The 224,482-nt window shown below is 69.4% G+C and carries 224 protein-coding genes and 1 pseudogene (2 of these 225 cut by a window edge); 100 read left to right on the top strand and 125 right to left on the bottom strand.

Annotated elements, in window-relative coordinates; translation table 11 throughout:
• A protein-coding gene (locus NL114_RS17455) for a cytochrome P450 (protein ID WP_254822194.1) crosses the window boundary here: on the top strand, positions 1–53 show its final stretch. The gene continues 1,573 nt to the left of window position 1, outside the view; only the last 53 of its 1,626 coding nucleotides appear in the window; the start codon falls outside the window, past its left edge; the stop codon is at positions 51–53.
• Between the two features lie 42 nt (positions 54–95).
• Here the strand turns inward: NL114_RS17455 and NL114_RS17450 are convergent, their stop codons facing one another.
• From NL114_RS17450 to NL114_RS17420, 7 genes are all read right to left on the bottom strand, one after another.
• A complete protein-coding gene (locus NL114_RS17450; RefSeq protein ID WP_254822193.1) occupies positions 96–545 on the bottom strand; it encodes a universal stress protein in 450 nt (149 codons plus the stop codon).
• 183 nt (positions 546–728) lie between these two features.
• Complete coding sequence (locus NL114_RS17445) at positions 729–2,261, bottom strand: NADH-quinone oxidoreductase subunit N (protein ID WP_254822192.1); 1,533 nt, start codon at positions 2,259–2,261, stop codon at positions 729–731.
• Entirely contained in the window at positions 2,258–3,832 is a 1,575-nt protein-coding gene (locus NL114_RS17440) for a complex I subunit 4 family protein (RefSeq protein WP_254822191.1), read from the bottom strand. Before NL114_RS17440 ends, NL114_RS17445 begins: the two co-directional genes overlap by 4 nt.
• Positions 3,829–5,901 (bottom strand): NADH-quinone oxidoreductase subunit L, encoded by a 2,073-nt coding sequence (nuoL, locus tag NL114_RS17435; RefSeq protein WP_254822190.1) that lies wholly within the window; start codon positions 5,899–5,901, stop codon positions 3,829–3,831. Before nuoL ends, NL114_RS17440 begins: the two co-directional genes overlap by 4 nt.
• 1 nt (position 5,902) lies before the next feature.
• Positions 5,903–6,208, bottom strand: a complete 306-nt coding sequence (gene nuoK / locus NL114_RS17430) for an NADH-quinone oxidoreductase subunit NuoK (protein WP_254822189.1) — start codon at positions 6,206–6,208, stop codon at positions 5,903–5,905.
• Positions 6,208–6,603: an NADH-quinone oxidoreductase subunit J gene (locus NL114_RS17425; protein WP_254822188.1), complete on the bottom strand. Its 396-nt coding sequence runs from the start codon at positions 6,601–6,603 to the stop codon at positions 6,208–6,210. The genes nuoK and NL114_RS17425 overlap by 1 nt, the downstream gene beginning before the upstream one ends.
• Positions 6,600–6,872, bottom strand: a complete 273-nt coding sequence (locus NL114_RS17420; RefSeq protein WP_254822187.1) for an NADH-quinone oxidoreductase subunit J — start codon at positions 6,870–6,872, stop codon at positions 6,600–6,602. The genes NL114_RS17425 and NL114_RS17420 overlap by 4 nt, the downstream gene beginning before the upstream one ends.
• A gap of 233 nt (positions 6,873–7,105) precedes the next feature.
• Here NL114_RS17420 and NL114_RS17415 point away from each other — a divergent pair, with 233 nt between their 5' ends.
• Together NL114_RS17415 and NL114_RS17410 are read left to right on the top strand one after the other, a co-directional pair.
• Positions 7,106–7,777, top strand: a complete 672-nt coding sequence (locus NL114_RS17415) for a class I SAM-dependent methyltransferase (RefSeq protein ID WP_254822186.1) — start codon at positions 7,106–7,108, stop codon at positions 7,775–7,777.
• A gap of 199 nt (positions 7,778–7,976) precedes the next feature.
• On the top strand, positions 7,977–8,717 hold the full coding sequence (locus tag NL114_RS17410; RefSeq protein WP_254822185.1) for a DUF7537 family lipoprotein: 741 nt from the start codon (positions 7,977–7,979) through the stop codon (positions 8,715–8,717).
• Positions 8,718–9,059: 342 nt separating this feature from the next.
• Here the strand turns inward: NL114_RS17410 and NL114_RS17405 are convergent, their stop codons facing one another.
• The 6 genes from NL114_RS17405 to purE all read right to left on the bottom strand — a co-directional run bounded on the left by NL114_RS17405 (position 9,060) and on the right by purE (position 14,149).
• Positions 9,060–9,521 (bottom strand): NuoI/complex I 23 kDa subunit family protein, encoded by a 462-nt coding sequence (locus NL114_RS17405; protein WP_254822184.1) that lies wholly within the window; start codon positions 9,519–9,521, stop codon positions 9,060–9,062.
• Between the two features lie 9 nt (positions 9,522–9,530).
• Positions 9,531–10,556, bottom strand: a complete 1,026-nt coding sequence (locus tag NL114_RS17400; RefSeq protein ID WP_254824735.1) for a complex I subunit 1/NuoH family protein — start codon at positions 10,554–10,556, stop codon at positions 9,531–9,533.
• 50 nt (positions 10,557–10,606) lie between these two features.
• Positions 10,607–12,295, bottom strand: coding sequence for an NADH-quinone oxidoreductase subunit D (locus NL114_RS17395; protein ID WP_254822183.1), 1,689 nt, complete (start codon positions 12,293–12,295; stop codon positions 10,607–10,609).
• Between the two features lie 4 nt (positions 12,296–12,299).
• Positions 12,300–12,983, bottom strand: coding sequence for an NADH-quinone oxidoreductase subunit B (locus tag NL114_RS17390; RefSeq protein WP_254822182.1), 684 nt, complete (start codon positions 12,981–12,983; stop codon positions 12,300–12,302).
• A gap of 4 nt (positions 12,984–12,987) precedes the next feature.
• Positions 12,988–13,395 carry an NADH-quinone oxidoreductase subunit A gene (locus tag NL114_RS17385; RefSeq protein WP_254824734.1) on the bottom strand — a complete coding sequence of 136 codons (408 nt, stop codon included), beginning with the start codon at positions 13,393–13,395 and terminating at the stop codon, positions 12,988–12,990.
• 130 nt (positions 13,396–13,525) lie between these two features.
• The gene (gene purE / locus NL114_RS17380) at positions 13,526–14,149 is read right to left on the bottom strand and encodes a 5-(carboxyamino)imidazole ribonucleotide mutase (protein WP_254822181.1); all 624 of its coding nucleotides are present in this window, start codon (positions 14,147–14,149) and stop codon (positions 13,526–13,528) included.
• A 115-nt stretch (positions 14,150–14,264) separates the two neighbouring features.
• Here purE and NL114_RS17375 point away from each other — a divergent pair, with 115 nt between their 5' ends.
• The 3 genes from NL114_RS17375 (at position 14,265) to NL114_RS21695 (ending at position 17,006) form a co-directional block, all read left to right on the top strand.
• Complete coding sequence (locus NL114_RS17375) at positions 14,265–15,065, top strand: class I SAM-dependent methyltransferase (RefSeq protein WP_350355381.1); 801 nt, start codon at positions 14,265–14,267, stop codon at positions 15,063–15,065.
• A gap of 109 nt (positions 15,066–15,174) precedes the next feature.
• The gene (locus NL114_RS17370; RefSeq protein WP_254822180.1) at positions 15,175–16,794 is read left to right on the top strand and encodes a hydroxymethylglutaryl-CoA reductase; all 1,620 of its coding nucleotides are present in this window, start codon (positions 15,175–15,177) and stop codon (positions 16,792–16,794) included.
• A 77-nt stretch (positions 16,795–16,871) separates the two neighbouring features.
• A complete protein-coding gene (locus tag NL114_RS21695) occupies positions 16,872–17,006 on the top strand; it encodes a hypothetical protein (protein WP_286671084.1) in 135 nt (44 codons plus the stop codon).
• A 71-nt stretch (positions 17,007–17,077) separates the two neighbouring features.
• Here the strand turns inward: NL114_RS21695 and NL114_RS17365 are convergent, their stop codons facing one another.
• From NL114_RS17365 to NL114_RS17340, 6 genes are all read right to left on the bottom strand, one after another.
• Positions 17,078–18,220, bottom strand: coding sequence for a hypothetical protein (locus NL114_RS17365; RefSeq protein ID WP_254822179.1), 1,143 nt, complete (start codon positions 18,218–18,220; stop codon positions 17,078–17,080).
• A gap of 125 nt (positions 18,221–18,345) precedes the next feature.
• Entirely contained in the window at positions 18,346–21,330 is a 2,985-nt protein-coding gene (locus NL114_RS17360; RefSeq protein WP_254822178.1) for an alpha-L-rhamnosidase-related protein, read from the bottom strand.
• Between the two features lie 111 nt (positions 21,331–21,441).
• Positions 21,442–22,437, bottom strand: coding sequence for a DMT family transporter (locus NL114_RS17355; protein ID WP_254822177.1), 996 nt, complete (start codon positions 22,435–22,437; stop codon positions 21,442–21,444).
• A 94-nt stretch (positions 22,438–22,531) separates the two neighbouring features.
• Positions 22,532–23,122 (bottom strand): AsnC family transcriptional regulator, encoded by a 591-nt coding sequence (locus tag NL114_RS17350; protein WP_254822176.1) that lies wholly within the window; start codon positions 23,120–23,122, stop codon positions 22,532–22,534.
• Between the two features lie 143 nt (positions 23,123–23,265).
• Entirely contained in the window at positions 23,266–24,300 is a 1,035-nt protein-coding gene (locus tag NL114_RS17345) for a phosphate uptake regulator PhoU (protein ID WP_254822175.1), read from the bottom strand.
• Positions 24,301–24,438: 138 nt separating this feature from the next.
• Positions 24,439–25,563, bottom strand: coding sequence for an ATP-NAD kinase family protein (locus tag NL114_RS17340; protein ID WP_254822174.1), 1,125 nt, complete (start codon positions 25,561–25,563; stop codon positions 24,439–24,441).
• Between the two features lie 140 nt (positions 25,564–25,703).
• On the opposite strand from NL114_RS17340, the gene NL114_RS17335 reads away from it, so the two are divergent.
• From NL114_RS17335 to NL114_RS17295, 9 genes are all read left to right on the top strand, one after another.
• Positions 25,704–26,576, top strand: a complete 873-nt coding sequence (locus NL114_RS17335) for an HpcH/HpaI aldolase/citrate lyase family protein (protein WP_254822173.1) — start codon at positions 25,704–25,706, stop codon at positions 26,574–26,576.
• Positions 26,577–26,693: 117 nt separating this feature from the next.
• Positions 26,694–27,953, top strand: coding sequence for a Glu/Leu/Phe/Val family dehydrogenase (locus NL114_RS17330; RefSeq protein WP_254822172.1), 1,260 nt, complete (start codon positions 26,694–26,696; stop codon positions 27,951–27,953).
• Between the two features lie 57 nt (positions 27,954–28,010).
• Entirely contained in the window at positions 28,011–28,691 is a 681-nt protein-coding gene (locus NL114_RS17325) for a hypothetical protein (protein WP_254822171.1), read from the top strand.
• Between the two features lie 57 nt (positions 28,692–28,748).
• Positions 28,749–29,255: a hypothetical protein gene (locus tag NL114_RS17320; protein ID WP_254822170.1), complete on the top strand. Its 507-nt coding sequence runs from the start codon at positions 28,749–28,751 to the stop codon at positions 29,253–29,255.
• Positions 29,256–29,281: 26 nt separating this feature from the next.
• A complete protein-coding gene (gene mvaD, locus NL114_RS17315; protein WP_254822169.1) occupies positions 29,282–30,244 on the top strand; it encodes a phosphomevalonate decarboxylase MvaD in 963 nt (320 codons plus the stop codon).
• Between the two features lie 134 nt (positions 30,245–30,378).
• Positions 30,379–31,581, top strand: coding sequence for an alpha-hydroxy-acid oxidizing protein (locus NL114_RS17310; protein ID WP_254822168.1), 1,203 nt, complete (start codon positions 30,379–30,381; stop codon positions 31,579–31,581).
• A 178-nt stretch (positions 31,582–31,759) separates the two neighbouring features.
• A complete protein-coding gene (locus NL114_RS17305; RefSeq protein WP_254822167.1) occupies positions 31,760–31,924 on the top strand; it encodes a hypothetical protein in 165 nt (54 codons plus the stop codon).
• 254 nt (positions 31,925–32,178) lie between these two features.
• Positions 32,179–32,571: a hypothetical protein gene (locus NL114_RS17300; protein ID WP_254822166.1), complete on the top strand. Its 393-nt coding sequence runs from the start codon at positions 32,179–32,181 to the stop codon at positions 32,569–32,571.
• A 67-nt stretch (positions 32,572–32,638) separates the two neighbouring features.
• A complete protein-coding gene (locus NL114_RS17295) occupies positions 32,639–32,833 on the top strand; it encodes a hypothetical protein (RefSeq protein WP_254822165.1) in 195 nt (64 codons plus the stop codon).
• A gap of 73 nt (positions 32,834–32,906) precedes the next feature.
• Here the strand turns inward: NL114_RS17295 and NL114_RS17290 are convergent, their stop codons facing one another.
• On the bottom strand, positions 32,907–33,737 hold the full coding sequence (locus tag NL114_RS17290; RefSeq protein WP_254822164.1) for an enoyl-CoA hydratase/isomerase family protein: 831 nt from the start codon (positions 33,735–33,737) through the stop codon (positions 32,907–32,909).
• A gap of 100 nt (positions 33,738–33,837) precedes the next feature.
• Between NL114_RS17290 and NL114_RS17285 the strand changes: the two genes are divergently transcribed.
• Positions 33,838–34,467 carry a uracil-DNA glycosylase family protein gene (locus tag NL114_RS17285; RefSeq protein ID WP_254822163.1) on the top strand — a complete coding sequence of 210 codons (630 nt, stop codon included), beginning with the start codon at positions 33,838–33,840 and terminating at the stop codon, positions 34,465–34,467.
• Positions 34,468–34,485: 18 nt separating this feature from the next.
• Here the strand turns inward: NL114_RS17285 and NL114_RS17280 are convergent, their stop codons facing one another.
• The gene (locus tag NL114_RS17280) at positions 34,486–35,448 is read right to left on the bottom strand and encodes a DUF5794 domain-containing protein (RefSeq protein WP_254822162.1); all 963 of its coding nucleotides are present in this window, start codon (positions 35,446–35,448) and stop codon (positions 34,486–34,488) included.
• 1 nt (position 35,449) lies between these two features.
• Positions 35,450–35,683 (bottom strand): hypothetical protein, encoded by a 234-nt coding sequence (locus NL114_RS17275; RefSeq protein WP_254822161.1) that lies wholly within the window; start codon positions 35,681–35,683, stop codon positions 35,450–35,452.
• Between the two features lie 243 nt (positions 35,684–35,926).
• Here NL114_RS17275 and NL114_RS17270 point away from each other — a divergent pair, with 243 nt between their 5' ends.
• Together NL114_RS17270 and NL114_RS17265 are read left to right on the top strand one after the other, a co-directional pair.
• On the top strand, positions 35,927–36,832 hold the full coding sequence (locus NL114_RS17270) for a shikimate kinase (RefSeq protein ID WP_254822160.1): 906 nt from the start codon (positions 35,927–35,929) through the stop codon (positions 36,830–36,832).
• 21 nt (positions 36,833–36,853) lie between these two features.
• On the top strand, positions 36,854–37,177 hold the full coding sequence (locus tag NL114_RS17265) for a chorismate mutase (RefSeq protein WP_350355259.1): 324 nt from the start codon (positions 36,854–36,856) through the stop codon (positions 37,175–37,177).
• 81 nt (positions 37,178–37,258) lie between these two features.
• On the opposite strand, the gene NL114_RS17260 is transcribed toward NL114_RS17265, so the two are convergent.
• Positions 37,259–39,097 carry a hypothetical protein gene (locus NL114_RS17260; protein WP_254822159.1) on the bottom strand — a complete coding sequence of 613 codons (1,839 nt, stop codon included), beginning with the start codon at positions 39,095–39,097 and terminating at the stop codon, positions 37,259–37,261.
• Between the two features lie 223 nt (positions 39,098–39,320).
• On the opposite strand from NL114_RS17260, the gene NL114_RS17255 reads away from it, so the two are divergent.
• The gene (locus tag NL114_RS17255) at positions 39,321–39,728 is read left to right on the top strand and encodes a DoxX family protein (RefSeq protein ID WP_254822158.1); all 408 of its coding nucleotides are present in this window, start codon (positions 39,321–39,323) and stop codon (positions 39,726–39,728) included.
• Positions 39,729–39,830: 102 nt separating this feature from the next.
• Here the strand turns inward: NL114_RS17255 and NL114_RS17250 are convergent, their stop codons facing one another.
• Positions 39,831–40,529, bottom strand: coding sequence for a carbonic anhydrase (locus tag NL114_RS17250; protein ID WP_434084097.1), 699 nt, complete (start codon positions 40,527–40,529; stop codon positions 39,831–39,833).
• Between the two features lie 126 nt (positions 40,530–40,655).
• Between NL114_RS17250 and NL114_RS17245 the strand changes: the two genes are divergently transcribed.
• A complete protein-coding gene (locus NL114_RS17245) occupies positions 40,656–41,765 on the top strand; it encodes an AI-2E family transporter (protein ID WP_254822157.1) in 1,110 nt (369 codons plus the stop codon).
• 24 nt (positions 41,766–41,789) lie between these two features.
• Here the strand turns inward: NL114_RS17245 and NL114_RS17240 are convergent, their stop codons facing one another.
• The 3 genes from NL114_RS17240 to merB form a co-directional block, all read right to left on the bottom strand.
• The gene (locus NL114_RS17240; RefSeq protein WP_254822156.1) at positions 41,790–42,620 is read right to left on the bottom strand and encodes an AAC(3) family N-acetyltransferase; all 831 of its coding nucleotides are present in this window, start codon (positions 42,618–42,620) and stop codon (positions 41,790–41,792) included.
• A 71-nt stretch (positions 42,621–42,691) separates the two neighbouring features.
• Positions 42,692–43,336 (bottom strand): imidazole glycerol phosphate synthase subunit HisH, encoded by a 645-nt coding sequence (gene hisH, locus NL114_RS17235; protein WP_254822155.1) that lies wholly within the window; start codon positions 43,334–43,336, stop codon positions 42,692–42,694.
• 57 nt (positions 43,337–43,393) lie between these two features.
• Positions 43,394–44,053, bottom strand: coding sequence for an organomercurial lyase (gene merB, locus NL114_RS17230; RefSeq protein ID WP_254822154.1), 660 nt, complete (start codon positions 44,051–44,053; stop codon positions 43,394–43,396).
• 76 nt (positions 44,054–44,129) lie between these two features.
• On the opposite strand from merB, the gene NL114_RS17225 reads away from it, so the two are divergent.
• Positions 44,130–44,492: a winged helix-turn-helix transcriptional regulator gene (locus NL114_RS17225; protein ID WP_254822153.1), complete on the top strand. Its 363-nt coding sequence runs from the start codon at positions 44,130–44,132 to the stop codon at positions 44,490–44,492.
• Between the two features lie 6 nt (positions 44,493–44,498).
• Here the strand turns inward: NL114_RS17225 and NL114_RS17220 are convergent, their stop codons facing one another.
• The 7 genes from NL114_RS17220 to NL114_RS17190 all read right to left on the bottom strand — a co-directional run bounded on the left by NL114_RS17220 (position 44,499) and on the right by NL114_RS17190 (position 50,602).
• The gene (locus NL114_RS17220; RefSeq protein ID WP_254822152.1) at positions 44,499–44,714 is read right to left on the bottom strand and encodes a hypothetical protein; all 216 of its coding nucleotides are present in this window, start codon (positions 44,712–44,714) and stop codon (positions 44,499–44,501) included.
• A 170-nt stretch (positions 44,715–44,884) separates the two neighbouring features.
• Complete coding sequence (locus NL114_RS17215) at positions 44,885–45,028, bottom strand: hypothetical protein (RefSeq protein WP_254822151.1); 144 nt, start codon at positions 45,026–45,028, stop codon at positions 44,885–44,887.
• A 50-nt stretch (positions 45,029–45,078) separates the two neighbouring features.
• Positions 45,079–45,858, bottom strand: coding sequence for an HAD-IIA family hydrolase (locus NL114_RS17210; RefSeq protein WP_254822150.1), 780 nt, complete (start codon positions 45,856–45,858; stop codon positions 45,079–45,081).
• 108 nt (positions 45,859–45,966) lie between these two features.
• Complete coding sequence (gene arsB, locus NL114_RS17205) at positions 45,967–47,133, bottom strand: ACR3 family arsenite efflux transporter (RefSeq protein ID WP_286671083.1); 1,167 nt, start codon at positions 47,131–47,133, stop codon at positions 45,967–45,969.
• Positions 47,126–47,524 (bottom strand): ArsR/SmtB family transcription factor, encoded by a 399-nt coding sequence (locus tag NL114_RS17200; protein WP_254822149.1) that lies wholly within the window; start codon positions 47,522–47,524, stop codon positions 47,126–47,128. The genes arsB and NL114_RS17200 overlap by 8 nt, the downstream gene beginning before the upstream one ends.
• Before the next feature lie 214 nt (positions 47,525–47,738).
• Complete coding sequence (locus NL114_RS17195; protein WP_254822148.1) at positions 47,739–48,104, bottom strand: hypothetical protein; 366 nt, start codon at positions 48,102–48,104, stop codon at positions 47,739–47,741.
• Positions 48,101–50,602 (bottom strand): penicillin acylase family protein, encoded by a 2,502-nt coding sequence (locus NL114_RS17190; RefSeq protein WP_254822147.1) that lies wholly within the window; start codon positions 50,600–50,602, stop codon positions 48,101–48,103. Before NL114_RS17190 ends, NL114_RS17195 begins: the two co-directional genes overlap by 4 nt.
• A gap of 98 nt (positions 50,603–50,700) precedes the next feature.
• On the opposite strand from NL114_RS17190, the gene NL114_RS17185 reads away from it, so the two are divergent.
• The 3 genes from NL114_RS17185 (at position 50,701) to NL114_RS17175 (ending at position 52,531) form a co-directional block, all read left to right on the top strand.
• On the top strand, positions 50,701–50,964 hold the full coding sequence (locus NL114_RS17185; RefSeq protein WP_254822146.1) for a hypothetical protein: 264 nt from the start codon (positions 50,701–50,703) through the stop codon (positions 50,962–50,964).
• Between the two features lie 104 nt (positions 50,965–51,068).
• Complete coding sequence (locus NL114_RS17180; RefSeq protein WP_254822145.1) at positions 51,069–51,824, top strand: class I SAM-dependent methyltransferase; 756 nt, start codon at positions 51,069–51,071, stop codon at positions 51,822–51,824.
• A 152-nt stretch (positions 51,825–51,976) separates the two neighbouring features.
• Positions 51,977–52,531, top strand: a complete 555-nt coding sequence (locus NL114_RS17175) for an FAD-dependent oxidoreductase (protein ID WP_254822144.1) — start codon at positions 51,977–51,979, stop codon at positions 52,529–52,531.
• Positions 52,532–52,537: 6 nt separating this feature from the next.
• Here the strand turns inward: NL114_RS17175 and NL114_RS21820 are convergent, their stop codons facing one another.
• Positions 52,538–52,939, bottom strand: a complete 402-nt coding sequence (locus NL114_RS21820) for a CDGSH iron-sulfur domain-containing protein (RefSeq protein WP_254822143.1) — start codon at positions 52,937–52,939, stop codon at positions 52,538–52,540.
• Between the two features lie 123 nt (positions 52,940–53,062).
• Here NL114_RS21820 and NL114_RS17165 point away from each other — a divergent pair, with 123 nt between their 5' ends.
• A complete protein-coding gene (locus tag NL114_RS17165) occupies positions 53,063–53,932 on the top strand; it encodes a mechanosensitive ion channel family protein (protein WP_254822142.1) in 870 nt (289 codons plus the stop codon).
• A 30-nt stretch (positions 53,933–53,962) separates the two neighbouring features.
• Here the strand turns inward: NL114_RS17165 and NL114_RS17160 are convergent, their stop codons facing one another.
• The 5 genes from NL114_RS17160 to NL114_RS17140 all read right to left on the bottom strand — a co-directional run bounded on the left by NL114_RS17160 (position 53,963) and on the right by NL114_RS17140 (position 57,386).
• Entirely contained in the window at positions 53,963–54,364 is a 402-nt protein-coding gene (locus tag NL114_RS17160) for a Zn-ribbon domain-containing OB-fold protein (protein ID WP_254822141.1), read from the bottom strand.
• Positions 54,361–55,527: a thiolase C-terminal domain-containing protein gene (locus tag NL114_RS17155; protein ID WP_254822140.1), complete on the bottom strand. Its 1,167-nt coding sequence runs from the start codon at positions 55,525–55,527 to the stop codon at positions 54,361–54,363. Before NL114_RS17155 ends, NL114_RS17160 begins: the two co-directional genes overlap by 4 nt.
• An 88-nt stretch (positions 55,528–55,615) precedes the next feature.
• Entirely contained in the window at positions 55,616–56,605 is a 990-nt protein-coding gene (locus tag NL114_RS17150; protein WP_254822139.1) for a ring-cleaving dioxygenase, read from the bottom strand.
• 83 nt (positions 56,606–56,688) lie between these two features.
• Positions 56,689–56,922 carry a DUF8527 family protein gene (locus tag NL114_RS17145; protein WP_254822138.1) on the bottom strand — a complete coding sequence of 78 codons (234 nt, stop codon included), beginning with the start codon at positions 56,920–56,922 and terminating at the stop codon, positions 56,689–56,691.
• Entirely contained in the window at positions 56,922–57,386 is a 465-nt protein-coding gene (locus tag NL114_RS17140; protein ID WP_254822137.1) for a nuclear transport factor 2 family protein, read from the bottom strand. Before NL114_RS17140 ends, NL114_RS17145 begins: the two co-directional genes overlap by 1 nt.
• A 133-nt stretch (positions 57,387–57,519) precedes the next feature.
• Here NL114_RS17140 and NL114_RS17135 point away from each other — a divergent pair, with 133 nt between their 5' ends.
• From NL114_RS17135 to NL114_RS17120, 4 genes are all read left to right on the top strand, one after another.
• Positions 57,520–58,578 carry a tyrosine--tRNA ligase gene (locus NL114_RS17135; protein ID WP_254822136.1) on the top strand — a complete coding sequence of 353 codons (1,059 nt, stop codon included), beginning with the start codon at positions 57,520–57,522 and terminating at the stop codon, positions 58,576–58,578.
• A gap of 213 nt (positions 58,579–58,791) precedes the next feature.
• Positions 58,792–59,244: a DoxX family protein gene (locus NL114_RS17130; protein WP_254822135.1), complete on the top strand. Its 453-nt coding sequence runs from the start codon at positions 58,792–58,794 to the stop codon at positions 59,242–59,244.
• A gap of 83 nt (positions 59,245–59,327) precedes the next feature.
• Entirely contained in the window at positions 59,328–59,903 is a 576-nt protein-coding gene (locus NL114_RS17125) for a flavin reductase family protein (protein ID WP_254822134.1), read from the top strand.
• A gap of 206 nt (positions 59,904–60,109) precedes the next feature.
• Positions 60,110–60,361 carry an HVO_2901 family zinc finger protein gene (locus NL114_RS17120; RefSeq protein WP_254822133.1) on the top strand — a complete coding sequence of 84 codons (252 nt, stop codon included), beginning with the start codon at positions 60,110–60,112 and terminating at the stop codon, positions 60,359–60,361.
• Between the two features lie 174 nt (positions 60,362–60,535).
• On the opposite strand, the gene NL114_RS17115 is transcribed toward NL114_RS17120, so the two are convergent.
• A complete protein-coding gene (locus NL114_RS17115; protein WP_350355380.1) occupies positions 60,536–61,042 on the bottom strand; it encodes an SRPBCC family protein in 507 nt (168 codons plus the stop codon).
• A 31-nt stretch (positions 61,043–61,073) separates the two neighbouring features.
• Between NL114_RS17115 and NL114_RS17110 the strand changes: the two genes are divergently transcribed.
• Positions 61,074–62,828: a potassium channel family protein gene (locus NL114_RS17110; protein ID WP_254822132.1), complete on the top strand. Its 1,755-nt coding sequence runs from the start codon at positions 61,074–61,076 to the stop codon at positions 62,826–62,828.
• A 21-nt stretch (positions 62,829–62,849) separates the two neighbouring features.
• Here NL114_RS17110 and NL114_RS17105 read toward each other — a convergent pair whose 3' ends face one another.
• On the bottom strand, positions 62,850–63,716 hold the full coding sequence (locus NL114_RS17105; RefSeq protein ID WP_254822131.1) for a DUF7537 family lipoprotein: 867 nt from the start codon (positions 63,714–63,716) through the stop codon (positions 62,850–62,852).
• A gap of 96 nt (positions 63,717–63,812) precedes the next feature.
• Positions 63,813–64,616, bottom strand: a complete 804-nt coding sequence (locus NL114_RS17100; protein WP_254822130.1) for a DUF7537 family lipoprotein — start codon at positions 64,614–64,616, stop codon at positions 63,813–63,815.
• 131 nt (positions 64,617–64,747) lie between these two features.
• Between NL114_RS17100 and NL114_RS17095 the strand changes: the two genes are divergently transcribed.
• Both NL114_RS17095 and NL114_RS17090 read left to right on the top strand, forming a co-directional pair.
• The gene (locus tag NL114_RS17095) at positions 64,748–65,554 is read left to right on the top strand and encodes a BtpA/SgcQ family protein (protein WP_254822129.1); all 807 of its coding nucleotides are present in this window, start codon (positions 64,748–64,750) and stop codon (positions 65,552–65,554) included.
• Between the two features lie 73 nt (positions 65,555–65,627).
• Positions 65,628–65,993, top strand: a complete 366-nt coding sequence (locus NL114_RS17090) for a hypothetical protein (RefSeq protein WP_254822128.1) — start codon at positions 65,628–65,630, stop codon at positions 65,991–65,993.
• A 330-nt stretch (positions 65,994–66,323) separates the two neighbouring features.
• Here the strand turns inward: NL114_RS17090 and NL114_RS17085 are convergent.
• A pseudogene (locus tag NL114_RS17085) lies at positions 66,324–67,454 on the bottom strand (NAD(P)/FAD-dependent oxidoreductase); the annotation flags it as partial.
• 131 nt (positions 67,455–67,585) lie between these two features.
• Here NL114_RS17085 and NL114_RS17080 point away from each other — a divergent pair.
• Complete coding sequence (locus NL114_RS17080; protein WP_254822127.1) at positions 67,586–67,981, top strand: cupin domain-containing protein; 396 nt, start codon at positions 67,586–67,588, stop codon at positions 67,979–67,981.
• Here the strand turns inward: NL114_RS17080 and NL114_RS17075 are convergent, their stop codons facing one another.
• The 6 genes from NL114_RS17075 to NL114_RS17050 all read right to left on the bottom strand — a co-directional run bounded on the left by NL114_RS17075 (position 67,982) and on the right by NL114_RS17050 (position 73,577).
• On the bottom strand, positions 67,982–68,149 hold the full coding sequence (locus tag NL114_RS17075; RefSeq protein WP_254822126.1) for a hypothetical protein: 168 nt from the start codon (positions 68,147–68,149) through the stop codon (positions 67,982–67,984).
• Between the two features lie 68 nt (positions 68,150–68,217).
• Positions 68,218–68,490, bottom strand: coding sequence for a DUF7111 family protein (locus tag NL114_RS17070; RefSeq protein ID WP_254822125.1), 273 nt, complete (start codon positions 68,488–68,490; stop codon positions 68,218–68,220).
• Positions 68,491–68,635: 145 nt separating this feature from the next.
• Positions 68,636–68,896 (bottom strand): hypothetical protein, encoded by a 261-nt coding sequence (locus NL114_RS17065; RefSeq protein ID WP_254822124.1) that lies wholly within the window; start codon positions 68,894–68,896, stop codon positions 68,636–68,638.
• Positions 68,897–68,974: 78 nt separating this feature from the next.
• Positions 68,975–70,117, bottom strand: a complete 1,143-nt coding sequence (locus tag NL114_RS17060) for an acyl-CoA dehydrogenase (protein ID WP_254822123.1) — start codon at positions 70,115–70,117, stop codon at positions 68,975–68,977.
• 64 nt (positions 70,118–70,181) lie between these two features.
• Positions 70,182–71,600, bottom strand: coding sequence for an MATE family efflux transporter (locus tag NL114_RS17055; protein ID WP_254822122.1), 1,419 nt, complete (start codon positions 71,598–71,600; stop codon positions 70,182–70,184).
• A 57-nt stretch (positions 71,601–71,657) separates the two neighbouring features.
• Positions 71,658–73,577, bottom strand: a complete 1,920-nt coding sequence (locus tag NL114_RS17050; protein ID WP_254822121.1) for a zinc metalloprotease — start codon at positions 73,575–73,577, stop codon at positions 71,658–71,660.
• A 97-nt stretch (positions 73,578–73,674) separates the two neighbouring features.
• On the opposite strand from NL114_RS17050, the gene NL114_RS17045 reads away from it, so the two are divergent.
• Both NL114_RS17045 and NL114_RS17040 read left to right on the top strand, forming a co-directional pair.
• On the top strand, positions 73,675–74,442 hold the full coding sequence (locus NL114_RS17045) for a hypothetical protein (protein ID WP_254822120.1): 768 nt from the start codon (positions 73,675–73,677) through the stop codon (positions 74,440–74,442).
• An 80-nt stretch (positions 74,443–74,522) separates the two neighbouring features.
• The gene (locus NL114_RS17040) at positions 74,523–75,143 is read left to right on the top strand and encodes a DUF420 domain-containing protein (RefSeq protein ID WP_254822119.1); all 621 of its coding nucleotides are present in this window, start codon (positions 74,523–74,525) and stop codon (positions 75,141–75,143) included.
• Here NL114_RS17040 and NL114_RS17035 read toward each other — a convergent pair.
• The 4 genes from NL114_RS17035 to NL114_RS17020 form a co-directional block, all read right to left on the bottom strand.
• Positions 75,121–75,720, bottom strand: a complete 600-nt coding sequence (locus NL114_RS17035; protein WP_254822118.1) for a hypothetical protein — start codon at positions 75,718–75,720, stop codon at positions 75,121–75,123. The two genes, NL114_RS17040 and NL114_RS17035, sit on opposite strands and share 23 nt — an antisense overlap.
• A gap of 140 nt (positions 75,721–75,860) precedes the next feature.
• Positions 75,861–76,280: a DUF7964 domain-containing protein gene (locus tag NL114_RS17030; RefSeq protein ID WP_254822117.1), complete on the bottom strand. Its 420-nt coding sequence runs from the start codon at positions 76,278–76,280 to the stop codon at positions 75,861–75,863.
• Between the two features lie 133 nt (positions 76,281–76,413).
• Complete coding sequence (locus NL114_RS17025) at positions 76,414–77,214, bottom strand: ABC transporter permease (protein ID WP_254822116.1); 801 nt, start codon at positions 77,212–77,214, stop codon at positions 76,414–76,416.
• Entirely contained in the window at positions 77,214–78,188 is a 975-nt protein-coding gene (locus tag NL114_RS17020; protein WP_254822115.1) for an ABC transporter ATP-binding protein, read from the bottom strand. The genes NL114_RS17025 and NL114_RS17020 overlap by 1 nt, the downstream gene beginning before the upstream one ends.
• Before the next feature lie 252 nt (positions 78,189–78,440).
• Here NL114_RS17020 and NL114_RS17015 point away from each other — a divergent pair, with 252 nt between their 5' ends.
• Entirely contained in the window at positions 78,441–79,148 is a 708-nt protein-coding gene (locus NL114_RS17015; protein ID WP_254822114.1) for a helix-turn-helix domain-containing protein, read from the top strand.
• A gap of 83 nt (positions 79,149–79,231) precedes the next feature.
• Here NL114_RS17015 and NL114_RS17010 read toward each other — a convergent pair whose 3' ends face one another.
• Positions 79,232–80,179, bottom strand: a complete 948-nt coding sequence (locus NL114_RS17010; RefSeq protein WP_254822113.1) for an alpha/beta fold hydrolase — start codon at positions 80,177–80,179, stop codon at positions 79,232–79,234.
• A 130-nt stretch (positions 80,180–80,309) separates the two neighbouring features.
• On the opposite strand from NL114_RS17010, the gene NL114_RS17005 reads away from it, so the two are divergent.
• From NL114_RS17005 to NL114_RS16980, 6 genes are all read left to right on the top strand, one after another.
• Positions 80,310–81,683, top strand: a complete 1,374-nt coding sequence (locus NL114_RS17005) for an ABC transporter substrate-binding protein (RefSeq protein ID WP_254822112.1) — start codon at positions 80,310–80,312, stop codon at positions 81,681–81,683.
• A 1-nt stretch (position 81,684) separates the two neighbouring features.
• Complete coding sequence (locus tag NL114_RS17000) at positions 81,685–82,554, top strand: ABC transporter ATP-binding protein (RefSeq protein ID WP_254822111.1); 870 nt, start codon at positions 81,685–81,687, stop codon at positions 82,552–82,554.
• The gene (locus tag NL114_RS16995; RefSeq protein ID WP_254822110.1) at positions 82,551–83,249 is read left to right on the top strand and encodes an ABC transporter ATP-binding protein; all 699 of its coding nucleotides are present in this window, start codon (positions 82,551–82,553) and stop codon (positions 83,247–83,249) included. Before NL114_RS17000 ends, NL114_RS16995 begins: the two co-directional genes overlap by 4 nt.
• Complete coding sequence (locus NL114_RS16990; RefSeq protein ID WP_254822109.1) at positions 83,246–84,289, top strand: branched-chain amino acid ABC transporter permease; 1,044 nt, start codon at positions 83,246–83,248, stop codon at positions 84,287–84,289. The genes NL114_RS16995 and NL114_RS16990 overlap by 4 nt, the downstream gene beginning before the upstream one ends.
• A gap of 217 nt (positions 84,290–84,506) precedes the next feature.
• Positions 84,507–85,673, top strand: coding sequence for a branched-chain amino acid ABC transporter permease (locus tag NL114_RS16985; RefSeq protein ID WP_254824728.1), 1,167 nt, complete (start codon positions 84,507–84,509; stop codon positions 85,671–85,673).
• An 82-nt stretch (positions 85,674–85,755) separates the two neighbouring features.
• On the top strand, positions 85,756–86,637 hold the full coding sequence (locus NL114_RS16980; RefSeq protein ID WP_254822108.1) for a 3-hydroxyacyl-CoA dehydrogenase family protein: 882 nt from the start codon (positions 85,756–85,758) through the stop codon (positions 86,635–86,637).
• A gap of 20 nt (positions 86,638–86,657) precedes the next feature.
• On the opposite strand, the gene NL114_RS21690 is transcribed toward NL114_RS16980, so the two are convergent.
• The 4 genes from NL114_RS21690 to cyoE form a co-directional block, all read right to left on the bottom strand.
• Positions 86,658–86,792: a hypothetical protein gene (locus NL114_RS21690; RefSeq protein ID WP_286671082.1), complete on the bottom strand. Its 135-nt coding sequence runs from the start codon at positions 86,790–86,792 to the stop codon at positions 86,658–86,660.
• A 73-nt stretch (positions 86,793–86,865) separates the two neighbouring features.
• Positions 86,866–87,099 carry a SelT/SelW/SelH family protein gene (locus NL114_RS16975; protein ID WP_254822107.1) on the bottom strand — a complete coding sequence of 78 codons (234 nt, stop codon included), beginning with the start codon at positions 87,097–87,099 and terminating at the stop codon, positions 86,866–86,868.
• 130 nt (positions 87,100–87,229) lie between these two features.
• Positions 87,230–87,922, bottom strand: coding sequence for a DUF7546 family protein (locus NL114_RS16970; RefSeq protein WP_254822106.1), 693 nt, complete (start codon positions 87,920–87,922; stop codon positions 87,230–87,232).
• A 76-nt stretch (positions 87,923–87,998) separates the two neighbouring features.
• Entirely contained in the window at positions 87,999–89,414 is a 1,416-nt protein-coding gene (cyoE, locus tag NL114_RS16965; RefSeq protein ID WP_254822105.1) for a heme o synthase, read from the bottom strand.
• Positions 89,415–89,542: 128 nt separating this feature from the next.
• Between cyoE and NL114_RS16960 the strand changes: the two genes are divergently transcribed.
• On the top strand, positions 89,543–90,424 hold the full coding sequence (locus NL114_RS16960; RefSeq protein WP_254822104.1) for a cytochrome c oxidase subunit II: 882 nt from the start codon (positions 89,543–89,545) through the stop codon (positions 90,422–90,424).
• Between the two features lie 204 nt (positions 90,425–90,628).
• On the opposite strand, the gene NL114_RS16955 is transcribed toward NL114_RS16960, so the two are convergent.
• Positions 90,629–90,895, bottom strand: a complete 267-nt coding sequence (locus NL114_RS16955) for a DUF7410 domain-containing protein (RefSeq protein WP_254822103.1) — start codon at positions 90,893–90,895, stop codon at positions 90,629–90,631.
• A 3-nt stretch (positions 90,896–90,898) separates the two neighbouring features.
• Complete coding sequence (locus NL114_RS16950) at positions 90,899–92,293, bottom strand: hypothetical protein (RefSeq protein ID WP_254822102.1); 1,395 nt, start codon at positions 92,291–92,293, stop codon at positions 90,899–90,901.
• Positions 92,294–92,425: 132 nt separating this feature from the next.
• Between NL114_RS16950 and NL114_RS16945 the strand changes: the two genes are divergently transcribed.
• The 4 genes from NL114_RS16945 to ctaD all read left to right on the top strand — a co-directional run bounded on the left by NL114_RS16945 (position 92,426) and on the right by ctaD (position 96,310).
• A complete protein-coding gene (locus tag NL114_RS16945) occupies positions 92,426–93,295 on the top strand; it encodes a cytochrome c oxidase subunit 3 (RefSeq protein ID WP_254822101.1) in 870 nt (289 codons plus the stop codon).
• Between the two features lie 133 nt (positions 93,296–93,428).
• The gene (locus NL114_RS16940; RefSeq protein WP_254822100.1) at positions 93,429–93,941 is read left to right on the top strand and encodes a DUF7541 family protein; all 513 of its coding nucleotides are present in this window, start codon (positions 93,429–93,431) and stop codon (positions 93,939–93,941) included.
• 74 nt (positions 93,942–94,015) lie between these two features.
• Positions 94,016–94,354 (top strand): DUF6684 family protein, encoded by a 339-nt coding sequence (locus tag NL114_RS16935; protein WP_254822099.1) that lies wholly within the window; start codon positions 94,016–94,018, stop codon positions 94,352–94,354.
• A 147-nt stretch (positions 94,355–94,501) separates the two neighbouring features.
• Positions 94,502–96,310 (top strand): cytochrome c oxidase subunit I, encoded by a 1,809-nt coding sequence (gene ctaD, locus NL114_RS16930; RefSeq protein ID WP_254822098.1) that lies wholly within the window; start codon positions 94,502–94,504, stop codon positions 96,308–96,310.
• Positions 96,311–96,507: 197 nt separating this feature from the next.
• Here the strand turns inward: ctaD and NL114_RS16925 are convergent, their stop codons facing one another.
• Positions 96,508–96,708: a hypothetical protein gene (locus tag NL114_RS16925; protein WP_254822097.1), complete on the bottom strand. Its 201-nt coding sequence runs from the start codon at positions 96,706–96,708 to the stop codon at positions 96,508–96,510.
• 119 nt (positions 96,709–96,827) lie between these two features.
• Here NL114_RS16925 and NL114_RS16920 point away from each other — a divergent pair, with 119 nt between their 5' ends.
• From NL114_RS16920 to NL114_RS16900, 5 genes are all read left to right on the top strand, one after another.
• Complete coding sequence (locus tag NL114_RS16920; protein ID WP_254822096.1) at positions 96,828–97,787, top strand: hypothetical protein; 960 nt, start codon at positions 96,828–96,830, stop codon at positions 97,785–97,787.
• 58 nt (positions 97,788–97,845) lie between these two features.
• Positions 97,846–99,135, top strand: coding sequence for an FG-GAP repeat protein (locus NL114_RS16915; protein WP_254822095.1), 1,290 nt, complete (start codon positions 97,846–97,848; stop codon positions 99,133–99,135).
• 42 nt (positions 99,136–99,177) lie between these two features.
• Positions 99,178–101,622 carry an FAD-binding oxidoreductase gene (locus NL114_RS16910; protein WP_254822094.1) on the top strand — a complete coding sequence of 815 codons (2,445 nt, stop codon included), beginning with the start codon at positions 99,178–99,180 and terminating at the stop codon, positions 101,620–101,622.
• A gap of 199 nt (positions 101,623–101,821) precedes the next feature.
• Positions 101,822–102,169, top strand: a complete 348-nt coding sequence (locus NL114_RS16905) for a DUF7520 family protein (RefSeq protein ID WP_254822093.1) — start codon at positions 101,822–101,824, stop codon at positions 102,167–102,169.
• Between the two features lie 92 nt (positions 102,170–102,261).
• Entirely contained in the window at positions 102,262–102,672 is a 411-nt protein-coding gene (locus NL114_RS16900) for a universal stress protein (protein ID WP_254822092.1), read from the top strand.
• 6 nt (positions 102,673–102,678) lie between these two features.
• On the opposite strand, the gene NL114_RS16895 is transcribed toward NL114_RS16900, so the two are convergent.
• Entirely contained in the window at positions 102,679–104,295 is a 1,617-nt protein-coding gene (locus tag NL114_RS16895) for a long-chain-fatty-acid--CoA ligase (RefSeq protein ID WP_254822091.1), read from the bottom strand.
• A gap of 77 nt (positions 104,296–104,372) precedes the next feature.
• Here NL114_RS16895 and NL114_RS16890 point away from each other — a divergent pair, with 77 nt between their 5' ends.
• Positions 104,373–105,230 (top strand): DUF7537 family lipoprotein, encoded by an 858-nt coding sequence (locus tag NL114_RS16890; RefSeq protein ID WP_254822090.1) that lies wholly within the window; start codon positions 104,373–104,375, stop codon positions 105,228–105,230.
• Here NL114_RS16890 and NL114_RS16885 read toward each other — a convergent pair.
• The 9 genes from NL114_RS16885 to NL114_RS16845 all read right to left on the bottom strand — a co-directional run bounded on the left by NL114_RS16885 (position 105,224) and on the right by NL114_RS16845 (position 117,576).
• Entirely contained in the window at positions 105,224–105,952 is a 729-nt protein-coding gene (locus NL114_RS16885) for a thioredoxin family protein (RefSeq protein WP_254822089.1), read from the bottom strand. The genes NL114_RS16890 and NL114_RS16885 overlap by 7 nt on opposite strands.
• 2 nt (positions 105,953–105,954) lie before the next feature.
• Complete coding sequence (locus tag NL114_RS16880) at positions 105,955–106,698, bottom strand: ABC transporter ATP-binding protein (RefSeq protein ID WP_254822088.1); 744 nt, start codon at positions 106,696–106,698, stop codon at positions 105,955–105,957.
• Positions 106,695–107,453, bottom strand: a complete 759-nt coding sequence (locus tag NL114_RS16875; protein ID WP_254822087.1) for an ABC transporter ATP-binding protein — start codon at positions 107,451–107,453, stop codon at positions 106,695–106,697. Before NL114_RS16875 ends, NL114_RS16880 begins: the two co-directional genes overlap by 4 nt.
• The gene (locus NL114_RS16870) at positions 107,450–108,664 is read right to left on the bottom strand and encodes a branched-chain amino acid ABC transporter permease (protein ID WP_254822086.1); all 1,215 of its coding nucleotides are present in this window, start codon (positions 108,662–108,664) and stop codon (positions 107,450–107,452) included. Before NL114_RS16870 ends, NL114_RS16875 begins: the two co-directional genes overlap by 4 nt.
• Positions 108,661–109,611 (bottom strand): branched-chain amino acid ABC transporter permease, encoded by a 951-nt coding sequence (locus NL114_RS16865; RefSeq protein ID WP_254822085.1) that lies wholly within the window; start codon positions 109,609–109,611, stop codon positions 108,661–108,663. The genes NL114_RS16870 and NL114_RS16865 overlap by 4 nt, the downstream gene beginning before the upstream one ends.
• A 60-nt stretch (positions 109,612–109,671) precedes the next feature.
• A complete protein-coding gene (locus NL114_RS16860) occupies positions 109,672–110,985 on the bottom strand; it encodes a substrate-binding protein (protein WP_254824727.1) in 1,314 nt (437 codons plus the stop codon).
• Positions 110,986–111,220: 235 nt separating this feature from the next.
• Positions 111,221–113,218, bottom strand: coding sequence for an acetate--CoA ligase (acs, locus tag NL114_RS16855; protein ID WP_254822084.1), 1,998 nt, complete (start codon positions 113,216–113,218; stop codon positions 111,221–111,223).
• 41 nt (positions 113,219–113,259) lie between these two features.
• The gene (locus tag NL114_RS16850; RefSeq protein WP_254822083.1) at positions 113,260–115,404 is read right to left on the bottom strand and encodes a bacterio-opsin activator domain-containing protein; all 2,145 of its coding nucleotides are present in this window, start codon (positions 115,402–115,404) and stop codon (positions 113,260–113,262) included.
• A 219-nt stretch (positions 115,405–115,623) separates the two neighbouring features.
• Positions 115,624–117,576 carry an AMP-binding protein gene (locus NL114_RS16845; RefSeq protein ID WP_254822082.1) on the bottom strand — a complete coding sequence of 651 codons (1,953 nt, stop codon included), beginning with the start codon at positions 117,574–117,576 and terminating at the stop codon, positions 115,624–115,626.
• 217 nt (positions 117,577–117,793) lie between these two features.
• Between NL114_RS16845 and NL114_RS16840 the strand changes: the two genes are divergently transcribed.
• Entirely contained in the window at positions 117,794–118,747 is a 954-nt protein-coding gene (locus NL114_RS16840) for an ABC transporter ATP-binding protein (RefSeq protein ID WP_254822081.1), read from the top strand.
• The gene (locus NL114_RS16835) at positions 118,744–119,625 is read left to right on the top strand and encodes an ABC transporter permease (protein ID WP_254822080.1); all 882 of its coding nucleotides are present in this window, start codon (positions 118,744–118,746) and stop codon (positions 119,623–119,625) included. Before NL114_RS16840 ends, NL114_RS16835 begins: the two co-directional genes overlap by 4 nt.
• Positions 119,626–119,676: 51 nt before the next feature.
• Here the strand turns inward: NL114_RS16835 and NL114_RS16830 are convergent, their stop codons facing one another.
• Positions 119,677–120,078 carry a hypothetical protein gene (locus tag NL114_RS16830; protein WP_254822079.1) on the bottom strand — a complete coding sequence of 134 codons (402 nt, stop codon included), beginning with the start codon at positions 120,076–120,078 and terminating at the stop codon, positions 119,677–119,679.
• 50 nt (positions 120,079–120,128) lie between these two features.
• Positions 120,129–121,829: a methylmalonyl-CoA mutase family protein gene (locus NL114_RS16825; RefSeq protein ID WP_254822078.1), complete on the bottom strand. Its 1,701-nt coding sequence runs from the start codon at positions 121,827–121,829 to the stop codon at positions 120,129–120,131.
• A 103-nt stretch (positions 121,830–121,932) separates the two neighbouring features.
• Between NL114_RS16825 and NL114_RS16820 the strand changes: the two genes are divergently transcribed.
• The gene (locus tag NL114_RS16820; RefSeq protein ID WP_254822077.1) at positions 121,933–122,349 is read left to right on the top strand and encodes a DUF7522 family protein; all 417 of its coding nucleotides are present in this window, start codon (positions 121,933–121,935) and stop codon (positions 122,347–122,349) included.
• A gap of 28 nt (positions 122,350–122,377) precedes the next feature.
• On the opposite strand, the gene NL114_RS16815 is transcribed toward NL114_RS16820, so the two are convergent.
• From NL114_RS16815 to NL114_RS16800, 4 genes are all read right to left on the bottom strand, one after another.
• Positions 122,378–123,238: an ABC transporter permease gene (locus NL114_RS16815; RefSeq protein WP_254822076.1), complete on the bottom strand. Its 861-nt coding sequence runs from the start codon at positions 123,236–123,238 to the stop codon at positions 122,378–122,380.
• On the bottom strand, positions 123,235–124,278 hold the full coding sequence (locus NL114_RS16810; protein ID WP_254822075.1) for an ABC transporter ATP-binding protein: 1,044 nt from the start codon (positions 124,276–124,278) through the stop codon (positions 123,235–123,237). Before NL114_RS16810 ends, NL114_RS16815 begins: the two co-directional genes overlap by 4 nt.
• Positions 124,279–124,462: 184 nt before the next feature.
• On the bottom strand, positions 124,463–125,269 hold the full coding sequence (locus tag NL114_RS16805; RefSeq protein WP_254822074.1) for a CBS pair associated ParBc domain-containing protein: 807 nt from the start codon (positions 125,267–125,269) through the stop codon (positions 124,463–124,465).
• 78 nt (positions 125,270–125,347) lie between these two features.
• Entirely contained in the window at positions 125,348–126,973 is a 1,626-nt protein-coding gene (locus NL114_RS16800) for a DHH family phosphoesterase (RefSeq protein ID WP_254822073.1), read from the bottom strand.
• A 139-nt stretch (positions 126,974–127,112) separates the two neighbouring features.
• Here NL114_RS16800 and NL114_RS16795 point away from each other — a divergent pair, with 139 nt between their 5' ends.
• The 3 genes from NL114_RS16795 (at position 127,113) to NL114_RS16785 (ending at position 131,168) form a co-directional block, all read left to right on the top strand.
• A complete protein-coding gene (locus NL114_RS16795; RefSeq protein ID WP_254822072.1) occupies positions 127,113–127,826 on the top strand; it encodes a protein sorting system archaetidylserine synthase in 714 nt (237 codons plus the stop codon).
• Between the two features lie 57 nt (positions 127,827–127,883).
• Positions 127,884–129,311, top strand: a complete 1,428-nt coding sequence (locus NL114_RS16790) for a HEAT repeat domain-containing protein (RefSeq protein ID WP_254822071.1) — start codon at positions 127,884–127,886, stop codon at positions 129,309–129,311.
• Between the two features lie 153 nt (positions 129,312–129,464).
• Positions 129,465–131,168 carry a phospholipase D-like domain-containing protein gene (locus NL114_RS16785; RefSeq protein ID WP_254822070.1) on the top strand — a complete coding sequence of 568 codons (1,704 nt, stop codon included), beginning with the start codon at positions 129,465–129,467 and terminating at the stop codon, positions 131,166–131,168.
• A gap of 4 nt (positions 131,169–131,172) precedes the next feature.
• Here the strand turns inward: NL114_RS16785 and NL114_RS21685 are convergent, their stop codons facing one another.
• The 4 genes from NL114_RS21685 to NL114_RS16770 all read right to left on the bottom strand — a co-directional run bounded on the left by NL114_RS21685 (position 131,173) and on the right by NL114_RS16770 (position 135,594).
• Positions 131,173–131,304 carry a hypothetical protein gene (locus NL114_RS21685; protein WP_286671081.1) on the bottom strand — a complete coding sequence of 44 codons (132 nt, stop codon included), beginning with the start codon at positions 131,302–131,304 and terminating at the stop codon, positions 131,173–131,175.
• A gap of 60 nt (positions 131,305–131,364) precedes the next feature.
• A complete protein-coding gene (locus NL114_RS16780; protein WP_254822069.1) occupies positions 131,365–132,366 on the bottom strand; it encodes an alcohol dehydrogenase catalytic domain-containing protein in 1,002 nt (333 codons plus the stop codon).
• A gap of 88 nt (positions 132,367–132,454) precedes the next feature.
• Positions 132,455–134,155, bottom strand: a complete 1,701-nt coding sequence (locus tag NL114_RS16775; RefSeq protein WP_254822068.1) for a thiamine pyrophosphate-binding protein — start codon at positions 134,153–134,155, stop codon at positions 132,455–132,457.
• A 113-nt stretch (positions 134,156–134,268) separates the two neighbouring features.
• A complete protein-coding gene (locus NL114_RS16770; protein ID WP_254822067.1) occupies positions 134,269–135,594 on the bottom strand; it encodes an outer membrane protein assembly factor BamB family protein in 1,326 nt (441 codons plus the stop codon).
• 123 nt (positions 135,595–135,717) lie between these two features.
• Between NL114_RS16770 and NL114_RS16765 the strand changes: the two genes are divergently transcribed.
• The gene (locus NL114_RS16765; protein WP_254822066.1) at positions 135,718–135,927 is read left to right on the top strand and encodes a hypothetical protein; all 210 of its coding nucleotides are present in this window, start codon (positions 135,718–135,720) and stop codon (positions 135,925–135,927) included.
• A 94-nt stretch (positions 135,928–136,021) separates the two neighbouring features.
• On the top strand, positions 136,022–136,456 hold the full coding sequence (locus NL114_RS16760) for a hypothetical protein (RefSeq protein WP_254822065.1): 435 nt from the start codon (positions 136,022–136,024) through the stop codon (positions 136,454–136,456).
• A 172-nt stretch (positions 136,457–136,628) separates the two neighbouring features.
• On the opposite strand, the gene NL114_RS16755 is transcribed toward NL114_RS16760, so the two are convergent.
• Entirely contained in the window at positions 136,629–137,636 is a 1,008-nt protein-coding gene (locus NL114_RS16755; RefSeq protein ID WP_254822064.1) for a TIGR04024 family LLM class F420-dependent oxidoreductase, read from the bottom strand.
• A gap of 88 nt (positions 137,637–137,724) precedes the next feature.
• Positions 137,725–138,510: an SDR family NAD(P)-dependent oxidoreductase gene (locus NL114_RS16750; RefSeq protein WP_254822063.1), complete on the bottom strand. Its 786-nt coding sequence runs from the start codon at positions 138,508–138,510 to the stop codon at positions 137,725–137,727.
• A 165-nt stretch (positions 138,511–138,675) separates the two neighbouring features.
• On the opposite strand from NL114_RS16750, the gene NL114_RS16745 reads away from it, so the two are divergent.
• Together NL114_RS16745 and NL114_RS16740 are read left to right on the top strand one after the other, a co-directional pair.
• On the top strand, positions 138,676–139,677 hold the full coding sequence (locus tag NL114_RS16745) for an MBL fold metallo-hydrolase (protein WP_254822062.1): 1,002 nt from the start codon (positions 138,676–138,678) through the stop codon (positions 139,675–139,677).
• Positions 139,678–139,769: 92 nt separating this feature from the next.
• Complete coding sequence (locus NL114_RS16740; protein ID WP_254822061.1) at positions 139,770–141,425, top strand: rhomboid family intramembrane serine protease; 1,656 nt, start codon at positions 139,770–139,772, stop codon at positions 141,423–141,425.
• 24 nt (positions 141,426–141,449) lie between these two features.
• Here NL114_RS16740 and NL114_RS16735 read toward each other — a convergent pair whose 3' ends face one another.
• Complete coding sequence (locus NL114_RS16735) at positions 141,450–142,082, bottom strand: METTL5 family protein (protein WP_350355379.1); 633 nt, start codon at positions 142,080–142,082, stop codon at positions 141,450–141,452.
• Between the two features lie 180 nt (positions 142,083–142,262).
• On the opposite strand from NL114_RS16735, the gene NL114_RS16730 reads away from it, so the two are divergent.
• Positions 142,263–142,658: a universal stress protein gene (locus NL114_RS16730; RefSeq protein ID WP_254822059.1), complete on the top strand. Its 396-nt coding sequence runs from the start codon at positions 142,263–142,265 to the stop codon at positions 142,656–142,658.
• 43 nt (positions 142,659–142,701) lie between these two features.
• The gene (locus tag NL114_RS16725; RefSeq protein WP_254822058.1) at positions 142,702–142,980 is read left to right on the top strand and encodes a DUF7553 family protein; all 279 of its coding nucleotides are present in this window, start codon (positions 142,702–142,704) and stop codon (positions 142,978–142,980) included.
• Positions 142,981–143,091: 111 nt separating this feature from the next.
• Here the strand turns inward: NL114_RS16725 and NL114_RS16720 are convergent, their stop codons facing one another.
• The 4 genes from NL114_RS16720 to NL114_RS16705 all read right to left on the bottom strand — a co-directional run bounded on the left by NL114_RS16720 (position 143,092) and on the right by NL114_RS16705 (position 145,791).
• The gene (locus NL114_RS16720) at positions 143,092–143,565 is read right to left on the bottom strand and encodes a redoxin domain-containing protein (protein WP_254822057.1); all 474 of its coding nucleotides are present in this window, start codon (positions 143,563–143,565) and stop codon (positions 143,092–143,094) included.
• 152 nt (positions 143,566–143,717) lie between these two features.
• Positions 143,718–145,001, bottom strand: coding sequence for an ornithine cyclodeaminase, nickel-pincer nucleotide-dependent (locus NL114_RS16715; RefSeq protein WP_254822056.1), 1,284 nt, complete (start codon positions 144,999–145,001; stop codon positions 143,718–143,720).
• A 94-nt stretch (positions 145,002–145,095) separates the two neighbouring features.
• Positions 145,096–145,410, bottom strand: a complete 315-nt coding sequence (locus NL114_RS16710; RefSeq protein ID WP_254822055.1) for a DUF8036 family membrane protein — start codon at positions 145,408–145,410, stop codon at positions 145,096–145,098.
• 105 nt (positions 145,411–145,515) lie between these two features.
• A complete protein-coding gene (locus tag NL114_RS16705; RefSeq protein WP_254822054.1) occupies positions 145,516–145,791 on the bottom strand; it encodes an ArsR/SmtB family transcription factor in 276 nt (91 codons plus the stop codon).
• Positions 145,792–145,953: 162 nt separating this feature from the next.
• On the opposite strand from NL114_RS16705, the gene NL114_RS16700 reads away from it, so the two are divergent.
• Entirely contained in the window at positions 145,954–146,355 is a 402-nt protein-coding gene (locus tag NL114_RS16700; protein ID WP_254822053.1) for a DUF4383 domain-containing protein, read from the top strand.
• 127 nt (positions 146,356–146,482) lie between these two features.
• On the opposite strand, the gene NL114_RS16695 is transcribed toward NL114_RS16700, so the two are convergent.
• From NL114_RS16695 to dnaJ, 3 genes are all read right to left on the bottom strand, one after another.
• Positions 146,483–148,837, bottom strand: coding sequence for a S8 family peptidase (locus tag NL114_RS16695; protein ID WP_254822052.1), 2,355 nt, complete (start codon positions 148,835–148,837; stop codon positions 146,483–146,485).
• A gap of 129 nt (positions 148,838–148,966) precedes the next feature.
• Complete coding sequence (locus NL114_RS16690) at positions 148,967–149,458, bottom strand: hypothetical protein (protein ID WP_254822051.1); 492 nt, start codon at positions 149,456–149,458, stop codon at positions 148,967–148,969.
• Between the two features lie 89 nt (positions 149,459–149,547).
• Positions 149,548–150,714, bottom strand: a complete 1,167-nt coding sequence (dnaJ, locus tag NL114_RS16685; protein WP_254822050.1) for a molecular chaperone DnaJ — start codon at positions 150,712–150,714, stop codon at positions 149,548–149,550.
• 185 nt (positions 150,715–150,899) lie between these two features.
• On the opposite strand from dnaJ, the gene NL114_RS16680 reads away from it, so the two are divergent.
• Positions 150,900–151,940 carry an NAD(P)/FAD-dependent oxidoreductase gene (locus NL114_RS16680; protein ID WP_254822049.1) on the top strand — a complete coding sequence of 347 codons (1,041 nt, stop codon included), beginning with the start codon at positions 150,900–150,902 and terminating at the stop codon, positions 151,938–151,940.
• Positions 151,941–152,021: 81 nt separating this feature from the next.
• A complete protein-coding gene (locus tag NL114_RS16675; RefSeq protein ID WP_254822048.1) occupies positions 152,022–152,948 on the top strand; it encodes a DMT family transporter in 927 nt (308 codons plus the stop codon).
• Between the two features lie 18 nt (positions 152,949–152,966).
• Here NL114_RS16675 and NL114_RS16670 read toward each other — a convergent pair whose 3' ends face one another.
• The 3 genes from NL114_RS16670 to NL114_RS21680 all read right to left on the bottom strand — a co-directional run bounded on the left by NL114_RS16670 (position 152,967) and on the right by NL114_RS21680 (position 156,853).
• The gene (locus NL114_RS16670) at positions 152,967–153,965 is read right to left on the bottom strand and encodes an LLM class flavin-dependent oxidoreductase (protein ID WP_254822047.1); all 999 of its coding nucleotides are present in this window, start codon (positions 153,963–153,965) and stop codon (positions 152,967–152,969) included.
• Positions 153,965–155,128 carry a CaiB/BaiF CoA transferase family protein gene (locus tag NL114_RS16665; protein ID WP_254822046.1) on the bottom strand — a complete coding sequence of 388 codons (1,164 nt, stop codon included), beginning with the start codon at positions 155,126–155,128 and terminating at the stop codon, positions 153,965–153,967. The genes NL114_RS16670 and NL114_RS16665 overlap by 1 nt, the downstream gene beginning before the upstream one ends.
• A 1,065-nt stretch (positions 155,129–156,193) precedes the next feature.
• Positions 156,194–156,853 (bottom strand): hypothetical protein, encoded by a 660-nt coding sequence (locus NL114_RS21680; protein WP_286671080.1) that lies wholly within the window; start codon positions 156,851–156,853, stop codon positions 156,194–156,196.
• Between the two features lie 145 nt (positions 156,854–156,998).
• On the opposite strand from NL114_RS21680, the gene NL114_RS16655 reads away from it, so the two are divergent.
• The 3 genes from NL114_RS16655 (at position 156,999) to NL114_RS16645 (ending at position 160,493) form a co-directional block, all read left to right on the top strand.
• A complete protein-coding gene (locus NL114_RS16655; RefSeq protein ID WP_350355437.1) occupies positions 156,999–158,633 on the top strand; it encodes a long-chain fatty acid--CoA ligase in 1,635 nt (544 codons plus the stop codon).
• 119 nt (positions 158,634–158,752) lie between these two features.
• Positions 158,753–159,169 (top strand): DUF4112 domain-containing protein, encoded by a 417-nt coding sequence (locus NL114_RS16650; RefSeq protein WP_254822044.1) that lies wholly within the window; start codon positions 158,753–158,755, stop codon positions 159,167–159,169.
• A 100-nt stretch (positions 159,170–159,269) separates the two neighbouring features.
• Positions 159,270–160,493, top strand: a complete 1,224-nt coding sequence (locus NL114_RS16645; RefSeq protein WP_254822043.1) for an acyl-CoA dehydrogenase family protein — start codon at positions 159,270–159,272, stop codon at positions 160,491–160,493.
• A gap of 138 nt (positions 160,494–160,631) precedes the next feature.
• On the opposite strand, the gene NL114_RS16640 is transcribed toward NL114_RS16645, so the two are convergent.
• The 3 genes from NL114_RS16640 to NL114_RS16630 form a co-directional block, all read right to left on the bottom strand.
• Complete coding sequence (locus NL114_RS16640) at positions 160,632–161,108, bottom strand: peroxiredoxin family protein (RefSeq protein ID WP_254822042.1); 477 nt, start codon at positions 161,106–161,108, stop codon at positions 160,632–160,634.
• Positions 161,109–161,168: 60 nt separating this feature from the next.
• Positions 161,169–161,696, bottom strand: a complete 528-nt coding sequence (locus NL114_RS16635) for a DUF8114 family protein (RefSeq protein WP_254822041.1) — start codon at positions 161,694–161,696, stop codon at positions 161,169–161,171.
• 66 nt (positions 161,697–161,762) lie between these two features.
• Complete coding sequence (locus NL114_RS16630) at positions 161,763–162,758, bottom strand: AAA family ATPase (protein WP_254822040.1); 996 nt, start codon at positions 162,756–162,758, stop codon at positions 161,763–161,765.
• A gap of 182 nt (positions 162,759–162,940) precedes the next feature.
• On the opposite strand from NL114_RS16630, the gene NL114_RS16625 reads away from it, so the two are divergent.
• From NL114_RS16625 to NL114_RS16600, 6 genes are all read left to right on the top strand, one after another.
• Entirely contained in the window at positions 162,941–164,908 is a 1,968-nt protein-coding gene (locus NL114_RS16625) for an AMP-dependent synthetase/ligase (RefSeq protein WP_254822039.1), read from the top strand.
• Positions 164,909–164,986: 78 nt separating this feature from the next.
• Positions 164,987–165,769, top strand: coding sequence for a fumarylacetoacetate hydrolase family protein (locus NL114_RS16620; RefSeq protein WP_254822038.1), 783 nt, complete (start codon positions 164,987–164,989; stop codon positions 165,767–165,769).
• Between the two features lie 58 nt (positions 165,770–165,827).
• The gene (locus NL114_RS16615) at positions 165,828–166,502 is read left to right on the top strand and encodes an SdpI family protein (RefSeq protein ID WP_254822037.1); all 675 of its coding nucleotides are present in this window, start codon (positions 165,828–165,830) and stop codon (positions 166,500–166,502) included.
• A 74-nt stretch (positions 166,503–166,576) separates the two neighbouring features.
• Entirely contained in the window at positions 166,577–168,232 is a 1,656-nt protein-coding gene (locus NL114_RS16610; protein WP_254822036.1) for a GMC family oxidoreductase, read from the top strand.
• 341 nt (positions 168,233–168,573) lie between these two features.
• Entirely contained in the window at positions 168,574–168,753 is a 180-nt protein-coding gene (locus NL114_RS16605; protein WP_254822035.1) for a hypothetical protein, read from the top strand.
• Positions 168,754–168,851: 98 nt separating this feature from the next.
• Positions 168,852–169,022 (top strand): hypothetical protein, encoded by a 171-nt coding sequence (locus tag NL114_RS16600; protein WP_254822034.1) that lies wholly within the window; start codon positions 168,852–168,854, stop codon positions 169,020–169,022.
• Between the two features lie 132 nt (positions 169,023–169,154).
• Here the strand turns inward: NL114_RS16600 and NL114_RS16595 are convergent, their stop codons facing one another.
• From NL114_RS16595 to NL114_RS16585, 3 genes are all read right to left on the bottom strand, one after another.
• Positions 169,155–171,011: an acetyl/propionyl/methylcrotonyl-CoA carboxylase subunit alpha gene (locus tag NL114_RS16595; RefSeq protein ID WP_254822033.1), complete on the bottom strand. Its 1,857-nt coding sequence runs from the start codon at positions 171,009–171,011 to the stop codon at positions 169,155–169,157.
• Positions 171,012–171,229: 218 nt separating this feature from the next.
• Positions 171,230–172,780, bottom strand: a complete 1,551-nt coding sequence (locus NL114_RS16590) for an acyl-CoA carboxylase subunit beta (RefSeq protein ID WP_254822032.1) — start codon at positions 172,778–172,780, stop codon at positions 171,230–171,232.
• 258 nt (positions 172,781–173,038) lie between these two features.
• Complete coding sequence (locus NL114_RS16585) at positions 173,039–174,361, bottom strand: sodium-dependent transporter (protein WP_254822031.1); 1,323 nt, start codon at positions 174,359–174,361, stop codon at positions 173,039–173,041.
• A gap of 138 nt (positions 174,362–174,499) precedes the next feature.
• Here NL114_RS16585 and NL114_RS16580 point away from each other — a divergent pair, with 138 nt between their 5' ends.
• On the top strand, positions 174,500–175,660 hold the full coding sequence (locus NL114_RS16580) for a tetratricopeptide repeat protein (protein ID WP_254822030.1): 1,161 nt from the start codon (positions 174,500–174,502) through the stop codon (positions 175,658–175,660).
• An 85-nt stretch (positions 175,661–175,745) separates the two neighbouring features.
• On the opposite strand, the gene NL114_RS16575 is transcribed toward NL114_RS16580, so the two are convergent.
• The 7 genes from NL114_RS16575 to NL114_RS16545 form a co-directional block, all read right to left on the bottom strand.
• Entirely contained in the window at positions 175,746–176,369 is a 624-nt protein-coding gene (locus NL114_RS16575) for a CDP-alcohol phosphatidyltransferase family protein (protein ID WP_254822029.1), read from the bottom strand.
• Positions 176,366–176,956, bottom strand: a complete 591-nt coding sequence (locus NL114_RS16570; RefSeq protein ID WP_254822028.1) for an adenylate kinase family protein — start codon at positions 176,954–176,956, stop codon at positions 176,366–176,368. The genes NL114_RS16575 and NL114_RS16570 overlap by 4 nt, the downstream gene beginning before the upstream one ends.
• On the bottom strand, positions 176,956–178,140 hold the full coding sequence (gene hisC, locus NL114_RS16565; RefSeq protein ID WP_254822027.1) for a histidinol-phosphate transaminase: 1,185 nt from the start codon (positions 178,138–178,140) through the stop codon (positions 176,956–176,958). The genes NL114_RS16570 and hisC overlap by 1 nt, the downstream gene beginning before the upstream one ends.
• A 73-nt stretch (positions 178,141–178,213) precedes the next feature.
• Positions 178,214–179,353 carry an acyl-CoA dehydrogenase family protein gene (locus tag NL114_RS16560; RefSeq protein ID WP_254822026.1) on the bottom strand — a complete coding sequence of 380 codons (1,140 nt, stop codon included), beginning with the start codon at positions 179,351–179,353 and terminating at the stop codon, positions 178,214–178,216.
• Positions 179,354–179,477: 124 nt separating this feature from the next.
• Entirely contained in the window at positions 179,478–180,272 is a 795-nt protein-coding gene (locus tag NL114_RS16555; protein ID WP_254822025.1) for an enoyl-CoA hydratase/isomerase family protein, read from the bottom strand.
• 54 nt (positions 180,273–180,326) lie between these two features.
• Positions 180,327–181,697, bottom strand: a complete 1,371-nt coding sequence (locus NL114_RS16550; protein ID WP_254822024.1) for an Abi-alpha family protein — start codon at positions 181,695–181,697, stop codon at positions 180,327–180,329.
• On the bottom strand, positions 181,694–182,977 hold the full coding sequence (locus tag NL114_RS16545; protein WP_254822023.1) for a DUF445 domain-containing protein: 1,284 nt from the start codon (positions 182,975–182,977) through the stop codon (positions 181,694–181,696). The genes NL114_RS16550 and NL114_RS16545 overlap by 4 nt, the downstream gene beginning before the upstream one ends.
• Before the next feature lie 390 nt (positions 182,978–183,367).
• Between NL114_RS16545 and NL114_RS16540 the strand changes: the two genes are divergently transcribed.
• The 5 genes from NL114_RS16540 to NL114_RS16520 all read left to right on the top strand — a co-directional run bounded on the left by NL114_RS16540 (position 183,368) and on the right by NL114_RS16520 (position 189,125).
• Entirely contained in the window at positions 183,368–184,057 is a 690-nt protein-coding gene (locus NL114_RS16540; protein ID WP_254822022.1) for a hypothetical protein, read from the top strand.
• A 194-nt stretch (positions 184,058–184,251) separates the two neighbouring features.
• Positions 184,252–185,394: a hypothetical protein gene (locus NL114_RS16535; protein ID WP_254822021.1), complete on the top strand. Its 1,143-nt coding sequence runs from the start codon at positions 184,252–184,254 to the stop codon at positions 185,392–185,394.
• A gap of 107 nt (positions 185,395–185,501) precedes the next feature.
• Positions 185,502–186,614: a hypothetical protein gene (locus NL114_RS16530; RefSeq protein WP_254822020.1), complete on the top strand. Its 1,113-nt coding sequence runs from the start codon at positions 185,502–185,504 to the stop codon at positions 186,612–186,614.
• Between the two features lie 106 nt (positions 186,615–186,720).
• Positions 186,721–187,854 carry a hypothetical protein gene (locus NL114_RS16525; RefSeq protein ID WP_254822019.1) on the top strand — a complete coding sequence of 378 codons (1,134 nt, stop codon included), beginning with the start codon at positions 186,721–186,723 and terminating at the stop codon, positions 187,852–187,854.
• Positions 187,855–187,970: 116 nt separating this feature from the next.
• Positions 187,971–189,125 carry a hypothetical protein gene (locus NL114_RS16520; RefSeq protein ID WP_254822018.1) on the top strand — a complete coding sequence of 385 codons (1,155 nt, stop codon included), beginning with the start codon at positions 187,971–187,973 and terminating at the stop codon, positions 189,123–189,125.
• 102 nt (positions 189,126–189,227) lie between these two features.
• Here NL114_RS16520 and NL114_RS16515 read toward each other — a convergent pair whose 3' ends face one another.
• The 7 genes from NL114_RS16515 to NL114_RS16485 all read right to left on the bottom strand — a co-directional run bounded on the left by NL114_RS16515 (position 189,228) and on the right by NL114_RS16485 (position 196,473).
• Complete coding sequence (locus tag NL114_RS16515; RefSeq protein WP_254822017.1) at positions 189,228–190,058, bottom strand: ABC transporter ATP-binding protein; 831 nt, start codon at positions 190,056–190,058, stop codon at positions 189,228–189,230.
• Entirely contained in the window at positions 190,055–191,302 is a 1,248-nt protein-coding gene (locus tag NL114_RS16510) for a branched-chain amino acid ABC transporter permease (protein WP_254822016.1), read from the bottom strand. The genes NL114_RS16515 and NL114_RS16510 overlap by 4 nt, the downstream gene beginning before the upstream one ends.
• A 1-nt stretch (position 191,303) precedes the next feature.
• On the bottom strand, positions 191,304–192,170 hold the full coding sequence (locus NL114_RS16505) for a branched-chain amino acid ABC transporter permease (RefSeq protein ID WP_254822015.1): 867 nt from the start codon (positions 192,168–192,170) through the stop codon (positions 191,304–191,306).
• A gap of 33 nt (positions 192,171–192,203) precedes the next feature.
• Positions 192,204–192,929: an ABC transporter substrate-binding protein gene (locus NL114_RS16500; protein WP_254822014.1), complete on the bottom strand. Its 726-nt coding sequence runs from the start codon at positions 192,927–192,929 to the stop codon at positions 192,204–192,206.
• A complete protein-coding gene (locus NL114_RS16495) occupies positions 192,830–193,573 on the bottom strand; it encodes an ABC transporter substrate-binding protein (protein WP_254822013.1) in 744 nt (247 codons plus the stop codon). The genes NL114_RS16500 and NL114_RS16495 overlap by 100 nt, the downstream gene beginning before the upstream one ends.
• Before the next feature lie 125 nt (positions 193,574–193,698).
• Positions 193,699–194,493 (bottom strand): SDR family NAD(P)-dependent oxidoreductase, encoded by a 795-nt coding sequence (locus NL114_RS16490; protein ID WP_254822012.1) that lies wholly within the window; start codon positions 194,491–194,493, stop codon positions 193,699–193,701.
• 120 nt (positions 194,494–194,613) lie between these two features.
• Positions 194,614–196,473, bottom strand: a complete 1,860-nt coding sequence (locus NL114_RS16485) for an ATP-binding protein (protein WP_254822011.1) — start codon at positions 196,471–196,473, stop codon at positions 194,614–194,616.
• Positions 196,474–196,607: 134 nt separating this feature from the next.
• On the opposite strand from NL114_RS16485, the gene NL114_RS16480 reads away from it, so the two are divergent.
• Complete coding sequence (locus NL114_RS16480; RefSeq protein ID WP_254822010.1) at positions 196,608–197,384, top strand: NRDE family protein; 777 nt, start codon at positions 196,608–196,610, stop codon at positions 197,382–197,384.
• Positions 197,385–197,422: 38 nt separating this feature from the next.
• On the opposite strand, the gene NL114_RS16475 is transcribed toward NL114_RS16480, so the two are convergent.
• Positions 197,423–197,860, bottom strand: coding sequence for a DUF1810 domain-containing protein (locus NL114_RS16475; RefSeq protein WP_254822009.1), 438 nt, complete (start codon positions 197,858–197,860; stop codon positions 197,423–197,425).
• Between the two features lie 126 nt (positions 197,861–197,986).
• On the opposite strand from NL114_RS16475, the gene NL114_RS16470 reads away from it, so the two are divergent.
• The 9 genes from NL114_RS16470 (at position 197,987) to NL114_RS16430 (ending at position 207,696) form a co-directional block, all read left to right on the top strand.
• Positions 197,987–199,561, top strand: a complete 1,575-nt coding sequence (locus tag NL114_RS16470) for an anthranilate synthase component I family protein (protein ID WP_254822008.1) — start codon at positions 197,987–197,989, stop codon at positions 199,559–199,561.
• Positions 199,558–200,175 (top strand): anthranilate synthase component II, encoded by a 618-nt coding sequence (locus tag NL114_RS16465; protein WP_254822007.1) that lies wholly within the window; start codon positions 199,558–199,560, stop codon positions 200,173–200,175. The genes NL114_RS16470 and NL114_RS16465 overlap by 4 nt, the downstream gene beginning before the upstream one ends.
• Positions 200,176–200,276: 101 nt before the next feature.
• Positions 200,277–200,789, top strand: coding sequence for a TRAM domain-containing protein (locus NL114_RS16460; RefSeq protein ID WP_254822006.1), 513 nt, complete (start codon positions 200,277–200,279; stop codon positions 200,787–200,789).
• 1 nt (position 200,790) lies between these two features.
• Positions 200,791–201,258: a Tfx family DNA-binding protein gene (locus NL114_RS16455; protein ID WP_254822005.1), complete on the top strand. Its 468-nt coding sequence runs from the start codon at positions 200,791–200,793 to the stop codon at positions 201,256–201,258.
• 83 nt (positions 201,259–201,341) lie between these two features.
• Positions 201,342–202,544 (top strand): FIST signal transduction protein, encoded by a 1,203-nt coding sequence (locus NL114_RS16450; protein WP_254822004.1) that lies wholly within the window; start codon positions 201,342–201,344, stop codon positions 202,542–202,544.
• Positions 202,541–203,908 carry a sensor histidine kinase gene (locus NL114_RS16445; RefSeq protein WP_254822003.1) on the top strand — a complete coding sequence of 456 codons (1,368 nt, stop codon included), beginning with the start codon at positions 202,541–202,543 and terminating at the stop codon, positions 203,906–203,908. Before NL114_RS16450 ends, NL114_RS16445 begins: the two co-directional genes overlap by 4 nt.
• A 45-nt stretch (positions 203,909–203,953) precedes the next feature.
• On the top strand, positions 203,954–204,772 hold the full coding sequence (locus NL114_RS16440; protein ID WP_254822002.1) for an SDR family oxidoreductase: 819 nt from the start codon (positions 203,954–203,956) through the stop codon (positions 204,770–204,772).
• A 511-nt stretch (positions 204,773–205,283) separates the two neighbouring features.
• Positions 205,284–206,582: a tRNA (N(6)-L-threonylcarbamoyladenosine(37)-C(2))-methylthiotransferase gene (locus NL114_RS16435; protein WP_254822001.1), complete on the top strand. Its 1,299-nt coding sequence runs from the start codon at positions 205,284–205,286 to the stop codon at positions 206,580–206,582.
• A 121-nt stretch (positions 206,583–206,703) separates the two neighbouring features.
• Complete coding sequence (locus NL114_RS16430; protein WP_254822000.1) at positions 206,704–207,696, top strand: hypothetical protein; 993 nt, start codon at positions 206,704–206,706, stop codon at positions 207,694–207,696.
• A 19-nt stretch (positions 207,697–207,715) separates the two neighbouring features.
• Here NL114_RS16430 and NL114_RS16425 read toward each other — a convergent pair whose 3' ends face one another.
• From NL114_RS16425 to NL114_RS16410, 4 genes are all read right to left on the bottom strand, one after another.
• Entirely contained in the window at positions 207,716–209,527 is a 1,812-nt protein-coding gene (locus NL114_RS16425) for a site-2 protease family protein (RefSeq protein ID WP_254821999.1), read from the bottom strand.
• Positions 209,528–209,666: 139 nt separating this feature from the next.
• Positions 209,667–210,194: a DUF3268 family zinc-finger domain-containing protein gene (locus NL114_RS16420; protein WP_254821998.1), complete on the bottom strand. Its 528-nt coding sequence runs from the start codon at positions 210,192–210,194 to the stop codon at positions 209,667–209,669.
• Between the two features lie 74 nt (positions 210,195–210,268).
• Positions 210,269–211,309 (bottom strand): cation diffusion facilitator family transporter, encoded by a 1,041-nt coding sequence (locus tag NL114_RS16415; protein WP_254821997.1) that lies wholly within the window; start codon positions 211,307–211,309, stop codon positions 210,269–210,271.
• Positions 211,310–211,381: 72 nt separating this feature from the next.
• Positions 211,382–211,936: an HIT family protein gene (locus NL114_RS16410; RefSeq protein ID WP_254821996.1), complete on the bottom strand. Its 555-nt coding sequence runs from the start codon at positions 211,934–211,936 to the stop codon at positions 211,382–211,384.
• Positions 211,937–212,304: 368 nt separating this feature from the next.
• Between NL114_RS16410 and NL114_RS16405 the strand changes: the two genes are divergently transcribed.
• Complete coding sequence (locus tag NL114_RS16405; RefSeq protein ID WP_254821995.1) at positions 212,305–212,508, top strand: DUF7835 family putative zinc beta-ribbon protein; 204 nt, start codon at positions 212,305–212,307, stop codon at positions 212,506–212,508.
• Between the two features lie 142 nt (positions 212,509–212,650).
• Here the strand turns inward: NL114_RS16405 and map are convergent, their stop codons facing one another.
• Positions 212,651–213,541 carry a type II methionyl aminopeptidase gene (gene map, locus NL114_RS16400; protein WP_254821994.1) on the bottom strand — a complete coding sequence of 297 codons (891 nt, stop codon included), beginning with the start codon at positions 213,539–213,541 and terminating at the stop codon, positions 212,651–212,653.
• A gap of 322 nt (positions 213,542–213,863) precedes the next feature.
• Between map and NL114_RS16395 the strand changes: the two genes are divergently transcribed.
• The 4 genes from NL114_RS16395 to NL114_RS16380 all read left to right on the top strand — a co-directional run bounded on the left by NL114_RS16395 (position 213,864) and on the right by NL114_RS16380 (position 218,682).
• Complete coding sequence (locus NL114_RS16395) at positions 213,864–214,601, top strand: metallophosphoesterase family protein (RefSeq protein ID WP_350355436.1); 738 nt, start codon at positions 213,864–213,866, stop codon at positions 214,599–214,601.
• An 85-nt stretch (positions 214,602–214,686) separates the two neighbouring features.
• Positions 214,687–217,134 carry a polyphosphate kinase 1 gene (gene ppk1, locus NL114_RS16390; RefSeq protein WP_254821992.1) on the top strand — a complete coding sequence of 816 codons (2,448 nt, stop codon included), beginning with the start codon at positions 214,687–214,689 and terminating at the stop codon, positions 217,132–217,134.
• A gap of 87 nt (positions 217,135–217,221) precedes the next feature.
• Positions 217,222–218,193 carry an aminopeptidase gene (locus NL114_RS16385; protein ID WP_254821991.1) on the top strand — a complete coding sequence of 324 codons (972 nt, stop codon included), beginning with the start codon at positions 217,222–217,224 and terminating at the stop codon, positions 218,191–218,193.
• A gap of 57 nt (positions 218,194–218,250) precedes the next feature.
• Positions 218,251–218,682 carry a universal stress protein gene (locus NL114_RS16380; RefSeq protein ID WP_254821990.1) on the top strand — a complete coding sequence of 144 codons (432 nt, stop codon included), beginning with the start codon at positions 218,251–218,253 and terminating at the stop codon, positions 218,680–218,682.
• Here the strand turns inward: NL114_RS16380 and NL114_RS16375 are convergent, their stop codons facing one another.
• Positions 218,683–219,495, bottom strand: coding sequence for a hypothetical protein (locus NL114_RS16375; RefSeq protein WP_254821989.1), 813 nt, complete (start codon positions 219,493–219,495; stop codon positions 218,683–218,685).
• A 120-nt stretch (positions 219,496–219,615) separates the two neighbouring features.
• Between NL114_RS16375 and NL114_RS16370 the strand changes: the two genes are divergently transcribed.
• On the top strand, positions 219,616–220,764 hold the full coding sequence (locus tag NL114_RS16370; RefSeq protein WP_254821988.1) for a mannose-1-phosphate guanylyltransferase: 1,149 nt from the start codon (positions 219,616–219,618) through the stop codon (positions 220,762–220,764).
• 52 nt (positions 220,765–220,816) lie between these two features.
• Here the strand turns inward: NL114_RS16370 and NL114_RS16365 are convergent, their stop codons facing one another.
• The gene (locus NL114_RS16365) at positions 220,817–220,957 is read right to left on the bottom strand and encodes a hypothetical protein (protein ID WP_254821987.1); all 141 of its coding nucleotides are present in this window, start codon (positions 220,955–220,957) and stop codon (positions 220,817–220,819) included.
• Positions 220,958–221,279: 322 nt separating this feature from the next.
• On the opposite strand from NL114_RS16365, the gene aroC reads away from it, so the two are divergent.
• Positions 221,280–222,521 (top strand): chorismate synthase, encoded by a 1,242-nt coding sequence (gene aroC / locus NL114_RS16360; RefSeq protein WP_254821986.1) that lies wholly within the window; start codon positions 221,280–221,282, stop codon positions 222,519–222,521.
• A gap of 57 nt (positions 222,522–222,578) precedes the next feature.
• Here aroC and NL114_RS16355 read toward each other — a convergent pair whose 3' ends face one another.
• Together NL114_RS16355 and NL114_RS16350 are read right to left on the bottom strand one after the other, a co-directional pair.
• Positions 222,579–224,123: a hypothetical protein gene (locus NL114_RS16355; protein ID WP_254821985.1), complete on the bottom strand. Its 1,545-nt coding sequence runs from the start codon at positions 224,121–224,123 to the stop codon at positions 222,579–222,581.
• Positions 224,124–224,281: 158 nt separating this feature from the next.
• Positions 224,282–224,482, bottom strand: partial view of a GNAT family N-acetyltransferase gene (locus NL114_RS16350; RefSeq protein ID WP_254821984.1) — the 3' end only. Its footprint extends 384 nt past the window's final position; only the last 201 of its 585 coding nucleotides appear in the window; its start codon lies beyond the right edge, outside the window — the gene reads right to left on this strand; it ends in the stop codon at positions 224,282–224,284.

The following is a 224,482-nucleotide window of genomic DNA, read 5'->3' as shown; positions in this document are numbered from 1 at the left end:
TCCAGCCCGACCGGGATATCCACGTCCGGTTCAGCCCTGTGAACCCCGAGTGAGGCTGTGTCGAGTCCAGGCCCACACCCAGGACCGATGAAGACTCACTCGCCGACCACGGTCTTCACGACCGTCGCCGGCCGGGTCGTCAACCGAAGGACGCGGTCGGTCACGCTCCCGAGGAGCGCCCGGTACTCGTCCGGCCGCCGTTTCGTGCCGAGGACGATCAGGTCCACGTCGGCGTCGTCGGCGTGCTCGACGATCGTCTCGGCGGGTCGACCGTGTTGCATCGCCTCGACGACCTCGACACCGGCAGTATCCGCGTCACGTCGAATCGCCGTGAGTGTCTCCTCGCCGAGTTCCTCGAGCCCGTGTTCCGGCCCTTCGGCCTCGTCGACGTACTCGTCGCCGCTGTACGCGGTCACGATGTCCTCGTCGACGACGTAGAGGACGTGGAGGACTGCATCGTGGGCCGCCGCGAGTTCGATGGCGTGTGATTCGGCCTCATCGGAGGCGCTCGTCCCGTCCGTCGAAAGCAGGATCCGGTCGTACATCCAGTCCGGGCTCCGGGAGCGAGCGTAATAAAGCCGAATCCAAGTCCTCTCCATCTGGGAAGCGGGGGCCAGCCTCCGGAAGGCCCTCGCTGGACCGCTGGTCGTGGGGCGCTGATTACGGTCCGGCAGCTCGGGGACGGAATATCGGAGAACGGAACCGCGAACGGAACGCTGGACCCCGGTTCAGGGCCCGAGCTGCAGCACGGCACTGGCCGCGTCGAAGGCGACGCCGGAGAAGACGCCGATGGCCGGGAGCAGCAGGACCGTCACGATAGCCGCGATGACGACGGCCGCGTACAGCCCTGTCGGGTAGCCCCGCGCGTCGATCCCCTCGAGGTTGCCGTCGGGCTCCTCGATCCACATCGCCTTGACGACGCGGGAGTAGTAGAACAGGCTCAGCGCGGAGTTGACGGCCGCGACAAGCGCGAGCCACCAGACGCCCGCGCCGACCGCGCCGGCGAGCAGGTAGTACTTCGAGAGGAAGCCCCCGCCGATGGGGAGGCCCGCCAGCGAGAACATGAAGACGGTCATGGCGACGCAGGCGACCGGTGCCTTCGTCGCGAGGCCGTTGTAGTCCTCGAAGGTGCGCCCGATGCCCCAGTACTCGACCAGCGCCACGAACAGGAACGCACCCGTGTTCATGAAGCCGTAGACGAGCAGGTGGATCATGCCGGCGCCGAGGACGATCTCGCCGTTACCGGCGCCCGTGAGCGCCGCGAGGCCGATGAGCACGTAGCCGGCGTGCCCGACCGAACTGTAGGCGAGCATCCGCTTGACGTTCTCCTGGGTGGCGGCGGCGAAGTTGCCCAGCGTCATCGTCACGACCGCGAGCACCTGGAACAGGAGCACCCAGTCGATGACCGGCGCGACGGCCTCGATGGGGAACGCGACGACGAAGACGCGGAAGGCGACCACGAATCCGGCCGCCTTCGAGGCCGAGGAGAGGAACGCGCTGACGGGTGCGGGTGCGCCCTCGTAGGCCTCCGGCGCCCAGAAGTGGAACGGAACGGAGGCGGTCTTGAACGCGAAGCCGCCGGCGACCATCAGCACGCCGACGCCGAGGACACCGCCCAGCCCCGAGAGCGCGCCGGCGCTCTGCAGGGCCGCCGCGATCTCCTCCAGCAGCAGGCTGCCGGTGACGCCGTAGACCAGCGAGACGCCGTAGGCGAACACCGCCGAGGAGAGCGCCCCGACGAGGAAGTACTTCATCCCCGCCTCGACGCTGCCCTTGTCGTTCTTGAGGAACGCCACGAGCGCGTACGAGGGAAGCGAGAGCAGCTCCAGCGAGACGAAGATCGTGGCCAGCGAGTTCGCCGCGGCCATCAGCGTCATCCCGGTCGTCGCCAGCATCACCAGGATGTAGTACTCGGCCTGGTACTGCCGACCCTCGAGGTAGTCGAGGCTCGCGAGACAGACCAGCGTGGCGACGCTGGTGGCGATGAACATGAAGAACAGCGCCATCGAGTCGACGACGAGCTGGCCGCCGTACAGCGAGACCCCCTCGCCGCTCCCGACGCCCGTCAGCAGGAAGGCACCGGCGACGACCATCGCCGTGACGGTGCCGACCGTCGCGGTCCCCGCGAGCAGGCCGCTGTTCGACTCGTCCGGGTCGATGCTGTCGAGTACGAACAGGAGCAGCGCGAACACGGCCAGCACCAGCGCCGGCGTGAGCGCCGCCCAGGTCGGTTCGATGGCTGTGGATTGTAGGGGCATCATGGGGAACCACCTCCGAGTTCGATGGCGGCCTCAGCCGTCGCACCATCGACGAGCGGGCCGACCGCGTCCGTGATCATCCGGAAGAACAGGTCGTTCGGGAACGTCCCGAGCGCGATGATGACCACGATGAGGACGATGAGCGGCACGACATCGTGTCGAGCCGCCTTCGTGATCTCGTAGTCGCCGTCGAACTCGAACGGACCGAACAGCGAGCGCTGCATCGCCCACAGCAGGTAGCCGGCGACGATGACGATACCGAACATCGCCAGCCCCGTCATCACGGCCATGCCGTTGCCGGCGATGACGGTGGACTGGAAGGCGCCGACGAAGATGAAGAACTCCGCGGCGAAGCCGGCCATCAGCGGCAGGCCGGCGTAGGCGAACGCACCGGCGACGAACGCGCCGACGGTGACGGGCATCTTCTCGGCCAGCCCCGCCATGTCGCCGATCTCTCGCGTGTGCGAGATGTTGTAGATGACGCCGACGCAGGCGAACATCAGGCCCGAGATGAGTCCGTGGCTCACCATCTGGAACGTCGCGCCGCCCATCCCGTAGCTCGTGTAGGCGACGAGTCCCAGGATGACGTAGCCCATCGAGGAGACGGACGAGTACGCGACGACGCGCTTGAGGTCGGACTGGGCCAGCGCGAGCAGCGCGCCGTAGATGACGCTGATGACCGCGATGGCCGCGATGGGCACCGCGAGGTTCCGCGCGACCTCCGGCAGCATCGTGAAGTTGAACCGCAGCAGGGCGTACGTCCCCATCTTCAGGAGGACGCCCGCCAGCAGCACGGAGATCGGTGTCGGGGCTTCGACGTGAGCGTCCGGCAGCCACGTGTGGAACGGGACGATGGGCACCTTGACGCCGAACCCGATGAACATCGCGACGAACGCGAGCAGCGCCAGCTGCTCCGGCCCGATGAGGCCGCCGGCGAGCGAGCCGAGTTCACCCGCCCGCAACGCCTGCGCGATCTCGGGGAGCGCCAGCGAGGTGATGCTGTCGCCCAGGCCGAACACCAGCCCGAAGAACCCGATGAACAGGACGAGGCTGGCGATGTTCGTGTAGACGAAGAACTTGATGGCGGCGTACTTCCGGCGGGCGCCGCCCCAGATGCCGACGAGGAAGTACATCGGGATGAGGACGGCCTCCCAGAAGACGAACCAGACGAAGAAGTCCAGCGCGCCGAAGACGCCGATGAGGCTGGCCTCCAGGAACAGGACCAGCCCGTAGAACTGGTTCTGTCGCTCGGCGATGGGCGTCCACGCCGACATGATGGCCAGCGAGGTCAGTAGCGTCGAGAGGACGACCAGCGGCATGCTGATGCCGTCCAGGCCCATGTACCACGAGAGGTCGTAGGGGCCGAGCGTTATCCAGGTGAACTGCTCGCTGTAGGCGAGCTCACCACCCAGTAGCGCGTTGCCGCTGCCGTCGAAGTTGAGGTACATCAGCGCCGAGAGCGCCAGCGGCAGGAGCGACCAGCCGAAGGCGAGCTTCCCGGCGTACTCGTCGGGCGCGAAGAAGACGACGACCGCGCCCAGCAGGCAGAGCCCGATGAGGGCCTCGATCATCATGCGAAGACACCTCCGAACCAGCCGCCGGCGATGCCGAAGGCGACCAGCAGCACCACCAGCCCGAGCGTGATGAGGGCCGCGTAGTTGGAGACGATGCCCGTCTGGATGCGACGCAGGAAGTGGCCGGAGACGAGACTCACGTCGGAGACGCGGTTGACGAGGCCGTCGACGACCCCGTCATCGAACCGCTTGGCGTTCTTCGCGACGGTCCCCTCGGTGAGGTCCTGCGCGAGCCAGACCTGGTACTCGTCCTGGTAGTAGTTGTTGTAGAGCAAGGTCTTGAGCGAACCGAGCTTCGCAGTGTGTTCGTCGGGGTCGGGACCGCGGTAGAGCGCGAGCGCGACGCCCGCACCCGCGAGTGCCAGCCCCAGCGAGAGCGCCGCCGAGGCGAGCATCGAGACGAGCTCGCCGCCGGCGAACGTGGCGTTGGCGGTGTACCCCGCGACATCGTGCAGCAGCGTCGCGTAGTGCTCACCGTTGAGCCCCTCCGGCCCGTGGTAGAGCCAGTCGTGGAGGAACTCCGGCACGCTGTCCACGACCTTGTGGACCGGCACGAGGTTGATGACGCCGATGACCGCGGCGAGGATGCCGAGAATCGCCAGCGGCACCTTCACGTTCCACCGGACGGGTTCGGGGTCCTCCGCGAGGTCCGAGCGCGGTTCGCCGTGGAACGTCAGCAGCACCATCCGGAAGGTGTAGAAGCCGGTGAAGAACACGGCCAGCAGGCCCATGGCGTAGGCACCCAGCAGGAGCGGGCTCCCGCCGAGGCCGTGGACCAGCGTCTCGTACAGCACCTCGTCCTTCGACCAGAAGCCGGAGAACGGGACGATGCCGGCCAGTGCCAGGCTGCCCGAGAGGAACGCGTAGTAGGTCACGGGCATCTTCTCCTTCAGCCCGCCCATGTCCCACATGTCCTCGTTGTGGTGCATCGCGATGATGACCGAGCCGGCGCCGAGGAACAGGAGCGCCTTGAAGAACGCGTGCGTGGTCAGGTGGAAGACCCCGGCCACGTAGCCACCGCCGCCCAGCCCGAGCATGATGTAGCCGTACTGGGAGATGGTGGAGTAGGCGAGCACCTGCTTGATCTCGTCCTTGACGACGCCCATCGAGGCGGCGAACAGCGCCGTGAAGCCGCCGACGAAGGCGATGACCGCGAGGACGGTCGGAAGCAGGGCGTAGAACCCGTACATCCGGGCGACCAGGTAGACCCCGGCCGCGACCATCGTCGCGGCGTGGATGAGCGCCGAGACCGGCGTCGGGCCCTCCATCGCGTCCGGGAGCCACGTGTGGAACGGGAACTGGGCGGATTTGCCCATCACGCCACCCAGCACGAGCAGGCCGAGCACGCCGAACCATGCCTGCGGCGAGAGGCCGAAGAACGTGTTGACCGTCGCGTTACCGGCGATGGCGGCCTCGGCAAGGCCGGGGAACGACTCCTCGACGCCCGGGCCGCCGAACATCCCCGTACCGAAGGTGGCGAAGATGCCGACGACGCCGATGAGGAAGAAGTAGTCACCGAATCGGGTGACCAGGAACGCCTTCTTCGCGGCGCTCGGCGGACCAGAGCGCCGGAACCAGAAGCCGATGAGCAGGTACGAACACAGGCCCACCAGCTCGAAGAACATGAACGCCATCAGGATGTTGTCCGAGAAGACGAAGGCGAGCATGCTCGCGGTGAACAGGCCCAGCTCGGCGTAGTAGCGGGGCAGGCCGGTCTCGTTCTCGTCGTTCATGTAGCCCAGCGAGAAGATGTGGACCAGGAACGCGATGGTCGAGACGATGACCAGCATCAGCGTCGAGAGCTGGTCGAGCAGGATGCCGAACGTCAGCTCGAACGGCACTCCTTCGCCGCCGACCCACGTGTACAGCTCCATGTGGTAGGCGTGGCCGCTCGCGACCTGCGCGAGCATGACCAGCGACAGCAACAGCGACCCGGCGGTCGCCGCGATTCCGGCGAACGCCCCCTTCTTCGGCATCCGGTCACCGAAGAACAGGGCGACCAGGAACGATACGAACGGCAGCACCGCGATGGCCGGCGCGAACGTGAATATTCCTCCTTCTGCAGCCATGTTACCACCTCAGTGTCGTCGCCTTCGTCACGTCCACGTCCGAGAAGTTGCGGTACAGGACGAGGATGATGCCGATGCCGACCGCCACCTCGGCGGCCGCCAGCGCCATCGTGAACAGGCTGAACACCTGCCCGGTCAGGTTCCCGTGGTAGAACGAGAACGCGACGAGGTTGATATTCGCAGCGTTCAGCATCAGCTCGACGCTCATCAGGAACATCAGCGCGTTCCGACGCGTCAGGATGCCGAACAGGCCGATACAGAACACCGCGGCCGAGAGGACCAGGTAGTACTGGACCGGGACCGCCATCACCGGTCACCCCCATCATCGTCGCCCGTGCGCTCCGTGCCGCCGTCGGACTGTCGGCCCGACGAGGCTCGCCCTCCGGGCTCACCGCCATCCGTCCGGAACGGAAGCGAGCCCCCCTCTCGACGGGCGAGCATGACAGCGGCGGCCAGCGCCGCCACCAGCACGAGGTCGATGATCTCGAACGTCACGAGGAACCCCTCGGAGGGGAACGCCCCGGCGTCGAGGTTGAACATCGCGTAGCCGATGGCGGCGGTGATGGAGCCGTCGCCGGGGAAGCCGGTGGCGCCCCCGAACTCCGCCGTGAGGAACACGGCGGACATGACGGCGAACAGGACGAGCGACAGCAGGCCGACGACCTGCCGACTGTTTCGCTCCAGTCGTGGGCGACTGGTCATTGGCCGACCACCTCCGTGTCGGCCCCTTGCTCGCGGACCAGCATCACGGCGAACGTGATGAGGACGAGTACCCCACCGACGTACACCAGGATCTGCATCGCCGCGAGGAACTCGGCGCGCAGCATGACGAAGTGGACCGCGACGCTGACCAGCGCCACCCCGAGGAGGAGTGCCGCGTGCCAGATGTCGCGGACCAACACGACGCCCAGCGCGCTCCCCACGGTCACGAGGGCGAACAGCGCGAACGCCAGTGTCTCTGCTAGTGCCATTGTCGTTCCCTTATCCAGAACGGCTTTGAAACTTGCCATCCGCGGGCGCGTGCGTATGTTCTCTCGGAAGTGCCGTATCACCGCCCCAGGTGCGAGAAATCGCCGCCTCGGCCCGGGCCAGGCGTGGCTCCCGCCTCGGCTCCGTCGGCGACCCGTGATGACCAGAGGTGACCAGAAGTGACCTGACTCGGGAGCCGTGGGAATCATGTCGACGGGCCGACCATCGGCCACCCGTGCGAACGACCCTCCACCTGACCTACGACCATCCGACGCCTCTCCCCGAGTCGTTCGAGGGCGACGACATCCGGATGCCGCCCGCGCTCGTCCGGCGGCTGGTCAGCGAGTACACCGAGCACGGCGACCGGCTCCTCGACCCCTTCGCCGGCTTCGGGACCACGCTCGCGGTCGCGGAGCGGCTCGACCGCAAGGCCTGGGGCATCGAGTACGACCCCGACCGCGTGGCCTATGCGCGTGACCGTCTCGAGCACCCCGACCGCCTCCACCACGGGACGGCCACCGACATCCCCGACGACGTCCCGACACTCGACTGCGTGCTCACCTCGCCACCGTTCATGCACGAGTCCGATACTCGCGACCCGCTGCAGAACTACGTCGGTGAGAGCGACTACGAGACGTATCTCGATGACCTCGCGGCCGTGTTCTCGGACCTCGGAGCCCGTTTCCACCGGGACGGAACGCTGCTAATCGAGGTCGCGAACCTGAAACACGACGGCCGGACGACGACGTTCGCGTGGGACCTCGTGGAAACGATTCGGGCCCTCCCGCGCTTCCGGTTCACCGGCGAACTCGTCGTCGCCTGGGACGGTGAAGCAGCGGCCGATGGCGTCTACGGCTACGGCTACGACCACAGCTACGTGCTGGGCTTCGAGTCCGATATCGCCTGAATCCGGGCGACCGTGGCGAACCGAAGTGGGTGAGTGTTCGGTCGCTGAGGGATGTCGGTCGACAGCGCTGTCCGGACGGTAGCTGGTCGCGCTGCGTGGTCGGTTCGTCACCTCTGGCCTACGGGTCCTGCCAGCCCGATTAAAACGGCCGACATACACGGCAGAAACGGCTTGCCGTGGTCATCTGTCCGCCGAAGCGATGCGAACGACGGCCGTTCTCGTCTGCTGTCTGGTCGTACTGTCGGGATGCAGCGGGCTGACAGGTGGCGGGGAGTACCCACCGGGAACGAACGAGACGCACGTCAACGAAACCGCGCTGGTGATCGGACACCAGTCCGCGCTGGACAACCGGAGCTACACGGTCGTCTCTCGGGTGAACGTGAGCCTGGAGCGGACCCCGGAGAACGTGACGCTACCCCCACGCCAGGGCCGGACGGAGGTCCGTATCGGTACTGGTGGAACCCCGTACCACTCCATCGAGACGCGGGGGAACCGAACCTCGGAGCTGTTCATCGCCAACGGCACGGTCTACCGTCGTGTGGAGACGCCCGACGACGTGGCCTATCGCGTGTTCGAACCCGGAACCCGCGGACCGACGAACGAGACACTCGGCGCCCCGAACGGGCTGGAACTGCTGGCCGCGCCACCGGACCCGAACTACACCTTCGTCAGCCGGGAGGGTGGACTACTGAGTGAGACCGTGTACGTGTTCCGGGCCGAGAGCACCGGGTTCCCGGGGGAGCCCGGCGCCGGGTCGGAGACCAACTTCACCGCGACGCTCCGGGTGACCGGCGACGGCGCCGTCCGGTCCTACGAGGACTCCATCGCCCTCGGCGAGGGGTCGATGAACCGGACGTTCCGGGTGACGGACATCGGGTCGACGTCGGTGCCCGAACCCGATTGGCTGGACGCGGCACGGGCGAACGCGACCGCGCGGTGAGTCAGTTGCAGTCGCCCGAGACGACGGTACCGTCAGTGATATGAAAATTTGACCGATACGACCATCATAAATCCATAATGTTCAGCTTTTATGATTTATTTTAATAATAGGTGGTTTCTGACCCATCCTGCATACCGCGCCGCAGGCGCGGTTTCACCGGCCGGAGCGCAGCGAGGGGCGGCGTTTTTTCTGAACGTTTTTTGCGGCGAGCGGTGACCGCAGACGGCCGTTCGGGAGAGCGAAGCTCTCCCGCAGCCCATCAGAGATCTTCGATTCCTGAGGACGGCGAAGCCGGCCGGCAAGGCCACCCGAGCCGTCAAAAAAGCTCGCGGGGAAGAAGCTCTACTGGTAGTCGATCTCGCCCTCGCCCTCACCGATCCACGCACCGCGGTCCGGTTCGCGGGACGCGAGCGGGTCGATGTCCTTGTACCAGGGGACGTTCTTCAGCTCCTCCATCGAGTAGGCGAGGTCGTCCTTGGTATCGCCCGTGAACTCGAAGTTCTGGGTGAGCAGGATGGCGTCGACGGGGCAGACCTCCTCACAGAGCCGGCAGTAGATGCACTGGCCGATGTGGAGGTTGTACTGCTCGCCGTTGCGCTGCTCGTCCGTGACGATCTGGATGGTGTCGTTCGGACAGACGTTCTCGCACTGGCGGCACCAGATGCACCGCTCCTGGGAGAACTTGTGGACGCCGCGGAAGCGCGGCGACACTTCGGGTGTTTCTTCTGGGTACGCGACGGTGAACGTCTCGCCGTCGAGCGCGTGCTTCATCGTCGTGGCCATGGATTTGAGGACGCCGATCATTGTTCTGTCTTAGACGGTGATTCCCACGATAACGGCCGTGAGGACGAGGTTGGCGAACGACAGCACGAGCATCCCCTTCCAGCCGATCTCGATGAGCTGGTCGATGCGAACCCGGGGGACCGCCGAGCGGGTCCACTGGGTGAACAGGTAGACCGCGACCATCTTGATGACGAACCAGACGATGCCGGGCAGGACGGGCCCGGCCGGGCCGCCGAGGAAGATGGTCGCGATGATGGCGCCGCCGAGGAAGATGTGGATGAACTCCGAGAGGTAGCAGAGCACGAAGTAGACCGAGGAGTACTCCGTCTGCCACCCGGCGACGATCTCAGTGGGTGCCTCCGGGATGTCGAACGGGTTCCGCCCGACCTCCGCGAGGTTCGCGGCCATGAACAGGACGAACGCGAACGGGTTGACGAAGGCGTACCACGAGGGGATGTCGATGCCTGCGACCGAGACGAGCGTCGCGGTCTGTGCCTCGACGATGCCGCTCATCTGGAGCGTGCCGGCGAAGATGACCACCGACGCCGCCGTGATGATGAGCGGGATCTCGTAGGCGAGGTTCTGTGCGACCGCTCGTAGCCCGCCGAGCAGCGAGTACTTGTTGTTCGACGAGTAGCCGGCCATCACCAGCCCGACGCTGGCGATGGAGGCGACCGCGAAGACGTACGCCAGGCCGACCTCGGGGTCGGCGATCTGCAGGCCGTTCCCCATCGGGATGACCGCGAAGCCCAGCAGCGCGGAGCCAGCCATGACGATGGGCGCGATGTCCCACGCCGGGCGGTCGACGCCCTCGGGGACGATGAGCTCCTTCGACAGGAGCCGGACGGCGTCGGCCACGATGATGAGCAGGCCGTACGGACCGTGCCGGTTGACCGCGATGCGGTCCGTGAACGCGGCCGTGATCTTCCGCTTGCCCCAGATACCCGACACCGCGACTAGGCCCAGCAGCGCCGCGGCGACGACCGACGAGGCGATGAGCGCCGCGATGAACTCGAACGCCGGGCCATCGGGCAGGCCCAGCAGGTTCTTGAGCATCGTCGGCAGGGGCGTGCCACCCTGTAGTGCGACCGTCGGGAGCGAGGCGCTCACCGGTCCACCTCCCCGAGGACGATGTCCAGCGAGCCCAGCGACGCGATGAGGTCGGGGATGTACTCACCCTCGCTCATCTCGGGCAGGGTCTGCAGGTTCGAGAAGCACGGCGACCGGATCTTGAACCGTGCCGGCGTGCTGGTCCCGTCCGAGCGGATGTAGATGCCGAGTTCGCCCTTCGCACCCTCGACCGAGCGGTAGATCTCCGTGTCCGGCTCGGGCTTGAGCGTCCGGGGAACGTTCGACTGGATGGTGCGCTCCTCCTCGGGCCAGTCCTCGAGCAGGTCGACGCACTGCTGGATGATCTTCGCGGACTCCTCGACCTCCTGCATCCGGACGAGGACGCGTGCGTAGTTGTCACAGCCGTCCTCGGTCACGACATCCCAGTCGAGTTCGTCGTAGTAGCCGTACGGGTCGTCGCGCCGGAGGTCGTAGTCGATGCCGGAGCCACGGGCGACCGGCCCGGTGGCACCGTACTGCTTGGCGACCTCGGGCTCGAGGACGCCGGTGTCGACACACCGCATCTGGAAGATCTCGTTCGACGTGATGAGGTTGTGGTACTCCTCCAGGCGCTCCGGGAGGTCGTCCAGCAGGTCGCGGGTCTTCTCGAAGAACTCCTCGCGGGGCTCGGGCAGGTCCCACGCGACGCCACCCAGCCGGAGGTAGTTGAACATGAGCCGCTGGCCGGTCAGGTCCTCCAGCAGGTTCTGCATGTTCTCGCGGTCCTGCATCGCGTACATGAAGATGGCCGTGAAGTCGCCGTAGACGTCCAGCGCGAACGTGGCGACCGCGAGCATGTGGCTCGCGATGCGGCACATCTCCGCGGACATGGTCCGGATGACCTGTGCGTACTCGGGCACGTCGATGTCCGCGAGGTCCTCGGCCGTGCGGGCGTACGCCCACTCGTTGAGGATGCCGGCCGAGATGTAGTCCCAGCGGTCGGGGTACGGCATGATCTGGTGCCGGTAGTTCCCCTGCTGGCAGAGCTGCTCCTCGCACCGGTGGAGGTAGCCGATGTCGGACTCCACGTCGGCGACCGTCTCCCCGTCCAGCGTCGTCTTCAGGTGGAGGACGCCGTGGGTGGCGGGGTGGTGGGGACCGATGTTGAGGAACATCGTGTCCGAGTTCTCGCCGCCCCGGTAGTCGTCCTGCAGCGGGTTGGCGTGCTCGCGGAGGCTGACGACCTGGGGCTGCTCCTGGTTGTAGTCCTTGCGCAGCGGGTGGCCCTGCCACGTCTCCGGCAGGAGGATACGGCGCATGTCCGGGTGGTCGTCGTACTCGATGCCGACGAGGTCGTACGCCTCGCGCTCGTGCCAATCGGCGGTCCGGTACGCCGCGTTCCCGGACTGGCTGACCGGGTCGTCGCGCGAGGTGGGGACGACGACGCCGACCTCCTGGGTCGGGTCGTCGTACTTCCGGAGGTGGTAGATGGACTCGTAGCGGTCCTCGTACTCCTGTGCGGTGACACAGGAGCAGTGGTCGAAGCCGGCCTCGTCGCGGAGCGTGATGAGCGCCTCCGCCACGTCGTCCGGCCGGACCACGAACGCCTCGGCGTTGATGTGGGACTCGCGGCCGATGGCCAGGTCGCCCAGCAGCGCCTCCAGCGCGTCGTAGTCGAGGCCGTCGTCGGTCTCGCCGACCGGTGCCGCGTCGGCCTCGGGTTTGGTTGGGTCTTCCAGGCTCATGGTATCAGGGCGAGTCCGCCCAGTTGTAGCGCATGACGAGGTCATCCTCGTCTATCTGGTCGGCGAGGTGCTGTACGAGTTCGTCGCCCTCGAGGTCGCCGAACTGCTCCAGTTCGTACGGCTTCACGGTGACGGGCGCGCTCTCGCCGTTGGCGATGCGCTCCTGGAGCTTGGCGACGCCGTAGACCAGCGCCTCCGGGCGCGGCGGGCAGCCGGGGACGTGGATGTCCACCGGGATGACCTCCTCGGCGCCCTTGATGACGTTGTAGCCCTCCTGGAAGGGACCGCCGGAGATGGTACACGAGCCCATCCCGACGACGAACTTCGGCTCGGGCATCTGGTCGTAGACGCGCTTCATCCGCGGGGCGAACTTCGAGACGATGGTCCCCGGCACGATGATGACGTCCGCCTGTCGTGGGGACGCCCGGGGCACGCCGGCCCCGAAGCGGTCGAGGTCGTGCTTGACCGCGTAGGTGTGCATCATCTCGATGCTGCAGCAGGCGATGCCGAACTGCAGCATGAACATCGAGGAGCCCCGGACCCAGTTCATGAACTTGTCGAACTTGGTGAGGATGAACGGGGTGGAGCCGAACGCCTCGCGGAGCTTCGAGTTGAAGCGTGAGTCGACGCCGTCGCCCATGCGGGCCTCCTGCGTCGACTCGATCGGTGTTGTGTTGTCGGAACTCATTGGTTTAGTCAGCTGATCGTCCGGTTTCGGCCCGCGGGCTCGCGACCCAGCGGACGGCGCCGTTGCGCCACGCCCAGGCGAGTCCGATAACCAGGACACCGATGAAGACCAGCATCGGCAGCAGCGCGCTCGCCAGGCCGAACTGGCTCACGGCGTCCCGGTAGATGACCGTCCACGGGAAGATGAGGACGGTCTCGATGTCGAAGATGACGAACAACAGCGCGACCATGTAGTACTGGATGTTGAAGCGGATGCGCGTGTTGCCCGTCGGGATCTCACCGGACTCGTAGACGGCTCGTTTTCCCTGCTCGGGGACGCTCGGGCGGATGAGCGCGGAAGCGGCGATCATCGTCAGGGGGATCGCCACCCCCACGACCGCTAGCGCCCCGATAGCGATCCATGGATTGCTCACGACTATCACTGGCGGCTAAGGAACCCCCGTACATAAGAGTTGATAACGCCGCCTTCGGCGGAATCACGGGCCTCAACCGCGGAATCAGTGGTCCCGTGGAACGGCCCATGCAGCCCCGGGAACCACCCGTTCACTCGCGCTCGGCCCGGAACCTGGCGGTCCCCGACTCGTGGAGGTCCCGGGAGACCTCCCCCACACCCTGCTGCAGGCGCTCGTGGTAGTCGACGAGGCGGTCGCGCAACTCGTCGTGTTCACGGGCCAGCGTCTGGACCGCCGACAGGGCCGCGTTGAACGACTTGCCCGCGTCCACGGCTACGATGGGTGCGCCCGTCGGCATCCCCAGCACGCTGCTCACCGATTTCTCCTGGACCGGCACGCCGACCACGGGGAGCGGGTACGCGAGGCTGGCGGTCATGTTCGGCAGGTCCGCGCTCTTGCCGCCCGCCCCTGCGATGACGACATCCAGGCCGCGGTCCTCGGCGGTCTCGGCGTATGAGTACATCAGTTCCGGCGTCCGGTGGGCGCTGACGACGTAGGTCTCGAACGTGTAGCGGGCCTCGGGCGGGTTCTCGACGTCTGTCACCTCCTCGAAGCCGAGTTCGGTCAGGGCCTCGTAGGCGCCGTACATCGTATCGAGGTCGGAATCGGACCCCATCACGATGCCGACCTCCGGGGTCGCCTCGGTCGGTCGGTCCCGTTCTGCCTCGGCGTGGAGGTCGTCGATGAGCGACTGCACGGACTCCGGTGTAGTCATACACGCTCCCGCGAGCGGGTGGCCCCTGTCGTTTGCGGTCCGCAACCGGGGGGCGGCAGACGAGCGTCGGACGCACCCCCCGGAAATATACTGCTGGGACTCCCCCCGAGACGGTATGGGAACCGCCACCACGAACGAGCAGGAGGGCGCGGAGGAGGGGGTGGCGGGTGACGACGTATCGGGCCACGACCACGAGACGGAGAGGCCAGCACATCCCTGGTTCGCGCGCCTGTACGACCCGGTGATGCGCGCCTCCGAGGAGAAGCTGTTCCCACCACACCGGGAGTATCTCGCCCGTGACCTCTCGGGGGACGTGCTCGACCTCGGGGCGGGCACCGGGGCGATGCTGCCCTACTACGAGACGGCCATCCAGTCGGGTGCGGCGACCGTGACGGTCCTCGAACCGGACCCGCACATGCGCGAACGGGCCGTCGCCGAGGCCCGGCGCCTGGACCTCGACGTGCGAGTGAGCGACGCACGGGCGGAGGCGCTCCCGTTCCCGGACGACTCGTTCGACGTGGTGGTCGCCTCGATGGTCTTCTGCACGATTCCGGACCCGGAGGCGGCGCTCGACGAGGCAGCCCGGGTACTCCGCCCCGGCGGGGAGTTCCGGTTCCTCGAACACGTCGCGGAGGAGGGCTGGCGACGCTTCGCCCAGCGCGCGCTCGCGCCGCTCTGGAGCCGGCTCGCGGGGGGCTGTCGGCTCACCCGCCACACGGGCGACCAGTTCGGCGAGCACGACGCGTTCACCGTGGCCGACATCGAGCGCCGACACCTCGGCGTCTTCCCGGTCCGGCCGTTCGTCCGGGGGACGCTGGAGCGGCGCGACTCCATCGAGGAGATGGGCGCCGACCCCTCGGTCCGGGAACGCGTCCGGGAGGCAGTCGATGCAGCGCGGAGTCGGCTGGACCGTTGATAGGGCGCCGGGAGAAACCGGCAGAAACGCTAAACAACGGGCCGAAACGGGCGAATCGTTGTCGGTGACACAAGGTTTAATCCCGACGCCTCAGATTGCGGGACGTTACATGGTCATTCCGACGCCAGACAGCGGCGTGCTGAAGCGCATCTACGCGAACCTGGTCGGCTCGGGGGGGCGGTTCTCCCTTGATATCCCGGACCGGATCCTGCAGCGGCTCTACACCTACGGGAGTCTGAAGGATACGGACCGCGGGGCCGAATTCGAGATAAAGAACCGGCTCCAGGACGCGAAGGTGACAGGCGTCTCCCGGGTCGTCATCAACCGACAGCGGATCGACCTCGAGGACGTCCGTGTCGTGACAGCCGACGAGAAGGAGTACACGCTCGACGAGATCGACGAGGACCAGCCCATCAACTTCCCCGTGGGGCGGACCGTCGTCATCGTCATCGAGGGGGTGGACCTGAGCACGGGCGAACACGAGATCGATATCGACTTCCAGGCCGACCCGTTCGGCGAGCTCACGCTGGAGGTCACCGACACCATCCGCGACGAGGAGACGGTCGGCGGCATCCCGCGCGACGACGAGGACAACTACTCCGAGTCCGCCATCGCGGAGCGCCACGAGTACCTCGAGGAGACGACCGGCGTCGACCTCGAACACGTCCCGGAGAACTCCTTCGACCCCCACGAGACCGAGGGGAACGTCGAGAACTTCATCGGCGTCGCCCAGATGCCGCTCGGCGTCGCCGGCCCCGTCCAGGTCAACGGCGAGCACGCCGACGGCGAGTACCCCATCCCGCTCGCGACGACGGAGGGGACCCTCGTCGCCTCGTACTCGCGCGGGATGAAGGCCATCAACCTCTCGGGCGGCGCGAAGACGACCGTCGTCGACGACAACATGAATCGGGCGCCGGTGTTCGTCTTCGAGGACGCCCGCAACGCGCGTGACTTCCGCGACTGGGTGTTCGAGCACATTGACACCATCCGGGAGAAGGCGGAAGCCACCTCGTCGGTCGCCGAGCTCGTGCGCATCGAGGACTACATGACGAACAACCACGTCCACCTCCGGTTCGACTACACCACGGGCGACGCCGCCGGCCAGAACATGGTCGGCAAGGCGACGTTCGCGGCGTGTAACTGGATGCTCTCGGAGTACTCGGGCTACGTGGAGAACTTCTACCTGGAGGGCAACTTCGCGACGGACAAGAAGGCCTCCAAGATCAACGACCTGCAGACCCGTGGCAAGCGGGTCACCGCCGAGACCACGCTCTCGGAGCAGACCATGCTCCACCACCTCGGCGTCGAGCCCAGCGCCATCCACCACCACGGTCAGGTCGCCACGCTCGGCTCGTTCTTCTCGGGCGCGAACACCAACGGCGCGCACCCGGCCAACGGGCTCGCCTCGCTGTTCATCGCCTGTGGCCAGGACGAGGCCAACGTCGCGGAGTCCTCCGCGGCGATGGTCAACACCACGCTACTCGACGACAACTCGCTGCACGTCTCCGTCACCATCCCGTCGCTCATCGTCGCGACGTACGGTGGCGGGACGGGGCTGCCGACCCAGCGGGAGTGTCTCTCGATGCTCGACTGTGACGGCGCCGGCAACGTGAACAAGTTCGCCGAGATCGCGGCCGCGACCGTCCTCGCGGGCGAGCTGTCGCTGGCCTCGGCCATCTCGGCGTCGGACTGGGTCACCAGCCACGACGAGCTCGGTCGGAACCGGTAGGCAATCGACCGCCGTGGGGTGGGAACGCATCCCGACCCCCCAGGAAGCACTTATCCCTGCATCGCCTCGGGTCACGTATGAGCCGGAGCCCTCCATCCAGCGACGACCGGCGTGACGCCGCCGAGGCCGCGGTCGAGCAGGTCAGGCGTACCCTGGCCGTCCGGAACCGCCCGCCCGTCCGGAACCGCTCAGCCGACCGCAACGAGGAGTGACCGCCCAGGAACCTCCTGCAGCTCGACCGCCGGTACGAGCATCGAGCCGCGACCCGGAGACGCCCCGGTAGTCAGCGCTCGACCTCTACGTCGTCCCAGAACATGTGGCAGGACTCCGCTCGCCAGCCCTGCTCCATGGTGAACCCGGCGAGGCGAATGACCTCGATGTCGGTACCGACCGCGAGCGTGGCGTCCGTGGTCTCCGCGGTCCCGGACTGCTGGTCGGTGAACGTGACCGACGCGGTGCCGGCCTCCCAGTCGAGGGCGACCGTGGTCCGGACCCAGCGGTCGTAGCCGTCCCCGTCGTACAGCTCGGTGGTGCCGTCCCCGTCCTCGACGAACCACGTCGGGTTGTCGGTACCGACGCTCAGTTCGACCTCGCCGTCGCTGTTCACCAGCCGCAGGCCGCCGCCGAAACTCGCCGCCCGCTCGTACCAGTAGTGGTCGACCCGGGTCGGCTGTTGTCCACCGGCGAGGCGCTCGGGCGTCGCCGTCGCGAGCGTCCCGATGTAGTCGCCGGTGTCCGGACCGCCGGCCGTGATGCCGCCACTGTACGTCCCGGCGTACGCGACGTCGTCCCGCTGGCCCCACTCCTCGCGCTCGACGGTCCACGCCGCGAGGTCGCCCTCGAACCCGTACGTTCCGTCATCGTCCACTGCTGTCGTCTCCTCGGCTTCGGGCGTGGCGGTCGGCGTCCCCGGCGCCCGGAGCATCGGTGCCGGGTCGTCGATCTCGTAGACCTGGAAGCGACCGGACTCCATCACGAGCTGGAACCGGGTCGTGAACTCCGAGGTCGACCCGTCCCGGTCGCGCAGTTCGAGGCGGACCTGTACCACCACGCTCGACCCCGCCCTGGCGACCCCCTGCGGCGTGATAGTCGGCAGGTCGTAGCGCGCCAGCAGCTCCGGCCCGACACGCTCTTTCACCGGTGACCCCCGGGAGAGCGTCGCCTGCAGCGCCTCGTAGTCGTCGGTGTTGTAGGCGGCGGCGAAGCGGGCGACGACATCGAACGCACGCTGGCCGAGGCTCCTGGTCTCCGTTCCGGTCGCGGTCTCCGTGCCGTCCCGCCTGCGCTCCACCTCCCCCTCCAGACCGGGAGCCGAGGGGTCGGAACCGCCCAGCGGTCCGCCGCCGCGGAGGCGGCTACAGCCGGCCAGCAGGCTCGCCGCGATGCTACCGAGAACCGCCCGTCGTCCACGTCGCCGCTCCGACATACCGGTGACTTACCCGGGGGGCGCAAAAGTGTCGCGTCCACCGTGGGCGGTGATGGCACATCGTCGTCGGTCCGGATGTCGCCCGGTCGTGGCTCACCACAGCCCGCGGCGGGCTCGAGTCGACCTCAGAGCCCCGGGCTCGTCCCGAGGACGTACTCCGTGCTCGTGGTCCCGGAGACGGGGACGTACCCGTCGTCGGTGGCCGTGGAGCTGACCTCGACGGGGCCGAGGTCGTACGCACCGGCGGACGCGGGCGCCTCCACGAAGAAGGTGAACGTGACCGACTCGTCGGGGGCGGTGGCCTCGCTCACCGCGGCGGGGTCGAACCGGACGGCGTCGTTCCCATCGACCGTCGTCGCGGTGACGCCCTCGCCCGTGCCGACCACGGACCAGTCGGCAGGGAGTACCTCGCGGGCCGCGTCCACGTCGTGTGACAGCGTCTCGACCGTCACCTCGACCTGGTTGGTGCCGCCAGGGGTGAAGAGCTGCCCGTCGTCGACCCGGCTCCCGGACGCCGAGAAGGGCGTGCTGTCGACCGAGCCGTCGCCACGGAGCGCCCCGGTGACGCTCTCCATGGTCGCCGGCTCGAAATCGAGGCCGGCCGGCGGGAACGCCTCCAGCGCCGCCAGGTAGAACAGGCTCTGCTCCCAGATGTGGGGCTGGCCCTGGATGGAGCGGACCTCGCGGTCGTCGCCCTCGCCGTAGATACGCCAGAACTCGCCCATGACGTGGGTGTCCTCGGAGGCGTGCTGGGTCGCCATCCAGCGGACGCTGTCCCGGATCAGCGAGAGGCTCCGGGGCTCGTCCTCGCCACGTCGGGCCTTCGCCAGTGGGATGATCGCCTTCGCGTCGTACCCCCCGTTGTCCACCTCGCCGGCCTCGGGCTCCTTGACGAGCTTCGCCACACCGCGACCGTCCGTCGTCATGTGGGACTGGATGCGAGGGTGGTCGAACGGGTTGTCCACCTGTGGCCGGTCCCGTATCTCGGCGTCCGGGTCCGTCGGGTCGGCCTCGGGGTCCGCGTACGGGGTGAACCCGAGCGGCCAGGTGGTCTCGCCGTACGGGAAGCCGTTGGCCCCGCAGCCGTAACAGCCGTTCCCCGTCTCGTACAGCTCACGGTCGATCGCCCGGCCCAGCTCGTGCATCCGTTCCTCGTAGCGGGCCGCATCGTCCTCGTGGCCCAGCACGCGGGCGGCCTGGGTCGCCGACTTCAGTCCCTGCCAGAACGGGACGGCCCCGTTGACCGTCTGCCGGGTCGGCTGGGTCGGTCGGTCGTCCTCGAAGCCGCCACACTGGAGCCCGTTCCGGGGGTCCCGGCACGCGACCATCAGGTCGGCGGCCCGGCGGATGGCCGGATACACCGACCGGAGGTAGGACTCGTCGCCGGTCACCTCGTAGTGGTCGTACATCGTCCAGACCATGAACCCGGTCGTGTCGGTCTGGTAGGGGATTGGGCCACCGGGGATGCCGTCCCCGTAGTAGTTCATGTTCCAGCTTCCCGGGAGGGTGTTGAGCGACGAGAGCTGCCCGGGGTCGGTGGCGGCCAGCGGGTTGCCACCCGCGACCTCGTCGGCGGCCCGCTGCTGGACGCTGGCGTACCAGCGGTTGCGCTTCTCCACCCAGTCGTGCAGCCCGATCAGGTCGAGGACGTAGTTGAAGAAGGCGCCGTCACGGGGCCAGTCCTCACCGTACGGGGGCTGGGTCGTGATGGAGGCGACGATGGCACCGGATTCGGGGTCGTACGCCGTCACCATCGATATCAGCGCGCGCCGGGCGGTCGACTCGATGGCCGAGGCGGCCGCCTCGTCGTGGACCCGGGCGGCAGTGTTCCGGTTCGGCAGCGGCGCGTCGCCGAGCAGGTCGTCCAGCCAGTCCTCCTTCTCCACTCGAATCTCCTCGAACGAGCGGTTGCGGGCGGTTCCGAGGGCACTCCCCGCCTCGGCCTCGTCGGCGCCCGCCGCGAACAGCACCGTCTCCGACGCAGTCGCCCGACCGTTACCGGGACCGAACGACAGCGTCGTCGCCAGCGCACTGGTCGCCTGCCCGACGTACTGGTCGTTGCCCGACAGGGTGCCGGACGCGGCGTCGTCGTAGGCGTCGCGGGTCGGACCCGCCTGACCGGTTGGCTCGGCCGCGGGGTCGTAGGCGTCGCCGCCGACCTGATGGCCGGTCGACGCACCCGCGAAGCCGACCGCGAGCGCCACTGAACTCTGCTCCCCGGTGGACTGGTCAACACCGGTGCGGTCGTGGACCACGGCATCCAGCCGGTCGACGTACCGTGCACGGTGGGCGTTGTCCTCCTCCAGACACCAGTCCTGGATGGGGTACTGGGGGAACTTCCCGACGACGAGCCCGAGGTTCTCGAACGCCAGCAGCTTCGCGCCCTCGACCGGCGAGTCCGGTCGCCGCGTCACCTCGACGTGCCGGGCCAACACGTCGTCGTCCCTGGCGGCGACGGTGTGGACCGCCACCTCAAGCCCGAGGTCGTCGTGGACGTACTCCGTGACGATCTCGTCGGAGTAGTCGACCGAGCGCTCCCGGTCGTTCCGGTAGGCCTGCTCGATGTCGGGCCAGTCCCGGAGCCAGGTCGTCTCGAACCCGTCCCCGGTGTCGACCGCGAGCCCGAGGAACGCGCCCTGATTGGGCGCGACGGTGATGTCGTCGGGGTTCGCGGCGTCGCGACCCTCCGCGAAGTACTTCAGCTGTTCGTAGAACGACGGCCGCGGCCACCGGAGGACCGTCATCGTCCCCTCGTGGTTGGTCGCGACCGCGAGGCTCCCGTTGGCGGTCTGGGCGTTCACGTCCGTCGGTCCGTAGAGGGGCCGCTCCTGCGGCTGGACACAGCGCGGCTTCGACGTGAGCCGCTGGGGCACCGACCCGCTCTCGAAGTCGGAGCCGACCGGGTACAGCCGTGCCCGCCGGGACCCCGCAGCGCGGTTCCGGAGGATGTCGGCGCCGCTCAGTTCACTGTCGGTCGTCGTGCTCCCGAGCCCACCACGGACCACACCCGGGAACGCGCTCGCACCCACGCCGGCGCCCATCGCCCCGAGGAGGCGCCGCCGCGAGAACCCGTTCGAATCATCGTCCACACCATCGTCCCGATCTGTCATCACCAGCAACTCAATCTACAACAGTAACCGAGTTGTGCAGTTCATACACCGTTGTTTTTATCAGACGGGCTAGGCAGGGAGTGTCACCCGAGCCGGTCGCGTACCGTCCGTTCAGTCGTCACAGGGCTGATTCGGGGCTGTTTTCGCCGTCGAGTCGTCCCGTGTTCGGCGGCGGCGGAGCCGTGCCACCTCCTCGCGGATGACCTCCCGTTCGATGAGCACGAAGCCGAGGACGACCACGGGGAAGCCGACGGCCGTCCAGACCGAGAGCACCTCGTCCAGCAGGAGCCAGCCCATGAACGCGGCGAACACGGGGACGGCGTAGGCGACGAGGTTGGCGCGGACGGGGCCGACGCGCCCGATGAGGCCGAAGTAGATGGGATACGCGACCGCCGTCGAGGGGATGGCAACGGCGAGGACGCTGAGGGCGACGGGCCAGCCGAGCGAGGCCAGCGGCGGGACGGCCTCGGCGACCGCGGCGCTGCTCGCGTGCAGGAGGAGTGCGCCGCCGGCCATCGCCCACGCCGTGAGCGGGACGCTGTCCATACGGGGCTCGACCCACTGCAGGCCGACGCTCCCGAGCGCCACGGCAGCGGCGGCTCCGAGAACGAGCACCTGTCCGAGTGCGCTCCCACCGGTCAGCGAGGCGGGCGAGGGCTGGACGATGATGACGACGCCGCCGAGCGCGACGGCGATGCCGAGCGCGCCGAGCGGCGCGAGGCGCTGCTTCAGGAGCCACCACGCGAACAGCGGCGCCAGCACGGGGTTCAGCCCGTACATGACCGAGGCGGCGGCGGTCGTGGTCGACCCCTGCCCCAGGAACAGGAGCGCGTTGTTGGCGGCGATGAGCAGCGCCGCGGCGACGCCGATGCCGAACAGGTCGCCACGGGTCCGTGGGAGCCACGTCTCGCGGGGGCGGGTCAGCGCCACGACGGCGAGCAGGACGACCGCGGCGATGTCGAACCGGAGCGCCGCGAAGAACAGCGGCGGCAGCGCCGCGAGTCCGGACTTGATGGCGACGAACGAACCGCCGAACAGCGCCGCGAGGAAGGCGAACAGCGCCGCATCGCGGTAGCGTGCGGGGACAGAGAGAGCGGGCAGCGACATTACCTGCAGTAGGGCCGGAAATGCGAAGAAGCCTGCGCGAGACGTGATGGCACGGGCCTCTCGTGCCGAACACGGGCCGTGGCCCACCCGGGGGTCAGGCGCCCTGTTCGAGTTCCTCGTACCGCTCCCGGAACGCCGCCTCGCAGGACTCACAGCAGAAGGCGCGCTGGGTCCCACCCACCTCAGAGAGGACGCCCTCGCCGGTGACCGTGTTGCCACACTGGACACAGTCGATGCCGATGGTGGCGTCCCCGAGCGCCGGGGTCCACTCCGCGTCGGCCAGCAGGTCCACCGTCAGCCCCTCGACGGCGTCGAGATCGAGCGCCCCGGCGAGGTAGTTGCGGACCTCGCCGTCCGGGGCCGCCATCGACGCGATGACCCGCCCGTCGGCGGTCTCGAAGACGTGCTCGACGCCGTCGAGGTCGGCCAGCGCCGCCCGTAGCTCGGAGACGGCGTCCGGCGCGGTCCGGAGCGTCACGAGGACCTGTACGCCGTCCCGGAGCGCGGAGCGGTCGATGTCGACCGTGAACCGCTCGATGACGCCCAGTTCGTGGAGCCGGTCCACGCGGTCGGAGACGGCCGGGGGCGAGAGGTCGACGCGCTCTGCGATGTCGGCGTACGGTCGCCGGGCGTCCTCCAGCAGCAGCCGGAGGATCTTCCTGTCGGTGTCGTCGAGGTCGCGCATCGGTCTTCCCTTCGGTAGAATCACTCCCCGGCCATGCCGTTTTCGGCGGCGCCACCCGCGGGGAAGCGAGCCACAAGGAGAAATAGCCGCTATCCCCCATATCTCAATCATTCCGAAATTGCTGCCGTAACTCCGAGGATTATCTACGAGATGGTGATGTATTCGGAATCCTTGTTGAGCGCGAGGTTCGTCGCGATCTCGGCGTTCCGGACGGCGTACTGTGCGGTCTGTCCCAGCGACACCAGCACCTCGCGGACCTGGAGGAGGTCCTCGTTGGGCATCTCGTCGAGATCGTTGAGTATCTCCCGCTCGCGGTCCTCGATCTGGTGGAACAGCTCCCGGACCTCGATGGCGATGTCGTAATCCCGCTGGACGGCCGCCTCGACGCCCTTCTCGGTTATCTCGTTGACATCGTCCGTGAAGTCACGGATGCGGCGCATCGTCGCCTGGTCGACCTGCAGGGAGTGGCCCTCGGCCTCGAGGACGATCTCCGCGATGTCCTCGGCGTTGTCCGCGGTCAGCTCGAGGTTCTTCGCGATGGAGCGGTAGCCGATGAGCGGGAAGCCACCCTCCAGCCCGACCGCCCGCGCGAGGTTCGGGTTCTGGTAGGCGGTGAAGATGAGGCGGAGCAGCAGGACGAAGATCTTGTTCGCCTGCCGCTCGCGGTTGAGCGCCCGCTGGGCGAGGTCCGGGTTGCCGTGCGCGAGCGCCTTGATGGCCTCGTTGCGCATCGTGCTGCCCGTCGATTCGAGTCGGGTGAGCAGGTTGTCGAGCGTGAAGTCCTCGGGGTCCACCGAGCAGCGGATGGCGATGCGCTCGGGCGTCTCCTCGATGACGCCCAGCCCCATCAGCTGCGTCTCGGCGTTGTAGACGGCGTTGATGGTGGCCGAGTCGAGGGTGCCGCCCTCCTCGACCTCGACGTGGATGACACGCCGGCCGAGAACGTACTGTGCGAGGATGGCGCGCTCGACCGCGTCGGCGTCGAGTTCCCCCGCGTGGATGACGGCCTCGGACTCCTCCTGCTGGAGGGATTCGGGCATCACCGTCAGCGTCCCCTTCGAGCCGATCCGGAGCGAGACCTCGTCGCCCTTCTCCACGTCCTGTGCCTTCGCCCACTCCGCCGGGAGCGTCATCGCCAGCGTCGAGGGGCCCAGCCGCTGGACCTTCCGGGTTTCCATAGCCGACCCATCGGTCGCAGAGACCTTAATGTTCACTATACAGTATCAGGAACGACCGTGATAGAGGGGTATGGTTATACTCGCGGCAGAATCTTCATCCGTAGCTAAGGGTGAGATGATAGCACGAGCCGGGGCGCCCTACACCACTTCCATCAGCCGGCGCTCGAACTTGCCGACGCGGACGCGCTGCCAGCCTCGGAGTTCCTCGTCGAGGTCCGTATCGCCCGTGTCGACACGGAGGACACCCGTCTCGTCCAGTTTCCGCGAGGAGGCGACGACCGTCACCTCGCACTGGCGGATGACCGGCGGGGAGATCTGCGGGTTCCCGCGGCCGAAGACGAACCCCTGGCCGCCGATGGGTGAGACCACGATCACGTTCTCCTCGCCCAGGTTCTCGAGGATGTCTGACTCCCCGGCGTCCCGGACCAGCACCTCGCCGTCGCGCCACACGTCCACCCCGAGCGGCGAGCCGTCGAAGCCCAGCTCCGTCTTGATGGCGTCCACCGTCGACCCGGGACCGAGAACGTAGGTCGTCCCCTCGCCCTCGCGGATCTCGGCAGCGACGGCCTGGGCCAGCGCCTCGACGGAGCCACCGCCGATCTGCTTCGAGGACTGGAGCTCCTCGCCGACGGGGACGTTCGCGAGCGCCTTCAGGTCCGTCCGGACGTCGCCGCCGCGGTAGGCGTCCTCGTCGATGTCGTTGACCTCGCGGGTCTCCACGCGGTCGAAGGTCGCGGCGAGTCGCCCGGCGGCCCGCGGCGTGACGGCGAACACGGAGGAGTACACCTTCACGCCCGCCGGGACGCCGAGCATCGGTGTGTCGCTGTCGAGTTCGTCGAGCGTCTCGGCCACGTCGACCGCGGTCCCGTCGCCGCCGACGAAGAGGACGAGGTCCACACCGGCGGCGTCGCCGTCAGGGGCGTCCCCGGATACCCCGCCGGTGACGAACGCACGGGTCGCGGCCCGGGTGTCCTCGGCCCCCGTCTCCTCGGGGTCGGCCGGCTGCCCCGCGACGGTCAGCTCCGACGGGTCGAACCCGGCGTCGAGTGCCGGCTCCTCGCCCATCCGGCCGCCCCAGACCACGAGTTCGATGTCGGCGCCCTGCCGGCGGAGGTGTTCGAGGGCCTCGGTCGCGCGGTCGGAGGCACGGGGTTCGGCACCGCGACGGCGGGCCTCCTCGACCTTGTTGTCGGTCCCCTTCAGACCGACCCGACCACCCATGCCTGCGATGGGGTTGACGACGACCCCGACCCGGCGCGTCATGGCCAGCCGTTCGCCCCCCGCCCACTAACCTCCTCCGGGACCGACCACCAGCGGAGTCCACCGGCGGCGCGACCCGCCACCAGCGCGACCGGTCGGGAGCCGTGGCCGCATTGAAGTACCCCGGAGTCGACCCCGCCGGTATGGCACGACGCAGCGTCCTGTTCTCGCCGGGTGACCGGCCGGACCTGATGCGGAAAGCGCCCGACTCCGGCGCCGACGTGGTGGTCTTCGACCTCGAGGACGGCGTGGCGCCCGGGGCGAAGGCCGACGGCCGCGAGGCGGTCAACGATGTCCTGACCGACGACGCGTTCGACCCGGACTGCGAGGTGTGCGTGCGCGTGAACCCGGTCCGGCCGGACCGTGACGTGACCGCGGCGGACCTGAAGGCCGTCCTCGACGGCGACCCGCGACTGGATTCGGTGATGCTCCCGAAGACCGAGCGCGCCGAGGACATCCGCATCCTCGACAACCTGCTCGGGGCGCGCCGCGCGGATGTCCCCATCATCGCGCTGTGCGAGTCGGCGGCGGGCGTCCTCCACGCCGAGGGCATCGCCGCGACCGACCCCGTCGAGGCCATCGCCTTCGGCGCCGAGGACCTCTCGGCGGACATCGGTGCGACCCGCACCCGCGAGGGAACGGAGGTGATTCACGCCCGCGAGCACGTCGTGCTCGCGGCGGGCGCGGCCGACGTGGACGCGCTCGACACCGTGTTCACGGATATCGGCGAGTCCGAGGCGCTGGCCGAGGAGACCGAGTTCGCGCTCGGTCTGGGCTACGACGGGAAGCTGTGCATCCACCCGGCCCAGATACCGGTCGTCAACGACGCGTTCACGCCTGCCGACGACCGCATCGAGTGGGCCCACCGGGTACTCGAGGCGGCCGCCGAGGCCCAGGCCGACGGCGTCGGCGTCTTCCGGGTGGACGACGAGATGATAGATGCACCGCTCATCGCCCGGGCCGAGCAGGTCCGTGACCGCGCGCTCGCGGCCGACGCCTGGCCGGACGAGGGCTGAGCGGGCCGTCTCGGTACGCCTCCCTGGCTACCCGGAGACATGTTCAGAATACACACATATCCTCGGGTGCGCTACCACTCCAGCACGCTTATACTCCGACCGAGTGAGGGAGGCGGTATGTCCGAGGAGGCGAATCCGTTCGAGTCCCTGCAAGAGCAGATTCGGGACGCCGCAGAGTACGTCGACGCGGACGACGGCGTGCTCCGGCGTCTCTCACGCCCGGAACGGGTGCTTGAGACGAACCTGACCATCGAACGCGACGACGGAACGCTGGATACGTTCAGGGCCTACCGGTCACAGTTCAACGGTGACCGCGGCCCGTACAAGGGCGGTATCCGTTATCACCCGGGCGTCGACAAGGACGAGGTGAAGGCGCTCTCCGGCTGGATGGTCTACAAGACCGCCGTCGTCGACATCCCGTACGGCGGCGGGAAGGGCGGTATCGCGGTCGACCCGCGCGACCTCTCGATGGACGAACTGGAGCGGCTCACCCGCTCGTTCGCCAAGGAGCTCCGACCGGTCATCGGCGAGGACCAGGACATCCCCGCGCCGGACGTGAACACCGGCCAGCGGGAGATGAACTGGATCAAGGACACGTACGAGAAACTGGAGAACACCACGGCGCCGGGCGTCATCACCGGGAAGGCCATCGACTCGGGCGGGAGCGAGGGCCGTGTCGAGGCCACCGGCCGCTCCGTGATGCTCACCTCGCGGGAGGCGTTCGACTACCTCGGCAAGCGCATCGAGGGCGCCTCGGTCGCCGTGCAGGGGTACGGGAACGCGGGGTCGGTCGCGGCGAAGCTCCTCGAGTCCGAACTCGGCGCGAACGTGGTCGCCGTCTCCGACTCCTCGGGCGCCGTCTACCACGAGGGCGGGCTCGACGCGGCGGCCGTCCGCGACCACAAGGACGAGACCGGCGCCGTCACGGGCTATGATGGGGCGAAGGAGGAGCTGACCAACGAGGAACTGTTGACCCTCGATGTCGACCTGCTCATCCCGGCCGCACTCGAGAACGCCATCGACGGTGACCTCGCCCACGACGTGCAGGCGGATGTCGTCGTCGAGGCGGCCAACGGCCCGCTCACGCCGGATGCCGACGACGTGCTCACCGAGCGCGGCGTCCACGTCTTCCCGGACATCCTCGCGAACGCCGGCGGCGTGACGGTGTCGTACTTCGAGTGGGTCCAGAACCGCCAGCGCTTCTACTGGGCCGAGGAGAAGGTCAACGAGGAACTCGAACGCCACATCGTGGACGCCTTCGACGGGCTCATCCAGGCCTACGAGAGCTACGACATCCCGAACTTCCGGACGGCCGCCTACGTGGTCGGGCTCCAGCGCGTCCTCAAATCCTACCGGGAGGGCGGGAGCTGGCCCTGAATCGGCGGCCCATCGCAAGCCCGTAGCGTTTTATCTCCCCCCATCGTCGCCGCAACCATGCTCGAACGTCTCCTCCCTGGGCCCCTGCAGGCCGCGTACGAGCGGGACCTTCCCGAGCCGGTCCACGTCCCGAACCTGCTGAGCTTCTCGAACCGGGCGTGGTACCGACGCTACGGGGCCGCGGTCTACCCACTCATCCGAGCGGTCGGCGGGTCGGCACGCTGGTTCGGCCGCCACGAGCGGACCTACCACGGCGAGCGCCAGTGCGAGGAGTTCGGCCTCGTCGAGTACCCCTCGCATCGCCGGTTCCTCCTGATGATCGGCAACCCGTACTACGCGCTCATCAACCGGCTCCGCGAGCGGGGCGTCTCGCACTTCGAGGCCGGGTTCACCACGCCCGTCACGGACGAACCGCTGGGCCGCCACGAGTACCTCCTCACGGTCCACTTCGAGCCGCCGACCGGTCGCGTCGACGAGGCCGACTTCGACGCCGTCCGTGAACCCGTGGAGGCGGCCGGCGGCGCCTACGTCTACGGGACCCGGCTCACCAGCGACTTCGATTTCCTCGGCGAGCCGACGGGACAGGCCGACCCGCGGCCGCTCTCGTACCCCGGCATCGCCTGCTTCGCGGAACCGAGTCCGACCGCCGCCGACGCGACCGTCGACGCGCTCGGCGACGCGCTCGGCGATGTCGTCGAGGACTACGCGCTCTGTCTCTACCGGCGGGACGGGATCTGAGCGACGGGACGCTCGAATCGGGAGAAGATATACCACGGTGGCGTCGCTCGACGACGTATGCGTCGGGTCCGCTACATCGCCCCGGGGCTCGCGCTACTCGGCCTCCTCGCCGTCGTCGTGGGGGTCTATCAGGACCTCCTCCGTATCATGCCGGCCTCCGCAGGGTCCATCGAGACGCCGTGGGGTCGGGACCCCACACAGGGGGAGTACCTGTTGCTGCTATGGGCCGGAATCGGTGTGGTCGGCGCCGTGGCGGCGATCCGCTGGCGGCTCGCGGCGGTCGCGCCGGCCGTGATGGGCAGCATCGTCCTCCTCGGGACCGGCAACACCGTCCTGAGATACGAGCGGGAGATCGGGCTGTACACACCCGTCCCGACGCCTGGCGGTGACCGCGCCCAGCACGCCCTCGGCGCCGAGCCGTTCCTGCTCGTGGCCGGGGCGCTCCTGCTCGTCGGGGCGGGGGGTGTCGGGTGGTGGGCACACGCCGAGCGCCCCGGCTCCTCGACCGAGGACACGGAGCCGGCGGCCCGGATGGACGCCGACGAGTCAGGACCCGAAGCCTGAAGCGAGCCCCACACCGGGAGAGGGATATGAAGGCCACCGCCATCGCCCACCCCATCGAGGGGCTGGTCAAGTACCACGGGATGAGCGACCACGACCTCCGACTGCCGTACCACGACTCCATCAGCGTCTGCACCGCGCCCTCGCGCACGCGGACGACCGTCCAGTTCGAGGAGCGCGACACGGACCACTACGTCGTGGACGGCGAGGCGGTCGAGGGGCAGGGAGCCGATCGCATCCGGTCGGTGCTCGACCGGGTCCGCGAGCTTTCGGACGAGGACAGGCACGTCCACATGGAGAGCGAGTCGAACTTCCCGACCAACATCGGCTTCGGCTCCTCGGCCTCCGGGTTCGCGGCACTCGCGGTCGCGGCCTGCGAGGCCGCGGGGCTGGAGCTGGACCACCCGACGATGTCGGCCATCGCGCGCCGCGGGTCGGCCTCGGCGGCCCGGGCCGTGACGGGGGCGTTCTCGGACCTCTCGGCCGGCCACAACGACGCGGACTGCCGCTCGCACCGCCTCGAGACGGACCTCGAAGAGGAGTTGCGCATCGTCGGCTGCGAGGTGCCGGCGTTCAAGCACACCCAGGCGGCGCACGACGAGGCCGAGGAGAGCCACATGTTCCAGGCCCGCATGGCGCACGTCCACGAGCAGTTGCAGACGATGCGGGACGGTCTCCGACGGGGTGACTTCGAGGACGTGTTCGAACTCGCCGAGCACGACTCGCTCTCGCTGGCCGCGACCACGATGACCGGGCCCGCGGGCTGGGTCTACTGGCAGCCCGAGACGCTGGAGATCTTCGAGACGGTCCGCGAACTCCGTGAGGAGGGCATCGACGCCTACTACTCGACCGACACGGGGGCCTCCGTCTACGTCAACACCACCCGTGACGACGTGGACCGCGTGCAGGCGGCCATCGAGGACCTCGGCGTGTCGACGCGGGTCTGGGAGGTCGGTGGGCCGGCACGTATCGTCGACGACCCGCTGTTCTGAATCGAGCTCTTTTCGGGTCGGACTCGCGGGCTCTGCCGGTGAACGGCGCGCCTGCGGCGAGGCCGATGCACGGGTGAAGAGAACCCTTCCATCGCCCGCCCACAGTTATGTGCCAGCCACCCGCAGGCTCACCCATGTCCGACAACATCGGCGAGCAGCGCCAGCGCGAGATCTTCGTCAGCGGCCACGCCGGCATCGAGCCCGACGTGCCGATCAGCTTCGAGGCGCTGGAGGCGGCCGCGCTCGAGATGATGGACGAGGAGGCGGCCGGCTACGTGGCCGGCGGCGCGGGCGGGGAGAACACGGTCGGTCGCAACCGACGGGTCTTCGACCGGTGGCGCATCGTCCCGCGCTTCCTCCGGGACGTGGGCGAGCGCGACCTCTCGGTCGAGGTCTGCGGGCAGGAGCTCCCGTTCCCGGTGCTGCTCGCGCCCATCGGTATCCAGTCCATCGCGCACGAGGACGCGGAACTCGCGATGGCCGAGGGGGCCCGCGAGGCCGGGATGCCGGTCATCCTCTCGTCGGTCGCCTCGGAGACGCTGGAGGACGTGGCCGAGGAACTTGGAGAGACACCGAAGTGGTTCCAGCTCTACTGGTCCTCGGAGCGCGACCTGGCCGAGAGCTTCGTCGACCGGGCGGAGGACGCCGGCTACGACGCCATCGTCGTGACCGTCGACACGCCGGTGCCGGGTTGGAAGGAGCGCGACCTCTCGCGGGGGTACGTCCCCCAGCTGGAGGGGGAGGGGATGGCGAACTACTTCGCCGACGAGACGTTCCTCGACCTGCTGGACCAGCCTCCGTCGGAAGACGAGTTCGGGGCCATCCAGACGTTCCTCGACGCCTTCGGCGACCCGACGCTGACGTGGGCGGACCTGGACTGGCTCCGCGAGCAGACGGACCTCCCCGTCGTCGTGAAGGGGCTGCTCCACCCGGCCGATGCGCGGCGCGCTGTCGAGCACGGTGCCGACGGCGTCATCGTCTCGAACCACGGGGGGAGACAGGTCGACGGCGCCATCGGCGCTCTCGAGGCGCTCCCGCGCATCGCCGCCGAACTCGAGGGTACCGACGCCGACATCCTGTTCGACTCGGGGATCCGCCGCGGGGCGGAGGCGCTGAAGGCGCTCGCGCTCGGTGCCGACGCCGTGTGTCTCGGCCGGCCGTACATCTACGGGCTCGCCATCGACGGGGCGAACGGTGTCGAGGCGGTCTGCGAGAACTTCATCGCGGACATGGACCTGACGATGGGGTTGACCGGACGCACGCGCGCGGCCGACATCGACCGGTCGCTCGTCGTCGACGAGCACCAGCTCTTCCGCGACCCCACCGCCTACCGCTGAGCACTGTTCGCCAGTAATCTTCCACTTTCGTACACTACTGTCCAGATACGCTCGTAACCCCACGGTTCCGAGGCCAGTGTCATTTGTTAGGGCGTCTCAACCCGGAGAAAACATTAATACATCCGCGTTCACAGGCAGGGATACGTTCGTCCGGTCCCCGGACGTTCGGAGGCACATCATGACCACGCGCAATCGCCCCACGCTGCCCGCGTATGCCGGCAGCGCCGCGTTCGCCATCGCAGGTGAACGCGACGCTACCGGAACCCCAGCAGGGTGGCCGGGCGAGGGCGTGTGGTCCGCAGTGACCACCCGTCGCACCGACCTCGCGGCCCAGCAGACCTAGGCCGCCGGGACTTCGGACCCGGCGCGCCCGAGGGGCGCGAGGGTCCGCGTGCGACGCTCTCCTTCGCGCTTCTCACTCCCCAGCCGGCCGCAGGTCCGCCGGACATCGCATCGAACGCACCCGTCGGCCGCCGTCCGTCGTCGGGTCGAACAGCCGCCGGTCCGCCAGTCGCCGAGAGGCATCACTGTCGGTCCCGGCGGGGACCGCCCGGTGGAGCGCCCACGCGCCGCGGGTTCGACTCCCGCACGGTCCGTATGGCACTGTACGGTACCCACCCCGAGCACGAATCGGCACACGAACACCCGGACGGCGACGCGGAAGCGGTCGCCATCGAGGTCGACGCCGAGGTCCGGGTCCCCCGCGGCGAGATGGGGGACCTCCCGGCCGGCGTCGCCGATGTCCTCGCCAACGTCGGCGGCGCCACGGTCGTCGACGTCGGCGAGATCGAGGCCGTCCGTCCGGCGTCGCTCGACATCTACGTCGACGTGACCGCCCGCCTCGAGGGCGACTTCGGCGACCGCGACGCCGACGCGCTGGCCGTCCACGTCGCCGACGCCTTCGGCGTCGAGACGGTCCACGCCGTCGCCATCGAGTACGCGCCGCGCGGCGCTGACGAAGGCACGGACCCGCCCCACGACCACGGCTGACTGCCCCGGACCCCCGGGTAGTCGAGGACCGGCCCGATAGCCGGCTCCCGCTGACACCCCTCCAACGATGAACGCAGACGACGCACGATACGTATCGCACGCACGACAGCCCCGACGCGCCCCGCCGGTCCGGTACGCGGTCGCCATGGCCGCAGTGCCGGTCGTGGCCGTCGCCGTGGCCGCCTTCCCCGCCGTCTCGGCGGTCATGGTGGCGGTCGCCGCGGTGCTGGTCGCCTCACGCGGCCGGCCCCGCGGCGACTGAGGCGCGGCCGCATCGCGATTCCTCCGGTTCGAGTCCCACCCGGCCCTTCCGACCGCTGTTCGCCGACCGTGGCTCAGCGCCCCTCGAACTCCGGCTCGCGGTCCTCGGCGAACGCTTGCACCGCCTCCTCGTGGTCCTCGGTCTGCGAGCAGATGCGCTGTGCGCGAGTGGCGTGCTCGTGGGCGGTCTCCAGGTCGACGTCGAACGCCTCGTTGACCAGTTCCTTCGAGTGGGCGATGGCCACCGGCGGCCCCTCGGCCAACTCCGCCGCGAACTCGGTGGCTGTCTCCTGCAGTTCCTCGTCCGGCACGCACTCCCGGGCGAGGCCCCACTCGACGAGGGCTTCGCCGGAGACGTGCTTGCCCGTCATGATGAGCTCCTTCGCCTTCGCCTCGCCGACGATGCGCGGCAGGAGGTAGGCACCGCCGTCGCCCGGGACGAACCCCACGTCGACGAACGTCTCGGCCATGGTCGCGGACTCCCCGGCGATGCGGAAGTCACACGCGAGCGCCGTGTCGCAGCCGGCGCCCATCGCGTAACCGTTGACCGCGGCGACGACCGGTGTGTCCATCCCGCGGAGCGTCGCGACCACCTCCTGGAACATCCCGAGCCCCTCCTCGTACTCGGCGAGGTCCTGGTCGGCCGAGAGCGGCATGTCGTCGAGGTCGACGCCGGCACAGAACCCCTTCCCCTCGCCCGTCAGGACGATGGCCCGAACCTCTCGGGCCTCGTCGAGCGATTCGAGCGTCGGGACGAGGGCACGAAGCAGTGCCTCGTTGTAGGCGTTCAGCGAGTCGGGCCGGGCCAGCAGGACCCGTGCGACGTGTTCGTGTGTGTACTCCACGTCGAGCAGGTCGCTGTCGGGTTCGCGGTCGGCCGCGGTCGGGTCGGAGTCCATCGTCATGTGACGCCGGTCGTGGGCCGGGGGCTTCCCGCTTGCGCCCGTGCGGTGGCGGCCGCTCCTCACCCGCGATACTCATGCCCCGGGCACGACTACGGACCGTGTGGAGAACGTCACGTCGGAGGTGTCCAACCCGTTCGGTATCCGGTACCCCGGTGCCGCGGTCCCCGGGTACGGTGACGCCAACGCCGATGTCCACGTCGTCGGCGATCACCCCGGGCGGCACGGTGGCGCCGGGACGGGCGTCCCGTTCACCGAACGCGTGGCCGGCGTCCGGCTCCAGCGGGTCCTGCACGCGGTCGGACTGCTGGCCGAGCCGTACGCGGACCGCCCCGACGTGACGAACTGCTTCTGCTCGTACGCGCACCCAGAGGTGTGGAGTGCCGCCGAACGTTCCGAGGCCGCGCTCGACCCGGACGAGGCCTCATACGCCGACGCCGAGCGCTACCTCGACGCCGAACTCCGGGCGGTCAACGCCCACATCCTCGTGCTCGTGGGCGACCGGGCGCTCGGGTACGGTCTCCGCGAACATACGGCACTGGCCGACCGGCTTCCCGTCGACGCGGCCGCGTTGCATGCCGAGGAGGTCACCGGGAGGGGGTTCCTTCTGGTGCCGGTGATGGAGCCGTCGGCCTGGACGCCGGCGGAGGAGCGGTCGCTCCGCGAGCGACTCGAGACGATTCTCGGCCGTGACTACCGGCAGACGAAGGGTGTCGCGACGACCGTCGGGTGACGGGACAGCGGACGGTGCCTACAGCCAGGGCGCGCGGTCGCCGTCGGAGATGCCCGGCGTGTGGTCGACATCGTCGTCGGACTCGTCGGGTGCGACCGCGTCGACGCCGGGCGTGGCGTCGGGGTCGACGTTCTCGATGGCGACCTCACCGTCACCGGTCTGGCCCTCCCCGTCGGCGGCCACGATGGGACCCAGCGGGTCGTCGTCCGCGACCGGGCCCTCGGCCTCGTCGGCCGGGAGCGGGTCGCCCTGGCCGTCGGGGTCGAACGCCAGCAGGGACGTGATGCCCAGCACGGCGAGCGCGAGCGGCGCGTTCGCCGGGATCAGCTCCAGTATCGAGAGCGGCAGGACACCGAGCGCGACCGCGCTCCCGAAGCGGAAGCGGTCGAGGTCGACGACGCCGCGGAGCCACGGGCCGAACAGGGCGACGCCGAGGGCGAACGCGACGCCGACGCCGCCGGCTGCGGCGCCACGGGCGACGAGCCACGGGTCAGCGACGATCTGGACGCTGGCGCCCGAGGGCTCGAAACTGGCGACGAGGCCGAGCCCGATGATGACCGCCGGGCTGGGGAGGTACTCGCCGACCGTCGCGGAGGCGGTCTTCGCGGCGACCGCGAGGATGACGAGCGCGGCGAAGCGACTGAAGGTGGTCAGGTTCAGGAGCGTCTCGATGGTGGGGGCGAGCGCGGCCTCGACGGCAGCCAGCGAGATGACGCCGACGCCCACGAGGAGGACCGACGAGACCTGCTCGCGACGCGTGCCGTCCATCTCCGCGAGGACGACCGCGACGGTGGCCGAGCCACCGAACACGAGGAGGCCGACCTCGAGGATGCCCGTCAGGTCGTCGACGCCGCCCGCGAGTACGAGTGCGGGGAAGATGCCGTCGATGAGCGGGAGCAGCATGACCGTCGCGAGCAGCCGCGTGCCGCGACCGACGCGCTGCTCGAGCCGGAGGGCGACCGGGTGACGAGAGACGCTCATCTCACGACGCGAGGCCCTCACCCGAGGCCGATGGGTGATGTTCCTCGCGATACCTCACGGCAGTCTCCGCATCGTCCCACATCGGGACGGCGGTGGAGTCGGCGGACTGCCGCTTGGTCGCGAAAGAGGGGTTCTTCGCCGTATTAAATGTCCACGTCGCGAATGTCTTGCCGGTGCTGAAGGAGTCGGTCTGCTCCCCGGCGATGCTCGGTGCGACGGGACTGGCGAAGTCCATACTGCAGGGCAATACTTGCGGGGTACTAAACGTTGTGTGAGACTCGCCCTCAGGGTACGGATGTTCTCGGTCGAGATGCGGGTACCGGGCGACGTTCATCCACTTCCGTGTACAGGAGTGGACGTGTGGCCAGCTATCACACACCCGGCGGCCCGACATCCGGAGCGCGTCGTCGTGCCTCGCGCGCAGCGAGATACGCCCCGACCGCCATCGCTTAGTGTGCCCCCCGCCGACCGACGGCCGATGGAGGGTCGCGCAGCCGCACCCGGTGCCGGGACGGTCCTGAACGCGCTCGCCAACGGCTCGGGCAGTGCCTTCGCAATCGATGCCCGGACGACGGCGACCGTCGAACTCGACGACTCCGGGAGCGTCACCGGCGAAATCGCGGGCGCGCCGGACGCGGACACGCGACTCATCGAGCGGTGCGTGGAGCTGGTCTGTGCGCGCCACGGCGACGGCGTCGCGGACGGCGGGCACGTCCGGACCGAGAGCGCGGTCCCGATGGCAGCCGGGCTCAAGTCCTCCTCTGCGGCGGCGAACGCGACCGTGCTGGCGACGCTGGACGCACTCGACCGCGCGCCGGCGGACGCGCTCCCGGATGCGGAGCGCGCGCACGCCGACGCGCCGACGCGCGCCGCTGCCTGCCGACTCGGCGTCGAGGCCGCGCGCGACGCCGGCGTGACGGTCACGGGCGCGTTCGACGACGCCTCGGCCTCGATGCTGGGCGGCGTGACGGTGACGGACAACACCGAGGACACGCTCCTGACCCACGAGACGCTCCCGACGGCGTGGCGGGCGCTCGTCTGGACGCCCGAGGAGCGGGCGTTCTCGGCCGACGCCGACGTGGCACGGTGCGAGCGTATCGCGCCGGTCGCGGACCTCGTTCGCGAACTCGCGCTCGATGGCGACTACGCCCGCGCGATGACGGTCAACGGCTTCGCGTTCTGCGCCGCGCTGGGATTCCCCGCGGACCCCGCGGTCGAGGCGCTCCCCGACGCGGCGGGCGCCTCGCTCTCGGGGACCGGCCCCTCGTTCGTCGCGGTCGGGACCGACGGCGCGCTGGACCCGGTCGCGGCACGGTGGCAGGAACGCGAGGGGCGGACACGGCGGCTGGCGCTGGACACGGCTGGCGGGATGGTAGCACGATAACTCCCGAGGAGAACACCAACTATGAGTGACGCTGACACCGACGACGAGGCACAGGACGAGGAGATCGCGGTCGAAGAGATGGACCTGGACGCGCTTCGGCGGGAGATCCAGGATATCGACCGCGAGATCGTCGAACTCATCGCCCAGCGGACCTACGTGGCCGAATCCATCGCCGCGGTCAAGCGCGACGAGGGCCGCCCCACGACCGACGAGGACCAGGAGCAGGCCGTGATGGACCGCGCCGGCGAGAACGCCGAGCGCTTCGACGTGGATTCGAACCTCGTGAAGGCGGTGTTCCGGCTGCTCATCGAGCTGAACAAGGTCGAACAGCGGGAGAGTCGATAGCGAGAGGAGTACGTTCCCAGTCCGTCTATCACGACTCCGGCACCCGGGCAGGACGAACTCCTTGGATCGGCGCCGCGACGGTCAGTTGACCGCCTTCGAGAGTTCGGCACCGGCCTTGAACTTCACCTTGTTCCCCTCCCCGGTGACGAGGTGGACGACCGGAGCGTCGACTGCCATCACGAGGCTCGTCCCGGTGACCGCCCCGCCGCCCCCATCCGCACCGTTGCTGGTCGTCGTCTGCGATTTGTTGTGTATGTAGATATCGTATCCCTTCTTCCCCCCGGTCGACGCCAGCAGCTCCTCCGGGAGATAGTCGGCGTCCGGGTCGAACGTGCCGAGGAACATCGTCGACCCGTATCGACTCCGCTCGCGTTCGGATTTCCGGGCGACGATGTCACTGTAGCGGTCGCTTGCGACCTCCTCCGGTGACACAGCTATGACCTCAGTCGGTCCTTCACCGACGAGGACGGTCAGGGTGTTCTGATAGAGCGCGCCATCGTCGATGACCCAGCCACCGCAGTAGATGTACTGGTCGTCGTGTCGACAGCGCTTGACGTAGAACAACGCCGGCATCGGCGAGGGGCAGCCCCGCGGCTGGGCGAGTACCGGCATCACGATCGTCGAAGAGACGGCGACATCGTCGTCGCCAGTTCCCTCACCCCATCCTCCGGATGAATCAGAGAGCTTCTTGAGACCCTGATACAGGAGTGGTGTCGTCTGGTCGAGCCTGCCGGATGCGATGGACAGGATCGCCTCGGCATCGTCATCAGCCGCTGGGACGCCCGCGACGGCGACGCCATCGCCGGCCGTGAAGCCAGCGACCCCTCGCTTCTCCCGTCCCTGCTCGAACAGTCGGGCGGAGAGAAGGTTCCGGCAGGAGATATCGCGGTGGAGGACCAGAGCCCCCGCTTGCTCGGCGTCGCCGCAGTTGCCAGTGTCCTCCGGTGGGGCTTCGACCTCGTATTCGACCTTGTCGTCCTCACGTACCTCGTCGATCAATCCGTTCGCTAGCCGTTTCGGTGTGAGTGCCGCCTCCACCGAGCCACGGTCGCCCGGCAGGCGGGCATCGGGCAGACAGACGGCGAACTGCTCGCCGATGGTCGGGTTCCCGTCGAGATACGCGCGGAGCTTCGCCATCGCCTCGATGATCTCGGGATCGATGGCGTCCTCCAGTCGGCCGATATCACCCCCGATGATGCGTTCGATATCGCTCAGCAGGGAGTTCGCCTCGCCCCAGTTCTCGGCGTCCACAGCGTCGCCCGCATCACCCGCGAGCTGTCGGCATCTCTCCATACTCTCCCGGACCGTCCCACAGACATCGGTGGAGCAGCGGTCGAGTCGGTCACCCTTCTTCAGCGCCTTGGTGGTGGCGTTGATGAACGCGTCGAGGGCGATTTCGGTGTCGTCCTCCGAGCGGTCCTCCACGCCGGCCTGCGCGGATTCGACGTAGCCCGAAAGCTCCAGGTCGATATCGAGGATCGCGAGGTGGATGTCGTCGCCGTCACCGACGCCATCGTCGTCAGAGTCCGGGTCGGCCCACCAGATGGACCTCGGTTTGTTCGACCGGGAGGAGTTGAGGTCCTTGGCTGGCACGACGGCGCTCGTCCCCCAGCCTTCGATGTCGACCTCCCCCGAGAGCGCCCCCGAACCACCCCGAACCGTCGCCGGCACGTACCGGATGTCGGAGCCCGTCGTTCCGAACAGTCGGAGCGCCTCGTCGCCGGCCTTGATGTCACTGGTGTCGCCGCCGTAGAACGCAGCCGGTGACGCGCCCGTGTTCGTCGTCGCGCTTGCGACCCGTCCGAGGCAGCCGGCCAGGCTCCCGACAGCGAGTACCCCGGTGGCGGCGAGCAGCTGGCGCCGCGTCGCAGTCATCGCTCGGCCGCTTGCAGATCGCTTAGTTGTCTGTCGGTCGCGCATAATCCATCTATATCCGATCTGTAAGATATTAAAGGTACCTGTCCGGAGTATGCGAGCCGTACCGGGATTCGTCCCCGCCGAACGGGTTCTACGTCCATCCAATCCCCTCGACAGGTTGGTGCTACCGCCGCCCTGCCGCTGCGAACGAACGCCTAACGAGAGGAGTCGGACAGGGGAGTCGCGTTGACAACGCTCTTGTTCCGGCGCCGTGACCCCCGATTCGATGACCGACGCTGCCGAGAGCGGACTCGCACAGTACAAGCGGCCACTGCGGTACGTGATGGGACTGACGTACGCCTTCGTGGGGGTGCTCCACTTCCTGTCGCCGAAACCGTTCGAGTACATCGTGCCGCCGCAACTGCCCGCGCCGAAGGCGCTGGTCTACCTCTCGGGCGCCGCCGAAATCGCCCTCGGCATCGGGGTGCTGTTCGAGCGGACGCGCCACCGGGCCGCCGTCGGTATCATGCTCCTGCTCGCTGCCGTCTTCCCGGCGAACATCTACATGGCGGTCGGCGACCTCGAACTCCCGGCCGCCCCCGACTGGGCGAACTCCGACGCCCTCCTGTACGCCCGCCTCCCGCTCCAGGCCGTGCTGGTGCTGTGGGCGTACTGGTACACCGACGACGAGTAAACACCTCTGTGCCATATAGAGTCGGTTCAGAACACCCTTACAATTTACCCCAGGCTATTCACGCGTTATTTGGGAAATATAGGACATAATTTCGATCAAACCTCAATATTCCCACAGCCGCCGGATTCGGTCAGAGAACTCCGGATACGCGTCCCGCAGGTGCGTGACATCCGTCTCACCGTCAACGTTGACGACGTGGACCTCGCCACGCTTGCCGCCGTAGACGTCCTGGAAGTCGTAGACGACGCCGGCCACGTCCGTCCCGTCGGGCACCGAATCGCTCTCCAGGAGGAGTTCGACCTGCCGGTCGACGTTGTACTCGACGAGGTGGTTGATGGCGTCGGCCCGGTTCAGGTCCCCGGGGAGACTCCCGACGCCGGGTTCGAGATGTGGCCGCAGCAGGTCGAGGCAGTGCTCGATGCCAGGGGCGTCCGACACGTCTCCCGTCAGGGCGTCGTAGGTCGCCGTGACCGCGCCGCACCCGGTGTGGCCGACCACGACCGCCGTCTCCGTCCCCGTGTGGGCGAGGGGGTAGAGTACGTCCCCCGAGACGATGGGGTCGACCGGTCGCTGCACGACCCGGTTCCCGATGTTGCCGACGGTGAACAGGCGGCCGGGGTCGTCGTTGCTCCACATACGGTCCTGCAGGACCCGCGAGTCCGAACAGCAGACGGTCACCGCCTCGGGTCGCTGGCCCTCCTGAACCTCGTCGAAGCGGCTCTGGAAGTCCTCGGCGTGGTCGGCGTTCCCCCGGAGGAGCCTGGCCAGCGTGTTCATGTACGTCCCGACGTGGGACCGCATGAATAACCCACGATTCCACGGGGGGGCGCCCGGCCCTGAACCGACTTGCCGGGGAGTCTCGGCAGGGTCCTCTACCGCCCGGGGATGACCATACGGTTTATTCACCACTACCATCCATTGGAAGCCATGGACGAGAAGCGGTTCGCAGTCGCCCTCTTCGGTCTCGCCGTCGCCCTCATCGTCGGCTACCTCGCGGTCCGGTTCGTGGCAGCCCTCACCGTCGCAGTGTTCCTCTACTACGCCACCCGGCGCTACTACAAGTTCCTGGGTCGGCTCCGCCTTCCGGCACGGATGCGGGCCGTCGTCGTCCTGGCGTCGCTGGCCGTCCCGCTCATCCTCCTCATCAGTTACACCGTCCTCCTGCTCATCGTGGAGGCGCGACGGTTCATCGACCAGTACGGCGTCATCGACGTGGTGTCGAAGCGCTTCGACTGGTTCGGCGGCGTCGACCAGCTCCCGGAGCTCACCATCCAGGGGCTCTACCGCGCCTACCAGTCCGGACAGCTCGACGGGTTCCTCACCTTCGCGGAGAACAACGCCACCTTCCTCACCGGACTCGTCTCCAGCTTCTTCCTCAACCTGTTCATCGTCATCATCGTCCTCTACTACCTGCTGGTCGACGGCCACCGTATCCGCGAGTGGCTGCTCCGGTTCGATGACGACGCCATCATCCGGGAGTACCTGGAGGCCGTCGACGAGGAACTCGAGGCGGTCCTGTTCGGCAACCTGCTGAACGTCATCGCCACCTCGCTCATCGCCATCGCCGTCTACCACGGCTACAACGCCTGGGCCCCGGCGCCCGCGAACATCCCGTACCCGGCGCTCGCGGGCGCGCTCACCGGCATCGCGAGCCTCATCCCGGTCGTCGGGATGAAGATCGTCTACCTGCCCCTGACCGCCATCGCCGCGGCCGGCATCGTCCTCGGGGCGAACAACGCGTTCCTCGTCTACATCGTCATCTTCCTCATCCTCACCATCGTCGTCGTGGACACCATCCCCGACATCATCCTCCGGCCGCTACTGAGCGGCGAGACGACCCACGTTGGCCTCCTGATGCTGGCGTACACGCTCGGCCCGGTGGTGCTCGGGTTCTACGGGCTGTTCTTCGCACCCATCGTCCTGGTGGTCGCGCTCACGTTCGCCGACACGGCGCTTCCCCGACTGCTGGGTGCCACCCCCGACGAGGAGGAGGGCGGCATCCACCGCGACCAGCTGGAGCTGGACCACTTCCGCTGACGGTCGCCGGCCCCGTCGACCGTGTCACTCCCCGTGGTCACCGGCACGGTTGTCCTCGAACCAGTCCACCGCGAAGTCGACGAGCGCCGGCTGGTCGACCAGCCGTGCCCCGGCCGCGCCCACGGTGTCGCGGGTGACCGCGGCACCGTGCCGGTTCTCGAAGGCCCCGCCGAGGGTCGCGAAATCGTCGGTCGAGGTCTCGATATCCTCGAACGTGACCGTCGTCCGCTCGCCGTCCCGGTGGACCGGCGCCTCCCTGGTCACGGGTTCGGCATCGATATCGGCGCGGTACTCGCCGAGGTGGAGCGACGTGTTGACATCGTGGCCGACCCCGAGCAGGAGCACCCGACCGCCACGCTCGTAGACCCGTGCGAGCGGTGAGTCCTCCCCCATGGCGTAGGCGAGCTCGTGGTCCTCGACCACGGCCCCGGCCTCGGAGCCCCAGGCGGCGAACGAGTAGAGCGGGTGTGCGCTCCGCCGGACATCGGGATAGCCGCGGAAGCACTCGGGAATGGCACCCATCCCCCGGGTCGGCGTGACCTCGGGGCGGAACGCCGGGCGCTCGTCGCGGATGGTGTCGACCCAGTCGGCGGGCACCGGCGGGTTCGACCAGTCCTCAGGGTCGGTGTACTGGGGCGTATGCGTCGGCATCACGAGGGTCCCGTCCGCGGTGACGGCCTCGCGGAGCGCATCGACGACGGCCTGTGCATCACCGGCGACCCACCCGAGCGCGCTCAGCGAGGAGTGGACAAGCAACGTCTCGCCCGCTTCGACGCCGAGGGCCCGGAGGTCACGAACGAGCGTGTCGACGGTGACGGGGTCCGTGACGCGTTCGAGGGCCGCCTGCTCTCCCATGGCCCCGTCTGCCGTCGCCCGGGGCTTGAGTGTTCAGGTCGTCGCGCGGACGGGACCTCCAGAACCGTGGCTCAGTCGGCGGTGACCTGCGCGTCGTTGTACTCCTCGGCGAAGGCGACGAAGTTCTCCAGAATCCGCAGCCCGGTGTCGCCGGACTTCTCGGGGTGGAACTGCGTGCCCATGACGTTGCCCGCCTCGGTCGCGGCGATGGCTGCGAAGTCGAAGCCGTAGTCACAGGAGGCGACGGTGTGGTCGGCCGTTTCGGAGCCGTACGAGTGGACGAAGTAGGCGTAATCGCCGTCGGCGATGCCGTCCACGAGCGGGTGGTCCCGGTCGACGGTGAGTTCGTTCCACCCCATGTGGGGGACCTTCACCTCGTCGCTGGGGAGCCGTTCGACGCGCCCGGGAATCAGGTCGAGCCCGTCGATGGTCTCGCCCTCGGGCGCGCCCTCGGTGGACTCCGTGAACATGAGCTGGAAACCGACGCAGATGCCGAGGATGGGCGTGTCCTCGGCGGCGTCGACGACCACATCCGAGAACGGTTCGAGGTTGCGGACGCACTCGCCGAAGGCGCCGACACCCGGGAGCACGAGGGCGTCGCTCGCGGCGATCTCGTCCGGGTCGTTCGATATCGTCACCGTGGCGTCGGCCCGCTCCAGACCGCGCTGGAGGCTCCGCAGGTTCCCGACCCCGTAGTCGATGATGGTGACCTGCACGAACGACTCTGTGGGCCGGCCGGATTTAGGGGTTGCCGTCCTGGCAGTATCGCGCCGTCACTCCTCCGCGACGAGTTCCGCCGCCACGGGCGTCCCCTCGGCCAACGGGAGCCCGACCGTCGGCGCCGCCGTGGCCGCGGCCCAGCCCTCGTACGCCTCGCGCGACGGGAACGCCTTCACCCAGGGGCAGACGGCCTCGAAGACGGCCTCTGGTGATGGGTCGTCGTCGAGCGTGCCGGCGGCCGGCGCGATACCGAACGACATCGCCGCGTCCTCGGGCGTGACCGCAACCGACCCGTCGGCGGCGACCTCCAGCTCCACGACAGCGCCGCCCGGGCTCTCGGTGCGCAGTTCGACCGGTTCGGACTGGAGCCGCGCCAGCGCGACCCCGTCGTAGAAACACCTGAACGAGTACGTCTCCTCGCCCGTGACCGCGCGGTGGGGGGAGTCCCCCTCGACGTGGCAGAGGTCCGTCACCTCGACGGACCCGCCAGCGACCGCACGCGACGCCTCCGCGAAGTCACGCAGCGTCTCGACGGGGCCGACGCCGTAGAACTCGGTCGCCGCCGTCGTGAGGTCGGCCGGGAGTCCGGCATCAAGGACCGGCCGCTCCGTGAGCCACCGCGAGTCCGGAGCCGGACCCGCACGGCCGCCGGCAGTCTCGTTCGTCGTCTCGGTACCACACTGGTCGCAGCAGTCGGTCGTCTGACTCGACATGCGACCTTACTTCGGATACCAAAGCACTTGTACTGTCGAGTCCGAAGTATTGAATCAGCTTCGACGCGTCGAACCCATGTCCCAGAACACCGCCTGCGCCGACGAGACGACGGTACCGCCCGACGAGACCCGCTGTTACTGCCCGCTCGGTGGCGTGATGGACCTCCTCAGCCGGAAGTACGCCATCCAGGTCGTCTGCGTCGTCGGAGCGCTCGAACCGGTCCGGTACGGGGAGGTGGAGGCCGCCTTCGGCGAGGTGAGCAGTTCCACGCTGTCGACCCGACTCGACGACCTGACCGAGGCCGGGCTCCTCGACCGCGAGCAGTACGACGAGATCCCGCCCCGCGTCGAGTACCGGCTCACCGACGAGGGCGCGGAGCTCCGGGCGCTCCTCGACCCGCTCCTCGAGTGGGCACAGGAACGCGACGGGGCGGCCTGAGGACCCTCAGAAGTCAGCCGCCCGGAGCCAGTCGATGGCCACCAGCACGAACCAGGCCATCCAGACGGTGAAGACGGTCAGCCCGGCGCCGTAGTACGCGATGCTGGTGTCGATGGAGACGGCGAACCCGATGGCCGCGGCCACGAGGACGAGTGCCGATAGGTTGCGCCACCGGTCCGCGAGCGCGAGCGACAGCGCATCCGTGGCCGGACGGTCGGACACGGGCCGAACGACGGACCCGAGCCAAATAACGGTGATGCGGCCCGGGAGGGGACGGCCTGTGGGTCGATTAGTTAGATATCCATACACTCCACCATCTGCTTCCGATATTTCGAGACAATGAGCGTGCCTCGCGATAGAGTGCCAGATTATATCGATAGTCTGCCGACGACTCAGCCGTTCCGGGGCGCCTCGGTCCACGCCGCAGCGTAGCCCTCGCGGAGGCCGGACCCGCAGTCCCGGATGCACCGGTTCCGCCGGACGTGTTCCTTGTCGACCGCTCTGTCGGGGGGTGAGGTCAGCGTCTCCTCGGTCATGACACGCGACCGTGGACCGCCGCTCGCCATAAGCGTTTCCGGGGCAGGGGTCAGTCGAACAGCCGCTCCACGTCCGCGATGGAGTCGAGCACGTGGTCCGGGGTCACGTCGCTCTCGACCACGTCGGCGTCGTCGTTGACGCCCGTCCGGACGAGCGCGGTCGTCATGCCGGCCCGCTCGCCGAACGCGATATCCGTGTCGAGACGGTCACCGACCATCAGGCACCGCGTAGGGGCAACCCCGAGCGCCTCGGTGGCCATCGCGACGGCCTCCGAGGAGGGCTTGCCGAGGACGTGGTCCGGGTCCCGTTCGAGAATGCTCGCGACGGCGCCGACGATGGCGCCCGACCCCGGAACCATCCCGGTCTCGGTGGGGATGACCACGTCCGGGTCGCTCCCGACGAACGGACAGCCATCCTTGCCCGCCAGGTAGGCGTCGGTCAGGGTGTCGTAGTCGAACCCGCGGTAGAACGAGACGACGAGTGCCTCGCACGCCTCGGGGTCGTCGGTCGTCCGGAGGTCGGCGTCGGTGAGTTGCTCGCGGAGCCCCGACGAGCCGACGACGTACAGCAGGTCGTCGGCGTGGTGGTCACGGAGGTACCGCGTGGTGACGGCACCCGCCGAGAGCACCTCGTCGGCCGTCGCCTCGATACCCATCCCTGCGAGCCGGTCGACGTACGCCTCACGGCCCTTCGTCGGATTGTTCGAGCAGAACAGCAGCGAGCAACCCCGCTCGCGGAGCCGACCGATGGTCTCCGGCGCCCCCGGAATCGGTTCCCCACCGCGATAGACCGTCCCGTCGAGGTCGAGGACGACACCCTCGAAGTGCATGGTCGGTGTACGACGGGCCGGGTGAGGAGTCTGTGGGTCGCGGCGAGACGGAAGCGTCGGTGGGTCCGTCGGTTGGGTTCCGGCCCGCGGAGTCGGGCCGCGGCGCGCTCAGTCGTCCTCGGGTGCCGGTTCCGAGGCGGTCGGGGGGAGCCCGCCCGCCGTGGCCCCGCTCCAGTCGAACTTCCGCTGGAAGTACAGCGCGACGTTGACCAGCGCCAGCAGGACGGGCACCTCGATGAGCGGGCCGACGACGGTCGCGAACGCGACGCCGGAGCCGACGCCGAACACCGCCACGGCGACGGCGATGGCCAGCTCGAAGTTGTTCGACGCGGCCGTGAACCCGATGGCCGTCGTCGTCGAGTAGTCCGCACCGATACCCTTGCCCATCCCGAAGCTCACGAGGAACATCACGACGAAGTAGATGGTCAGCGGCACCGCGATGAGCAGGACATCGCCCGGTGCGGCGACGATGGTGCCCCCCTGCGTGGCGAACATCACGATGACGGTGAACAGGAGCGCGACCAGCGTCAGCGGGTCGATTGTTGGGATGAACTCCTCGTCGTACCACGATTCGCTCTTCACCCGGGTCCCGACGTAGCGTGTCAGGAAGCCGGCCGCGAACGGGACGCCGAGGAAGATGACGATGGCCTCGACCACCTGTATCGGCGTGATGTCGAAGGTCGTGATGCCGGCGACGAGCGACTCCATCCCGAGCAGCGGCGGGAGGAACAGCGCGAAGAACCAGACGTAGACGCCGTAGGTGATGATCTGGAAGAGGCTGTTGAACGCCACCAGCCCGGTGACGTACTCGGTCGAGCCCTCGGCGAGTTCGTTCCAGACCAGCACCATCGCGATACACCGGGCCATCCCGATGAACACCAGGCCGAGGAAGTACTCGGGGCGCGCCGGCAGTCCGGGGACGAGGCCGCTGAAGAACACGACCGCGAGCCCGAACATCAGCGTCGGGCCGATGAGCCAGTTCTGGACGAGGCTCAACCCGAGCACGCGCCAGTTGCTGAACACAGCCCGAAGCTGCGAGTAGTCGGCCTTCGCCAGCGGCGGGTACATCATCAGGATGAGGCCGACCTCGACGAGATGGAGGTCCTGTATCGGCCGGGTCACCGACGGGGCGACGAACCCGAGCCCGACGCCGACCGCCATCGCGCCGAAGATCCAGACGGTGAGGTACTTGTCGAGGAAGTCCATCGACCGCGGGTCCCCACAGCTCTCACAGCCACAGTCGGGCCCGTGTTCGTGCGCGTCGACGTTACTCATCGCTCACGCTCCCCTCGAGGACGGTGACGAGCGCGACGGCCCGGTTGGTCGCACGGTACTTCTTCCACCGGCCGTCCTGCCGGCCGTCGGCCAGCCCCGCATCGACGAGCTTCGACAGTGCGTGACTGAGTCCGCTCTCGGTCACGTCGACGACCGCGTTCAGTTCGCAGACACAGAGCTCCTCGCGAGCGGCCACGAGCACACGGACCAGCGTGTACCGCGTCTCGTTGGACAGTGCCGAAACCACACCGAGTTCGGCGTCCACCTGCGCGCTCCCGAGCGCCGCTTCGAGTGTCCCGAGCTCGTCGAGCCGACGCTCGACGTCCTCGTCGCGACACTCCCCGAGCTCGTCGTCGAGATAGCGCCGCAGTCGTTCCGTGGTCTGGGCCATGAGTGCTGAATTGAGCGCATTCTCAATTAGTGATTTCGGAGCGGCGGCAGATGATCTGCCATATGGTTCGATATAGTGGTATTGGGCTCCATCAGCGAAGAGAAGCTGGAGAACCCAGTTGATAGATTCCTGAACCACTGTCCTCGCGAGCGGACTCGCTGCCCGCGTCACGTCCCGTTCGGTCGCCCGAAGCGAGAACCGGGGGCTCGGCGGGTCACACCAGTCCCCGGACCGTCACCGCCGCCAGCGTCGGCAGGGCGACCCCGAGCACGAGCGCCAGTAACGACAGCGGCGTCGCCGTTGCGACGGCGCCGAACACGCCGAACAGGACCAGCACGACCCCCCAGGCGACGAGGACGAGCCCGCCGAAGTAGCAGCCGAGCTGGGCCGCCCGCCCGAGCGACCCGGCCGCCACGCCGACGAGGAGCCCGCCCACGACGAGCCCGGTTCCGGGCGGGATGGCGGGCACGAGCGTCGTCACGAGCACGGCGACGAGGCCGAGCAGGAACGCCACGAGGGTCAGTTCGTCCTCGCGTCGCCGCCGGACCGCGGCGAGCGCGTCGGGCGTCAGGTAGCTCACGAGCCATCACCCCCGTCGTCGCCACCGTCCGCGGGGACGAAGACGAGTTCGCGCTCACCGGCCGGCTCGCGCGCCATCGGCTTGTACTCGCCGGCCGCCCACTCGTCCAGCTGACTGTGGTAGTGTGGCGAGAACGGATTGGCCGACTGCCCGCCCGGGATGACACCGAACGACGACCCCTCGGTGACGACCATCCGCCACGAGGAGCCCGCCTGCGTCGACCGCTGGGAGCGGAAGTTCGAGACGGTGTACGGCGAGCCGTCCATCGGCTGCTCCGGGTAGTCGAGGAAGTCGAGCGGGAACGGGTGGTCCAAGTCCAGCCGGTTGTAGTCGCCGTAGACCTCCCAGCCCTCGCGGTCGGCCTCCGCGATGGCCTTCCGGAGTGCCCGCGCGGCGATGTCGGCACGGCGCTCCCGTCGGTCGGTACGGATGTCGTCGAACCAGCGCGCGTTCGGCGGGAGCTGGCCCAGCGTGTAGTCCTTCGGGAAGTAGGACTCGTCGAGGCCGCGCGAGCGGAACTCGTCGCCGAAGGTGGCGTTACGGTAGTGGTCCAACCAGAGCGCGAACAGCAGCGCCGACTGCGAGTCGCGCGTCATGTTGTGGTCCCACTCGGCGAGGTCCGCGGCAGCCTCGCGGGTGCTGGGCTGCATCTTCCCCGTCGCGTCCTGGATGATGGGGACGAAGTCCTCGGCGGCCTCGCTGTGGACATCACGCTGGATTCGCTTGACGTACGCCGCGGTGATGGGCCGGTCGGACGACGCACGCTGGTCGAGCAGTTCGTGGATGCGCTCGCCCCGGTACGGGTCCGCGTAGCGCGGGCTGTGCGCGATGTAGAACGGCGGGTCGTCCATGGTCCGCTGGTTCGCGGTCGCGAGGTAGCCCGGGTTCCGAACCTCCGGGACCTCGTCGTAGTCGTGGAACGCGGACCAGTTCGTCCGCCCGTACGGCTCGAACCCGGGCCACTCCATCCGGGCGGCGCTGCCGTTGAACACCCGGTCGCCCTCGACGGTGCGGTTGTCGACCGTCCGGACGGGGTAGCGACCGGTGATGCGGAAGTAGGTCCCGCCGTCCCTGATGTCGGCCGCCACGAAGTTCTGCGTCGGCGAGTCGAACCGCCGCATGATGTCCCGCACCTCGTCGAGGTCGTCGGCCTTGTTCAGCCGGAGGATGGCCTGCGACTCGCGGGTGTCGCCGAGCCCGACCCAGGAAACCCCGACCCCGACCCGACCCTGTGGCGTCTCACGGGAGATGAAGGGCCCGTGGACCGTCCGGCGGATGCGGACCGTCCGGTCGCGCCCGTCCTTGACGGGGATGGTCTCGTTGTGGGTCTCGAACTCCCGCACCTCCTCCCTGTAACGATACGTGTTCTCGGAGGGTCGCTCGTAGCGGTAGAGGTCGACCTGGTCGGCGCCGACGTTGGTGAAGCTCCACGCGATGTCGTCGTTGGCCCCGATGACGACCGTCGGGACGCCCGGGAAGGCGACCCCGCGCACGTCCATCGTGTCCTCGCGCCCCGCGCCACGGACGCGGAGGTGCTGCTCGTACCAGACGGGGGGGACGTTCAGCGAGAGGTGCGGGTCGTTCGCGACGATGGGACTCCCGTCGGGCGTGTAGCGCCCGCCGACGACCCAGGAGTTCGACCCCAGCCCCGGCGAGGACTGATACGGGCGGAGTTCCTCGTAGAGCCCCTGCATCCCACCCACATCGACCCCCTCGACGAGGTCCGGGCGGGGCTCGCCGAGGTCGTTTCGCTGCCCGCCGACGGCGTTGTCGACGATGGCGTCGTCGTGGTCGAGCCGGTCCGGATAGAGTCGCCCGATGGCCTCGCGCCGGTCGGGGAACGCCCGCCGGATGCTACGTCCCTCCAGGTCACGGAAGTCGCCGGTGAGCTGCCAGGCGATGAGCTTCCCGACGATGAGGGTGTCCTGTGGGGTCCAGCGCGTCGGCTCGTAGTCGTTCGCGCGGAACTCGAACGGTGTCGGACGGGTGTCCATGTACCGGTTGACGCCAGCGGTGTAGGCCCGGACGCCCTCGCCGGTCTCGGTGTTCTGGATGCGCCGCCAGGAGGCGTTGGCGGCGGCATCGAACCCCATCCGGCGGTGGAAGCGGTCGGACTCCAGCGCCCGGGCGCCGAACGCGGCCGAGAGGTTCCCCTCCATCAGCCGGCGCTGGAGGTCCATCTGGAACAGGCGGTCACGCGCCTGCACGTAGCCAACCGCGAACGCCATCGCCCGGGTGTTGGAGGCGTTGATGTGGGGCACCCCGTGCTCGTCGAACCGGACGGTCGCGCGGCCGTACGGGTTCTCGATCTCTCGCGGGCCGCCGAGGTCGACCGCCGTCGAGGCGACCGACCCGTCGTTCGCGCCGTACGATGGCCCCCACGCCTCCCCCGACGCCGGCGCCGACAGCGTGACGAACGACCCGCCGCCGACCGCCGCGGAGACAAGCAACGCCAGCGCGAGAACCGAGGCGACCGCTCCCCCGAGATCGGATACCATACTGCCGGACGGCGGTCGGCTCCCGAATAAGTGTTCGTGTGCCCGGTTCCCACGGTCGGCGTGCGTGGATTTAACACGCCGGGCGCGGCAGCCGTCACATGGCAGTCGTCACCGCGAGGGAAGCCCTGCGATACGTCGTCAGCCGCGAGATGGCCCTCCTCTACGCCGTCGTCATCGTCGGAACGCTCTGTCTCGGCCTCGGGGTCGAGGCGTTCCGACTGGGACGGGGGAGCAACCTGTTCCTGCTCGCCGACGTCCTCCGGACCCTGTTCCTCGTCGTCGGCACCGTGCTGGTGTACGGCGGGACCATCGGCATCATCTACAAACTCGTCGCCGACGCTCACGCCCGCGGCACGCCCTGAGACGGCCCCGACGCCCTGAGACGGCCCTGACGCCCTGAGACGGCCCTGACCCCCGATGACAGGGACCCGGTAGCCTCAACCCGGCACCGCCCCTGACCGCCGACGTGACCAGTGACTGGGACGCCACCCGCTACGACACCGACCAGTCGTTCGTGGCGGCCTACGGGACGCCGCTCGTCGACCTACTGGACCCCGAACCGGGCGAGCGGGTGCTCGACCTGGGCTGTGGAACGGGCGACCTGACCGCGACCCTGGCCGAGCGCGTCGGCGACGCGGGACGGGCCGTCGGTGTGGACCGTTCGCCGTCGATGGTGGCCCGGGCGCGTACCCGTCACGACGGCCCCGCGTTCGTCCGCGGGGACCTGCGCGCGCCCCCCGTACGTGGCGCCGACGGAGCCCTGTCGAACGCAGCGTTGCACTGGGTTCCGGCGGCCGACCAGGACCGCGTCCTCGCGGCTGTCGCCGACGCGCTCCGCCCGGATGGCCGGTTCGTCGCCGAACTCGGCGGCACCGGCAACGTCGCGAGCGTGGTCCGGGCCGCGAACGCCGCCCGACGCGAGCACGGCCACGACCCCGCCGACCCCTGGTACTTCCCATCGGTCGGTGAGTACACGATGCGACTGGAGGACGCCGGGTTCGAGGTCCGTCGGGCGGTCCTGTTCGACCGGCCGACCGACCTCGACGGCACCGACGGCCTGGCGTCGTGGCTCGCCCAGTTCGGCGACCCGCTGCTCGGGGAGCTGCCGGACCGCGATGCGGTCGCGGCCGCGATCGTCGAGCGTCTCCGTGAGGAGCGGTTCGACGGCGAGACGTGGACGCTCGACTACCGTCGGCTTCGGCTGGTGGCGGTTCGAGTGTGAATCCGATATTTCAAGACGCACCCCAAATAAAGCAATTATTCTATAATAAATTGAGGTATATATTTCATAATTGGAGAGAATATGAGATATGAGATTGCTCCACTTCCCACCCCGGCGTGAACTTTTCTGTACCCACGGCGTACCCGTTCCCGATGACAACCATAGGCGTCGTCGGCGGTGGTCCCGCCGGCCTGAGTGCGGCACTGTTCACGGCGAAGAACGACCTCGAGACGCACGTCTTCGATACGGACGGGACGTGGATGCACAAGGCGCACCTGTTCAACTACCTGGGCATCGAGTCCGAGGACGGGAGTGCCTTCATGGAGACGGCCCGCGACCAGGTCGACGAGTTCGGCGTGGAACGCCACCAGGGCGCCGAGGTGACGGCCGTCGAGGCGACCGACGACGGATTCACCGTCGTCACCGAGGACGACGACCACGAGTTCGACTACGTGGTGCTGGCCACCGGCGCGAAGCGCGACCTCGCCGAGGACCTCGGCGTCGACTTCGACGACGACGTGGTCGACGTGGACGTGACGATGGAGACCAGCCACGACGACGTGTACGCGACGGGCGCGATGGTCCGGGCCGAGGAGTGGCAGGCGGTCATCTCGGCCGGTGACGGCGCCGCCGCCGCGCTCAACATCCTCTCGAAGGAGAAGGGCGAGCACTTCCACGACTTCGACACGCCGGCCGACGCGGAGTAGGCCCCGTTACTGGTCGTCCTCCGACCCGTCGAGCACCTCGGTCGCAAGGTCCGCCAGCACGAGTTCGAGACGCCCGCCCGCAGCCGTGAGTTCCTCCGGGTCGACGATGCGGGGACCACGGGCCTCGTGGATGGCGACCACCCCCTCGGCACATCCGACCCCGCCGCCCACTTCGCCGCCCTGGTTCTCGGCGTCAGCGACGGCCCGGCGCTCCCCGTCGGGTCCATCGGGATAGCGGTAGACCGCATCGGGGTCCTCGTCCCGTGTCGCCCGATGCGAGCCGTCGCAGAACGGGAACTCGGGAGAGAGCCCGCACCGGCAGACGGCGATGTCGCCGTGGTCCGGATCGATATCCTCCGGCGTGAGTACGTACGGCCCGGTGGCGTCGTGTTCGACCTCGCGGGGCATGGCCGCCCGTACGCCCCCCGGTGACAAAACAGAGGTGCCGGACGGCACCCACCGACCAGGGATAGCGACGGCCGACCACCGGAGACCCCCACGCTTTCACGCCCGCCCCGAGTCCGCACGGGCATGCTCGCGCAGCTCCAGCCTCCCGGCGGGTTCCCGGACCCGCTGGTACCGTACAGCGACCTCCTCTCGGACCTGTTCGTGTTCCTCGTGACCGCGGCCACCGTCATCGTCATCGGCCGGCTGGTCGTGGCGCCGTTCCTGCTCCGAGTGGTGCAGAGCCGGAACCGGAACAACCCGACGGTGGTGTCGGCCACCGAGACCTACGTCCAGGTGTTCGTTGCAGGGACGGCCCTCATCGCGGGGCTGCTCGCGGCCGGACAGCTCCGGTTCCTGGTGGGGACCGATTCGGCCATCATCATCGCCGCGCTCACGTTCGCGTTCAGTGTCGCCGGGCAGGAGGTGTTCGGGTCGCTCATCAGCGGCTTCTTCCTCGTCGCCGACCCCGACTTCAACGTCGGCGACTGGATCTCGTGGTCGGGCGGGGAGGGCGTGGTGGAGGCGGTGGACTTCCGCGTGACCCGCATCCGGACCGCGGACAACGAGACCGTCGTCGTCCCGAACACGGAGCTGACGACGAACGTCCTCACCCGGCCGTTCGGCCGGGACCGGTACCGCATCACCGAACGCGCGTACGTCTCCTACGCGGAGGACACCGAACACGCGCTGATGGAACTCCAGCAGCTCGCGGTCAACTTCGACCGCGTGCTCACCGAGCCCGCACCGGACGCCAGCGTCGTCGAACTCGGCCCGGACAGCATCACCGTCCAGGCCGAGCTGTGGATCGACGACCCCGCTCGCGGTGACGTGGCCGACATGCGCTCGGACTTCCGGCGGGCGGTGAAGCGGCGCTTCGACGAGGAGGACCTGACCCTCGCTCCGGCGGCCGGCCGGGAGCTCTCCGGCGAGGTCACCGTCGACCGGGTGGAGTGAACGGCGAGAAGCGGTGCCGACGCGAACTGCCTACTCGGCCGGCGCGAACGTCGGCGCCGGGTGGTCGTCGTCCGTGTCGATGTGGCCCGACAGCGTCACGTCGTCGCCGATGTCGACGTGGTCGCCCTCGATGCGGACCATCACGCGGGCGTCACCGAGGTCGACGACGGCGACCTGATAGCCACGCTCCTCGAACTGCTCGGGCGGGACGTTGATGGTGGTCTCCGTGTAGACCTCGCCCGCCGCCGGGAGTTCGACGGTCGTCAGGTCGCGGCCGCCACACTCCTGACAGGCACCGCTCGGGACGCCGCCGACGTGGCCGCAGTCGCTGCACTCCTGGCCGAGGAGCCGATCCTCGCGGACGGCGGCCGCCCAGTCGTGGTAGGAGAGCGATTCCGGGAGTTCTGCGTTCTCCTGGTCCTGCGTGCTCATGCTCGTGCCTCCATGATAGAGACGACGGTGGTGGCGGCGTCGCCGCCGAGGTTGTGCGCCACGCCGCGCGAGACGCCGTCGAGCTGGTGCTCGCCGGCCTCACCGCGGACCTGTTCGGTCAGCTCGACGATCTGTGCCGCGCCCGTCGCGCCGATGGGGTGGCCCTTCGCCTTCAGCCCGCCGGAGGCGTTGATGGGGATGTCGCCGTCGCGGCTGGTCCGGCCCTCGGCGGCAGCGACGCCGCCCTGGCCGTCCTCGATGAGGCCGAGTGCCTCGCTGGCGAGGACCTCCGCGCCCGTGAAGCAGTCGTGGACCTCCGCGAAGTCGACATCGGCGGCCGAGACGCCGGCCTGGTCGTAGGCCTGGCTGGCCGCGTCGCGGGCGGCCTTCGTGACGTGGGGCGTCTCCTTGTCCGCGAGCGGGACGATGTCGGTGGCGTGCCCGACGCCGGTCACGTCGACCGGGGCGTCGAACGAGTCCGCGAGGTCGTCGCTCACGAGGACCACGGCGGCGGCGCCGTCCGAGAACGGACAGCAGTCCATCAACCGGAACGGGTCCGCCACGACGGGCCCGTCGAGGGCCTCCTCGACGGTGGTCTCCTTGCCGAAGTGCGCCTTCGGGTTGAGCGAGCCGTGGCCATGGTTCTTCACGGCAACCTCGGCGAGGTGCTCCTCGGTGGTGCCGTGCTCGTGCATGTGCCGTTTCGTCAGCAGGGCGAAGACGCCGGGGAAGGTGAGCCCGGTCGGCTGCTCGTACTGGCGGTGCGACGCCGACGCGAAGATGCGCGTCATCTCGTCGGTGTCCTTTCCGGTCTCGGGGGTACACCGCTCGACGCCGCCGACGAGGACCACGTCGTGACGGCCGGATTCGACCGCCTCCACCGCGTTCTTGAACGCGTTCGCGGAGGTCGCGCACGCGTCCTCGTACCGCTGGACGGGCTTGCCCGCCATCCCGACGTGGGTCGCACACTGCGGCCCCAGGTGGGTGACGTTCTCCGTCTGGCCACCCATCGCGTTCCCGAAGAACAGTGCCTCGACCTCGTCCGGGCCGACACCGGCGTCGTCGAACGCTTCGAAGGCCGCGTCGCCGAACAGTTCCTGTAACGGCGTGTCGTGGACGCCGAACTTGGTCATGCCGGCGCCGACTACGCTTGCTCGTGCCATCTATCCATGTCCATCGGTGCCACGGCTAATGAGTGGCTCGTTCCGTTCGCGAGCTGATCGGCACGCTGTGACGGGACGTGTATCGGCCTCAGTTGTCCGCTTCGGCCGCCTCGGGCCGGGGGATCCGGACATCGGTCAGTCCGGCCTCGATCTCCTCGCGGCGCTCCTCGAACTGCCCCGGCAGGACGAGCCGGCCGCCGAGGTCGGCCAGCGGCTCGTCGCTGGTGTAGCCCGGCTCCTTCGTCGCGAGTTCGAACAGGACCCCGCCCGGCTCGCGGAAGTAGACCGAGCGGAACCAGTGGCGGTCGATGGGGCGGGTCGGGCTCACACCCATGGTCCGGACGGCCTTGCGCATCGCTCCCTGGTCGGCATCCGTGGGCGTCTGGAAGGCGACGTGGTGGACCGTGCCGTGGCCCTGCCGGCCGCTCCGGATGGTCGGGAGCACGTCGACGTACCTGCCGACGGGGCCGTCCGCGGCGAAGCGAACCCGTTCGTCGTCCGGGGTGTCACCCTCGGACTGCTCGCGCCCGACCATCTCGAACCCCATCGTGCGGAGGATGTCGGTGGTCGGCTGGGGGTCGGCCAACCAGAGCGTCACGGAGTGGAACCCGCGGATCGCGTGCTCCTCGGGGACCCACTCCGTCCACGGGACCGTCGGATCGTCGTCGGGGACCTCGACGGCGACGAGTTCGACCGGCAGGCCGTCGGGGTCCTCGAACGGGAGCACGGTCTCGCCGAACCGCTCGACACGGCCCTCGTACGCGACGCCGTACTCGTCGAAGCGGCCCTCCCAGTAGTCGAGGCTCCCCTCGGGAACGCGGAACGCGGTCCGGGAGACCTGCCCGGAGCCGACCGTCCCGCTCGGCATGTCCTCCCACGGGAAGAACGTCATGCTCGTACCGGGCGTCCCCTCGGCGTCGGCGAAGAAGAAGTGGTACGTCCCGGGGTCGTCCTGGTTGATGGAGCGCTTGACGAGGCGCAGGCCGAGCGTCTCGACCCAGAAGTCGAGGTTCGCCTGCGGGTCGCCCGCGATACAGGTGACGTGGTGGATGCCGGGTGTCGGGGTCTGGTCCGTCATTGCTCGTCCGTACGTGGGCAGCCGACTTGAGTACGCGCTGACACCGGTGTCACCGGGTAGGACCGAGGTCCCTCCCGCAGCGGCTACTGCCGGCGGCGGTCCCGGCTCGACCGGACGGACCCGTCGCCGGGGAAGACGATGTAGACGAGCAGGGCGCCGGTGAGGAGTCCGGCGAGCACCGCGACGCCGCTCAACCAGAGCGGCCCGTCACCGTTGAGCGTGATGAGACCCGCCGAGAGGCCGACGAACAGGACGATGCCGACCTTTATCTTGAAGGCCGCGCCCGAGCGCTCCTCGTCCGAGACCGGGGCGACCACTATCGGCCCTCCACGCTCGTGCTGACGTGCATCCCGGTGAACAGCCACGCGGGGCCGTCGTCGGTCGTGCCGTCCGCCGCGTCGCCATCGTTGCGCTCCAGCGTCCCGGACCAGCGCGTGTCGAACTCGTAGCGGACGCGCTTCTCGGTGTCCGTCCACGCCATGAACACGTCGTCGGAGAACCAGGCGTGACGGTCCCGTTCCTCGACGACGAGGCGGCAGGAGTCGACCTGCCAGCCGTCCGTCGTCCGGGTCTGCTCGCGGAGCCCGGCCGCGACGGACTCGTAGCCCGTCAGGCGCTCGCCGACACCGAACTTGACCGTCGTCGGCGACTCGGCGAAGTACGGGTAGAGCGGCTCGCCGTTCCGGAGCGTCTCGTAGTACGCGCGGACGGTTCCGGCGGCGCTCCCCGTGGGTGGGTCGGCGGGGGCGACCGGTGCGTCCTGGGCGGTCCCGTCGTCCATACCGGAGCGAGCCGGCGCTCGGTCTTACGGTTACTGGAACCGGTCCGCCGGGCAGGCGGCACCATGCCCGCCGGGATGTGAGACGCTGTCGGCCCTTCGAACGATTTAATCGCCGCCCCCCGGACCGCACTGTATGGACACGGCCGAACGCGCCGCGCTGGTGGCCCGCCACACCGAGGAGGTGGTCACGGAGGAGGAGCTGCGTGCCCTCTTCGAGGAGCAGGACGAACCGACGGCGTACATCGGCTACGCGCCGACCGGCGAGATGCACATCGGCCACTTCACGACGATGCGCAAGCTCGCGGACTTCATCGAGGCCGGGCTGGACGTGACGGTCCTCATCGCGGACCTGCACGCCCACCTCGACGACGAGAAATCGCCGTTCGAGCTGCTCGACCCCCGCTCGACGTACTACCGCATCGCCATCGAGGGGATGGTCGAGTCGGCCGGCGCCGACCCCGACGCCATCACGTTCAAGCGCGGGACCGACTACCAGCTGGAGGAACCGTACACGCTCGAACTCTACCGGATGCTCGCGGACACGACCATCTCGCGCGCGCAGCGCGCCGGGAGCGAGGTGGTCCGGCAGTCGGACAACCCGAAGCTGGGCGGGCTGGTGTACACGCTGATGCAGAGCCTCGACGTCGCCGCCCTCGACGCCGACATCGCCTACGGCGGCATCGACCAGCGCGGCATCTACATGCTCTCGCGCGAGGTGCTGCCCGACCACGGGTTCGGAAAACCGCTCTGCGTGTTCGCCCCGCTCCTCTCCGGGCTGACCCGCTCCGACGAGGAGGGGGAGGCGGACAAGATCTCCAGCAGCGACCGCTCCTCGGGCATCTTCCTCACCGACGACCGCGAGGCCATCGAGGAGAAGGTCCAGGCCGCGTACTGCCCGGCCGGCGAGGTCGAGGACAACGGCGTCCTCGAGTACCTCCACCGGCTGGTGTTCCCCGTGCTGGATGTCCGTGAGGAGGAACTCGTCGTCGAGCGCCCGGAGGAGTACGGCGGCGACCTCGAGTACGGGACCTACGACGAACTGGAGGCCGACTTCGTCTCGGGCGAACTCCACCCGGCGGACCTGAAACCCGCCGTCGCGTACTACCTCGACGAGGTCATCGCGCCCGTCCGCGAGCGCCTGCTCGACCGCCCCGAGGTGCTGACCCAGGCCTACCCCGACCACTGGGGCTGAGCGGGGGGCTCCCGGCTGTTCTTTCCACGGCCCGTCGTGTCACCGGCACGCCCAGTAACATCGCTGTCACCCGGGAGCAGCGCCCGTAACCCGGTCACCCCACTGTCAGCGAGGAGATAAGTACCCGTCCCGAGTAAGTGGTAACGCGATGAAAGCAGTACGCATTACCGAACCCGGTATCGCCTCGGAACTATCTCGGACGGAGGGTGGTCGATGACGGACCTCGTCCTGCAGGCGGGGCCCGCGGTGTTCGACTCGGCGGGCGCCGGCGAGGTCTTCCTCCTCGCGCGACTCCTGTTCGGTGGTGTCCTCGCGTTCATGGGGCTCAACCACTTCATGGACATCGAGGGGATGGCCGGCTACGCCGAGATGAAGGGCCTGCCGGCGCCGACGTTCAGCGTCGTCGCCTCGGGGGCGATGCTCGTCCTCGGCGGGCTCGCCATCATCACCGGTGCGTTCGTCGTGCTCGGCGCGGGAGCTCTCGCCGTCTTCCTGCTGGCCTCCGCGGTCGTCATGCACGACTTCTGGACCGTCGAGGACGAACAGCAGCAACAGACCGAGATGACGCAGTTCCTCAAGAACGTCTCGCTGGCCGGCGCCGCGCTCGCGTTCCTCGGCCTGGCGTCGCTCCCGTGGCCCTACGCGGTCGATATGGGTCTCGTCTGAGGCCGTGACCCGCCGTGGGGCGCCCGGCCCGCCACCCGTTCCCTGACCCACCCCCTTTTGCCGTCGACAGCCCTGTCGAACGCATGGAGTTCGACCCCGAGTCGGAGTCGATGTACCGCTGGCTGAGCGGCGCCGTCGTCCCACGCCCGGTCGCGTGGGTGTCCAGTGACGGCCCGGCCGGCCGGAACCTCGCGCCGTACTCCTTCTTCAACGTGATGTGCGTCGCCCCACCCGTCCTCGCGTTCGCGCCGGGGCAGGCCCCCGACGGCGAACAGAAGGACACGCTCCGGAACGCGCGCGAGACGGAATCGTTCGTCGTCAACCTCGTCACCGTCGACCTCGCGGAGGCGATGGTCGCCACCGCCGCGACGGGCGACGGCGACGAGTTCGACCTCGCGGGCGTGACGGCCGCCCCCGCGACCGAGGTGGACGCACCGCGCGTGGCCGAGGCGCCAGTCTCGTTCGAGTGCCGCCTCCACGACACGCTCGAACTCGGGTCGAACACCGCCACCTTCGGCCGGGTGGTCCACTTCCATGCCGACGAGTCGGTCCTCACCGACCGGAAGATGGACACGGAGCAGTTCGACGCGCTCGGGCGCCTGGCGGCGGACGGCTACTGCACCACACGCGACCGGTTCACCCTGTCTCGCCCCGACTGAGATGTTATCAGATATCCGAGTTCATCGGGGTGAAATCGCGCCACGGCGTCCAATTCTGCCGGCTCGTGGGAGGCCACAGCCAGCCACAGGACAGTTCGTTACGCCGTAGCGCACGGTAACTGCCGTTGGCGTCGGACGGCCGTCGTACTTGAATCCCGGACATGGAAAGCACCACACATATTACGGAGGCATCTGGAGCGTCTAGTATGACGCACGTCTGCAGGGACTGCAAGCGGACCTTCAGTACGGAACTCGAGCTCGAACTCCACAAGGACACCTGCGATGCGGCCTCCCTCCTGGTCTGCCAGGAGTGCGGCGAGAAGGTATCCGAGCGGAAGGCTACACGCGACGGGTGGCATTATCGATGCCCGAACGATGACTGCTCCGGCTCCGGTCTCGGCGAAGACCTCTTCCGCGCCGACGATTTCTCCGTCACGCCCGCTTCCTCGACGCGATAACCCACGACCCACCAGCGACCGGTCCGCCGCGGCCCTGCAGGCCACCCCTCGCGCCCCTCGACCTCACATTTCTCGTCTCCTTCTCGCATCCCAACCGAACATCCGAATCTCGGTAGTAATATCTTGATTTTCCGACGAATCCGGACAGTTCGATGATTGCCCGGGCGGCGGAACTCACCCATCCGCATCGTCGCCCGCCAGTGCGACCCGGTCCAGTCGGGGGAGCGCACGTCGGCAGACCGCCGCGTAGGGCGCGGCGGCGAGCGGCACCTCGAACGCCGCGATGGCGGGGTCCGTCCCCTCGACCCGGTGGCCGGTCGCCGGTATCCCCGCCACGTCCCAGGTCCAGCGTCCGTCCGTACAGCTCGTCACCTCGAACGGGACGCGGAGGCCGCCCACGGTCGTGATGCGTCCCGTGGAGCCACGGCTGACGAGGCGGTCCGAGCAGTCGACTGCCCGGACCGAGGGACCCCACTCTGGCCAGCACCTGGTGTCACGGAAGGCCCTCCAGACGGCGTTCCGGGCCGCCGCCATCGGGCGTGCGACCACGAGCCGGCGCCCATCGGGAGTCCGTTCGATGCGGGTTCCGGTGCGGCGGGGCACGGTGGGCTGGAGGAACCGCGGCGGCATCAACACCGTGCCACGGTCCCCCTCGGGAAGCCGAGCGACGGTAACGAACATCGTTATCCACCCCCCGGAACTTCGAACGGATATGGATCCGCGGGACCTCGCCACGTTCGCCTACGGCGACCGGGGGTCGTCGAACGCCGCACGCCAGCGCCGGCGCATCGCGCTCTACCTGGTGGGGCTGGTGGGCATCGCCGTCCTCTACGCGCTGGCGTATCAGGCGGCACTGTTCTACTTCGAGGGGGTCCGGATCTCGTTCGCCAAGGCCGCCCTGACGGTGGTCGAGTCGTTCACGACGACCGGTTACGGCGAGGACTCCGAGCTCTGGACGACGACACCGGTCCAGATGCTGCTCGTCTCGATGCAGCTGACCGGCGTCACGCTCATCTTCCTCGCCCTCCCGGTGTTCCTCGCACCCTGGGTCGAGGAACGTCTCTCGCAGACCGCCCCGACCGCCGTCGAGAACCTCTCCGACCACGTCGTGCTGGCGGGCTACTCCTCGCGCGGCGAGGCCCTCATCGACGAGCTCGACACCCGTGACCATCCGTACGTCGTCGTCGAGCCGGACCGCGACGCGGCCAACGAGTTGCACACGGAGACCGACATCACCGTCATCCACGGCGACCCAAAGCTGACCAAGACCCTGCAAGCCGCCAACGTCGACCGGGCCCACGCCGTCGTCGCGGACATCGGCGACGAGGCCAACGCGTCCATCGCGCTGGCAGCCGGCCACCTCGACGGTCCCGACCCCGGAATCGAGGACGCCCAGCCGGAGACCGACGGTGAGACCCAGCGGCCGCAGGTCGTCACGTTCGTCGAGGACGACGACAACGCCGCCTACCACCGGTACGCGGGCGCCGACGACGTCTTCTCGCCACGCCACCTCATCGGGGAATCCATCGCACGGAAGGTGTCAGCCGGCGTCCGGCCGGAGCTGGACGGCTCGGTGCAGCTCGGCGAGGGCGAGGACTTCGACATCGTGGAGCTGCCGGTGCAGAGCGGTTCGGAGCTCGCGGGCGTGACCGTCGCGGAGAGCGGCATCCGCGAGCGCACCGGTGCGAACATCATCGGCGCGTGGTTCCGCGGCGAGTTCGTCTCCCCGCCGCCGCCGGACGCCCGTATCGACGGGCAGACCATCCTCGTGGCCTCGGGGCGCGAGGAGAGTCTGGAACGGCTGAAGGGGCTCACGCTCTCGCAGGCGCGGGGACTCGGCACGAGAGGGTCCCGGGTCGTCCTCGCCGGGTTCGACGAGGTCGGCACGACCGTCCTGGAGGACCTCGACGCGCACGTGCCCACGACCGTCATCGACCTGCGCGACAAGGACGGCGTGGACGTGGTCGGCGACGTGACCGAGCCCGAGACGCTCCGCGAGGCCGATACCGAGAACGCGGGCACGGTCATCCTGACGGTTTCGAGCGACGTGACCGCCGTCTTCGCGACGCTCGTCATCCGCGAGCTGTACCCCGACGTGGAGATCATCGCCCGCGCGGATGCCACCGAATCCGTCCGGAAGCTGTACCAGGCCGGGGCCGACTACGTCCTCGCGGTCGCAACCGTGGCCGGGCGGATGCTCGCCTCGACCATCCTCGAGGAGGACATCATCTCCTTCGACCAGCAGGTCGAGCTCGTCCGCATCGACTGTGGTGACCTGGCGGGCAAGTCGCTGGGCGAGGCCGACGTTCGCGCCCGGACGGGTGTGACGGTCATCGCCGTCGAGCGGGACTCGACGTTCCTCTCGGATATCGGCCCGGCGTTCGTCGTCGAACCGGGCGACAGCCTCATCGTCGCCGGAACGGACGAGGACGTCAACCGGTTCAATGCGCTGGTCGAGACGGACTGAAGCGAGAAGCGGGCCGCGCGCCTACGAGGAGTCGGCCTGCCGGGCCTCGTCGAGCCACGGCGGCTCGGAGATATCGACCTCGTCGATGGAGTACGTCCGCAGGTCGACGCGGACGACCAGCTGTTCGTCACCGCGGTCCACGACCGCCTGATAGCTCATCCGGCGGACGATGCCCTCCTCGTCGACGACGAGCCCCGCGTCGAACCGGGTCACGTTCTCCGGGTCGACCGACGGTCCGAGAAGCGACCGGAGGACCGAGCGGTCGACGGAGGTGGCGCTGTACGCGTAGAACGTCCCGTTCTCGGTCGTCGTGACGTTCGCCTCGCCGAAGGTGACGTTCGTCAGCACGGGTGCGAGGAAGCCGCCCCCGGTGAAGCCACGCGGTTCCAGCGTGGCGTTCGTGACGTTGTAGCGGGTGTTGTTCGCCCCCGGCGGGTCGACCCGGAGGTAGCGCTCGCCGCCGCCGAAGTAGCTGGTCCGCTCGACCCCGCTGGTCCCGTTGACGGCGATGAGTGCCCGGTCGTCGTCGATATCGACGGACTGGAGCTGCCGGAGCGCCTGCGTCCCGTTCGGCGTGGCGACGCTCCCGTTGATATCGACGATGAACGACTGATGGTTCGCGAGCGAGTCGACATGACTCGACAGCGCCGCCTCGGAATCGTCGATGCCGGTCTCACCGTAGCCGGCCGGGAACGACTCCGACGGGTCGGGTGTCGGTGTCGGCGTGGCCGTCGCCGTGGCCGTCGCCGTCGGTGTCGGCGTGGCCGTGGCCGTCGGTGTCGGCGTCGAATCGGTATCGGTCGGTGTTGCACCACCACCACCGAGGAACGAGCAACCGGATGTCAACATCAGAACTGCGACGGCTGCTGTGAGCAGCGAGCGTCTCATACGTCGCCGTACAGGAACGGGGGGGTCCTATGCGTTTTGGCCGCGAATCACACGACAGCCCGTTCACGGTGGCGAGTCCCCGGTTCGCGTCCGGAATCAGCCCCGCTGTGCCCACGAGGGGCGCTGCACGGGGGTCCGGTCGACCCCGGCGATGGCGAACGTGACACCGTACCGGACGGTCCGCCCGTCCTGCTGGACGGTCGCGCGGTACCGGACCGACTGGACGACACCGTCCGTCCCGACGACCAGCGTGACGTTCCCACCGGTCACGTCACCCGCGTCGATGCGGGAGGAGAGCAGTGCCCCGGGGTCGTCGATATCGGATGCTGTGAAGCGGAAGAACGTCTCACCCCCCTGTTCGAACCGCTCGGTCGCGTCGTAGCTGACGTTCGTGATGGCAGCGTCGGTGTACTGCCGCCCGACGAACGCTTCCGGCGGAACCGTCCCGTTGATGGTACCGTACGAGGTGTTGCCGCCCTGCTGAACGCGGACGTACTGGGTCCCGTTCGCGTAGAACCGCGTCCGCCGCAGGCCCCCCGACCCCCGGTTCCCCGTCGCCGAGATGACCGTATCCGTCAGCGCCCGGGGCTCATCCGGGGAGACGGCCTGGACGAGCGTGATACGCGAGGTCCCGTTCTCCCCACGGACGGTCGCGTTGTAGCCCAGCGTGAAGTTGTCCGTCGCCAGCAGGCCGCTCACATGTGCGGCACGCGCCGCCGTCGCGTTCGTGACACCCTCGGCGGAGTACCCGGTCGGGTACGAGGCCGGCGTGGGCGTCGCGGTCGATGTCGCCGTTGCCGTCGGCTCGTCGGCCCCCGTCGGTGTCCCGCCCCCGAACAGCGAACAGCCCGAGAGCACGACCAGCACCGCCACTGCCACCACCGCAGCCTGTCGTCGCATGGGCGGTAGTCCACGGGTCCCGAGTAAAACCCTGTGGCTCGGTACCGTGGGGCTGCGGGTCGACCGGCGGAGGAGTCGCCCGACCGACGGACCGCACCGACATTCAAGCCGGAGCGCCACGAGGAACGCCCATGACCGAGGACACCGGGTCCGGGGCCGTCCCCGAACTCGTGGGGATGGTCCACCTGCCGGCGCTGCCGGGCACCCCCGGGTTCGACGGCGACCGGGCGACGCTCCGCGAGCGGGCCGTGGCCGACGCCGAGGCGCTCGTGGCGGGCGGGATGGACGCGGTACTGGTCGAGAACTTCGGGGACGTACCCTTCCATCCGGGCGAGGTGCCGCGCCACGTCGTGGCTTCGATGACCGCCCTCGTCGGCGCCGTCCGCCGGGCCGTCGACGTCCCGGTCGGCGTGAACGTGCTCCGGTCGGATGGCCCGGCCGCCATCGCCGTCGCGGCCGCGACGGGCGGGCGCTTCGTCCGTGTCAACGTCCACACGGGCGCTCGCGTGACCGACCAGGGCGTCGTCGAGGGGCGTGCCCACGAGACGCTCCGCCTCCGCGACCGGCTGGACGCGACCGACGTGCGCGTGCTCGCTGACGTGGACGTGAAGCACTCGGCACCGCTGGCCGACCGGCCGCTCGCAGAGGTGGCCCGCGAGACCGTCGAGCGGGGCGGTGCCGACGGCCTCGTGGTCTCCGGGCCCGCGACGGGCACAGGGGCCGACCGGGACCGACTCGAACGGGTCGCGGCGGTCGCCCACGAGACCGGCGTCCCGCTCGTCGTCGGGAGTGGCACCACCCCGGAGACGGTCGCGGAGTTGCTCGAGGTCGCCGACTCGGCCATCGTCGGGACGGCGCTGAAGGCGGGCAGCGAGGTGACCGCACCCGTCGACCGTGAACGGGTGGAGCGGCTCGTGGCGGCTGCTCGCGACGGCTGATCAGAACCGAGCGGCCGACGCGCCGAGACGGGGGCCACAACGTTGACGCGTCGGCCGGTCGTGGGGCCGCGTGATGGCACCATTCCAGAACTCGCTGATCGTGTTCGTCGTGAGCCTCCTCATCGGGGGCCTCGGCGTCTTCGTCGGTGCGAGCCTGCTGGCCGGGAGTCGGAACTACAGCCACGCCGTCGTGACGGCGGCGCTCGGGTCGCTGGTGTGGGCGATCGTCGCCTACCTCATCGGTGGGGTCCCGGTGCTGGGGCCGGTACTCGTCTTCCTGGCGTACCTCGCGGTCATCAAGTGGCGCTACCGGACCGGCTGGATCACCGCCGCCGGCATCACGCTGGTCGCCTACGTCACCGTGCTGGTGGTGCTGGCCATCCTCTCGAACGTCGGTGCGGGCCTCGGGACCGACATCCCCGGTATCCCGGGCGTCTGACCGGCGCGGCTACTCTTCCTCACCGTCGTCCGACTCCGGCCGCGTGCCCGACCCGCTCGCCATCGCGCCGAACAGGCCGATACCTGTCGAGAGGGCGTCACCGACGTGGCTGGCCGGACCGTCCGGGAAGTTCCGGTCGGCCAGTCGCGTGAACGGCGTCAGGTCGACGCTCCCGGGGGCGAAGGCGTCGGTGAACGCGAGCCCCGCACCCGCGAGCGGATACTGGATATCGCCCGGCGAGGCCGGGTCCGAGAGCGTCGCCAGCCGCCCGACGTGGCTCAGAGCCAGCAGCTGTGCGGGCAGGTCGATATCGTCGGCCGACGGCCACCCGAGCTCCGTCCGGACGAGGTCCGAGGCGCGACCGATGGCGCCGACCGAGCCGAGGTGCCCGGCGCCGATGACCGCCTTCGCCGCCTTCGCCGGCTCGCCGCTCATCACGACGGGACCGACCTGCGCGACGGCCCCGTCGCCGACGCTGACGACCCAGCCCGGCGAATCGTAGCGGTAGGTGTCGAGCCGTGGCTCGAACCCGTCCTCGCCGCCCTCATCGCCGTCGCGGACGAGCTTTCGGATGTTCGCCGCGGCGACCTTCGCCTCGCGGAGTGCGGTCTGTGCCGCGGCGGGAACCGCCTCGCCGGCCTCGTCGACGACCCGGCCCGCGTCACCGACGACGAAGGTGGTGTCACCGACGCGGAGGTTCGCGCGGACCTCGGGACGGTCGCCGCCGGTCGCCGCCGGACCCTGGATGCCGCCGGCCCAGACGAACGTGTCGTACCCCAGTTCGCGCCCGTCGGCGAGGTGGACGGTGTCATCGTCGGCGGACTCGACGGTCGCGCCGGTCTCGATGTGGACGCCGCGCGCCTCCAGTTCCGCCCGGACGGTATCGGCGAACGCGGCGTCGAAGCCGGGCGCGATGCGGTCGGCCATCTCGACGACCGTCACGTCGAGGTCGAGCGACTCCGCGTCCGAGAGCGCGGCCAGTTCGCCGGCGACCTGGATGCCCGAGAGGCCGCCACCGCCGACGATGGCCTCGCCGCCGGGGGCGGCCAGGACCGACTCCCGGATGGCCCCGGCGTGTTCGAGTCGCTTCAGGGGGATGGCATGTTCCTCAACCCCGGAGAGACCGTAGAACGCCGTCTCGGCGCCGAGACAGACCGCGGCGTAGTCGTAGTCGAGTTCCTCGGTGCCGTCGTCGGTGGCGAGCGCGGCGACGCCGGCGTCGGTGTCCACGTCCGTGATGCGGGCCTTCCGGACCTCGGAACGGGCGAGTACCTCGTCGAGCGGGACCGTGATGACCTCACGGAGGGCCGGTCGCCGGATGACGCGGTGGAGTTCGTGCTGGACGAGATGCGTGTCCGACTCGTCGACCACGGTGATGTCGACGTCATCGGGGAGACGACGCTCCAGCCGGCGTGCGACGGTCAGCCCGGCGTATCCCGCACCGAGGACGGCAACGTGCATACGCCCGATAGGGGAGCGAGCCCCAAAGCCCCTCCGTCGTCGGCAGCCGGCACTCGACAGCCGGGGTCGAGTGGCCGGCTGCCCTCTGCGGGGGCCGCCACGCTTTCGCCGTCCGCCCCCGAGCCACGCCTATGGGCTATCACGTTCTCGACCCCGACGACCTCCCGACATCACCGGACCATCCGTGCGACCGTCGCTCCATCTCGGAGGCCGCCGAGCTCGCCCAGCTCGCGCTCGCCGTCTACACGATGGCGCCGGGCGAACAGCTCCCCACGACGTACCACTACCACGAACAGCGCGAGGAGGCGTTCTACGTCGCGGCCGGCACGCTCACCGTCGAGACGCCCGAGGACGAGTACACCGTCGAGTCCGGCGAGGTGTTCGTCGCCGAGCCGGAGAGCCCACACCGGGCGTACAACCCGGACGCCGCCGCCGAGGAGGTCCGCGTTGTCGGGATGGGGGCGCCGAAGTTCGACATCGCGAAGCCGTACGACCCGACCGGCGACGACCCGACCGACGACCAGTAGCTACTCGCTGCCGTCCTCCTCGACGACCTCGCGGAGGTCCGCGAGGTGGGACTGCACCACCGTCAGGGTCGCGTCGGCGTCGGCGTACCCCTCCTCGTACTCGTGGAGCGCGAGGTCCACGTCGTCGACGAACGATTCGACCGCGTCTCGGAGTTCATCGTCGGTCATGCACGCAACGTCGGCGTGCAGCGGCAAGAAACCCGACCGTCCACGGCGCATCGGCCCGGACGGTCACCTCACATCCCCATGTCGGTGGCGGCCTCGGGGACCGGCAGGTCGTGCGGGGAGACGCCCAGCAGCTCGGCGGCGTGGTCGAGCGCCATGTCGAAGCCGTAGTACCGCTCCAGTTCGTCGCCGTCCGGCCCGTCCCGGACCTTCAGCATCGCGTACCCGTCGGCGTTCTGTGCGACGGTGGCGACGCGACCGTCGCGTTCGAACGTGAGCCGCCGCTCGCCCTCGGTCTCGTCGTAGCGGGCCGACACGTCCCCCTCGGTGACCGTCTCCGTCATGGCGGTCGCTAGGGGTGTCGGGGGTACCAACCCATCGGTCGGCGAAGCCCGGCCCCGGAACGCGGGCCCTCACGGTAGGGGCGCGGGGGACTCGCATGACGGAACCGGCGTGCCGTTGTCCGACCGCGTGTGACGGAACGGCATGTCACCATCCGGCCCTGTCCTGCCCCTCCCCATGTGTCGAGGAGCCGAACGGCGTGACCAGGGACAGCGTGTCCGCCTCGAGGTCCATCTCCGAAGCGGGCTCGATGGAGACGACGGAGCCGACCTGAGCGAGCAGCGCCACACAGACGCCACAGAGGGGTTCCTCGACGGAGTAGGAGCCGTTGAGCGCTCGATAATCGAACCGGCCGACGGACTCGTTCGTACACATCGCACACGTCGTGTTCGCCGTGTCTGCGCTCACGGGACGACGTGGCGGCCGTGAGCCCCATTCAGTACCGCCGAATGGTTCGGGACTATTTATCGGGTGAGGGCGGGGGCGTCAGCTCAGCAGGTCCTGGCCGATGGTGTTCCGGAGCACCTCGCTGGTGCCCTCGTAGATCTCGTTGAGCTTCGCGTCGCGGTAGAATCGCTCGGCGGGGAAGTCCTTGGTGTAGCCGTAGCCGCCGTGGATCTGGATACCCTCGTTGGCGACCTCGCGGGAGACCTCGGAGGCGTACAGTTTGGCCTGCGCGGCCTCCTTGCGGAAGCGCTCGCCGCGCATCTTCTTGTCCGCCGCGTCGTGCATGAGGAGGCGCGCGGCGCGGGTCTTCGTGTCCATGTCGGCGAGCTTGTGCTGGATGGCCTGGAAGTCGCCGATGGGCTGGTCGAACTGCTCGCGCTCGCCGGCGTAGTCGACGGCGGCGTCGAGCGCAGCCTGCGCGATGCCGACCGAGCGGGCGGCGATGGTGATGCGGCCGCCGTTGAGCGTCTTGAGCGCCTGGACGAACCCCTCGCCCTCCTCGCCGAGCAAGCGGTCCTCGGGAACGAAGCAGTCGTCGAAGCGCAGTTCCGCGGTCGGGCAGCCCTTGTCGCCGAGTTTGTCCTCGGTGCCCTCGACGATGAAGCCGTCGTCCTCCTCGGGCCGGACGACGAACGCGGAGATGCCCTTGCTGCCCGCGTCCGGGTCGGTCTTCGCGAAGACGGTCACCGTGTCGGCGACCGAGCCGTTCGAGATCCAGAGCTTCCCGCCGTTGATGTAGTAGCCGTCACCGTTGCGTTCGGCGGTCGTCTCCATCGATGGCACGTCGCTGCCCGCGCCAGCCTCCGAGAGCGCGAACGCGCCGATGTCGGTCCCCTCGGCCAGCGGCGTGAGGAACCGCTCCTTCTGCTCGTCGTCGCCGAACTCGTAGACCATGTTGCCCGCGAGCGAGACGTGCGCGGCCATGATGGTGCCGAGGCCACCCGAGCCGCGAGCGATCTCCTCCAGCGCGATGGGATAGGCGTGGTAGTCAAGGCCCGCGCCGCCGTACTCCTCGGGGAACGGCGCGCCCATGAGCCCCAGCTCGCCCATCTCCTCGACGAGGTCCCACGGGAACTCGTCCTCGTTGTCGATCTCCGAGGCCCGCGGGACGACCTCCTCGTCCACGAAGTCGGCGACCATCTCCTTGATCTGCTTTTGCTCCGGCGTCAGCGAGAGGTCCATACTCGCGGGTAGGAGGGCGCTCACTTGAGGGTTGCGAGCGCAGCCCCCTCAGCCGCCCCGCGACTCAGTTACCGTCGCGGGCCGGGGGGTCCGTCGCGGCCGTGACGGAGCCACGGTCGACGATGGTCTCCTCCCAGTCGACGACACGCGCCGTCAGGAAGCCGAGCGCGGCACCGAACAGGCCCGAAACGGCGTATCCCGCCCAGATGCCGAGCGGGCCGCACCCCAGGGGTCCCGCGAGGACCAGCGCCACACCCAGCCGAACTGGGAGGAAGGTCGTTCCGGTGACCGCCAGCGCCACGTCCGTCCGCCCGGCGCCACGGAAGACGCCGCTGTAGACGCGGGCGGCGGCCTCGAACCCGTAGGCCGGCCCGACGACCCGCAGGAAGTCCGCGGCGTGGCCGACGACGGCCGTGTCGGTGGAGAAGACGCCGGCGATGGGTTCGGCCGCGAGGACGACGAGCAGGCCCAGGGCGGTCAGTCCCGCGAGCGGCACGCCGACGGCGAGTCGCGCAGCTCGCCGGGCCCGCGCGGCCTCGCCCGCGCCGAGGTTCTGCCCGACCATCGTGATGGTCGCCGCCGAGACACCGATGGCCGGCAGGAACATCAGCGACGTGACCCGCTCGCCGATACCGAACCCGGCGACGACGGCCGCGTCGAACTGGCCGACCAAGAACAGCGAGGCCGTCACGGAGGCGGCGATGGCGCCGGTTTCGAGCGACGCGGGGAGGCCGACCCGCGCGACCCGGCCGAGGAAGGTGCGGTCGGGCCGCAGGTCCGCGACCGCGACGGTCGGCTCGACCCGGCCGGAGAGCAGGAGTACGACGCCGGCCACGGCGGCCACGCCGCGCGCGAGGAGGGTCGCGATGGCTGCGCCCTCGAGCCCGAGCGGCGCCACCGGTCCGAGGCCGAAGATGAGTACCGGGTCGAGGACGAGGTTGAGCAGGACCGAGGCCAGCACCACCAGAAGCGGGGTGAGTGCGTCGCCGTATCCCTGCAACAGCGCGGAGAACGCGTACGCGAGGAACAGCAGCGGCAGCCCCGCGAGGATGTACCCCATGTACGAGAGCGCGAGGGAGCGGGTCAGCGGGGCCGCGCCCATGGCCCGGAACAGCGGAGCGATACCGAGGGCGCCGACGGCGGCCACGACGAGAGCCGCGAGCGTGCTGAACGCCAGGGTCTGCCCGGCGACGAACGACGCGCGCTCGGAGTCGCCGGCGCCCTCGTGCTGCGCGACGAGGATGCGGCCGGCGGCCGAGACACCGGAGCCGAGCGCGACGAACAGGAAGACCAGCGGGAACGAGAACGTGAGCGCCGCCAGTTCCGCGCTGCCATAGCGCCCGACCCAGAACGTGTCGGTCAGGTTGTAGACGGTCTGGAGGAGCGTCGTCGCGACCACGGGGAGCGCCAGGTGGTAGAGCGGCCAGCCGACGGAGCCGCTGGTGAACTCGAGTTCGTCGCGGGACCTGAACGGGGACCGCACGGACGTACTGGGTCCGGCAGCGGTTTAGGCGCCCCGGTCAGCCCGCGCCCGGCCAGGTCAGGGTGTCCCGACGACGGCGCGGCCTTCGAGCCATCGCTCGCAGTCGTCGCCGTCCACCGGCCCGCCGGGGCGCGCCACGGCGGGGGTCCACGGGTCGGTCGCGATCAGTTCCCAGTCGTCGTGGTCACGCTCGCCGTTGTCGCCGTCGGAGTAGTCGAGGTAGCTCTCCGGCGAGTTGTAGTTCATCACGCTCTCGTAGGTCCCGAACGGGATGCTCCGGGAGTCGACGCCAGGGATCTTCGGCGTGAGTCCGAGGTCATGACCCAGTTCGTGCATGAAGACGAACGGGTCCTCGTTACTGGCGATGGCGGCACCGATGCTGACGCCGCGCCGGTCCCGTGGCTGGCGGTCCACCCCGGTAGCGGAGAGCACCGCGTAGTGGTAGCCCTGGCACTCCGTGTCGCCGTACTCCCGACTGTAGGCCCCGAGGTCGTCGGGCGTGAACGGGTCGTCGACCGGGACCTGTCCGGACCGTTCGAGGTGGAGCGTCACGCCGGTCGAGCCGTCCGGGTTCTCGACGGGCGCGCTCGCGAACGCCTCCCGGAGGTCGGCCCGCTCGCTCGCCGAGAGGCGGAGATCGCGCATGTAGTCGACCTCGACGAACACGTCCGACCGGAGCGGGTCCCCGGCGAAGTCGTCGCTCGCCTCCATCCCGTCGGGGAGGTTGTCGCCGTCGGTGTCCGGGTTGGTCGGGTCCGCACCGATGGCGAGTTCCTGCTCGCGGGCGAGTCCGTCGCCGTCCGTGTCGACCACCGACGGGTCCGTCCCCTGCTCGGCCTCCAGGGCGTCGAGCGCGCCGTCGCCGTCCGAGTCGACGACGAACGGGTTCGCCCCCGTCTCCAGTTCGCGGCCGTCCGGCAGGCCGTCCCCGTCGGCGTCGGGGACCTTCACGGGGAGATTCAGACGCGCCTCCTGCAGGTCGTCGGCGCCGTCGCCGTCCGTGTCGGCGAGGGTCGGGTCCGACTTGACGAACTGCACCTCCTTCCGGTCGGTGAGCCCGTCACCGTCCGTGTCGACATCGGCGGGGTCGGTCCCGAGACGGGCCTCCTTCGGGTCGCTCAGTCCGTCGCCGTCCGTATCGGCCCGGTAGGGGCTGCTCCCGAGTTCCAGTTCGCGGGCGTCGTCCAGTCCGTCGTCGTCGATGTCGGCCTGATCGATGGGGAACCCGAGTTCCGCCTCCCGAGCGTCGTCCAGTCCGTCGCCGTCCGAGTCCGGGTCGTCGATATCGCTCCGGAGCGCGCGCTCCCGACCGTCCTCGAGCCCATCCCCGTCGGTGTCCGGGTCGGTCGGCTCCCCGCCCCACGCCCGTTCCATCCCGTCGTGGAGCCCGTCGTCGTCCGTGTCGGCCTCGAACGGTTCGGTGGGGCCGGTGAATTCGTCGAGCACGGTGAGCCCGTCGCCGTCCACGTCGGCCACCGCCGGCGTCACGCCTACCGTCAGGAGAAGCAGGAGGAACAGGACCGCCGCGCCGCGTCGTCCGACCGGGAGCGAGAACGAACCGTCCGCTGTGCCATCGCTCGATGACCCTGAACCGGAGGTGGTCGTCCCATTCGCGGTTGCCGTCGCCATCGAACGCACGGGTTCCACGTCCAGTGCTCCCGGGGACAGTGCCGCCCGGGCCGTCTCCGTCGGCACGTCAAGCCCGAACGCCGCGGTGGCCGTCTCGCCGGGGTCGAGCCGCGCCCGGAGGACCAGTCGGTCCCCGGACACCGTCCAGTCGTCCGCGTACGCGTCCGGGACGGAGACATCCGCGGCCGAGGCACCATCGGGGAGCGGCTGTGCGAGCGCGAGCGCGACCGACTCGTCCCGCTCCGAGGTGAGTTGCACGGCTATCGACGGCATCCCGAACCGGTCGGCGTCGAACGCCGTCTCGACGCGGACCCCGTCGACCACCCGCGTCCCCCCCTCCTCTGTCACGGGGGGACGGACCGCCGCGGGGCACATAAGCGCTCGGGGGACCGGCTGTGACCGGGCGGTGGCAACGTTGATGACCCAGGCGGCCAAGACGACGGCCGTGCGACGACGGCGGTTCCTCCTCGGGGTGGGGACGCTGGCCGGGCTGGCGGGGTGCGGGAGCGATGCCTCACGACCGACCGCAATCGACCGGAACGTCCCGGACCCCGACGAGACGGTCGCGCCCCCGACGGATACCTTCGAGTACCGGCCGGGCGAGCCGCCGACCGGGACGCTGTTCGAGGGGCCCGTGAACGACCAGCAGTACGTCCGCGGCCCGTTCTTCCCCGGACAGCCGGTGGTCGTCGAGGCGCGCTCGGTGGCCGGGTCGCTTGTCGCGGAACTCGTGAACCGGGCGCCGGTCGCCCGCAGACACGTTTACCGACCGCGGACGGCCACGGTCCGCCCGCTCGAGCGCGGTGCGGCGTATCTCGCGCTCCGGGCCGACGGCGGTCCCGCCGAGGTCACCGTCCGCGCCCGGGCGGAGCAGCGAGAACGGCGGGCGACCGGCGTCGTGTTCGACCGCGAGATCGAGCGGACGCGCTCGGTAGCCGCCGGCCCGGGCATCTCGGCGGTCGAGGTGACGGTCGCGGGGCTCGGCGACGGCGAGAAGTTCGTCGTCGGCTACCCTCGCGGTCGCGCCCGGTCGCGGGGCGACAGCCGCATCCAGTTCTACGAGGACGCCACCCGCACGTTCGACCTCGCGACCGGGACCGGCGGCGGGACGGCCCGTTCGCGGCTGTTCCGTCTCGCGCCGCTCCGGACGGCGCCGCCGTTCGATGCGACCGTGGCCGCCGACGTGACCGTGACCGCGCATCCCCCGTCCTGACGCGCCGGGGGCCGCCACGCCACAGCACGCGCGACTCGCGAAGCGACACCGACATGCGGGAGGCACCCGAACTGCCACTCATGGCGACAGCCGACGCCGGTCCCCTCTCCCGGACAGCGAAGGAGTACCCACGAGCACTCACTGCGGTCCTCACCGTCGTCGGGTACGCGCTGGTCATCGGGACCCTCTACGTCGGGCTCCCCATCTACCCGACCATCAGCCTCGAGACGGTCAACCTCCTCTCGCACGCCATCGCCGTCATCAACACGACGACGGTCGTCCTGCTGCTCGCGGGCTGGAAGTTCATCCGCGACGGCGACGTGCGACGGCACCGGGCGGCGATGGTCGGCGCGTTCACGCTCATCCTGCTGTTCCTCGTCCTCTACCTGCTGAAGACGGGGGGAGGCGGGCAGAAGGAGATCGTGGCTCCCGACGGTGCGACCATCGCCTATCTCGCGATGCTGGCCATCCACATCCTGCTCTCCGTGCTGGCGGTGCCACTCGTGCTGTACAACATCATCGTCGGCCTGAGCCACAGCACCGAGGAGATCCGGCGGACGGCGCACGCCCGCGTCGGTCGCTGGGCGGTGGCGGTCTGGTCGGTGTCGCTGACGCTCGGCGTCGCGGCGTACGTCCTCCTCAACCACGTCTACACGTTCGAGTTCGTCCGGCTCCTGGTCAGGGTTCCTGCTCCGTTCTGACCGAGCCGTTCCCGTTCGACCCCTGGCTGTGAGAGCCCCCCTCGGAATCGGCCATTCCGGACGGCATCGGCCCCTTCTGGGCCTGCTTGCGCGACATCCGCCGCGTGACCCGCCGTCGCATCCGCCGGACCCGGGTCTTGCGCGCGTGGGTGTCGAGCCGCCACCCCGCCACCAGCAGGAGCGTGGCGAAGACGGCCGCCACGATGAACGTCATGAACACGGCACCCGGGTCCGCCAGGAACGCGGGGAGGCCGTCGAGGGCGAGCGCGACGGAGACGGGCCGGGCCAGTACGGCGACACCCATCAGGTAGAACCCCTCGGCGAGGACGCCGGTCGGGAGCTTGCGCCGCAGGAAGGCGATACCGGACCAGAGCGTCGTCGCGACGGCCGCCACGGCGTACAGCGGGAGTCCCGCGACCGGTGTCGAGAGCGGCAGGAGTGCCCAGCCCACGAAGCCACCCGCCGCAACCGCGGTCAGTATCCCCATCAACAGCGTCGGAGTGGGGACGTCGGAGTCGTCACCCTCGTCGGCCATCTCCGGGTCGCTCATCGACTGCCCGGCCGCATCTGTCGTCATTACGTATTCTGGGGCGTTCCGAGTATATAGGTGCAGTCCTCACCTCGCCGAATCCAATCCGACCCGGACATGTTCGGCTACTCCGTCGCGGACGCGCTCGCGACCGTGCGAGACGAGGGCGCCGGGACGGAGCCACCCGCTCAGAGCGCGTCGAGCAGGGCGCTGGGGTCCTCGGCCCACGACTGGTCCTCCGCCCACGCGCGGAGCTCCGCACCGACCGCCCGAACCTGCTCCTCGAGCGCCTCCTTCCCCTCGGGTGCCGGACGCTCCGTGACGACCGTCCAGCCCCCGGGATCGTTCTCCGTGGCCGTGGCGTCGGCGGCCGCGGCGTCGATATCCACGTCCGCATCCGCGTCCACGTCCGCGTCGGCCGCCAGTACGTACCCGGCGGCGACGATCGACGACTCGGTGACGAACACCACGGCTGGCACGAGGCGGCGGTCGCTCTCCGAGAGGTCGAAGACGCCCGCCGGAACGAGCGTCCGGAACCGCCCGCTGTTCTCCAGATCGCGACACTCCTCCAGACTCAGCGGCCGTGCCGGGAGCGAGGCGAGGTCCATGCCTCCGGATCGGACGGTCGTGGGTAAAGACGTTCCCACAGCGACCGAGAGAGGTTTCTGTATTATGGGCGCAATTCGTCGATAACCGCGGACGTTCGGAACGAATGCACGAGGATCGCGACGTAACCTCGTATCAGTCGGTCGTCGGAATCGCGTACGCGCCGGCGAGGAAGAACGCGACGGCCAGCACGGCCAGCACCCCCAGTTCAAGCAGCGGCCCCCCCGCTTCGAACGGGTTGGCGTTCGGGGTGAACGACGCGAGCTGGCCCGGCGGTCGGTACGTCGCCTCCCGGATACCGCGCGCGAAGTAGGTGAGCGGCGACAGGAACCGGTACGGCGCGAACCACGCCGGGAGGAGGTCCGGCGGGACGAACGTCTCCGAGAGGAAGAGGAGGGGAAGCGCGATACCGTTCGACGCCGCGACGACGCCGTCCTGCGAGTCCGCGATGCGCCCGAGGATGGCCCCGAGGCCGCAGAACAGCGCCACGGCCAGCGCGATGAACGGCAGCAGGAGCGGCGACGGCGTCAGCGACCCGGCCGCGCCCGTCACCAGTACCACCAGCACGAGGATGAGGACGGCGGCGGCGCCGATGATGCCGACGTTGACGATGGTCTGTGCGAGCAGCCACTCGGCGCGCGAGAGCGGTGTCGTCGCCAGTTTCTCGAAGCGGTTGCCCTCGCGGTGGCGCGCGACCTCGCTCCCCACCCGCGAGAGCGGCGTGAACAGGACGACGACGGCGAGGTAGCCGGGGACGTAGTAGCCCGCCGGCTCGGTGAACAGCCCGCCGCCGGTGGGCTGGGTCTGGACCAGCGCGCCGAAGATGAGGATGATGATGGCGGGGAAGAAGAACGTGAAGAACACCGCGGTCCGACGCCGGAGGAAGGCCTTCGCGGCGGCGGTGGCCTCGCTCCCGACCCGGCCGAGCGCGCCCATCAGGGCTCACCTCCGCGGCGGGACGACGCTCCGGCGGGGACCTGCCCACGCCGCCGGGGGACCGGCTCGCCGCCGGCGGCCACTTCCGTCCCGGTCAGCGAGAGGTAGACGTCCTCCAGGTCGGGCTGCTTCCACGTGATCGCCTCGTACGGCACGTCCTCGGCCTCCAGCGCCTCGACCACGTCGCCGATCTCTCGCGGGTCGATGCCGGTGACCGCGAGCGCGGCCTCGTCCGGGACGAGCTGGTAGCCGGCCATCTCGAGGGCCGTCGCGGCCCGTCCCTCCGCGTCCTCCGGGATATCGAGTTCGAGCCGACTGTCGCCGCCGTGTGCCGCGACGAGGTCCGCTGGCGGCCCCACCGCGACGAGCTGGCCGTCGGCGAGCAGTCCCACACGGTCCGCCAGCGCCTCGGCCTCGGCCATGTCGTGGGTGGTGAGGAGGATGGTCGTGCCGCCGTCCGCGAGGTCGGCCAGCAGCGACCAGAGCTGTCGCCGGCCGGCCGGGTCGATGCCGGTCGTCGGCTCGTCGAGGAACAGTACGTCGGGGTCGTTGACGAGCGCGGTGGCGACACAGGTCCGGCGTTTCTGCCCGCCCGAGAGGTCCTCGTACGGCTTCCGGGCATCCGCGCCCGCCAGTCCGACATCCGCGAGTACGTCGTCGGGGTCACGGGCCTCGTCGTAGAGGCCGGCGTAGTAGGCGACCAGTTCCCGCGCGGTGAGTCGCTCGGCGGGGTCGAACTCCTGTGGGAGCAGTCCCACCCGTTCGGGGTCCACGTCCGCCGGCGCCTCGCCCAGCACCTCGACCCGGCCGTCGACGACGGTGGTGCCGGTCAGGGCGCGGACGAGCGTCGTCTTCCCGGCGCCGTTCGGCCCGACCAGCGCGTACACCTCGCCCTCGGCGACCGACAGCGAGACCCCGTCCAGCGCGACCGTCTCGCCGTACCGCCGACGTACCTCCTCCGCGAGGATGACCATGTTGGACCGGGGTTCGTCGGGTCCACCGATAGGGGTTTCCGTCCGGTCGCGTCCGGCACCCCGCTCGTCGTTCTCGTCTCCTGCCCTGTCACACACCGCTTGATACACGGGTCGGGGGGAACCCGTCCAGACCGCTCCTTCCTGTCGCCAGATGGCCTCACGGCCGTTCCGAGCAGCTACTGTGCGGGACGCCAACAGGGGCAACCGTTTTGTCCCTCGACAACGCAACTCGTGCAGGACCGGGGAAGAACCATGATAGACCTCACCCTCGACATGGAGCAGTACGACTGCCCGTTCATCGCTGCCACCGAGGCACAGCCGGTGTCGTTCTCGGCGGTCAACTGGGAGTTCGAGGGGGGGCGTGAGGGGTGGCTGGAGACGCGGATGCTGGTCGAGGGCGATGACGACGGCGCCGTCGAAGCCGGACTGGACGTGCTGCGCGGCCACGACGGCCTTCGCGAGTGCGGCCTCATCTCGAAGCAGGACGACGTGGCCCACATCCGGACGGTCATCGACGAGACGGCGGCGATGCGGACCATCCGCGACCACGACGGCTACATCACCGGCCCGTTCCACATCGAGGCCGGCAGCGAACTGTGGCACGTGGGCTTCGACCACGACTCGACGGCCGAGCAGGCCCTCGCGGGGCTGGAACGGGAGAACGAGTTCGAGGTGGTCGCGCGGGACCCGGTGAACGAGACCGAGGTGACCGGGTTCGCCGAGAACGTCGGCGCGGCCATGACGCTCATCCAGGGCTGTCAGGACCTGACCGACACCGAACGCGAGACGCTGGAGGCGGCCGTCGAACGGGGCTACTTCCGGTCGCCGCGGGGCGCGACGCTGGGTGACCTCGCCGATGAGTTCGGCGTCTCGAAACCAGCCGTCTCGAAGCGCCTCCGCCGCGGGCAGGAGAAGGCCGTCAGCCGGATGGTCGAAGCGATGGATGAGCTCGACGGATAGCGAATACACTCGGAGCCTTCTGCCCCTACTCCGCGCATATACAGATTATCCGGCGGACTTCGATACTACTGGGCACCCTCCGCTCAGTCCAGGTCTCGCTCCACACGGTCGTGGTAGTCCGAGACCGCCGCATACAGCCCTCCACGGCGCGCGCCGTGCATGGCGTAGTGGTCGGCGCCCGCGAGTTCGGCGTACTCCTTCCGGTCGGCCGTCGTGCCGAGTTCGTCGTAGAGGCCGAGCGCGTCCTCGCGGACGGAGATGGCGTCGTCCGTCCCGCGGAGGACGAGCGCCGGCACCCCGACCGCGGCCGCGTCGTAGACGGGCTCGCCCTCACAGGCCATCGCCGTGTCGGCCAGCGACCCCGACTGGGCGATGTAGGTCCCGTCGTCGACGCCCTGGTTGGACTCGACCTGCGCGCGCCAGACGGCCTCGAACAGCGGGTCCTCGCCTGACTCGGCGACGCCCTGGCGCTCGCGAACGCCCTCGTAGGTCTGGTCGTAGTAGGCGTCCAGCCCGGCATCGACCCCGAGCGCCGTCGTCACCTCCTCGAAGCTCCACGGCGGGCGATGGACGGGCGCGACCTGTGTGAGCGAGGCGACCGGCGCGTCGTCGGCGTGGTGGGCGAGGTAGTAGCCGCAGGTCATCGTGCCCCACGAGACGCCGAGCAGGTGGACGGTCTCGAACCGGTCGGTGGCGGCGTCGACCGCCGCGGCGATGTCCCGGGCCGCCGTCGGTGCGCGCACCGGCGGGTCGTTGGCCTCGGGTGGGTCGTCCAGCTCCGGAGGGCGGTCGCTGTCCCCGTAGCCACGGATATCGAGCGCCAGCGCGGTTCGACCCTCGCGGGCGGTCGCGGCCAGCCACGAGTAGGAGTCGTCACCCTCGACGGGCGGGGCGAACAGTGCCCGCGAGTTCGTGATGGAGCCGTGGACGTGGAGGACCGCCGTGTTCCCGCCACCACCGTCCGCGGGCTGCTCCCAGAGCCGCAGGTCGGTCCCGTCGGCTGCCGTTACCGTCGTCGGAGTCGGCTGCATGGGTTCGGATAACGACCCGGACCCCCTGTATCGCGGGGTTCACGTGTGAACCCCGGGCCGTCTCTGTCCGGTCAGTTCATATGTTAACCCGGGGAGCGAAGCCCGTTGGGTCACAGTATCGGGTAGTGCCATGGAACGACAACGACTCACACGACGCAAGGCGCTGGCTGGACTGGCAGCAGCAGGTATCGGCGGCCTCGCTGGCTGCACCGGCGACGGCGGGGACGGTGGGGGAGACGGCGGCGGTGGCGGGGGCGGGTCCGTGAGCGGAACCGTCAAGATCGGCGTCCTCCAGCCACTCTCCGGGAGCCTCAAGTACTACGGCCAGCAGGCCATGTACGGCTTCTACCAGGGGCTCAACTACAAGGGTGACGAGCAGTTCACCCCCGAGGCCTCGACCGGGACGAAGACGACCACCGTCGGCGACGTGGACTACGAACTCATCGTCCGCGACACCGAACTGAAGGCCGACACCGCACAGTCCGCGGCCCAGGACCTCGTGAAGAACGAGAGCGTGGACCTGCTGTTCGGCTGTACCTCGTCGTCGTCGGCCAGCCGCGTGGCGACGACGGTCTCGAAGCAGGCGAACGTCCCGACGCTGCTCGGGCCCGCCGCGTCGGCGGACATCACGGCCAACAGCGAGACCTGTGGCGCGCCGGTGTTCCGTACCAGTGAGAACACCGCGATGGACGCCCGCTCGGGCGGCAAGTACGTCGCCGACAACACCGACGTCTCGAAGGTGTACCTGTTCGGAGCGGACTACTCCTTCGGGAAGGCCGTCGTCAACAACTACCGGACGGTGCTGGAGGCCAACGGCGTCGAGATCGTCGGGGAGAAGTTCTTCCCCCGCGGCTACAAGGAGTGGCAGGGCCCCCTCGACAACGCCGAGAGCGAGGGTGCCGAGGGCATCGTCGCCGGGTTCACGGTGCAGACGCTCCCGGCGCTGTTCACCACCTTCCTCAACGGTGACTACTCGTACAAGGTGTTCGGCGGCTTCGCCACGCAGATCACGACCGGCATCGTCGGGCAGACGCTCCAGAAGGAGCTGGGCAAGCCACTGACGAAGGAGAAGTTGAGCCAGGCCAACCTCGGGCCGTTCACCTCGCGGTACCACTGGAACCAGTACGACAACGAGATCAACAGCGCGTTCGTCGACAGCTACACGAGCGCCTACGGCATCGTCCCGGACCTGTTCACCTCGGGGACGTTCACCGCCTCCTCGGCCATCGTGCAGGCCGTCGAGGCCGGCGGGTCGACGGAAGGGGCCGACATCCAGGCCCAGCTGACCGGGATGACGGTCGCGGACACCCCGAAGGGCCAGGACGCGTACACCTTCCAGGAGTACAACAACCAGGCCCGCTCGGCGATGACCATCGCGGACATGGTGCCCAACGACAACGAGAACTGGGACGCCGCTATCAAGCCCAGCGACCCGGTCCAGACCATCCCCGCGGACGAGACCACCATCCCGAAGGACAGCCCGGAGATGGGCTGCCAGCTGTAGCATGAGCGTCCTGCGGACAGCAGGCCTCACCAAACGCTTCGGCGGTCTCACGGCGGTCGACGACGTGGACTTCGAGCTGGCCGAGGACGAACTCTGCTCGCTCATCGGCCCCAACGGCGCCGGCAAGACCACGTTCTTCGACCTGCTGACGGGCGCGCTGGAGCCGACCGCCGGGACGGTCGAACTCGCGGCCGGCGGGGGCGGCGAAAGCGGGACCGAGGACGTGGACGAGCCGGGCGGCAGCGTCGGCTGGGTCGACGTGACCGATGCCCCGCTCCACGCGACCGCCCAGCGCGGGCTCCACCGCTCGTACCAGGTGACCAACGTCTTCCCGACCAGCACCGTGCTGGAGAACGTTCGCGTGGCCGCGCAGGCACACGGGACGGACTCCTTCCGCGGCTGGCGCAACGTCAACAGCTTCGAGCCCTACCTCGAGGAGGCCCACGCCATCCTCGACCGTGTCGGGCTCGCGGTGAAGGCCAACGAGCCGGCCGAGACCCTGAGCCACGGCGAGAAGCGCCAGCTGGAGGTCGGCGTCGCCCTCGCGGGCGACCCCGAGGTCCTCCTGCTGGACGAGCCCAACGCGGGCGTCTCCAGCGAGTCCGTCGACGACATCATCGCGCTCATCGAGGACGTGGCCGGCGACCACGCGGTCCTGCTGGTCGAGCACAACATGGACATCGTGATGAACGTCTCCGACCGCATCGTCGTGCTCAACCGCGGTGAGGTCATCGCCGACGGGCCGCCGGAGTCGGTCCGCGATGACCCCGCCGTGCAGGAGGCGTACCTGGGCGGCTACGAGCCCGGGGACCTCGACGACGACGGAGCGGCGGATCCGGCCGCGGAAGCCGACGGAGGTGGGACCGAGTGAGCCTGCTCGAGATCGACGATATCCACACCTACTACGGCGAGAGCCACATCCTCGAGGGCGTCTCCCTGGAGGTCGAGGACGGCGAGGTCGTCGCGCTCATCGGGCGCAACGGCGTCGGCAAGACCACGACGCTCCGGTCGGTGCTCCAGTTGACGGCTCCGCGTTCGGGCAGCATCACCTACCGCGGTGAGGAACTGGTCGGCAAGCGGACCCACGAGGTCGCCGACCTCGGAGTGGGGTGGATCCCGGAGGAGCGCCGCGTCTTCTCGCAGCTCTCGGTCACCGAGAACATCCGCGTCGCGGTACCGAAGGGCGGCGACGTGGATACGGCGCTGGAGCTGGCGTTCGACACCTTCCCGGCACTCGCCGAGCGGAGCGAGGCCAACGCGGGCGCGCTCTCGGGCGGGCAACAGCAGATGCTCGCCATCGCCCGCGGCCTCGTCGGTGAGAACGACCTGCTCCTCATCGACGAGCCCAGCGAGGGGCTCGCACCGCAGATCGTCTCCGACGTGGCCGAGGCCGTCCAGAACGCCGCCCGCGAGGCGACGGTGCTGCTGGTCGAACAGAACCTCCCGCTCGCGATGGACCTCGCCGACCGCTTCTACCTGCTCGACAACGGGCAGGTCGTCGAGGACGGCGAGGCAACCAGCGGTGTCACCGACGACGAGCGCATCCGGAGGTATCTCAGCGCATGAGCGCCATCGTCCCCACACTACTGGCCGAACTGGCGACGCTCCCGCTGGTGTCGTACATCGACACGCTCGGGCAGTTCCTCCGGCCGTCGACGCTCGTCGGCGTGTTCGTCCGGGGGCTCTCGAAATCCGCCATCTACGTGATGATCGCCAGCGGCCTCACCCTCGTCTTCGGGCTGATGGGCGTGCTCAACTTCGCCCACGGATCGCTGACGATGATCGGCGCGTACCTCGGGGGACTGGTGATGGTGCTGGCCGTGACCGGCGCGAGCGGGACCGTCTCCAGGTTCGCGTTCTTCCTGGTCGCGGTGCTGGTGGTGTTCGGCGCGCTGTCGGCGCTCGGTGGCGTCATCGAGGTCGGCCTCATCCGGCCGCTGTACGACCGCCCGCCCATCTACCAGATACTCCTGACGTTCGGCGTGACACTGGTGCTGGACGAACTCGTCCGCATCGTGACGCTGTTCTACGGCCTCCAGCCCATCTCCGAGTGGCAGGCCGCACTCGGCACCAAACCCGAACCACTCACAGCGACCATCAGGCTCGGCTCGACGACCGTGAGCGGGCTCGCGCTGTTCGAAATCCTGTTCGGCGTCGTTACCGTTGCCGCGGTCTGGGCGTTCCTGACCCGGACGCGGTACGGGCTGGTCGTTCGCGCCGGCAGCGAGGACAGCGAGATGACCGAGGCGCTCGGCATCGACGTGCGCCGGGTGTTCACCACCGTCTTCGCGCTCGGAACCGGTATCGCCGGCATCGCCGGCGCGCTGCTGATGTGGGACCCCGTCTGGGGTGCCAGCGTCCCGCTCGCGGCCGAGACGCTCCTCCCGGCGTTCGTCGTCGTCATCGTCGGCGGCCTCGGCACCTTCCGGGGAACGGTCGTCGCCGCGCTCATCGTCGGGATGATCGACGCGGTGACGACCTGGTGGTTCGTCAACGCCGTCGAGTTCACCGGTCTCCCGGAGATGTTCATCTTCCTCATCCTCGTGGTCACGCTCATCGTCCGGCCACAGGGCCTGTTCGGCGTCGCGGAGGTGGGTGGCCATTAGCGACCCCGACCGCGGTCCCGACGGGTCCTCGATCGAGTCCCGTGGCGACGGCGGCGAACCCGTCGAGGGAGCGGGCACCGCGACCGACGCGGAGAAGGACCTGCCGGAGTCACCGGAAGCCGTCGACCTCGCGCCGGAGCGGGCCTGGTGGCGACGCTACGCGGAGGAGCACGTGGCGCATCTCGTCGTCATCGTGCTGCTGGGGCTCTACCCGCTCATCCACAGCGCGCTGGTCGCCTCACCCGTCGGTGCGGAGGCAGTGATGCTCCTGCCGGACGTGGAGACGATGACGGCGGTGCTGTACTTCGGGCTGTTCGCGATGAGCTTCGACTTCATCTCCGGGTACACCGGCTACCTGTCGTTCGGCCACGCCGTCTTCTACGGCACCGGCGCGTACTTCGTCATCGTGGCGGCGAACGGGAAACTCCCGCTCGTCCCACACACGACGCCGTTCCTGCTGTTGCTGGTGCTGGGTGGCCTGCTGGCGACGGTGCTGGCGCTGGTCATCGGCGTCGTCTCCTTCCGCCTCAGCGGCGTCTACTTCGCGATGGTCACGCTGGGCGTCTCGCAGGTCGTCTACGTGCTCGTCCGTGACTGGGGTTTCCTGGCCTCCAACCCGCGCGACGGGCCGTTCGTCGTCGGCCCCGAGGGCGCCACCGCGCCTATCTTCAGCGTCGGCGTGCCGTTCGTCGACCCGCTCAACCTCGATATCGGGGTCCTCACCGGGGACTCGGTGGTGCTGGGCCCGCTCTCGCTGGGGTCGACGGAGGTGTCGTTCTACATGGTCGGGCTGGTCGTGCTGGTGTGTTACTTCGCGCTCCAGCGACTCGTCCACTCGCCGTTCGGACGGGTGCTCATCGCCATCCGCGAGAACGAGGAGCGTGCCCGCGCCATCGGCTACGACACGTTCCGCTACAAGCTGGCCGCGTTCGCGGTCAGCGGGTTCTTCGCGGCCGTCGCCGGCGGCCTGTTCGCCGGCTTCCGCCGCTCGGCCTCGCCGGACAACGCGTTCTTCTTCCTCGTCACCGGCGACGCGCTGCTGGCGGCCATCATCGGTGGGTTCGGCACGCTCGCCGGCCCGCTGTTCGGACGGCTGCTGGACGAGACCGTCAGGGAGTTCCTCTCGAAGGAGGGCGCCGGCGGCGGCCTCCTGCCCTACCTCCGGGATACGCTCCCCGAGTCCGTCCTGACGACGGACATCGCGGGGCTGACCGTACAGGGCGCCATCGAGACGTTCCTCAACGGCCATGCCAGCCTCTACATCGGGCTGGTGTTCGTCGCGTTCGTCCTGTTCGTCCCCGGTGGCCTGCTGGGGAGCGTCCGGGAACGGCTCGGCGGCCCCATCGCGAAGCAGGTGGCCGCCCGCATCCGCGGCGAAGACTGAGCCGCCGCGGCCGTCCTCCTTCTCCAGCGGTCCCGTCGCCGGGCAACCCACGCTTATATCGCCGGCCGCCGAGGCCCCGGACATGACCGACCAACCGGAGTTCCGCGGCCTCGACGACGTCGAGACGGTCGGCGTCGTCGGCGCGGGCACGATGGGCAACGGCATCGCACAGGTGAGCGCCACGGCCGGCTACGACGTGCTCATGCGCGACGTAGAGGCGGAGTTCGTCGAGCGCGGCCTCGACGCCATCGACGACTCGCTCTCGCGACTCGTGCGGAAGGAGACGCTCACCGAGGAGGAGGCCGACGCCGCCCGCGACCGCATCACCGGCACCACCGACCTCGGTGACCTCGCGGACGCCGACCTCGTCGTCGAGGCCGCGCCCGAGGAGATGGACCTCAAGCGCGACGTGTTCGCCGACCTCGAAGCGGTGACCGACGAGGACGTCGTCCTCGCCACGAACACCTCCACGCTGTCGGTGACGACCATCGCTGCCGCCACCGACCGCGCACCGCTCGTACTGGGGCTCCACTTCATGAACCCGGTGCCCGTGATGAAGGGGGTCGAACTCGTGGTCGGCGAGCGCACCGACGACGCAGTCGTGGCGTTCGCCCACGAGTTCGCCGAATCGCTGGGCAAGGAGACGTGGGAGGCCGACGACAAGCCGGGCTTCGTCTCGAACCGCATCCTGATGCCCTGGATCAACGAGGGCGTCCGGGCCTACGACGAAGGAGTCGCCACGAAGGAGGACATCGACCGCGGCATGAAACTCGGAACCAACGTGCCGATGGGGCCGCTCGAACTCGCCGACCACATCGGGCTGGACGTCTGCCTGCACGCGACGGAGACCCTCCACGAGGAACTCGGGGACCGGTACACGCCGGCGTACCTGCTCAAGCGGAAGGTCAAGGCCGGCGACCTCGGGAAGAAGACCGGGCGCGGGTTCTACGAGTACGAGGACTGAGTGATGGAGGTTCGCGGCGGTTATCCGTAGAGTATCTCGTCGATATCCTCCTCGCTGGTCTCCGTACCGGACGCGGCCATCCCCCCGTGGAACGCCTGGCGCTCGGCCTCTGAAACCGGCAAGTCCCCGGATTCGCTACCCGACTCGTCACTCATAACTCTGCGTCACGGTTCGAGGTCCAGCTGAATCAGCGTTTCCCCGTCGCCATCGCTCCCGGAGGCGGTACACTCACCGTACCCGCTCACGCACCCGCCGCGCCACCTCGTCCGGGTCGAACTCTTCCTCGGCGATGTCGAACACGCGCTCCCCGTCGACCCGGACGACGAAGACGCCGTTGTCACCGGTGACGAGCGCGACGCGGTCGAGTCGCTCGCGGAACGTCCGCAGCAGGTGCTCGGCGAGGTCGGACGCGCGGTCGAGGTGCCCACAGGGAACGCAGTACTCGATCTCGACGGTGGTCATACCCCGCCACAGGGGCGTGGTAGATATGTGGCTGTCGGAGGCGCAGGTCGGTTCGCCAACGGAACCGTACGGAGAACAGTATCCGACGGAGTTACGGAGTTATCGTGGGTGTTGACACTGGAGGCTCGGACTATCCCCGTAATCCGATTCCCCGCAGGTCAGCCATCGTCGGCCGCCACACCAGCAGGACCACCGTGACGACGAAGACGACCGTCGAGAGGAGGTAGGACTGGTTGAACGCGGCGGCGGCCACCGCGCCCGTGCCGCCGACGAAGCCCGAGACGATGCCCGCGATGACGGGCAGCGTACAGGAGACACAGGAGAACAGCCCCAGCACGCCCCCGACGACCGAAGAGGCAGCGTCCAGCACCGTCGCGTAGACGAGGTAGGCCAGTGTCGCGTAGCCGACCAGCTTGAACGGTAGCAGCGCGAACTGGAGCACGGTCCCGCCGTAGATGACCGCCGGGCCCCAGCCGGGGGGGACCGCCTCGAACGCCACCCGGAGCCCCGTCGCGGGGCCACCGCTCGGGCCGTACAGGCCACCGAAGTACCCGAGGACGAGGAAGTAGCCCCCCGAGATACCGAGCGCGGTCACACGCTGGCGCGTCGAGGCCGCCCGCGGGGAGACGCGGAACACGCCCCACAGCGCCGCGTTGATCCAGACGAACGGGATGATGTAGAACAGCGGCCGCGTGACGATTGGCGTCTCGACCACGAGGTACGCCAGCAGCACCAGCAGCTCCGTGTTCAGGACGACCGCCCACCAGATGGCGGTTTCGCGGCTCGGGCGGAGCGACGCCAGCCGCGACTCGATGGTGCTCATCGGTCGCAGATTCGGGTCGGGGTGGCTTCAAGGACACGAGTCGCCCGTGCGCCGGAATCGGGGTGGCGGGCCCGCATCAGACCACCAGCGAGTCGACGACGATTGCCAGCAGCAGCGCGCCGAGGTAGGCGTTCGAGGCGTGGAACGCGCGGAAGGCAGCACCCTCGGAGCGCTCGTAGTGGAGCCGGACGACGGCGACGAGGAAGACGGCGCCCAGCGCGACCGTCGTGGCGGCGTAGAGCCAGCCCAGCGTCGTCAGCTCCGCGAGGACCGTCGCCGCGAGCAGCGTCGCCGCGAGGTACAGCAGGATGTGCTTGTGGGTGACCGTCTCCCCGCGGACGACCGGCAGCATCGGGAAGCCACCGCGCTCGTAGTCGTCGCGGTAGGCCAGCGCGAGGTTGTAGAAGTGCGCGGGTGTCCAGAGGAAGATGACGCCCGCGAGCGCGAGCCCCGGGAGCCCGATGTCGCCGGTGACGGCGGCCCAGCCGATGAGCGCCGGGAGCGCACCCGCAGCCCCACCGATGACGGTGTTCTGGACGGTGTTGGGCTTGAGGACCAGCGTGTAGATGACCGAGTAGAACACGATGGCTGCGAGGCCGAGCGCCGCTGCGAGGGGGTTCACCGACAGGAAGGCGCCCAGCGCCGCCACGGTGAGGAGGCCGGCGAAGGCGAGCGCGTTCCGGACCGGCACCTCGTGGGTGGCCACCGGGCGGTCGGCGGTGCGCTCCATCCGCTTGTCGATGTCGCGTTCGAGCACGTGGTTGTACGTCCCCGAGGCGCCGATGGCGAGGACGCCGCCGCCGAGTGTCGCCGCGACGACGGGGACCGAGAGGCCACCGGGCGTCGTCGCCGCTGCGAGGGCCATCCCGGCGGAGGCGACGAGGCAGAGCAGCCACATCAGCCGCGGCTTCATCAACTGGATGTACGCGCCGGCGATCGCACGGACGCGAGCGACACCGGAGAGCGAGGGACCGGACGATTCCGCCGCCGCGTCGACCGGCTTCGGCCGTTCGAGGTCGTCCGGGTCCCGGACGGCCGAGGTGTCGTCGGTTCCCGTCTCGGCCTCGAGGCGCCACGCCAGCGCCAGGACGAGCGCGCCGAAGATGGTCATGCCGACCAGCAGGTGCCCGTTCGAGACGAGCGGACCGGCGCCGCTGGTGGCGACGAGGGCCCCCACCGACACCTGCACGGGGAACAGCGCGAGCGCGGCGAGGAGCGCGGCTCTCACCCGCCGGTCGACGTCGGCCCGGAAGCCCACGACGGCCGTCACGAGGACGAGGACACCCACGAGCGTCGCCGCGGCCCGATGCCCGAGCGCGACCAGTACCGCGGGCTCGGAGAGGTCGGCACCGGCACAGCCCGGCCACGCGGAACAGGCCCGTGCGGCCTCGGCCAGCGCCGCGGTCGCGCCCACCACCACCAGCAGGTAGACGCCGAGGACGGACGCGGCCAGCAGGGCCGTCAGCCGCGATTCGCGGCCGGTCCCGAGCACGGCGCGAGGGTCTGGGAGGGACACGGATACCACTTCCCTAGGTCTTACCGCCCGGGGACTTAGCACCCACGCTTTTCGCGTGAGGGCGAGTCGGCAGGTTCTTACACGGCAGTTCCTAACCCGGGGATATGAACCACAGGCGCGCCGTCCTGCGGGCCGCTGTCGGGGTCGCGCTCCTCGCCCTTCTCGGCGCGATGCCCGCCGCGGCACAGCCGTCCGTCAACATCGAGCTGATCAACGACCTCAACGAGAAGCTCCTGTACGTCGCCATCCCGATCACGGTGCTGGTAGAGGCCATCCTCTTCTACACCGTCTACAAGTACAAGGACAACGACGACCCCCAGCCCACCCAGGAGAACCGCCGGCTGGAGATCACCTGGACCGTCGCAACGGCCATCATCCTCCTGTTCGTCGGCTTCGCATCCTATCAGGTGCTCGGCAACGTCGCCATCGGCGGCGTCACGGCCGCCACCGTCGACGACCCGGAGGTCGCCCAGCAGAACGCCGAGGTGACCCACTACGACGGCAAGGGTGCCTACATGCCTGCCGCATCCGACCTGCCCGGTGAGGGCGACCCCGTCCAGGTGGAGGTGGTCGCGAAGAAGTACTTCTGGACGTACAACTACACCACCGACGGCGGACAGGTATCCACGACCGGGACGATGGTCATCCCCGAGAACCGGCCCGTCGTGATGCACGTCACGTCCACGGACTGGCTCCACGCGGTCCACGTCCCGAAGCTGGGACTGAAACAGGACGCCTTCCCCGGCCACTACAACACCATCGCCACCGCCGTCACGCTCCCGGAAGGCCAGGACGAGCAGAGCTACCAGCTCTACTGTGCGGAGTACTGTGGCTCCGGCCACTCCGGGATGCTCGGCAAGGTCCGCGTCGTCTCCGAGGAGCAGTACGAGCAGTGGAAGCAGGACCAGCTGAGCGGTGACTCGTCGGCCGACATCGAGCCGAACCCCCGCGAGAACCTCGCGGGGGTTTCGGGCGGCGCGGCCTGAATCGGTGGTTCGGTTCCCCTCGTTCGTCTCGGTTCTCCCCGTTCCCCGACAGCGGCCGCCTCGCTCCACGCGGTCGTAGAGTGATATGGGAACGCTCCGACGTAGCAACACGAGTCCCGCAGTCCCGGGGCGCAGGACGAGAACCGGCGTGGGGGTCCGGCCGGTTCGTTCAATCGCCCGGCCCCCCACCGAACGCCCCCGGCTTCACAGCGAGAACGCGTACACCAGCAGGAAGCCGAAGTAGATGAACACCAGTGCGGCGAGCGCCTGCAGCCGGAACATCCGGAGTTCCTCCTCCTCCTCCTCACGTGCCGCTTCGTAGGCCGCACGCTCCCCGTCGGTCAGTTCGTCCCCGTGTGCCTGCCCGCGGTGGAGCGCGAGGTACGACTCGCGGTGGAACCGTCGGTCACAGGAGGGGCAGTCGTGGGGCGGGTCATCGTCGGTCGTGTCGGTGGGGGTGGTACCGGACATGGTTCAGACGAACGGGGGCGCGGCGTACGGTCGACTGACGATCCAGAGCGAGGTCATCGTGTAGAACACCATCACCGCGGTCAAGGCGTACTGGCTGCGGACGGCCTGCATGCGCGAGGGGAACAGGTCGTACGCGACCGCGTGGGCCACCCAGATGGCTCCCAGATGCCCCAGAAGGACGAACCCGAGCGACACCGCGGAGAACCACGTCGGGAGGACGACCGCCACGGGCGCACCCGGCGCGAGTGGCGCCGTGAGCGCACCCAGCAAGGCGGGCGAGAGCTCGATGAAGTAGCCGAGGTAGTGGGCGACGTGGTAGCCGGCGGCGATGGCGAGCAGGGACGGGGCGAACCGTCGGGCCAGCGTCTCGGGGTCGCGGTACGACTCGGCGCTCCGGCGGCCACGCCTGATAGCGATGCGGTACAGGGCCAGGAACAGCCCGAACCCGGCGAGCAGGGCGAGCGGGTACAGGAGAGCGGGCGGAACGCCGATGCCGACGACGGCGCGCGCGAACGCCCGCCACGGCGGCGTCGCGACGAGGCCATCGTACGTCGTGACCCACAGCAGCGCGACGACGAACGCCACGTCGCTCCGGCCGCGGACGAGGCCGGCGCCCTCCAGCCCCGTGCCGGGGACGCGGACACCGAGCGACCCGTCCTCGTCGCGGTAGAGCGGCGCGACGGCACCGTAGGCTGCGAAGACGCGGGCGACGGGGTCGACGCGCTCGAACCAGACCGAACCGAGGGCGTACGCGCCGGCGACCGTCACGACCGTGTACGCGGCCACGACGCTCGCGAGCAGCCGCGGGTCGTCGGCCAGTGGGCTCACCACCTCGAGCCAGACGAACCCGAGCAGGCCGAGGACCGCCGGCCACGACGCGAGTCTGTCGGGGTAGGTGATGTCGGGGGCCGGGAGCCGCTGGTGGAGGTCGAGCGCGACCCGCCACGGGTTCAGCGCCGGCCAGCTGTTCCCGACGAGGTAGGTCGTCATCGTGTAGCCGGCCCACCAGCCCACCCAGACGACCAGCACCGCGAGGTTTCGGAGCGGGTCCGCGGGACCGAGCATCCCGACGACGAGAACCGCGCCGAGGCCGACGAGCCCCACCAGCCGCGCGGCGACCGTGAGCCCCCTGCGGAGACCGGCCGGAAGACCGAGGGTCCGCCGCCGGTCGTGGACCGACCGGATGAAGTCGCGGTCCGTGACGAAGCTGGTGAGGAGGAAGCTGACGCCGACGGCGCCACCGCCGGTCGAGAGGAACAGCCAGAGCGGGATGGCCAGCGAGCGGGCGGGCTCCGACCGGAGACTGCCGCCGTGCGCGGCAGTGCGGCCGGCCAGTGCGAGCGTGAGGCTCCCGAGCAGGAGCGACGCGCCGGCCGTCCGGAGTCGCGCGTGTCGCATCTGCCCGAGCTACGTCCACGCGATACCTGTGCCTTCCGACACACGCGCGGCGTGGGCGAGAGTGGCCGGGGGCGGCCGCCCGCCGCCGCGCGGATGGATGCGTTTTTGTGAGTCCAACGGTGACGACACAGTATGGCAATCGAAGAAGCGGAGGACCACGGCCACGATGGGGGCCACGGTCACCACCTGCCGGCGGTGGAGGACTGGCCCAAAGGGTTCGGCGAGGCCTCCTGGTGGCCGTTCATCACCGCACTCGGCGCGGCGGGCTTCTACATCGGCGCATCGTTGTACGTCATCGCCACGCGAACCGACCTCCTCGGTATCGCGGTCGGGCCCGCGTTCTTCGTCGCGAGCACCTTCGTCTTCCTGGCCGGCCTCTACGGCTGGGTCTACCACGCGTTCGTCAAGGCCTACTGGGACGGGGAGGGTCACAGCCGGGGGCTGAAGTTCGCGATGGTCCTGTTCCTCGGGAGCGAGGTCGCCACCTTCGGTGCCGGCTTCGTCTACTACTTCTTCGTCCGCACGTCGGCCTGGGACAACCTCCCACATCTCGTCGAGAGCGGGAACATCCTGGGGAGCCTCGTCATCATCAACACCATCATCCTGATCATCTCCTCCATCACGCTCCACTACGCCCACATCGCGCTCCACAAGGGCAAGCGCAAGCAGTTCATCCGCCTGCTCGGCGTGACGCTCCTGCTGGGCGTCATCTTCATCGGGGGGCAGATTTACGAGTACTACGAGTTCATCGTCCACGAGGGCTTCACCATCACCGAAGGTGCCTACGCCTCCGCGTTCTACGGCCTGACGGGGCTGCACGGCCTCCACGTCAGCCTGGGCGCGGTGCTGCTGGGCATCGTCTTCGTCCGTGCGCTGTACGGCCAGTACGACGCCGGACACGACACCTCGGTCTCGACGGTCTCGATGTACTGGCACTTCGTCGACGTGGTCTGGGTCTTCCTCGTCGTGGTGCTGTACGCGGGCGCCATCGTCCTCGGCTGAACCGTCACCGATCACTTCGTCGGCTGAACCGTCACCGACCGCTGCTGAACCGTCACCGACCGCTCGCCGTTCCTCGATACCACCTCCCGACCGCTACCGACGGCCATTTGAGCGCCGCGTCCCTCGATGTGGTATGGACGAGCGTTCGTCGCAGGAATCGTCGGCCTTCACCGGTACGGATGTCGACGACGCGCCCGAGCCACGGTCCACCGACGCCCCCGACCCACGCCCGACCCCGGACGGCACCGAGGACGGGCCGACGCGGGTGAGCGCGTGGCCGCTGGTCGTGGCGCTCGGACTGACCGTCTCGGAGGTCGGGGTCTTCATGGGCGTCTACCCGCTCGCCGTGGGCGGACTCGTGCTGTTCGTCGCCAGCGTGGCCGGCATCACGCACGAAGCCGGCTACACCGACCGGCCGTGGCGGGTGGCCGGCGCGCTCGGGGTCATGCTGGTCGCCGTCGGCGTCTGGATGGTAGCCACGCAGGTCCCGCTGGCGGTCGACCCCATTCTGACCGCCGTCGAACAGGCCGACGGCATCGTACTCCGTGGGTTCTCGGTGGTCGGTGCCGGCCTCGTCGCCACGGTCGGTGCGGTCGTCGTCTCGGCGATGGGGAGCGGCGACGACACCGAGGCCTTCCCGGCCTGAGCCGGGGGCAGTGCGCGGGGAACCGCCCCGCGGCGAAAGGAAAGGTTGTAGTTCGTCCCCGGGAACCCACCAGTATGGCAAGCGAATCGGAGGCGAAGACGTTCGACCGCGAGACCCTGCTCGACCTCGTGGTCAACGCCATCCCGCTCGGCATGATCCTCTTCTTCGTGGTCGTGTTCGTGCTGATCAACCCGTTCGGTTCGAGTCCGGTCAACACCGCCATCCAGCTCAGTCTCCTCATCGTCCCGTTCGTCGCACTGGCATTCCTGACGTACGTCTCCGGGAAGGCCGTCTCCGAGGCGGAGCAGGAGCTGGAGGAGCAGGGCCTCGAACTGAGCGAGGAGGCGGGCGCGAACGAGGAGGCGAGTCCCGAGACGCCGGCGGACGAGGCACACGACGAATCGCACGCCTGATATCCTCTCCGCGGTCACCTTCCTCGACAGCCGGACCCGTTCGAACCGTTCCTGACACCCCCGAGCTGGGAGTTCGGAATCGCGAGACAGCGTGCACGTCGCGTCGGGAACGCAACCTTTCTAACGGCGCAGTCCTCACCGTTGACCATGGCAGGAGAACAGCTCGCGCTGACCGTCCTCATGGGGGTCCTGCTGGTCGCAGTGGCCGGCTTCCTCGCCCGCATGGAGGACTGGCGCTCGTACACCCCGCTCGGGGGAGCGAGTACGATCAGCGGTTCGGGCTACGGCGGCGGGCACGCGGAGAAACCCGCAGGCATCGTTCGGTGGTTCACCACCGTCGACCACAAGGACATCGGCATCCTCTACGGCATCTACGCGCTCATCGCGTTCTTCTGGGGCGGGGCGGCCGTCCTCCTGATGCGTGCCGAGCTGGCGGCGCCGGGCTTCGACATCATGCAGGCCCAGTTCTACAACAGCCTGCTGACGAGTCACGGCATCACGATGCTGTTCCTGTTCGGGACGCCGATCATCGCGGCGTTCTCGAACTACTTCATCCCGCTGCTCATCGGGGCCGACGACATGGCGTTCCCCCGTATCAACGCCATCGCGTTCTGGTTGCTCCCACCGGGCGCCATCCTCATCTGGGCCGGGTTCTTCACCGCGCCGCTCGGTATCGGAATCGACCCGGCACAGACCTCGTGGACGATGTACACGCCGCTGTCGGCCGAGCAGGCCAACGCGGGCGTGGACCTGATGCTGCTGGGCCTCCACCTGACGGGGGTCTCGGCGACGATGGGTGCGATCAACTTCATCGCGACCATCTTCACCGAGCGCGGCGACGACGTGAACTGGGCCAACCTGGACATCTTCAGCTGGACCGTCCTCACGCAGTCCGCGCTCATCCTGTTCGCGTTCCCGCTGCTCGGGAGCGCGCTCATCATGCTGCTGCTGGACCGGAACTTCGGGACGGCGTTCTTCGCCGTGGACGGCGGCTCCCCTATCCTCTGGCAGCACCTGTTCTGGTTCTTCGGCCACCCCGAGGTGTACATCCTCGTCCTGCCCCCGATGGGGCTGGTCTCGTGGATCCTGCCGAAGTTCTCCGGCCGGAAGCTGTTCGGCTTCAAGTTCGTCGTCTACTCCACGCTCGCTATCGGGGTCCTGAGCTTCGGCGTCTGGGCCCACCACATGTTCAGCACGGGCATCGACCCGCGCATCCGGGCGTCGTTCATGGCGGTCTCGTTGGCGATCGCGATACCATCCGCGGTCAAGACCTTCAACTGGATCACGACGATGTGGAACGGCAAACTGCGCCTGACGGCGCCGATGCTGTTCTGCATCGGGTTCATCAGTAACTTCATCATCGGCGGCATCACGGGGGTCTTCCTCGCCGCCATCCCGATCGACCTCGTGCTCCACGACACCTACTACGTCGTCGGGCACTTCCACTACATCGTCATGGGGATGATCGCCTTCGCGGGCATGGGCGCGCTCTACTACTGGTTCCCCATCGTGACGGGCCGGATGTACCAGCGCACGCTCGCGAAGTGGCACTTCTGGCTCTCGATGATCGGCACCAACATCACGTTCTTCGCGTTCCTGGTGCTGGGATACCTGGGCATGCCGCGCCGGTACGCCACCTACCAGTTCGACGGCGCCATCGCGCCGCTCGCGCAGGTCACGACGCTCCACCAGATCTCGACGGTGGGTGCGTTCCTCATCGGTATCGGCCAGCTCATCTGGGCGTGGAACATGGTCCAGTCCTGGTATGAGGGGCCCGAACTCGAGGACGCCGACCCGTGGAACCTCAAGGACGACGGCATGTTCGGCCGCGAGTTCCAGTGGTTCGAGGCGCAGAAGCTGGCCGCCGACGGCGGCGACGAGGTCGCTGCGGACGGCGGTGAGGTCAAGACCGACGGCGGTCACCGGAAGGCCGTCCGCCGCGTCGACGAGGAGTGAGACCCCTCTCGATACCGGTCTCCGTTCGTCTTCCCGAACCTCGGCTTCCGATCTCTGACGATATTCCGACAACTACCCGCACGTTCCAGGGGCTATCCCAGCCATTCGATGGAGAACGAGAACGTTCCATAGATATCTCGTAGATGCACGGCCACCTGCCGTCAGTGACACACGCCGGTAGCGTGACACACTGACGCTCAGTCCTCGGAGTCCTCGCCCGCTTCGACCCGTGGTGCGACCGGGTCCGTACCGTCGAGTTGCCGGTAGCCGTCGTTGATGAGCCGGAGCACCTGCGGCAGCACCTCCACCTCGATCTGCTCCCTGATGGTCGGTTCCACGGTCTCGATCTCCTCCAGCTTCTCGCCGTACTTGTCCGGGAGCTCGACCTCGAGCTTCATACCAGCGACCGCGCACGGACGCACATAAGTGACGGGGGGAGTAGCGCGGAGTGGCGGACGGATTGGCACGGAACATCGACCTCCCGTAGAATTAAGTGTGAATCCGAGAGCAAGGAAACATGGCAAAAGCTGATATCGTCGTCCGCGAGGACCGGACGACGATCATCGGGGATACCGAGATAACGGTCGGCGACGGGGGGGAGCCGACGGTCGACCTGAGCGCCAGCAGGGCGACGCTCCGCCTCGGTGGCGGTACGGGGCAGGATATCGGCGGCGACCCGGTCAACGTGCTCCAGTCGATGACGGTGTCGGTCCTCGGCGAGCGACCGCGGACAGACGACGGTCGGATCACCGACGACGTGTACATCAGCGCGCTGTCACCACCGGAGGAATCGCTGAACGACGGTCAGTCACCCTGGGCGGACCAGGTCTCGCTGGCGATGGACGCCGGCGACGCGCGGGTGAGCGTGGGGAGTCGGCGCGAGCACGGGAGCATCTCACTGCTCCAGGCCCAGCAGTCCAGACCCTCCATCGAGATGGCACGGCTCGACGCGGGGACCGCCACCATCAGCGTCGGCGCGGGCAGGGTCGGCATCGGCGAACCGGGGACCGTCACGGCGAACAACAGCTACGGGCTCGGAACCTGCGAGCTGGACGCCGAGACGGCCACACTGACGCTCGGAGCCGGCGGGAGGGAGGACTCCGGCGACGGCGGTGGCGGCCTCACCGGAGGGACCGATGACGACGGCATCGGTGGAACCGACGGCGTGCAGGAGGAGCCGGTGACGACACCCGATGGGGTGGATGATGCGCTCGGTAGCGGTGCAGAGAGTGGCGCGATCGAACTGGTCGATACACGGGGCGACACGGCGGGCGCCATCCGGCTCGACGACAGCGGCCGGCTGGTGATTGAGGACGGCGACGGGGTTCCGGCAATCCGGCTCGAGGAGTCGGCTCCGACCGGGGAGCGGTTGACCGGCCGGAGCATCGTGCTGACCGACGAGGACGGCAACGTGGCCCTGCGGGTCGAGCCGAACGGGACGGTGCTGGTGGACGGCGACGAGGTGGCGACACAATGAGCGGTGGGGGTGAGGGCTGTCGAGGTGGCGACACGATGAGCGCCGGGGGTGGGCGCTGATGCGGTGGCCGAGCGGTCTCCGCGGCGCCCTGCGGGGCCCGCACACGAGCCGCCGTGACCTGCTCGCGTCGCTCGGGGCGGCGCCCCTGGTCGGGCGGTACGTCGACGACGCGGCCGTGGGACGGGTGCGGGGTGCGCGACGGCGGACACTCGCCGGCGAGGGGTCCGCCGAGGGGTTCGGCGGCGCGCTGGCACTCGACGGCGGGACGGCGCTCGTCGGCGCCGCCGGGGCGGAAACGGTCGATGACCTGCCCACCGGGGCCGCGTTCCTCTTCACCCGAGAGGCGGGCGACTGGACGCGCGCCGGGCGACTCACGCCGGGCAGGGACGGCAATCGATTCGGAGCCAGTGTCGCGCTCGACGCCGGGACGGCGCTCATCGGCGACCCGCTGGGACCCGGCGACGATGGGCTGACGGGCTCGGTGACGGTGTTCGAGCGCGGCGAGCAGGGGTGGTCCCGGACGGCCACGCTGACGCCGTCGGAACCGACCGGAGCCGACCGGTTCGGGAGCGTGGTCGCGCTCGATGGCGATACCGCCGTCGTCGGGGCTGGGCGACGTGACGACGGCGCGGCGGTCGGTGCCGGCGCCGCGTCAGTCTTCACGCGCTCCGGCGGCGACTGGTCCCAGCAGGCCCGGTTGACCCCGGACGAGGACAGCTACCGGTTCGGGCGCGCGGTCGCACTCGACGACGGCACCGCCGTCATCGGCGGGCTGGGACGCGACGGGACGGCGCCCGGTAGCGGGGTGGCGTTCGTGTACACGCGGACCGGGGACCGATGGACCGAGACGACCCGATTGACGCCGTGGGATCAGCACGATACCAGCGACGAGGGCGGGGGCTTCGGACGAGCGCTCGCGCTGGACGAGGGCCGTGTGCTGGTCGGGGCCCCAGGCGAGACGACCGCCGATGGCTACCGGGCGGGGGCGGCGTACCTGGTCGAGCAGACCGGCGGCCGATGGCGACGGGCGGCACGACTCCGTGCCACGGACGGGCAGAGCGACGACCGGTTCGGCCGTGCGGTCGCGCTCGATGGCGACACCGCCATCGTCGTGGCGAGCACCCCGCGCGACCGACGGGGGGCGATGTCCCCGGCCGGAGCGGCACACCTGTTCCAGCGACGGAGCGGAGGCTGGCAGCGGGCCGCTACGGAGCCGGTCGACGCTGCCGGCCCGCCCCGGCGGGCGACGGCCGCGGCGGTAGCCGCCGACGATGCACTCATCGGAGGGGAGCCAGTCGGGCCGAGGGCCGATGGACACGGCGGCACCGTCCGGGTGGTCGAGCGATGAACATACCGAGACGAACGGCGCGGACACGGAGGTGACCACGGGATGGCGATCTCACTCAGGAGTCTGACCGACAAGGACAGTTTCACGATGCGGGAGGTGGCGACCGACCGGGGGTTCGACTACCTCCCGTTCTCGCAGCGCGAACTCGTCACGCCACAGCTGGGGTTCGAGCGGCGGAAGGAGCCACCGGAGGGGGCACCGGAGCCCGACACCCGGCCCGGTGACAACCCCGGCGAGGCATCCGACACCCGCCCCGGCGAGCAGGAGGGGTTGCGAAGCACCGGCGGCGTCCGGTGGGCCAACTGGCTGGACGACTTCGTCCAGGAGGACTCCACTCGGCTGGAGCCGGAGAACAAGACCCAGCTGCGGAAGGCGATGGTGAACATGCTGGACGTGGACGGGGCGGACGCGGAGATCCGGTCCGTCGGCTCCGGCCACTCCCACTCGAAGGCCGCCGAACCGTCGTCCAGCTACATCGACCTCCGGCGGCTTCGCAACGACAGCGGGACGCTGAGCCACGGCCCCGGCGAACACGGCTACCTGCAGGTCGACGAGGAGAAGTCCACCGAGGGTACGACCTACGTGTTCGCCCCCGAATCGACCGGGAACATCCCCCTGCGCGCCGAGAAGTCGAACCTCGCGCGGCTGAAGGGCGGGACGATACTGAAGCGGCTCAACCGTGACATCCTGCCGACCCTCGGTGACACGGACGGGCCGGCGCCCGGGAAGGCACTCACCAACATGGGTGCCTGGGACGGACAGACCATCGCCGGGGCGATCAACACCGGCACCCACGGGACGGGCCTGAACCTCGGTGCGGTCTCCGATGCCGTCCGGTCGGTCGAGATCGCGACGGTCCCCGAGGCCCGGAGCGGCGCGCCCATCGTCCAGCTGTTCCGCATCGAGCCGGAGGACGGCATCACCGACCGCGAGGAGTTCGAGGCCGATGCCGGCGAGCACGAGATGCGCCTCATCCAGGACGACGACGTGTTCCACTCCGCGGTGGTCGGCTACGGCTGCATGGGCAACGTGTTCCACTACACGCTGCAGGTACGGGACGCATACTGGGTGGAGGAGGTGCCACGCGTCCGGCGGCTCGAAAGCGCCTACGACGAGTTCGAGGACCCCAAGCTCGCTACCCCGGACCAGGGTCTGCTGGACGACCTCCGCACGGACGACGACGGGAACCCCCCGATGAAGTTCCTCACGGAGGACCCGGAGACCGGCAACAGGACGCGTCACCTCCGGCTGTTCGTCAACCTGGCGACCATCCAGGGCGAGCGGGACCGACTGGGGTCCGACCCCGACGACCCCATCTGCCTGGAGGTCCGCAAACGGCGGGTCCCGCCGAAGGAGAAGCCGGACAACTGGAGCGAGGTCCTTCCCGACGACCGCTGGCCGCCCGAGCGCCCGAAGAACGAACAGCAGGACTTCGCGGAGGCGACACCCGTGGAGGTCCCCCACCCGTTCGGGAGGGGTGCACGGAAGCGAGGTAACTGGGCGAAGTCGCTCCGGAACAACTTCTTCGAGGGGCGGACGAGCGGGTCGCCACCGGACGGGGACGGCCCCTTCCGGAAGGGCTGGTGGCGGACGGCCTCGTACATCGCCCTCCGCCGGCTTCGCGACCGGAAGAACTTCCCGCCAGCACCGCCGCCGGACGCCATCTCCACCGCCGTCGCGGTGCCGCTCGAGAACCTCGCCCCGGCCATCGAGCGGGTCACCGAACTGATCCAGAACATCAGGCAGGACCAGCCGTTCGACCCGGACCGGAGCCGGAAGAAGGACTGGAAGATCTTCTTCCCGGTCCCCCTGGGCATCCGGTTCGTCGACGGCACCCACCACATGCTCTCGCCGGAGTTCGACGAGGCCGACGACCCGGCACCCCGGGCGATGGTCGAACTGCCGTATCCGGTTCCCAGTCTCGCCCGGCAGCCACGGATCTGGTCCAAGGACTACCCGTCGCTGTCGAAGGGAGATGTCCGTGACCGGGTCGCCAAACCCGCGCTGGCGAAGATCCAGCGGGCGCTCATCGACGAGTTCGACGGCCGACCCCACATGGGGAAGCATTTCACGCTCGACCGCGACGACCTCGCCGACCTCTACCCGCGGTTCGAGGGCCCCGGCGGCTGGCTGGAGACCTACCACCGGTTCAACGCCTTCGGGACGTTCAACAACGAGTTCACCGAGCAGCTCGGCATCAGCGTCGACCGGGACCTCCCGGACGACCTGACCCCGATTCCCTCCTCGACCGTCGATCCGACGGCAGACCCCGACTCCCAGGGGACCAGTGGTTCCGGGGGGACCGGTGCCGCGGGGCCGGGGTTGGGAGTCCTGACGGGGCTGTCCGGGATCGGGGTCGCGGCGTGGCTCCGCCAGCGATACCGGGACGACGAGGGGGACGACATCGAGGACGGCAACCAGCAGTCGGCACGCGACACAGATACGCCGTCGGAGCGGGACGACCGCCCGCCTGGAGACGGGATCTGAGGCCGGGCGGGCCCCCCCGGCTATCGGCCGGATCCCTGCGGTCAGGCGCCGCTGGAGGTGAGCACCAGCACGATACCCGTGACGAACATCAGCAGCGCCGTCCCGCCCAGGATGGTGAGCAGGAGGTCCTTCTCTTCCATACGTGGAGTTGGCACAGCGAGGACAAAAGCCCTATCCTCGGCAGGCGCCCAGTTCGTGTATGACCGACGGTCCCGAGGGCGACGCCGGCGCAGGCAACCGCGAGGGCGCCGTGCCCGGCGACGAGGTGTGGGACGAGGCCGACGACGAGGTCTCGACGCTCGGCGGGAAGCGGCTCATCATCCTCCTGTACGCCGTCGTCGTGAGCATCGCGGGCCTCACCGGGTTCCTCATCGGCGCGCTGGGCATCCGTGGCCTCCGGCCCGTCACCTTCCTCGGGCTCGTGACGTTCCAGCCGACGGCGACCGGGCTCGCGGCCTACGGGATGCTGACGATGGGGCTGGGCCTGGGCGTGATGCTGGCACTCGTCGTCTACGTCTCGAACGAGTACGTGGACGAGAAGGCCTGAATCCGCAGGCACGACCCGATGGACGACCGCGGATCGCCGGGATATCGCCGGTGGTCGGAAGGAACTTACTCCAGTACCCGCTCCAGGTCTGTATGTATCACGTCGTCGTGCCCGTCGCACCGGACGACGCCCAGGTCGCCACGAAGGTGTCGACCGTGGGTGGGCTCCCCGGGGCGACGGAGGCGGTGCGGGTAACCCTGGTCCACGTCGCCGACCCGGGGATGGACGTGACGGCGGTTCCAGCGGTGGCGGACGCGATAGACCGGTTCTCGGCCGCGGAGGTCGCGGTCGAGGCGGTCCGTGCCGAGGGACGGCCCACCGAGGCCGTCCTCCGGGTGGCCCAGGAGCGGGCAGCCGACTGCATCTGTGTGGCGGGCCGAGAACGGTCACCCGCCGGCAAGCACCAGCTGCACCCCGCAGCCGAACAGATTCTGCTCAACGCCGACTGTCCGGTACTGGTGACGGGTGAGGAGGCGGGTGACGCGGCCGCCGACCACGTCTGACTCGCGCTACCCCTGTCCGACCATCCGGTCCTCCTCCTCCCACTCGCGCTCGCGGAGCTCGTACTTCTGGACCTTCCCGGTGGCCGTCGTCGGCAGTTCGGCGACGAACTCCACCTTGCGGACGCGTTTGTAGGAGGCGAGCTGCTCCTTCGTGAACGACTTCAACTCGTCGGCGGTGACGCCGGGGTCGTCGGGGTCACCGTTCGTCGGGACGACGAACGCCTTGACCGTCTCGCCGTACTTGTCCGAGGGTGCCGGGATGACGGCGGCCTCCGAGACCGCGGAGTGGTCGTAGAGGGCGTCCTCGACCTCGATGGAGGAGATGTTCTCCCCGCCCGAGATGATGAGGTCCTTCTTGCGGTCCTGGATGGCGATCATCCCGTGCTCGTCCACGGTGGCGAGATCGCCGGTGTGGAAGTACCCCTCGATGCGGGCGTTGAATGCCTCCTCGGTCGCTTCGGGCTTGTTCCAGTACTTCTCCATCACCTGGTTGCCGCGGACGACGACCTCGCCGATGGACTGGTCATCCTGCGCAACGTCGTTGCCGTCGTCGTCGACGACGCGGACCTCGGTACCGAGGTAGCCCAGGCCCTGTCGCTTCTTGATGGAAAAGCGGTCGCTGGAGTCGTCGTCGAACAGCCGGCGCGCGTCACTGGTGGTGATGAGCGGCCCCGTCTCCGTCAGCCCGTAGACGTGCATCATGTACCAGCCGAACTCGTCCTCGATGGTGCGGATGGTCGCCTCCGGCGGAGCGCTCCCGGCGGTCGCACACCGGACATCGTTGTCGCCGACGGTCACCACGTCGTTGTCGTCGTAGTAGTCCAGCAGCATGTTCAGCACCGTCGGCGCGGCACACATGTACGAGACGTCCTCCGCGCGGACGGTCTCGAAGATCTCCTGGGCGTCGATGCCACGGGTGCAGACGTGGCGTGCCCCGGCGCCGGTGATGGCGAAGATGTGGCCCCAGCCGTTGGCGTGGAACATCGGCAACGTCCACAGGTAGACGTCGTCGTCCGAGATGTCCTGATGGCTGCTGATGAGGTAGGCGTGGATGGTCTCGGTGCGGTGGGTCCGGGAGACGCCCTTCGGGTCGCCAGTCGTCCCGGAGGTGTAGTTGATGGTGCAGATCTCGTCCTCCTCCATCTCGGGGCGCTCGTAGTCGGCGGCACCCAGCCCGTCGATGACGTCGTCGAAGGACTCCCAGTCCCCCTCGACGGCGTCCGGGTCGTTCGTGATGAACGTCTCCGTGGGCACCTCGTCGCGGACCTGCTGGATCTTGTCCGCGTAGTCGTAGTCGGCGTAGATGGCGTCCACGCCGGCGTCGTTGAGGATGTACTCGTAGTCGTTCGGCGTCAGTCGGTAGTTCAACGGCGTGTGGATGCCCCCAGCCTGGAAGACCCCGTAGGCGGCCTCCAGGTGGTAGTGCGTGTTGGGGTCCAGCACCGCCACCCGGTCACCGTGCTCGATACCCCGTTCCTGGAGCGCGGCGGCGAACCCGTCGGCACGTGCGCCCAGCTCGTCGTACGTGTAGCGCGTGCCGTCGGTCGCCAGCACCGCCTCGTAATCGCCGTAGTGCCGTCGTGCCCGGTCGAGGAACTCGGTCACCAGCAGTGGCTTTCGCATAACACCACCGTCTGGGACCGGATGGAATTTAATAATGCCCCCTAGACACGCGCTCCCGCGCCACGGAGGTTTAGACGGTGGCGCTCCAAGCGCGGACGATGCGCTCGGTGGTGGCGGTCGCCTGTGCCGTACTGCTCGTGCTCGCGGGGTGCAGTGGGTTCGCCGGCTCCGGCGACTCCACCCCGAGCGAGACGTTCACGCCGGCCCCTGTCCCGGAGGACCGGGCCACGCTGGCTCCGGGCCTCGAGGCCGACGGTGTCACGGACCCCCGCCGACTCGGCAGGGCCCACGGCCGGGCGCTGGACGACCGGAGCTACCGGCTGGTCGCGAACCACACCATCAGGTACCCGAACGGAACCGCCCGCTCGGCCCTTCGGGTCGACATCCGGCTGGACGCCGAGCGTCGATATCTGACGACCGTGCGGGCCGGTGGCCATGCCGGCCCCGGCCTGCTGGGCCAGCCGCCCGCCCGCGGGACGTTCTGGAGCAACGGGAGCGTCTACGCGGTCGCGCTCACGCGGGACAACGAGACCACGTACAACCGCTTCCAGCCGCCGGACGGCTACGCCGGCACCTGGCCCTACTGGATTCGGGGGGTCGCGCTGAACGGGGCACCGGGCGAGGACACCACACGACTGTTCGCAGCGATGGACGTCACCGTGGTCGAGCGGACGGCCGTGAACGGAACGGCACGCTACATCGTGCGCGGTCGCGAGGCCCGGCCCCGCGGGCTCCCTGTCCCGGGCAGCCTGACCGACCCACGGAACGCGACCGTACGCGCGGTCGTCCGGGACGACGGACTGGTCGAGCGGTATCGGCTCCGGTACACCGCGAACGCCTCGACCGGGCCGGTGACGGTCGTGCGTGCGGTCCGGTACGAAGGAGTCGGTTCGACGACGGTCGAGCGGCCGTCGTGGTTCGCCCGCACTCAGTAGTGCTCGGCGAACGCCTCGGCGAAGCGGTCGGGGCCGTAGTAGCCGGCCAGCCGCCCGACCACCTCGCCGTCGCGGACGAACAGCGACGTGGGAGCCGTATCGACCTCGTGGGCTCGCAGGAACTCGTGGTGTTCGGGGCCGTCGATGCCCGCGAACGCGACGCCGTCGGGCGCGAGGTCGACGATGTCGGCGAGGTCATCCCGAAGCGCTCGACAGGGGTCACAGCCGCGTTTCATCACGACCACGACCGCGTCCCGGCCGGCGAGCCACGCATCAGCGTCGTCGCCGAGTTCGTGGAGCGCCGCCGGCACGGGCGAGGACGGGCCGGCCGCGTGGACCATCCCGACCGCCTGCTGGAGTTCCGTCGCCGTCGCGCCGTCCAGATGTGACCGCAGCGACAGCAGCGTACACAGCTCCTCGCGCGTGATGTCCAGCTCGGCGGCCTGCTCGGCCGCCGTCTCGGGGTCCATCCCGAACAGTTCTCCGAGCGTCGCGTGGAACTCCTCGTCGCTGGCGTCGCCGTAGGTCGCACGGTAGATGTCGCGGGTGTCCTCGAACTCGGTCGTGACACCGACACTCGCGTCGTCCTCGACGAGTACGTCGGCCTCGAGGAGCGCGTCGAACAGCGCTTCCTCGTCGCGGGGGGCGTCCGCTGGGGGGTCCGGCCGGTCGTCGTCACTCGGCGGGCCGTTCCGGTCCGAACCGGCGGTGGAGTCGCCCACGCTCACACCCCCAGGTACCGCTGTCGCGTCTCCTCGTCGTCCTGGAGCTCCTCGCCGGTCCCCTCGAACACGACCTCGCCCTGGTCGATGACGTAGGCGCGGTCGGAGATGTTCGTGGCGGCGATGGCGTTCTGCTCGACCAGCAGGATGGTGGTGCCGTCCTCGCGGATGCGCTCGACGGCCCGTTCGACGGTCTCGATGATCTGCGGGGCGAGCCCCTCGTAGGGTTCGTCCAGCAGGAGCAGGTCCGTCGGCTGGCGGAGCGCCCGGGCGATGGCGAGCATCTGCTGCTCGCCGCCCGAGAGCGTCCCGGCGCGCTGTTCGCGGCGCTCGTCGAGCCGGGGGAAGTACTCGTACACCTCCTCCATGCTCATCCCCTCGCGGGTGGTCGCGACCGACCGGCCGAAGCGGTTGGTCGAGGAGCGCGCGACCTCCGGGAGTCTGAGGTTCTCGACGACGCTGAGGTCGGCGAACACGCGGCGCTCCTCCGGGACGAGGGAGATGCCGCGGGCCGCGATATCCTCGGGTGGGTCGCCCGTCACGTCGGTCCCCTGGAAGGAGACCGTCCCGTCCTGAACGGTGGGCGGGGTCGCACCCGCGATGGAGCGGAGCGTGGTGGTCTTGCCCGCGCCGTTCCGGCCGAGCAGCGCACAGATCTCGCCCTCCTCGACGGACAGCGACAGGTCCCGGAGGATGTGGCTCTCGTCGTAGTAGGCGTCCACGTCGTCGAGTTCGAGCAGGCTCATGCCTCGACACCTCCGAGGTAGGCGTCCTGCACGTCCTCGTCCTCGCGGATCTCCTCGGGAGTCCCCTCCGCGATGACGCTCCCGCGGTTCAGGACGATGATGCGGTCGGAGATGTCGAAGACGATCTCCATGTCGTGCTCGACGAGGAGGTAGGTGAGCGAGCGCTCCTGCTTGACCTCCTCGATGAGGTCGACCGTCGCCTTCGTCTCCTCCGGGGACATGCCGGCGGTCGGCTCGTCCATCAGGAGGAGGTCGGGCTCGGCGGCCAGTGCGATGCCGATCTCGAGGCGGCGCTTGTCACCGTACGGCAGGTCGCTGGCGGTGGTGTCGCGCTGCCCCCAGAGGCCGACGTCCTGGAGCGTGGTCCGCGCGATGCGGTCGATCTCCGGGTAGGAGTCGAGCCGCTTCAGGAAGTTGAAGCCGAAGGCCCCGTGGTCGGCACCCAGCGCGGCGATGCGCGCGTTGTCGAGCACGGAGAGGTCGGGGAAGATAGAGGCCTGCTGGAACGACTTCGAGACGCCAGCCTGCACGACCTCGTGTGGCTCCTTCTGCACGATGGACTCGCCCTTGAACCGGATGTCCCCCTCTGTGGGGTCCAGCCGGCGGGTGACGAGGTTGATGAAGGTCGACTTGCCGGCGCCGTTCGGCCCGATGAGGCTGACGCGCTCGTCGGGCTCGATGGACACGTCGACGTGGTCGGTGGCGGTGACGCCGCCGAACCGCTTGACGAGTCCCTGGGTCTCGAGGAGGCTCATCGGTTCTCACCTCCGTCGGAACCGGCGTCCGCCGGGGCTCGGGCCCCGGGCTCACCGCCGTCGGTCGCCGCTTCGGGCTCGGACCCCCCGCCACCGATGAGGTCGGTGAGGAGGTCCCGGAGCGCCCGGATGCCGCCCCAGATACCGCCCGGGAACAGCCACACCACGATGACGAACAACAGCCCCAGCATGACGTGCCAGAGCGTACCGACGAACGTCTCCAGGATGTTCGACATGTAGAGGTAGACCCCGGCACCGAGGAAGGCACCGAACAGGGTGCCGACCCCGCCCAGGATGCTCATGATGACGACGTCACCGGAGACGATCCAGTAGAAGGCGCTCGCGGAGGCGGCGCCGTTGTAGATGGTGTGGAGCGCGCCCGCGAACCCGGCGAACGCGCCGGACAGGATGAACGCCATCAGCTTGTAGCGCCAGACGTTCAGGCCGACGAACTCCGCACGCTGCTCGTTCTCGCGGATGGCCTTGAAGATGAGACCGTACGGCGAGTTGAGCACCCGGTAGGCGACAGCCACCGAGATGACGACGAAGATGCCGACGATGAGGTAGAGCCACGAGGGGATGAAGCCCAGCGGCGTCAGAACCGGGACGCCCGCGTTCAGCGGGATGACCCCGAACAGGTCACCGATGGTGAGCAACAGCCCGTCCTCCCCGCCCGTGATGGGCCCGAGGGGGCCGAAGATGGTGAAGTAGATCATCTGCCCGAACGCCAGCGTCAGGATGGCGAAGTAGATGCCACCACGCCGGAGGGACAGGAAGCCGATGAGCCACGCCAGCAGCACGCCGACGACGGTGCCGACGACGACCAGTACCAGCGGCAGGTTCATGCCGGCGTACTCCACGAGAAGGCCGGCGGCTATCCCGCCAGCACCCCAGAATGCGGCGTGCCCGAACGACAGCAGTCCGGTGAAGCCGTGGAGCAGGTCGTACCCCATCGCGAAGATGCCCCAGATGAGGATGAGGGTCGTCAGCCCGGCGTACCCCTGGATGATGTCGCTGATGACGGGGGCCTCCGCGAACAGGAACGGGAACAGCAGCACGGCAAGCGCGGTGAGGCCGATGATACGGCCCTCGTCACCGCCGAGGCCGGGCACCCGCGAGGTGGCCTTCTCCGTGCCGTTCGCGGAGGTGGCATCCTCGCCGGTGGCCGGCGCGGTCCCACCGTCAGAACGGAGTTGGTGGTCCTCGCTCATGCGGTATCCACCTCCTCACCGAGCAGGCCCTCCGGTCGGACCAGCAGGATGATGGCCGCGATGGCGTAGATGCCGACCTGCGACCAGGGGGCGAGGTTGTAGGTCCCGATCTGCGTCTGGATGAGCGCCGCCTGCGTGATGCCGAGGATGGTCCCGGCGGCCACGGCCCCGCGGATGGAGCCGACGCCACCGATGACGACCGTGACGAACGCCGGGACGAGGATGTCGGTCCCGGCGGTCGGGTTGATGGGCGAGAGCGGCCCGGCGACGAGCCCGGCCACCCCCGCGAGCGCGGCGCCGATACCGAAGACGATGATGTACGGGCGCGAGAGTTTGATGCCCAGCAGCCGGACCATCTCGTCGTCCATCGTGCCCGCGCGGACGACGAGCCCGAAGTCGGTGTACTCGACGAGCGCGTAGACGATACCGACCAGCAACGCGGTGATGAGGATGATGTAGATGCGCCACTCCGAGATGGCCACGCCCGGAATCGGGACCGAGCCGGAGGCCCACGTGGGCTGGTTGACCGGCTGGCTGGTCGAGCCCAGCGAGACCCGGAGGATCTCCTGGACGATGATGGCCAGCCCGAACGTGACCAGTATCTGGTCGGTGTCGGGTCTGTCGTAGAACGCCCTCGCGATGAAGCGTTCGAACAGCAACCCGAGGACGAACACGACCAGGGCGACCACTATCATCCCGACGATGAACCCCATCCCCAGCCCGAGGTCGCTGAATCCGGCCTCGGCGAGGTAGCCCTCGGAGACGACGAGTCCCTGTGCGACGTACAACCCGACGTAGGCACCGATGATGTACAGGGCGCCGTGGGCGAAGTTGACGAACTCGAGGGTCCCGAGGATGATCGACAGACCGACCGCGAGGAGGATGTAGATGGCCCCCTGCTGAAGCCCGTTGAGCAGAATCGAGATCAGGTCGGCCACGAGGCTCACGATACCACCTCCGCAGAACGAAGTACGTCGGGGAACATAGTGATTGGATTGAGAGCGTCGTTACTCGTACGGCCCGAGCTCACACTGCGCCGCGGGACCGGTGTCACACCCGTACGTGACCTGGCTCGCCTCGGTGGTGTTCACGATCTCGAAGTAGTTACCCGTCTCAATCTGGTCGGCCGGCAGCCCGCGGACGACCGGCACCGCGCGCTGGGCCTGGTGGTCGCACTTGCGCATCGTCTCCTCGCCCATGCCGATGTTGCTGTAGGAGTAATCCTCCAGCTCCTTGATGACGTCCGGCGGGTAGAAGCTCCCCGCGCGCTCGACGGCGGCGGCGTACTGGAGCGTCTGGGCGTAGGCCAGCTGGGCCGGGCCCGAGGGGATGCGGTCGTACTCGTCCTGGAACACCGACGTGAACTCGTTCGAGGGAGTGTTGTCGATGGCCGAATCCCAGGCGACAGTGCCGAAGACGCCCGAAATCGCGTCGCCCGCGGCCTCGGCCATCGGCCGGTTGTACAGCGGAACGACGATGTCCATCTCCTCGTCGACGCCGGCGTCGACGGCCTGCCGCACCGACTTCGCACCGTCCAGGCCGTAGTGGTTCAGCAGGAGCACGTCGGCACCCGACGACTGGGCGTCCGAGAGGTACGACGAGTAGTCCGAGGTGCCCAGCGGCGTGGCGACGGAGTTGACCTCCGACCAGCCCGGCCCCTCCGAGAGGAACTGGCGCATCGACTCCTCGACGGATTTGCCCCAGGTGTAGTCGGCGTACAGCTGGTAGAACTCGAGGTCCTCACCGTACTCGTCGCCGAGGACGGGCGCGAGTGCCTTCGCCGTGTGGTAGGCGTTGAACATCTCGCGGAACCCGTAGCGGACACAGTCCTTCCCGGTCGTGTCGTTCGAGTGGGTCAGACAGGCCATGAACAGGACCTTCTGCTTCTGACACTCGTCCTGGACGTTGATGGCGACCGAGGAGGAGGAGCCCCCCGATACCATGATGGCGTTGTCCCGCTCGATGAGCTGGCGGGCGTTCTCCCGGGCCTTCCCCTTGTCCGTCTCCGTGTCCGCCTCGACGTAGTCGATGGTCTTCCCGACCACACCGTCGCCGGAGAGGTCGTCGAACTGGGAGTCTACCCAGCCGCCACCGTTGTTGAGGTGCTTCACCGCGAGTTCGTACGCCCGGAGCTCGTCCTGTCCCTCGGAGCCGTACGGGCCCGAGAGTGGGATGTTGAACCCGAACGTAGCGGTGTCTCCCTCGATGGGGTAGTTGCCCAGCGCCTCGTTGCCGCCCCCTCCGTCGCCGCCGTCGCCGCTGGTGAGGGAGTCCGTACATCCTGCGAGGCCGGCGATGCCGGCCACGCCGGCAGCCTTCATCACGTCGCGCCGCGTGCGGTTGGTATTTCGTGTCACGACGATGTGTGACAAGCGACATTCCCGTATAAAGGAACAGGATAAATACGTTAACCAACGATTGTCATGGTCCGGAGTCGGCCATCGCGACCGGTGTGAGCGGCCGCCGAGAAAGCGGACGGAACGCAGCAGGGAAGGTGAAGGGATGGGCCGCGGGGACTGGCACGCGGAGTGCGGTCGGCCCGGAACCGGCGCGGTCTCAGTCGCCGTGGACCTGATCGCGGATCTGCTCGGGGACCGAGGGGTCGCGCAGGGTGGTCGTATCTCCGAGGTCCTCGTTGTTGGAGATGTTCTCCAGGACACGACGCATGATCTTGCCCGAACGGGTCTTCGGCAGGTCGCTGACGAACATCACGTTGTCCGGGCGGGCGAACGCGCCGATCTCGTCCTCGACGGCCGCGATGATGCGGTCGCGGACCTCGTCGTTGGCCTCGACGCCGTCACGGACGACGACGTACACGTCGGGCACCTCGCCCTTCTCGGCGTGTTCGCGGGCCGCGACGGCGGCCTCGGCCACGTCCTCGACCTCGGCGACGGCCGATTCGAGCTCCATCGTGCCGAGCCGGTGGCCGGCGACGTTCATCACGTCGTCGAGACGGCCGAGGACGCGCCAGTAGCCGTCCTGGGCCTGTACGGCGCCGTCGCCGGCCTTGTAGTTCCAGTCGCGCCAGTCGTCCGAGTCCGTATCGGAGAAGTCGGCCCAGTAGGTGTCGATGAACCGCTCGTCGTTGCCGTACACCGTCTGGAGCATCCCGGGCCACGGCCGCTCGATGATGAGGTTGCCGGCCTTCCCGCTCGCCGGCTCCAGCTTGTCACCCTGGTCGTCGACGAGGGCCGGTGAGATACCGGGCGCGGCCTTGCCGGCGCTCCCGGGCTTCATGTCCTCCAGCGCGGGCAGGTTCGTGATGAGGTGGCCACCGGTCTCGGTCTGCCACCACGTGTCCACGATGACGGCGTCCTCGTCGCCGATATGCTGGTAGTACCAGAGCCACGCCTCGGGCTGGATGGGCTCGCCGACGGTCGTCATGTGGCGGAAGTCGAAGTCGTAGCCCTCCACGTGCTCCGGGCCCCACTTCATGAACATCCGCACGGCCGTCGGGGAGGTGTGGAAGATGTCCACGTCGTAGCGCTCGGCGATCTCCCACATCCGGGACTTGTGCGGGTGGTCCGGCGTCCCCTCGTACATCACGCTGGTCGTCCCCAGCGCGAGCGGCCCGTAGACGATGTAGGAGTGGCCGGTGATCCAGCCGATGTCGGCCGCACACCAGTAGGTGTCCTCGGGCTTGATGTCGAGGACGTACTTCGAGGTCGCGGTGACGTACGAGAGGTAGCCGCCCGTGCGATGCTGGCACCCCTTCGGCTTGCCCGTCGTCCCCGACGTGTACATCAGGAAGAGCGGGTCCTCGGCGTCACGGGAGACGGGCTCGACGGTCGCTCGCTCGTTGTCCGCCAGCAGCGACTCCATCATCGTGTAGTCGTCGCTGACATCGACGGAGTCGTGGACATCGTCGTGGCGGGTCCAGACGAGCGTCTCGGGGTCGCGCTCGGCGTCCTCGTGGGCCTCGTCGGCCTTCTCGATGTGGGGGAGGAAGTCGCCCCGGCGGTAGTAGCCGTCGATGGTGACGACGAAGTCCGAATCGGCCGAATCGACACGCTCGGCGAGTGCCTGTGCGGAGAAGCCGGCGAAGACGACCGAGTGGGGCGCGCCGATGCGCGCACACGCGAGCATCGTGATGGGCAGCGCGGGCACCATCGGCAGGTGGACCGTGACGACGTCGTCCTCCTCGACGCCGGCCTGCCGGAGCGCGGCCGCCGTCTCGTTCACGCGGCGATAGAGGTCCTGATACGAGATGTTCCGCTGTTCGCCACCCTCACCCTCCCACAGCAGGGCGGTCTGGTTCTTCCGCTCGTCGAGATGCCGGTCGATACAGTTGTAGGAGGCGTTGAGTTCGCCGCCGACGAACCACTCGTAGAACGGCGGGTTCGAGGCGTCGAGTACCTCGTCCCAGTGTGTGTCCCAGTCGAGCAGTTCGGCGTACTGCTCGAACCCCTCGGGGAACTCACCCACCTCGTCGTGGATCGAGGGGTCCGAGGCGTTGGCCTGGCCGACGAACTCCGTCGGCGGGCGGAAGTACTCCTGCTCGTGGAGGCGTGCCTCGATCGTGGCGTCCGGGTCCGGCTCTTCCTGTTCGGACATAACGAGTCAAGCGTTCCCACCCACCATAATAACCCGTCCCGCTAGCTATCCCAATCGGAACCCTCCTCGGCCAGCGGCCGGCTCTCCTCCTCGAACAGCGCCGTCAGGAGGCGCTGCTGCGCTCGCCGGAGGTGGTTGTGGAGGGTGGGCGAGGAGATATCCATCGAGTCGGCCAGCTCCTCGGCGGTGCTCCCGCGGGGCCACTCGAAGTAGCCCGCGTGGTAGGCCGCCCGGAGGACCGAGCGCTGCTTGTCGGTCAGCTCGTCGTCGACGGACTCGCGGAACGCCGAGGAGGTGGCCGCCGAGCGTTCGTCCTCGCGCTTCGCCAGCAGGTTCGACTCGGGGAACGCCTCGCGCAGCGCCTCCAGCAGGTCCCGGACCGCGGCGTCGGGCGAGAACTCACAGACCAGCTCCGCGCGCCCGTCCTCGGCGACCAGCGACCGCACGTTCCCGCCACGCTCGATGAGCGGGGTCGCCAGCGACGCCGCCGGCGCCGCAACCTCCAGCAGCGCGGCGTCCCCGCGGTCGGCGACGAGTCGTGCCTCCCCGGCCTCGCGGGCCGCCGCGAGCGCCTCCTCCGGCGTCGCGCCGGCCACCGTCACGTAGTAGAGAAGTCCATCCTCGACCGGGACCATCCCATCGAGTTCGATACGACAGTCCAGACGCGCCGACGCGGAGACGAACAGCGAGCCGGGGTCGGTACTCTCGAAGGTCAGCTCCAGCACCGTATCCGAGAGGAGGAGGTGGCGCCACTCGGCGGCGCTGAGCGCCAGGCCGACTCGCCGGCCCAGATCCGTGACGACCTCGCGCTCGCGGTCCTCGATGGAGGCCGTCTCCCTCGCGGCGAGGGCCAGTACGCCGTGGACGCTCTCGGCGTGTCGCAGGGGAACCAGCGCGAGGGACGGGGTATCCGGCGCCGCGGGGGTCGGCTCGACCGAGATGACACGCGTCGTTCCGTCCTCGGCCACCTCGCGGGCGGCGTCGACGAGCGCCGACTGGTCGGCGACGTACTCCCGGGCGACCGACGGGTCGACACCGGCGGCGGCCAGCGGGTCCAGCCCCTTCGGGGGAGAGGGGTCGACCACCCACGCGCAGGCGTACGCCTCGCCTCGGGCCAGCACCTCGGTCGTGGCCTGCAACACGCCGTCGCGCGTCGTCTCCTCGACGAGTCGTTCGCCGAGCGCGCGGACCGCCGCCGCGACCGTGTGCGACCGGCCCGTCGTCGGGTCGGCGTCGCGCTCGCGTATCTCGACCACGACACGCTCGGCGCCACCGGTGCCGTCGGGAACCCGCGAAACCCGGGTCCAGCGCTCCACCGCACCCTCCTCGGCCCGGGCGTACGGCAGGACGCCCGACCACGCGCCCTCCGTGGCGACCGTCCGCCAGAACTCGCCCGGGAGCCCGTCGTCGAGGACCAGCGACCCGAATGGCCGGCCGACGACCCCGTCGACGCGCCGCCCGGTGAGCCGCTCGAACGAGCGGTTGGCGTGGTGGATGCGGCCGTTCGGCCCCAGCACCACGACCGCGGCGTCGAGCCGGTCGAGCGCGTCCCGCAGCGCGCCGGGGTCGAGCCCCGTCTGCGGCGCGGTGGGTTCGTCGTCGACGACGACCGGCGGGCGGGCGTCCGCGAACGCGGAGACGGCCGTCTCGTGGTCCGGGTTCGAGACGGCGGTGTCGATGCTGTCGAGGCGCTCCCAGCCGCCCGTCGCCAGGACCGCCCCGGGCGGGACGCCCCGTTCGACGGCGTCGCGGCCGAAGAACCGCCGGAGGTCCGCACTCGATACCCGTTCCAGCGTCGGGTCGGCGGCGGCCTCGGCCGCGCGGTCGGCGACGGCCCCGACGAGCATCTGGAGGCGGCGAGCCGTCACCTCGAACACGGGTACCCCGTCGTCTGCGTCGGGGCCGACGTACGCGGTCAGCTCGGACTCCAGGTCCGTCGGGAGCGGCGCCAGCCGGCTGGTCCCGCCCTCCCCGTCCGGGACCCGGAGGGCGTGACCCACGCCGCCGTCGTGGAGGCGGGTCTCGGCGTGACCGGCCTCCAGCCGGGTCATCTCCGTCGGCGTCAGCCCGGCCTCGCCGGCGAGCCGGAGCACGAGCCGCTCCCGGTCCGTCCCCGAAGCAGCCACCAGCTGCCGATACCGGTCACGGTCCAGCCGGACACGCCTGGCCCGCCCATCTGACGACATAGTTCGTGATATTACGTGAGTCCGAAATAAATCCACCGGGGATAACCCGGTCCATCACGACCATCCGGTCGCGTCGTCGGGAGCCGAGCCGCAGATACGGTTCCGGCCAGGCCGGAAGCCATCGTGTCCCCCGAGACGAACGACAAAGCCCGGCTACAGACGGTGGTGCCTCCGACGGGACCCTGCCTGGTTTCGAGGAGACAGCCGAGGCCGAAACAGTCACTCCTCCTGGCGGGTGACCGTCTCGATCTCGCCGACGACCTCCGGGTTCCGGAGCGCGCTCGTGTCACCGTAGCCACGGTCGCCGACGACATCGGCGAGGAGTCGGCGCATCACCTTCCCGGAGTGGGTCTTGGGGAGCTCCGGGACCACGACGATGCGGTCCGGACAGACCGCCGGCGAGACCTCCTCGCGGACCCGCGACCGGATCCGGTCGGCGAGGGCATCCTGGTCCGGATGGTTCCGCTCGCAGCTCACGTACGCCGCGATCTCGCCGGTCTCTGAGACGCGGACGACCCCCGCCTCGGTGACCCCGTCGAGCGAGCTGATGACCCGCTCGACGACGGCCGTTCCGACGGCCGTCTCGTCCATCTCGATGGTGTCGGCGTCCCGCCCGAGCAGGGTGACGTAGCCGTCCTCGTCGCGGGTCGCACGGTCGCCGGTGACGTACCGCCACGCCTCCGGGCTGTCGGCGTCGGCACCCGCCGTGCGCGCCTCGGCGGCGAGCCGCCGGCACATCCCCGGCCACGGCCGGCTGACGGCGAGGGTCCCTTCCGTGCCCTCCGCGACCGGGTCGCCCGCCTCGTCCACGACATCGACGGAGAGGCCGGGGACTCCGGGACCGGCCGAGCCGGGTTGCATCTCGTCGAGGGCCGGCAGCGTCGCGACGACGATGCCGCCCGTCTCGGTCTGCCACCAGGTGTCCACGATGGGGGCCTCGCCACCGCCGAGATGCTCGCGGTACCAGTGCCACGTCGTCGGGTCGATGGGCTCGCCGACGGTCCCGAGGAGGCGGATCGAGGAGCGGTCGTACTCGTCGCTGGGCGGCGCGCCGCGCTGGCGCATCGACCGGACCGCCGTGGGCGCCGTGTAGAAGACGTCGACCGATTCACGCTCGATGCTGGTCCAGGGGTGGCCCCCGGCCTGGTGGTCGGCGGGCGACTCGTGGAGCAGGGTGGTCGTCCCGAGCGCGAGCGGCCCGTAGACGCCGTAGGTGTGGCCGGTGATCCAGCCGATGTCGGCCGCACACCAGTACGTGTCCTGTGGCTTGATGTCCAGCACCGCCATCGCGGTCCAGGCGGCGTACGAGAGGTAGCCACCGGTCGCGTGGGTCACCCGGTCGGGTTCCCCCGTCGTTCCGGAGGTGTAGAGGACGAACAGCGGGTCGCCGGCGTCGCGGGCGATGGGTTCGACCGTCGCGCCCGCGAACTCGTCGCGGAGCGCCCCGTAGCCGTGGTAATCGCGACCCAGATGGGGGTCGTCGTCGAGCCGGCCCACCAGCACGCCGGTCACGTCCGCATCGAGCCGGAGACGGGCGCTGTCGGCGGTGTTGCGCTGCCCGACCGCGCTCCCGCGGCGGTAGTAGCCGTCGCAGGTGACGAGATACTCCGAATCGGCACTCTCCATCCGGTCGGCCAGTTCGTCGGCCGAGAAGCCAGCGTAGACGACGTTGTGGAGCGCCCCGAGACGGGCACAGGCCAGCATCGTCACCGGCAGCTCCGGCACGTTCGGCATGAACAGCGTGACCACGTCACCGGGGCCGACCCCGAGCGTGCGGAGGCCGGCCGCGACCGCCTCGACCTCGTGCTGGAGGTCGAGGTACGTCAGTGACTCGCGCTCACCGGCCGCGCCGATCCACCGGAGAGCGACGGCGTTCTTGCGCCCCGCCTCGACGTGCCGGTCGACACAGTTGACCGAGGGTTTCAGCGCCCCGCCCTCGAACCACGTCAGCCGGTCGTCGCCCGCGGACAGGACGCTGTCGTAAGATGTGTCCCAGTCGAGGAGATCGGCTGCCGCACGCCAGCAGTCGGGCCAGTCCTCCTCGAACCGGGTCCTGATGTCGGAATCGGAGACGTTCGCGGTCTCCACGAACCAGTCCGGTGGGCAGAACCGGTCGGTCGAGCCACCGCTGCTCGTCGGCTGCCGGTCCGCTTCCGGGTCGCCCCTGGACATGGGATAACAACCGCCACTCTCGGGACCGAGGCATTAAACGTTGCATATAATCGGGCGGAATCGGGCAGGCGGTCACCGCCGGTACCATCGGACGGAACCGGCCGTCCGGTCACCGCCGGGCGCCGACCCGCGGACGAAGAAGACTTATGCCGAATTCGTCCGCCGTACCGACGATGAACGGTCCCCTATCCCCCCTCCGCGACCGCGAGGTGACGGCATGAGCGTCGTCGAACTCGACGACCTCCGGAAGACGTACGGTGACGTGACCGCACTCCGTGGCGTCGACCTCACCGTCGAGGCCGGCGAGGTGTTCGGCTTCCTCGGCCCGAACGGCGCCGGCAAGTCCACCACCATCAACATCATGCTCGACTTCGCCTCGCCGACCGCCGGCGACGTGCGCGTGCTCGGCGAGGACCCACAGCACGACTCCGTGCCGGTGCGGCGCCGGACGGGCTCGCTGCTGGAGGGCTACGGCGTCTACGAACACCTCACCGCCCGCGAACACGTCGAGCACGCCATCGAGACGCGCGCAGCCGACGACGACCCGGACGAACTCATCGCCCGCGTCGACCTCGAGGGGGCGGCCGACCGCCGGGCCGGCGGCTTCTCGAAGGGGATGAAACAGCGCCTCGCGCTCGCGGTGGCGCTCGTCGACGACCCCGACCTGCTCGTGCTGGACGAGCCATCGACGGGGCTCGACCCCAACGGGGCACGAACGCTCCGGGAGATCGTCCGCGAGGAGCGCGACCGTGGCGCGACGGTCTTCTTCTCCTCGCACATCCTCGAACAGGTCGAGGCCGTCGCCGACGAGGTGGGCATCCTCTACGACGGTGAGATCGTCGCCGAGGACTCCGTCGGCAACCTCCGCGACGAACTCGGTGCCGGCAGCACGCTCATCGTCGAGTTGACGGGCGACCCGGAGCCGCTCTCGGGCATCGAGACTATCGAGGGTGTCAGGGATGTCCGGTTCCCGAACGGACAACTGGAGGCCGTCTGTGACGACGCCGACACGAAGCTCCGCGTCCTCAACCGGGTGTCGGAGGCCGGCCGCCTCGGTGAGTTCGACGTGCGCGAGGCGTCGCTCGGCGAGGTCTTCTCGAAGTACACGGACGGCGACCGGACCGACGCGTCGCCGGACCGGGCCCCCGCGACCGACGGGGGCGACCGATGACCTGGAACCACGTCCTCCGGCGCGACCTCCTGTCGACCTACCGGTCACGGCTGGTACCGGCCGTCGCGGTCCTGCTGGTCCTGGCCACCGCCGGCATCGTCCTGGGGATGTACGCACTCGACAACTACGGTCCGCCGCCGGACCGGCAGACCGCGGTGTTCGCCATCGGGGCGATATCGCACGTACTGGTGCCGCTGGTCGGGCTGCTCGCCGCCTACTCGTCGCTGGTCGGCGAGCGCGAGTCCGGGAGCGTCCGGTTCCTCCTCGGCCTGCCGAACTCCAGGCTCGACGCCTTCGCCGGCAAGTTCCTCTCCCGGCTGACGGCGGTCGCCGCACCGCTCACGCTCGGGCTGCTGGTCTGTACCGTCGCCGTCGGCGCACTGTTCCAGAACGGCTCCTACGTCGCCATGCTCGGCCTGACTGCCGTGACACTGCTGTTCGCGCTCGTGTTCGTCGGCATGGGGATGGCGCTCTCGGCGGTCGCCTCCACCTCGACGCGGGCCGTGGTCGGCGCGGTCGGCGTCTTCGCGCTCTTCCGCGGGCTCTGGCCGGCCCTGCAGATGGTCCTGCTCGAGGTGCAGAACGTCGACCGCTACCCGTTCCCGCCGGAGTGGTACTTCTGGATCGGCCGGGTGAACCCCCTCAACGCGTACGTGAAGCTGACCACGGAGTTCGCCGACTTCGGCACCAGGAACCACCCGCTGCTCACGCGGACCGTCGCGACTGACTACAACCCGGCCACCGAGGAGGTGGTCGTCGAGGCGAGCGTCGACTCCATCGCCGTCACCTCGGAGTTTGCCGCGGTCGTGCTGGTGGCCTGGGCCGTCGTGGTGCCGCTCGTCGCGCTGGCGGTGTGGCGGCGCCGCGACCTGCTCTGAGGATTACTCGTAGAACTCCAGGATTACAGCCTTAGGAACTCGTTTGACCGATTATTCCGGCTGCTCGTAACCAGTCTGGTCACTCTCGTCGCCACGCGCCCGCGCTCGGCGGGCGAGGCCGCCACCGAACATCCCACCGACGGTCCCACCGACGATGTCGAGGACGAGCACGAACCCGGCGAACCCCTCGAACGCGCCGCCGTTCGGGAGCGCGGGCGGGAACGTCCCGGAGAGCACGAGCGCGAGGACGGCCCAGCCGGTGAGGTAGCCGAGGCCGCCGAGGAACCCCACGGCGGCGCCGAGACCGGCGTTCCGGCGGCGTGACCCCGTTGCCAGTGCCGCGGCGAGCCCCCCGCCGACGGCCGGGGCGAGCGCCGGAACGGGGAGCATCGCGACGACGGTCCCGACGGCACCCGCCGCGCGCAGTGACGTGGATTCGTCCGGGGAGGACACGGGAGCGGCTACGACGGCGCCGAGTAAAGGTGTTCTCCGTTCGGCCGGCGTCAGGCCAGCCCGATCTTCTCCTGGTACTCGCCGTACTGGGCCTCGAAGACCTGCATTATCTCGCCCATCGTGGCGTACGCCTTGACCGCGTCGACGATGTACGGCATCGTGTTCTCGTCGTTCTCGATGGCCTCGTCGAGCGCGTCCAGGGTCTCCTGGACCTCGTCGTCGTCGCGTTCGTCCTTCACCCGTTCGAGCCGTTCGAGCTGGCGGTCCCGCGTGTCCTCGTCGACATGGAGGATGTCGAGGTCGGGGTCGTCGTCGATCTGGTACTGGTTCACCCCGACGACGACCTCCTCACCGGCGTCGACGCGCTGCTGGTACTCGTAGGAGGCCTCCTGGATCTCCCGGTGGAAGTAGCCCCGGTCGATGCCGGCGAGGACCCCATCACGCATCGAGCCGTCACCCATCTCGCGGATGGCTTCGAGGTAGTCCATGATCTCGGCCTCCATCTCGTCGGTCAGCTTCTCGACCGCGAAGCTCCCGCCGAGCGGGTCGACCGTGTCGCCGACCCCGGACTCCTCGGCGAGGATCTGCTGGGTCCGCAGCGCCACCCGCACGGCGTCCTCGCTGGGCAGCGCCAGCGCCTCGTCGTAGGAGTTGGTGTGGAGGCTCTGCGTGCCGCCCAGCACCGCGGCCATCGCCTGCACGGTCGTCCGGACGATGTTGTTGAGCGGCTGCTGGGCCGTCAGGGACTGCCCGGCCGTCTGCGTGTGGAACTTCAGGCGCTTCGAGGCGGCTGCCTCGGCGTCGTACCACTCGTCCATGATGCGGGCGTACACCCGGCGCGAGGCGCGGAACTTCGCGACCTCCTCCAGCATCGAGTTGTGGGAGTTGAAGAAAAAGGAGAGCTGCGGGGCGACCTCGTCGACGCCCAGTCCACGGTCCATCGTGTCCTCGACGTAGGCGAAGCCGTCGGCCAGCGTGAACGCGGCCTCCTGGGCCGCGGTCGACCCGGCCTCGCGGATGTGATAGCCCGACACGGAGACGGGGTAGAACTTCGGCGTGTTCTCGACGGCGAACTCGATGGTGTCGGTCACCAGGTCCAGCGACGGCTCGGGCGGGATGACCCACTCCTTCTGCGCGATGAACTCCTTGAGCATGTCGTTCTGCAGCGTGCCACGCACCTGCTCGCGGGGCACGTCCTGCTGGTCGGCCAGCGCGAGGTACATCGCGTAGATGACCGCCGCGGAGGGGTTGATGGTGAACGATGTGCTCACCTCACCGATATCGATGCCGTCGAACAGCACCTCCATGTCCGCGAGCGTGTCGACGGCGACACCCTCCTTGCCGACCTCGCCGAGACTCATCGGGTCGTCCGAGTCAAGCCCCATCAGCGACGGCATGTCGAACGCCGTCGAGAGGCCGGTCTGCCCCTCGTCGATGAGGTAGTGGAACCGCTCGTTGGTCTCCTCGGCGGTGCCGAAGCCGGCGAACTGGCGCATCGTCCACGTCCGTCCCCGGTACATCGTCGGGTACGGTCCGCGGGTGTACGGCGGTTCGCCGGGCATCCCGAGGTCCTCGTCGTAGTCGATGTCGGCCACGTCGTCGGGCGTGTAGAGGCGGTCGACCCCGTGGTTCGAGACGGTGACGAACTCGTCCTTGCGCTCGCCACCCCGTTCGAGCCACGGGTCCAGAGTGTCGGACTCCCACTCCGCACGGGACTCCCGGATGGATTCGAGGTCCTCCTCGTCGAACATACGCCCGGCTTCGCACCGTCCCGGCAAGAAGGTTGGCGTGCAGGCGGTCGGCTTCGGCACCGGCCATCCGAAAGCTCAAGCCCGGTTGGTGCTACCGACACTCATGGTATCGAGTGGCGACAGCAACGGGCACTCCACGGACGTGGGGGCGCTCGTCGAACACCTCCGGAAGCGGTTCGGCGACAGCTTCCGGAGCTGTGTGGTCTACGACGGGTCGGGGGCGACACTGCATTTCGCCCGGGACGACATCTCCGAAGCGGCCGTTCACTCACGCGTCGAACGTATCAACGCCCTCTACGAGGCGGAGCGGGTGGCTCGCGCGCCCACCGAAGACGACCCCGAGTTCGGGCCGCTGCACGCCTCGACCCACGTCTTCGGGGAGGCGCTGGTCGTCCATCTGCTGCTCCCGGATGGCTCGGCTGTCGGCGTCTCGATGGACCACCTCGTCGGGAGCCGACTTTCGAGCTTCGTGAAGGAGTGCCTCGACGTGCTCCGTACGGGGGACCGACAGAGTTCGTAGTGTCATCGATCCGCGAAACGTTCGGGGGTCAGTACTTCCCCAGTTTGCCGCCATCGCGGGCCCGTCGCGCGAACCAGCCGAAGACGACGTGCCCGACGGCCACGTAGACGACGGCCTTCACCACCAGCAACGCGAGGTCGGCGGTCGGCAGCTCCCAGAGCCGGAGCCCGCCGCCCATCGCGTTCCGCAGGAGCTCCGCGCCGAGTGAAAGCGGTAGGAGCTTCAACAGCGGGTAGGCGTCGACCGGCGCCGCGACGAGGCCGACGAAGCTGAACTGGACGATCTGGAAGACGTTCTCGACGCGCTTGAACAGCAGCGCCAGCCCGCCAAGCACGTACCCGACCCCGACGGCGGGCCCGAGCGACAGGAGGCCGAGCGGAACGACCGTCAGCGGGTCGAGCGCCAGCGTCGTGCCGGTCGTCGCCAGCATCAGGGCGAGCAGGATGGCCCCGAAGGCGAACGCGACGAGGATGTTGACGGCCGTCTTCAGGAAGACGACGCGGCGGAAGCCGAGCGGCGACATGTAGAGCTGCTCGAGCGTGCCCCACTGGGCCTCGCGGATGAGTTCCCATGACAGGTCCGAGTACGCCACCGTCGCCATCAGCAGGAGGAAGAAGCCGACGATGATGCCCGTCAGCGAGTTCGTGATGGCCTGCGGCGCGATGGCCCGCCCGCCGAAGAACAGGAGCGCGAAGAAGACGTAGATGGTGAACAGGTTCGTGACCGTGTTGAACGCGTACCGGACCCGGAGGATGAGCGACTTGTACGCCACCGCCCGCGCGAGGACGTACGACTCCCGAAGGCTCGTGCGGCCGGCGCCGGCGGTCGGCGGGGGCGACTCGTGGGGGACGGTACCGCCGTCCGTGCGTCCACCGTCGTCGGCGCTCACTCCGCACGCACCTCCGCGCGAACGGTCCCGTCGACGCCGTCCCGGCGCGTGAGCCTGAGGAACGCCTCCTCGAGGTCCGTCTCCCGGGCGGAGACGGCGACCACCTCGACCCCGGCCTCGCGGAGCCGGTCGACGAAGTCGTAGAACCGTCCCTCCGGGACCGTCGCGGTGAACTGGGTCCCGTCGGCCATCTCGCGGAACCCGCGGGCCTCGAACGCGCTTTCCAGCGGCTCCCGGGCGTCGCCGAGCGTGCCCGCGACCGTCACCTCGTACTCCCGGGTCCGGAAGAGGCCGACGAGGTTCTCGACGGCGTCGGCCGCGACGACGCGCCCCTCGTTCATGACGACGGCGCGGTCACAGACGGCCTGGACGGTGTCCATGTCGTGGCTCGACAGCAGCACCGTGCGGCCTTCCTCGTCGGCGAGGCGCCGGATACGGCTCCGGAGGTCGCGGGTCGCCTCCACGTCCAGCCCCAGCGTCGGCTCGTCGAGGAAGACGACGGGCGTCTCGCGGGCGAGCGTCGCGGCCAGCGCCACCTTCCCCTTCATCCCCCGCGAGAAGTCGTTGACGGCGTCGTCCGCGCGGTCCAGCAGGTCGAGCGACTCCAGCAGGCGGTCGTGTGCCTCCCGCCGGGAGCGCGGGTCGATGCCCTGGAGCGAGGCGAAGAACGACAGGTTCTCGCGGGGCGTCAGCCGCCAGTAGACGTTCCGTGCCCCCTCCAGCATCGCGCCGACGTGGCGGTACGCTGTGGCCGTCTCCTTGTGGACATCGGTCCCGAACACCTCGCAGGTCCCGACGGTCGGGACGAGGAGGCCGAGCGCGGCCTTCAGCGTGGTCGTCTTCCCGGCCCCGTTGGGGCCGAGCAGCCCGACGACCTCGCCCCGGTCGACCGTGAAGGAGACGTCCTCGACCGCGACCACGCGGTCGTCGCCGCTTCCGTACGTCTTCCGGAGGTCGCGGACCGTGACCGCGGGCGCCTCGGTGGCGCCGGTCCGTGCCGGGTCCACAGCCGACCCGTTTCCGTCCCTCGAATCAGTCACTACCACGGTTTGGAGCGGCACGAGCAAAAGGCCGCCGGGCGTCACCCGTCCATGCAGCGTCACCCGTCCATGCAGCGTCACCCGTCCATGCATGGTGTGCCGGGCGCGCCGGTACCCGTGGCACCGGGCCGTCGGAGCGTCACGACGGCCGGCGTCCGGGCTGCTGCCGTGGGGCGTCGCGGACCTACCGTTCGCCTTCCTGAAGGCGGTGGGTCGTCTCGACGAGGGGATGGTGGGCGTAGTCGACCTCCTGGATGTCCTCGATGGCGTGGAGGTCCTCCTTCTCGGCGGTCTCGGCCATCCCCAGCTGGACCCGTTCGTCGAGCACGATGACGTAGGCGTCCATCTCCTCGATGCCGAGCTTGTGGGCGGCCTTGACGCGGTGGTGTCCGTCGGCGAGCAGGAGTTCGCCGGCGTTGTCGATGACGACGAGGGGCTCGGCGAGGCCGTTCTCCAGCTCGTAGCTCCGCCCCTCCAGTTCGTCCGAGTACACCTTCGACTGGGTCGGGCGGAGGGCGGCGAGTTCCACCGTGCGTCGCTCCTCCGAGGCGCCGACATCGTGGATGTTCTGGAGGGTCTGCATGAGCTTGTCCACCTTCCCGGGCGTGGCGCGTTCGATGTGCGAGCGGATGACATCCGCGTTCGAGATGATGCCGACGAGGTTGCCCGCGTCGTCCACGACGGGGAGCCGCTGGATACCGGAGCGGAGGATGACACGCCCCACGTCGGTGATCTCCATGTCCGGGTGCGCGACGACGAGGTCCCGGGTCATCACCTTGAATATCGGCTCGTTGTCGCCGGCGAGGAGGAGGTCCCGTGCGGCGACGAACCCCTCGACCCGGCGGCCGTCACAGACGGGGAAGCCGCCGTGGCCGTCGCTCTCGGCCATCCGTCGTGCCACCACCCCGACCGTCTCGTCGGGCGACACCGTCTCGACGTCCCGCGTCATGTAATCCCGGACCTGGGGTTTCTCGTCAACGCGGTCTACCATTGCCCGACCGTGGGGGACGCGCAAGCAAAAGCGCTCCCCCAGCGGCATGTCGCCGGCGGTCGACGGCCGGGCAACCGGTCAGGCGTCACCCTCCCCGCCGTGGCCCTCGCCATCCATCCGTGCTCCGGCGTCGTCGTCCGGGTCGCTCCCGTGGTCGGGAGGCGACTCGCCGTCGCCGGCCCGGTCCTCCCGGGTGTCCCCTGCCAGTCCGGTGCCGAGACGGGGCGAATCGGCACCCATGTAGTTGCCCTGTCCGTAGACCGTGGTCGCCGCGAGGTCCGGCGTGATGTCGATTGCCTCCAGGAAGCGCGCGTCGATGGCCTCCCGGAGGTCGTCCTCGGGGTCGTGGTCGACGCCCTCGGCCTCGTCCTCGCCGAAGCGGACCGCCAGCGCGCCGACGGGGAGCTGGGCACCGGCCATGTCGGCGTGGCCACCGGCGCTGCCGATCTGCCCGAAGGCATCACGAAGTGCCTCGCCGAGGTCGAGGTCGGTTCCCCGTGCCCGCGCGGAGGCGTACACCATGTCGTCGGTGTAGCCGTAGACGAAGGTGACGGAGACCCCCTCGAGGTCGAGCAGGGTGTCGGCGGCCTGTGCGAGCGCGTCGCGGTCGCCGGTCCGGCCGATGCAGGAGACGACCACCTCGCCGTGGACCTCCCGCTTCCGGATGGCGCGGCCGATGCACTCGAGCGTCTCCACGCTCACGGACGGCGACTCGATGCGGTCGAGCGTGTCGGCGTCAGCGTGTGGCACGAGGGTGGCCGCGGCCCGGAAGTCCTCGATGGAGACCTCCCGGGAGAAGTCCATGGTATCGACCCGGATACCGAACAGGAGCCCCGTCGCGACGGCCGCGGTCGGCTCGACGGTGAACCCCTCGAGATAGCCCGTGAGGAGGGTACTGGTCGCGCCCACGTCGCTCCGGAGGTCGACGAACGAGGCCTCCACCGGACCCCGCGGCGGATGGTGGTCGATGACGATATCGACGGGCGTGTCGGCGGGGAGCTGGTCGTTGACGCCCGGGCGGGAGTGGTCGACCAGCGCGAAGCCACCGTACGTCTCCCGGGGGTCCGCCGCCGGGTCGAGTTCGACGAGGTCGAACGCCAGCAGGTTGACCAGGGCCCGGTTCTCCTGATGGTTGATATCGCCGTAGTAGCAGGCATCTGCCTCGATTCCGGCCCGTTCGGCGAGCATCCGGAGCGCCACCGCCGACGCGATAGCGTCCGGGTCCGGGTTGTCGTGCATGACGACCGCGAGTCGCCCGTCGATGGCGTTGAGGACACGATTGAGGCGCCGTAGTCGGTAGCCGGCGTCGCCGACGCGTTGGAGCAGCGCCTCGGCGACCGCGGCCCCGAGGTCGACCGTCCGGTCGGCGAGGGCGGCGAGCGCCTCGCGGTCCCCCGGCGTCGCGCCGAGCCCCGTGTAGGCCAGCAGGAAGGCGTCGGGGTACGCCTCCCGTGCGGCGGTCGTAATCTCCCGGTTGCGAGCGGCCTGTGGGCTCCCGACGATGATACTGTCGACGTGGCCGGCGCGAGCACGGATGGCATCCGCGTTCGTCGGGTCGGCGACCTCGGCGGTGACGCCCTCCTCCCGGAGCGAGTTCACCCGGGACTCCTCGTCGGTGAGGACCAGCAGGTCGCCGGTGCCCGATATCGAGGTGACGATATCCCGACCGACGGAGCCACAGCCCAGCACCAGCCGGAACACCATACCCGAGTCGAGTGTGGCCAGCCGCTAAAACCCACCGTCAGCCGGAAACGGGAACAGGGAGCCGTGAGCGGGGCCAGGCGGCGTGGCCGAGCGACCGGAGAGCGAACCGACTAAGAGCGCGAGTGCCGACGCCGAGAGTATGCGCGTCCAGCCCCGCTTCGTCGGCCGTATCGGTCCCGCCGACGTGGTGACCGTGGCCAACGCGGCGCTGGGGTTCACCGCCGCCGCGGTCGCCACGGCAGACCCGGCGCTGGCGGCACGCCTCCTCCTGCTGGCGGCCATCGCGGACGGCCTCGATGGCGTCCTCGCCCGCCACTACGGCGGGACCGACGTGGGAAAGGTCCTCGACTCGCTGGCCGACGTGGCCTCCTTCGCGGTCGCGCCGGCCGTGTTCGTCTTCGCCGTCGCGCGGGCGGAGTGGGGGGTGTCCCTCGACGGGACGGGTGCCGCGACGCTCCTGCTCCCGGCGCTGTTCGTCGCTGCCGCCGTCCTCCGGCTCGGCCTCTACACCGCCGAGGACGTCGACGGCGCGACGACCGAGGGCGTCCAGACGACACTCGCCGGCACCATCCTCGCCGCCGGCTACCTCGCTGGCCTCGGCCCGCTCGCGGCGACACTGGGCACCTCTGTCGCGGCGGTCCTGCTGGGCGCGACCGGCCTGTTCGTCTACCTGATGCTCGCGCCGGTCACCTATCCCGAACTGTTCGCCCGCGACGCGCTGGTGCTCGGAGGCCTGCAGGCGCTCGCCGTGCTGCTCCCGGGGGCGTTCGGCGGCGTCTTCCCCCGGAGCCTCCTGCTCGCGGCGCTCGCGTACCTCGTGCTGTCGCCGCGCTTCTACTGGCGCGAGCCCTGAGTGTCACCCGGGAAGCGAACGGAAACGCCTTTGGCGCGAATGGAACAACTCACCCCCATGAGCGACGAGGACGCGCCCGACGACCCCGAGGACTCCCCGGACGAGGCCGAGTCGGCCGACGAGGAGGAGTTCGAGTTCGAGAACGACAGCCCGGACGAGGAGGGCGAGGAGACGCCCGACGCGTCCGCGGACACCGAGAGCGAGGATGCCGAGACCGACGAGGAAGCCGAGGAGGAGGCGCTCGCGGTCGATGTGGGCGCGGACGAACTGGACGAACAGCTCGACGAGGTGGCCGAGGCGCTGGAGGCCGCCGAGACGGAGGCCGACCTCGACGCCGTGGAAGCCGACCTCGACGACGTGGCCACGACGCTGGAGGCCGCCGACCTCCCCGAACCGGACGAGGACGACGAGGACGCTGAGGATCCCCGCGCCGAGCTGGAGGCCCGCGTCGAGGAGCTCCGGGACGGCATCGAGGAGGCTCGCGGCCCCTACGCCGAGGACGTGGTCGCGGTCATCGAGTCGGTGCAGGGGACCCTGGACGAGGCGGAGTGGACCGAGCGCGGCGAGACCGAGGCCGTCGACGCGGTAGCCACGTTCCTGGCCGCGCTGGAGGAGCAGGACCTGTCCGCGGACACGGACGCGGGCGAGACGCCGGCCGACGCCGCCGAGGCGCTCGACCACGCGGCCGAGGCTATCGAGGGGGCGGGCCTCGACGCCGACGAGGACGCCGAGACGCTCGCCGCGCTGGTCGAGGCCGCCGACGCGCTGGAGGCCGGTGTCGACGACGCCGAGACGTGGGACGACCTCTCGGTTCGGCAGAAGATGGAGGCCGAGGGCTTCTACGACCGCCTCACCTCCGAGAACCGGAAGGACTTCCCGCCGGAGCTCAGCGTCGTCCGCATCGCCGAGCAGGAGAACGATCCCGAGCGCATCCTCATGGCGCTGGAGTACCTCACCAGCGAGTTCATGGAGGAGAACTGCATCGACGCGTTCCGCCGGATGGGCCCCGAGGAGGCCTACGACGCGATGATGGAGCGCGCACAGAAGCGCGACCGGCCGGCCATCGAGGTGCTCGGCAAGATCGCCGACGACCGTGCGGTCGAGACGCTGGTCGACTACATCCAGGACGAGTCCAACCCGCCGCTCCAGCGGACGGTCCTCCGGGCACTCGGCGAGATCGGCAGCGAGGAGGCGACCCAGGACGTGGCCGACCGGCTGGTCGCCGAGGACCCCGAGGTCCGCGCCCGCGCGGCCCGCGCGCTGGGCATGATCGGCGACACCCGGGCCATCGACCCGCTCGCCAACCGCATCACCGAGGACGACGACGATTCGGTCCGTGCCGCCGCCGTCTGGGCGCTCAACCGCATCGGCACGGAGCGTGCGCTGGAGTCGGCCGCCGCCTACGCCGACGACCGCTCGTTCATCGTGCAGGACGAGGCCGAGCGGGCCGCCGAGGCGCTCGGAAAGGAGAAGCAGAAGGCGTAGACTGGGGCAATTCGCCGCGAACCTGCCGATCACGTCTACAAACCCCTTGCTTCCCTACTTGCTGTACAGGTTCGACGACAACCTCCGTCACGCAGACGTTCCACGACATCTCCGTCACGTAGATTCAAGTAGGGTGCCGGGACCACCGTCCCCGTGCGGTACCCACAGTCGGCTCCGTCGTCCACGCGGGTACTCCGGGGAACCCTCGCCGTAGCGACCGCAATCGCCCTCGTTGCGGCCGCCACGTTCGCCGGGCCAGCAGCGGGCGGGGTCGGGGTCGCCGGCGGGGCCGAGTTCCTCCGCGTCGTTCCGAACCCGGTCGCGGACGAGGACCGCGGGGAGACGGTCACGCTCTCGGTCCCGCCGGGAACGGACCTCGGACGGTTCGCACTTGACGACGGCGAGGACCGTCTCGCGCTCCCGAACCGGACGGTCGGTGGCCGCGTGACCCTCACCGCCGCTCCGCGGGCCGTGGCGAACCGGACCGCCAACGGTACGTCCGACCCGGGAACCGTCGTCACCGTCGACCTCCCGGCGCTCGCGAACGGCGGGGAGGAACTCCGGCTGCTCGTCGACGGCGTGACCGTCGACTCGGTCACCTATCGCGACGCCCCCGAGGGCGAGGCGTACCGGCCCGGAACCGGGGCGTTCCATCCCATCGGCGCGACGCGGTTCCCGGTCCGAACGACCGGTGGCGGCCCGGCGACGGCGTTCGTACTCCCCGACTCGCCGGGACCGCCAGTGGCAACACTGCGCGCCGCCGACGACCGGCTCCTCCTCGCGGGCTACACGCTCACCTCGGAGCGCGTGGTCGACACACTGGTCGCGGCCGCCCGGCGCGGTGTCCGCGTACGGGTGCTGGTCGACGGGGGTCCCGTGGGTGGTATCTCGCGCGCGGAGGCCCGCGCGCTGGACCGCCTGCGGGCCGCGGGCGTCGGGGTCCGGCTCGTCGGCGGCCCCCGCGCCCGATACGACTTCCACCACCCGAAGTACGCCGTGGCGGACGACCGGGCGGTCGTCCTGACGGAGAACTGGAAACCGGCGGGAACGGGCGGTAACGGCTCGCGGGGCTGGGGCGTCGTCACGCGCGACGCCGAGACGGCGGCGGTACTGGCCGAGACGTTCCGTTCCGATTTCGGGGCACGCGGGGCGCGCCCCTGGCCGGAAGTGCGACCACGGGACGGGTCGTTCGAGCCGTCGAGCCCGGCGAACGCCTCGTACCCGACGCGGTTCCGCGCACGGTCGGTCTCGGTGGACAGCGTCGAGGTGCTGGTCGCACCCGACAACGCCGAGCGCGCGGTCGTACGTCGCCTCGACGCGGCCGAGGAGTCCATCCGGGTGTTGCAGGCCACCGCCGGCAGCCCCGACCAGCCGTTCGTCCGGGCGCTCGTGCGGGCCGCCCGTCGCGGCGTCCGGGTTCGGGTCCTCCTCAACGGCGCGTGGTACGCTCGCGAGGAGAACCGTGCCGTCGTCCGCGTGCTCGACGAGCGCGCCGCGCGGGAGGGGCTCGACCTGGAAGCGGAACTCGCGGAGCCACGGGGGCGCTACGGCAAGGTCCACGCGAAGGGCGTCGTCATCGACGGCGAGACCGTCGTGGTCGGCTCCATGAACTGGAACAACCACTCGGCCCGGGAGAACCGCGAGGTCGTGCTCGCGCTTGAGAGCGAGGGCGCAGCGCGCTACTTCGGGCGCGTCTTCCGGGCGGACTGGCGCGGCGGCGCGTGGCGGCTCCCGGTCGGGCTGCTGGCCGCCCTCGTGGCGGGCGGCGGTGGGGCGCTGTGGCTGGCCAGTCGGTTCGAGTTCGAGCGGCGCTCGGAGCTGGGAAGCGACGACGAGAACGAGCGAATCGGCTGGTGACGGGTCAGATGGCGACGAAGATGGCGTACGGCACGACGAACAGCAGGACGAACATCGCCAGGAGGATGACGGTGTAGCTGACGAGCGTCCCGGCGGCCGTGAACCAGGTCGGGTGGTCGAAGTCCTGGAGGTTCATACCCCAGCCTGCGTGCGGGAACGCTTCAACCTACCGTCTCGCGGGCGTTCGGTCGGCGGGTCACGGCGTCAGCACGGCCCGGGTCTCGACCTCGCCCGCGCGCAGGCGGTCGAGCGTCGCTTGCAGATCGTCGAAGCCGACGGACTCGGTCCGGACGTCGAGGGCGCCCCGGCGCGCGACAGTCAGCACCTCGCGGAGTTCGGGCACGCTCCCCCACTGCACCGTCCGGTAGGTCAGCTCCTGGCCCGCAAGCGGGTTCCACGAGAAGTCGATGGCGCCGCCCCCGATACCCGCGAGGACGAGGTGACCGCCGACGCCGAGCGCGTTCGACCCCCACTGGAGGGTGTCGTCGTCGCCGACGAAGTCGAGGACGGCCGACACCTCCCCGGCCGCCACGCTGCTGATAGCCGACGGCACCCGCGTCTCGGCGGCGTTCACGGTCGCGTCCGCGCCGAGGTCGACCGCGCGGTCGAGTTTCGCCTCGTCGAGATCGACCGCGACGACCTGGGCGCCCGTCATCGCGGCGAACTGGACGCCGAACTGCCCGAGCCCACCGATGCCGATACAGACGACCGTATCGGCCGGCGTCAGCTCGCCCGCCTGCTGCACCGCGCGGTACGGCGTCAACGCGGCGTCGGTGAGCGGCGCGGCCGTCTCCGGGTCGAGGCCATCGAGCGGGAGCACGTACTTCTCGGTCGGCACCCGGAGGTACTCGGCGTACCCGCCGTCGTTCCCGATACCGAGCCAGTTCGAGAGGTTGCAGAGCTGGTCCTCGCCCCGGTCACAGACGGCACAGGTACCACAGCCCCAGCCACCGAAAACAGCGACATCGGTGCCTTCCGCGGTCGAGACGCCGTCGCCGGTCTCGACGACCGTGCCGGCGACCTCGTGCCCGAGCGTCGTCGGCCGGGGGATGGGGAGGTCGCCGTCGAGCAGGTGGAGGTCGGAGTGACAGACCCCGCAGGCGGCGACCTCGACCAGTAGCTCGCCGGGGCCGACGTCCGGCCGCTCGATATCCTCGATACGGAGCCCCTCGCCGGGATGGAAGCGTGCGGCGCGCATGGGCGCGGGTTCCGGGGTAGCGGCGATAAACTGTGGCCTCCCATGCGGGGACGGTTCTTGTCGCGCGGTCGGACCGAACTGGGCGCCGTCAGTCGTGGACGAGGATGTCCAGCACGTCCGGACCGTCGGCGTCGAGCGCCGCCTCCAGTGCCGGGGCGATCTCCTCGGGCGTCTCGACCAGCTGGCCCCGAGCCCCGTGGCTCTCGGCGTTCTTCGGGATGTCGACGTGCGGGTCGAAGTCCATCCCGACGAACTCGTAGTCCTCCTCCGTGCCGCCCATCATCTCCAGCGTGTTGTCCTTGAGGATGCGGTAGTTACGGTTGTCCGGGACGACGACCGTCAGGTCGAGGTCGAGCGCCGCCGCGGTGTACATCGAGTTGGGGTAGTAGAGGTAGGAGCCGTCGCCGATGTAGCCGATCACGTCACGGGGGTCGTCGGTCTGCTCCTCGGCGAGCGCGGCGCCGACGCTCGCGGGGAGCCCGTAGCCGAGGCCGCCACCCTTCGTCGCGACGAATGACTCGGGCTGTAGCTCGTACCGCGTCAGCAGCGCGAACTTCGAGGTGACACCCTCGTCGACGATGTGGGTGTTCTCCACGTCGAGCACCTCGCTCATCGTGTCCACGAGGTCGGCCTTCGAGGCGCGCGTGTCACCCTCGGGCGTCGGGTCCTCTCCGAGCTGCTGCATCGTGCCGGCCAGCATCTCCTTCGTGTTGACGACGTTATCGACCCGCTCCTGTCGGGTCTCCTCGTCGAGCCGATCCTCGAGCTTCTCGGCGAGCTGGGTCATCACGCGTCCGGGGTCGCCCAGGACGCCGGCGTCGACGTGGTAGTTCTTCCCCAGCTCGTGGGCGTCCGGCGTGACGTGGATGGCCGTCGTCTCCTCGTCCAGCAGTGGGCTCTCGTGTTTGAGCAGCGTCGTGTGCGTCGAGCAGCCGACGAACGCGATGGTATCGGTGTCCATCAGCATCTTCGCGATGTTCTCACCGGTGCCGACGAAGGAGACCCACTGCTCGTGGTCGGTCGGGAAGTTGGCCTCGCTGGCGAGAATCTCGCCGTGGACGCGGGCGCCGCTGGCCTCGGCGAGGTCGACCGCCGCCTCCACGGCGTCGCGCCCGGCACGGGCGACGTGGTCGCCGAGAACGAGGACGGGCTCGTCAGCCTCGACGAGCTGGTCGGCGGCCCTGTCGATCTGCGTCGGGTCGCCCGCGCCGGCGTCGGGGATCTCGCCCAGCTGCAGCGGGTCGTCGTCCGTCTCCTCCAGCATCACGTCCACCGGGAGGCCGAGGAAGACGGGGCCCGTCGGCGGCGTCAGCGCGGTCCGCATCGCGCGACGCAGGAGCAGCGGCAGTGCGTCGATATCGGTCACCTCGGCCGAGTCCTTGCAGAACTGGTCGACGAGCTGCTCGAGATCACCGTCCAGCAGCGGCTCCTCGTGGCGGAAGTCGAGTTCGTGGTTGCCGGCCGTGACGACCAGCGGCGCGCCGGAGAACTCCGCGTTGAAGATGTTCCCGGTCCCGTGGGCGAGGCCGGGCGTGATGTGGAGGTTGACGACGCCGACCGGGTTCACCGAGGGGTCGTGGTGTGCGTGGTAGCGGCGCGTCTGGGCGTAGCCCGCCGCCATCCCGACCGCGATGTCCTCCTGCAGGCCGAGGACGTACTCCAGGTCGCTGTGCGAGAGGGCCTCCATCACCGGCAGTTCGGTCGTGCCGGGGTTGCCGAAGACGTGCTCGACGCCGTACTGTTCGAGGGTGTCGACGAACAGGTCCGCGCCGGTGTAGTCATCGCTCATACCCCGCTGGGGGGACGCTGCACTGAAGTAGTTACCCCCGTGGGTTGGGGCCCGTTTATCCGATGACGGCGGCGTGGTGTCGCGGCCGGGGCGCGACCGACTCGCGCCGGGCGTCAGGAAAGTGCGACCAGCCGCTCGGCCACGACATCGCCGTCCGCCTGCCGGTCGGCGACGACAGTCGCGTACACCGATCCGCCGGCGACGGCCAGTCCGGAGACATGGTCGTCGAAGCCGAGCGACCAGCGCCGACTACCCGATTCGAGACCGAGGGCGACCATGCCGCCGTGACCCGCCCCCGTCCGTTCGATGGAGCGGTCGTGCGTCACGGCGAGGACGGTGTCGCCCGCCCCCGCGAGTTCGGTCACGCTGTGGTCGAGCGACCGGGCCCACTGGATCTCGCCGCCGTGGTCCAGCGCCAGCACCTGCCGGTCGCCCAGTCCGGTGACGACGAGGTCGTCGGTCACGACCGGCGGCACGGGCTCGCTCACGGGGTCGGGCGCCTCGCGGCGCTCCTCGCCCGGGTCGCGGTCCGGCGGCGAAGCCACCGACCACCGCTCCTCCCCGGTCGAGCGGCCGAGCGCCCGGAGGGCGCCGCCCGCGCGGTCGTCCCTGGTGGCCGTCGCGAACACCAGCGAGTCGGAGACGGCCGGCGAGTGGTAGTAGCGCGGGCCGACGAGGCTCGAATCCGGTGGTTCCTGCCACGTCCGGGCGGCCTGCCGGTCGGCGTGCGCGGGCGTGTCGCCGTCGGGGTCCTGCCACGGCCACTCCCGGGCGGTCGCAGTCAGGTCCAGAGCCGCGACGGCGAACGCTGTCGCCACGTACGCGGTGTCGCCGACGATGGCGGGGGTCGCGCGGGCCTCGTGGCTGGTCGCCCACCGGCGCTTCCCCGTCGCGTCCAGCGCCGAGAAGTAGCCGCCGTACTCCAGATAGAGGCGCCCGTCGGCGACGGTGCCGCTCGCGGTGTTGGCGCCCTCGCACGGGTCCCCCCGCCACGTCTCCGCGCCCGTGGCGAGGTCGACGCCGAACGCGCAGTCCGGACCGGTGACGTACGCCCGCTTCGCGCCGAGCGTCGGGGTCGGGTAGCCCCACGGCTCGGAGTCGGACCGCCAGGCCGTCTCGCCGTCGGTGGCGCGGAGGCCGACCGTGTACTCGCGGTCCTCGGTGCCGGTGTTCAGGACGACTCGCGTCCCGCGGACGACGGGGTCGTGGCAGAACAGGAACTCGCGGGACCACCGCGGGGTCGGCTCGCTGGCGGGCGGGGAGGCGCCCGCGTTGTACCGGGAGTTCCGCTGGTCGTAGCCGTCCGTGGGCCAGTCGTCGGGGCCGGGCGTCGCGTCGGCGAGCGGGACGGGGTCGTCGTCGGCCAGCGCCGAACAGCCGGCGAGTCCGGCCGCCGCAGCGACCGCACCACTCCGCAGGAGGGAACGTCTGGAGGGCATCGGTCGCCGTTGTGATAGCGTCCGTAATGGGTCTTCCCGTCGCCCGGCCTCGCTATGCGCCCTCGAAGTGGCTTCACGGGACCGGATTGGACCGTTCACGTGGGGCATGTCGTACGGTGTGGCGTGTCCACCACGCTCTCACCCCCGTCGGTCAAGACCGAGCGCGTCGTCGTCAGCCGGGGTGGCTCGCGGCTCCACCTCCCCTACCCCGAGGACGGGGCGGCCCCGCGATGTGGTTCTGGAGACGACACCCGGACGAAGCCGCTGGCAGCCTTCCCACCCGCTCACCGGGAGTGGTGCCGGCGGCGCGTGAGACTCGTCGAGGAGACGTGACCACGGGGTCCGGTCCGTGGAGCCGGTGTCACCTTTCCCCCGCGGACCGGGTCACGCCACAAGGCACTTGTCACCGTGTTCGACACGCACGCCCGTGATTCCCCATCCCAGTCGCCGTCGCGTCCTCCGACTCGCTGGCGCGGGCCTCTCGGTCGGCCTGGCAGGCTGTACCACCGGGAGGATCGAGAGGCCGGGCGCGTCGGGTGAATCCCAGCACTCGTGCGAAGAGTCGAGCCTCAACGTACACTACGAACGACAGCGTGCCACCCCTCGCGATGACGAGAGAACCGCCCGCGGCGCCGACGACGAACACGTCCTCGTGGTTCACGTCCGTCTCACCGAGGGACACCGCGAGGAGCCGGCGAGACTGCGTGGCCACGTTAATCTCTGTAGCGAGACCTTCGAGGCGGACCGTACCATGTCGCACGACGAAACCACCACCTTCAGCGCCAAGGGCCACCACTGCGACCCGCAGTACACCCTCTGGCTGTCTGGGTGCCGGGACGCGACGCGCTCGACAGCCGCCTGAGCGCTCGCTGCCGGAACGACGGATCCAGGCACTCGCACACATTCTCTTACAGTATCGAACAGAGGACATGGGCGAGGCGTTCGTAGTGAAGTTGCTGAATATCAGAAAAATACGCGTTGCTGGCTGATAATTTTTGGAGGTGCCCCCTCGTCCGGTGGATGACGATTCCGACTCAGGCCTCAGGCGCCAGCGCCTCGACCGTGTTCAGTATCTCCTCGACCTCCGCGCCGCGCGGGAACGAGACGGAGACGCGGTCCACGCAGTCCATCGCCTCCCATTCGGAGACACGCTCGCGGCACTCGTCCGGGGTCCCACCGACAGCGAGCGTATCGAGCAGGTCGTCGTCGATGGCGGCGGTCGCCTCGCGCTTCTTTCCCTCCTGCCAGAGGTCGTACACCTCGTGGGCGATGTCCTCGTACCCCTGCCGGGCCATGTTGTCGCGGTAGTAGGTTCCCATCCCCCCAAGATAGAAGGCTGAGTGGCCTCTCACGAGCTCGCGCGCGCGTTCTCGGTCCTCCAGCGCCATACACGTCAGCGACAGCGTCACCTGGCCGCCGTCGGGGTCCTTGTCGGCCAGTTCGCGGCCGTGCCGGAAGTCCTCGTAGCGTTCGGCGAGGCCGTCCTCGGTGAGCATCAGCGCGTGCCAGCCGTCGGCGAACCGGCCCGCCAGTTCGACGGCCTTCGGCCCCATCGCGGCCGTGTCGATGGGCGGCTGCGGGTCCGGCGGGTCACAGCGCAAGCGGAACCCGTCGAGGTCGAAGTACTCGCCGTCGTAGGAGACCTCCTCGCCGGAGAGCACCTGCTTGACCACGTCGACCGTCTCGCGGGTCCGCCGAAGTGGGTTGCCGAAGTCGACCCCGTGCCAGTTCTCGATGACGATGGGACCCGAGGGGCCGAGACCGAGGCGGAGTCGGCCCTCGGCGACCTCTTGGAGTGTGGCGGCGGTCATCCCGATGAGCGCGGGCGAGCGGGAGTAGACCGGCATGATGGAGGTCCCGATGCCGATGTCCTCGGTGCGCTCGGCGATGCTCGTCAGGACGACGGCGGCGTTGCGCCCCCAGGATTCGGGAAGCCACGCGCGGTCGTAGCCCATCTCCTCGGCGGACTGGGCCTGCTCGACGAGCGCGTCGACGGACGGCTGGGCGGCGACCGGCAGGAAGACATCGCGGTTCGTTGCCATGCGTTCACCCCTCGCGGCTGGTTCTTGAATCCGACGCCGGAACGGGGACGCCTCGACCTGGGGAGACGCGAGTCGACGGCAGGCCGACTCAGATGTTGGAGTCCTCGAGCGGCGGGACCCCCTGGGCGGTGATGGTCTCGCCGACGATGTAGGAGGAGGCCTCGCTGGCGAGGAACTGGGTGAGGTCGGCGATCTCCGCGGGCAGGCCCATCTCCTTGTCGACGTCCTCGCGGTCCACGTCGGCGGGGTTGATCCCCATCTGCGAGGCGACGCCGGCCGTGCCGACGAGGCCCGGCGCGATGCAGTTCACGCGGATACCGTGCGGGGCGTAGTTCGCCGACAGCGAGGCGGTGAGGTTGACGACGGCGGCCTTCGCGGCGCCGTAGTGGCTCATGTACTGCGAGCCCTCGGTCCCGGCGACGGAGGCGAAGTTGATGATGGTGCCGCCGTCGTCCTGTTCCTGCATCTGCTGGCCCGCGACCTGCGCGCCGTGGAAGGTGCCGTGGAGGTTGATGTCGACGATGGTCTTCCACCCGTTCTCCGAGATGTCGTCGAACCCGGCCATGAACGAGGCGCCGGCGTTGTTTATCATGGAGTCGACGCTGCCGAACTCCTCGACGGTGGCCTCGACGAGCGCCTCGACGGACTCGCGCTCCCGAACGTCGCACTCGACGGCGATGGCCCGACCGGGGGCGTCGGAGTCGTTGATGCCGTCGGCGACCTCCTCGATGGTCTCCTGGGACCGGCTCGTGACCACGACGTTCGCCCCCTCGTGGGCGAACTGCTCGGCGGTCTCGCGGCCGATGCCCTGGCTCGACCCTGTGATGATGACGTTCTTGCCCTCGACGGAGAACCGCTCGTTGACGTTTACCATTGGTAATTACAGGTGCGGTGTTTTCACCAACCGTAAATAAAGGTGCGCCATGCACCGCCGGGTGTAGCGACTTGAGATGTCCCCCGAGGCGCAGATTCCGGGGCGTAGAGGCGTCCTGTGCCGAATAACGAACGCTTATCTGACTGCATCATCAGCTTCCAACGAATGAGCGAGAGTCGGCTACGCGCCGGGACGGCCTCCGTCGGGCGCGTCGAGTTCGAGGTGGAGTTCCCGCCCGGGCACGTCGCCTGCTACGTCGTCGACGCCGGCGTCCCGGTCCTCGTGGACGCGGGGATGCCGGACGAGCGTGGACTGGGCGGCCACGACGAGGCGTTCCGCGAGGGGCTAGCCCGTCACGGCTACGAGGTCGCCGACATCGAGCACCTCGTCGTCACGCACCCGCACGTGGACCACATCGGGCAGGTCCCGACCGTCCTCGAGGCGGCCGACCCGACGGTCCACGCCCCGACCGGCGTCCGTGAGCGGTTCTCGCGCGACGCCGACGCACTCGCCCGACGGGTCCGCGAGAACGCCACCATGGCAGGGCTCTCGGGCGACCAGCTCGAGGACGCGGTCGACATGGCGCGCGAGTCACTGGAACGCGACCGCTCGTTCCTCCCCCCGACGGCGGTCGACCACTGGGTCGACCCGGGCGAGACCTTCACCGTCGGCGACCTCGACCTGACCGCGACGCACACGCCCGGTCACCAGGCCGATCACCTCGTCTACGCGACCACGCTCGACGGTGAGGACGCCCTCCTCTCGGGCGATGCCGGCATCCAGCCGTTCCGTCCGGTCGTCATCCACGACGGGCTCGACGACGGTTACCGCGGGGCGTTTGCAGCCTTCGTCCGCGGGCTGGACCGTCTCGACGACCTGGGGCCGGCGCCCGACCGCGTCTACCCCGGTCACGGCCCCGTCCACGACGACCTCGCTGGCGTGGTCGAGCGCCACCGCGGGTCGCTGGAGCGACGGCTCGACGGTGTCCGCGAGCAGGTCGCCGACGGCGTCCGGACGGTTCCGGGCGTCGCGATGGGTATCGCCGGCGACGACCGGAGCGTCCGCTACCTCCTCCCCGAGGCGATGAGCGCGCTGGCCCACCTCGAATCCGAGGGCGAGGTCGTCGCCACCGTCGAGGACGGTGTCCGGTACTACGACCCGGCGTGAGTCGGACCTCGGAGCGGCAGGCGCGTTGCCGTGCGAGTGGCGGCCACGGCCGAACCCCCGTCAGTTAATCCGTCGGCCACCGGAGGGCGGGTATGGCCGCCGTACCGCCCGTGGTCTGGTACCTCGCCATCGCGGTCACCGCGCTTGTCTCCAGTGGTGTGCTCTACGCGCTCGCTCGCCCCGGGGGTCGCTGGGGGCGGCACCTCCGCTCACGGTTCGTCCTCGGCGTCCCCTGGGGAACGCTCGTCGTCGTGGCGCTGGTCCTGCTGTTCTATCTCGTCCCACAGGACGGACTGACACACTGGTTCCAGCCGCTGGTCATCCCGTACCGCGCGTGGTCGTACTTCTACCCGCTCGGTATCCTCTCGGCCGGGTTCGCCCACTCCGGGCCGGGGCATCTCGTCGGGAACCTGCTCGGGACGTTCACGTTCGGCGTCCTCGCGGAGTACGCGTGGAGCCACTTCCCCACGGCCCGGGGGAGCCAGTCGTTCCGGTCGCTCCGCGAGGACCCGCGGGCCCGTATCGCCGCCTTCGTCGCCGTGACGCTGTTCGCGGGCGTCTTCATGGGGGCGTTCTCGCTCGGGCCGGTCATCGGCTTCTCCGGCGTCGTCTTCGCGTACGCCGGGTTCGCCATCGTCCGCTACCCGGTCGGCACCATCGGCATCCTCCTCGCAGGTGACCTGCTCGGTCTCGTCTACCGGGCGCTCCGCAGTCCCACATCGACCGCCACGCCGGGGCCCTCGTTCTCCTCGCCGTACTGGGCCGAGATCGCCATCCAGGGCCACGCCATCGGGTTCTTCCTCGGTGTCCTGCTGGGTGCGCTCGTCGTCGCCCGGCGCCGGGAAGGGTCCTCCCCCGCACTCGTCTGGGTGGCAGCGCTCCTGTTCGCCGTCGACCGCGGCCTCTGGGCCGTCTACACCTACGGCGAGGGCGGGAGCTTCGTCCTCTACCGCGCCGGCGGTGTGGCGCTCCTGTTCCTCATCGCGGCGCTCGTTGCCAGCGGGGCCGGCGCGACCGCCCGTGACCTGATCACCAGTATCGACCTCTCGCGACGGGAGGCAGCGCTCGGACTACTCCTGAGCGTCCTCGTCGCGCTCTCGGCCGTGGCGGTGCCGTACAACCTGCTCGCCATCGCCGACGGCGGGAGCGGCTTCGAGGACGAGAGCGGCGTCGAGGCCGGCGACTACACCGTCTACTACGCCGAGGACGTTCCGGACCGGTTCGTCACCGCCTTCGACGTGCCCGGGGTGCAGACCTCGAACGTCACCGTCTCCGGTGCCATCGTCGTCAGCGAGCAACGCAACATCTGGTGGGAGACCGTCAGCGAACGCCGGCTCGCGTTCGACGGAACCCAGCGGATTGTCCTCGGCGGTCCCACCTACCGGCGGACAGTCGTCGTGAACCGGACCGGGTGGTCGGCCGTCGGCGGCCCGACGACCTACCGCGTCCGGCTGCGGGTCGCGGGCGAGCCGTGGCAGTTCGCCCACCGGTCCGACCCTGCCCGGGCCGGCCCGACCGTCGCCGGGCGGAACGTCTCCATCGACCCGCTCCCCGGGCGGGCGGACGACCCGAACGCGTTCGCGGTCAACGTCACGTGGGGAGGCGAGCGACTCGGGCGCGCACCCGTCCCGGCGAACGGCACCCACGTCGAGGTCGGCGGCCTCCGGGTCATCCGGGAGGACCGCGGGCTGTACGTCTCGCGGAACGGGACCCGCGTGCAGGTGGCGCGGAAGGAGAACTACAACTGAGGACCGGGCGCGGCGTGCACCCGCTCAGGCGTCGTCGCGCCAGCGGATACGGAACACCTCGGCGTCGACGACGCCGGCCTCCGCATCGTGGTGGTCGAACTGGTGTGGAAGCTCCAGCTCGGCCTGGAACGCGTGGGTGACCTCGCCGCCGTTGTCCGCGGCGAACGACTCGACGAACGCCTCGCTCCCGGCGTTGTGGACCGAGTAGGAGACGCGTGCCACCTCGGCGGCGGTCTCGAGGAACGCGCGGTCGGCGTGTTCGTTGCCGTCCTGCGCGCCGAACGGCGGGTTCATCAGCACCGTACAGTCCGGCGGGCAGAGCGGGAGGCGGGTCGCGTCCCCGCGCACCCACGCCACGTCCGCGCGGGCGCCCACCCGGCGCTCGTTCTCGCGGGCGGTCACGAGCGCGTCCGCGTCGAGTTCCACGCCGACGACGCGCGCCGGCGAGCGCAACGCCGCACCCAGCGACAACATCCCGGTGCCACAGCCCAGGTCCAGCACGGTCTCGTCCTCGATGTCGCCCTGCAGGTCCGCGACGTGGACGATGTGTGCGGCCAGGTCCGGCGGCGTGTGGTACTGCTCCAGCGCCGCCACGGGGTCCTCGAACCCCGTGACGACGCCGAGTTCCTGCGCCAGTCGCCGCCGCGTCGCGGTCACGCTGGCCACCCGCCCGGTGTGGGGCGCATATCGGGCGGCAATTCCTGCCAGATATACAAATACGTTGCCGTATGCTCGGTGCGCATCCACGGGGCGCGTCGGCCCGGATTGGCCCGGGTCCGTCCCGAGGCCGGTCAATCATCGCCCGTTTTTATATACCAGCCGCGAGTCACCCGAGGTATGACGCGCTATCTGGTCGGCGTGGACTCCAGAGAGACTGCAGAGCAGCTGGTCGACTACCTCACGGGTACCCTGACGGACGAGGACACGGTGTTCATCGTGAACTCGTTGCCCGGCGGCGAGGAGACGAGCGACAAGGACGTCATCGAGGGGCGTGAGGCCACGGAGTACGCCGAGGGCGAACTCCCCAACGCGGAGGCCCACCAGCTCATCCGCGGCAACAGTCCCCAGGAGGACCTCGTCCAGTTCGCCGACGAGAACGCGGTGGATGAACTCGTCATCGGCATCCGGAAGCGGTCGCCGACGGGCAAGCTCGTGTTCGGCTCGACGGCACAGGACCTCCTCCTCGAGACGACGCGCCCGACCGTGGTCGTGCCGCTGACGGAGCCGGTGTAGGGCGAGCGACACCGTTTTACCCTCCTCCGCGGAAGCGCCGCACATGAGCGACGACCCCCGCGAGCACCTGCGCACCGCCAGCGACCGCATCGCCGAGGCCGCCGAGGCCGCCGAGGGTGATACCGCCGACCGGCTGACCGGGTTCGCCGACCGCGTCCAGGGCTGGGCCGACCAGGAGAACGGCCCGGACCACGGCGCCCTCGCCAACATCCTGCTCAAACTCGACGACCTGGCCGACGAGGTGGGCGGCGACGCGGCCAGCACCATCCAGACGGCTCGCTCGGAGATCACCGAGTTCCGCAAGACCGTCGGTGGCGTCTGAATCGGCTAGACAACCCCCATACCAGGATATTCTCCGAGGTGATCCGTTCATTAGACAGATATCTCGTTGTTACGGTAGATATCTGCGAGTCCCGGTCGCCGCGGGACAGCCCTACGCCGACTCGACGGCCGCCAGCACCGCCTCGTAGTCCGGTTCGTTCGTCGGGTCGTCGGCCTCCCAGGCGAACGTGACCGTCCCCTCGTCGTCGAGGACGTACACCGCGCGGTTCGCGATACCGTGCAGGCCGATGTCGCCGATGTCGATCTCGAGGTCGTACGCGCTGATGGCCTCCCTGGCCATGTCGCTCACGAGGTCGAACTCCAGCCCGTGCTCCTCGCGGAACGCACCCTGCGAGAACGGGGAGTCGGCGCTGACGCCGAGCAGCGTCGCGCCCGCGTCCTCGAAGTCGTCGAGGTGGGCCTGGAGCGCGACCATCTCGTTGCTGCACGGCGGGGTGAACGCGCCGGGGAAGAACGCCAGCACGACGGGCCCGTCACCGAGGACGTCGTCGAGGTCGAACGGTTCGTGGTCGCTGGTACCGCGCGTCGCGGTGAAGCTCGGGGCGGTATCGCCTTCGGTTGGCATCGCCGGAACTCACGGGCGGCACCCGGAAAAGCGTGGCCGCGAACATCTTCACGGTCACACGACCGTGCTGGCTCGTGTTCGACGAGCCGTGCTGGCTCGCACTCGACGGGGGGCATCGGCCGGGGGAGGAGTCAGGGTGACCGGGGGAGTCCTCACACCTCCTCGTCGAGGATCTTCTCGGCGAGGATGGGGACGAACGTGCCGATGTCGGTGACCATCCCGACGGCCTGCGCGGAGCCGCGGTCCAGCAGCTGCGTGACGGTCGCGGGGTTGATATCGACGCAGACGACCCGGGTCGTGGAGGGGAGGCAGTTCCCGACGGCGACCGAGTGCAGCAGGGTCGACAGCATCAGCACCATGTCGGCCTCGTGGGCCTGCTCACGGATGGCGTTCTGTGCCTCGACGGCATCGGTGATGGTGTCGGGCAGCGGGCCGTCGTCGCGGATGGACCCGGCCAGCACGTACGGGCGGTCGTTCTCGACGCACTCGTACATCACGCCGGACTCGACGAGGCCGTCCTCGACGGCCTGCTCGATGCCGCCCGCGCGGATGACCTCGGAGATGGTGTAGATGTGGTGCTTGTGGCCCTTCCGGGCGTGGTCGAGCGTCTCCGTGTTCATGCCGAGCGAGGTGCCGTAGAGGTCGCGCTCGATGTCGTGGACGGCGAACCCGTTGCCCGCGGATATCATGTCGATGTACCCCTCCCGGACGAGACGGGCGAGTTCCTCGCGTGCGCCGGAGTGGATGAGCGCGGGACCACAGACCGCGAGGACCTTCCCGCCCTCGCGCTTGGTCTCGGCGATGGCGTCGGCCACCTTCTCGATGGTCGACTCGGACGGGCGTTCCGAGGAGACGCCGCCCTGCATGAAGCCGAAGGCGCCCTCGCTCCCGCGGGGGCGCTCGGGGGGTCGGACACGGATACCGGCCTCGCCGGTCACGACGAGGTCGCCCTCGTCGATGGCGTTGAGCACCTTCGTGTACGCGCGGGGCTCCGAATCCGCTCGCGGCTCGGCCGCCTCGCCGCTCGCATCGGTGTCGCGTGGCGCCACCCCCTCGACGACGACCGCACAGTCCATCTCGATGTCGTCCACGGCGAGCCATTCACCGTCGACGCGGATCTCGGTCGGGTGGTTGGTCGTGGAGTAGAAGCCGGTCGGGACGACCTGGTCGTCGGGCGCGGGCGTCAGTTCGACATCGTCCGGGTCGGCGGGGTTGGCACCGTTCTGGTGGAGTTCGTGGACGATGGCCTGCAGCGTTCCGGGGTCGTCCGCGCTGACGGTGAGGAGCGCGTAGGAGGTCTCGGTCTTCGAGCGGCCGATGTCGAACTCCTCGACGTCGAACGACCCACCCATGTCCATGATGATACCGAAGGCGGACTGCATCATCCCGGAGTCGATGATGTGTCCCTCCAGTTCGACCTCGCGAGAGACGGTCATGCGCCGTGAGAGACGGGCCGGTGGCAAGTCGCTTGCGGGTGCGGGATGTCGGCAGCGGGAGAGGGGGAGAATGGCCTCGGCAGCGGGTGTCGTCTCAGTCGTACGTGACCCAGGCGAGGAACGCGAGCCCGGCGAACTCCAGCGCACGGAACGCGGCCATCGCGGTCTGTGCCGGCGGCGGCACCTGCTGTGGGTTCCCGATCCACGCCGAGACGGTGGGGTCCAGCAGGAACAGGTACGCCCCGAGTGCGTGCTCGCCGATGAGCAGGAGGGCGAACAGCAGGAGTCCGAAGGCGTGCTTCGAGCGCAGTTCCCACCAGTTCCGGCCCCAGACCGCCGCGAGACCCAGAAGTACGAACAGGTTCAGTACGGTCAGCAGGCGGACCGCGTCGACGAGTGTTGAGGCCATTCTCTGTATCTGGTCGTGCTTGACCGCGTCACCGGGTATACGTTTTCCCAAATCCGGCCCCACTACCCCAACCGCTCCGGGCGCCCGGACGGGAGGACCGCCGCGTCAGAGCGCGTTCCGGATTATCTCCTCGACCGTGTCCCAGTTCTGCCGTGCGCGGTCGGTCGGCAGGTAGACGGCACCGTAGTCGTCGCCCGTGTCACGGACGATGTCGTTCTCCTTGAGCACGTCGAGATGGTGGCGGACGGTCTTGTAGTCCAGCTCCAGCTCCTCGGCCAGCTTGTTCGCGTTGCGGGGGCGTTCATCGATGGCTCTGAGGATACGGGCCCGGTTGGACCCGCCTCGTGTGCCCGTCAGCACGTACCAGAGAACGCCCTCCATCGTTCTCTCACCCGCGGGCCTTCCCCCTAAACGCACCGGATACCGGCACCGGAACACCGTATATAAACGGCCGACTTCCGGCAATTTGGGCGTGATGTGGGACCCAGTTCCGTAACAGTCTGGAAAATCGTAATTAACCAGTACCGGACCTCTACGGACGCAATGGCACAAGCAACGGAGACGGCCAACGCAGGCGGAATCGGTGGCAGCCCACAGACAATCGTCGCGGTCCTGTTCGGTGCGGTCCTCGCACTGGTGGGCGTTCTCGGCCCGGTGCTGGGCGGCGCCAGCGGCGAACTCATCATCTTCGGTCGCAACTACCTGCACGACGCCATCCACCTCCTCTCGGGGCTGGCTGGCCTCGCGGCGGGCTACTACGCCGGCGGCCAGTACGCGTCGGAGTACAACAAGGCGCTCGGCGTGGTCTACCTGCTGGTGACCATCCTCGGGTTCGTCCTGTTCGACCTGTTCGCGGACCTCATCGCGCTGAACACGGCCGACAACTTCCTGCACCTCGCGCTGGCCGTCGTCTTCCTCGGCGTCGGCTTCGCGCTGGGTGAGTAGGACCGCGACAGGTCATCTCTTCACGGCCGCACGGGCGAGAGCGGCCGCACCGGAACCGCATCAGTGGAGCGGCGAACGGACCGTTAGGGTGCAGTGGCGAGCAGGCGCCCGCGCAGCCGTGGCCAGTTCAGAACGACGGGCTGGTTCCGGCACCGACGACGTAGTTCGTCTCGGTGCCCGCGACCTGCGTCGCCGCGGCCTCCGTCTCCGCCGTCGCGGGGCCGAAGGTGTACTGGTTGGTCGCTGCCGGGCCGTCGGGCGCTTCGACGAAGTAGGTCAGCGTCCGCGTCTCGCCGGCCGGGACCGTCCCGAGTTCCACGCCCTGTCGTCCGTCTTCGGTCGACTGTGTCGGCTCACCGGAGACGACCGTCCATGAGTCGGGGATCTCGTCGTACACGGTCACGTCCGCCGACGGGTTCTCGACGGTGATGTCGACCTGATTCGTCCCGCCCGCGGTGAACACCTGCCCGTCGTCGGCGCGGCTTCCGCCCGCACTCACGGTCGCGCCGTCGCCCCCGTCATCCGTGCCGGAGACGAGGTTGTCGTGTGCCTCACTGGCCGTCGCGAACGCCCCGTTCTTCGCTAACTCGACGGCTGCCTCGGCGTTCACGTGCCCCGGCCCGGCCTTGGCGACCGTGTAGCCGGGGTTGTGGTCCGCCGTCGCCTCGATGGTCCGGATGACATCCATCGGGCCGAAGGTGCCGGGCTCGCCGGCGTCCTCGTGACCGACGAACGCCAGGCCATCAGGGGCGGCCTCCGTCGTGTGCGAGCGCCCGGCCTCGATGACGAGCGCCGCGATGCCCGCCGCGGCCGGACAGGCCATCGAGGTGCCGGAGATGCGCCCGTAGAACGGCTCCCCGTCCCCCGTCGAGAGCGGCGCCAGCGCGTCCTCGGGGTCGAACGTCGACATGACGCTGTTCCCGTGGGTGAGGATGCCCGGCCGGTAGAGCGTGAGCGGGCGGAAGGCGTCGAGCGAGGCCTGCTCGAGCGAGTCCCCGTCGGACTCGATGAGGTCGTACACCCGGTAGTCGAACTCGTACTGCACGGCGGCGGTCACCTGCGGGTCGAACTCGACGGTGACCGGCTCGCCACCGGGCACGTCGAGGGCGATGTCCTCGTGGATCTTCACCGGCTCCTCGCCCATCCGTGCGAGCAGTTCCTCGTCGGGTTCGCCGTAGTCCGTGTAGAAGGAGACGGTCACCTGCTGGCCGTCGGGGGTCAGCGACAGCGTCCCCGCGAGCAGGTCCTCGTCGCCGTCGGGCATCTTCAGGTGATGCGTGACGACGCCGGCGTCCTGATCGACACCCGTTCCGCCGGCCGGGTCCTTGACCCCGGGACCGAGGGTCCCCGACAGGGTCCCCTGGTCGACGATGAGCCGACCGTCGCGCGTGAGGGCGTGATACCCCTCCATGTTCTCGAGGAGCGACTGCCGGTCGTGGTACTCCGCGGTGACCGCCTCCTCGGCGTTCGGCAGTTCGGTGCCGACGCTCCGTCCACGCGAGGAGAACTCCGTGACCGTCTCGTCCTTCCGGCTGGCGGCGACGCCGAGGACGTGGGGGGCCTTCGCGTACCGGGAGGCGGTGCCCTCGCTGGGGCCGCTGTTCCCCAGCGCGAACACCGGGAGTATCCCCTCCTGGAACGCCTCCCACGTGGCGACGTTCAGCGGGTCGAGCGGGTTGTAGCGGTTGCCGCGGGCCACGCCGTAGGAGTTCGAGCAGACGACCGGGTCGAAGTCGTCGCTCTCGTCGCGCTTCCGTGCGAGCATGTGGTCCCACGCGCCGACCGCGTACGGGAGGTAGACCGCCTGGCTCACCGAGTACGCCGAGAGGCGCGCCGCAGGTGCCATCCCGACGTACGGGCCGGTTCCCTCCGTCTTCGAGGCGAACCCGTCGCCCGCGACGGTGCCACAGCAGTGCTGGCCGTGCCCGATGTCGTCGGAGTCGCCGGGGCCGATGTCGACCCACATCTCGGGGTCACGGTCGCCGAACGGCTCGTCGACGAACTCGTAGTTGCCGACGATGCGGCCCTGGAAGTCCGGGTGCGACCCGTCGATGCCCGAATCGATGACGACGGTGTCGACGCCCTCGCCGTTGAACTCGGCGCTGGCGAAGTCGGCCGCGGCGTTCACCGCCTCGACGTGCATCGACTTGCGGGACCCGACATCGTTGAAGTACTCCAGCTCGAACGTGTCGCTGACGTAGCGGACCGCCTCGCGCTCGGCGAGGGCGGCGATCTGGTCGCCGTCGAGCTCCGTCCACGACATCGGCAGCACCTGGTAGTCGAAGCGCCCGACCGGCAGGTCGAGCTCGTCGAGGAGGGACTGGTCGTCGGTGTCGCGGAAGACGACGAGGACCTCCTGGCGCCCCCCGTCCGTGTCCAGTTCCTCTGCCACCGTCCGCGCGCCGGCCGGGCCCGCGAACGCGGCGCCGGCGCCGGCGACCCCCGCGGCCCGCACGAAACTCCGCCTGTTCAGTTCGGTCATCGCTTGGTCCAACGGTGCCCGTACGACCTTATCAATAAATTCGAGAAACCGTCCAAAGGTCGAGGCAGGGCGTGATACTCCCTCTCGGTCCGTCCGCTCTCGGTCCGTCCGCTCTCGGTCCGTCCGCTCTCAGTCCGTCCGTCGTGTCACCCGCCAGTCGGGGCGACTGCTCGTCCCCGTCGCCTCTCCGGCCGCGACCTCGACGAGTCGGTCGTGGAACGCGCGCAGGCCCCCAGCGCCCGTCTCTGACCGGACGTGGAGTTCGATGGCCGCCTCGCGGACGGCCACGCGGAACGTGTCCCCGGTCTCGTCGTCGTGGACGAGGAAGACCGGGAGCGGCAGGTCGAACCAGTCACCGACCCGGTAGCGGTCGGCCGACAGCACCGTGTCGGTCAGCGCGACCAGTTCGACCTCGTCGACCGGTCCGTCCCGGGGTGTGAGTTCGATGACCGTCGCACCCTCGTAGCGCATCCCGCCGGCGCGGGGGAAGGTCCGCTCGGGATGGCGCAGGTCCGCGAACGCGTCGCTGGGGCCGGTCCCGGGACCGTCGTCCGACGCCTCCCGGAGGTCGGCCGCGGTCGAGAACGACAGGTCCGGGTCGGCGTCCGACTGCTCGCTCATGGGGCCCTCTTACCGGAGATATGGGCCGCATCACGTTTAAATTCGCGGGCGGACCGGAGTGGAAGTGAAGCGGCAGGAATGCGGCCGACTCAGAAGCTGCTCTTGATCTTCTCGAAGAAACTCTGGTCGACCGAGAGGTCCTCGTCGGAGGCCTCGGCGAACGCCTCCAGTGCCTCGCGCTGCTCCTCGTTGAGGTTCTGGGGCGTGACGACCTGCACGTGGACCAGGAGGTCACCCTGGCCGCGGCGCTGGAGTCGGGGCATCCCCTTGCCGCGGAGCCGCCGGGTCTCGCCGGACTGGACGCCCGCATCGAGGTCCATCTCGACCTTGCCGTCGAGCGTCGGTATCTCGACGGTGTCGCCGAAGACGGCCTGCGGGAAGGAGACCGGGAGCGTGTAGTGGAGGTCGGCGCCGTCGCGGTCGAACTCCGGGTGGTCCTCGACCTGGATCTCGACGAGCAGGTCGCCGTTCGGCCCGCCGCCCTCGCCTGGCGCGCCCTCGCGCTCCATGCGGAGGGTCTGCCCGCTGTCGATACCGCCGGGGATCTCCACCTCCAGGCTCGCGTCCTCGCGCGTGACGCCCTCGCCGCCACAGGTCGAGCAGGTCTCGTCGTACAGCGTCCCCTCGCCCTCACAGCGGCTGCAGGTCCGGGTCTGCTGGACGCGCCCGAGCGGCGTCTGCCGGACCGTCGTCTCCTGGCCGCGGCCGTTACACTGGGGACAGGTCTCCGAGTCAGCGCTCGGTGGATGACCGGAGCCGTCGCAGTCCGGGCACTGCTCGGGGCGCGTGATGTTCAGCTGCTTCGTGACGCCCTGATACGCCTCCTCCATGGTGATGGTCAGCGACGTTCGGAGGTCGGCTCCCTGCCGGGCACCGCCGCGTCCACCGCCGCCGCCACCGCCGCCGAAGAACTGCTCGAAGATGTCGCCCATCCCGCCCGCGCCACCGCCGAACGGGTCGCCGCCGGCGCCACCGCCGAAGGGGCCGCCACCGGCACCGCCCGCGCCGCCGTCGAAGCCACCGCGCTTCTCGGCCTGCTCGAAGCGCTCGTGGCCCATCTGGTCGTACGCGCGTCGCTGTTCCTCGTCCGTGAGCACCTCCTTTGCCTTCTTGACCTGCTTGAACTTCTCCTCGGCGTTCGGGTCGTCGCTCACGTCCGGGTGATACTCGGCCGCCTTCTTCCGGTAGGCCTGCTTGATCTCGTCCTCGCTCGCATCGCGTGAGACCCCCAGTACCTCGTAGAAGTCCTCGCTCATCTCGTTGCCAGGGGATATGCGACTTCCACACTTGAACGGAACGGGTACGCGACGAGCAGGGCGCCCCCCTCGTCCCCCCGGTCGGCGACGCACCCGGTTCCGGACCGCCCCGGAATCGTCTCCGTCATCCCCCTCGTCTCGCCGGGAGAGGAACGTTTTCCCGCCGTCCACCGCTAGGGAATCGCATGACACGAATCGGGTTCGTGGGGGCAGGGGCCGGGGCCGCCGCCGCGGCATACGCGCTCCGGAACGCGGACGCCGACCTGACCGTCGTCGAGAAGTCGGGTGGCGTCTGCGGCCGCGCGGCGACCCGCCGGCGCGGCGACTACGAGTACGTCTACGATTACGGCGCCAACTACGTGAAATCCGACGACGAACGGGTCAGCCGGCTCCTGACCGAGGACCTCGACAGCGAGGGACTGGTGGACGTGACGGAACCGGTGTGGACGTTCGACGCCGAGGGAACAATCTCGGAGGGACAGGACGCCGACGAGCACAAGTGGAGCTACGAGCGTGGCCTCACGCAGATCGCGAAACGCCTTCTCGGGACCACGGACGCGACGGTCCACCGGCGGACCCGCGTGGAGACCGTCCGGCGGAACACCGACCGCACGTGGACGCTCCTCGACGACGAGGGCGAGTCGTACGGCCCGTTCGACCGGCTGGTACTGAACCCGCCGGCGCCACAGACCGCCGAACTCCTGCGTGACGCCGAGTGGGACCGGGACCTCCGGACGGACCTGGCGAGCGAGGCCGCCTCCGTCTCCTACCGGACCATCGTCACGGCCGTCCTCGGCTACGACACGGCGCTCGACCGCGAGTGGTACGCGCTCGTGAACGTCGACAAGAACCACGACATCGGCTGGCTCGCGCGCGAAGAGTGCAAGGACGGCCACGTCCCGGACGGCGAGTCGCTGCTGGTCGTCCAGCTGTCGCCGGAGTGGTCCCGCGAACGGTACGACGACGACACGGAATCGGTCTGTACGTCGGTCGCGGACGCGACGGCCGACCTGCTCGGCGAGCCGCATCTCACGGACCCCGACTGGACCGACCATCAGGGGTGGCGGTACGCCCTCCCCGACGAGGGGGCGGACACGGACCTCCTCGACCAGGCAGCCGAGTACGGCCTCCACTTCACGGGCGACTGGGTCGCCGGCGAGGCCCGCCTCCACACCGCGCTCCGGAACGGACTGGAGACGGGCGAGCGCATCGGCGACGGGCTGTAAGGCCCCGGTTCGGGGACCGTCCCACGCCACCCGTACCCACCCTTCCGACGGACTGATACGGCATCCGTCCGATTCACCGATGTGTCCCGTCGCTCTGCAGTCCTCCTGTTCGGCGCCCTCGCGACGATGTGGGGGCTGTCGTTCCCTGCCATCACGGTCGGCCTGCGTGACCTCCCGCCCATCCTGTTCGCCGCGTTCCGCTACGACGTGGCCGGTGTCCTGTTGCTGGCGTACGTCGCCGTGACGGCGGCACCGGGCGACCGCCGACCGACCGAGCGCCGCGACGTGAGTGCCGTCCTCGCGGGCGGGACCTTCCTCGTCGCGGCGAACGCGCTCCTGTTCGTCGGCCAGCAGACCGTGCCCAGCGGCGTCGCCGCCATCCTGCAGGGGCTCGTGCCAATCCTCACGACGCTGTGGGCGCTCCTGTTGCTCGACCAGCGGCTCACACCTGCGGGGGCCGCGGGTATCCTGCTGGGCTTTCTCGGCGTCGGACTCATCGTCCGGCCGGACCCGTCGAACCTGCTGGCCACCGACCTCGTCGGGAAGGTCATCATCCTCGGGCAGGTGCTGTTCGTCGCGCTCGGCGGCGTCCTCGTCGACCGGGCGAAACCGACGATGGCGAGCAGCGCGCTCACGGGCTGGTCGATGGCGCTGGGCGGGGTCCTGCTCCACCTCGGGAGCCTCGCGGCCGGCGAAGGACTGGCGGGCGCGACGTTCTCGCAGACGGCCATCGGCGCCATCGTCTACCTCGGCGTCTTCTCGACGGCCCTGGCGTTCGTCATCTACTTCACCATCCTCGAACGCTACGGTGCCCTGGAGACCAGCCTCGTCGCCTACCTCGTTCCGGTCGTGGCGACCGTCGCGGGTGTCGTCCTGCTGGACGAGTCCATCACGCTGGCGACCATCGGCGGCTTCGCCATCGTCTTCCTGGGCTTCGCGCTGCTGAAGCGACGCCAGCTGGCGGACCTGCTGGGCTACCAGGACGCGGTGGTCCGGCCTGGCGACTGAGCGAGAAGGGGGACGGACTCAGCGGTTCGCCGGTGCGAGCGCCTCGATGGTCGCGTCCAGCACGCCGGAGGCGTCCTGTGGAATCGTCACCAGCGGCTGGTCGAGCACGTCCATCGCACAGAGCTCGTCGAACTGCTCGCGGGCCTCCTCGGGCGTGCCGGCGATTCCGAGGGCGTCGACCATCTCGTCGGTGACGGCCTCGCGGGCCGCGGCGCGCTCGCCCGACCGCCACGCCTCCGCGACTGCCTCCGCACCCTCCGGGAACCGCGAGGCGACCGCGCGCCGGTACCCCTCGCCGTTGCCGACGTAGTAGGCGACGTGGCCGCGGATCGCGTCCCGGGCCTCTGCGGGGTCCTCGTCGACGGCCGCGGGGACGTACGGCGCCACCGAGATGTCGTCGGCGTCGCGCTCGTCGGGCGTATGCTCGCGGATGTAGTCGAACGACTCCGCGAGGTCGGGGAACGGGACGTTGTGCGGAATCCAGCCGTCGCAGAGCCGCGCGACGACCCGGCGGTTGGCCGTCCCGAGCGCGGCGGCGTAGATGGGCACGTCCGACCCGAGCGCGGGGAAATCGGCGGCGTGGAACACCTGCCCGTCGTAGTCGACCCGCCCGGCGCCGGTGAAGAACTCGCGGCAGAGTTCGACGCACTCGTGGAGCCGGCGGGCCGGGTTCGGGTCGTCGAAGTCCATCCCGTGGAGGTCCTCGACGGCCTTTGGGGTGCTCGTCCCGAGGCCGAGATTGAAGCGGCCACCCGAGTCCCGATGGAGTGTGGCCGCGGTCATCGCCAGCACCGCGGGGGACCGGGAGTAGGTGTTCAGGATGGCCGAGCCCACGTCGACCGTCTCCGTACGCTCGACGATCTGCGCCAGCTTCACCGGCGACGCGGTGAACCAGAGTTCGCCGAGCCACACCGAGTCGTACCCCAGGTCCTCGGCGCGGGCCGCCACGTCCGCCGGGTCCCGACCCAGTTGCGGGAGCAGGAAGCCGACGTTGTCGGCCGCGTCGGTCCCCGGCATCAGTTGATGGCACCCGCGTCACGGAGCGCCTCGACCTCGTCGTCGTCCAGTCCGGCCTCGCGGAGGACGGCGGCCGTGTGCTCGCCGTGACCCGGAACGGACTCGTCGGTGTCCTCTGGCGCGTCCGTCCCGGCCGCGGGGAAGCCGACCCGCGGCGGGGCGTCGTCGGGTCGCTTCACGACCCGCTCGGCGAGCTGGTCGTGTTCGAACGCCTCCGCCGGCGAGAGGACCGGACCGGTCATCGTCTGGTCGCTCAGCTCGTCGAGCCACGCGTCGCGCGGGCGCTCGGCGAACAGCTCCTCCAGCGCCTCCCGCAGCGCGGCCCGCCGGTCCGGGTCGCCGGTCATGTGCTCGCCGACCCACTCCTCCTTGCCAACCTCCTCGCAGAACGCCTGCCAGAACTCGGGTTCGAGCGCGCCCAGCGTGATGTAGTTCCCGTCCGCGCACTCGTACACGTCGTACCACGGGTAGAGGCCGGTCAGCGCCGTCCCGCCGGGGCGCGGGTCGTCGCCCGCGAGCGCCTCGTACGCGATGGACTGGGAGAACGACGCCACCACGTCGGTCATCGAGACGTCGATGTACTCGCCGCCGGTGTTGCCGAGTTCCCGGGAGAGCAGGGCGGAGACGATGCTGAACGCGGCGAACAGGCCGCCGCCGAGGTCGCCGATCTGGTAGCCCGGTACCCGGGGTGCGTCGTCCTCGCCGTTCCGGGTCATGTCGAGCAGACCGGCGACGCCGATGTAGTTCAGGTCGTGGCCGGCGCGCTCGCGGTAGGGACCGCTGTTGCCGTAGCCCGACAGCGAGCAGTAGACGACCTCGTCGTTGACCTCGCGGACGCTCTCGTAATCGACGCCGAGTCGGTCCACGACGCCCGGACGGAACTGCTCGAAGACGACATCCGCGTCGGCGGCGAGGTCCATGAACGCCGCGCGCCCCTCGTCGCTCTTGAGGTCGAGCGCGACCGAGCGCTTGCCCCGGTTGACCGAGTCGAACAGCGCGCCTGTCCCGCGGTCGGTGACCGGCGGGGTGTGGCGGGCGTAGTCGCCCGCGCCCGTGTCCTCTATCTTGACGACATCGGCGCCCATGTCCGCGAGGAGTTGGGTGGCGTACGGTCCCGGCAGGAGGCGGGTCAGGTCGAGCACCCGCACGTCGTCGAGTCGCATACCCACCGCTGTCGGGGGGCACACTTGAAGACTCCCGCTCGGATGGCAGGCAGGATGTGGGGTGGGTCGCGTGGCTGGGTGGGGTGGGGATTGCTATGGAGATCTCGGGTTCTCACGACTACAGTGCGGACGGTGACACCTACGAAGCCCTCACGTGCTCAGGTACCCGCGTTCCGGAAGACGGTCCGGGCATGCGGCGCCTTCGGCGCCGTTCCGGGCTGCGACTTCCGTCGTTCGGCCTCCGGCCTCACCCTCGCTGCGCTCCTCGGTCGCTCACTTCGTTCGCTCCCTGCGGTGCTTGCGTCGTCGGGGGCACGCTGAGCGCGCTCGCCCTTCGAGTCCGCCAGGATTCGGCTGTTCGGCGCGCACTGTGGCCCTGCCCTTCCCCGGGTTCCCGCGGTTCCACCGCGGGGTACGGGGGACTCCGTCCCCCGACACGTGCGACCTCGCTTGCGCTCGGCACGCGCTCCCGGCCGGAGTGTGGTTGCTCGGCCGGCCGGTTCCGGGACCAGGAAGCGCGCCAGCGGCCCTGCTGTGAAGGCCGCTCGCGCCAGCGAGCGTGCCGGAACACGCCCGCCGCTGGCTCGGGGAGGTGTGGGGCCACTAGCGCTCCGCTGGAACCACCACGCGCGGACGCTCGGCCGAACCAGAAACAGGGCGGGACTGAAAGGGGCCGCCCGCTCGACCCGGTGAGGCGACGCAAGCACCGCAGGGTGAGCGTAGCGAGCCCGAGGGGCGCAGCGAGCCGCAACCGGTCGAGCGGGCGGGGGCTTTCAACAGGACTCCGTCGTGGCTATTGCCGTCCTAGGGAGAGCGGGCGGGGGCCTTCTACAGGACTCCGCCGTGGCAGTCTCCATCGCAGCGAGAGCGGGCGGGGGCTTTCGACAGGACCCCATCGTCGCTGTCGTAGCTGTCGCGGCGAGCGTCGACAGGACGGTTCGATCAGACAGCATCAGTCGTGGGATGACCCGAACCCGAGATATTTATCATACCTATGGAGATAGAGACCTGTCTCCAGAATTACCCAGTTATTGGTTATCTATACCACAAACTCACGTCACACCCCTAATCAGCAGTCGGCGACCGCACGATACGCGGCTTCCCGTCCGCGACGGCGAAGCCGAACCGGCGGGCGCCGGGGTTGCAGACGAAGAACTCGTACTTCAGGTCGGTGTCCACGAACGCCCGGGCCCCCTCCTCGACCCCGAACTTGATGTCCTTGCCGCCGGCGGCCTCCCACTCCAGCCGGTAGGTGTCGACATCCGGGGTGACCGGCGCATCCACGATGTCGTAGGTGAGGTCGCTCGTGACCCGGTAGGTCTGCTCCTTGAGCAGCGTCTCGGAGGCGCCCTCGCAGTTCGCCGACGCAACGGTCGGCGTCGGCGTCCCCGCTCCCGGGAACGCCGGCGTCGGGTTCGCCTCCGGGAAGTTGCAGACCGGCGTCCGGATGTGGTAGATGCGCACGGTTCCCTCGTAGTTGTCCGGGTCGTTGTGCGTGACGACGCCGTACTCGAAGGAGAACTCGCCCTCGTCGATGTAGTTGGAGTCGCCGCAAGCGGGGGTGGGCGACGGGCTGGATGCGCCCGTGGGGGAGTCCGAAGGGGACCCACCACCCGGACCGCTCGCCCCGTCGCTGCCGTCGCCGTCGCCACCCGTACAGCCAGCGAGGGCGGCGAGGCCGACCGCGCCGGCCCGCCGGAGCACGGTCCGTCTGTCGAGGTCCATGGGCCTGCCTGCCACTGGCCCGGCTTAAATCCCCTGCGATGAACGGACGGATCCACGTCGTGCCGGCCGCTCGGTGCCGGCCGAACCGACCCGCCGTCGGCGAAAGAACGAATACGCTACCTGCCAACAACCGCCACACGCCATGATGGACTACCAGCTGACGCTCGAGAAGATACTCGACCGTGCGACATCGCTCTACCCGGACCGGGAGATCGTGAGCGTCAGGCCCGACGGATCGAAGCACCGGTACACCTACGCCGAGATGGGCGACCGGGTATCCCAGCTCGCGAACGCGCTCGACGACCTCGGCGTGGCGGAGGGCGAGCGCGTGGCGACGGTTGCACTCAACAATCACCGCCATCTGGAGCTCTACTTCGGCCCGCCGGCCTCCGGGCGTTCCATCCACATGTGCAACATGCGGTTGCCCGACGAGCACTTCCAGTACATCGTCAACGACGCCGAGGACGAGGTGCTGTTCGTGGACCCGGCGTTCATCGAGAAGGTCGAGGCCAACGCGGCGGAGCTCGACACCGTCGAGCAGTACGTCGTCCTCGGCGACACGGTGCCGGACACGTCGCTGGAGCCCGTGGTCTCCTACGAGGACCTCCTCGCGGAGCAGTCGACCAACTACGAGTGGCCCGACATCGACGAGGACGACGAGTGCGGGATGTGCTACACCTCCGGGACGACGGGCAAGCCGAAGGGCGTCGCGTACTCCCACCGGGGCGTCTACCTCCATACGCTGATGTGCGGGCACGTCGACGCCAACGCCGTCGGGCAACACGACACCGTCCTCCCCGTGGTGCCGATGTTCCACGCCAACGGCTGGGGTATCCCGTACGCCTCGACGCTGGTCGGCGCGAAGCAGGTCCTCCCGAACGTCCACACGGACCCCGGCCCCATCGCCGAGCTCATCGACGAGGAGAACGTGACCATGTCGGCCGCCGTCCCGACCATCTGGCTGGAGATGGCCGAGTACCTCGACGAGAACCCCGAAGCGGACATCTCCAGTATCGACCGCCTGACCGTCGGTGGCTCGGCCCCGCCGGAGTCGCTCATCAGACGCTACGACGAGGATTTCGACGCGCCCATCATCCAGGGCTGGGGGATGACGGAGATGAGCCCGCTCGGCTCGCTGTCGATCCTCCGGAAGGAGCTGGCAGACGCCGACCCCGAGACGCAGTACGAGTACCGCGCGAAGGCCGGCATGCCCGTCCCCGCCGTGGACACGCGCATCGTGAACGACGACGGCGAGCAGGTGGCCCACGACGGCGAGGCGTTCGGTGAACTGCAGGTCCGTGGGCCGTGGATAACCGACTCGTACCACAACCGGCCGGAGGCGACCGAGGAGTCGTTCGTCGAGGACGAGGATGGGCGATGGCTGAAGACCGGCGACATCGCGACGATGGACGGGCAGGGCTATCTCGACATCGTCGACCGGACGAAGGACGTCATCAAGTCCGGCGGGGAGTGGATATCGAGCGTGGAACTGGAGAACGAGCTGATGGCCCACGAGGCCGTCTCGGAGGCGACCGTCATCGCGGTCGACCACGAGAAGTGGCAGGAGCGGCCGATGGCCTGCATCGTCCTCCGGGAAGGGCACGAGGTGACCGAGGACGAACTCGACGAGTTCCTCGGCGAGCGGTTCCCCGCGTGGTGGCTCCCGGACCACTACGAAATCGTCGACGCCATCCCGCGCACCTCGACCGGGAAGTTCGACAAGAAGGTGCTTCGCGACCGGTTCGACGAGCTGACGCTCAGCGAGGAGCACGCCGACTGACCGGCTGCTCCCCGTTCACTCGCGGCAAGGGGGGCATGGGCAGACTGTCACATAACAGAGAGTGACAGTCCACTATCCGGCCCATAATCCTTTCACGGCCGCCCGGCCCAGAGCAGACCGTGGACGACGAACTCCCCGCCGACGTGTCGCGTGATGCGATCGCGGAGATGGATGCGGCGACCGATATCGACGAGGCTGCCATCCGGCGGATGCACGCGGTCGTCCGCCTGCTCGACGACGGCATCAGACTCCCCGTGGTCGGGGTCCGTGTCGGTCTCGACCCGATAGTGGGGGTACTCCCGGTCGCCGGCGACACGGCGATGGCCGTCGTGGGGCTCTACATCGTGGCCGAATCGGCCCGCCAGGGCGTCTCCTTCCTCACCATCGCCCGGATGCTGCTGAACATCCTGATCGACGCGACCGTCGGCTCCATCCCCGTCGTGGGGGACCTCTTCGACGTGGCGTTCCGCGCGCACCGCCGGAACCTGGACCTCGCGCTGGCGGACCTCGGCGTGACCCTCGACCTCGAAGACTGAGACGCTCGTCCGACCCGGACAACGAACCACGCGCGGTCCGTTTAAACATGCCGTGTACCCCGCGCGCAGGGATTAAGAGGCCGCCGCCGTAGGGCGAGGTATGGCAACACAGGACGCCGCCCCCGCGGGCGTCAGCTTCGACACCGACGAGGAGACACGGCTCATCCTCCAGTCCATCGACGACTTCATCGAGCAGGAGGTCGAGCCGCTGGAGGACGAGCTGGGCGACACCTGGTCGAACCCACGCAAACGCCACGAGGACGACGGACGGATGGTCCCCGAGGTCGTCGAGGCGCTCCAGGAGGTCCGCAAGCGCTCGGCCGACGCCGGCTTCTACGCGATGAACCTCCCCGAGGAGGTCGGCGGCGAGGGCGTCTCCAACGTGACCTGGTACCGTGCGATGAAGCACGTCGCCTCGCGCGGGCCAGGCCTCCACTCGGCGATGCTCGCCGGGCCGGAGGGCCCGAAGCCGCTCCTGATGCAGGCCGAGGGCGACCAGGTCGAGAAGTACCTCAAGCCCGCGGTCCGGGGTGAGAAGTCCACGGCGTTCGCCCAGACCGAGCCCGGTGCCGGCTCGGACTCCCCGGCGATGAAGACCAGCGCCGAGAAGGACGGCGACGAGTGGGTCATCAACGGGCGCAAGCAGTGGATCACGAACGCCCCGTACGCCGACTTCGTGCAGGTGTTCGCCCGCACGAGCCCCCAGGAGGAGATGGGCCGGTACGGGGGTATCACCTGCTTCATCGTCGAGGCCGACGAGTTCGAGATCGCCTCGCTCAACAACGCCCATTCGGCCATCGGCCGACAGGGCGAGATCGCCCTCGACGACGTGCGCGTCCCGGAGGACCGCGTCCTCGGTGACGTCGACACGGCGTTCTACGACGCGATGGACTTCCTCTCGCTGGGACGGCTGGAGATCGGCGGCCGCGCGGTCGGACACACCCAGTACCTCCTCGAAGAGGGCACCCAGTACGCCAACGACCGTGAGGCGTTCGGGCGCCCCATCGGCAAGTTCCAGGGCATCTCGCACAAGCTGGCCGAGGGGAAGGCCCGGATGTACGCCGCCGACGCCGCCGGCCTCCAGCTCGCCTGGAAGATGGACAACGGCGAGCAGGCCATCGAGGACTCCTCCATCGTCAAGTACCTCTCCACGAACGTCATGTTCGACGTGGCCGACGACGTGGTGCAGGTCCACGGCGGCAACGGCCTCGCCGAGGACAACGACTTCATGACGGAGCTGGAGACGGCCAAACTGCTCCGCATCGTGGAGGGGACCGACGAGATCCAGCTCAACACCATCGCGAAGCAGATGGGCGTCAATTAACACGTACGTTTTACTCGTCGGGTTCGTCGGCAAAGCCGACGAACCACTCCTCGCAAGAACTTGCGGAAAACCTCTGCCGACCTCCGCTCGCTTCGCTCGCTCCGGTGCGCCTGCGGCGCGCGTATGCAGGTGCCTCTTCTACAGCGCCTCGATACTCTCCTCCAGTTCCTCGACCGGCACGGGGTGGATCCACTCATCCGTGCTCCACGCGTGCTGGACCACGCCCTCGGAGTCGAGCACGAACACCGCGCGCCGCGGGGTCTTCGTCCCGGCCATCCCCTCGCGCTCGACGAGCAGGTCGTAGGCGTCGGCCACCTCGCCGTCCACGTCGGCGAAGACGGAGAACGGCGAGTCGATGCCGCGGAGGAAGGCGTTGATGCCGTACGGGCCGTCGCGACAGACGCCGTAGACCGGCACCTCGTCGAACTCGTGCCAGTCGCCGGCCTCGTAGCGGCGCCACCAGTTGTCGGAGATGGCCGAGAAGACGAAGCCGAAGAAGACGAGAACGGTCCCCCGGTCGCCACCGGCCGCCTCGAGCGTCGTTCCGCGGAACGTCTCCCCGTCGCAGAGTAGTGCCTCGAAGTCGGGCGCGTCGTCGCCCTCGGTCGGATGCATACCCGGGCGTCGGGTGCCCCCGGCAAAAGGATATGGCTCGCGGACGGGTGGAACTGTCGCTCAGATATCCAGGTCGCTGAAGTCCGTCTCCAGTGCCTCGCGTTCCTCGTCGTCGAGTTCGGCGATAGCCTCCTCCAGCGTGTCCTGTTCGACATCCGGTTCGGGCTGGGGGACGCTGTCGGGGTCCGTCTCGACGTGCTCGACCCCGCGGAAGCCCTCGGGCGCACGGTTCCCGTCGGCGAACCACTCCTGGAAGGCCGCCTCGAACGCCTCGGCCTCGCCCCGGTACTGCGAGCCGCCCTCCTCCTGGTACCAGTAGAGGAAATCGGGTTCGTGCTCGTTGCACAGCAGTACCTCGTGGAGCGGTTCGCCGTAGACCACGCGCGCGACGTTGCACTCCTGGATGTTCTCGTCGCCGTGGATGAGCCAGCAGGCGTTACAGGGCTGACCCGCGACGACCGACAGCCGGACGAGGCGGTCGCGCGTGTCCGGCGACACCTGGTCGATGGAGCGGAGGTCGCCGTCCTCCGTGAAGACCTCCTCCTCGTCGAACCGCCAGCCGCGCAGGCCGATACTCACTTTACTCATATCGGTCGGTAATGCGTCACCGGACAAGGGTCGTTCGGAAGCCACGTCGCGACGAGAGCCCCCGGTTCAGTTCGGCTCCAGCCCCGAAATCCGTGCCCGGTGGTCCGCGACCAGTTCGAGTCGGTGCGCGGTCGCAGCGTTCCGCGCCAGCCCCTGCTGTTCGACGAACGTGCCCTGATGCGGGAGGAGCACGACCTGCCGCCGTCGTGCGGCCGCCTCGAACCCCTCGATGGCACGGGCCGTCGCGTCACCGTCAAGCCGTCCGAAGGGCACGTCGAACCACTGCGGGAGCCTCGCGCAGTCACCCGCGGCGAGCGTCATCGCGAGCCCCAGCTGGATCGATGCCCCCGTCGGCAGCCCCCCCACTGCGGCGTCCGAGTCTCCGTTCGCGGAGACCCGGATACCGAACGGCTCCGCGTCGAGTTCGACCTCGTGGCGCGGCGCCGGACCGACGAGATCGACGTAGGCCGAGACCCGTTGCTGGAACTCGTCCCAGAGGCCCGGCGGCGTGACGGGGTCCGTCTCGGACGCGCCACGGCCGGCCGCCGCTGCGGTGAGGAGTCCCTGTGCGACCGGTGCCCAGCCGGTCGGCTGGGCGCCCCGTTGCAGCCCGGGGTCGTTGACGAGGATGGCCTCGGTCTCCGGCGGTGCGAGTCGCCGTACCGACGCCGACGGGTCGTCGACGGCCGTCCAGTCCCCGTCCCACCGGTCGACACGAGGCGGCCCGACCGTCGCGTCACCCTGGCCGTCAGCGGTCTCCTCGGTGAGTGTCCGTTCGACCCGGTGGCGGGCGTCGTCGGTCTCGACCGTCGCAGAGACGGTGGCCGAGGCCGGATCGTCGGTGGCCATGTGGCGCGCAAGCGAGACGTTCGCCGACGAGACCCACGGCGTGGTGCCGTAGAGGGCGAGCCGGAGCGCGTGACAGAGCGTGGTCTTCCCGGTTCCGCTGTCCCCGACGACGAGATGCAGGTCCGACCCCGACCCGCCGTCGCCGAAGGCGATGATGTCGTCTTCGAAGAGTCGGAGGCCCCCGACGGTGAGCCGACGGATGCGTCGTACCATACCGAGGCCGGGCGTGCCACGTACCTGAAGCTGTGGGAGCACTCCGGGGGAGCGTGGCCACGTGAGCGCTCCGAGGGGCGGCGTGACCGCTCGACCGCCGTTCCGCGGCCGGACCACGATGAACGCGTGTTCAGTTGCGACGATTGGTCAGGGTTAAGTGAGAATCGTTCGCATCCGGAGCCATGACCGGGGACTGGAGACAGGCCGAACTGGAGTACGACGACGAGGTCATCGGGGAGAACACCATTCCGGCGCTGTTCTTCGAATCCGTCGACCGGCACCGCGACACGACCTGTCAGATGTACAAGGGCGGGCTGGGCGACCGCTCGATGACGCCGGGCGTGATGCCCGAGCCGGCCGACGGGGAGTACGGCTCGCTCACCTACGAGGAGGTCGGCCGTATCGTCCGCAACCTCGCCGTGGGATTCCGCGAACTCGGCGTCGGTCCGGACGAGCGTATCGGGCTGTACGCCGACACGCGCCCGGAGTGGATCCAGGCGGACCTCGCCGTCCAGTCGGCGGGCGGCGTCATCACGACCGTCTACACGGAGTCCTCGGCGCCGCAGGTCCAGTACCTGCTCGACGACCCCGGCGCGACCGGCGTCGTGGCGGGCACGACCGACCTCGTCGACACCATCGTCGAGGTGGAGGATGACCTCGACCTGGAGTTCATCGTCACGATGGACGAGGCCGGCGAGTACGCCGACCGTGACGACGTGTACACGCTCGCGGAGGTCCACGCGATGGGGACCACCGAGCGCTCCGAGGGACAGGTCGACGGGTGGGTCGACGACCGCGAGTTCGAGTCGCTGGCCTCGCTCGTCTACACCTCCGGGACGACGGGCGACCCCAAGGGCGTCGAGTTGAGTCACAAGAACTTCCGTTCATCCATCAACACCGTCTGGCGCCGCGTCGGCCCGCGCCCGGACAAGCCCGACGACATCCCGACGATGGAGCACGGGATGACCGTCCTCTCCTTCCTCCCGCTCGCACACGTCTTCGAGCGGTTCAACCACTTCGTCCAGCTGGGCGGCGGCCTCACCATCGCCTACGCCGAGTCGCCGGACACCGTCGGCGACGACATGGCACAGGTCAAGCCCCACGGCGCAGCGTCGGTCCCCCGCGTCTACGAGCGCATCTTCGACCAGATGCGCAACCAGGCCTCCGAGTCCGACATCGGCAAGCGCATCTTCGAGTGGGCGGTCGACACCGCACAGGACTACGACGATGCCGAGTCGCCGGGCGTCGGCCTCCGGCTGAAGATGAAGCTCGCCGACCGACTCGTCTTCTCGAAGGTCCGCGAGAAGCTGGGCGGCAACATCGAGCTGTTCATCAGCGGCGGTGGATCGCTCTCGAAAGGACTGGCGAAGATGTACCGTGCGATGGGCCTCACCATCCTGGAGGGGTACGGGATGACCGAGTCCGCACCAGTCATCTCGCTGAACCCGCCGGAGGACATCCGCGTCGGGACGATGGGTCCGGCGCTCTCGTCGGTCGACTACCGCCTCGACGGCTCGGTGGTCGGTCCGGAGCAGAAGGAGTCCGAGGAGGGCGAGGTCGGCGAACTCCTCGTGAAGGGCCCCAACATCACGGAGGGCTACTGGAACAAGCCCGACAAGACCGAGGAGGCGTTCACCGAGGACGGCTACTTCCGGACCGGCGACGTGGTCGCCGTCGACGACGACGGCTACTTCACCTTCGTCGACCGCGTGAAGCAGCTCATCGTCCTCGACACCGGGAAGAACATCGCCCCCGAGCCCATCGAGGACGAGTTCGCCACCTCCGCGCGCGTCGACCAGATAATGGTCGTCGGGCAGGACGAGAAGTTCATCGGCGCGGTCGTCGTGCCGAACTTCGAGCAACTTCGGGACTGGGCCGACGACGAGGGGTACGACATCCCCGAGGCCGAGGCCGAGGCCTGCAAGGACGAACGCGTCCGCGAGTGGGTCAAGGCGGAGATCGACGAGGTCAACGAGCGGCTGGGCCACCACGAGACCATCAAGGAGTTCCGGCTGGTCCCGCGCGAGTGGACCGCCGACAACGACCTGCTCACCCCGTCGATGAAGAAGAAGCGCCGCAACATCGTCGACGAGAACCGCGAAGCCATCGCGGACATCTACGACAAGCCGCCCGAAGAGGTCAGGGGCTGAGTCGGCAGCCGGCGACCGTCGCAGCACCGAACTTCCGACAACGCAACGCCTAATCCACGGCCGCACGATCCCTAGACCATGCGATACGTCCGTTTTCGCGACACGGATGGCGACATCAGGACCGGCGAGTGGACCGGCGACGACGGCGCCGAGATAGCACCCCACCCGGGGACCGGCCGGGCGGCCGGGTCCCGCCTCGACCTCGACCCGGAACCGCTCGCCGCCGGCGATGTCGACATCCTCCCGCCCAGTGACCCCACGAAGGTCGTCTGCGTGGGTCTGAACTACGCCGACCACGCCGCCGAGCAGGGCAAGGACGTGCCCGACCGCCCGCTGCTGTTCCTCAAGACGCCGAACACGGTCGTCGGCCACGGCGAGGCGGTCGACCTGCCCGCGAACAAGGAGCGCATCGACCACGAGGCCGAACTCGGCGTCGTCATCGGCGAGCGCGCGAGCGGCGTGGACGTCGACGAGGCGATGACCCACGTCGCCGGGTTCACCTGCGTGAACGACCTCTCGAACCGTGACGACCAGGCCGTCGAGCAGAACTGGATCCGGGGGAAGGCCTTCGACGACGCCTGTCCGCTCGGCCCGGTCATCGCGACGCCCGACGAGGTGCCCGCCGACGCGAGCGTCGAATGTCGCGTGAACGGGGAGACGAAACAGGCCTCCAGCCGCGAGGAGTTCATCTTCTCCGTCCCGGAACTCGTCGCGGAGATCACGACCTACCTGACGCTCGAACCCGGCGATGTCATCTCGACGGGGACGCCGGCCGGCGTGGGACCGCTGGCCGACGGCGATACCGTCGAGATCGAGGTCAAGGGGGTCGGAACGCTCCGCAACGAGGTCCACATCCCCTGAGCGGCGACGGGCCGGGGGCGGCACAAGGATTATATTCGGCAAGTTCCGAATATTCCATATGAGAAGCCCTCCCCTCCGATGGAGCGATGCCGCCGCGATACTGGTACTGATCGCGACAGCGGGCGCCACGGCGATGGTCTACCCGTCGCTCCCCGAACGGTTCGCGGTCCACTTCGACGCATCCGGGACGCCGGACTCGTTCTACGGGCGGACACTCGGCGCCGCCATCGTTCCGGCCATCAGCGTCGCCATGTACGTCATGTTCCGCGTCCTGCCGGTCATCGACCCGCGGGGCGAGAACTTCCGGAAGTTCAGGCCGACGTACGACGCCATCGTGCTGCTGACACTCGCGTTCCTCGGCTTCGTCCAGGGACTCCTGCTGGCGTACAACCTCGGTATCGACTACCCGCAGAACGCCCTCGTCCTCGGCGGCGTCGGCCTGCTGTTCGCCGGCCTCGGCGTCCTGTTCCGCCGTGCGGAGCCGAACTGGTTCGTCGGTATCCGGACGCCGTGGACCCTCTCCGACGACGAGGTGTGGCGCCGGACCCATCGCGTCGCCGCACCGGTGTTCGTCCTCGCTGGCGTGCTCATCGCCGCCGGTGCCTTCCTCCCGTTCCCGACGGAGTTCGTCGTGGGGGTCGCGGCCGCCATCGCCGCACTGGTGCCGGCGGCGTACTCGTTCGTCGTGTACCGCGGACGGGACCAGCACGAGACGGACTCCGCGTCCGGGTGACCCCCCGGCCGAGCGGGGCGGACTCGGCAGGTCGGAAGCCAAGACATAAATTTAGGTTTGCCTAATCGGGTCGCGTGACCCGGAACGACGGCCGCGACCGGACGCCCAGCGAGCGGGCCGATGTCTGCGTCGTCGGAAGCGGCCCGGCCGGCGCACTCGTCGCCCGGGAACTGGCCAGCGCCGGGTACGCCGTCGTCGTACTGGAGGCCGGCCCGCGCTTCGACCGCGGCGAACGACTCGAGCGGATGGAACGCGCCATCCGCCCCGCGTGGGGGCCCGAGGACGTGTGGGAGATGGGCGGCGAGCGCGACGCGTTCAGTTCCACGGGCCCCCGCTACTACCCGCTCAATCAGGCTCGCGTCAAGGGTGTCGGCGGGTCGACGCTCCACTGGCAGGGGATGGTGATGCGGCTCCACGAGGACGACTTCCGCCGGGAGAGCGCCGACGGTGTCGGCGTCGACTGGCCCATCTCGTACGACGACCTGCGGCCGTACTACGCGGCGGCGGAGTCCGCGATGGGCGTGGCGGGCGCGAGCGACAACCCGTTCGCGCCGCCGCGCGAGGAGCCGTTCCCGCTGCCGGCGTTCGAGCCCTCCTACTCCGACGCGCTGTTCGCGGCGGCCTGCGAGCGGCTCGGTGTCGCCACCCACACGGTCCCGAACGCCCGGAACTCCGAGCCCAACGACGACCGCTCGGCCTGCGTCGGCTACGGCACCTGCAAGCCGGTCTGTCCGTCGGGCGCGAAGTACAGCGCCGACTACACCGCCGAGGCAGCCGAGGACGCAGGGGCCCGCATCATCGACCGCGCGCCCGTCCAGCGACTCGTCCCGTCGCGAGACGGCTCGACGGTCGAGGCCGCCGTCTACGCCACGCCGGACGGGAGCGAGTATCGCCAGGAGGCCCGCCAGTTCGTGGTCGCCGCCGGCGGGGTGGAGACGCCGCGGCTCCTCCTGCTGTCCCGGAATGCCGACCGTGGTCACCCGGACGGCCTGGCGAACTCGTCGGGCTGGGTCGGGCGGGGATTCATGGACCACCTGTTCGTCGGCGCCGGGGGACGACTCGACCAGCGAACCCGGCAGAACCACATCGGCTTCCTCACGAGCGAGAGCCACGCGTTCTACGACGACCCCGGACGGGCCACCGAGGGGACCGGCGGCGCCATCCCCGGGAGCGACGCCGACCTCGGCCCCATCAAGCTGGAGTTCCTCAACTACGCCGGCCCCTCCCCCGTGGAGCTGGCGATGGACGCCGGGGAGTTCGGTGACGACATGCTCGAACGGCTGCGCGCCGACTACGGCACCCACATCGCGATGGGCGGGCTGGTCGGACAGCTCCCCCGGAAGGAGAACCGCGTCACGCTGGATCCCTCGCGCACTGACGACCACGGGAACCCCGTGCCCGACATCCAGTGGGCGCTCGACGACCGCACCGAGCGCACCATCGAGCGTGCCCTGGACATCCAGACACGCATCCTGCGTGAACTGGGCGCGACGGTCGAGGTCACCATCGGCCACGACGGGACCGGCCCGGCGTACCACCAGATGGGCGCCACGCGGATGCACGTCGACCCGTCGAAGGGGGTCGTTGACGGCCGGCTGCGAACCCACGACATCTCGAACCTGTCGCTCGTGGGTGCCTCCGTGTTCGCGACCAGCGGTGCGATGAACCCGACCCTGACCATCGCGGCGCTCGCGCTGAAGTGTGCGACTCACCTCGACGAGGACCTGTAGGCCGTCGCGCCGCTCGCGAGAACGGGCGGCCTTCCTCAGCCGGACTCGACTCTCACGCTCGGACATCCATCCACCGACCGGAGCTGGAGAAACGTTTGGACTGTTCCACGACGAATCACCATTCGTTTGTCGCTATTTCTGCCCACAATCCTTACGAACACCAATAGATATTAGTCACTCTGTCCAGTACCCGGATATATGAAACGGAACGATGGAAGGAAGGAGACGGGAGGGAGTCAGAACTGGGGCCACTGTCTCGCCTGCAGTGGGCCGATCGCTGGCGGTCGGGGAGAGGGCGGCCCGTACTGTCCGGAGTGCACCGACCCGGAGGGTGGTCGCCCGTGAGCACGGGGGAGTCCCTGTCCGAAGCGTCCTGGGGCGCCCACGACCTGGAGTACGGGACCGACGACCCGGACGACCCCGAGGAGCTCACCATCTTCAGCCCGGAGGGCCCGAACCTCACCACCGAGTGGATCACCATCGAGTACGGCGAGGCCATCCCGTCGACGGAATGGGAGTGACTGCGGTAGTAGGGGCGCCCGTCGGTCGCGTGAGTCGACCGGCGGGCCACGGGACAGCCATCACGCTTTCGGGCCTCCGGGACCCACTCGGACGTACCATGGGGATTACGACGAAGCTCAAGCGGCTGCTCGGCCTCGTCGAGGGCCACGAGGAGGAACTCGCGGAGACGGTCAGCAAGCGGACCAGTGTGAGCAAGGAACAGGCCGAGAGGGGACTCCGGAAGGCGACCGACGCGGTCGACACGGGGTCCGGGGAACGCGGTAACTGAGTCCCGAGCCGTACGGCCACCGTTGTGCTAATCCTGCTATCTCAGACTCAGAGCCCATACTCCGAGCATATCCACTAGAGACGTGCCGCAGTTCAACAGAACCAGGAATAATACAGAAACGAGGACCGTCCGCTAGTCCAGGACGAGCAGCACGTCGCCCTGGTCGACGGACTGGCCCTCCTCGACGGGGACCTGTGCGACGGTCCCGCCGAACTCGGCGACGATGTCGTTCTCCATCTTCATCGCCTCCAGCACGACGACCACGTCGCCGGCTTCGACCTCGTCGCCCTCGGCGACGTTGACCTCCAGCACCGTGCCCTGCATCTCGGCGTTGATGGTCTCGCCCTCGGCGGTGACCTGCTGGCCGCCGCCACCGGAGCCACCACCGCCTCCGCCGCCACCGCCGGAGCCGCCCGACGGGCGACCGCCACCGCCGCCACCCTGGGCCCCGGCCGCGACGAGCGCGTCGGCGCTCTCCTCCAGGTTGACCTGGAAGCGCTTGCCGTTGACCTCGACCGTGAACTCGCGCTCGACGGTCTCCTCGTCGCTGCTCGTGCTGGCGTCCCCGGTACCCCACTTCTCCTGGGCCTCCTCGAAGCGCGAGCGGTCGATATGCTCGTCGAGATACTTCGTGGTGTGGGTGCCGTTCAGGAACGCCTCGTCCTCCAGCATCAGCCGGTGGAACGGGATGATGGTGGGGATGCCCTCGATGTCGTACTCGGCGAGCGCGCGCCGCGAACGGGCGATGCACTCCTCGCGGTCCGACCCGTGGACGATGAGCTTCGCGATCATCGAGTCGTAGTCGGTGACGAGGTCGTCACCCTGCCGGGAGGCGTCGTCCAGTCGGACACCGATGCCGCCCGGCGTGTCGTACGTCTCCAGCTCCCCGCCCGTCGCGGGCGCGAAGTCGTCGGCCGCGTTCTCCGCGTTGATGCGGTACTCGATGGCGTGGCCGTCCAGCTCCACGTCCTCCTGGTCGAAGGTGATCTCCTCGTCGGCCGCCACGCGAAGCTGCCACTTCACGAGGTCGATGCCGGTCAGCTCCTCGGAGACGCAGTGCTCGACCTGAATGCGGGTGTTCACCTCCAGGAAGTAGAAGTCCGTGTCCGGACCCAGCAGCTCGTCGGGGCCGTCGCGGTCGTCCTCCTCCTCGACGAGGAACTCGAAGGTCCCCGCGTTGTAGTACCCCGCCTCGTCCGCGCCGCGACGGGCGGCCTCGGTGATCTCCTCGCGGAGCTCGTCGGACAGCGCCGGCGAGGGCCCCTCCTCGATGACCTTCTGGTAGCGTCGCTGGAGCGAGCAGTCACGCTCGCCGATGTGGCGAACGTTGCCGTGGTGGTCCGCGATGATCTGCACCTCGATGTGGCGCGGGTCCTGGAGATACCGCTCCATGTAGACGTTGTCGTTGTCGAAGTACGCCTCACCCTCGCGCATCGCGGTCTCCAGCTTCTCCTCGGCCTCGTCGGGGCCACGGACGACCTTCATTCCGCGGCCGCCGCCGCCCCCCTCGGCCTTGATGGCGATGGGATAGCCGTACTCCTCGCCGAACTCCTCGACCTCGGAGGGGTCCTCGACGGGGTCGGTCGTCCCGGGGACGATGGGCACGTCGGCCTCGCGCATCGTCTTCCGGGCGTGGGTCTTCTCGCCCAGCTGCTCCATCGACTCGGAGGCGGGCCCGACCCAGGTGATGCCGTCGGTGTTCTCCACGCGCTCGGCGAACGACGCGTTCTCCGCGAGGAAGCCGTACCCCGGATGGATGGCATCGGCGCCGGCCTTCTGCGCGGCCTCGACGATGGCCTCCTGGTCCAGATACGAGTCGGCCGCTCTCGCGGGCCCGACGTTGTACGCCTCGTCGGCGAACCGTACGTGCCCGGAGTGCTTGTCGGCCTCGCTGTAGACGGCGACCGTCCCAACACCGAGGTCCTCGCAGGCTCGCATCACGCGAACCGCGATCTCACCCCGGTTGGCGACGAGAACCTTGTCGAACATTATCAGGCGACGGTGCCAGTGCCTTCCCCCTTAGTGTACCGGTTCCGGCCAGGAACAACGCGTTGTATGTTTACCAACTGTCGTCTGGTTGTTGACGATGTCACGGTGACCACGTCCGCTGGAGCGGCGCCGACACCCGTCTAGCGGGTGGTATGGCCGTTGAGAGATGGTTCGGAACGGCTTCAGAGCGGTGAGGTGAGAGGGAGGTCGAAGCGATTTCAGAGCGGGATGTTCCCGTGCTTGCGGTCGGGCGTGTCCGCACGCTTGCGGGATAGCATCTCGAGGTCCTGCACCAGCCGCGGGCGCGTCTCGGGGGGTTCGATGACATCGTCGACGAAGCCGCGCTCGGCGGCCTTGTACGGGTTCGCGAACGTCTCGCGGTAGTCGTCGATGAGCTCCTGCCGGCGCGCCTCGGGGTCGTCAGCCTCGGAGAGCTCCTTCCGGTAGAGGACGTTGACGGCGCCCTGCGGACCCATCACCGCGATCTCGGCGGTCGGCCACGCGTAGTTGACATCGGCGCCGATATGTTTCGAGGACATGACGTCGTACGCGCCCCCGTACGCCTTCCGCGTGATGACCGTCATCAGGGGGACGGTCGCCTCGCTGAATGCGTACAGGAGTTTGGCCCCGTGCTTGATGATGCCGCCGTGCTCCTGGTCCTTGCCGGGCATGAAGCCGGGCACGTCGACGAACGTGAGGATGGGGATGTTGAACGCGTCGCAGAAGCGGACGAAGCGCGCGCCCTTCACCGAAGCGTCGATATCCAGCGTCCCCGCGTTGACGCGGGGCTGGTTGGCCACGACGCCGATGGACCGGCCGTCGAGGCGCGCGAACCCGGTGAGCAGGTTCCGGGCGAAGCGGTCGGCCACCTCGAAGAACGAGTCCTCGTCGACGACACGCCCGATGACATCGTGCATGTCGTACGGCTTCTGTGGCGAGGACGGGACCACGTCGTTGAGGCCCTCGTCGGCGCGGTCGGGGTCATCCCACGGCTCGACGCGGGGCGGGTCCTCCATGTTGTTCTGCGGGAGGTACGAGAGGAGGTAGCGGAGGTCGTCGAGCGCGGCCTCCTCGTCCGCCCGGGTGAAGTGCGCGACGCCCGACTCGGAGGAGTGGACGCCCGCGCCACCGAGTTCGTCGAAGGTGACCTCCTCACCGGTGACCGTCTCGATGACGTCCGGCCCGGTGATGAACATGTGGCTGCTCTCCTCGACCATCAGGATGAAGTCCGTGATGGCGGGGGAGTAGACCGCGCCGCCCGCGCAGGGGCCCATGATGGCCGAGATCTGCGGGACGACGCCCGAGGCCTGCTGGTTGCGGTGGAAGATGTCGGCGTAGCCGGCCAGCGAGTCGATACCCTCCTGGATGCGCGCGCCGGCCGAATCGTTCAGGCCGATGATGGGGATACCCGTGTCCATCGCCTGGTCCATCACCTTGCAGACCTTCTGGGCGAACACCTCGCCCAGCGAGCCGCCGAGGACGGTGAAGTCGTGCGCGAAGACCGCGACCTGCCGACCCTCGACGGTCCCGTAGCCGACGACGACGCCGTCGCCGGGGAACTCCTTCTCGGCCATGTCGAAGTTGGTCGAGCGGTGCTCGCGGAGCGTGTCGACCTCGCGGAAGCTGTCGTCGTCGAGGAAGTAATCCACCCGCTCGCGCGCGGTCATCTTCCCCTTCTCGTGTTGCTTCTCGATGCGCTCCTCGCCGCCGCCGAGTTCGGCCTGCCGCTTGCGCTCGCGCAGTTCCTCGATATCCTCCTCGTCTACCACGACGACCACCCGGACACTGGCGCCGTGTGCGTGCCAACGCGAATCATGGGCGGGCGAACGACCGGCCCCCGCAAATGCGTTCCGGGATGCACTGGGGGTGACCCGCCAGCCAGTGGGCTCGTGTCAGTCCAGCCGGGATACGGCCCACGGTCGGCTACGGATATCACAGACGGCGACAGGACCGCAGCTCGACGCGCCGAGCGTCCGGCGGCTGCCGGTGGGTCGACGGCCGGACGCGCCGGGGCGCCAGTGGAGAACTCAGACGGGTGCGCCGGTGAGTTCGGTGACGCTGAGCGCGACCGTCACCAGTACCGCGAGGAGAACGACGGTCCGGAGCGACCAGAGCCACAGCGGGGCGAGGTCGTCGAACGAGTCTCCCGAACCGATTCGGAGTTCGTCAACGGCATCGGGAGCGAGCACCCATCCGACGAACAGGACGAGCAGGAGCACTGCGACGGGCAGGAGCAGGTTCACGGCGATGCTGTCGAACCAGCTCAGCCAGGCGGTGTCCCAGGCAGACGGGATGCCGAGGAGGAAGAGGAGCACACCGAGCACGGCAGTCGTCCGCTTGCGCTCGAACCCGTGCGTGTCGACGAGATACGACACCGCGACCTCCAGCAGCGAGATGGCCGAGGAGAGCGCGGCGATGAGGATGACGACGAAGAAGGCGACACCGACGACCCGTCCGGCTGCTCCGAAGTCGGACAGTGCGGTGGGGAGCGCGATGAACACGGCGCCGGGACCGGAGGTATCCGGACCGACGCCCTGCGTGAACAGGAGCGGGAAGACGACCAGCCCCGCGAGGATACCGATGGCGGTGTTCGTCACGGCGATGGAGAGGCCGTCGACGGGGAGGCTCTCGTCCCCGTCGATGTAGGAGGCGTAGGTTATCATGACCGCGAAGCCCAGCGAGAGCGAGAACAGCGCCTGCCCGACCGCTGCGGGGATCACGCTGGGCGCGTTCGCGACGATGACGCCGAAATCCGGCGTGAGGAAGTAGTCGTACGCCTCGCCGGCTCCCGCGAGCGAGGCCCCGTAGCCCACGAGCCCGACGAGGATGAGGACGATGGCCGGAACCATCACCTTGGTCGCTCGTTCGATTCCCCCCTCGATGCCGAAGGCCACGATGCCGACCGCCAACAGCATGAACAGCGCGTGGAGTGCGACGGCCTCGGGCCCAGCCGAGACGTTGCCGAAGAACACCTTCGGGTTCGACCCGTAGCTCCCCATCGCGGCCTGGCCGATGTACCGGATCACCCAGCCGCCGACGACGCTGTAGTACGAGAGGGTCCAGAAGCCCGCGAAGACACCCAGCGCGCCGACCGCTCGCCAGCCGGGATGGCCGAGTTCGTCGAACGCGCCGATAGCACTCATCTCGGCCCGACGGCCGACGACGAACTCGGCGAGAATCGCCGGAAGCCCGATGACCACCACGGCGACGAGATAGACGAACAGGAAGGCTGCGCCACCGTTCGTCGCTGTCTGGAAGGGGAAGCGCCAGATGTTGCCCAGACCCACTGCACTCCCGACGGACGCCAGGATGAACCCCAGCCGCGTCGTCCACGTCTCGCGGTCACTCATGACCCGCTGTATCGAGGGGGACCCCAAAAATCGTGCGAAATTTGCCGTTTCAGTCAGTGTATGTGAATTTCTGGCAATATCTGTGGCCTGCCGGAACGCCGGAACGCTCTTTCTCTCCGGCCCCGACCTGCCGGCAGGATGGACGACGATACCGGGGCCGACGACGAGCGCGAGAGCTATCAGCTCGGTCCCGACGGCACCCCCGTCGACGCTGGACCGGACCGCGCTCCCGACCCGGAGCCCGAGACGGCCGTCGAACACCGGCAGGCGGCCCGCCGCGCGCTCGGCGCGGACGACGTGGAGCGCGCCCTCGACCACCTCGACGAGGCCCTGGAACTCGCTCGCGAGGACGGGAACGACGCGCTCGTTGCGGGCGTGCTGACCGACCGCGGCAACGTCCGCATGGAGCGGGCCGATTCCGACGAGGGGGACCCACGCGCCGAACCGGACGCCGACGAGGTCCGGACGGCCATCGAGGCCGCCGTCGCTGATTACACCGCCGCGCTCGATGCCGACCCCGAGAACGGGGAAGCCCTGTTCAACCGTGGCCTCGCCCGTGCCCGCCTCGGGGAGCGCGAGGCCTCCACCGCCGACCTCGAACGCGCGGCCGACGCCGGAACCGGGCACCCGTTCCTCGTTCGCGGCAACGCGTACGCGGAGGCGGGCGCCGACGAGTACGCCCGCGAGGACTTCACGCGTGCCATCGACCGCACCGACACCGCACGAGCGTACTTCAACCGCGGGAACGCGAACCGCCGACTGGGTGACGAGGACGCCGCCGCCACCGACTACGAGGCTGCACTCGACCGGGTCGACGAGCTACCCGACGAGGGGCTCCGCGTCCTGATCGAACTCGGCGAGGTGAGCGCGGGCGAGACGGCCGCGACCCACCGGGTCCGGGCCGCCTTCCTCGCCGCGGCGCAGCGGGACATCTGGCGCGGGATGGCGCTCGCGGAGCAGGCCCTGGGCGACGCCGCCGAGGGAACCGACCCCTGGACCGACGCCGCCGCCCTGGTGGTGGCCGGCGACGCCATCCGCGGGGCCGCCGGATACGGCCCCGACGACGAGGTTTCGGTGGACGTGCCACGTCTCCGCGAGCGACTGACCGACACCGACCTCCCGGACGCGACGGCCGCGCTCGTCACCGGTGCGATGGCAGGCTACGACGCCGCCGAGGCCGCATTCGACGCCCTCGACACCGACGTAGATATCACGGCGGCTGTCGGTGACCGCGACCACACGGCGCTCAGACACGCCGCCGCGGCCGAACTCGGGCGCCAGCTGAGACTCTATCGTTGAGGCTGAGCGGAACGGATCTTCCAGATACCCTCGGGTTCTTCGCCAAAGATGCCGTGTATCTCTCGAAGGCTGACCCTGATGGGACTTATGCCAGCTCCCGATAGGAGTAGTAGAACCGCTGGAGTGCGGTGAGATGCCCGACGACGGCGAAGAAGACGAGCAGGCCGCCGACGACCCCCAGTTGCCCGAGCGGGCCGGCCGCGACGGTGCCGGTGACGAACGCGGCGGCGGCCGCCCCGAGCCCGATGATGACCAGCCGGTCGGCCCGGCCGACGAGGCCGCCGTAGACGCGGTCGAGGCCGACGGCCTGGGCCTGCGTCCCGAGGTAGGAGGTCATCAGGACGCCCGTGACGGCCGCGAGGCCGAGCGCGTACCGGCCGCTCCCGGCCGCCAGCCCGACGAGCAGGAGGATGTCGGCGTACCGGTCGAGGACGTGGTCGAGGAGGTCACCCGCGAGCGAGTCCGTCCCGAGTTCGCGTGCGAGTTCACCGTCCAGCACGTCCAGCGCGCCGTTGAAGAAGACGAACACGGCGCCGAGCAGGTAGAACAGGGGGTTCGACCCGCCGAGCGCGAACGCGACCCCGGCCGCGCCCGCCAGCACGACCGCGAGGACGCTCACCTGGTTCGGCGTCAGGCCGAGGCGAACGAACAGCGAGACGAACGGGTCGGCCACGCGCTTCGCGGTCGAGCGGTACTGGTCGAGCGTCACGCGCCGTCACCTCCATCCTCTGGCGGGGGCTCCGCTCCCGGCTCCGGGAGCGTAGAGCCGACGAGGTAGTCCGTGAAGTCGACGATGCCGACCGCCGGGTCGCGCTCGCCGGCCACGACCGCCGCGACCTCGTCAGCGACCGCATCGGGGTCCCGGTCGGTGGTGTCGACCTCGTGGACGGCGGTCGTGCCGTGGCGGTCGACGGATTCGGAGAGCACGACATCGAGCGCCTCGCTTTCGGCATTCTCCGCGGCCGAGGCCTCGGTTTCGCCGCGCTCGCGGAGCCGTTCGAGGATGCGCTCGGGATGCGCACGCAGGACGACCACCCGGTCCACGTCGAGCAGGTGCGCGAGGTGCGAGTCGAGCACGAGGTCGGCGTCGTCGTACTTGTCCGCCAGCCACTCGCGGACGGCGTCGAGGTCGACGACGAGCGAGTCGCGGGCCTCGTCGGTCGACTCGACGAGGTTCTCCTCGCGGACGACGTCGTTCAGGTGGACCACATCGAAGTCGAACCCGTCGCGCTCGGCGAGCAGCCGGGTCGCAGTGGTCTTCCCGGTGCCCGGGGTTCCGGTGACGGCGACCCGCATCACTCGTCCCCCACGTCATCAGGTCCGTCGGTCGGTGGTCGGGGTCCGTCCATCCCGAAGCCCCCGCCCGCCGCGTCCGGGGGAGCGCCGCCGGTCGCCCCGTGCGGGTCCCGCATCGCGAGGACCTCGTTCAGCACCTCGACGGCGCGCGTGGTCTCGGCACGGGTGCCGCAGGTGATACGGATACAGCCCGGGAGGCCGAAACTAGACGCGTCGCGGACGATGACACCGCGCTCCTTCGCGGCCTCGAACACCGCCTCGGCGTCGCCGACCTCCGCGAGCACGAAGTTGCCCTGGCTGGGCCAGGTCCGCGTGGCGAGGTTGTCGTGGATGAACTCGCGGGCCCACGTCGCGGACTCGACGGAGTGCTCGACGTGGTCGTCGTCCTCCAGCGCCGCGAGGCCCGCCCGGAGCGCGAGTTCGTTCACGGCGAACGGCGTGTTGATGCGGGCGTAGGCGTCGGCCCACGACTCGGGTGCGAGCAGGTAGCCCAGCCGTACGCCCGCCAGGCCGTGGGATTTCGAGAACGTCCGAAGGACGGCCACGTCGTCGCGCTCGCGCACGAGGTCGACCTTCGAGGGCGCCTCCGAGAACGCCCCGTACGCCTCGTCGACGAGGACGACCGTCTCGTCGTCGACGCCGTCGGCGATTTCGAGAATCGCCTCACGGGGAATCTCCCGGCCTGTCGGCGAGTGCGGGCTGATGAGGTAGACGACCCGCTCGCCGTCGTATGCGTCGAGGACGTGCTCCGGGCGCTGCTCGAAGTCCTCCTCCTTGTGGAGCGGGTACGTGTTCACGCGGCCGTGGTGGTAGCGGACGGACATCGCGTAGTAGGCGAAGCCGGGGTCCGGGACGAGGACGGGGTCGTCGGGGTCGAGCATCGCCCGCGCGAGGTAATCGAGCGCGCCGTCGCCGCCGTTGGCGAGCCACACCTGCTCGGGCGCGAGGTCCCAGCGTTCGGCGAGCGCGTCCTGCAGGTCGGCGTGTGCGGCCTTCGGGTAGTGGTGGACGCCGTCGGCGTGTTCACGCATGGCCTCGACGGCGGCCGGCGAGGGGCCGTGCGGGTTCTCGTTCGACGAGAGCTTGACGAGGTCGTCGGGGTCGATACCGACCTCGCGGGCGACCTCCTCGATACCTCGGCCGGCCTCGTAGGGCGTGAGCGCCGACAGGTCCCGCGGTTGCATACCCGGAGGGTGCGGTCGGCCCCGCTTAAGCGTGTCCGAAGCGGGGCGAGGAGCCGAGAGGGAGCCGGCCCGTCTACAGGAGTCGGTCCGCGATGATGTTCTTCTGGATCTCGCTGGTCCCCTCGTAGATCTTCGTGATGCGGGCGTCGCGGTAGTAGCGCTCGGCGGGGTGGTCGCTCACGTAGCCGGCCCCACCGAACACCTGGAGGGCCTCGTCGGCCACGTCGACGGCGTGCTCGGAGGCGAACAGCTTCGCCATCGAGGCGAACTTCGCGGCCTGGTCGGGGTTCTCCTGCTCGACGTTGGCGGCGGCCCGGTAGACGAGCGAGCGGGCGGCCTCGATGTCGGTCGCCATCTCCGCGAGCTTGTGCCGGATGGCCTGGAACTCGCCGATCTTCTGGTCGAACTGCTCGCGCTCGCCGGCGTAGTCCAGCGCGGCGTCGAACGCGCCCTGTGCGGCGCCGACCGCCTGTGCCGCGACGCCCGTCCGGCCGGACGCGAAGAAGTCCATCAGCTGGTAGAACCCCTTGTCGACCTCGCCGATGACGTTCTCCTCGGGGATGCGCACGTCATCGATGACGACCTCCGCGAGGTCCGACGCACGGATACCGAGCTTGTTGTCGATCTTGGTGGGCTGGAACCCGTCCAGGTCCGTCGGGACGAGGAAGGCGGTGATACCCTTGTGCCCCGCGTCCCGGGTCGTCTTGGCCATCACGACGCCCACGTCCGCGACGGTCCCGTTGGTGATCCACATCTTGTTGCCGTTGAGGACCCACTCGTCGCCGTCCTTCTCGGCGTGGGTCTCGATACCCGCCACGTTGGACCCGTGTGCGGGCTCGGAGATACAGGAACAGGACGCGGACTCACCGGCGGCGATGCGGGTGAGCCACTCCTCTTTCATCCACTCGTCGCCGTACTTCAGGATCATCGAGGAGCCGAAGCCGGCCGAGCCGATGGCGCTGCCCAGCCCTGGGTCCGCGCGCCACAGCTCCTCCGTGACGATACAGCGAGCGAGCATATCCATCCCGGCACCGCCGTACTCCTCGGGGATGTGGGGTGCGACGAAGTCGAGGTCCGCGGCCGTGCGGCGGAGGTCCTCCGGATAGATCTGCTCCTTGTCGTGTTCGCGCGCGACGGGCTTCAGTTCCTCCTCGCCGAAGTCCCGGACGGCCTTCCGGATCGCCTCGTGCTCGCCGGTCGTGGTGAACGACATACCCCACACTTCGGTTTCCGGTGTTAAAAGATATTCCCTATCTGCCGGTGGTTGTTAAAACATGGCGACCGGCACCCCGGCAGTGGCCGGGGGCGTCAAATACGGGTCCCGTGGAAGGGCGGACTCACTCCCCCTGGAAGTCCGGGGAGCGTCCCTCCATGAACGCGGTGGCCCCCTCCTCGTGGTCCTGGGTGGCGAACACCTGCGCCTGCAGCGCGGCCTCGTTGTCGAGGGCGTCCTTCAGCGACATGTTGAGGCCCTGGCTGATGGCCTGCTTCGAGGTACGCAGTGCGACCGTCGGGCCCGAGGCGATGCTCTCGACGAGCTCGTCGGCCTGGGCGTCGAACTCGTCGGCGTCGTAGACGTGGTTGAAGATGCCCTCCTCGCCGGCGTCCTCGGCCGAGAGGAGTTCACCCGTGAACACCAGCTCCTTGGCCTTGTTCTCGCCGACGATGCGCGGCAGGAGGTAGGAGGTCCCGGAGTCGACCGCCAGGCCGACCTGCCGGAAGCCGAAGCTGATGCTCGCGTCCGTGCTCGCCAGCGGCACGTCCGTCGCGATGGCGAGGTTGGCGCCGGCGCCGTAGGCCACGCCGTCGACCTTCGCGATGGTCGGGAGGTGGAACTGCGCGACGCGCATGATGGCGCGATGGGTGTTGTGCTGGATGCGCTGGACGGCCTCGTGCAGCTCGGCCGCACCGGACATCATCTCCATCATGGAGTTGACGTCGCCGCCGGCGCAGAAGGTGCCCTCCGTCCCGGTGATGACGAGTGCCCGGACGTCCGGGTCCTCCTCGGCACGGTCCACCGCGTCGATGATGGCGTTGGACATGTCCCCGGTCAGGGCGTTGCGGTTGTCGGGCCGGTTCAGCGTCAGTGTCGCGACGCCGTCCTCGACGTCGTACAGCACGGGCTCGCTCATGCGACCGTGTTGTCCGGCCCTTACAACGTAAACCTTCCCGTGGGGGCGGCGGCCTTACTCCCCGGGCTGGGTCCCCCCGGCACCGTCGTACCGGTCGGCGACCTCGAACGGGAACACCGTCCGACAGAAGTCGATGCCCATGGGCGTGAGACGGACGCTCCCGCGCCTGACGCTCGGGCGGCGGGCGGCCTCCTCCGCGCGCTCGACGTTCGGCTGGGCCTGGAGGACGCGGTACTGCCCGAGGTCGTCGAGAGCGCTGCGCTCGACGCTGAGGAGACCGAGCCGTTCGAGGTTGTCGATGTAGACGTCCGCCCGGTCCTCGTATCGCAGGCCGGCGTCCGTATCGAGCATGGTCAGTCCGTCGGCGACGAGCGACCCCTCGCCGACCGGGATGAGTCCCTTGTCGTAGACGTCGAGCGCGGGCTGGGGTCCCTCCGTCGCGAGGAGGCGGAGGATGCGTGCCTCGTCGGCTGACAGCTGCTCGATGACCCGGACGTAGGCGGGGTGGAACGGCTCCTCGTGGTCGACATCCGCGGAGAGTTCGAGGAGCCGCTGGCCACGGTTCCGGAGGTCGGCGACGGTGACCGGCCCGTCCGCATCGTCGGTGTCGGAGCGTCGGGTACCCCGCTCGTCCGAACTCCCGTTCGCCCGGCGCCGCCCGGCGCTCCCGAACGGGAGCCCCAGCCGCTCCAGTTCGTTCCGGGCGATGTCCGTCGTCTCCTCCAGCAGGTCGCGGGGTGATTCGGAGGTGAACGCGGCCTCTGCCATCCGGCCGCCGGCTCGCAGGCCCGCGAGGCCGGCGTACTCACCGGTGTTGGCGGCCGCCGTCACGAGCATCCGGGCCACCTTCAGCGACTCGTCGAACCGCTCCTCCAGGTCCTCGACATCGAGGTCGGTGGTGTCGATGCCGGCGTCGTCGAAGACCGTCAGCATGTCCTCGAAGTCGCGGTCCTGGACGGTATCCGGGTCGTCCCGAGCCTCCTCGAGCAGCTCGACGAGCCGGTCGAGGTCCTCCTCGTCCACATCCGATGTGTCGAGGTCCTTCTCGGTCACGTCGAGCGGGTCGGTGCCGGCGTCACCGCTCCCGCGGCCGTCGCTCCGGCGGCCGGAACTCGCACCGTCCCCGGAATCGTCCCCTCGGTGACGGTCTCGACCAGCCGCAGTGTCGTCTCCATCGGCCGAGGTCGCCGTGCCTCCGGCTGCCGTCGAGGGGGCGTCATCACCGGACCGGTCGTCGTTCGACGAGGCCATGTCGGCGCCGTTGTCCGTCGCGTCCCCGTTCCGCTCCTTATCGGTACCGGTACCGTCCGGGGACGGGTCGGAGGGGTCATCCGACGCGCATGGGCCGGTCCCCAGGTCCCCCGGTTCAGGGGGCGGGCCTCCGGGGTCGTTACTGGGGTCGTTGCCGGGGTCCCGGGCCGTCATGCGGCGGTCACCACCAGGAGCTGGATCCAGCCGGCGACGAATCCGAGGACGGCACCCAGTCCGATGAGCATCCACTCGTCCTCCTCGAAGGCCGTTCGGAGGGTCTCGACGTACTGGTCCGGTGGCATCTCCGCCAGCCGGCTGGCGATGAGCTCCTCGATAGCCACGGCGCGCTCCTCGTTGAACTCGGGGTCTGTCATGGGTTCGATGGAGATCTCGGCCGCTTCCGTCGCCATCCGCTCGCGCATCGCCTCGTACTCGCTGGTCCCCGTCGCCACCCGGACCGCCGGACCGGCGATGCCCATGGCGCGGTCCACCTCCGGACGGAGGAGGTCCCGGAGCATCCGACGGGTCCGGTCGGATTTCCGGCCGTGGAGCATATCCCGGGCGACGTTCTCCAGCGTGATGGTGTTCTGCGCGACCTCCCGGCCGTATGCGCGCGCGACCTCGGGCTGGCGCTGGATGAACAGACCCTGCAGTTCGAAGGGGCCGAGCGTCTTCTTCTCGACCGGGTTGAAGATGACCTTCAGGGCGATCCAGTTCGTGACGTAGCCGACCGTCGCGCCGACGACCGGCAGGACCCACCAGGCGTCGATGAGGAGGAACAGCGGGATGGTGAAGAAGCCAAGGAAGCCGCCGATGAGGAACCCGGAGTTGATGACGAACCGGAGCTCCTTGTCCCCGGCCTCGAAGAACAGGCGGTTGATGAGCTCCGGGTTCTGCTCCATGTTCCGGATGACCATCGTCTTCACGTCCAGCAGCTCGTCGATGTTCTCCCCGAGCTCCTCGGTGACGGTGTCGACGATCTGCGGCAGCCGGGACTCGACGCGCCGATGTACCAGTTCGTACATCGGCTCGGGCATGTTGTTCCAGAGGTCGGGGTGTTCCTGCCTGATGACATCGTCGACGAGTTCGTGGATCTCGTCGCCGGATTCGGCGAGGATATGCTGTGCGATGCGGTCGGGGTCGAACGCGTCGTAGAACTCGCGCTGTGTGGCCAGCTTGGAGATGCCGGTGTCGACGGAGATGCTGGCCATCTTGTCCGCGCGTGCGGGAATGATCCCCTGCCAGCCGATCCGCCCCTGCAGGAGGCCCGGAATCTGCTGGATCCGGTTCGGGAGCTTGACCACCACGTCCTGCAGTCCGGGCACACGGAACCCGAGATGGTCGATCGGGTAGAACAGCATCTTGATCCCGAACCAGTTGGTGATGTAGCCGATGATCCCCGAGATGAGGGGGATGAGCAGGAGCCGTGGTTCGATCGGCAGGGGTGGAATCATTGCTGGCTGGCGACGGGTGGCTGGCGCGACTGGGCGCAGTGAGATACCGCCCGCACGGTCGAGGGTCCGCCCGGCGCCCACCGGATTCGGGGGGACGCCCTCGGGTGGTTGAACCGGGATTCCGACTGCACTAACTTAATACCACGGTTAAGGAGGTGGTCAGTTTCCCTCGAGCCGGTTCCCGGCTCGTACGCCGAAACCGCCGGACGACGTGGTGTCGAGAGACGGTGTACCATGGCACCCACCATCTGAAGATGGTATTGAATGGTCTTCAGAGTAGATAGAAACCAAACCACCCAATGGTTAAGTGGTTCGCCACCGGAGATGAAGGCAGACGGCACACTCCGCCGGGCGCCCGGCGAGCCCGTGCCGCAACCGAAGTGAACCATCATGAGCGACGATAACGAGAACACGGTCATCGGCACGGCGTTCGAACTGCAGCGGAACACCCTGAAGCTCGGCCAGCGCGCGCTGGAGCAGACCGCGGAGACGCGGCGCAGCTTCAACGACCTCGTCATCGGCGGGCTGGAGACCCAGGAGGAGGCCCAGAAGCGCACGCTCGAATTCAGTCAGGAGTCCATCGACAGCCTGCTCGACGCCATCGAGGAGAACGTCGACGGGTCCGAGGACACGGTCCAGGATATCCGCGACGCCGTCGACGAGGGGTTCGAGGACATCCAGGAGCAGCAGGGTGAGCTGTTCGAGTCGCTCTCCGAGCGCTACGACCCCGACGAGGAGGACGTCCGCCCGCTGAGCGAGGAGTTCCTCGACGCGCTCAACGAGCAGCTCGACTTCCTCATCGACGCCAACGAGGAGCTCGAGGGCGCCACCGTCGACACCTTCGAGGAGGTCCTCGACCGCCTCGAGGAGCTCCAGGACGAGTACGAGAACCAGGGCGAGGAGTTCCAGAACCAGTTCGAGGACCAGCTCGACCGCTTCCAGGACCAGTTCGAGCAGCGTCTCGACCGCCTGCAGGAGGTCCAGGACCGTTTCGAGGAGCTTCAGGACGAGGTCGAAGAGGACCTCGAGGAGATCGAGGAGTCGCTCGACGACGTCGAAATCGACGACGAGGAGGAGTAGCCCACCGACTCGGGTGGCGAGCGGTTACCCGATGTCGAGAGGAGACGCCGTCCCACTCCATGCAGTTCCCAGCTACCGGTGGTGACCGGCTTCGGTCCGCTATTTAAGTTGAACGGTTGAACGAGCGTTAAATAGCGCCCCATATCGGCGGTGAAAAGGCTTTGTCCCGGACCAACCACCGACAGGTAGAGCGAATGGACGGAACTGACGGCGGAACGATAGTAGTGGTAGCGTTACTCATCCTGGGTTCCATCACGGGTACGGGACTCGTGGCAGCCGAGGACTTCGCCAGTTCCTCCGACGGCGACCTCACCAACGGCGAGGTCATCAAGGTCGGAGAGGACGATGACGACCAGGTCAAGGACATCAACTACACGTTCGTCCTCGCCGACCACACGCCGGGCAAGGAGGTCGACGCACGGCACTTCGCGGTGGGACTGACGGAGAACGCGACCCTCCACCGTATCAAGCTGTACAGCGAGGACTTCGGGTACAGCAACTGCGAGCCCGACAACACGGCGGCGTTCGGCATCGACCGGAACGACGACGACCCCGGGACGAACACGGACGTCTCGTTGCTGACCTCCTTCAAGAGCTACACCTCCGAGGAGAACTTCATCGACATCACGTACTACAAGGAGGAGAAACTCGCCGGCAGCCCGATCGGCGGCTCCGTCTACGACCAGATCGTCGCGGCCCAGAACGGCTGCTACGACAACCCCTCCGAGCCGGGCTGGTACCGCATCAACGGCACCATCACCGGGAGTACCAACGGCGATACGACGACCGACTACAAGATCCGCGACCTCTCGCAGTGGATCTACATCTGTGACTGTTCCTCGCGCGCGGAGGCCGAGTCGAAGCTCGGCCCGCCGCCAGGACAGGGTGGCTCCGGTAGCGACGGCGACGGCGGGTCTGGAGGCAGCACTCCGACGGCGACCGCCACCGCGACGGAAACCACGGCCGCCGCGCCGAGCGAGTCGACGGCCACGGCGACCGCCACCGTGACGGCTACGGCGACCGCCACCGCGACGGCGACCACCACCACGACGGAAACCGCGACCGCCGCGCCGAGCGACGGCGGCGGTGATGGCAGTGATGGCGGCGGTAACGCACGGACGAGTACCGGGACCGCCACACCGGGCACCGACGGTGGGGACGGACCAGATGGTGATTCGAGCGCGGCGACGGCGACAGCGGCCCAGCAGCCCGCACAGGGCGACGCGGGTGCCGGACAGCCCTCGACGCCGACGGTCGGCGATGGCCCCGGCTTCGGTGTGGTGGTCACACTCGGCGGCGCACTGCTGGCCGGGCTGCTCGCACTGCGGCGCGACTGACACCCGAGCGGCCTCCGCCTCCGACGTCGAGGACGGCCACTGATAACTCCCCCTTCAAATATGAACAGAACGTTCAAAAAGTTCCTGCTCATTGACTCGGCGCATAGATGAGTGTTGCAGGGCGGAAAGTGGTGCTGGGGGCGGTCGCACTGGTGGTGGTCATGGCCGTTGTCGGAATCGGCATCGCCGCGGCAGCTGACAAACCTAGCGCGACGGACGGTGACGTAACGAACGGTGAAGAGCTGAAGTCCGCCGAGGACGACGAGGATCAGGTCCTCGATACGAACTACACGTTCGTCGTCGACAACCCACAGCCCGGTGCGGAGGGCGACGCCCGGCACTTCGCGGTCGGGTTGACCGAGGAGATCACGCTCCACCGTATCAAGCTGTACAGCGAGGACATCGGCTACAGCAACTGCGAGCCCGACAATACGGCGGCGTTCGGCATCGACCGCGGCAACGACGACCCCGGGACGAACACGGACGTCTCGCTGCTGACCTCCTTCAAGAGCTACACCTCCGAGAAGAACTTCATCGACATCAAGTACTACAAGGAGGAGAAACTCGCGGGCGGACCCATCCAGGCGTACGTGGACGACCAGGTCGTCGCGGCCCAGAACGGCTGCTACGACAACCCCTCCGAGCCGGGCTGGTACCGCATCAACGGCACCATCACCGGGAGCTCCAACGGTGACACGACGACCGACTACAAGGTCCGTGACCTGTCCGGGTACTTCTACGTCTGTGATTGTGCCAGTCAGCAGGAGGCCGAATCGACGCTCGGCCCGCCGCCGAACGAGGACAGTGGGGGCGACGGCGGTGACGCCAGCACGCCGACGGCGACCGCAGCGGCGACCACGACTGCGACCCCGTCGGGCAGCGACGACCCGACGGCCACGGCGACCGGAACCGCAACGGCGACCGTGACGGCCACGGCATCCGCGACCGCGACGACCACGGCCGCCGCGACCGCGACGGCAACCGCAGACGGCGACGACGGAGGAGGTAGCACGAGCACGAACACCCAGACGGCGACGGCCGCGAGCGGCGACGGCGGGAGCGCGAACAGGGACACGGCGACGGCCGCGCGACAGCCCGCCCAGGGGGACGCCCCGGACTCGGGGGCGGTCGAGACTCCCACGATCGGCGCCGGACCTGGGTTCGGTGCCGGGGCGGCGCTTCTGGGCGGGCTCGTCGCGTTCCTGCTAGCGCGCCGGTAGCTCGGTCCACCCCGATTTCTGTCGAACGGGCACGGGCGAATTTAAAAAGCCGCAGTTCTGTCGCCCAACCCGGATGTGGGAGAGCCCGTTCATAGACGACAGACGTATGAGACCGAAACACACGACCACGCTTCTCGTGGCGGCGGTGCTCGTCCTCGCGTCCGCGGTAGGTGCGGGGCTCGTCGCGGCCGAGGATTTCGCGAGCGCGACCGACGGGGACACCACGAACGGTGAGGAGCTGAAAGCAGCGGAGGACGACGACGACCAGGTGTACCAGATAAACTACACCTTCGTCCTCGAGAACCACCAGCCGGGCCACGTCGACGGCGCGGCGAAGCACTACGCCGTGGGCCTGACCGAGAACGGGACCCTCTACCGCATCAAGTTGGTCTCGGACGACTTCGGATTCGGGAACTGCGAACCGAGTGACGCCAGCGCGTTCGGCATCGACCGCGGGAACGACGACCCCGGGACGAACACCGACAAGTCCCTCCTGACGGCGTTCAAGACCTACTCCTCCGAGGAGGACTTCATCGACATCGTCTACTACCGGGAATCACAGCTGGCCGGCGAACCGGTCCAGGGGAGCGTCCATGACCAGATCGTCGCGGCACAGAGCAACTGTTACGACAACCCCTCGGAACCGGGCTGGTACCGCATCAACGGCACCATCACTGGGCACGTCGACTCCGACGATGACGGGACGGACACGGACTACAAGATCCGCGACCTCTCGAACTGGGTCTACGTCTGTGACTGCGATTCGCGCGCGCAGGCCCGCGAGAAACTTGGCCCGCCGCCGGGCGAGGGCGGTGGCGAGCCGGGTACCGCGACGGCCACGGCGACTCCGGTAGAGACCGCGACGGCGACACCCGAGAGCGACGGAGAGGGAGCCGGTACTGCCACCGCGACGGCGACACCGACGCCCGGGAGCGATGGGGGTAGCGGGAGTACCACCGCGACGGCAACGGCGACCGCGACCGCCACCGGCGGCGGTGGCGACGGGGGGACGGCGACCACGACTGCGACCACGACCGCCGCCGGCGACGGCAGCGGCAACGGCGGCGGCAGCGGTAGTACCACGACCGCGACCCCGACCGCCACCGTCGGTGGTGGCAACGGTGGCAGCAGCGGTGATGGCCTGACGCCGACCGCCGGTTCCGGTCCCGGCTTCGGCGTCCTCGCGACCCTGCTCGGCGGCCTGTTGACGACCGCGCTCGCGCTCCGGCAACGCGACTGAATCCGCGCGGTAGCCCCGCTCTGCCGTGTTCCTCTATTCTCCATCTCATTTCAACCACGGAGTATTTCCGGGGGAAACTCCACTACCGGTGGCCTGGTCAGCTACCTGCTAGGACTATGTGGGGCGACAGAGCCGGGCGTCCGGGGCGCATCGTCGCGGTGGGGGCACTGGTGCTGGCCGCACTGGTCGGCGTCGGCGTGGTCACGGCGGAGGACATGCCGAGTGCCACCGACGGGAACATCGCCAACGGCGAGGAACTGAAAGCGGCCGAGGACGACGACGACCAGATCTACGAGGTCAACTACACCTTCCGTCTACAGAACCACCAGCCCGGCTTCACCGACGGCGCAGCGGAACACTACGCCGTCGGGCTGACGGAGAACGGCACTCTCCACCGTATCAAACTCGTCTCCGAGGATTTCGGGTTCAGCAACTGCGAACCGAGCGACGCGAGCGCCTTCGGCATCGACCGGGAGAACGACGACCCGGGCACCAGCACCGACAAGTCGCTCCTGACGGCCTACAAGAGCTACACCTCCGAGGAGGACTTCATCGACATCACGTACTACAAGGAGGAGAAACTCGCCGGCGAACCGGTCGAGGGGTCCGTCTACGACCAGATCGTCGCGGCCCAGAACGACTGCTACGACAACCCGTCCGAGCCGGGCTGGTACCGCATCAACGGCACCGTCACCGGCAACGTCGCCGGCGGCACCGAGACCGACTACAAGATCCGCGACCTCTCGAACTGGGTCTACGTCTGTGACTGTACCTCGCGCGCCGAGGCCGAGGAGCAGCTCGGCCCACCACCGGGACAAGACGGCTCCGAGGACACCGACGAAAACGGTGGTTCCGCGACCCCGACTCCGACCGCCACCGCCACGCCGGCGAACGGCGACTCCGGCGGTGGCAGCGAGCCCACGGCCACTGCGACCGTGACACCGACTCGGACGCCGACACCGACTCGGACGCCGACCAGTAGTGGCGGGGCGGGCGGGTCCGGGAGCGACCCCTCCGGCAACGCGTTGACGCCGACCGCCACGCCGACGAGCGGCAGTTCCGGCGGCGGGGGCGGCGGGGGCGGCGGGGGCGGTAGTTCGGGTGGGGGGAGTACCGCCGGCGCCACGACCACCACGGTGACCGCTGCCGGAGGAGTCGGTAGCGGGCCCGCCCCCACGACCCCGACGGTGGGCACCGGTCCCGGCCTCGGTGCTATCACCGCGCTGAGTGGCCTCCTCGCGGTGGCGCTACTGGGACTTCGGAAGGACTGACGAGAACCCAGAGTATCTTCGAAGCCGCTGATATAAGAGATGGATGCGCAACGCTATCTGACGAGTCCGAGAATATAAAAGATATCCGGGGCCGACCTGCGCTCAGTCCTCGGACCCGAGATACGCCTTCCGGACCGCCGGGTCTTCCGTGATCTCCTCGGGGGTGCCGTCGGCGATCTTCTCCCCGAAGTTGATGACGATGGCGCGGTCGATGAGCTGGAGCAGGCCGCGCATGTTGTGGTCGACGACGATGAACGTCGTGCCCTCGTCGCGGAGGCTCCGGATGAGGTCCGACAGGCCCTTCACGTCCTCCTCGGCGAGGCCCGCGAACGGCTCGTCGACCAGCATCAGGTCCGGATCCGTCGCCAGCGCACGCGCCAGTTCGAGACGGATCATGTCCGCGTGCGGGAGCTCGTCGGGGAGCTGGTGGAGTCGCTCGCCGAGGCCGACCCGCTCGCAGAGCTCGACCGCCTGTGCCCGCGTCCGGCCGCGCAGCCCGGAGGTCGAGAACAGCCGGTCCGGGACCAGGGAGATCTGGACGTTATCGACGACCGTTCGGTCCTCGAGCGGCCGGAACTCCTGGAAGGTCCGGGCCATCCCGTTCTGGACCATCCGGTAGAACGCGGAGCCGGTCACGTCCTTCCCGTCGTAGTAGACGGTTCCCTCGCTGGGCGGGTAGACGCCGGTGATGCAGTTGAACGTGGTCGACTTCCCGGCGCCGTTCGGGCCGATGAAGCCGAGGATCTCCTGCTTCTCGACCGCGAAGGAGAGGTCGTCGACGGCGACGAGCCCACCGAACCGCTTGGTGAGGCTGTCGACGACCAGCACGCCGTCGTCGGGACCGTAGCTCTCGGACGCGTGGTCGGTCGACTCGCCTGTCGCACCGCCCTCCAGGTCGGTGGGAGTGTCACCCCCCTCTGATTCGGCACTCATCGGTCGTCACCTCCGCCCGTCAGTTCGCGGAGTTCGCGGGTGAACTTCGCGACGATGCGCTCGAGCGTCGTCGAGCCGCCCTCGGTCCAGCCGGGGCCCGCACCGTCGGCCGCGACCTCCTGTTCCTCGCCGCCGTCGCCACCGGACCCACCGGTGCCGTCGTCGGCGCTCTCCTCCCGACTGCGGACGGCCCGCAGGATGCGGGGGACCATCCCCTCCGGGATGTAGAACAGGAAGAGGAACGTGGCGGCGAGGAAGAGGAAGAAGTAGATCTCCGCGATATCGACGCCGAGCACGGGGACGGTCGCGTTGATGTTGGCGATGTAGATGCGGAACAGGAACAGAACCAGGCCCGCGACCGCGGCCCCGACGATGGTCCCGATGCCGCCGAGGATGGCGGCGATGATGACCTCGATGCTGATGACCAGTGCCAGCAGGTCGCTGGGCGTGGCGATGCCACCGAGGTACGTGTGGACGTACATGGCGCCGGCGAGGCCGCCGATGGTCCCCGAGAGGATGAAGGCGAACAGCTTGAACTTCGCCGGATTGAGGCCCGCGGCCTCGACCGCCAGTTCGTCCTCACGGATGGCTGTCAGGACGATCCCCGCGTCCGAGCGGGTGATCGCCAGGAACAGTCCCAGCGTGAAGACGAACAGGAGGAACGCGTAGGCGTAGTTCATCGCGGGGTCGACGCTGAGGGTCCCGGTGAACTTCCCCGTCGCTCCGCCCGTGAGCTCGGGCCAGAACTTGAACAGCCCGAGCACGATGATCGGGGTGACCAGCGTGATGAGCGAGAAGTACGGCCCCTGGAGCCGCAGCGACGGAACCCCGATGAGCAGCCCGGCGATGGCCGCGGCGACCATTCCGAGGGGGATGCTCATCATCAGTCCCAGGCCGAAGTCTGCGTTGAGGATGGCACTGGTGAACCCGCCGATCCCGAAGAAGAGGCCGTGACCGAACGATATCTCACCGGTGTACCCCGAGACGACGTCCCAGGACATCGCGAAGACGGCGAAGAACAGCGCTCCGGTGAAGTTCCCCAGGAGCAGGCTGTTCACCCTGACGATACCGAGCCCGGGGATGGCGACGCCGTACCCCCGGAGCAGTGGAAGCACCGCCAGCAGGACCAGTCCGAGCAGTCCGACCCGGGTGGGCCACCCGAACCCGCGTGGGTCGACCATCTCGAGGAGGCTCCGCTCCTCGTACTCCTCGGCAGTCGGCGCGTCGGAAGTTTCTCCTGCCATGTTAGCCCTCCGTGAGTTCCCGGCCGAACAGCCCCTCCGGCCGGAGGATGAGCACTGCGACCAGTACAATCAGGCCGGACACCCCGGCGAGCTGTGAGTCGATGTACTGGACGGTGATCTGGTCGAGGAAGCTGATGACGTAGGCGCCGACGATGCTCCCGCGGATCGAACCCAGACCGCCGAGGACGACGATCGAGAAGGACAGCAGGAGCGGGTTCCGGCCCATCAGCGGGTTGACCGACTGGAACGTCGCCAGGAACACGCCGGCGATGCCCGCCAGCGCGGCGGCCAGGATCCAGGTCAGGGTGAACACCCGGTCGGCATCGATGCCGACGATGGCGGCCCCCTTCCGGGACATCGAGGTCGCGAGGATGGCCTGCCCGGTCTTCGTCCGGTTGACGAAGTAGAACAGGGCACCGATGACGACCCAGCTGGCGATGAACACGAGGAGGCGGTTCGACTGGACCGAGGCGCCCCCCAGCGCGAGGCTCCCCTCGACGATGCCGGGGAGGACCTTCGGTTCACCGCCCTCGAGGATGAGGAACACCTGCTCGACGAGGAGTCCAGCGACCAGCGAGAGGATGAGCACCGACACCGGATTGTCGGAGACCTTCTTGAGGATGCCCTTGTAGAGGGCGACCCCGGCGACCCCGGCGACGACCGCCGCGATGGGTATCGCGAGGGCGACGTTCTGACCGGCATCGACGATGTAGAAGGCGATGTATCCACCGATGGTCAGGAACGCCCCGTGGGCGAGGTTCAGGATACCTCCGACCCCGAAGATGAGGGTGAACCCGACGGCGATCAGTGCATACAGCGCCCCCAGCATGAGGACGTTGATGCCGACCGTGATTGGACTTACTGCCATTTATGTATGATAGGGAGTTGCTGGTGGGGCGGTTCAGACCCAGGGCGGCTTCTTGTACTCAGAATCGGCCAGGCTGTCGGGCCAGATGGTCTTCTGGACGCCCTCGCCGTTCTCCTGCTGCCACTGGAAGTAGACGCCACGGGCGTACTCCGCACCGTACCGGACGTCGTGCGGGTACTTCTTGTCCTGTCCGTAGAACTCGATCTGCCCGGAGGTGCCGGTGTAGGACGTGGCCTCCAGTTCCGTGACCAGGTCGTCGCTGTTGACGGTGCCGGCGGACTCGATGGCCTCCTTCAGGATGTACATCGCGTCGTAGGCGCTGTACCCGCTGTACACCGGATAGCCGTCCTGGGCCTCGTTGTACGCCTCGGCGTACGGGATGGTCTTCTCGGTGACTGCCGAGTTCGGCGTCGCCGTCGTCTGACTGAACGTGGCGATGGCGGCCCCGCTGGTCGCCTCGTAGAACGACGGGAGCTGCGTCGGGACGTGGATGCCGCCGAACCCGAACGGGCGCTGCTGGCCGGCCCACTGGCCGAGCGCGTTCACACCGGTGTGTGCCAGGGCGGTGAAGCAGCCGTCGACGTTCTCGCTCTCCAGCTGGTCGTACACCGGCGAGAAGTCCTCGGTCCCCTCGGAGACACGGCGAGCGGAGGTGAGCGTCACGTCCGCCCGGTCCTCGAGGTTGTTCTTGATCTTCCGGGTGACCGGTTCCGTCCACTTGTACTGCTCGGCGACGAAGGCGACCCGCTCCCAGCCCATATCGGCGAACCTGTCCTCAGCGTACTGGAGCAGGCTGTCGCCCAGGAACGAGGAGTTGACCGGCCCACCCGGAACCAGTACTTGTACTTGTCGTAGTCCGTCTTCACCTGTGCCGGGGCCTCGGGTGTCGCCGAGCCGGCGGTCAGGTGGACGGTCTTCTTCTGGGCGATGTTCTGCATCAGCGCCAGCAGCTGCTCGGAGCCGAAGATGCCGATGGTCGCGTCGACCGCGTCCCCACCGGAGGTCATCTCCTCGTATCGCTGCCGGGCGACGCTGGGCTGGTCCTTCGTGTCGCCGCTGACGACCTCGACCGTGGCGCCGTTCTCGCCGATACCACCGTCGTTGTTGATCTCATCGGCGGCCAGCTCGACGCTGTTGATGATCGAACTCCCGAACGACTGCTCTGCCGGGCCGAGCGCACCGACACGGATGGTATCCGGGAGGCCACCGCTTCCGCCGTCGCCACCATCACCACCGCCGCCGTCACCATCACCGCCGTCGGACGGGCCTGTACAGCCGGCCAGTCCCGCGGCGACACCCGCCGCTCCGAGTCCGGTTACCTTCAGGAAGTCCCGCCGGTCGGAGTCGGCGTGGTCAGGTGTCTCGCCCTCGTTCGCACCGCTTCGGTTTCCATCGTTAGCCATACCGGTGGCACGTTAGCCCACCGCACAGATAAATGTGTGGGGCCGTCGTATGCCGGTTACAATATAATGGTCTCTGGTGACGAGAATAATAGACCCCCGATGACGTGGACGAGGTTCCACCTCCGCTACCGGGCCGTCCAGCCGCCGTCGACGGAGATCGTGGCGCCGGTGAGATAGCTCGCCGCCGGCGACGCGAGGAAGACCGCGGGGCCAGCAACCTCCTCGGGGTCGGCGAACCGGTCGAGCGGCGTTCGCTCCCGGATAGAGGCTGCGAGCTCCTCGTTCCCGGTCAGGTCCTCGGTCAGGTCCGTTGCGACGTAGCCGGGTGCCAGGCAGTTCGCCCGGACATCCGGCGCCCAGTCCAGTGCGAGGCTCTTCGTGAGGCCGACCAGTCCGTGCTTCGAGGCCACGTAGGGGTGCTGACGCGGCAGTCCGACGAGCCCGCCGACGCTGGCCACGTTGACCAGTGACCCCCCCGTCGCTTCTAGGTGCTCGGCCGCCGCGTGGGCGCAGGCGTAGGCCCCCCGGAGATTAACGTTGTTAACCTGGTCGAACCCGTCGGTGTCGACGCGGTCGGGGGTGCCGAGTGCGGCCTCGGGGTTGATGCCCGCGTTGTTGACGACGACGGACGGCCGCCCGAGTTCCGCCGCGACGGTCTCGAAGCAGTCGAGCACGTCCGCCTCGTCGGCCACGTCCGCGGTGGCCACGCACGTCTCGGCCCCGTACTCGTCGAGTTCGGCCGCCACCTCCGCAACGTCAGATTCCGTCCGTGAGACGGGTGCCACGGCTGCGCCCGCCGCCGCGAGTCCGTGAGCGATGGCCCGCCCGATACCGCGTGACCCGCCGGTGACGACCGCCACCTCGCCCGACAGGTCGAACGCCCCGGGGAAGTCGAAGCGAGGGGCGTCATCGGTATCCATACCACCTCCCTGTGGACGGGTCACATATAAAGATACGTACCTGACGGGGGGTCCGAATCGCCACACTGCGTGGTTGTCGCCGGACGGCGACGCAGACGACGGTTCGGCCCCGGCCGTGTTTCAGTCCCGGCCGTGCTTCGTGAGGCAGTTCGACAGCCCGATGAGCTCGACGGGCTCGGAGTTGTCCGGCGAGTAGACCGCCAGCTGTCCCTTCTCGAAGTAGGGGACCTTCCCCTCCAGCGCGCTGGGGAGGTTGACCGCGGAGACGGCGTCCTCGTCGCCGAGGTTCAGCACGAGCCGCGTGTTGACCTGCTTGAAGATGGGGTCGGCGATGTCCTGGGGGTCCTGCGTGATGAGGAAGAGGCCGAGCCGCTCCTTGCGCCCCTGCTTGGCGGCCTCGGAGAACTTCGAGACGACCTTCCGGGCCTGCACGCTGTCGGCGTCGGTGAGGAAGTTGTGTGCCTCGTCCATCCCGAGGACGAGCGGCGTCTCCTTGATGCGGTCGTAGGTGGGGTCGTTCGAGAGCTTCTGGTCGACGAGCAGGGACGCGACCGCAAGGACGACGGTCGTCGCCTCCCGCGAGGAGTTGATGTGGTACGTGGGGACGGTCGAGAGCCCTCCGGGCCGGACGAACTCGTTGACGAGGTCGGTGATGGGCTGGGCGTCCTGGTCGAAGACGCTCCCGAAGCCGTATGCCCGTCGCCGGACGGCGTCGAAGGTGGCCTCGTGGACCTGCCCGGACTCGTGGAGCTCCTCGCGGAGCGCCGGGTCGTCGAGGAAGGTGGTGAACTCGTCGTACGTGCCGCTATCGCCGTGTTGCTGGAAGAACCGCTCCAGCAGGCGCTGGAGGGCCGGATACTGGTTGTCGTTAAGACCCGCAGAGGCGACGAGCCAGGGCCGCTCGCGGACCATCGAGAACGGCACCGTGAACGGGACCTGCTCGGCGCGGTGGTGGCCGCCGGAGTAGCCGGCCGACCCGACCTGCGGGACGAACGCCTTCGTGTCGTCGTAGCCGCCGAACTGGAGCCCCTCCCGCTCGTAGCGCCGGGCGTCCTCGTCCGTGATGGCGTCGTTGTCGTCGTGCATCTGGGCGTACTCGTCCTGCGGATCGAACTGGACGACGGCGACGCCCGGCGTCCGGTCGTCGTCCATCTCGTACGTGCGCCCGAGGTACTGCCGGAGGACGTTCTTCGTGGCGTGTGTCTTCCCCGACCCCGTGCCGCCGGCGACGAGCGCGTGCCGGAAGACGAGCGGGTCGCCCGAGTCGTAGGAGTCCGAGAGCCGGTAGTCGACCGTCGGTGGAGACGCGCCCGTCCGCACCTTCTCGCCGCCGACCGCGAGGTGGCCGAGGAAGACGCCGTCCTCGGGGATCTTCAGCCCGGTCTTGATCTCCGTCTCGTCGGTCGCCTCCCGGACGACCGTCTCGGGACGAGGCACACGGTCGGCCATCCGCCGCCGGAGTTCGCCGCCCTCGCGGTAGAGGACCGAGAGGGGTTCGAGCGTGGCCATGAACTTGTAGTCGCGCTCGTCGGCGGCATCCTGTCGCATCGCCCGCCGGGCGTGAATCTCGGTCGCGTCGTCCGAGCGGAACTCCTGGGCGTACTCGAGCGCGGTGATGCGCGAGAACAGCAACTCGCCGTCGGGATACGGCGCGACGAGGTACTTCCCGATTCGGACCCGGGAGCGGTTGTTCACCGTGACGTAGGCTTTCATCCGCGTGTCGCGCTCGTCCTCGCTGATGACGAGCCCCTCCGAGGCCGAGAGGGTGCCGAGCCCCTCGTCCGACCCGGCCGGGGTCGCGGCCATCTCGTCGAACCGCTCGGCGTCGTCGCCCGCACCGCTTCCAGCGTCGGCCTCCGTGGCCGCGCCGTTCTCCGCTCCTGCCGACCCCCCGCCGGCATCCGTGTCGTCGGCCCCGTCGCCCTCGTCGTCGGGCGTGAAACTGGCGAAGTCGCCGAGGTCCGAATCGGAATCGGTCATGCGGGCACGGTGGTGCGGCCCCCCGTATTACCGTTCGCCGCACGGTGGAAGTGGTCCTCGGGAGCGTGCTAACGGGTTCACCACCGCATCGACTGCCACGCGGATTTATGCGGCCAGGTGGCCTACGGCACGGCGTGTGTACCCTCATCCTCGCCTGGCAGACGTTCGCGGACGCGCCGGTGACGGTCGCGGCGAACCGCGACGAGGCGGACGGCCGCCCAAGCAGCCCGCCGGCCGTCCGCGATGGTCCGCTCCGCTACGTCGCACCCCGTGACGAACGGGCGGGCGGCACCTGGATGGGATACAACGAGGCGGGCCTGTTCGTCGGCATCACGAACCGGTGGAAACCACTCCGCGACGGCGAACGCTCCCGGGGACTGCTGGTACAGGACGCGCTCGGCCACGAGACCGCCGAGGACGCGGCCCGCTTCGTGGAGCGGACCGTCGAAGATGGCGGTTACAACCCGTTCCACCTCGTCGTCGCCGACGCGACCGCCGCCATCCTCCTCTCGTGGGACGGCCGCCTCATCGTCCGGAACCTCGACCCCGGCGTCCACGCCGTCGTCAACGTGGGCTGGGACGGGAGCTACTTCGTCCCGGAGAACCGCCCGGAGGTCGGCCTCCAGCAGGCCGAGGATACCGACCGTGTCCGCGAGGAACTGCGCCCCGAGCCCGGAGAGAACGCCCGCGAGTTCATCGACCGGGCCCGGGCCGTCCTCGGCGACCACGAGTACGGGCGCTGCATCCACGGTGACGGCTTCGGCACCCAGTCCTCGTCGCTCCTCCGCATCGGTCCGGAGGGCGCCGTCTTCGAGTACGCCGACGGCAAGCCCTGCGAGACCGAGTACGAGCCGGTTCCGGGGCTGGACGGGGCGCTGGCCGGCGCAGGGGCGGAGTCGGAGTCGAGGTGAGCGCGCCGGCCGCCCGGCCGCCCGACCGCGGGCCGGGGTCAGTCGTCCTCGAGGAACGCGAGCGTTTTCGGGTCCCGCTCGCCGTCGTAGTACCGTTCGATGGCCGTCCTGAACGGCTCCGGGTCGTCCGCGACCGCCTCGAACAGCGTCATCGACGAGCGGAACTTCAGGTCGTCCGGGTGGCCGAATATCTCGTTCGCCGTGCGACCCTCGACATCGTTGACCAGCTCCGTCCACTCGCGAAGGCGCCGGCCCAGCACCGGGTGTTCGAGGTAGGCCTCGGCCTCCGCCCGCGACGAGATGGCGTAGCGCCGCGTCGTGGGGCTGCTGCCGAGGCCGGCGACCTGCGGGAAGACGAACCAGATCCAGTGATTCCGCTTGTCACCCGCCCGCAGTTCCCGCTCGACCGTCTCCATGACCGAGTCCTGTGCCTCGACGAAGCGCTGCAGGTCGTGCGGGTCGTCGGCGTCCGCCATGCTTTCTGGGGCCCACTCGACGGCCGACGGTCATAATCCTGCTGCCGAGTCCCGAGAGCGACACACCCGGCAGCCCCGCTGTGGGGACCGCAAGACGGTTAGCCACCGGTCGCTACCGACCACCCAATGACGACCGTCGTCACCGACCGGGCGGCGTTCGAGCGGGTCGCCCGCTCGGCACCCACCCACGCTCGCGTCCCGGTCGAGGTCAGGGCCACGGTGGCCGACCCCTTCGACGCCTACCGCCGGGCCCGCGACGGCCCGGGCGGCGTCTACCTCGAGACCACCGGCGGGCAGGACGGCTGGGGCTACTTCGCCGTCGACCCCGTGACACGCGTGCAGGTGGGACCGGACGCGATGACGGTCCAGCCGCGTGACGACGGACAGCAGCGTGACGACACCAGCGACGACGACCCGCCGGGGCCGTTCGACCCGCCGGACTCCCCGACACTCGAGACACTTCGGTCGGTACTCGACGCCGAGACGCTCGCCCGTGGCGACTGCGACGTGCCGTACCCCTGCGGCGCGGTCGGCTGGCTCTCCTACGACGTGGCCCGGGAACTGGAGTCGCTGCCCGAGACGACGACCGACGACCGGGGGTTATCCCGGATGCAGCTGGCCGTCTTCGACCGCGTGGCGGCGTGGGCGGAGCCCCGCGGCGAGCGCACGACCCTGCGCGTGACCGCATGCCCCCGCCTGGACGCTCACGACGACGCGGGGGCCGCGTACGAACACGGTCGGGCGCGCGCGATGGAACTCGTCGAGCGCATCGAGCACGGCGACCCCGGGGTGGGGCGGCCACCCGTCCGCGCCGAACGAGCGACCTTCGAGAGCGAGTGCGGCCGTGCGGCCTTCCGCCGGCGCGTCCGGCGCATCAAGCGCCACGTCCGCGACGGCGACACCTTCCAGGCGAACGTCTCACAGCGGCTCGTCGCCCCCGCCGCCGTCCATCCCGTCGCGGCGTACGCCGCGCTCCGGCGCGTGAACCCGGCGCCGTACTCGTCGCTGCTGGAGTTCCCGGGCGTCGACCTCGTGAGCGCCTCGCCCGAACTGTTGCTCGACGTGGCGCCGGACCCGGCCGGCGACGGCAGCCGCCTGCTCACCGAGCCCATCGCCGGCACGCGACCGCGCGGGGACACCGACGCCGAGGATCGCGCCCTCGAACGCGACCTCACCGGCGACGAGAAGGAGCGCGCCGAGCACGCGATGCTGGTCGACCTCGAACGGAACGACCTCGGGAAGGTCTCCGAGTACGGCTCCGTCGACGTGCGCGAGTACCGCCGCGTCGACCGCTACGCCGAGGTGATGCATCTCGTCTCGCTGGTCGAGGGGCGCCTGCGCGAAGGGTACGACGTGGCCGACGCGCTCGCCGCGACGTTCCCGGGCGGCACCATCACGGGCGCGCCGAAGCCGAAGACGATGGCGCTCATCGACGAGGTCGAGGCCACTCGCCGGGGGCCCTACACGGGGAGCGTCGGCATCTTCGGCTTCGACGGGCGCGCCACCTGTAACATCGTCATCCGGACGCTCGTGCGCACGGGCGAGGAGTACGGGCTCCGCGTCGGCGCGGGCATCGTCCACGATTCGGACCCGGACGCCGAGTACGACGAGACGCTGGCCAAGGGCCGGGCCCTGGTGACCGCCGTGGACGAGGCGCTGGCCGGCGCCGACCTCGCGGTCGAGGAGGTGTCGGCGGATTGAGCGCGGGGTCCGACCTCGGGAGCCAGTCGGCCGCGGACGAGCCACGTCCCACGGTGCTCGTGGTGGACAACTACGACTCCTTCGCGTACAACCTCGTCCAGTACGTCGGGACGCACGCGGACGTGGTGGTCCGCCGGAACGACGCCGTCGACACCGACGACATCCGGGCACTGGACCCGGACGGCATCGTCGTCTCACCGGGGCCCGGGACGCCGAGCGAGGCGGGCGTCTCGATTCCGGTGTTCCGTGACCTGCGGTATCCGACGCTCGGCGTCTGTCTCGGTCATCAGGCGCTGTGTGCCGCCCACGGTGCCGAGGTCGGCCACGCACCGGAGGTCGTCCACGGCAAGCCCTCGACGGTCCGCCACGACGGCGCGGGCGTGTTCGCGGGGCTGCCGGAACGGTTCGACGTGGGGCGATACCACTCGCTGGCCGTCGAGCGCGGGAACCTGCCGGACGCGCTTGGGGAAACAGCGTGGACCGATGACGAGCGCCGGGTGGTGATGGGCGTACGGCACCGGGACCGGCCCCACGCGGGGGTGCAGTTCCACCCGGAGTCGATTCTGACGGACGCCGGGGAGCAGCTCGTCGCGTCGTTCTGCGGTTCGCTGTGAGGTCGCTCCGGCGGCTCCCCGAGGCTTCCGCTGTGGGTCGCTGTGACGGACGAGCGGTCCACCCGGGACCGTTATAACCCGTCCCGGCAAACCCACCGTGTATGTCGGACTGCCCACTCGCGGACGATTGCCCCAGTTTCTCCGAGCGTATCGAGGGGATGGGCTGTCAGCACTACGGCGACCGGGGTGGCGCCGAGTGGTGTCAGCACTACAATCAGCCGATCCGCGACCTGAAGTCCCAGCCGGTCAAGCCCGGTGAGGAGATCGTCGTCACCGTCGAGGACATCCACGAGAGCGGCGCCGGCGTCGGCCGCACGGAGGACGGGTTCATCGTCCTGGTCGACGGCGTCCTCCCGGACGCACGTGCGAAGGTCCGTATCGACACCGTCCGCTCCAGTCTCGCCTGGGCCGAGGAGGTCGAGCGCCTGCCGTTCGAGGAGGAAGCGGACGACGAGGACGCGGATGGGGACGAGGACACGGGCCTCGACGACGCCGACCCCGCGGCCCAGGACGACGAGGAGGACGACGAGGCCGAGGGAGAGGGGGAGAGCAACCGGCGCGCCAAGCGTGAGCGGCTGGGCAGCCGTGACAACTTCTGGGGCAAGGACGACTGACGTGAGCGACGACGGCCTTCCCGACGTCGACGCGATACTCGGCGAGGTCGGGTTCGACCCGGAGACGAGCGTTCTCACGCGCCGACAGGCGGAGGTACTGGTCTACCGCGAGCGGGGCATCGCACAGGCCGACATCGCGGAGAAGCTGGGGACCTCGCGGGCGAACGTCTCCTCCGTCGAGGCCAGCGCCCGCGAGAACGTCGCCAAAGCCAGGGAGACGGTCGCGTTCGCCGAGGCACTCGACGCGCCCGTCCGTGTCACCGTCGAGTCCGGGACCGACCTCTACGACGTGCCGAACCGTGTCTACTCCGCCTGCGACGACGCCGGCGTCAAGGTGACCCGCACCGCGCCGGAGCTGATGAAGCTCGTCGGGGACGCTGCGGGCGACGCCGTACAGGGCCGACAGGTCCGGACGGACATCACCGTCGCCGTCACCGGTAGTGGACAGGTTACCGTCCGCCGGTCCTGAGGTCGAAACCGGTTTCGGAAGGTTCTCTCAGAGGCTGTAAACCGCCGGTGGAGTTATTCGGTGCCACGTGAACATCGGAGCAGATGAGCGACCGGTTCGTGGTGGGACTGGCCGATGGCGAGGACGGGCAGGTGGCGGCCCGGGAGGCGTTGCGCCGTGCTGTCGACGGTATCGATGTGGAACCGGGCGACGCGTCCTTCGCCGTCGTGTTCGCGTCCCCGGTGTACGACCCGGAGGTGGTGGCGGCGACCGTTCGCGAAGCCACGGAGGCACCGCTGCTCGGCTGTACGTCCGCCGGCGAGTTCACGCACCGAACGTGGGCGTCGGGGTCCGTGGGCGTCGCGCTCTCGATGAGCGACACCCACCAGCTCCACACGGGGCTGGGCCACGGCGTGACCGACGACGAGGAGGCGGCCGTCCAGGAGGCGATCACGGGGTTCCCGAACAGCCCGACCAACCCGACGACACACCCCCACCGCTCGGTACTGAACCTCCACGACGGGCTGGCCGGGAAGGGCGAGGAGGTGACGCTGGCGAGCAAGGTCGAGCTGGGTCCGGACGTCCGCATCGCGGGCGGGTCGGCGGGTGACGACCTCGAACTGGAGGCGACGTACGTGATGGCCGACGACGCGGTGACGACCGACGGCGTCGCGCTGGGACTGGTCGAGTCACGCACCGCGCCCGTCGTCAGCGTCGCACACGGCCACAGCCCCATCTCGCCGCCGCTTCGGGTGACCGAGAGCGAGGGTCCGGTGGTCCACGAACTCGACGGCGAGCCGGCGTTCGAGGTGTGGCGCGAGCAGATCCGCGAGCACGCCGCCGATGACGGAATCGACGTGGACGCGTTCGAGGCCGGCAGCGAGGACCTCTCGATGGCGCTCACGAACTACGCGTTCGGCCTCGTGACCGGAAACGGGCTGAAGATCCGCTGGCCGGGGCTCACCACCGCACCAGGGGGGTCGCTCCGGTTCGCCTGCTCGATGCCCGAGGGGGTGGTCCTCCGGGTGACGGCGGGGTCCCGGGAAGCACAGGTGGAGTCGGCGCGCCGGGCGGCCCGGGAGGCGCGCGAGTCACTCGGCGGCGAGGCGGCCGGCGCGCTCGTGTTCGACTGCATCTGCCGGTCGACCGCCCTCGGGGACGGGTTCTCCGCCGCGGTCGACGCGATGGCCGACGAACTCGACAGCCCGCTGCTCGGGTTCGAGACGTACGGCGAGGTGGCGATGGACCGCGACCAGTTGAGTGGCTATCATAACACGACGACGGTCATCTACCTCCTCCCACGATGAGCCGGGTCGACTTCGGCGAACTGGTGACGGGGCTGAGCGAGACGGTCGGCTACCGGCGGGCGCGAGAGGTGGTCGAAGCGGCGGTCGCGGCCGTGGACCTCGGCCAGCAGAGCGACTACGCCGTCGACGAGGCGCTGGAGATCTGTGACCACATCGCCTCGACGCACGAGTCGCCGCTGTCGCTGGCCGCCCGGGCGCTGCGCAACCGGCTCCGGGTCCGCCGGCTGGACCGCTCGGCCACGGACGCGCCGTCGCTGTTCGAGAACGCGGTCGACCCGGCCGTCGAGGTGGCCTTCACCGCCGAGGGCGCGGTGGTTCGCCGGACGAACGGCCGCTTCGCGGACGCGTTCGGCATCAACTCGACGACGACCGTCGGGTCGCTGCTGACGGAGCTGCCGGTCCCGCCCCACGATACCGACGAGCTGACCGACCTCCTGAACGAGCTCCGGACCGGTGAGACCCTCGACGTCGAGGTGACCGGCCAGCTCGGGAGCGACAGCGAGGACGAGCAGCGCGTGTTCCGTCTCCGGGGCATCGGCGCCCTCCAGGGCGAGGAGGTGACCAGCGGCTACCTCGTCTACACGGATATCACGGAGCGCCGGCGGCGGCGGTGGGAACTAGAGCGGCGCAACGAACATCTCGAGGCGTTCGCCAGTATCGTGAGCCACGACCTCCGGAACCCGCTGGGTATCGCGCAGGGATACCTCGACCTCGCGCGGGACGAGACGGAGGTCCCCCACGCAGCCGACATCGAGGAGGCGCTGGACCGGATGGACGAGATCATCGAGGAGATGCTGGTGCTGGCCCGGGGCAGTCAGACCATCGAGGACCCGGAGGGTGTCGATGTCGAGCGCGTGGCGCTGGAGGCGTGGCGGCACGTCCCCACCGGTGACGCCGAACTCGAACTCGGCGACCTCGGGCGCATCCGCTCGGACCACACCCGGCTCCTCCACGTCTTCGAGAACCTCTACCGGAACGCCGTCGAACACGGTTCGACGAGCCCCGCTCCGGAGGAGCGGGACGCCGTGGAGCATGGCTCCACGGGCAGCCGGACGCAGTCCGGCGACGGGGTCAGCGAGGGCGCCCAGTCGGTCGCCGCGAGCGGCGGCGGCGGCGCCGCGGCCGTCACCGTTCGTGTCTGGCTCGATGACGACCGCCTCCACGTCGCCGACGACGGGCCGGGCATGGACTCCGAAATCATCGAGCAGGCGCTCGATGCCGGATACAGCACCCAGAGTGACGGCACGGGCCTGGGCCTGTTCATCGTCAAGGAGATCGCCGAGGCCCACGACTGGACCGTCGAACTCGGGGAGAGCGAGGCCGGCGGATTGCTGGTCACCTTCCACGGTGTCGAGCGCGAGTAGTCGACGACAGGGAAGCTTTACCGCGCCGCCGTACCACCCGCCGGCATGGACCTCGACCTCGATGGGAACGCAGCGCTGGTGACCGCGGGCAGCGCGGGCCTCGGCCGTGCGAGCGCCCTCGCTCTCGCGGCGGCGGGCGCGGACGTGGCGGTCTGTGGCCGGACGCCGGAGCACCTCGACGAGGCCAGCGAGCAGTTGCGGGCCGTCGGGTCCGGCGACGTGCTCGTGGTGGAAGCCGACATCACCGAGAAGGAGGCCGTCGAGGGGTTCGTCGAGCGCACCGTCGAGGAGTTCGGGCGTCTCGACCACGTCGTGACCTCGGCCGGCGGCCCGCCGTCGGGGCCGTTCCTCGACACCGACGACGGCGACTGGTACCGCGCGTACGACCTGCTGGTCATGTCCGCGGTCTGGACGACGCGAGCGGCGTACCCGCATCTCGCCGACGCGGCCGGGGACGGCGACCGGGCAGGCGAGAACGGCGCCAGCACCATCGTCAACATCACCTCCCGCTCGGTGCAGGAGGTCATCGACGGGCTGGTCCTCTCGAACAGCGTCCGGCGGGCCGTCATCGGCCTGATGAAGACGCAGGCCCGCGAGTTCGCACCCGAGGTCCGGGTGAACGCGGTCCTCCCGGGCGCCCACGAGACGGACCGCATCGGTGACATCATCGAGCAGTCGGTCGAGCGTGGCGAGTTCGCCGACTACGACGAGGGCCGCGAGTCCTGGAACGAGGGCATCCCCCTCGAACGGATGGGGCGCCCGGAGGAACTGGGTGAGGCGGTCGCGTGGCTCTCCAGCCCCGCCTCCTCGTACGTGAACGGGACGGCCCTGCCCGTGGACGGTGGGGGCCTGCGGAGCGCGTAGCGACGGCGCGACACCCGGTGCGTTCGCTCGCAACCCGTCAGTCGGACGGGCGCGCGCTGGCGGCTGTGCCGCAGGCCAGCCGCCGCGCACGCGCGAGGGACGAGAAGCGAAGGCCGAGCGAAGCGAGGCCGAGCATCGCAGGCGGCTGGGGAGGCGTGAGGCCCACGGACCCGACTGACGCACTGCGGCCCTGGCGGAATCGAAGGTGAGCCGAGCGAAGCGAGTCCAGCGGAAGGCGAGCGCGCTCGACCCGTCCCCGGCGACGCAAGCACCGCAGCGACCGCAGGGAGCGAGGAGCACAGCGAGCCGCGGACGGTGAGTGGCGAAGCCGCGAACAACGTCAGTCGCAGCCCGCGCAGGCCGGAGGCCGAGCAGGAACGTCTGACGGTAGTCGAGAGCGTGAGGGCTTCGGAGGCGGACCGAAATTCACACTCACAACAACCACCGAACTCCCGCTACCGAACCCGTGGCCTTTTGCTGACCCACCCGCAATCCCCCACAACACGAAGCGATGGCCCGCTACCACATCGAGACGTACGGGTGTACGTCCAACCGGGGGGAGAGCCGCGAGATCGAGCGGCGGCTCCGCGACGCCGGCCACCACCCCGTCGACGGGCCGGACGAGGCCGACGTGGCCATCCTCAACACCTGTACGGTCGTCGAGAAGACGGAGCGGAACATGCTCCGGCGGGCCGAGGAACTCGAATCCGAGGTCGCGGACCTCATCGTCACCGGCTGCATGGCGCTCGCGCAGGGCGAGGAGTTCGCGGACGCCGATATCGACGCGCAGGTCCTCCACTGGGAGGAGGTCCCCGAAGCGGTCACGAACGGGGAGTGCCCGACGACGACGCCCGACGCCGAGCCCGTCCTCGACGGCGTCGTCGGCATCCTCCCCATCGCGCGGGGCTGCATGAGCAACTGCTCGTACTGCATCACGAAGTTCGCGACCGGACGCATCGACAGCCCGAGCGTCGCGGAGAACGTCCGCAAGGCGGAGGCACTGGTCCACGCCGGCGCGAAGGAGCTCCGTGTCACTGGCCAGGACACTGGCGTCTACGGCTGGGACGAGGACGAGCGCAAGCTCCCCGAACTCCTGGACCGTATCTGCGACATCGACGGCGAGTTCCGCGTCCGCGTGGGGATGGCCAACCCCGGCGGCGTCCACGGCATCCGGGAGGAGCTGGCCGACGTGTTCGCGCGCAACGAGAAGCTGTACGACTTCATCCACCTGCCCGTCCAGTCCGGAAGCGACGAGGTGCTGGAGGAGATGCGCCGCCAGCACCGCGTCGCGAAGTTCCGCGACATCGTCGAGACGTTCGACGACCGGCTCGACCACTGGACGCTCTCGACGGACTTCATCGTCGGCTTCCCGACCGAGGACGAGGCCGACCACGAGCAGTCGATGGAGTTGCTGCGGGAGGTGCGGCCCGAGAAGGTCAACGTCACCCGGTTCTCGAAGCGGCCGGGCACGGACGCCGCCGACCTGAAGGGCCTCGGCGGCACCGTCAAGAAGGAGCGCTCGAAGGCGATGAGCGAACTCAAGCGCGAGGTGGTGCTGGAGGCCCACCAGGAGATGGTCGGCGAGCGCCGGCGCGTCCTCTGTGTCGAGCAGGGGACCGGCGACTCCGTGAAGTGCCGGGACTCGGCCTACCGGCAGATCATCGTCCAGGGCGCCTCCGAACACGGCGTCGAACCCGGCGACTTCCTGGAGGTGGAGGTGACGGCCGCGGAGACGGTCTACTGCTTCGGCGAACCCGTCCGGTCGGCCGCCGACCGGTCCGATGGGGCACGGACGCCCGCGGACGACTGACGGATATCTCGCGAACCTCCGACATTACTCGGTAATCATCAGGACTCTCCGATAACAGCTCGTTCAAAGGCCTCTTTGTGCCTCCACGAAGCGTTTATCAGTGCCGAGCGGAGGCCTCACCATGCGAGAGGAGCCCCCCACGGACGCATCGACCGGCGACCGCTCGCGGCGCGCCGTCCTCGGCCTGACGGCCGGGGCGCTCGCCGGCGTCGCCGGCTGTATCGACCTCGGAAGCGGTTCCGACGACGAGCCGACCCCCGGCTCACCCACCGATACGCCGACCGACCGGCACACGCCGACCGGCAAGGGCCCGAACGGGTCACCGACGCCCGTCGATCCCGCGGACGTGACGCTGACCGGTACCTCGGTGCAGTCCTCGGCGCTGGGGCGGCACATCATGGGCGGGTTCCTCGACCTGCGCACGAGCGATGGCTGGCTGGTGTACGTCGCCATCGGGACCGACGAGCACACGCCCGAGGGGAACAGCCGCGCCTTCCAGAACGCCGAGGGGTATCCGGCGCGTGACGCCCTCCGGCTCGACGTACAGGCCGGCGACGTGGTGCAGACCTACGAGGAGTCACGCCGGCGAAACTACTCGCTCGTCGGCGACGCCGAACGTGCCTGGACGGCGTTCGAGGTGCCGGCCGATATCGACCCTGACGAGGCGACCCTGCGGTGGCCCGCGGAGGAGCGGACGCTCGGGCAGCTGCCCACGTCGGCACTGGAACGGCTCGGGAGCCAACCGCCCGCGTTCACGCTGGAGTCGTTCGTCGCGGGCGAACCCGGAACGACACCCGGCCCGACCCCGCACCAGTCGCCGACGCCGGACCACGACGACTTCCCCACCACGACCGTCGACTACGAACTCGTCGTCCGGAACGAGGGCGGTGCGGGTACCTTCCGCGGATTCCTGGACCACGAGACGCCGAAGGAGGAGTTCATCGCGGACTACAGCCAGGGTGGCGCTCGGCTGGCGACCGACTTCGCGGCCGGCGAGGAGCGGACGCTCACCGGCGAGTACACCCTCTACCACCGTGAGGACCAGGCCACCGTGCAGGTCCGGGTCGAGACCGCGGGCGGGAGTGCAACCTCCCGGGCTGCGACCGATAACTGACCTTCACGCCGCACCTGCCTCACAGCGCGATGCTCACGACCAGAATCAGCCCCAGCACCGACAGCATCGCCAGCGTCGTCCCGACCATCACGCGCTCGGCCAGCTGCGTTGGGTCACCCACGTCGTAGCGCACGCCGAGCCACTCCGTGCCGACGCGGACGAGCCGACCGCCGTCCAGCGGGTAGGCGGGGATGCAGTTGAACGCCGCGAGCTGGACGTTCAGCCAGACCAGCCAGAACAGGCCGTTGGCGACGGCGAAGCCGACATCGCCCAGCGCCGCGAGCGGCCCCGTCAGTTCGTACAGCGACCGTGCGGGACCGACGAACCCGGCGAAGTTGTAGCGTGCGAGGCCCGTCACGCCCGCGAGCGGCAGCAGGAGGAAGGCGAAGGCACGTCCCAGCGGTCCGTCCGCGCCCGCTGTCGGGATGCCGCCGCCCGCCAGCGCCCGGAGATACGTATTCGTGTCGTAGACGCCGACGCCGAAGTCCGAGACGACCAGCCCGGAGACGCCCGCCTCCGGGAGGACGCCGACGACGGGGTCGGAATCGCCGCCGAGTGTGACCGTCAGTTCACGACGGGCGCCGGCGTGCCGGGCGTCCCCCGAGGGGGCGTACGCCACGACTCGAATCTCGTCCCCCGGGTCCCGGTCCGCGAGCGCGTCCTCCAGCGCCGCCAGGTCGAGCGTCCGGTCGCCGTCCACCCGGACCAGGACGACTCGTTCCCCGGCCGGGAGGCCGGCCGCGGCCAGCGGCCCCCCCTCGACGACCTGCCCGGACAGCCCCATCGCCGCGATGACCGTCCGGGTGCGGTCGTCCCCGTAGCTCGGGGACGAGGGGTCGAAAGAGGGGTCGATGGTCCCGGGTCGGACACGGAGGGCGGCCACCTCGCGGGGCGCGAGCGCGTCGCGGAACGCGCGCTCGCTGGAGACGTTCGTGCCGTTGACCGCCGCCACCGTCTCCGGCGTCGTCAACGGCGCACCGTCGGCGGCCCGGACGACCGTCGGCTCCGGTCGCACCCGTGTCGGCGGGCCGTCGGCCCGCTCGACGCGGACCGTCCCGGAGGCGTTCGCCAGTGCGGCGTCCAGGTCCGCCGCCGACCGGACGGGCGTCCCGTCGACGCTCGTCAGCACGTCGCCCTGCTCGATACCGGCGTCCGCCGCGGGCGCGCCGGCGAAGGCGCCACCGACCGCGACGCCCGGGACGGGCTGGACGCTCCCGAGGACCGACAGCAGCGCGAGGAACGCGACGACAGCGAGGACGACGTTGTTGACCGGGCCGGCGGCGAACATCCGCGCCCAGCCGCCCAGGTTCGCGCGCTCGTCGCTGTCCTCGGCCGGGAGGACGTACGCGCCGGCCGGAATCACGCCGAGGAGGAACAGGCCGACGCTGTCGACCTCGATACCCTCGACGCGGCAGTAGATACCGTGTCCGCCCTCGTGGACGAGGAGCCCGACGAGGACGGCGAACAGGAGTTCCGGCGCGGCCGCGAGCGGCAGGAAGCGGTTGACACCCGGGATGACGAGGACGCTGCTCGCCGAGTCGATGGGCGAGGCCCCGGGGTCTGCGAGCGCGGCGGCCCCCGCGAGGAGGACGCCGACCGCCGCGAGGGCCATGGCGACCCCGACCCCGACGAGCCCGACGTTGCCGGCGCGCCGCCACGCGCGCCGTGGGCGGGCCAGCCGGGTCAGCAGCGCCCGCCCGCGGGTCGACGAGAGCGTGACGAACGGCCCCGTGACGCTGACGCTCTCGGGGAGCCGCCCCGTCCGGTCGAGGAGCTCGGCGACGGCCGCGAAGGCGACGACTGCGACCGCGAGGGGGAGGGCATCGACCATCGCGCGAACGCTCTCACCGGCTCGGCAAGAAGGGTCCGGGTTTCCCGAACGGGAGCGGGCTCGCAGGACGACAGAACGGGAACGGGGGAGAGCGGGACAAGGCGGAACGGGACAGCGGAACGGGGCGGCGCAGTGTCGGTCAGACCCGTTCGAGCCCGTCGAGCGTCTCGGTACCGTCGGGCGAGCGGCTGGCTCGGCCCGTCGCGTCGCACGCCGTGCAGCGGTACTCGACCCAGCGGCCGTCGGCCCGCCCCGGCTCCTCCACGTCCGAAGCCGTCACCGGCGTCACGGAGCCGCCACACGCACACCGGACCGGTCCGATCTCGGCGGCCCTCGCCCGGACCGCCACGGCGGCGTGGACCATCCACTCCCACGACCAGAACCGCGTGTTCCCGAGGACGTGCCAGTCGAGGACCCAGTCCAGCCAGCGCTCGAGGGCCCAGAGCGAGTCGGTACCAGCCACCGACAGGAACTCGTCGAGATCCTCGAAGTCCGTGGCCGTGTCGACGAATACCGGCGTGAACAGGTCGGACACGACCGCGTCCGGGGCCACACCGAGTCGGCGCAGCAGGTCGGGGTCGAACTCGACGAGCGCCGTCTCGACCCGCTCGCGCTCCTCGCGAAGCACCGCATCGACGTCACCGACGGACTCCTGTTCGGACGCCATCACCCGATTCGAGGGGCTCCGTCGGGTTGTGCTTTCCGTCCGGTCGGCGGTCCGCCGGCTCTTCGTCCGGACGGTCACTCGTCCGCCGTGGTCGGTTCACCGTCGGTGGCACCGCCGGGAGCCTCGCCCGCCAGCCGGTCCACGTCGGGGTCGTCCTTCCACTCGCCCAGCTCCTTCGGGTCGACGTGGACGAACACGTCGTCGACCTCCGGCAGGTCCCGGATGGCGCTCACCACGTCCGTCTCGATGTCGTGGGCCTCGTGGAGAGTTCGGTCGCCGGCAACCTCGATGTGGAGCGAGACATCCACCTCCGGACCGACGTAGTGGGCGATGACATCGTGGGCGCCCTCCACGTCGGGGTGGTCGAGCGCACGACGGACGATATCGGCCCGGAGGTCCTCGGGGGGGGCCCGGCCGACGAGGTAGGTGACGTTGTCCCGGACGATCTCGACGCCGGTGTAGGCGATGGCGGCGGCGACCACCAGTGCGGCCGCGGGGTCGAGCCACGGGTAGCCGATGCTCGCGCCGATGACGCCGAGCAGCGCCGCGCTGGCGGCGAGGATGTCGTTCCGGTTGTCGAGTGCGGTCGCACGGAGCGCGGGCGAGTGCCGGCGCCGGGCGACATCGAGGACGTACCGGTAGAGGCCGAACTTCACGACGGCCGAGAGCGCGAGCACGACCATCGCCGGCCCCCCGCCCGAGACGGCCGGCTCCCCGGAGAGCAGGGCCCCGATGGCGTTCCGCGCGACGGCCCCCGCGGCGATGAAGACTCCCAGCGCGACGACGAGCGAGACGAACGGCTCGATGCGCTCGTGGCCGTGCGGGTGTTCGAAGTCCGGCGGCTGGGTGGTGAGGTAGAGCCCACCCAGCACGACCACCGAGTAGAGGGCGTCGGCGAGGCTGTTGACGGCTTCGCCCCCGACGGCGAGGCTGCCGGTGAGGTACCAGACGGCGCCCTTCGCGACCGCGAGGACGAGGTTGGCGCCGAGGACGAGCAGGCCGACGCGGCGGAGCACGTCCCGCCGCCGCTCGCTCGCGGCCTCCTCGCCGGCCCGCCCACCGCTCCGCTGATGGGGACCGGGTTCGGGCGAGGTGCCGGACTCGGCGTCGGGCATCACCCGAGCGTGGACCCCCCGCGCACTAACCGCTGTCGGGTCCCAGCGAGGAGCCACTGGGGAGCCGGCAGGTCACCGGTGGAGGTCGAGCCGGACGGCCCGCTCCGGCCCGGGATTCTCGGCTCCGTCCTGTGCGGCGAACGCGTCGTGAAGCCGGTCGTACGTGTCCTCCAGCGCCTCGACGATGACCTTCGTGTCGGAGATGACGGGCATGAAGTTCGTGTCGCCGCTCCAGCGCGGGACGACGTGGGTGTGGAGGTGGTCCTCGATGGAGCCGCCCGCGGCGTCGCCGCCCAGGTTCTCGCCGGTGTTGACGCCGTCCGGGTGGAACGCTGTCTCCAGTGCATCCAGCGTCCGGGCCTTCAGTCGGGCGTGGTCGAGGAGCTGTTCGTCGGAGAGCGCCCCGTAGTCGCCGCCGTGCTCGAACGGGATGACCATCGCGTGGCCCGGGTTGTACGGGTAGTTGTTCAGCAGGACGAACGCGTGGGCCGACCGCGCGACGATTCGGGCCTCGCGGGCGTTCTCGCGCTCGGGGAGCCCACAGAACGGGCAGTCCATCTCGGGGTTCTGGTCGTCGGGGTCGCGCTCGACCCACTCGATGCGCCACGGGGCGAAGACCTGGTCCATGTCCCCCGGTGGGCCAGGAGGGGTATCAGTCTCCCGGCGCCCGCACTGCCGGTCACGGTCCACCCGGATGACCGGAAACCGGTCGGGTCCGGGGGCTACCCGAACGACGGGAGAGCGGGGCGACCCACCGCCCGAACGGCCGGGTCGGACAGGGACCCGACTGAACAGTCAGTTCCAATCTGGTACAAGAATCTACTGGCCGTTCAACGGTTTGAACGGTCGGAACGGAGCCGGGTGCGACGGCCAGAACGGTTATGCACCCGGAACTGACTAGTTTCGAGGTTACTCCACCACAGCAGTCGTGAACGGTCCGAACGACCCCCAACGGTCGGGGGTTCTTACGATGCTATCGCCCCTCGAAACTGGTGATGTCAGTGAACACCCGCTCCGATGACGGTGATATGGTGGAGCAGTGTGGAACCTGTGGCCGCGAGACCGCCCATCAGGTCTCGGTGGAGATCCGCACGGAGAGTACGAAGGCGGAGAACGCGGAGTTCTCGCGCGAGCCCTACCGGGTCGCCACGTGTGTCGTCTGCGGCGACGAGGACGCGGTGCGGATGAACAACGCGTAGGCGTAGCGACCGCCGCGACGCGACTGCGACGCGGACCTCCTGTGGCTCTGAGCGCAGCACCGGACTTGTCCGACCCAGCGGCGGCTCCGTGGCTCGGATACGTGCCCGGAGAGCTGATGACGCAGCGTTCGGTCGGCGGTCGCTACCGGGACCGGGTCGTGACCTCGCAGCCGTCCTCGGTGACGATGACGGTGTGCTCCTTCTGACTGACGAGGTACCCCTCCTGCTCCTTCAGGACGGGGTAGCCGTGGACGACGCCGTTCTGTTCGAGGCGTCGCAGCGCCATCTCGGCGCGGGAGGTCTCGAGCCAGCGCGTGGCAAAGGGGAGCGTCTTGAACTCGTCGACGATCTGCTCCAGGGCCTGTCGCGCCTGCCGGTTCCGGACGGAGGCCTCGCGCTCGAGTGCGTAGATCTCCTCCTCGCTCCCCTCCTTGACCTTCCCACTCCCGTCGGTGGCGAACGGCTCGATGGCGACCACGTCGCCCGCTTCGAGCGTCGCGCCCTGCGAGACCGCCCGGTTCGGGATGTTGGGGCTGGTGTGCTGTTCCCAGTGGCCCAGGCCGTGACCGGTGAGGTTGACGACGGGGTTGAACCCGTAGCCCTCGATGACGTCCTCGACCTCGGCACCGATATCGCCGGTGGAGACGCCGGCCTCGACGACATCGAGTGCGGCTTCGAGCGCCTGCTCCGACGCCTCGGCGAGTTCGGGGTTCCCGGAGAGGTCCACCGTGACGGCGGTGTCGGCCAGCCAGCCGTCGACGTGGACGCCGATGTCGAGGTTGACCATCTCCTCGCCGAACGTCGACTCGTCGTCGACCGACGGAGTCGCGTGGGCGGCCTCCTCGTCGATGCTGATGTTGACCGGGAAGGCCGGCTCCCCACCGAGTTCGCGGATGCGGTCCTCGGCCCACTCCGCGATCTCGAGGTGGCTCGCGCCGACCTCGACCTTCTCGGCTGCCTCGTCGCGCACCTCGGCGAGTATCTCTCCCGCCTCGCGGTGCTTCTCGTACTTCTCGTCGTCGAGCGCACTCATGGGTCCGGATTCGCCGGAACCCCTCAAAGGGATTGCGCTCGCCGGAACCACCGAAGCGCGGCCGACGGGCGGTCCGGGTCGGGACATCGGGGGCGACGACCTGCCGGATGTGGCGACCTGTCGGATGGAACGACCTGCATCGTTGCGACCGTGCGCTGGGCCGGGCGAGAGCACGCGGAATAGGTATGTTACCCGTCACCTCTATAGATTATTCGGCCAATTACACGATTATGTAGCGAAATTATATATTTCCGCCGGCCGTCGGGTGTGCATGGACGATGCCTCGACACCGACGCCGGAGGCAGCCGACGGACCACCCGTGATGACAGGATCAGAGACGCAGGAGGCCCACATCACGTGTGGCGACCTCGACCCCGCAGTTGCCCCGTACCATCTCCGCCTCGACGACGAGGCCTACGACGACATCTACCTCATCGGTGACGTCCACGGCTGCCTCGCCGAGCTGGAAGCACTCCTCGCGGCCATCGACCCCGGCCCGAACGACCTGCTGCTGTTCGTCGGCGACCTCGTCCGCAAGGGTCCCGACAGCGATGGCGTCCTGGACTACGTCCGACAGCTCCCGAACGCCTACAGCGTCCGGGGCAACAACGAGGACAAGCTCATACAGGGCCGGAAGACGCTGGACGCGCTGGACGACGCGGATGTCGACGGCTACCTCGCCTCGCTCCCGGTCGTCATCAGTTTCGGCGACGCGATGGTGGTCCACGGCGGCGTCGACCCCCGCCGCGACCTCGCCGAGCACGGGCTCCAGGACCTGCTCACCTTCCGCGCCGTCCCGCCGGAGAACGGCTACGACGGCCCGTTCTGGTGGGAGACGTACGAGGGGCCGACGACGGTGTTCTTCGGCCACACGGTCCTCGAGGGACCGGTCGTGACCGAGTACGCCGTCGGCCTCGATACCGGCTGTGTGTACGGCGGCCAGCTGACTGCCTACAACTACCGGACCGGCGAGTTCCACAGCGTCGAGGCGTTCGACACCTACCAGCATCGCCCGGACCGCAAGTTCCTCGACCCGGCCGACCCCGCCATCTCGGAGTGACCGACCCGAGTCACCGGCCCGGGTCGCTCCCGCGGCCCGGCCATCCGACCCGAACCGTTTTGCGCCGGTGCACGGTGCGTCCCCTATGAGCGAGCAGGAGCCCTCCGGGACCGGAGACGAGGACCCTGGCGGAACGACCGACCCGCCGGACCCGCCGGATGCGTCGGCTACAGAGCGCGAGGCCGAGACGGCGGAGGCCGTCGACGACCCGACGCCGGTTACGGCGGCGCAGACGGACGCCGACGGCGACGATTCGCCCTCCGGCCTCGCACGGTACGGGGGTGCCGTGCCGGAGCCACCCGACGACGGCGACGTGGACCTCTCGGACCCGGCCTACTACCTCAACCGCGAGCTCTCGGAGCTGACCTTCCACGCGCGGGTGTTGAACGAGGCGCTCGACGACCGCAACCCGCCGCTGGAGCGCGCGAAGTTCCTCACCATCATCACCCGCAACATAGACGAGTTCTTCATGAAGCGGGTCGGCGGGCTGAAGGAACAGCTCGACGCCGGCGTCGCCGAGACGTTCCCGGACGGACGAACCCCACGCGAGACGTGGCTCGACGCGCTCTCGACCGCACGCGACCTGTCGGCGGCGGCCGCCCGGTGCTGGCGCGAGGACCTCCGTGACACGCTGGCCGAGGCCGGCGTCCACGTCCACGACCACGACGACCTCGACGCCGACGAGCGGGCCGCCCTGCGGTCGTACTTCGAGGCGGCCGTCCTGCCGACGCTGACGCCGCTCACCTACGACGCCAGCAAGTCGTTTCCGTTCCTCTCGAACCTCTCGCTCTCGCTCGCCGTGCGCACGCGCGCTGGCGACGGCGACCCGCGGTTCTCCCGGGTGAAGATTCCCGAGAACCGGCCCCGTCTGGTCGACCTCGACGACGTGCTGGCGACCCACGGTGAGGACACGGCCGACGCGGGGCCGACGGACGGAACGACCATCCACCAGCCGGCGCGGTTCGTCCCGCTGGAGCAGGTCGTCGCGGCGAACCTCGACCTGCTGTTCCCGAACGTGGCGGTCCTGGATGCGGCCCCGTTCCGGGTGACCCGGAACGCGGAGGTCCGGCGCAACGAGGACGTGGCCGAGGGACTCATCGGGAGCATCGAGGGCATCCTCCGAGACCGCCGGTTCGCGACCGTCGTCCGGCTGGAGGTGGACGCCCGGATGGACGAGGCGACGCGTCGGCTCCTGCTCGACCAGCTCGGCCTGGAGAAGCGCGAACTGTTCGAGCGCGAGGGGCCGCTCGACCTGCGGGACCTGTCACGGCTCACGGACCTCGACCGGCCGGACCTCGCACTGCCGGGCTGGCAGCCACAGCCCCACCCTCGTTTCGCTGACCGCGAGGGCCCGGAGCTGTTCGCCGCCATCCGGCAGGGCGATGTCCTCGCCCACCACCCGTACCACTCGTTCGAGGGGACCGTCCAGGCGTTCCTGGGGGCCGCGGCGCGCGACGAGGACGTGCTGGCCATCAAATGTGCCATCTACCGCACCGCCCACGACTCGAAGGTCATCGAGTCGCTCATCGAGGCCGCGCGCAACGGCAAGCAGGTCGCGGTGATGGTCGAGTTGAAGGCCCGCTTCGACGAGGCGAACAACCTCCGCTGGGTCCGCCGGCTGGAGGAGGAGGGCGTCCACGTCGCCTACGGGACGATGGGGCTGAAGGCCCACGCGAAGTGCGCGCTCGTGGTCCGTGACGAGGGGACCGACGGCGAGCGCGGGACCGAGGCGACCGGCGACGGCCCGGCCGCGAACCGGGGCGTCCGGCTCTACTCCCACGTCGGCACGGGCAACTACCACGCGGGGACGGCGAAGCTGTACGCCGACCTCGGGCTCCTCACGGCGGACCGCCGCGTCGGCAACGACCTCGTCCGGCTGTTCAACTTCTTCACGGGCCACTCCCGCGAGAACGACTACGAGCGCCTGCTCGTCGCGCCGACGGGCCTGCGCGACCGTGTCACGGACCTCATCCGAGCGGAGGCCGCGGCCGCCCGCGACGGGGAGGACGCCCGTATCGTCGCGAAGCTCAACGCACTGGAGGACCCCGCCATCGTCCGCGAGCTGTACGAGGCGTCGATGGCCGGGGTCGACATCGACCTCGTCGTCCGGGGCATCTGCCGGCTCCGGCCCGGTATCGAGGGCGTCAGCGAGAGCGTCACCGTCCGCTCCGTGGTCGGGCGATTCCTCGAACACGCGCGTATCTACCACTTCGCCAACGCCGACACTCCGTTCTACATCGGGAGCGCCGACTGGATGACCCGCAACCTCGACCGCCGGGTCGAAGCGGTCGTCCCCGTCGAGGAGCCGGCACACTGCCGCGAACTCGCGTCCATCCTCGACCTCCAGCTGGCCGACAACCGACGTGCCTGGGAGATGGCCGCGGACGGAACCTACCGACAGCAGCGACCGGACGGCGCGACGGTGGACACGCACGCGACGCTGATGGAGCGTGCGACCGAGGGCACCGCCATCGGGGACGGGACGGGGTTCGAGACGGTGCCACGGGACCTCCGGGACGCGCTCGACGACTGACCGCACGGCCCCGAGGAGTGTCCGGACGCAGTCACCCGTACGCCGCCGGTGGGGAACCACTATCCCGCCGCCGACCGGATGCCGGATATGAGCGATTCCGACGCGGAGCGCGGACCGATGGCGGCGGCGGCGCGGACGGCCGTCCGACAGTGTCTGGAACTGCAGCCGGGCGAGTCGCTGGTCGTCGTCACCGACGAGAAGCGGGCGGTCATCGGTGAGGAGTGCTACCTCGCGGGCAGCGAGGTGACCGACGACGTGTCGCTGGTCACCTACCCCGTCGGGAGCCAGCACGGCGAGGAGCCGACCACGGGCGTGGCCGCGGCGATGACGGGCTGTGATGCCTTCCTCGCGCCGACCTCGAAGAGCATCAGCCACACGAGCGCACGGAAGGAGGCCTGCGAGGGCGGCGCACGAGGGGCGACCCTCCCCGGCATCACCCGCGAGGTGTTCGAGACGGGCCTGGCTGCCGACTACGAGGCCATCGCCGCGGAGTGCGACCGGATGCTGACGAAGGTGGCCGACGCCGACGAGGTCCGCGTGACGACGGACCTCGGGACGGACATCACGTTCCGTCCCGGGAGCCGTGAGTGGCTGGCCGACACGGGCGACATCGCCGAGGCGGGTGCCTTCTCGAACCTCCCGGCGGGCGAGGTGTTCATCGCGCCCGAGACCGCCGACGGTCGGTTCGTCGTCGACGGGACGATGGACCCCCACGGCCTGCTCGACGAGGGACAGACCCTCACCTTCGAGGTGGAGGACGGGCAGGTGACGGCCATCGACGACGAGGTGATGCGCGAGGAGTTCGAGCGCGCGGCCGAAACTGCCGGCGACGCGGCCTACAACCTCGCGGAGCTGGGTATCGGGACCAACACCGCCGTCACCGAACTCGTCGGAAGCGTCCTGCTCGACGAGAAGGCCGCCGGCACCGTCCACATCGCCGTCGGCGACGACTCCGGAATCGGCGGCGAGACGGAGGCACCCATCCACCAGGACGGCATCATCCGCGACCCGACCGTCGAGGTGGACGGCGAGGTCATCGAGCTTCCCGACGGCGTCTGACCCGGAGGGTGGGAATCACCACGGAAGGCTATGAGCACCCGTGTCGAAGCCGCGGGTATGACTGTCATGGTCGCGTACGATGGGTCGGACCTGTCACGAGCCGCACTCCGACGAGGTGTCGAACTGGGAGACGCGCTCGGCCAGCAGGTCGTCGCGGTCAGCGTCGTCCCCGACGATTCGCTGTACGCCAGGGAGCAGGGCTGGGTGTCACGAGAGACCGAGTACGTGCCGAGCGAGTGGGCCGAGCGGTTCGCCACCGAGGTCGAGCAGCTCGCGCCGGACGCGGAGTTCCGGCTCGAAACGCTCGACGACGCGCATCCACGGGACATCGCGAAGCAGCTCCGGCGGGCCGCGTACGACCTCGACGCGGAAGTGGTCGTCCTCGGGAGCGACAACGCCGGCCGTATCGTCTCGCCGGTCAGCAGCGTGGGGGACACGGTCGTCTCGAGCCCGATCTACGACGTGTACATCGTCAGGAGCGTCGACTGACTAGCCACCTGCGTCGGCCGTCGTAGCGAGTCGATCCAGTGCCGCGACGACGGCCTGCGGGTCCGAGAGGTCGGCCGGGTCCAGCGTCCGGGCCGGCCGCCAGCCCCGCCGCTCGATACTGATGGCCGCGTCGGTGTGACGGACCCCCGTCACGTCGGCGGCCGGGAGCAGGTAGCGGACCTGCGGGTTGCCGTACACCAGCGTTCCGTCCCCGAGCCAGTACTGTGTCCGGTTGGCGCCCTGCGCAGCGAGCGCGAATCCGATGCCGAGCACACCGATGAACGACCAGTCCCGGGTCCAGAGCATCACGCCGAGGACGACCACCACGAACAGCCCCCCGGCAGTGTACCACGCGACCCGGCGTCGCTTCGCCGGGCGGGCGCGCCACGTGACCACCCCGCCACCGTCGAGGCGCGCCCTCGCCTCGGCGTTCCGCGCCATCACCCGGACGAACCAGCCCAGCGTCGCGACGGCGCCGCCACCGAGGAGCAGGGCTGCGGCCGCCCCAACGTTCTGGGTCCCCACAGCCACGCCGATCCCGACGAGCGCGAGGCCACCCAGCGCCGGGAGCCACGATCGGCCAGCCGCGTAGAGCGGCCGGGGATGAAGCCACCGGGGAACCCCGAGCCAGCCGAGGACGGCCGCGGCGAGTACCGTCCCACCGAGCCAGGAACCCACAGCGCCGACGGCGACGAGGCCGGCCGTCACGCCGACGACGACGAGCGACGCTACCACGACGGCCGCAGTGCCGGTGGCGAGATAGAGTGCGAGGACCAGCCGGTAGGTGAGACCGGCGGCGTCGGTGGAGGACACGGTCGAGAACGCGTGGCGTCGGATGATAAGCCTTGTCGGCCGGCCGGTATCGACGCGGGTTGGGCCGCGGTGGCGGGTGGTGACCGTGGGCTTTTGCCGGGTGCTGTCGTCGGGCAGCGTATGGATACGGACACCGGACGCGCCGCCGGGACCGACGACGGGGATGGGCGGCCGGTCGTGGCGCTCGTGATGGCCGGTGGAACGGGAACCAGACTGTATCCGGCGAGTCGACCGGGGCGGGAGAAGCAGTTCCTCGACTTCGGGACCGGCCGTTCGCTGCTCGCCCGTACCGTCGAGCGCGCCGCCTTCGCCGACCGGACGTTCGTCCTCGCCTCGCCCGCGACGGCCGAGCGTGCCCGCGAGGCCGTCACGGAGCTCGACCACGAGGCGACAGTCCTCGTCGAACCCGCCGCGCGCGACACGGGCCCCGCGCTCGTCTACGCCGCCCACCGCGTCCGCGAGGCCATCGGCGACTGCGTGCTCTGCTGTCTCCCCAGCGACCACCACGTCGGCGACGGGTTCGCCGCGACGATGGAGCGGGCAGCCGGCGTGGCCGTCGATACCGGTGGGCTGGTCCTGCTCGGTATCGAACCCGACAGCGCCGCGACGGGCTACGGCTACCTGAAACCGGGCGAGGCGCGGACGCTCGACAGTGTCGAGGAGGACGGCGCCCGCTACCACGCGGTCGAGAAGTTCTACGAGAAGCCCGATGTCGGCGCGGCCGCGCGCTACCGGCAGTCGGGCTACCTCTGGAACGCCGGCACGTTCGCGTGGACGCCCGGGGCGCTTCTCGACGCGGCGCGCGATTCCCCCTTGTCGAGGCTGGTGGAGGCCTGCGACGACGGCGTCCCCGAGGCCGGGTACGAGGACGTCGAGGACGTGAGCATCGACTACGCGGTGCTGGAGCGCCACGGCGGCGCGGGCGGTGGTGCTGGCGACGACGGCGACGACGACGGCGACGCCCACGAGGTGTTCGTCGTCCCGGCCGACTTCGACTGGGACGACCTCGGGACCTGGGACGCGCTCGACTCGCTGCTCGGACGGGACGCCGACGACAACGTCGCCGCCGGGGAGGGCCGGTCGCTGGCCATCGACAGCGAGGGCTGTACGCTGGCGACCGGGCCCGAATCGCACGTCACGGTCGTCGACGCCGAGGACCTCGTGGTGGCGACCTACGACGGCCGGACGCTGGTGGTCCCGGAACGGCGGGCTGACCGGGTCCGCGAGGTCGTGGACGCGCTTCGGGAACGGGGCGAGTATCCCGGATGATATCGGAGCGGTCGACGGGACGGCCGTGTTCGGCTACGACCTTCGGTCCCGATCAGGAGAACAGCAACTGCAGTTCGGGATACTGCCACAGCACGAATGCACCCACCGCCACGGCGACCAGCGCCACGAGAACCGCCCGGACGTACCACGGCGTCCCCGAGGGTCCCAGCAGGTAGCGGGGAATGCTGTGCATGTCTCCGGCCGGGGCACCGAGCACCCTGAATCCACCGGCGTGGCCACCCACTACAGCCGGGCGCCGGCCTGGGGAGCGAACTAGCCCGCCGTTGCCGGCTGTCCCGTCCCAGCCATCATTATCGGTATATCTCGCATACATTCCGACAAATGGCACCCTTAGATATGATGAATCCATGACAGTATGGAAATGCTCTGGCGTATCGGATAAACGACCGATGTAGGGCGCGCCGACCGCGGTCTGCGGCCACTCGGCGCCGGACTGTGCGCCAGCCCTGCCCGGAACGCACCACCTAAATGCGACCACCTCCCACACCGATTCAATGAACGGCAACGAGTTCGGGCGGCTCTTCCGGTTCACGACGTTCGGCGAGAGCCACGGCGAGGCGATGGGTTGTACGGTCTCGGGCTGTCCGGCGGGTGTCGAGCTGGACGAGGAGACGATCCAGCGCGAGCTCGACCGGCGCAAGCCCGGACAGTCGATGATAACGACATCGCGGGGCGAACCCGACGAGGTGTCCATCAAGTCCGGCGTGCAGGACGGCTACACCACCGGCACGCCCATCGGGATGGTCATCCAGAACAAGGACGCGCGCTCGGGCAAGTACGAGCCGTTCGTCACGGCCCCCCGGCCCTCGCATGGCGACTACACCTACTCCGCGAAGTTCGGCACCCGCAACTGGGGTGGCGGCGGGCGCTCCTCGGCGCGGGAGACGGTGAACTGGGTGGCCGCGGGCGCGGTCGCGAAGGCCGTCCTCGCGGCGAGCGAACACGACGTGCAGATCAAAGCCCACGTCAACCAGATCGGCGACATCGAGGCCCCCGAGGTCACCTTCGAGGAGATGCTCGAACACTCCGAGGAGAACGAGGTGCGCTGTGCGGACCCGGAGACGGCCGAGGAGATGCGCGACGCCATCGACCGCTACCAGGAGGAGGGCGACTCCATCGGCGGTTCCATCTACTTCGAGGCCCGCGGCGTGCCTCGCGGGCTGGGCGCCCCGCGGTTCGACGCGTTCCCCGCGCGCCTCGGCCAGGCGATGATGGCCATCCCCGCGACCACGGCGTTCGAGTTCGGCCTCGGCCGTGAGGCCCGCTCCGTGCGCGGCATCGACCGCAACGAGGACTGGACCCGGATGGGTGACGCGGACGCCCCCGACGCCGACGCCGTCGTGGCCGACGAGGGGGACCCAGTCCCCGTCGGCAACGACCACGGCGGCCTGCAGGGCGGTATCACGACGGGCGAGCCCATCTACGGCGAGGTGACGTGGCACGCCCCGACGAGCATCCCGAAGGAGCAGACCACCTACGACTGGGAGACCGAGGAGCACAAGCAGGTACAGGTCGTCGGGCGCCACGACCCGTCGCTCCCGCCGCGGGCCGTGCCCGTCGTCGAGGCGATGCTCTACTGCACCGTCCTCGACTACATGCTGCTGGGTGGCCGTATCAACCCCGACCGCGTCGACGGCAAGCCCGGTGAGTACGACACCGACTACCACCCCCCCTCGCCGCAGAACGACCCCGACGACGCCGACACCGCGGCGACGCCCGTCGACCGCGACGACTGACCAGCTCCGTCGCCTGTCCGGCCGTCTCTTCCGTCACCTACTCGGCCGCCTATTCCGTCACCTGTCCGGCCGCTGGGTGCTCCCGACGGTGACGCGGAAGTCGCCGTCGCCGAACCGGAAGCGTCGGCCACCGGTCCGGAACGCCACGCGCCGGAGCGCTCGCCGCGTCACGTCGTCGTTCGTCCGGAGCCGGACCTGGTCGGTCCCCTCGACGAACGGGAGCGTGTTCCGGAGCCCCCGCGAGCGCATCGCCTGTTCCGGCAGGAGGCGGGGGAGGCCGCCATCCACCGCCGTCACCGTCGGCCGTGGCGTGGCCGTCCGGTCGCCGAGCGGGAGCCGGTCGAGGACCAGCGTCCGCGGCTCGTCGTCGGCGTCGTCGCGCGGCGGGTCGGCCTCGACCACGACCCGTTCGCCGTCACGGGTCACCGTGGCGTCGGCGGTCGGCCGGACGGTCAGCTCCGGGGCGACCAGCTCGACCAGCGCGGCCGGGCGGTCCTCGTCGTCGGTCGACCCCGCCGCGATGCCGTAGCGGCCGCCGCCGAGGAAGCCCAGCCGGTGGTCGAGTGGACCCAGCTCCCCGGGGACATCGGCCGCCGGGCCGTGAGCCAGCCCGAACCGCCACCGGTGGCGGCCACCGGGCGGGACGAACCGTGTGGCACCGTTCGTGAACAGGGGCCCCAGTTCGTACCAGTCACCGTCGACGAGCCGGTGGACGGACCAGTCGTTCGCGCGGACGGCCTCGCGGGAGTGGTTGACCAGCGTCAGCGTGACGGTGGCGGGTGGCTCGACCCGCTCGACGGTCGGTCGGAGGGAGACGGACGCTCGCGGGGAGAGCTCGTGGTACCAGAGCGTCGCCCGGCCCTGTGGCAGCTGCGGGACGGTCACGTCGAAGCGGGAGTCGGCCGTCGGCCCCGGTGTCTCGCGGTCCCACGCCGACAGCGAGATGCCGCCGAGGGGGGCCGCGTCGCCGACGTACCGGCCGGCCAGCGGCGCGGTCGCTGCCGGCCCGGCGACCAGGCGGAACTCCCCCACGAGCGTCCCGTCGACGGGGACCTGACCCTGGTCCGGGAGCCAGTCACGGGGCGGCCCGGCCAGCCGCCAGAACCGGCCGCCCGACCCGCCCGCCAGTTCCACGTCGGGGACGTGCTCGGCGAAGGACGACCCCGGGGCCGGGACGAGATAACACGCCCGTGCGGCGGCCGTGGACTCCATCGCGGGCCCGGCCTGCCGGGTCAGCCGGGCCCGAGGGACGAACGGTGGGAAGTCGAACGCGACCGCGGTCGGTGCCGTCGCGCGCGGACGGAGGGCGGCACGGAGCCGGGCGGGTTCCTCGGCCGTCGACTCGCGGACGAACCGCAGCCGGACTGCGAGGCCCGCCTGACCGTACCCCGGCGGGTGGAGCGCGAGGGTCCTGCCCGTGAGCGCGTCGAACCCGAACGCGGCGTCCGCGAGGTCGAACTCGCGGTTGAACGGGTCGGGCGTCGAGCGCAGCGTCCCGGTGGGGACCGGCGCCGGGGTCAGCGTCGTCCCCGACTCGTCGCTCGAGAGCCCGGAGCAGCCCGCCAGCCCGGCGAGCCCGGCAAGGAGAGCGCGTCGTCGCACGGTCGTGACTCCGCACGGACGGGACAAGTCTCTTCAGGTGTCACGGGCCGTCGGTCGACCCGACATGGGGAGACAGCCTGGTCCCACCGCGGCGAACCACCACGGACGGCGACGGACTGCCCGGCAGCGGCAGACAACCGGCAGCGAACCGCCTGCGCTCACCCGTCTTCGTCGGTATCTGCCGAGGTAGCCTCGGCCGCTTCGGAGCCTGCCCCGTCGAACTCAGACCGCAACAGCCCGTAGATGGCGATATCGTGGTAGTCGCCCTCTCGGTAGTAGCCCTCCCGGCGACGCCCTTCCCGCGTGAAGCCGGCCTTCTCGACCACCCGCCGGCTGGCCTCGTTGTCGGCCCGGATTCG

Origin of the sequence: Haloglomus halophilum (assembly GCF_024298885.1) — an archaeon.
Lineage (GTDB): Archaea > Halobacteriota > Halobacteria > Halobacteriales > Haloarculaceae > Haloglomus > Haloglomus halophilum.
The sequence above is the reverse complement of the archived record's forward strand: the minus strand, read 5'-3'. Positions and strand labels throughout refer to the sequence as shown.

What these genes read in the sequence shown, in the direction of transcription:
- NL114_RS17450 (WP_254822193.1), bottom strand. Translation starts at nt 545, where the DNA reads ATGTACGACCGGATCCTGCTTTCGACGGACGGGACGAGCGCCTCCGAT.
- NL114_RS17445 (WP_254822192.1), bottom strand. Translation starts at nt 2,261, where the DNA reads ATGATGCCCCTACAATCCACAGCCATCGAACCGACCTGGGCGGCGCTC.
- NL114_RS17440 (WP_254822191.1), bottom strand. Translation starts at nt 3,832, where the DNA reads ATGATGATCGAGGCCCTCATCGGGCTCTGCCTGCTGGGCGCGGTCGTC.
- nuoL (WP_254822190.1), bottom strand. Translation starts at nt 5,901, where the DNA reads ATGGCTGCAGAAGGAGGAATATTCACGTTCGCGCCGGCCATCGCGGTG.
- nuoK (WP_254822189.1), bottom strand. Translation starts at nt 6,208, where the DNA reads ATGGCGGTCCCGGTCCAGTACTACCTGGTCCTCTCGGCCGCGGTGTTC.
- NL114_RS17425 (WP_254822188.1), bottom strand. Translation starts at nt 6,603, where the DNA reads ATGACCAGTCGCCCACGACTGGAGCGAAACAGTCGGCAGGTCGTCGGC.
- NL114_RS17420 (WP_254822187.1), bottom strand. Translation starts at nt 6,872, where the DNA reads ATGGCACTAGCAGAGACACTGGCGTTCGCGCTGTTCGCCCTCGTGACC.
- NL114_RS17410 (WP_254822185.1), top strand. Translation starts at nt 7,977, where the DNA reads ATGCGAACGACGGCCGTTCTCGTCTGCTGTCTGGTCGTACTGTCGGGA.
- NL114_RS17405 (WP_254822184.1), bottom strand. Translation starts at nt 9,521, where the DNA reads ATGATCGGCGTCCTCAAATCCATGGCCACGACGATGAAGCACGCGCTC.
- NL114_RS17400 (WP_254824735.1), bottom strand. Translation starts at nt 10,556, where the DNA reads ATGCTCAAGAACCTGCTGGGCCTGCCCGATGGCCCGGCGTTCGAGTTC.
- NL114_RS17395 (WP_254822183.1), bottom strand. Translation starts at nt 12,295, where the DNA reads ATGAGCCTGGAAGACCCAACCAAACCCGAGGCCGACGCGGCACCGGTC.
- NL114_RS17390 (WP_254822182.1), bottom strand. Translation starts at nt 12,983, where the DNA reads ATGAGTTCCGACAACACAACACCGATCGAGTCGACGCAGGAGGCCCGC.
- purE (WP_254822181.1), bottom strand. Translation starts at nt 14,149, where the DNA reads ATGACTACACCGGAGTCCGTGCAGTCGCTCATCGACGACCTCCACGCC.
- NL114_RS17375 (WP_350355381.1), top strand. Translation starts at nt 14,265, where the DNA reads ATGGGAACCGCCACCACGAACGAGCAGGAGGGCGCGGAGGAGGGGGTG.
- NL114_RS17370 (WP_254822180.1), top strand. Translation starts at nt 15,175, where the DNA reads ATGGTCATTCCGACGCCAGACAGCGGCGTGCTGAAGCGCATCTACGCG.
- NL114_RS21695 (WP_286671084.1), top strand. Translation starts at nt 16,872, where the DNA reads ATGAGCCGGAGCCCTCCATCCAGCGACGACCGGCGTGACGCCGCCGAG.
- NL114_RS17365 (WP_254822179.1), bottom strand. Translation starts at nt 18,220, where the DNA reads ATGTCGGAGCGGCGACGTGGACGACGGGCGGTTCTCGGTAGCATCGCG.
- NL114_RS17360 (WP_254822178.1), bottom strand. Translation starts at nt 21,330, where the DNA reads ATGACAGATCGGGACGATGGTGTGGACGATGATTCGAACGGGTTCTCG.
- NL114_RS17355 (WP_254822177.1), bottom strand. Translation starts at nt 22,437, where the DNA reads ATGTCGCTGCCCGCTCTCTCTGTCCCCGCACGCTACCGCGATGCGGCG.
- NL114_RS17350 (WP_254822176.1), bottom strand. Translation starts at nt 23,122, where the DNA reads ATGCGCGACCTCGACGACACCGACAGGAAGATCCTCCGGCTGCTGCTG.
- NL114_RS17345 (WP_254822175.1), bottom strand. Translation starts at nt 24,300, where the DNA reads ATGGAAACCCGGAAGGTCCAGCGGCTGGGCCCCTCGACGCTGGCGATG.
- NL114_RS17340 (WP_254822174.1), bottom strand. Translation starts at nt 25,563, where the DNA reads ATGACGCGCCGGGTCGGGGTCGTCGTCAACCCCATCGCAGGCATGGGT.
- NL114_RS17335 (WP_254822173.1), top strand. Translation starts at nt 25,704, where the DNA reads ATGGCACGACGCAGCGTCCTGTTCTCGCCGGGTGACCGGCCGGACCTG.
- NL114_RS17330 (WP_254822172.1), top strand. Translation starts at nt 26,694, where the DNA reads ATGTCCGAGGAGGCGAATCCGTTCGAGTCCCTGCAAGAGCAGATTCGG.
- NL114_RS17325 (WP_254822171.1), top strand. Translation starts at nt 28,011, where the DNA reads ATGCTCGAACGTCTCCTCCCTGGGCCCCTGCAGGCCGCGTACGAGCGG.
- NL114_RS17320 (WP_254822170.1), top strand. Translation starts at nt 28,749, where the DNA reads ATGCGTCGGGTCCGCTACATCGCCCCGGGGCTCGCGCTACTCGGCCTC.
- mvaD (WP_254822169.1), top strand. Translation starts at nt 29,282, where the DNA reads ATGAAGGCCACCGCCATCGCCCACCCCATCGAGGGGCTGGTCAAGTAC.
- NL114_RS17310 (WP_254822168.1), top strand. Translation starts at nt 30,379, where the DNA reads ATGTCCGACAACATCGGCGAGCAGCGCCAGCGCGAGATCTTCGTCAGC.
- NL114_RS17305 (WP_254822167.1), top strand. Translation starts at nt 31,760, where the DNA reads ATGACCACGCGCAATCGCCCCACGCTGCCCGCGTATGCCGGCAGCGCC.
- NL114_RS17300 (WP_254822166.1), top strand. Translation starts at nt 32,179, where the DNA reads ATGGCACTGTACGGTACCCACCCCGAGCACGAATCGGCACACGAACAC.
- NL114_RS17295 (WP_254822165.1), top strand. Translation starts at nt 32,639, where the DNA reads ATGAACGCAGACGACGCACGATACGTATCGCACGCACGACAGCCCCGA.
- NL114_RS17290 (WP_254822164.1), bottom strand. Translation starts at nt 33,737, where the DNA reads ATGACGATGGACTCCGACCCGACCGCGGCCGACCGCGAACCCGACAGC.
- NL114_RS17280 (WP_254822162.1), bottom strand. Translation starts at nt 35,448, where the DNA reads ATGAGCGTCTCTCGTCACCCGGTCGCCCTCCGGCTCGAGCAGCGCGTC.
- NL114_RS17275 (WP_254822161.1), bottom strand. Translation starts at nt 35,683, where the DNA reads ATGGACTTCGCCAGTCCCGTCGCACCGAGCATCGCCGGGGAGCAGACC.
- NL114_RS17270 (WP_254822160.1), top strand. Translation starts at nt 35,927, where the DNA reads ATGGAGGGTCGCGCAGCCGCACCCGGTGCCGGGACGGTCCTGAACGCG.
- NL114_RS17265 (WP_350355259.1), top strand. Translation starts at nt 36,854, where the DNA reads ATGAGTGACGCTGACACCGACGACGAGGCACAGGACGAGGAGATCGCG.
- NL114_RS17260 (WP_254822159.1), bottom strand. Translation starts at nt 39,097, where the DNA reads ATGCGCGACCGACAGACAACTAAGCGATCTGCAAGCGGCCGAGCGATG.
- NL114_RS17255 (WP_254822158.1), top strand. Translation starts at nt 39,321, where the DNA reads ATGACCGACGCTGCCGAGAGCGGACTCGCACAGTACAAGCGGCCACTG.
- NL114_RS17250 (WP_434084097.1), bottom strand. Translation starts at nt 40,529, where the DNA reads ATGCGGTCCCACGTCGGGACGTACATGAACACGCTGGCCAGGCTCCTC.
- NL114_RS17245 (WP_254822157.1), top strand. Translation starts at nt 40,656, where the DNA reads ATGGACGAGAAGCGGTTCGCAGTCGCCCTCTTCGGTCTCGCCGTCGCC.
- NL114_RS17240 (WP_254822156.1), bottom strand. Translation starts at nt 42,620, where the DNA reads ATGGGAGAGCAGGCGGCCCTCGAACGCGTCACGGACCCCGTCACCGTC.
- merB (WP_254822154.1), bottom strand. Translation starts at nt 44,053, where the DNA reads ATGTCGAGTCAGACGACCGACTGCTGCGACCAGTGTGGTACCGAGACG.
- NL114_RS17225 (WP_254822153.1), top strand. Translation starts at nt 44,130, where the DNA reads ATGTCCCAGAACACCGCCTGCGCCGACGAGACGACGGTACCGCCCGAC.
- NL114_RS17215 (WP_254822151.1), bottom strand. Translation starts at nt 45,028, where the DNA reads ATGACCGAGGAGACGCTGACCTCACCCCCCGACAGAGCGGTCGACAAG.
- NL114_RS17210 (WP_254822150.1), bottom strand. Translation starts at nt 45,858, where the DNA reads ATGCACTTCGAGGGTGTCGTCCTCGACCTCGACGGGACGGTCTATCGC.
- arsB (WP_286671083.1), bottom strand. Translation starts at nt 47,133, where the DNA reads ATGAGTAACGTCGACGCGCACGAACACGGGCCCGACTGTGGCTGTGAG.
- NL114_RS17200 (WP_254822149.1), bottom strand. Translation starts at nt 47,524, where the DNA reads ATGGCCCAGACCACGGAACGACTGCGGCGCTATCTCGACGACGAGCTC.
- NL114_RS17190 (WP_254822147.1), bottom strand. Translation starts at nt 50,602, where the DNA reads ATGGTATCCGATCTCGGGGGAGCGGTCGCCTCGGTTCTCGCGCTGGCG.
- NL114_RS17185 (WP_254822146.1), top strand. Translation starts at nt 50,701, where the DNA reads ATGGCAGTCGTCACCGCGAGGGAAGCCCTGCGATACGTCGTCAGCCGC.
- NL114_RS17175 (WP_254822144.1), top strand. Translation starts at nt 51,977, where the DNA reads ATGACAACCATAGGCGTCGTCGGCGGTGGTCCCGCCGGCCTGAGTGCG.
- NL114_RS21820 (WP_254822143.1), bottom strand. Translation starts at nt 52,939, where the DNA reads ATGCCCCGCGAGGTCGAACACGACGCCACCGGGCCGTACGTACTCACG.
- NL114_RS17165 (WP_254822142.1), top strand. Translation starts at nt 53,063, where the DNA reads ATGCTCGCGCAGCTCCAGCCTCCCGGCGGGTTCCCGGACCCGCTGGTA.
- NL114_RS17160 (WP_254822141.1), bottom strand. Translation starts at nt 54,364, where the DNA reads ATGAGCACGCAGGACCAGGAGAACGCAGAACTCCCGGAATCGCTCTCC.
- NL114_RS17155 (WP_254822140.1), bottom strand. Translation starts at nt 55,527, where the DNA reads ATGGCACGAGCAAGCGTAGTCGGCGCCGGCATGACCAAGTTCGGCGTC.
- NL114_RS17150 (WP_254822139.1), bottom strand. Translation starts at nt 56,605, where the DNA reads ATGACGGACCAGACCCCGACACCCGGCATCCACCACGTCACCTGTATC.
- NL114_RS17140 (WP_254822137.1), bottom strand. Translation starts at nt 57,386, where the DNA reads ATGGACGACGGGACCGCCCAGGACGCACCGGTCGCCCCCGCCGACCCA.
- NL114_RS17135 (WP_254822136.1), top strand. Translation starts at nt 57,520, where the DNA reads ATGGACACGGCCGAACGCGCCGCGCTGGTGGCCCGCCACACCGAGGAG.
- NL114_RS17130 (WP_254822135.1), top strand. Translation starts at nt 58,792, where the DNA reads ATGACGGACCTCGTCCTGCAGGCGGGGCCCGCGGTGTTCGACTCGGCG.
- NL114_RS17125 (WP_254822134.1), top strand. Translation starts at nt 59,328, where the DNA reads ATGGAGTTCGACCCCGAGTCGGAGTCGATGTACCGCTGGCTGAGCGGC.
- NL114_RS17120 (WP_254822133.1), top strand. Translation starts at nt 60,110, where the DNA reads ATGACGCACGTCTGCAGGGACTGCAAGCGGACCTTCAGTACGGAACTC.
- NL114_RS17115 (WP_350355380.1), bottom strand. Translation starts at nt 61,042, where the DNA reads ATGTTCGTTACCGTCGCTCGGCTTCCCGAGGGGGACCGTGGCACGGTG.
- NL114_RS17110 (WP_254822132.1), top strand. Translation starts at nt 61,074, where the DNA reads ATGGATCCGCGGGACCTCGCCACGTTCGCCTACGGCGACCGGGGGTCG.
- NL114_RS17105 (WP_254822131.1), bottom strand. Translation starts at nt 63,716, where the DNA reads ATGAGACGCTCGCTGCTCACAGCAGCCGTCGCAGTTCTGATGTTGACA.
- NL114_RS17100 (WP_254822130.1), bottom strand. Translation starts at nt 64,616, where the DNA reads ATGCGACGACAGGCTGCGGTGGTGGCAGTGGCGGTGCTGGTCGTGCTC.
- NL114_RS17095 (WP_254822129.1), top strand. Translation starts at nt 64,748, where the DNA reads ATGACCGAGGACACCGGGTCCGGGGCCGTCCCCGAACTCGTGGGGATG.
- NL114_RS17090 (WP_254822128.1), top strand. Translation starts at nt 65,628, where the DNA reads ATGGCACCATTCCAGAACTCGCTGATCGTGTTCGTCGTGAGCCTCCTC.
- NL114_RS17080 (WP_254822127.1), top strand. Translation starts at nt 67,586, where the DNA reads ATGGGCTATCACGTTCTCGACCCCGACGACCTCCCGACATCACCGGAC.
- NL114_RS17075 (WP_254822126.1), bottom strand. Translation starts at nt 68,149, where the DNA reads ATGACCGACGATGAACTCCGAGACGCGGTCGAATCGTTCGTCGACGAC.
- NL114_RS17070 (WP_254822125.1), bottom strand. Translation starts at nt 68,490, where the DNA reads ATGACGGAGACGGTCACCGAGGGGGACGTGTCGGCCCGCTACGACGAG.
- NL114_RS17060 (WP_254822123.1), bottom strand. Translation starts at nt 70,117, where the DNA reads ATGGACCTCTCGCTGACGCCGGAGCAAAAGCAGATCAAGGAGATGGTC.
- NL114_RS17040 (WP_254822119.1), top strand. Translation starts at nt 74,523, where the DNA reads ATGGCGACAGCCGACGCCGGTCCCCTCTCCCGGACAGCGAAGGAGTAC.
- NL114_RS17035 (WP_254822118.1), bottom strand. Translation starts at nt 75,720, where the DNA reads ATGACGACAGATGCGGCCGGGCAGTCGATGAGCGACCCGGAGATGGCC.
- NL114_RS17030 (WP_254822117.1), bottom strand. Translation starts at nt 76,280, where the DNA reads ATGGACCTCGCCTCGCTCCCGGCACGGCCGCTGAGTCTGGAGGAGTGT.
- NL114_RS17025 (WP_254822116.1), bottom strand. Translation starts at nt 77,214, where the DNA reads ATGGGCGCGCTCGGCCGGGTCGGGAGCGAGGCCACCGCCGCCGCGAAG.
- NL114_RS17020 (WP_254822115.1), bottom strand. Translation starts at nt 78,188, where the DNA reads ATGGTCATCCTCGCGGAGGAGGTACGTCGGCGGTACGGCGAGACGGTC.
- NL114_RS17015 (WP_254822114.1), top strand. Translation starts at nt 78,441, where the DNA reads ATGATAGACCTCACCCTCGACATGGAGCAGTACGACTGCCCGTTCATC.
- NL114_RS17010 (WP_254822113.1), bottom strand. Translation starts at nt 80,179, where the DNA reads ATGCAGCCGACTCCGACGACGGTAACGGCAGCCGACGGGACCGACCTG.
- NL114_RS17005 (WP_254822112.1), top strand. Translation starts at nt 80,310, where the DNA reads ATGGAACGACAACGACTCACACGACGCAAGGCGCTGGCTGGACTGGCA.
- NL114_RS17000 (WP_254822111.1), top strand. Translation starts at nt 81,685, where the DNA reads ATGAGCGTCCTGCGGACAGCAGGCCTCACCAAACGCTTCGGCGGTCTC.
- NL114_RS16990 (WP_254822109.1), top strand. Translation starts at nt 83,246, where the DNA reads ATGAGCGCCATCGTCCCCACACTACTGGCCGAACTGGCGACGCTCCCG.
- NL114_RS16980 (WP_254822108.1), top strand. Translation starts at nt 85,756, where the DNA reads ATGACCGACCAACCGGAGTTCCGCGGCCTCGACGACGTCGAGACGGTC.
- NL114_RS21690 (WP_286671082.1), bottom strand. Translation starts at nt 86,792, where the DNA reads ATGAGTGACGAGTCGGGTAGCGAATCCGGGGACTTGCCGGTTTCAGAG.
- NL114_RS16975 (WP_254822107.1), bottom strand. Translation starts at nt 87,099, where the DNA reads ATGACCACCGTCGAGATCGAGTACTGCGTTCCCTGTGGGCACCTCGAC.
- NL114_RS16970 (WP_254822106.1), bottom strand. Translation starts at nt 87,922, where the DNA reads ATGAGCACCATCGAGTCGCGGCTGGCGTCGCTCCGCCCGAGCCGCGAA.
- NL114_RS16960 (WP_254822104.1), top strand. Translation starts at nt 89,543, where the DNA reads ATGAACCACAGGCGCGCCGTCCTGCGGGCCGCTGTCGGGGTCGCGCTC.
- NL114_RS16955 (WP_254822103.1), bottom strand. Translation starts at nt 90,895, where the DNA reads ATGTCCGGTACCACCCCCACCGACACGACCGACGATGACCCGCCCCAC.
- NL114_RS16950 (WP_254822102.1), bottom strand. Translation starts at nt 92,293, where the DNA reads ATGCGACACGCGCGACTCCGGACGGCCGGCGCGTCGCTCCTGCTCGGG.
- NL114_RS16945 (WP_254822101.1), top strand. Translation starts at nt 92,426, where the DNA reads ATGGCAATCGAAGAAGCGGAGGACCACGGCCACGATGGGGGCCACGGT.
- NL114_RS16940 (WP_254822100.1), top strand. Translation starts at nt 93,429, where the DNA reads ATGGACGAGCGTTCGTCGCAGGAATCGTCGGCCTTCACCGGTACGGAT.
- NL114_RS16935 (WP_254822099.1), top strand. Translation starts at nt 94,016, where the DNA reads ATGGCAAGCGAATCGGAGGCGAAGACGTTCGACCGCGAGACCCTGCTC.
- ctaD (WP_254822098.1), top strand. Translation starts at nt 94,502, where the DNA reads ATGGCAGGAGAACAGCTCGCGCTGACCGTCCTCATGGGGGTCCTGCTG.
- NL114_RS16925 (WP_254822097.1), bottom strand. Translation starts at nt 96,708, where the DNA reads ATGAAGCTCGAGGTCGAGCTCCCGGACAAGTACGGCGAGAAGCTGGAG.
- NL114_RS16920 (WP_254822096.1), top strand. Translation starts at nt 96,828, where the DNA reads ATGGCAAAAGCTGATATCGTCGTCCGCGAGGACCGGACGACGATCATC.
- NL114_RS16915 (WP_254822095.1), top strand. Translation starts at nt 97,846, where the DNA reads ATGCGGTGGCCGAGCGGTCTCCGCGGCGCCCTGCGGGGCCCGCACACG.
- NL114_RS16910 (WP_254822094.1), top strand. Translation starts at nt 99,178, where the DNA reads ATGGCGATCTCACTCAGGAGTCTGACCGACAAGGACAGTTTCACGATG.
- NL114_RS16905 (WP_254822093.1), top strand. Translation starts at nt 101,822, where the DNA reads ATGACCGACGGTCCCGAGGGCGACGCCGGCGCAGGCAACCGCGAGGGC.
- NL114_RS16900 (WP_254822092.1), top strand. Translation starts at nt 102,262, where the DNA reads ATGTATCACGTCGTCGTGCCCGTCGCACCGGACGACGCCCAGGTCGCC.
- NL114_RS16895 (WP_254822091.1), bottom strand. Translation starts at nt 104,295, where the DNA reads ATGCGAAAGCCACTGCTGGTGACCGAGTTCCTCGACCGGGCACGACGG.
- NL114_RS16880 (WP_254822088.1), bottom strand. Translation starts at nt 106,698, where the DNA reads ATGAGCCTGCTCGAACTCGACGACGTGGACGCCTACTACGACGAGAGC.
- NL114_RS16875 (WP_254822087.1), bottom strand. Translation starts at nt 107,453, where the DNA reads ATGAGCCTCCTCGAGACCCAGGGACTCGTCAAGCGGTTCGGCGGCGTC.
- NL114_RS16870 (WP_254822086.1), bottom strand. Translation starts at nt 108,664, where the DNA reads ATGAGCGAGGACCACCAACTCCGTTCTGACGGTGGGACCGCGCCGGCC.
- NL114_RS16860 (WP_254824727.1), bottom strand. Translation starts at nt 110,985, where the DNA reads ATGAAGGCTGCCGGCGTGGCCGGCATCGCCGGCCTCGCAGGATGTACG.
- acs (WP_254822084.1), bottom strand. Translation starts at nt 113,218, where the DNA reads ATGTCCGAACAGGAAGAGCCGGACCCGGACGCCACGATCGAGGCACGC.
- NL114_RS16850 (WP_254822083.1), bottom strand. Translation starts at nt 115,404, where the DNA reads ATGTCGTCAGATGGGCGGGCCAGGCGTGTCCGGCTGGACCGTGACCGG.
- NL114_RS16845 (WP_254822082.1), bottom strand. Translation starts at nt 117,576, where the DNA reads ATGTCCAGGGGCGACCCGGAAGCGGACCGGCAGCCGACGAGCAGCGGT.
- NL114_RS16840 (WP_254822081.1), top strand. Translation starts at nt 117,794, where the DNA reads ATGAGCGTCGTCGAACTCGACGACCTCCGGAAGACGTACGGTGACGTG.
- NL114_RS16835 (WP_254822080.1), top strand. Translation starts at nt 118,744, where the DNA reads ATGACCTGGAACCACGTCCTCCGGCGCGACCTCCTGTCGACCTACCGG.
- NL114_RS16825 (WP_254822078.1), bottom strand. Translation starts at nt 121,829, where the DNA reads ATGTTCGACGAGGAGGACCTCGAATCCATCCGGGAGTCCCGTGCGGAG.
- NL114_RS16820 (WP_254822077.1), top strand. Translation starts at nt 121,933, where the DNA reads ATGGTATCGAGTGGCGACAGCAACGGGCACTCCACGGACGTGGGGGCG.
- NL114_RS16805 (WP_254822074.1), bottom strand. Translation starts at nt 125,269, where the DNA reads ATGGTAGACCGCGTTGACGAGAAACCCCAGGTCCGGGATTACATGACG.
- NL114_RS16800 (WP_254822073.1), bottom strand. Translation starts at nt 126,973, where the DNA reads ATGGTGTTCCGGCTGGTGCTGGGCTGTGGCTCCGTCGGTCGGGATATC.
- NL114_RS16795 (WP_254822072.1), top strand. Translation starts at nt 127,113, where the DNA reads ATGCGCGTCCAGCCCCGCTTCGTCGGCCGTATCGGTCCCGCCGACGTG.
- NL114_RS16790 (WP_254822071.1), top strand. Translation starts at nt 127,884, where the DNA reads ATGAGCGACGAGGACGCGCCCGACGACCCCGAGGACTCCCCGGACGAG.
- NL114_RS21685 (WP_286671081.1), bottom strand. Translation starts at nt 131,304, where the DNA reads ATGAACCTCCAGGACTTCGACCACCCGACCTGGTTCACGGCCGCCGGG.
- NL114_RS16780 (WP_254822069.1), bottom strand. Translation starts at nt 132,366, where the DNA reads ATGCGCGCCGCACGCTTCCATCCCGGCGAGGGGCTCCGTATCGAGGAT.
- NL114_RS16775 (WP_254822068.1), bottom strand. Translation starts at nt 134,155, where the DNA reads ATGAGCGATGACTACACCGGCGCGGACCTGTTCGTCGACACCCTCGAA.
- NL114_RS16770 (WP_254822067.1), bottom strand. Translation starts at nt 135,594, where the DNA reads ATGCCCTCCAGACGTTCCCTCCTGCGGAGTGGTGCGGTCGCTGCGGCG.
- NL114_RS16755 (WP_254822064.1), bottom strand. Translation starts at nt 137,636, where the DNA reads ATGGCAACGAACCGCGATGTCTTCCTGCCGGTCGCCGCCCAGCCGTCC.
- NL114_RS16750 (WP_254822063.1), bottom strand. Translation starts at nt 138,510, where the DNA reads ATGGTAAACGTCAACGAGCGGTTCTCCGTCGAGGGCAAGAACGTCATC.
- NL114_RS16745 (WP_254822062.1), top strand. Translation starts at nt 138,676, where the DNA reads ATGAGCGAGAGTCGGCTACGCGCCGGGACGGCCTCCGTCGGGCGCGTC.
- NL114_RS16740 (WP_254822061.1), top strand. Translation starts at nt 139,770, where the DNA reads ATGGCCGCCGTACCGCCCGTGGTCTGGTACCTCGCCATCGCGGTCACC.
- NL114_RS16730 (WP_254822059.1), top strand. Translation starts at nt 142,263, where the DNA reads ATGACGCGCTATCTGGTCGGCGTGGACTCCAGAGAGACTGCAGAGCAG.
- NL114_RS16725 (WP_254822058.1), top strand. Translation starts at nt 142,702, where the DNA reads ATGAGCGACGACCCCCGCGAGCACCTGCGCACCGCCAGCGACCGCATC.
- NL114_RS16720 (WP_254822057.1), bottom strand. Translation starts at nt 143,565, where the DNA reads ATGCCAACCGAAGGCGATACCGCCCCGAGCTTCACCGCGACGCGCGGT.
- NL114_RS16715 (WP_254822056.1), bottom strand. Translation starts at nt 145,001, where the DNA reads ATGACCGTCTCTCGCGAGGTCGAACTGGAGGGACACATCATCGACTCC.
- NL114_RS16710 (WP_254822055.1), bottom strand. Translation starts at nt 145,410, where the DNA reads ATGGCCTCAACACTCGTCGACGCGGTCCGCCTGCTGACCGTACTGAAC.
- NL114_RS16705 (WP_254822054.1), bottom strand. Translation starts at nt 145,791, where the DNA reads ATGGAGGGCGTTCTCTGGTACGTGCTGACGGGCACACGAGGCGGGTCC.
- NL114_RS16700 (WP_254822053.1), top strand. Translation starts at nt 145,954, where the DNA reads ATGGCACAAGCAACGGAGACGGCCAACGCAGGCGGAATCGGTGGCAGC.
- NL114_RS16695 (WP_254822052.1), bottom strand. Translation starts at nt 148,837, where the DNA reads ATGACCGAACTGAACAGGCGGAGTTTCGTGCGGGCCGCGGGGGTCGCC.
- NL114_RS16690 (WP_254822051.1), bottom strand. Translation starts at nt 149,458, where the DNA reads ATGAGCGAGCAGTCGGACGCCGACCCGGACCTGTCGTTCTCGACCGCG.
- dnaJ (WP_254822050.1), bottom strand. Translation starts at nt 150,714, where the DNA reads ATGAGCGAGGACTTCTACGAGGTACTGGGGGTCTCACGCGATGCGAGC.
- NL114_RS16680 (WP_254822049.1), top strand. Translation starts at nt 150,900, where the DNA reads ATGACACGAATCGGGTTCGTGGGGGCAGGGGCCGGGGCCGCCGCCGCG.
- NL114_RS16670 (WP_254822047.1), bottom strand. Translation starts at nt 153,965, where the DNA reads ATGCCGGGGACCGACGCGGCCGACAACGTCGGCTTCCTGCTCCCGCAA.
- NL114_RS16665 (WP_254822046.1), bottom strand. Translation starts at nt 155,128, where the DNA reads ATGCGACTCGACGACGTGCGGGTGCTCGACCTGACCCGCCTCCTGCCG.
- NL114_RS21680 (WP_286671080.1), bottom strand. Translation starts at nt 156,853, where the DNA reads ATGGACCTCGACAGACGGACCGTGCTCCGGCGGGCCGGCGCGGTCGGC.
- NL114_RS16655 (WP_350355437.1), top strand. Translation starts at nt 156,999, where the DNA reads ATGGACTACCAGCTGACGCTCGAGAAGATACTCGACCGTGCGACATCG.
- NL114_RS16645 (WP_254822043.1), top strand. Translation starts at nt 159,270, where the DNA reads ATGGCAACACAGGACGCCGCCCCCGCGGGCGTCAGCTTCGACACCGAC.
- NL114_RS16640 (WP_254822042.1), bottom strand. Translation starts at nt 161,108, where the DNA reads ATGCATCCGACCGAGGGCGACGACGCGCCCGACTTCGAGGCACTACTC.
- NL114_RS16635 (WP_254822041.1), bottom strand. Translation starts at nt 161,696, where the DNA reads ATGAGTAAAGTGAGTATCGGCCTGCGCGGCTGGCGGTTCGACGAGGAG.
- NL114_RS16630 (WP_254822040.1), bottom strand. Translation starts at nt 162,758, where the DNA reads ATGGTACGACGCATCCGTCGGCTCACCGTCGGGGGCCTCCGACTCTTC.
- NL114_RS16625 (WP_254822039.1), top strand. Translation starts at nt 162,941, where the DNA reads ATGACCGGGGACTGGAGACAGGCCGAACTGGAGTACGACGACGAGGTC.
- NL114_RS16620 (WP_254822038.1), top strand. Translation starts at nt 164,987, where the DNA reads ATGCGATACGTCCGTTTTCGCGACACGGATGGCGACATCAGGACCGGC.
- NL114_RS16615 (WP_254822037.1), top strand. Translation starts at nt 165,828, where the DNA reads ATGAGAAGCCCTCCCCTCCGATGGAGCGATGCCGCCGCGATACTGGTA.
- NL114_RS16600 (WP_254822034.1), top strand. Translation starts at nt 168,852, where the DNA reads ATGGGGATTACGACGAAGCTCAAGCGGCTGCTCGGCCTCGTCGAGGGC.
- NL114_RS16595 (WP_254822033.1), bottom strand. Translation starts at nt 171,011, where the DNA reads ATGTTCGACAAGGTTCTCGTCGCCAACCGGGGTGAGATCGCGGTTCGC.
- NL114_RS16585 (WP_254822031.1), bottom strand. Translation starts at nt 174,361, where the DNA reads ATGAGTGACCGCGAGACGTGGACGACGCGGCTGGGGTTCATCCTGGCG.
- NL114_RS16580 (WP_254822030.1), top strand. Translation starts at nt 174,500, where the DNA reads ATGGACGACGATACCGGGGCCGACGACGAGCGCGAGAGCTATCAGCTC.
- NL114_RS16570 (WP_254822028.1), bottom strand. Translation starts at nt 176,956, where the DNA reads ATGCGGGTCGCCGTCACCGGAACCCCGGGCACCGGGAAGACCACTGCG.
- hisC (WP_254822027.1), bottom strand. Translation starts at nt 178,140, where the DNA reads ATGCAACCGCGGGACCTGTCGGCGCTCACGCCCTACGAGGCCGGCCGA.
- NL114_RS16560 (WP_254822026.1), bottom strand. Translation starts at nt 179,353, where the DNA reads ATGTCGTTCACCACGACCGGCGAGCACGAGGCGATCCGGAAGGCCGTC.
- NL114_RS16555 (WP_254822025.1), bottom strand. Translation starts at nt 180,272, where the DNA reads ATGAGCGAGCCCGTGCTGTACGACGTCGAGGACGGCGTCGCGACACTG.
- NL114_RS16550 (WP_254822024.1), bottom strand. Translation starts at nt 181,697, where the DNA reads ATGACGGCCCGGGACCCCGGCAACGACCCCAGTAACGACCCCGGAGGC.
- NL114_RS16545 (WP_254822023.1), bottom strand. Translation starts at nt 182,977, where the DNA reads ATGATTCCACCCCTGCCGATCGAACCACGGCTCCTGCTCATCCCCCTC.
- NL114_RS16540 (WP_254822022.1), top strand. Translation starts at nt 183,368, where the DNA reads ATGAGCGACGATAACGAGAACACGGTCATCGGCACGGCGTTCGAACTG.
- NL114_RS16535 (WP_254822021.1), top strand. Translation starts at nt 184,252, where the DNA reads ATGGACGGAACTGACGGCGGAACGATAGTAGTGGTAGCGTTACTCATC.
- NL114_RS16530 (WP_254822020.1), top strand. Translation starts at nt 185,502, where the DNA reads ATGAGTGTTGCAGGGCGGAAAGTGGTGCTGGGGGCGGTCGCACTGGTG.
- NL114_RS16525 (WP_254822019.1), top strand. Translation starts at nt 186,721, where the DNA reads ATGAGACCGAAACACACGACCACGCTTCTCGTGGCGGCGGTGCTCGTC.
- NL114_RS16520 (WP_254822018.1), top strand. Translation starts at nt 187,971, where the DNA reads ATGTGGGGCGACAGAGCCGGGCGTCCGGGGCGCATCGTCGCGGTGGGG.
- NL114_RS16515 (WP_254822017.1), bottom strand. Translation starts at nt 190,058, where the DNA reads ATGAGTGCCGAATCAGAGGGGGGTGACACTCCCACCGACCTGGAGGGC.
- NL114_RS16510 (WP_254822016.1), bottom strand. Translation starts at nt 191,302, where the DNA reads ATGGCAGGAGAAACTTCCGACGCGCCGACTGCCGAGGAGTACGAGGAG.
- NL114_RS16505 (WP_254822015.1), bottom strand. Translation starts at nt 192,170, where the DNA reads ATGGCAGTAAGTCCAATCACGGTCGGCATCAACGTCCTCATGCTGGGG.
- NL114_RS16500 (WP_254822014.1), bottom strand. Translation starts at nt 192,929, where the DNA reads ATGGGCTGGGAGCGGGTCGCCTTCGTCGCCGAGCAGTACAAGTGGACG.
- NL114_RS16495 (WP_254822013.1), bottom strand. Translation starts at nt 193,573, where the DNA reads ATGGCTAACGATGGAAACCGAAGCGGTGCGAACGAGGGCGAGACACCT.
- NL114_RS16490 (WP_254822012.1), bottom strand. Translation starts at nt 194,493, where the DNA reads ATGGATACCGATGACGCCCCTCGCTTCGACTTCCCCGGGGCGTTCGAC.
- NL114_RS16485 (WP_254822011.1), bottom strand. Translation starts at nt 196,473, where the DNA reads ATGACCGATTCCGATTCGGACCTCGGCGACTTCGCCAGTTTCACGCCC.
- NL114_RS16475 (WP_254822009.1), bottom strand. Translation starts at nt 197,860, where the DNA reads ATGGCGGACGCCGACGACCCGCACGACCTGCAGCGCTTCGTCGAGGCA.
- NL114_RS16470 (WP_254822008.1), top strand. Translation starts at nt 197,987, where the DNA reads ATGACGACCGTCGTCACCGACCGGGCGGCGTTCGAGCGGGTCGCCCGC.
- NL114_RS16460 (WP_254822006.1), top strand. Translation starts at nt 200,277, where the DNA reads ATGTCGGACTGCCCACTCGCGGACGATTGCCCCAGTTTCTCCGAGCGT.
- NL114_RS16450 (WP_254822004.1), top strand. Translation starts at nt 201,342, where the DNA reads ATGAGCGACCGGTTCGTGGTGGGACTGGCCGATGGCGAGGACGGGCAG.
- NL114_RS16445 (WP_254822003.1), top strand. Translation starts at nt 202,541, where the DNA reads ATGAGCCGGGTCGACTTCGGCGAACTGGTGACGGGGCTGAGCGAGACG.
- NL114_RS16440 (WP_254822002.1), top strand. Translation starts at nt 203,954, where the DNA reads ATGGACCTCGACCTCGATGGGAACGCAGCGCTGGTGACCGCGGGCAGC.
- NL114_RS16435 (WP_254822001.1), top strand. Translation starts at nt 205,284, where the DNA reads ATGGCCCGCTACCACATCGAGACGTACGGGTGTACGTCCAACCGGGGG.
- NL114_RS16430 (WP_254822000.1), top strand. Translation starts at nt 206,704, where the DNA reads ATGCGAGAGGAGCCCCCCACGGACGCATCGACCGGCGACCGCTCGCGG.
- NL114_RS16425 (WP_254821999.1), bottom strand. Translation starts at nt 209,527, where the DNA reads ATGGTCGATGCCCTCCCCCTCGCGGTCGCAGTCGTCGCCTTCGCGGCC.
- NL114_RS16420 (WP_254821998.1), bottom strand. Translation starts at nt 210,194, where the DNA reads ATGGCGTCCGAACAGGAGTCCGTCGGTGACGTCGATGCGGTGCTTCGC.
- NL114_RS16415 (WP_254821997.1), bottom strand. Translation starts at nt 211,309, where the DNA reads ATGCCCGACGCCGAGTCCGGCACCTCGCCCGAACCCGGTCCCCATCAG.
- NL114_RS16410 (WP_254821996.1), bottom strand. Translation starts at nt 211,936, where the DNA reads ATGGACCAGGTCTTCGCCCCGTGGCGCATCGAGTGGGTCGAGCGCGAC.
- NL114_RS16405 (WP_254821995.1), top strand. Translation starts at nt 212,305, where the DNA reads ATGTCAGTGAACACCCGCTCCGATGACGGTGATATGGTGGAGCAGTGT.
- map (WP_254821994.1), bottom strand. Translation starts at nt 213,541, where the DNA reads ATGAGTGCGCTCGACGACGAGAAGTACGAGAAGCACCGCGAGGCGGGA.
- NL114_RS16395 (WP_350355436.1), top strand. Translation starts at nt 213,864, where the DNA reads ATGACAGGATCAGAGACGCAGGAGGCCCACATCACGTGTGGCGACCTC.
- ppk1 (WP_254821992.1), top strand. Translation starts at nt 214,687, where the DNA reads ATGAGCGAGCAGGAGCCCTCCGGGACCGGAGACGAGGACCCTGGCGGA.
- NL114_RS16385 (WP_254821991.1), top strand. Translation starts at nt 217,222, where the DNA reads ATGAGCGATTCCGACGCGGAGCGCGGACCGATGGCGGCGGCGGCGCGG.
- NL114_RS16380 (WP_254821990.1), top strand. Translation starts at nt 218,251, where the DNA reads ATGACTGTCATGGTCGCGTACGATGGGTCGGACCTGTCACGAGCCGCA.
- NL114_RS16370 (WP_254821988.1), top strand. Translation starts at nt 219,616, where the DNA reads ATGGATACGGACACCGGACGCGCCGCCGGGACCGACGACGGGGATGGG.
- NL114_RS16365 (WP_254821987.1), bottom strand. Translation starts at nt 220,957, where the DNA reads ATGCACAGCATTCCCCGCTACCTGCTGGGACCCTCGGGGACGCCGTGG.
- aroC (WP_254821986.1), top strand. Translation starts at nt 221,280, where the DNA reads ATGAACGGCAACGAGTTCGGGCGGCTCTTCCGGTTCACGACGTTCGGC.